150 protein-coding genes, 4 tRNA genes, 1 pseudogene and 2 riboswitches are annotated in these 166388 nt (G+C 65.6%); of the genes and pseudogenes, 67 read left to right on the forward strand and 88 right to left on the reverse strand.

Features of this window, described 5'->3' with window-relative positions; all coding sequences use genetic code 11:
• The 5 genes from IE097_RS17565 to IE097_RS17585 all read right to left on the reverse strand — a co-directional run.
• A partial coding sequence (locus tag IE097_RS17565; RefSeq protein WP_229797655.1) for a GTP-binding protein occupies nucleotides 1–107 on the reverse strand: 107 nt, incomplete at its 3' end.
• A gap of 45 nt (nucleotides 108–152) precedes the next feature.
• Nucleotides 153–227, reverse strand: a tRNA-Thr gene (locus IE097_RS17570).
• Between the two features lie 11 nt (nucleotides 228–238).
• Nucleotides 239–312, reverse strand: a tRNA-Gly gene (locus IE097_RS17575).
• A gap of 54 nt (nucleotides 313–366) precedes the next feature.
• Nucleotides 367–451, reverse strand: a tRNA-Tyr gene (locus IE097_RS17580).
• Between the two features lie 64 nt (nucleotides 452–515).
• Nucleotides 516–845 (reverse strand): hypothetical protein, encoded by a 330-nt coding sequence (locus IE097_RS17585; protein ID WP_189462211.1) that lies wholly within the window; start codon nucleotides 843–845, stop codon nucleotides 516–518.
• 72 nt (nucleotides 846–917) lie between these two features.
• Between IE097_RS17585 and IE097_RS17590 the strand changes: the two genes are divergently transcribed.
• Nucleotides 918–993 (forward strand) — tRNA-Phe (locus IE097_RS17590).
• Between the two features lie 60 nt (nucleotides 994–1053).
• Here IE097_RS17590 and IE097_RS17595 read toward each other — a convergent pair.
• Complete coding sequence (locus IE097_RS17595) at nucleotides 1054–1341, reverse strand: MGMT family protein (RefSeq protein WP_229797651.1); 288 nt, start codon at nucleotides 1339–1341, stop codon at nucleotides 1054–1056.
• A gap of 87 nt (nucleotides 1342–1428) precedes the next feature.
• Nucleotides 1429–3285, reverse strand: coding sequence for a dihydroxy-acid dehydratase (ilvD, locus tag IE097_RS17600; RefSeq protein ID WP_189462213.1), 1857 nt, complete (start codon nucleotides 3283–3285; stop codon nucleotides 1429–1431).
• 198 nt (nucleotides 3286–3483) lie between these two features.
• Between ilvD and lgt the strand changes: the two genes are divergently transcribed.
• Nucleotides 3484–4350, forward strand: a complete 867-nt coding sequence (gene lgt, locus IE097_RS17605; protein ID WP_189462214.1) for a prolipoprotein diacylglyceryl transferase — start codon at nucleotides 3484–3486, stop codon at nucleotides 4348–4350.
• A 60-nt stretch (nucleotides 4351–4410) separates the two neighbouring features.
• On the opposite strand, the gene IE097_RS17610 is transcribed toward lgt, so the two are convergent.
• Nucleotides 4411–6177, reverse strand: coding sequence for a PAS domain S-box protein (locus IE097_RS17610; protein WP_308429732.1), 1767 nt, complete (start codon nucleotides 6175–6177; stop codon nucleotides 4411–4413).
• Nucleotides 6178–6364: 187 nt separating this feature from the next.
• On the opposite strand from IE097_RS17610, the gene IE097_RS17615 reads away from it, so the two are divergent.
• Together IE097_RS17615 and IE097_RS17620 are read left to right on the forward strand one after the other, a co-directional pair.
• Nucleotides 6365–6853, forward strand: a complete 489-nt coding sequence (locus IE097_RS17615) for a DUF456 domain-containing protein (RefSeq protein WP_189462215.1) — start codon at nucleotides 6365–6367, stop codon at nucleotides 6851–6853.
• 46 nt (nucleotides 6854–6899) lie between these two features.
• Complete coding sequence (locus IE097_RS17620; protein ID WP_189462216.1) at nucleotides 6900–7091, forward strand: hypothetical protein; 192 nt, start codon at nucleotides 6900–6902, stop codon at nucleotides 7089–7091.
• Here IE097_RS17620 and corA read toward each other — a convergent pair.
• From corA to IE097_RS17645, 5 genes are all read right to left on the reverse strand, one after another.
• Entirely contained in the window at nucleotides 7056–8156 is a 1101-nt protein-coding gene (gene corA / locus IE097_RS17625) for a magnesium/cobalt transporter CorA (RefSeq protein WP_229797652.1), read from the reverse strand. The genes IE097_RS17620 and corA overlap by 36 nt on opposite strands.
• Nucleotides 8114–9586 carry a Ppx/GppA phosphatase family protein gene (locus IE097_RS17630; RefSeq protein ID WP_189462217.1) on the reverse strand — a complete coding sequence of 491 codons (1473 nt, stop codon included), beginning with the start codon at nucleotides 9584–9586 and terminating at the stop codon, nucleotides 8114–8116. Before IE097_RS17630 ends, corA begins: the two co-directional genes overlap by 43 nt.
• A 128-nt stretch (nucleotides 9587–9714) precedes the next feature.
• Entirely contained in the window at nucleotides 9715–10431 is a 717-nt protein-coding gene (gene phoU / locus IE097_RS17635) for a phosphate signaling complex protein PhoU (RefSeq protein WP_308429733.1), read from the reverse strand.
• An 85-nt stretch (nucleotides 10432–10516) separates the two neighbouring features.
• The gene (gene rpiA / locus IE097_RS17640; protein WP_189462218.1) at nucleotides 10517–11173 is read right to left on the reverse strand and encodes a ribose-5-phosphate isomerase RpiA; all 657 of its coding nucleotides are present in this window, start codon (nucleotides 11171–11173) and stop codon (nucleotides 10517–10519) included.
• Between the two features lie 83 nt (nucleotides 11174–11256).
• Complete coding sequence (locus IE097_RS17645; RefSeq protein ID WP_189462219.1) at nucleotides 11257–11859, reverse strand: MarC family protein; 603 nt, start codon at nucleotides 11857–11859, stop codon at nucleotides 11257–11259.
• Nucleotides 11860–12030: 171 nt separating this feature from the next.
• Between IE097_RS17645 and IE097_RS17650 the strand changes: the two genes are divergently transcribed.
• Both IE097_RS17650 and IE097_RS17655 read left to right on the forward strand, forming a co-directional pair.
• Nucleotides 12031–12813, forward strand: coding sequence for a DUF2092 domain-containing protein (locus IE097_RS17650; RefSeq protein WP_189462220.1), 783 nt, complete (start codon nucleotides 12031–12033; stop codon nucleotides 12811–12813).
• 11 nt (nucleotides 12814–12824) lie between these two features.
• A complete protein-coding gene (locus IE097_RS17655; protein WP_189462357.1) occupies nucleotides 12825–13205 on the forward strand; it encodes a hypothetical protein in 381 nt (126 codons plus the stop codon).
• Between the two features lie 58 nt (nucleotides 13206–13263).
• On the opposite strand, the gene IE097_RS17660 is transcribed toward IE097_RS17655, so the two are convergent.
• The gene (locus IE097_RS17660) at nucleotides 13264–13878 is read right to left on the reverse strand and encodes a trimeric intracellular cation channel family protein (protein WP_189462221.1); all 615 of its coding nucleotides are present in this window, start codon (nucleotides 13876–13878) and stop codon (nucleotides 13264–13266) included.
• Between the two features lie 22 nt (nucleotides 13879–13900).
• A riboswitch (glycine riboswitch) is annotated at nucleotides 13901–14000 on the reverse strand.
• A 1-nt stretch (nucleotide 14001) separates the two neighbouring features.
• Nucleotides 14002–14102, reverse strand: a riboswitch (glycine riboswitch).
• Nucleotides 14103–14257: 155 nt separating this feature from the next.
• Here IE097_RS17660 and IE097_RS17665 point away from each other — a divergent pair.
• The gene (locus IE097_RS17665) at nucleotides 14258–14800 is read left to right on the forward strand and encodes a chromate transporter (protein WP_189462222.1); all 543 of its coding nucleotides are present in this window, start codon (nucleotides 14258–14260) and stop codon (nucleotides 14798–14800) included.
• Nucleotides 14797–15318 (forward strand): chromate transporter, encoded by a 522-nt coding sequence (locus IE097_RS17670; protein WP_189462223.1) that lies wholly within the window; start codon nucleotides 14797–14799, stop codon nucleotides 15316–15318. The genes IE097_RS17665 and IE097_RS17670 overlap by 4 nt, the downstream gene beginning before the upstream one ends.
• A gap of 42 nt (nucleotides 15319–15360) precedes the next feature.
• Here IE097_RS17670 and dtpA read toward each other — a convergent pair whose 3' ends face one another.
• Complete coding sequence (gene dtpA, locus IE097_RS17675; protein ID WP_229797653.1) at nucleotides 15361–16854, reverse strand: dipeptide/tripeptide permease DtpA; 1494 nt, start codon at nucleotides 16852–16854, stop codon at nucleotides 15361–15363.
• A 295-nt stretch (nucleotides 16855–17149) separates the two neighbouring features.
• Complete coding sequence (ftrA, locus tag IE097_RS17680) at nucleotides 17150–18106, reverse strand: transcriptional regulator FtrA (protein WP_189462225.1); 957 nt, start codon at nucleotides 18104–18106, stop codon at nucleotides 17150–17152.
• A gap of 92 nt (nucleotides 18107–18198) precedes the next feature.
• Here ftrA and IE097_RS17685 point away from each other — a divergent pair, with 92 nt between their 5' ends.
• Nucleotides 18199–18636: a rhodanese-like domain-containing protein gene (locus IE097_RS17685; protein WP_189462226.1), complete on the forward strand. Its 438-nt coding sequence runs from the start codon at nucleotides 18199–18201 to the stop codon at nucleotides 18634–18636.
• A 100-nt stretch (nucleotides 18637–18736) separates the two neighbouring features.
• A complete protein-coding gene (locus IE097_RS17690; RefSeq protein WP_189462227.1) occupies nucleotides 18737–19759 on the forward strand; it encodes a tetratricopeptide repeat protein in 1023 nt (340 codons plus the stop codon).
• A gap of 6 nt (nucleotides 19760–19765) precedes the next feature.
• Here the strand turns inward: IE097_RS17690 and IE097_RS17695 are convergent, their stop codons facing one another.
• The 17 genes from IE097_RS17695 to IE097_RS17775 form a co-directional block, all read right to left on the reverse strand.
• Nucleotides 19766–20212 carry a GNAT family N-acetyltransferase gene (locus IE097_RS17695; protein WP_189462228.1) on the reverse strand — a complete coding sequence of 149 codons (447 nt, stop codon included), beginning with the start codon at nucleotides 20210–20212 and terminating at the stop codon, nucleotides 19766–19768.
• Between the two features lie 71 nt (nucleotides 20213–20283).
• Complete coding sequence (locus tag IE097_RS17700) at nucleotides 20284–21699, reverse strand: glutamate synthase small subunit GltD family protein (protein WP_189462229.1); 1416 nt, start codon at nucleotides 21697–21699, stop codon at nucleotides 20284–20286.
• A 59-nt stretch (nucleotides 21700–21758) separates the two neighbouring features.
• Entirely contained in the window at nucleotides 21759–26207 is a 4449-nt protein-coding gene (gene gltB, locus IE097_RS17705; RefSeq protein ID WP_189462230.1) for a glutamate synthase large subunit, read from the reverse strand.
• A gap of 258 nt (nucleotides 26208–26465) precedes the next feature.
• A complete protein-coding gene (locus tag IE097_RS17710; RefSeq protein ID WP_189462231.1) occupies nucleotides 26466–27932 on the reverse strand; it encodes a glutamate synthase subunit beta in 1467 nt (488 codons plus the stop codon).
• On the reverse strand, nucleotides 27933–32576 hold the full coding sequence (gene gltB, locus IE097_RS17715; protein ID WP_189462355.1) for a glutamate synthase large subunit: 4644 nt from the start codon (nucleotides 32574–32576) through the stop codon (nucleotides 27933–27935). It abuts the gene before it with no gap.
• A gap of 332 nt (nucleotides 32577–32908) precedes the next feature.
• Nucleotides 32909–33412, reverse strand: coding sequence for an O-acetyl-ADP-ribose deacetylase (locus IE097_RS17720; protein WP_189462232.1), 504 nt, complete (start codon nucleotides 33410–33412; stop codon nucleotides 32909–32911).
• On the reverse strand, nucleotides 33409–34671 hold the full coding sequence (locus IE097_RS17725) for an APC family permease (protein ID WP_189462233.1): 1263 nt from the start codon (nucleotides 34669–34671) through the stop codon (nucleotides 33409–33411). The genes IE097_RS17720 and IE097_RS17725 overlap by 4 nt, the downstream gene beginning before the upstream one ends.
• A 1-nt stretch (nucleotide 34672) precedes the next feature.
• Nucleotides 34673–35572 (reverse strand): oxygen-dependent coproporphyrinogen oxidase, encoded by a 900-nt coding sequence (gene hemF, locus IE097_RS17730; protein WP_189462234.1) that lies wholly within the window; start codon nucleotides 35570–35572, stop codon nucleotides 34673–34675.
• 280 nt (nucleotides 35573–35852) lie between these two features.
• Nucleotides 35853–36326, reverse strand: a complete 474-nt coding sequence (locus IE097_RS17735; protein ID WP_189462235.1) for a copper chaperone PCu(A)C — start codon at nucleotides 36324–36326, stop codon at nucleotides 35853–35855.
• A gap of 17 nt (nucleotides 36327–36343) precedes the next feature.
• Complete coding sequence (locus IE097_RS17740; RefSeq protein ID WP_189462236.1) at nucleotides 36344–36754, reverse strand: hypothetical protein; 411 nt, start codon at nucleotides 36752–36754, stop codon at nucleotides 36344–36346.
• Between the two features lie 145 nt (nucleotides 36755–36899).
• Entirely contained in the window at nucleotides 36900–37280 is a 381-nt protein-coding gene (gene panD, locus IE097_RS17745) for an aspartate 1-decarboxylase (protein ID WP_189462237.1), read from the reverse strand.
• Between the two features lie 206 nt (nucleotides 37281–37486).
• A complete protein-coding gene (locus IE097_RS19560; RefSeq protein WP_189462238.1) occupies nucleotides 37487–39427 on the reverse strand; it encodes a M60 family metallopeptidase in 1941 nt (646 codons plus the stop codon).
• Between the two features lie 260 nt (nucleotides 39428–39687).
• Entirely contained in the window at nucleotides 39688–40245 is a 558-nt protein-coding gene (locus IE097_RS17755; RefSeq protein WP_189462239.1) for a hypothetical protein, read from the reverse strand.
• 12 nt (nucleotides 40246–40257) lie between these two features.
• On the reverse strand, nucleotides 40258–42111 hold the full coding sequence (locus IE097_RS17760; protein WP_189462240.1) for a ribonuclease catalytic domain-containing protein: 1854 nt from the start codon (nucleotides 42109–42111) through the stop codon (nucleotides 40258–40260).
• A gap of 102 nt (nucleotides 42112–42213) precedes the next feature.
• Nucleotides 42214–43230, reverse strand: coding sequence for a zinc-binding alcohol dehydrogenase family protein (locus IE097_RS17765; RefSeq protein ID WP_189462241.1), 1017 nt, complete (start codon nucleotides 43228–43230; stop codon nucleotides 42214–42216).
• Nucleotides 43227–44336, reverse strand: a complete 1110-nt coding sequence (locus tag IE097_RS17770; protein ID WP_189462242.1) for an alkene reductase — start codon at nucleotides 44334–44336, stop codon at nucleotides 43227–43229. The genes IE097_RS17765 and IE097_RS17770 overlap by 4 nt, the downstream gene beginning before the upstream one ends.
• Nucleotides 44333–45022, reverse strand: a complete 690-nt coding sequence (locus tag IE097_RS17775) for an SDR family NAD(P)-dependent oxidoreductase (RefSeq protein ID WP_189462243.1) — start codon at nucleotides 45020–45022, stop codon at nucleotides 44333–44335. The genes IE097_RS17770 and IE097_RS17775 overlap by 4 nt, the downstream gene beginning before the upstream one ends.
• A gap of 108 nt (nucleotides 45023–45130) precedes the next feature.
• Here IE097_RS17775 and IE097_RS17780 point away from each other — a divergent pair, with 108 nt between their 5' ends.
• Nucleotides 45131–46033, forward strand: a complete 903-nt coding sequence (locus tag IE097_RS17780; RefSeq protein ID WP_189462244.1) for a LysR family transcriptional regulator — start codon at nucleotides 45131–45133, stop codon at nucleotides 46031–46033.
• A 47-nt stretch (nucleotides 46034–46080) separates the two neighbouring features.
• Here the strand turns inward: IE097_RS17780 and IE097_RS17785 are convergent, their stop codons facing one another.
• The 5 genes from IE097_RS17785 to hemA form a co-directional block, all read right to left on the reverse strand.
• Nucleotides 46081–46428 (reverse strand): YgiW/YdeI family stress tolerance OB fold protein, encoded by a 348-nt coding sequence (locus tag IE097_RS17785; protein WP_189462245.1) that lies wholly within the window; start codon nucleotides 46426–46428, stop codon nucleotides 46081–46083.
• A gap of 81 nt (nucleotides 46429–46509) precedes the next feature.
• Nucleotides 46510–47859, reverse strand: a complete 1350-nt coding sequence (gene gorA, locus IE097_RS17790) for a glutathione-disulfide reductase (protein WP_189462246.1) — start codon at nucleotides 47857–47859, stop codon at nucleotides 46510–46512.
• 70 nt (nucleotides 47860–47929) lie between these two features.
• The gene (locus IE097_RS17795) at nucleotides 47930–48352 is read right to left on the reverse strand and encodes a (4Fe-4S)-binding protein (protein ID WP_189462247.1); all 423 of its coding nucleotides are present in this window, start codon (nucleotides 48350–48352) and stop codon (nucleotides 47930–47932) included.
• 85 nt (nucleotides 48353–48437) lie between these two features.
• Nucleotides 48438–49514, reverse strand: coding sequence for a peptide chain release factor 1 (prfA, locus tag IE097_RS17800; RefSeq protein ID WP_189462248.1), 1077 nt, complete (start codon nucleotides 49512–49514; stop codon nucleotides 48438–48440).
• A complete protein-coding gene (gene hemA / locus IE097_RS17805) occupies nucleotides 49511–50764 on the reverse strand; it encodes a glutamyl-tRNA reductase (RefSeq protein ID WP_189462249.1) in 1254 nt (417 codons plus the stop codon). Before hemA ends, prfA begins: the two co-directional genes overlap by 4 nt.
• A gap of 180 nt (nucleotides 50765–50944) precedes the next feature.
• Here hemA and IE097_RS17810 point away from each other — a divergent pair, with 180 nt between their 5' ends.
• The gene (locus tag IE097_RS17810) at nucleotides 50945–51508 is read left to right on the forward strand and encodes a hypothetical protein (protein ID WP_189462250.1); all 564 of its coding nucleotides are present in this window, start codon (nucleotides 50945–50947) and stop codon (nucleotides 51506–51508) included.
• Between the two features lie 6 nt (nucleotides 51509–51514).
• On the opposite strand, the gene feoB is transcribed toward IE097_RS17810, so the two are convergent.
• Nucleotides 51515–53278: a ferrous iron transport protein B gene (gene feoB / locus IE097_RS17815; protein ID WP_189462251.1), complete on the reverse strand. Its 1764-nt coding sequence runs from the start codon at nucleotides 53276–53278 to the stop codon at nucleotides 51515–51517.
• A complete protein-coding gene (locus IE097_RS17820) occupies nucleotides 53275–53565 on the reverse strand; it encodes a FeoA family protein (RefSeq protein WP_189462252.1) in 291 nt (96 codons plus the stop codon). Before IE097_RS17820 ends, feoB begins: the two co-directional genes overlap by 4 nt.
• 183 nt (nucleotides 53566–53748) lie before the next feature.
• Between IE097_RS17820 and IE097_RS17825 the strand changes: the two genes are divergently transcribed.
• The 20 genes from IE097_RS17825 to IE097_RS17920 all read left to right on the forward strand — a co-directional run bounded on the left by IE097_RS17825 (nucleotide 53749) and on the right by IE097_RS17920 (nucleotide 72167).
• Entirely contained in the window at nucleotides 53749–54960 is a 1212-nt protein-coding gene (locus IE097_RS17825) for a cation:proton antiporter (protein WP_229797657.1), read from the forward strand.
• Nucleotides 54961–55045: 85 nt separating this feature from the next.
• The gene (locus IE097_RS17830) at nucleotides 55046–55762 is read left to right on the forward strand and encodes a beta-ketoacyl synthase chain length factor (RefSeq protein WP_189462254.1); all 717 of its coding nucleotides are present in this window, start codon (nucleotides 55046–55048) and stop codon (nucleotides 55760–55762) included.
• Entirely contained in the window at nucleotides 55759–56505 is a 747-nt protein-coding gene (locus IE097_RS17835) for a lysophospholipid acyltransferase family protein (RefSeq protein ID WP_189462255.1), read from the forward strand. Before IE097_RS17830 ends, IE097_RS17835 begins: the two co-directional genes overlap by 4 nt.
• 6 nt (nucleotides 56506–56511) lie before the next feature.
• Entirely contained in the window at nucleotides 56512–56772 is a 261-nt protein-coding gene (locus tag IE097_RS17840) for a phosphopantetheine-binding protein (RefSeq protein ID WP_189462256.1), read from the forward strand.
• An 8-nt stretch (nucleotides 56773–56780) separates the two neighbouring features.
• Nucleotides 56781–57026, forward strand: coding sequence for an acyl carrier protein (locus tag IE097_RS17845; RefSeq protein ID WP_189462257.1), 246 nt, complete (start codon nucleotides 56781–56783; stop codon nucleotides 57024–57026).
• 9 nt (nucleotides 57027–57035) lie between these two features.
• Nucleotides 57036–57596: a COG4648 family protein gene (locus IE097_RS17850; RefSeq protein WP_373295753.1), complete on the forward strand. Its 561-nt coding sequence runs from the start codon at nucleotides 57036–57038 to the stop codon at nucleotides 57594–57596.
• Nucleotides 57589–59304, forward strand: coding sequence for an ApeI family dehydratase (locus IE097_RS17855; protein WP_189462259.1), 1716 nt, complete (start codon nucleotides 57589–57591; stop codon nucleotides 59302–59304). Before IE097_RS17850 ends, IE097_RS17855 begins: the two co-directional genes overlap by 8 nt.
• Nucleotides 59301–60044, forward strand: coding sequence for a glycosyltransferase family 2 protein (locus tag IE097_RS17860; protein WP_189462260.1), 744 nt, complete (start codon nucleotides 59301–59303; stop codon nucleotides 60042–60044). Before IE097_RS17855 ends, IE097_RS17860 begins: the two co-directional genes overlap by 4 nt.
• The gene (locus IE097_RS17865) at nucleotides 60041–60961 is read left to right on the forward strand and encodes a lysophospholipid acyltransferase family protein (RefSeq protein ID WP_189462261.1); all 921 of its coding nucleotides are present in this window, start codon (nucleotides 60041–60043) and stop codon (nucleotides 60959–60961) included. Before IE097_RS17860 ends, IE097_RS17865 begins: the two co-directional genes overlap by 4 nt.
• Nucleotides 60958–62532 carry an HAL/PAL/TAL family ammonia-lyase gene (locus IE097_RS17870; protein WP_189462262.1) on the forward strand — a complete coding sequence of 525 codons (1575 nt, stop codon included), beginning with the start codon at nucleotides 60958–60960 and terminating at the stop codon, nucleotides 62530–62532. Before IE097_RS17865 ends, IE097_RS17870 begins: the two co-directional genes overlap by 4 nt.
• Nucleotides 62525–62959 (forward strand): acyl-CoA thioesterase, encoded by a 435-nt coding sequence (locus tag IE097_RS17875; RefSeq protein ID WP_189462263.1) that lies wholly within the window; start codon nucleotides 62525–62527, stop codon nucleotides 62957–62959. The genes IE097_RS17870 and IE097_RS17875 overlap by 8 nt, the downstream gene beginning before the upstream one ends.
• Complete coding sequence (locus IE097_RS17880) at nucleotides 62953–63558, forward strand: outer membrane lipoprotein carrier protein LolA (protein ID WP_189462264.1); 606 nt, start codon at nucleotides 62953–62955, stop codon at nucleotides 63556–63558. Before IE097_RS17875 ends, IE097_RS17880 begins: the two co-directional genes overlap by 7 nt.
• Nucleotides 63559–63567: 9 nt before the next feature.
• Complete coding sequence (locus tag IE097_RS17885; protein ID WP_189462265.1) at nucleotides 63568–65922, forward strand: MMPL family transporter; 2355 nt, start codon at nucleotides 63568–63570, stop codon at nucleotides 65920–65922.
• Nucleotides 65919–67157 (forward strand): NAD(P)/FAD-dependent oxidoreductase, encoded by a 1239-nt coding sequence (locus IE097_RS17890; protein WP_189462266.1) that lies wholly within the window; start codon nucleotides 65919–65921, stop codon nucleotides 67155–67157. Before IE097_RS17885 ends, IE097_RS17890 begins: the two co-directional genes overlap by 4 nt.
• Nucleotides 67139–67669: a DUF3261 domain-containing protein gene (locus IE097_RS17895; protein WP_189462267.1), complete on the forward strand. Its 531-nt coding sequence runs from the start codon at nucleotides 67139–67141 to the stop codon at nucleotides 67667–67669. Before IE097_RS17890 ends, IE097_RS17895 begins: the two co-directional genes overlap by 19 nt.
• On the forward strand, nucleotides 67666–68826 hold the full coding sequence (locus tag IE097_RS17900; RefSeq protein ID WP_189462268.1) for a beta-ketoacyl-ACP synthase: 1161 nt from the start codon (nucleotides 67666–67668) through the stop codon (nucleotides 68824–68826). Before IE097_RS17895 ends, IE097_RS17900 begins: the two co-directional genes overlap by 4 nt.
• Nucleotides 68823–69278, forward strand: coding sequence for a hotdog family protein (locus IE097_RS17905; protein ID WP_189462269.1), 456 nt, complete (start codon nucleotides 68823–68825; stop codon nucleotides 69276–69278). The genes IE097_RS17900 and IE097_RS17905 overlap by 4 nt, the downstream gene beginning before the upstream one ends.
• Nucleotides 69275–70021 (forward strand): 3-ketoacyl-ACP reductase FabG2, encoded by a 747-nt coding sequence (locus tag IE097_RS17910; RefSeq protein ID WP_189462270.1) that lies wholly within the window; start codon nucleotides 69275–69277, stop codon nucleotides 70019–70021. The genes IE097_RS17905 and IE097_RS17910 overlap by 4 nt, the downstream gene beginning before the upstream one ends.
• Complete coding sequence (locus IE097_RS17915) at nucleotides 70021–71265, forward strand: beta-ketoacyl-ACP synthase (protein ID WP_189462271.1); 1245 nt, start codon at nucleotides 70021–70023, stop codon at nucleotides 71263–71265. Before IE097_RS17910 ends, IE097_RS17915 begins: the two co-directional genes overlap by 1 nt.
• A complete protein-coding gene (locus IE097_RS17920; protein ID WP_189462272.1) occupies nucleotides 71256–72167 on the forward strand; it encodes a polysaccharide deacetylase family protein in 912 nt (303 codons plus the stop codon). Before IE097_RS17915 ends, IE097_RS17920 begins: the two co-directional genes overlap by 10 nt.
• Before the next feature lie 69 nt (nucleotides 72168–72236).
• Here the strand turns inward: IE097_RS17920 and IE097_RS17925 are convergent, their stop codons facing one another.
• From IE097_RS17925 to IE097_RS17990, 14 genes are all read right to left on the reverse strand, one after another.
• Nucleotides 72237–73538: an alpha/beta fold hydrolase gene (locus IE097_RS17925; RefSeq protein ID WP_189462273.1), complete on the reverse strand. Its 1302-nt coding sequence runs from the start codon at nucleotides 73536–73538 to the stop codon at nucleotides 72237–72239.
• A 110-nt stretch (nucleotides 73539–73648) separates the two neighbouring features.
• Nucleotides 73649–74923 carry a phosphoribosylamine--glycine ligase gene (purD, locus tag IE097_RS17930; protein ID WP_189462274.1) on the reverse strand — a complete coding sequence of 425 codons (1275 nt, stop codon included), beginning with the start codon at nucleotides 74921–74923 and terminating at the stop codon, nucleotides 73649–73651.
• Nucleotides 74924–74947: 24 nt separating this feature from the next.
• Nucleotides 74948–75505 (reverse strand): hypothetical protein, encoded by a 558-nt coding sequence (locus IE097_RS17935; RefSeq protein WP_189462275.1) that lies wholly within the window; start codon nucleotides 75503–75505, stop codon nucleotides 74948–74950.
• A 12-nt stretch (nucleotides 75506–75517) separates the two neighbouring features.
• The gene (gene purH, locus IE097_RS17940) at nucleotides 75518–77080 is read right to left on the reverse strand and encodes a bifunctional phosphoribosylaminoimidazolecarboxamide formyltransferase/IMP cyclohydrolase (RefSeq protein WP_189462276.1); all 1563 of its coding nucleotides are present in this window, start codon (nucleotides 77078–77080) and stop codon (nucleotides 75518–75520) included.
• 118 nt (nucleotides 77081–77198) lie between these two features.
• Complete coding sequence (locus IE097_RS17945; RefSeq protein WP_070530493.1) at nucleotides 77199–77444, reverse strand: helix-turn-helix domain-containing protein; 246 nt, start codon at nucleotides 77442–77444, stop codon at nucleotides 77199–77201.
• Nucleotides 77441–78463: a tRNA dihydrouridine synthase DusB gene (dusB, locus tag IE097_RS17950; RefSeq protein ID WP_189462277.1), complete on the reverse strand. Its 1023-nt coding sequence runs from the start codon at nucleotides 78461–78463 to the stop codon at nucleotides 77441–77443. The genes IE097_RS17945 and dusB overlap by 4 nt, the downstream gene beginning before the upstream one ends.
• 84 nt (nucleotides 78464–78547) lie before the next feature.
• Nucleotides 78548–79168 carry a glutathione S-transferase family protein gene (locus tag IE097_RS17955; protein WP_189462278.1) on the reverse strand — a complete coding sequence of 207 codons (621 nt, stop codon included), beginning with the start codon at nucleotides 79166–79168 and terminating at the stop codon, nucleotides 78548–78550.
• On the reverse strand, nucleotides 79165–82248 hold the full coding sequence (locus IE097_RS17960; protein WP_229797658.1) for a bifunctional diguanylate cyclase/phosphodiesterase: 3084 nt from the start codon (nucleotides 82246–82248) through the stop codon (nucleotides 79165–79167). The genes IE097_RS17955 and IE097_RS17960 overlap by 4 nt, the downstream gene beginning before the upstream one ends.
• A 322-nt stretch (nucleotides 82249–82570) precedes the next feature.
• A complete protein-coding gene (locus IE097_RS17965) occupies nucleotides 82571–83506 on the reverse strand; it encodes a septal ring lytic transglycosylase RlpA family protein (protein WP_189462280.1) in 936 nt (311 codons plus the stop codon).
• A gap of 2 nt (nucleotides 83507–83508) precedes the next feature.
• The gene (gene rodA / locus IE097_RS17970) at nucleotides 83509–84621 is read right to left on the reverse strand and encodes a rod shape-determining protein RodA (RefSeq protein ID WP_229797654.1); all 1113 of its coding nucleotides are present in this window, start codon (nucleotides 84619–84621) and stop codon (nucleotides 83509–83511) included.
• On the reverse strand, nucleotides 84614–86542 hold the full coding sequence (gene mrdA, locus IE097_RS17975; RefSeq protein WP_189462282.1) for a penicillin-binding protein 2: 1929 nt from the start codon (nucleotides 86540–86542) through the stop codon (nucleotides 84614–84616). Before mrdA ends, rodA begins: the two co-directional genes overlap by 8 nt.
• A 40-nt stretch (nucleotides 86543–86582) precedes the next feature.
• Complete coding sequence (mreD, locus tag IE097_RS17980) at nucleotides 86583–87089, reverse strand: rod shape-determining protein MreD (protein ID WP_189462283.1); 507 nt, start codon at nucleotides 87087–87089, stop codon at nucleotides 86583–86585.
• Complete coding sequence (mreC, locus tag IE097_RS17985) at nucleotides 87089–87976, reverse strand: rod shape-determining protein MreC (protein WP_189462284.1); 888 nt, start codon at nucleotides 87974–87976, stop codon at nucleotides 87089–87091. The genes mreD and mreC overlap by 1 nt, the downstream gene beginning before the upstream one ends.
• 72 nt (nucleotides 87977–88048) lie before the next feature.
• Nucleotides 88049–89092: a rod shape-determining protein gene (locus IE097_RS17990; RefSeq protein WP_189462285.1), complete on the reverse strand. Its 1044-nt coding sequence runs from the start codon at nucleotides 89090–89092 to the stop codon at nucleotides 88049–88051.
• Nucleotides 89093–89294: 202 nt separating this feature from the next.
• On the opposite strand from IE097_RS17990, the gene gatC reads away from it, so the two are divergent.
• Genes gatC through gatB form a run of 5 tightly spaced genes read left to right on the forward strand, consistent with a single transcriptional unit; the run spans nucleotide 89295 to nucleotide 93836 of the window.
• Entirely contained in the window at nucleotides 89295–89582 is a 288-nt protein-coding gene (gene gatC, locus IE097_RS17995) for an Asp-tRNA(Asn)/Glu-tRNA(Gln) amidotransferase subunit GatC (RefSeq protein ID WP_070532751.1), read from the forward strand.
• Nucleotides 89579–90175, forward strand: a complete 597-nt coding sequence (gene lpcA / locus IE097_RS18000) for a D-sedoheptulose 7-phosphate isomerase (protein WP_189462286.1) — start codon at nucleotides 89579–89581, stop codon at nucleotides 90173–90175. The genes gatC and lpcA overlap by 4 nt, the downstream gene beginning before the upstream one ends.
• A gap of 7 nt (nucleotides 90176–90182) precedes the next feature.
• Entirely contained in the window at nucleotides 90183–91631 is a 1449-nt protein-coding gene (gene gatA / locus IE097_RS18005; protein WP_189462287.1) for an Asp-tRNA(Asn)/Glu-tRNA(Gln) amidotransferase subunit GatA, read from the forward strand.
• Entirely contained in the window at nucleotides 91631–92374 is a 744-nt protein-coding gene (locus IE097_RS18010; RefSeq protein ID WP_189462288.1) for a GNAT family N-acetyltransferase, read from the forward strand. The genes gatA and IE097_RS18010 overlap by 1 nt, the downstream gene beginning before the upstream one ends.
• 22 nt (nucleotides 92375–92396) lie before the next feature.
• Nucleotides 92397–93836 (forward strand): Asp-tRNA(Asn)/Glu-tRNA(Gln) amidotransferase subunit GatB, encoded by a 1440-nt coding sequence (gene gatB / locus IE097_RS18015; protein ID WP_189462289.1) that lies wholly within the window; start codon nucleotides 92397–92399, stop codon nucleotides 93834–93836.
• Nucleotides 93837–93900: 64 nt separating this feature from the next.
• On the opposite strand, the gene IE097_RS18020 is transcribed toward gatB, so the two are convergent.
• The 5 genes from IE097_RS18020 to IE097_RS18040 all read right to left on the reverse strand — a co-directional run bounded on the left by IE097_RS18020 (nucleotide 93901) and on the right by IE097_RS18040 (nucleotide 97692).
• The gene (locus IE097_RS18020) at nucleotides 93901–94167 is read right to left on the reverse strand and encodes an acyl-CoA-binding protein (RefSeq protein WP_189462290.1); all 267 of its coding nucleotides are present in this window, start codon (nucleotides 94165–94167) and stop codon (nucleotides 93901–93903) included.
• Between the two features lie 133 nt (nucleotides 94168–94300).
• Nucleotides 94301–95584 (reverse strand): dihydroorotase, encoded by a 1284-nt coding sequence (locus IE097_RS18025; RefSeq protein WP_189462291.1) that lies wholly within the window; start codon nucleotides 95582–95584, stop codon nucleotides 94301–94303.
• Nucleotides 95581–96552: an aspartate carbamoyltransferase catalytic subunit gene (locus IE097_RS18030; RefSeq protein ID WP_189462292.1), complete on the reverse strand. Its 972-nt coding sequence runs from the start codon at nucleotides 96550–96552 to the stop codon at nucleotides 95581–95583. The genes IE097_RS18025 and IE097_RS18030 overlap by 4 nt, the downstream gene beginning before the upstream one ends.
• A gap of 142 nt (nucleotides 96553–96694) precedes the next feature.
• Nucleotides 96695–97138, reverse strand: a complete 444-nt coding sequence (gene ruvX, locus IE097_RS18035) for a Holliday junction resolvase RuvX (RefSeq protein ID WP_189462293.1) — start codon at nucleotides 97136–97138, stop codon at nucleotides 96695–96697.
• On the reverse strand, nucleotides 97135–97692 hold the full coding sequence (locus IE097_RS18040) for a YqgE/AlgH family protein (protein ID WP_189462294.1): 558 nt from the start codon (nucleotides 97690–97692) through the stop codon (nucleotides 97135–97137). Before IE097_RS18040 ends, ruvX begins: the two co-directional genes overlap by 4 nt.
• Before the next feature lie 98 nt (nucleotides 97693–97790).
• Here IE097_RS18040 and IE097_RS18045 point away from each other — a divergent pair, with 98 nt between their 5' ends.
• Complete coding sequence (locus IE097_RS18045; RefSeq protein ID WP_189462295.1) at nucleotides 97791–99194, forward strand: cryptochrome/photolyase family protein; 1404 nt, start codon at nucleotides 97791–97793, stop codon at nucleotides 99192–99194.
• 58 nt (nucleotides 99195–99252) lie between these two features.
• On the opposite strand, the pseudogene fba reads toward IE097_RS18045, so the two are convergent.
• From fba to IE097_RS18065, 4 genes and pseudogenes are all read right to left on the reverse strand, one after another.
• Nucleotides 99253–100245 (reverse strand): annotated as a pseudogene (gene fba, locus IE097_RS18050) (class II fructose-bisphosphate aldolase); the annotation flags it as partial.
• Nucleotides 100246–100470: 225 nt separating this feature from the next.
• A complete protein-coding gene (locus IE097_RS18055) occupies nucleotides 100471–101355 on the reverse strand; it encodes an SEL1-like repeat protein (RefSeq protein ID WP_189462297.1) in 885 nt (294 codons plus the stop codon).
• A gap of 93 nt (nucleotides 101356–101448) precedes the next feature.
• Entirely contained in the window at nucleotides 101449–102753 is a 1305-nt protein-coding gene (locus IE097_RS18060; protein WP_189462298.1) for a carbohydrate-binding protein, read from the reverse strand.
• A gap of 115 nt (nucleotides 102754–102868) precedes the next feature.
• A complete protein-coding gene (locus IE097_RS18065) occupies nucleotides 102869–104038 on the reverse strand; it encodes a phosphoglycerate kinase (protein ID WP_189462299.1) in 1170 nt (389 codons plus the stop codon).
• Nucleotides 104039–104183: 145 nt separating this feature from the next.
• Here IE097_RS18065 and IE097_RS18070 point away from each other — a divergent pair, with 145 nt between their 5' ends.
• The 4 genes from IE097_RS18070 to IE097_RS18085 all read left to right on the forward strand — a co-directional run bounded on the left by IE097_RS18070 (nucleotide 104184) and on the right by IE097_RS18085 (nucleotide 107780).
• A complete protein-coding gene (locus IE097_RS18070) occupies nucleotides 104184–105398 on the forward strand; it encodes an MFS transporter (RefSeq protein ID WP_189462300.1) in 1215 nt (404 codons plus the stop codon).
• Nucleotides 105399–105453: 55 nt separating this feature from the next.
• Entirely contained in the window at nucleotides 105454–106488 is a 1035-nt protein-coding gene (locus IE097_RS18075) for a hypothetical protein (protein ID WP_189462301.1), read from the forward strand.
• 34 nt (nucleotides 106489–106522) lie between these two features.
• Nucleotides 106523–107038 carry a GNAT family N-acetyltransferase gene (locus IE097_RS18080; RefSeq protein ID WP_189462302.1) on the forward strand — a complete coding sequence of 172 codons (516 nt, stop codon included), beginning with the start codon at nucleotides 106523–106525 and terminating at the stop codon, nucleotides 107036–107038.
• Between the two features lie 109 nt (nucleotides 107039–107147).
• Complete coding sequence (locus IE097_RS18085; protein ID WP_189462303.1) at nucleotides 107148–107780, forward strand: hypothetical protein; 633 nt, start codon at nucleotides 107148–107150, stop codon at nucleotides 107778–107780.
• 341 nt (nucleotides 107781–108121) lie between these two features.
• Here the strand turns inward: IE097_RS18085 and IE097_RS18090 are convergent, their stop codons facing one another.
• From IE097_RS18090 to IE097_RS18100, 3 genes are read right to left on the reverse strand one after another with little or no spacing between them, the layout of a single operon-like run.
• Nucleotides 108122–109309: an AGE family epimerase/isomerase gene (locus IE097_RS18090; RefSeq protein ID WP_189462304.1), complete on the reverse strand. Its 1188-nt coding sequence runs from the start codon at nucleotides 109307–109309 to the stop codon at nucleotides 108122–108124.
• A 4-nt stretch (nucleotides 109310–109313) separates the two neighbouring features.
• Nucleotides 109314–110294 (reverse strand): LacI family DNA-binding transcriptional regulator, encoded by a 981-nt coding sequence (locus IE097_RS18095; protein WP_189462305.1) that lies wholly within the window; start codon nucleotides 110292–110294, stop codon nucleotides 109314–109316.
• Nucleotides 110291–113329, reverse strand: coding sequence for a glycoside hydrolase (locus IE097_RS18100; RefSeq protein ID WP_189462306.1), 3039 nt, complete (start codon nucleotides 113327–113329; stop codon nucleotides 110291–110293). Before IE097_RS18100 ends, IE097_RS18095 begins: the two co-directional genes overlap by 4 nt.
• A 212-nt stretch (nucleotides 113330–113541) precedes the next feature.
• Between IE097_RS18100 and IE097_RS18105 the strand changes: the two genes are divergently transcribed.
• On the forward strand, nucleotides 113542–115710 hold the full coding sequence (locus IE097_RS18105; protein ID WP_189462307.1) for a glycosyl hydrolase family 18 protein: 2169 nt from the start codon (nucleotides 113542–113544) through the stop codon (nucleotides 115708–115710).
• 174 nt (nucleotides 115711–115884) lie between these two features.
• Nucleotides 115885–117156 carry a carbohydrate-binding protein gene (locus IE097_RS18110; RefSeq protein ID WP_189462308.1) on the forward strand — a complete coding sequence of 424 codons (1272 nt, stop codon included), beginning with the start codon at nucleotides 115885–115887 and terminating at the stop codon, nucleotides 117154–117156.
• Nucleotides 117157–117328: 172 nt separating this feature from the next.
• Here IE097_RS18110 and IE097_RS18115 read toward each other — a convergent pair whose 3' ends face one another.
• The 3 genes from IE097_RS18115 to IE097_RS18125 are packed head-to-tail and all read right to left on the reverse strand — an operon-like array spanning nucleotide 117329 to nucleotide 120800.
• The gene (locus IE097_RS18115; protein WP_189462309.1) at nucleotides 117329–118822 is read right to left on the reverse strand and encodes an ATP-binding protein; all 1494 of its coding nucleotides are present in this window, start codon (nucleotides 118820–118822) and stop codon (nucleotides 117329–117331) included.
• Between the two features lie 14 nt (nucleotides 118823–118836).
• On the reverse strand, nucleotides 118837–119538 hold the full coding sequence (locus IE097_RS18120) for a response regulator (RefSeq protein ID WP_189462310.1): 702 nt from the start codon (nucleotides 119536–119538) through the stop codon (nucleotides 118837–118839).
• A complete protein-coding gene (locus IE097_RS18125; protein WP_189462311.1) occupies nucleotides 119535–120800 on the reverse strand; it encodes an ABC transporter substrate-binding protein in 1266 nt (421 codons plus the stop codon). The genes IE097_RS18120 and IE097_RS18125 overlap by 4 nt, the downstream gene beginning before the upstream one ends.
• 356 nt (nucleotides 120801–121156) lie before the next feature.
• On the opposite strand from IE097_RS18125, the gene IE097_RS18130 reads away from it, so the two are divergent.
• The 4 genes from IE097_RS18130 to IE097_RS18145 all read left to right on the forward strand — a co-directional run bounded on the left by IE097_RS18130 (nucleotide 121157) and on the right by IE097_RS18145 (nucleotide 125424).
• Entirely contained in the window at nucleotides 121157–122407 is a 1251-nt protein-coding gene (locus tag IE097_RS18130) for an ABC transporter substrate-binding protein (RefSeq protein WP_189462312.1), read from the forward strand.
• 102 nt (nucleotides 122408–122509) lie between these two features.
• Nucleotides 122510–123424 (forward strand): carbohydrate ABC transporter permease, encoded by a 915-nt coding sequence (locus IE097_RS18135; RefSeq protein ID WP_189462313.1) that lies wholly within the window; start codon nucleotides 122510–122512, stop codon nucleotides 123422–123424.
• A gap of 10 nt (nucleotides 123425–123434) precedes the next feature.
• On the forward strand, nucleotides 123435–124274 hold the full coding sequence (locus IE097_RS18140; protein WP_189462314.1) for a carbohydrate ABC transporter permease: 840 nt from the start codon (nucleotides 123435–123437) through the stop codon (nucleotides 124272–124274).
• A gap of 16 nt (nucleotides 124275–124290) precedes the next feature.
• Complete coding sequence (locus IE097_RS18145; RefSeq protein ID WP_189462315.1) at nucleotides 124291–125424, forward strand: ABC transporter ATP-binding protein; 1134 nt, start codon at nucleotides 124291–124293, stop codon at nucleotides 125422–125424.
• Between the two features lie 92 nt (nucleotides 125425–125516).
• Here IE097_RS18145 and IE097_RS18150 read toward each other — a convergent pair whose 3' ends face one another.
• From IE097_RS18150 to IE097_RS18165, 4 genes are all read right to left on the reverse strand, one after another.
• Entirely contained in the window at nucleotides 125517–125990 is a 474-nt protein-coding gene (locus IE097_RS18150; protein WP_189462316.1) for a GNAT family N-acetyltransferase, read from the reverse strand.
• A gap of 9 nt (nucleotides 125991–125999) precedes the next feature.
• Complete coding sequence (locus IE097_RS18155) at nucleotides 126000–126305, reverse strand: hypothetical protein (protein WP_189462317.1); 306 nt, start codon at nucleotides 126303–126305, stop codon at nucleotides 126000–126002.
• Complete coding sequence (locus tag IE097_RS18160; RefSeq protein WP_189462318.1) at nucleotides 126302–126691, reverse strand: phage holin family protein; 390 nt, start codon at nucleotides 126689–126691, stop codon at nucleotides 126302–126304. Before IE097_RS18160 ends, IE097_RS18155 begins: the two co-directional genes overlap by 4 nt.
• A 79-nt stretch (nucleotides 126692–126770) precedes the next feature.
• A complete protein-coding gene (locus IE097_RS18165; protein ID WP_189462319.1) occupies nucleotides 126771–127088 on the reverse strand; it encodes an ElaB/YgaM/YqjD family protein in 318 nt (105 codons plus the stop codon).
• 195 nt (nucleotides 127089–127283) lie between these two features.
• Between IE097_RS18165 and IE097_RS18170 the strand changes: the two genes are divergently transcribed.
• The 3 genes from IE097_RS18170 (at nucleotide 127284) to IE097_RS18180 (ending at nucleotide 132665) form a co-directional block, all read left to right on the forward strand.
• Entirely contained in the window at nucleotides 127284–130118 is a 2835-nt protein-coding gene (locus tag IE097_RS18170; protein ID WP_189462320.1) for a valine--tRNA ligase, read from the forward strand.
• Nucleotides 130119–130325: 207 nt separating this feature from the next.
• A complete protein-coding gene (locus tag IE097_RS18175; protein WP_189462321.1) occupies nucleotides 130326–131906 on the forward strand; it encodes a carbohydrate-binding protein in 1581 nt (526 codons plus the stop codon).
• 267 nt (nucleotides 131907–132173) lie between these two features.
• A complete protein-coding gene (locus tag IE097_RS18180; protein WP_189462322.1) occupies nucleotides 132174–132665 on the forward strand; it encodes an outer membrane protein assembly factor BamE in 492 nt (163 codons plus the stop codon).
• A gap of 1 nt (nucleotide 132666) precedes the next feature.
• Here the strand turns inward: IE097_RS18180 and IE097_RS18185 are convergent, their stop codons facing one another.
• Both IE097_RS18185 and IE097_RS18190 read right to left on the reverse strand, forming a co-directional pair.
• Entirely contained in the window at nucleotides 132667–133200 is a 534-nt protein-coding gene (locus IE097_RS18185; RefSeq protein ID WP_189462323.1) for a carbohydrate-binding protein, read from the reverse strand.
• Between the two features lie 72 nt (nucleotides 133201–133272).
• A complete protein-coding gene (locus IE097_RS18190; RefSeq protein WP_189462324.1) occupies nucleotides 133273–133554 on the reverse strand; it encodes a hypothetical protein in 282 nt (93 codons plus the stop codon).
• Between the two features lie 105 nt (nucleotides 133555–133659).
• Here IE097_RS18190 and gcvA point away from each other — a divergent pair, with 105 nt between their 5' ends.
• The 3 genes from gcvA (at nucleotide 133660) to IE097_RS18205 (ending at nucleotide 135798) form a co-directional block, all read left to right on the forward strand.
• Nucleotides 133660–134583, forward strand: a complete 924-nt coding sequence (gene gcvA, locus IE097_RS18195) for a transcriptional regulator GcvA (RefSeq protein ID WP_189462325.1) — start codon at nucleotides 133660–133662, stop codon at nucleotides 134581–134583.
• On the forward strand, nucleotides 134580–135032 hold the full coding sequence (locus IE097_RS18200) for an MEKHLA domain-containing protein (protein WP_189462326.1): 453 nt from the start codon (nucleotides 134580–134582) through the stop codon (nucleotides 135030–135032). Before gcvA ends, IE097_RS18200 begins: the two co-directional genes overlap by 4 nt.
• Before the next feature lie 106 nt (nucleotides 135033–135138).
• Nucleotides 135139–135798, forward strand: a complete 660-nt coding sequence (locus IE097_RS18205; protein ID WP_189462327.1) for a Pr6Pr family membrane protein — start codon at nucleotides 135139–135141, stop codon at nucleotides 135796–135798.
• Nucleotides 135799–135807: 9 nt separating this feature from the next.
• On the opposite strand, the gene IE097_RS18210 is transcribed toward IE097_RS18205, so the two are convergent.
• Nucleotides 135808–136899 carry an AI-2E family transporter gene (locus IE097_RS18210; protein ID WP_189462328.1) on the reverse strand — a complete coding sequence of 364 codons (1092 nt, stop codon included), beginning with the start codon at nucleotides 136897–136899 and terminating at the stop codon, nucleotides 135808–135810.
• Nucleotides 136900–137106: 207 nt separating this feature from the next.
• On the opposite strand from IE097_RS18210, the gene IE097_RS18215 reads away from it, so the two are divergent.
• Nucleotides 137107–138726 (forward strand): methyl-accepting chemotaxis protein, encoded by a 1620-nt coding sequence (locus tag IE097_RS18215; RefSeq protein ID WP_189462329.1) that lies wholly within the window; start codon nucleotides 137107–137109, stop codon nucleotides 138724–138726.
• Nucleotides 138727–138837: 111 nt separating this feature from the next.
• Nucleotides 138838–140487: a DUF2813 domain-containing protein gene (locus IE097_RS18220; protein WP_189462330.1), complete on the forward strand. Its 1650-nt coding sequence runs from the start codon at nucleotides 138838–138840 to the stop codon at nucleotides 140485–140487.
• Here IE097_RS18220 and IE097_RS18225 read toward each other — a convergent pair.
• The gene (locus tag IE097_RS18225; RefSeq protein WP_189462331.1) at nucleotides 140457–141329 is read right to left on the reverse strand and encodes a helix-turn-helix domain-containing protein; all 873 of its coding nucleotides are present in this window, start codon (nucleotides 141327–141329) and stop codon (nucleotides 140457–140459) included. The two genes, IE097_RS18220 and IE097_RS18225, sit on opposite strands and share 31 nt — an antisense overlap.
• A gap of 145 nt (nucleotides 141330–141474) precedes the next feature.
• On the opposite strand from IE097_RS18225, the gene IE097_RS18230 reads away from it, so the two are divergent.
• The 3 genes from IE097_RS18230 to IE097_RS18240 all read left to right on the forward strand — a co-directional run bounded on the left by IE097_RS18230 (nucleotide 141475) and on the right by IE097_RS18240 (nucleotide 144925).
• Nucleotides 141475–142479: a phytanoyl-CoA dioxygenase family protein gene (locus tag IE097_RS18230; protein ID WP_189462332.1), complete on the forward strand. Its 1005-nt coding sequence runs from the start codon at nucleotides 141475–141477 to the stop codon at nucleotides 142477–142479.
• Nucleotides 142480–142569: 90 nt separating this feature from the next.
• Complete coding sequence (locus IE097_RS18235) at nucleotides 142570–143253, forward strand: glycine zipper 2TM domain-containing protein (RefSeq protein ID WP_189462333.1); 684 nt, start codon at nucleotides 142570–142572, stop codon at nucleotides 143251–143253.
• Between the two features lie 136 nt (nucleotides 143254–143389).
• A complete protein-coding gene (locus IE097_RS18240) occupies nucleotides 143390–144925 on the forward strand; it encodes a BCCT family transporter (protein WP_189462334.1) in 1536 nt (511 codons plus the stop codon).
• Between the two features lie 7 nt (nucleotides 144926–144932).
• On the opposite strand, the gene IE097_RS18245 is transcribed toward IE097_RS18240, so the two are convergent.
• Nucleotides 144933–145241: a hypothetical protein gene (locus IE097_RS18245; RefSeq protein WP_189462335.1), complete on the reverse strand. Its 309-nt coding sequence runs from the start codon at nucleotides 145239–145241 to the stop codon at nucleotides 144933–144935.
• A gap of 197 nt (nucleotides 145242–145438) precedes the next feature.
• Between IE097_RS18245 and glmS the strand changes: the two genes are divergently transcribed.
• Nucleotides 145439–147265, forward strand: coding sequence for a glutamine--fructose-6-phosphate transaminase (isomerizing) (gene glmS, locus IE097_RS18250; protein WP_189462336.1), 1827 nt, complete (start codon nucleotides 145439–145441; stop codon nucleotides 147263–147265).
• A gap of 160 nt (nucleotides 147266–147425) precedes the next feature.
• On the opposite strand, the gene IE097_RS18255 is transcribed toward glmS, so the two are convergent.
• On the reverse strand, nucleotides 147426–148628 hold the full coding sequence (locus IE097_RS18255) for an NAD(P)/FAD-dependent oxidoreductase (RefSeq protein ID WP_189462337.1): 1203 nt from the start codon (nucleotides 148626–148628) through the stop codon (nucleotides 147426–147428).
• A gap of 133 nt (nucleotides 148629–148761) precedes the next feature.
• Here IE097_RS18255 and IE097_RS18260 point away from each other — a divergent pair, with 133 nt between their 5' ends.
• Nucleotides 148762–149280 carry an RrF2 family transcriptional regulator gene (locus tag IE097_RS18260; protein WP_189462338.1) on the forward strand — a complete coding sequence of 173 codons (519 nt, stop codon included), beginning with the start codon at nucleotides 148762–148764 and terminating at the stop codon, nucleotides 149278–149280.
• Between the two features lie 319 nt (nucleotides 149281–149599).
• Here IE097_RS18260 and IE097_RS18265 read toward each other — a convergent pair whose 3' ends face one another.
• The 6 genes from IE097_RS18265 to IE097_RS18290 form a co-directional block, all read right to left on the reverse strand.
• Nucleotides 149600–150742 carry an erythromycin esterase family protein gene (locus tag IE097_RS18265; RefSeq protein WP_189462339.1) on the reverse strand — a complete coding sequence of 381 codons (1143 nt, stop codon included), beginning with the start codon at nucleotides 150740–150742 and terminating at the stop codon, nucleotides 149600–149602.
• Nucleotides 150733–151173: a toxin-activating lysine-acyltransferase gene (locus IE097_RS18270; protein ID WP_189462340.1), complete on the reverse strand. Its 441-nt coding sequence runs from the start codon at nucleotides 151171–151173 to the stop codon at nucleotides 150733–150735. The genes IE097_RS18265 and IE097_RS18270 overlap by 10 nt, the downstream gene beginning before the upstream one ends.
• A gap of 86 nt (nucleotides 151174–151259) precedes the next feature.
• Entirely contained in the window at nucleotides 151260–153155 is a 1896-nt protein-coding gene (locus IE097_RS18275; RefSeq protein WP_189462341.1) for a hypothetical protein, read from the reverse strand.
• A complete protein-coding gene (locus IE097_RS18280) occupies nucleotides 153148–155268 on the reverse strand; it encodes a peptidase domain-containing ABC transporter (protein WP_189462342.1) in 2121 nt (706 codons plus the stop codon). Before IE097_RS18280 ends, IE097_RS18275 begins: the two co-directional genes overlap by 8 nt.
• Before the next feature lies 1 nt (nucleotide 155269).
• Nucleotides 155270–156508 carry an HlyD family secretion protein gene (locus tag IE097_RS18285; RefSeq protein ID WP_189462343.1) on the reverse strand — a complete coding sequence of 413 codons (1239 nt, stop codon included), beginning with the start codon at nucleotides 156506–156508 and terminating at the stop codon, nucleotides 155270–155272.
• Between the two features lie 196 nt (nucleotides 156509–156704).
• Nucleotides 156705–156884, reverse strand: a complete 180-nt coding sequence (locus tag IE097_RS18290) for a hypothetical protein (RefSeq protein WP_189462344.1) — start codon at nucleotides 156882–156884, stop codon at nucleotides 156705–156707.
• A gap of 1280 nt (nucleotides 156885–158164) precedes the next feature.
• On the opposite strand from IE097_RS18290, the gene IE097_RS18295 reads away from it, so the two are divergent.
• From IE097_RS18295 to IE097_RS18320, 6 genes are all read left to right on the forward strand, one after another.
• Nucleotides 158165–159172 carry a GGDEF domain-containing protein gene (locus tag IE097_RS18295; RefSeq protein WP_189462356.1) on the forward strand — a complete coding sequence of 336 codons (1008 nt, stop codon included), beginning with the start codon at nucleotides 158165–158167 and terminating at the stop codon, nucleotides 159170–159172.
• Nucleotides 159173–159337: 165 nt separating this feature from the next.
• Nucleotides 159338–160009 (forward strand): amino acid ABC transporter permease, encoded by a 672-nt coding sequence (locus IE097_RS18300; RefSeq protein ID WP_189462345.1) that lies wholly within the window; start codon nucleotides 159338–159340, stop codon nucleotides 160007–160009.
• Nucleotides 160009–160680 (forward strand): amino acid ABC transporter permease, encoded by a 672-nt coding sequence (locus IE097_RS18305; protein WP_189462346.1) that lies wholly within the window; start codon nucleotides 160009–160011, stop codon nucleotides 160678–160680. The genes IE097_RS18300 and IE097_RS18305 overlap by 1 nt, the downstream gene beginning before the upstream one ends.
• A 1-nt stretch (nucleotide 160681) precedes the next feature.
• Nucleotides 160682–161416, forward strand: a complete 735-nt coding sequence (locus tag IE097_RS18310; protein ID WP_189462347.1) for an amino acid ABC transporter ATP-binding protein — start codon at nucleotides 160682–160684, stop codon at nucleotides 161414–161416.
• A 4-nt stretch (nucleotides 161417–161420) separates the two neighbouring features.
• Entirely contained in the window at nucleotides 161421–162335 is a 915-nt protein-coding gene (locus IE097_RS18315) for a glycosylasparaginase (RefSeq protein ID WP_189462348.1), read from the forward strand.
• A 43-nt stretch (nucleotides 162336–162378) separates the two neighbouring features.
• Nucleotides 162379–163179: a transporter substrate-binding domain-containing protein gene (locus IE097_RS18320; protein WP_189462349.1), complete on the forward strand. Its 801-nt coding sequence runs from the start codon at nucleotides 162379–162381 to the stop codon at nucleotides 163177–163179.
• A gap of 55 nt (nucleotides 163180–163234) precedes the next feature.
• Here the strand turns inward: IE097_RS18320 and IE097_RS18325 are convergent, their stop codons facing one another.
• The 3 genes from IE097_RS18325 to IE097_RS18335 all read right to left on the reverse strand — a co-directional run.
• The gene (locus IE097_RS18325) at nucleotides 163235–164239 is read right to left on the reverse strand and encodes a LacI family DNA-binding transcriptional regulator (protein WP_189462350.1); all 1005 of its coding nucleotides are present in this window, start codon (nucleotides 164237–164239) and stop codon (nucleotides 163235–163237) included.
• Between the two features lie 163 nt (nucleotides 164240–164402).
• Nucleotides 164403–165629: a serine/threonine transporter SstT gene (sstT, locus tag IE097_RS18330; RefSeq protein WP_189462351.1), complete on the reverse strand. Its 1227-nt coding sequence runs from the start codon at nucleotides 165627–165629 to the stop codon at nucleotides 164403–164405.
• A gap of 266 nt (nucleotides 165630–165895) precedes the next feature.
• On the reverse strand, nucleotides 165896–166388 hold a 493-nt coding region (locus IE097_RS18335), incomplete at its 5' end, for a pyruvate kinase alpha/beta domain-containing protein (protein ID WP_308429734.1).

Consider the following 166388-nt stretch of genomic DNA (forward strand, 5'->3'; position numbering starts at 1 on the left):
AGGATGGTGGTGATCGCTGCGGTCAGCGTGGTCTTGCCGTGGTCAACGTGACCGATGGTGCCGACGTTGACGTGCGGCTTCGTCCGCTCGAACTTACCTTTAGCCATGATATTTCCTTACCGGGATTTGAGAATGAAATATACAAGCGTGATTGGAGCTGATGGTGGGAATTGAACCCACGACCTCTCCCTTACCAAGGGAGTGCTCTACCCCTGAGCTACATCAGCATCAAACTTTTTGGAGCGGGTGAAGGGAATCGAACCCTCGTCATAAGCTTGGAAGGCTTCTGCTCTACCATTGAGCTACACCCGCCGGGAACTAAGCCACACTGCAAACAACGACTCTTCACTACCGCACTACTGTATCTGGTGGTGGGGGCTGGATTCGAACCAGCGTACTCAGAGAGGGCAGATTTACAGTCTGCTGCCTTTAACCACTCGGCCACCCCACCGGATGAGCTGCGCATTATGGGCGACGAACAGACCCCTGTCAAACACCCTCAACACAAAAAAACCTCAAAAATGCGCACCCAACTGAAAACAAAAGACTTTTTGTTGATTGAAATCCGGCAGCAGCACGATATCGCCCATCAAAGCTACCGGGCTGAGTACCTTCCGGCGCTCGAACAATCTACCTGTCGCATCGATAAATCCGTGACGCAGGCACTCACCCATCCAAGATAAAGATGATTGGACGAGGCGTTCGGCCAACAGAACGGGTATCGGCTGTACCGCCCAAGCATGCCCTTCCATATAAGCGATGGCCTCCTCCCGGGCCAGACCTTGCTCCATACCCATGACGTAAATACAAACGCCGGAAACAGACCATTGTTCGAGCAACCTCACCACCCATCAATTTATTTTTCGAAAAGATGTTGACGTACCGAACTCCATAGTGTTTAATTCGCTTCCTCGGTTGGCCAGTTAGCTCAGTTGGTAGAGCAGCGGATTGAAAATCCGCGTGTCCGTGGTTCGATTCCGCGACTGGCCACCAGAAATTTCAAAAGCCGCTTCCTTGGAAGCGGCTTTTTTCATTTCCGGCGCTTGCAGCAGCTCAGAGGGTCTTCATCCAGCGGAACCGGTTCAGCGGGATCCGTCCTTCGGCATCGAACATGACCCCTTCGGCTTCGAGCAGGTAACGCTGCAGTTCGTCATTGCCGTCCAGCCCTCGGCGACTGATCCGCCCCTCGTGGTTCACGATGCGATGCCAAGGTACTTCGCTGCCGACCTGGCGCAGCGCAACGCCGACCTGGCGGGAATGGCGCGGAAAGCCGGCCAGACGCGCGATATCACCGTAGGTGGCCACACGACCCGCAGGCACCTCGCAGACCAGCGCAAGCATTCGTGCACGGATCGTAGCCGCGGTCACACTTTCCATCATCGCTCCAAATGAAAAAGGCCGGCAAAGCCGGCCCTGTATTCGGTCAGGTCACTTCCGCTCGACCTGCGTGACGTCACGCACCGCACCGGTATCGGCACTCGTGGTCATCGCCGCATAGGCACGCAACGCAGGGCTGACATAGCGCTCGCGCGCCAGCGGCTTCCAGGCCTCCTTGCCGCGCGCCTCCATGGCAGCACGACGACGCGCCAGTTCGTCCTCGCTCACCGCAAGGTGGATGCGGCGGTTCGGGATGTCGATCTCGATGGTATCGCCCTCTTCCGCCAGACCGATGGCACCGCCTTCGGCTGCTTCCGGGCTGACGTGACCGATCGACAGGCCCGAGGTCCCGCCGGAGAAGCGGCCGTCAGTGAGCAGCGCGCATTCCTTGCCCAGCCCCTTGGACTTGAGGTACGAGGTCGGATAAAGCATTTCCTGCATGCCCGGCCCGCCTTTCGGACCTTCGTAGCGGATCAGCACCAGATCGCCCGCGACGATCTGGTCGGCCAGAATGCCGGCAACCGCGTCGTCCTGGCTTTCGAAGATGCGCACCCGGCCCGTGAACTTGAGGATGCTGTCATCGACCCCTGCGGTCTTCACGATACAGCCGCGTTCGGCAATGTTGCCGTACAGCACCGCAAGGCCGCCGTCCTGACTGTAGGCATTCTCCTTGTTGCGGATGCAGCCGCCGGCGCGGTCCAGATCCAGCTCCGGATAACGCATGCTCTGGCTGAACGCCACGGTGGTCGCGATCCCGCCCGGTGCGGCACGATAGAAGAGGCGTGCAGCACTGTCTTCACCATTGCGGATCACGTCCCACTGCGCCAGTCCTTCGCCCAGCGTCCGCGCATGTACGGTCGGCACGTCGCGGTTGATCAGCCCGGCACGATCGAGCTCGGACAGGATGCCGACCACGCCACCGGCGCGATGAACGTCTTCCATATGATATTTCTGCGTCGCCGGAGCGACCTTGGCCAGGCAGGGCACGCGGCGGCTGATGCGGTCGATGTCGGCCATCTTGAAATCGACACCGGCCTCGAATGCCGCGGCCAGCAGGTGAAGCACGGTATTGGTCGAGCCGCCCATCGCCACGTCGAGACTCATCGCGTTCTCGAACGCTTCATAGGTTGCGATCGAACGCGGCAACACGCTGGCGTCGTCCTGCTCGTAGTAGCGCTTGGCCAGCTCGACGATGGTACGGCCGGCCTGCAGGAACAGCTGCTTGCGGTCGGCGTGGGTGGCCAGCATCGAGCCGTTGCCCGGCAGCGACAGCCCGAGCGCTTCGGTCAGGCAGTTCATCGAGTTGGCGGTAAACATGCCCGAGCACGAGCCACAGGTCGGGCAGGCGCTGCGTTCCACCGCCGCGACTTCTTCGTCCGAGACCTTGTCGTTGGCCGCTTCGACCATCGCATCGACGAGGTCGAGCTTGCGGATTTCGCCGTGCCAGTTGACCTTGCCGGCCTCCATCGGCCCGCCCGAGACGAAGATCACCGGAATGTTCAGCCGCAGCGCGGCCATCAGCATCCCCGGGGTGATCTTGTCGCAGTTCGAGATGCAGACGATCGCGTCGGCACAGTGAGCGTTGACCATGTATTCGACCGAATCGGCGATCAGGTCGCGGCTCGGCAGCGAATACAGCATGCCGCCGTGCCCCATGGCGATGCCGTCGTCGACGGCGATGGTGTTGAACTCCTTGGCGATCCCGCCGGCCTTCTCGATCTCGCGCGCGACCAGTTGACCAAGGTTGTGCAGGTGCACGTGGCCCGGCACGAACTGGGTGAAGGAGTTGGCGATCGCGATGATCGGTTTGCCGAAGTCACCGTCCTTCATGCCGGTGGCGCGCCACAGGGCGCGTGCGCCGGCCATGTTGCGGCCGTGGGTCGAGGTATGGGAGCGATATTGGGGCATGGTGGGCTAACCTGCAGCGAACGGTTGGGTACCCGTCGATTCTATCGAATTTCGTTCGCCACGACCTCACCCCGGTGACAAGCCGCGTTGTCCCGCATTGCAGAACGATGACGCAACGGTTTCCGCGCACGAATCCCGCACCGGCAGGCAGGGGACACGGACTATAATCTGCCCCGTTCTCAAACGTGGATGCATTACATGCTGATTCACCCGCAACTCAACCCGGTCGCGTTCTCGATCGGCTCCTTCGGCGTGCACTGGTACGGCCTGATGTATTTGTTCGGCTTCATGCTGTTCCTGTTGCTCGGCCGCATGCGCATCCGCAAGGGCAACCCGCCGGGCTGGAAGGTCGAGGAAATGGACGACCTGCTGTTCTACGGCGTGCTCGGCGTCATTCTCGGCGGCCGCCTCGGCTACGTGCTGTTCTACAAGCCGGGCTTCTACCTGAGCCATCCGCTCGACATCCTCAAGGTCTGGGAAGGCGGGATGTCGTTCCATGGCGGCTTCCTTGGCGTGCTGTTCGCGATGATCTGGTTCGCCCGCAAGACCAACCGGCGTTTCTTCGAGGTCGCCGACTTCGTCGCCCCGCTGGTGCCCATCGGACTGGCGTTCGGCCGGCTCGGCAACTTCATCAACGGCGAGTTGTGGGGCCGGGTCACCGCGCCGACGAACTTCTGGGCCATGGGCTTTCCGAGCGCCCGTGCAGAGGACCTGCGCGTCGCCGCCGACAACCCGCAATGGCAGGCCTGGCTGTCGCAGTACGGCATGCTGCCGCGCCATGCCTCGCAGCTCTATGAAATGGTGCTGGAAGGCATCGTGCTGTTTGCGCTGCTGTGGTGGTACTCGGCCAAACCGCGCCATCGCGGCCAGGTTTCGGCACTGTTCCTGCTCGGTTACGGCGGCTTCCGCTTCATTGCCGAGTTCGCCCGCGAACCCGACGACTTTCTCGGTCTGCTCGCCGGGCAGCTGTCGATGGGCCAGTGGTTGAGCCTGCCGATGATCATTGCCGGTGCCGTCCTGCTCTGGCTGGCCTCGAACCGGCCGGCAGAGCCGAACCCGTCCTGACCGGGCACGCTACAAACAGAACGGGCAGCGCAGGCTGCCCGTTTTTTCGTCCGCGCTCCGCTATTGACCGCCGCCGGAGAGCTTTTCCAGTGATACCGCCAGCTCGTTGATGCGAAGCTTGGTCTCGTCGACCAGACCGCCGATCTCGCGCGCCGAATCGGCCGAACGCGTCGCCAGATTGCGGACTTCGTCGGCCACTACCGCGAAACCGCGGCCCGCCTCGCCCGCCCTCGCCGCCTCGATCGCCGCATTGAGCGACAGCAGATTGGTCTGCGCGGCGATGCCGTCGATCACCGCAACGATCTGGCCGATCTGGTTGCTCGACGTCAGCACCGCCGCCATTGCGGCATCGGTGGTGTCGCGCGCCTGGCGGGTCACCGTCACGTCCTTGACGAAGGCGGTATAGGCGATCTTGCCGTCCAGCCTGACTTTGGACAGCGACAACTGCCCCCAGATTTTCTCGCCGTCCTTGCGCTCGATGCACACTTCGCGGCTGGTGCCGATAATCTTGTCCTGCCCGGAATTGCGGTTGGCATTGACGTAACCGTCGTGATTCGACTGGATCGCCGACGGCACCAGTTTCTTGACGTTCTGGCCGATGACCTCGGCCCGGCCATAACCCCAGAGTTTTTCGGCTGCGGCGTTGAACGAAGTGACGTTGTTGTGCTCGTCGATCGTCACGACAGCGTCCAGCGCCTGCTCGAGCGACTGGTTCATCATTTCACGCGCTTCGCGTTCGCGGGTGATGTCCTTGACGAAGGCGGTGTAGCTGATTTTCTCGCCGGCGCGCACCTTGGACAGCGACAGGTTCGCCCAGACCTGGCTGCCGTCGCGCCGTTCGATGCAGACCTCGCGGTTGGTGCCGACGATCTTGTCTTTTCCGGTCGCGCGGTTGGCGTTGACGAAATGATCGTGGTTCGCCTGAATGCCCTGCGGCACCAGCATCTTGACGTTCTGGCCGATCACCTCGTCGCGGCGCAGGTTCCACAACTTCTCGGCCGCCGCGTTGAAGAAGGTGACGTTGTTGTCGCCGTCGATCGATACCACCGCATCGAGCGCCTGTTCGAGTGTCTGGTTCATCGCTTCGCGGACCTCGCGCTCGCGGGTCACATCCTTGACGAAGGCGGTGTAAATGATCTTGTCGCCGGCATGCACTTTGGACAGCGACAGGCTGCCCCAGATTTTCCCGCCATCCTTGCGCTCGATCTGTACCTCGCGACTGGTTCCGACGATCTTGTCCTGCCCGGTATTTCGGTTGGCGTTGACGTAGCCGTCGTGGCTGGGCTGGATGCCGCGCGGCACCAGCATCTTGACGTTCTGACCGATCACTTCGCTGCGTGCGTAGCCCCAGAGGTTTTCGGCGGCACGGTTGAAGAAGGTCACGTTGTTGCATTCGTCGATGGTGACCACCGCGTCGAGCGCCTGTTCCAGCGTCTGCGAAATGATTTCCCGGCTATTGCGTTCGACCGAAATGTCCCGGACGAAGGCGGTACAGGCCGCACTGCCCCGCAAGCGCGACACCGACACGTTGGCCCAGAGCTTTCGGCCATCGCGGCAGGTGATTTCGACTTCGCGACCGCCGGCTTCGGTCAGGTCGAGCGCCGGCAACAGGTTGCGCGCCGGACGACCGAGCACTTCCTCCGGCCGGAAACCCCACAGACGTTCGGCCGCCGCGTTGTACAAGGTCAGCTGGCCGGCGGCATCGACACTGATGACGGCATCGGCGGCCAGCTCGAGCGCCAGACGGCTTTGATGGTCGCCGCCACCGAGCCTGAGCCAGCCGAGCATGGTGCGCAACGAGCCTGGGGAGCGGGATACGGAATGCATGATGGATCTCCTGTAACCTAACATACCGAGTAAGTTTTGGTTTTATGAAGATCAATCTAGCAGGCGTTTCCGTACAGGCAAGCTTGTGGCGTGATCCGCCATGCAAACGACGGCCGGTTTTCGGCAAACAGGGGAACTCGCCGCCCCCGCCGGACTCCGTTCCAACACCCCCAGATGGAACAACCGCATGACCGACCCCCTGACCCTCTGGCTGTTGCTGGCCGCTGCGCTCGTCCTCGTTGGCCTGGCCGGCACGCTGTTGCCGATGCTGCCGGGTACGCCCCTCATTTTCGGCGGCATGCTGCTGGCCGCGTGGGCGGAAGGCTTCAGCCGCATCGGCTGGCCGACCCTGCTGGTGCTCGGTATCCTGCTGGCGCTGTCCATCGTGCTGGATTTCGTCGCCGGCGCCCTCGGCGCCAAACGGGTCGGCGCCAGTTCTCAGGCGGTATGGGGATCGATGATCGGTGCGGTGCTGGGCATCGCCGGCGGGCTGGTCGGCTTGATTGTCGGGCCGTTCATCGGCGCAGCGGTCGGCGAGTACCTCGCGCGCCGCGACGTTGCCCGGGCCGGCAAGGTGGGCGTGGCCACGTGGATCGGTCTGCTGATCGGTGCGATCGCCAAGGTTGCGGTCGCACTGGCCATGCTGGGAGTCTTTGTCTTTGCCTGGTTCTGGTAGCAACGCGGGCTATGCTGAACGAAGGTGACAGACGAGGATCAGCCTGATGTCGAACAATTCCGAGCACGATTTCTGGTTGCCGCGCCAGGGCGGCGAGCGGCGGCGAGGCAAACAGGCCAGTCCGCCCTTCGTGACCGAGGACGGACTGGTGCTGACCGACTTGCGCGAACAGCAGCGCCGTCACCCCGAAGGCACGCCGGATTCAGAACCACTGCTTCCGGCGGAAAAAAGCGATTAGCCCGACGGTGATCGCGGCCATCAGCCCCAACGCGGCGAAGTAACCACCACGCCAGTGCAGTTCGGGCATGAATTCGAAGTTCATCCCGTAGATGCCGGCAATCAGCGTCAGCGGCATGAACACCGTGGTGATCACCGTGAGCATGCGCATCTGCAGGTTCATCCGGTGCGACTGCAGCGACAGGTAGGAGTCCTGCAGGTTGCCGACCAGTTCGCGCAGCGCCTCGGTGCTTTCGATCAGCTGCACCGTGTGGTCGTAGACATCGCGCAGATACAGCTGGGTTTCCTCATGGAAGAAGTCCGCGTCATCGCGCTGCAGGACGTTGACGACTTCGCGCAACGGCCACAATCCGCGCTTGATCCCGAGCATGCCGCGCCGCAGCTCCTGAATGTCGGTCAGATGGTCGGGTACCGGGCCGGCAGCGATCTGGTCGTCGACCGACTCGATCCGGTCTCCGATGCTTTCGAGTACGCTGAAATAGCGGTCAACCAGCTTGTCGAGCAGGGAGTAGACCAGATAGTCGGCACCGAGCTTGCGCACTTGCGACTGCGCGTTTTTCAGGCTGTCGCGGATGCCGGTGAACGTGCCGGTCGGCTTTTCCTGGAACGTCAGCACAAAGCCGTGGCCGAGCACGATGCTGACCTGCTCGCTGCAGAGCACACCGTCGGCGTCGACACTGGCGAGCCGCGCGACGATGAACAAGTAGCCCGGATACACCTCGACCTTCGGGCGTTGCTCGGTATGAAGGATGTCCTCCATCGTCAGCGGATGCAGATTGAAGCGCTTGCCGACGTACTTGAGCAGCTCGAGATTGGCAAGGCCGTGCAGGTTGAGCCAGAAGGTCTGGTGCGTGCGCTCGAAGGTCTTGCCTTCCTCGAGCGACGTGAAGCGCGTCTCGATGAAGTCGTTTTCCTCCGGCCCGAATTCGATCAGCGTCGCCAGCGTTTCCTCGGGCCGGCGGGGGCCGACGTACTGCATCGTTCCGGGGTGGCTGCCTGCCTTGTCGGCACGCAGGTGCTGCCTCAGCTTGTTGGCCTTGCGATGATGAGCCGCGGCTTTTGCCATTGGCGGGTTTCCTCGTCGAGCGCGAATGCGGTAAGGGGATTGGCCGAGAGCCAGACCGGGTCGATCTGCAACAGGAAGTCGCTGCCCGAGCCACGCAGCCGGATTGCCGCCGGCCATTGCGATTTTCGGCCACGACAGAACAGCACGGCAAGCCGCAGCGCCAGGATCGCAGCCCAGTCGGCCCCGTCCAGACGCTCGGTGCCCAGCTTGGCCAGACTGCCGCGCTGGACCAGCGCCCATTGCGCCAGCCGCGCTTGTTCGCGGCGCGAAAAGCCGTGCATGTCGGCATGCTGGAGCACATAGGCGCCGTGCTTGTGATAGCCGACATGGGCGATCAGCCGGCCGACCTCGTGCAACCGTGCCGCATGGCGCAGCGCGCGCGCGGTGTCCTCGTCGTCAGCGTGCAGCTGGCGGAACAGCAACCCCGCCAGCTCGGCGACCCGGTTGGCCTGTGCGACGTCGACCTGATAGCGGCGCTGGAAGGCGCCGACGGTGCGCTCGCGCACGTCGAGCATGCCGTTGCGCGCCATCAGGTCGTAAAGCACGCCGTCACGCAGGGCGCCCTGCGTGATTGTCATTTTCTCGATGCCGAGCATCTCGAACACGGCGGCCATGATGGCGAAGCCGCCCGCCAGCACCGGCCGGCGGTCCGCGCGCAATCCTTTCAGTTCGACCGCATCGACATGACCGGCGTCGAGCAGGATCTGCCGCAACTGCCGCATGCCTTCACGGGTGATGCCCGATTCGCTCAGGCCGTTCAGTTCGAGCACGTCGGCGATCGACCGCGACGTGCCGGACGTACCGACCGTGGCATGCCAGTGCGTCGGGCCGAACAGTCCGGCCACCGGCTCGAGCAGTTCGCACGCTGCCAGCTCGGCGGCGCGCAGCGCAGCCTCGGTGATCTGGCCGTCGGGAAAGAAACGCTGGCTCCAGCTGACACAGCCGAGCAGCACGCTCTCCATTGTCTGGGCGTCGAACTGGCGACCGATGATCAGTTCCGTCGAGCCACCGCCGATGTCGACAATCAGCCGCGCCTTGCGGCTGGCGGGCAGGCTGTGCGCCGCACCGATGTAGATCAGCCGGGCTTCTTCCTGACCGGCAACGATTTCGATCGGATAGCCGAGTGCGGCTTCGGCCAGCGGCTGAAAGTCGTCGATGTTCCTGGCCACACGGAAGGTGTTGGTGGCGACAATGCGCACCTGGCTGCGTGCCAGTCCGCTCAGCGTTTTGCCGAAGCGGCGCAGCGCCGCCAGCGCCTCGTTCTGGATGGCCGCGGTCAGGCAGCCGTCGGCGTCGATCCCGCCCGCCAGCCGCACGGTTTCCTTCAGCGTGGTCAGCGGCACCAGCGACCCGTCCTGAACCCGGGCGATCTGCAGGCGGAAACTGTTGGAGCCGAGGTCAACGGCGGCGATCAGCGAGGCATCGGTCATGGTCGGTCCGTGTGGAGCAAGGCCTCAACGATAACGCGGCGTGATGCGGTGCGCCAAGCCGGCGTTGTCCGCATCCGGACGTGAAAACGCCCCGGCGATGCGGGGCGTTGCAGGCGGAAGCGCGCGGATCACTCCTCGCGTTTGGCGTGCACGACGCTGTCGACTTCTTCCTGGCTCTTGTGGCGCACGTCTTGGCCCTTGACGAGGAAGATGACCTGTTCGGCAATGTTCACCGCCAGATCGCCGATCCGTTCGATTGCCTTGGCAATCCAGAGGATGTCCAGCGTCAGCGTGATCTGGCGCGGGTCTTCCATCATGATGGTGATCAGCTGGCGCTGCAGCGCACGGTACTCGTTGTCGAGCTGGTCGTCGGCGCGCTTCACTTCGGACGCCGGTACCGCATCGAGGCGGGCAAAGGCGTCGAGTGCCTTGCTGAGCATGTCGAGTGCGTCTTCGGCGATGTGGTCGAGCTCGGCAAAGCGCGGCACCTGCAGTTTGCCGGCATCGTAGATGTTCTTGGCGCGGACACAGATGCGTGCGGCCTTGTCGCCGATGCGTTCGAGGTCCTCGACCGACTTGATCACGGTCATCACCATGCGCAGGTCGGTGGCCGCCGGCTGACGGCGCGCGATCATGTGGATGCACATGTCGTCGAGCTGCACGTGCATCTTGTTGACCTGCTCTTCCTGCTCGATCACCTTGTTGATGATTTCGATATTGCCGGTCGACAGCGCTTCCATCGCCAGGCGGACCTGGTCCTCGACCAGACCGGCCATGCCGAGCACGCTCGAACGGATCGCCTCGAGTTCGGCGTCAAATTGTTTGGAAATGTGTTCGGACATCATGGACGCTCCAACGGACAGACCCCGGATCATGGCAGAGTCTTGTTAATTTTTTGTTTCAAGTCTTCCGGGGTCGGTCAGCGCGGGCTCACTTGTAGGTCTTGACCCCGTCCTCGGTGCCCAGCAGCAGCACGTCCGCGCGGCGGCGCGCGAACAGGCCGTTGGTGACGACACCGACGATCTGGTTGATCTCGGCCTCCAGTTTAGCCGGTTCGGCGATGCGCAGCCCGTGCACGTCGAGGATGACGTTGCCGTTGTCGGTGACCACGCCTTCACGGTAGGCCGGATGCCCGCCCAGCTTGACGAGTTCGCGGGCAACGTACGAGCGTGCCATCGGGATCACTTCGACCGGCAGCGGGAAGTTGCCGAGCACGCCGACATACTTGCTGGCGTCGGCGATGCAGACGAACTGTTCGGCGACCGCCGAGACGATCTTCTCGCGCGTCAGCGCCGCGCCGCCGCCCTTGATCATCTGCAGCTGGTGGTTGATCTCGTCGGCGCCGTCGACATAAACCGGCAGACGGTCGATGGCATTCAGGTCGAATACCGGAATGTTGTGCTTTTTCAGCCGTGCGATGCTCGCCTCGGACGACGACACCGCGCCCTGGATGCGGCCCTTGATTTCGGCCAGTGCATCGATGAAGTAGTTGGCGGTCGAGCCGGTGCCGACGCCGACGATGCAGTCGTCCGGCACGTAGGCGATGGCGGCACGGCCGACGGCTTCTTTCAGTTCGTTCTGGGTCATCTCGCAGCTCCTTGTGCGGTAGTTCGAATCTGTCCGGAATTCTAAACGCAAATGGCATCGGCCCTTTGCCCGGTATCAAGCGCTCACGTCAGCGAGCCGATGTAATCGCGCACGCCCGACAGCAGCATTTCCACGGCAATGGCGGTCAGCACCAGACCCATCAGCCGCTCGAAAGCAGTGGTCACCCGCTCGCCCAGCACCTGGCCGATTTTTTCGGAGAAGCCGAGCACCAGCGCACAGACCAGCATCGTCAGCGCCAGCGCACCGATCCACTCCCACAGCCGCTCCGGTGCGCGCGACACCAGCAGCAGCACCGTTGCCAGCGCCGACGGTCCGGCCAGCAGCGGGATCGCCAGCGGCACGATGAAGGGTTCGCCTCCCTTGATGTCGCCGAACACGCCATCCGGATGCGGAAACACCATGCGCAAGGCGATCAGGAACAGGATCACCCCGCCGGCGATGCCGAGCGAGGTCTGCGACAGGTGCATCAGCGCGAGGAACTGCTGACCGGTGAGCATGAAGCCCAGCAACACGACGAAGGCGACCGACACCTCGCGCACGATCATGCGCACGCGCCGCTCGCGCGGCACCTGCTTGAGCATGGCGACGAACAGCGGAATGCTGCCGAGCGGATCGGTGACCAGCAGCAGCAGGACGAAGGCGGACACGAAGGACCAGGATTCCATCGGTCCATTATGCGCGGCGGCCTGCACCGCGGCGAATCGGGAGTTGCCGCAATCCGCCAGTCAAATAGTTGACAAAAACAACGCTACCGGGGCGCCGGATGCAGGGCTAAGCTGTGCACTGCAGCAACCCGATAAAAACAGACCGACATCATCTACGACAAGGACGATGCAATGAAGCCAATCCGTACAGCTGCGGCGCTGCTGATTGCCGCATGGGCCGGCAGCTCCATGGCCGCCGACGCCGGCGCTGCCAAGACGGTCGATCCACAGGCGGTCAAGGCACTCGAGACCATGGGCAGCTATCTGCGCAGCCTGCCCCGCTTTGCGCTCAGTGCCGACACAACCACCGACTTCGTCGACGACAACGGCCAGGCGCTGCAGTTCGCCCGCCACGCCGAAATGCAGGTCGTGCGGCCGAACCGGCTCAAGGCCAGTGTCAGCGGCGAACAGGGAACACGGTCGATGTACTTCGACGGCAAGACCTTCACGCTGTACGGCAGCCAGCACAACTTCTACGCCAGCGCCCCGGCGCCGAAGACGATCGGTGAACTCGTCGGCGATATCGCCGACAAGTACGGCATCGAAACACCGCTGGCCGACCTGTTCTACTGGGGCAGCGATCCCGACCAGGGCAAGGAGCTGACCGCTGCGCGTGCCGTCGGCGAGGAGCGCATCGGCGACGCCACCTGCACCCACTATGCGTTCCGCAAGCCGGGGACCGACTGGCAGCTGTGGATCCGCAAGGGCGCACAGCCACTGCCGTGCAAACTGGTGATCACGGCCACCGACATCGAAGCACGACCGCAGCACGCGGTGCGCTTCAACTGGCAGACACAGCCGAGCTTCGGCAACGACGTGTTCAGCTTCAAGCCGCCCAAGGACGCCAAGCGCATCGCGTTCGCGCGCAACGAAGCGTCGAAGCCGGCATCGGCCAAACCGTCGGCCAAACAATAAGGAGCCCCCTCATGCGCAAGTTCAAAGCCACGCTGGCCCTGGCGGCCGCTGCGTCGATGCTGCTGACGCCGGTATCGGCCCAGGCCTGGGTTGCCGCGCGGACCGTCGTCGGTCCGAATGGCGGCGTCTATCACTCGGCCGCGGCCGGTGCCCCGCGCCCCTACTACCCGCCGCCGCCGGCGGTCTATCATCCGGTCGCCGCGGCGGCAGTCACCACTGCTGCGGTCGTCACCACCGCCGCCGTCGTCGGCAGCATCGTCCACTCGGTGCCACCGAGCTGCGTCACCACCGTCGTCAACGGCCTGGCCTACCAGCAATGCGGTGCCACGTGGTACCAGCCGCAGTATGTCGGCACGACGGTGCAGTACATCGTCGTCAATCCGCCGCGCTGAGCCGCTACGGATCAGAAAAAGGGCTGCCCGCGGGCAGCCCTTTTTTCATGCCGGAGCGTCAGTCGATCGGCTGGCGGTACGAGAATACCGGCAAGCGCCAGCCGCGGTAAATGGCACACAGCCGGATCACCAGCCCGAGCGCGAACGACATCAGCACGTTGATGTCATGCTGGACACCCAGCTCGCCAAGACCCAGATAGCTGAGCGCCACCAGCAGCGCCACGCTCGCGTACAGCTCGTGGCGGAACACCACCGGGACGCGCGAGCAGAGGATGTCGCGCAGCACGCCGCCGGCGATGCCGGTGGTCATGCCGGCCATGATCACCACGGTCGGGTGATAGCCCATGCCGAGCGCGACCTCGCAGCCGATCAGGGTGAAGGCGATCAGCCCGAACGCGTCGAGAATCAGGAAGATCTTGCCGAAGCGGTGCATGAAGCGGGCGATCAGCACGGTGAACAGACCGGCCGACAACACCAGCCAGATGTACTCGGGGTGCTGCGTCCAGCCGATCGGGTAGTGGCCGAGCACGATGTCGCGGACGGTGCCGCCGCCCAGCGCGGTCAGGAAGGCGATGACCATGACGCCGAACAGGTCCATATTGCGCCGGCCGGCGGCAAGCGCGCCGGTCATGGCTTCGGCGGTAATCGCGATGATGTAGATGGTGGAGAGCATGGGATATCCGCAAGTGGTTGCGGCCTCTCCCCTTGTCCTTTTACCTGAGAGTTTGGCGCGACGGATCGCGCATTGCCCCTTCGGTGGACCGGTCGGGCCGGTCTCTCTCCAATTGGCCTTGATGCTGACTTCGCGGTTCGTTTGCCTGAGCGATTCCGGGAGCTTGCGCCTTCGGCGGACCCGCAACCCTTACCCGGGCCGGGCCACTCTCCCGCGAAGCGGCGGATTATCCCGGCCCCTCCGGCCCCGGTCAACGGCACAATGCTCCGGCATCAGGTGTCGCGGCAACGCCGCAGCCATCGGCCCGAAACGGCATTGAAGGCAATCTGAAAGCTGCGTGGCGCTAGCATGGGGAATCGAACTCGTTACGGTTTCAATCATGCCGCCGCTACCGATCACGCCGGCCACCCTGTTCCGCACGTTCGCCCGCATGGGGCTGATCGGCTTTGGCGGCGTGCTGCCCTGGGCGCGGCGGGTGCTGGTCGACGAGCGCGGCTGGCTCGACGACGCCGAGTTCGCCGATCTGCTCAGCACCGGCCAGATCCTGCCCGGCCCCAACGTCGTCAATCTGGCGATGATGTTCGGCTACCGCCACGCCGGCCTCAAGGGCGGACTGTGCGCGGCACTGGGGCTGATCGGCCCGCCCGGGCTGATCGTGCTGGCGCTGGGACTCGGCTACCGGCACGTTGCCGGCAACGCGCTGATCCAGGGCGCGCTGCACGGCATGACCGCGGTCGCCGCCGGGCTGATCATCCTCACCGCAATCAGGCTGGCCCGCGCCCAGCACGGGCTGCGCTGGCCCTGGCTGACCGGGGTGGCGGCCTTTGTCGCCATCGCGCTCCTGCGCTGGCCGCTATTGCCGGTACTGGCGGTGCTGATACCGACGTCGCTCGCGATCAGCCTGTGGGAGCACCGGCGATGACCTTGCTGCTCGATCTGTTCGGCCACTTCGCCCAGCTGTCGCTGATCGCCTTCGGCGGTGCCAGCGCGGTGCTGCCCGACATGCACCGCGTGCTCGTGACCGAGCAGCACTGGCTGAGCGAGTCGGCCTTCGCCGCCAGCTACACGATCGCCCAGGTCGCCCCGGGGCCGAACCTGCTGTTCGTGCTGCTGTTCGGCCTGCAGATCGCCGGCCTGCCCGGTGCACTGGTCGCGTTGCTGGCAATGTGCCTGCCGTCGTCGGCCATTGCGCTGGCAGTCGAGCACTACGGCCACCGGCACCGGGAGCAACGCTGGCACCGGCTGATCCGCCATGCGCTGGCGCCGCTGACGATCGCGCTGACGCTGGCCACCGGCGTGCTGCTGCTCGACGCCGTCCAGCCGCGGCTCGGGCCGCTGCTGCTCGCTGTGGTGACGGTAGCGGTCGGGCTGAAGACGAAGCTGAATCCGCTCTGGCTGATCGCGGCCGGTGCACTGGCCGGCGCACTCGGCTGGCTGTGAAAAAGCCCCGCCTGGCGCGGGGCTTGTGGTGCGGGCCGCCGTTTACTGCGGACGTTGCGCGGCGAGTTCGCCTTCGGCGACGAAGGCGTCGACTTCCCTGGTACCGCTGATCATCCGCGCCAGCAGCGGTGCGGTAGCGATCATCAGGACGGCGATCACGCCAGTGACGATGCCGATCTTCATGAACACGTCGCTGTAGACCGCCAGCGATTGCTGTGCGCTGCTGACTTCGCCGGACACCGCGGTCAGACCGGCAACCATGCCGCTGACGGCCGATGCCGCGGCGGTGGTCAGGAACCAGGCGCCCATGATGAAACCCATCAGCCGCTCCGGTACCAGTTGGGCCACCATCGCCAGGCCGAGGCCGGAGATCAGCAGCTCGCCGACGCTTTGCAGCGCGTAGCTGAGCACCAGCCAGTTGGCCGACACCAGACCGTGTTCGTTGGCGAAACGTGCGCCCAGCGGCAGTGCCAGGAAGGCCAGCGAGCACAGCACCATTCCGAATGCGAACTTGTGCGGCATCGGCAGCTTGTCGCCGAGCTTGTTGTAGGTCATCGCCAGAATCGGGCTCGCCACCATGATCCAGAACGGATTCAGCGCCTGGAACTGTTCCGGCTGCACCGCGAAGCCGAGCAGGCTGTGCTCGGTGTTGTTGATCGCGAAGAAGTTCAGCGACGTCGGCATCTGGTTGTAGAGCACGAAGAAGATCACCGCTTCGACCATCAGCACGAAGGCGACGATCATCTTGCTGCGGGCCGCGCCTTCGAGCGCAAAGGTTTCCTTCATGAAGATCGCGACGATGCCGATCGAGATGGCGGCCAGACCGTAGTTGGCGATGGTCGGGTGCTTGAGCAGCCACGAGGCGGCCAGACAGACCACGACGATGCCGGCGATCACGTAGGCAAGGTACTTGAGGTTCAGCGGCTTGAAATCCGGCGCCGAGCCGTACCGGGCGACCATCTTCTTGCACAGCAGGAAGTTGGCGAGCGTGATCAGCATGCCGACCACCGACAGCGAGAACGCCACGCCCCAGCCGAACTCCTTGGCCAGCCACGGCGTTGCCAGCATCGAGAAGAACGAGCCGATGTTGATCGCCATGTAGTACATGGTGAACGCGCCGTCGATGCGCGGATCGTCCTTGTCGTACAGCTTGGACAGCAGCGAGCCCGGGTTGGCCTTGAACAGGCCGTTACCGACCGCGACCGTGCCCATGCCGAGGTAGACCCACGAGACCTGGTGATTGGAGAACGCGATCATCGCGTAACCGACCGCCAGCGTGATCGCACCGAGGATGATGGTCCGCTTGGTCCCCAGCACCTTGTCGCCGAGCCAGCCGCCGACGGCGATCAGGCCGTAGACGAGGGCGACGAAGGACGAGAACAGCGTGAACGAATCCGCCTCGTGCAGGCCGAGCATCTTGACGAGGTAGACCGCCATGATGCCCTGCAGGCCGTAGTAACCGAACCGTTCCCACAGTTCGATCGAGAAAATCAGGTAAAACGCCTTGGGTTGGCTGAGAGATGAATTGCCGGCCACGGTTTGCCTCCAGGTTGATTGGCCCATCGGATAACAGCGGCGCCGCTTCGGGCACGGCGCAACGCCGGGCACTGGGCTGGAGTACGTTTGCTATCGGTCTCGCACTTGATGGGTGTTGATCAAGGGTGTGCCGTGTCGGCGGTCCCCGGTGTCGGCAGGCGGGCGTCGCTTGTGGCAATGCTTGCTGATCGACAACCTTTTTTTACCGCCATCCCGTCGGCATGTAACCGCAAATAGTTCCGCAACGGTGCTCGCGTTTCCTTGTGGCAGATCAACTTCGCCGCCAACGACCGCATCAGGCCACGGCAAACCGGCGCCGGTAGACCGACGGTGCAACGCCGACCACCCGTCGGAAATGCGCCCGCAGGCTTTCGACCGAACCGAAACCGCTGGCCTGGGCCAGCCGCGTCAGGTCGATGTCCCCGGTTTCGAGCAGGTGGCGGGCAATGCCGACCCGCTCGCGCAGCAGCCAGTCGTACGGGGTCGCGCCGGTCGCATCGCGGAACTGGCGCAGGAAGGTCCGCGGACTCATCGCCGCGTGCCCGGCCATCTGCGCCAGCGTCAGCGGCTCGACCGCGCGCGCACGCATCCAGTCCATGGTCTGCGCCAGCCGGTTGTTGTCGAAGCGCGGCAGCGGCCGCTCGATGTACTGCTGCTGGCCGCCGTCGCGATGCGGCGGAATCACCAGCCGCCGCGCGACGCTGTTGGCGACCTCGGCGCCGTAATCGCTGCGGACGATGTGCAGCATCATGTCGAGGCCGGCGGCCGAACCGGCCGACGTCAGCAGCCGGCCTTCGTCGACGTAGAGCACGTCGGGCTGCACCGCGATGGCCGGATGCCGCGCGGCGAACTTCTCCGCATAGCGCCAGTGCGTCGTGGCACGCCTGCCGTCGAGCAGGCCGCTGGCCGCCAGCACGAAGGAGCCCGAACAGATCGTCGCAATCCGCGCGCCCCGCGCATGTGCGGCACACAGCGCGTCGAGCAGGGCAGCCGGCGGCGGCGCATCGGCGCCGCGCCAGCCGGGCAGGATCACCAGATCGGCATCGAGCATGGCCTCGAGCCCCGCATCGACACTGACGGCAATCCCGCCCATCGCGCGCAGCGGCCCCGCTTCGATCGCGGCCACGCGCAGCGTGTACCACGGCACGCTCAATTCCGGGCGCGCCAGGCCGAAGACTTCGACAACACAACCGAACTCGAACGTGCACAGGCCGTCGTAGGCAAGCGCAACCACACGCAGCGGTGCCGACATGGCGGGATCCTGACGATAGTTGGCGAGGACGCCACTATGACGCACTCATGCGCGGCCCGACAATGGCATCAGACCAAGACGAGGAGCCCACGATGTCCAACGCCGTTACCGCCATCCCGGCCGCCGCCAGCGCACAGACGCTGACCCACTTCGCCGCCAAGCTCGCTTTCGAAACCGACTGTTCCGACGTTCACGCCGCGCTGCTGGCCGACGCGCCCGGATTCGTTCTGCTCGACGTGCGCGGCCCAGGCGTCTTCGCCACCGGCCACGTGCCGGGGGCGCTGAACCTGCCGCACCGCGAGATCACCGCCGAACGCATGGCGCAATGGCCGGCCGAAACGCTGTTCGTCGTCTACTGCGCCGGCCCGCACTGCAACGGCGCCGACAGGGCCGCCTTCAAGCTGGCGCAGCTGGGCCGGCCGGTCAAACTGATGATCGGCGGCATGACCGGCTGGGTGGACGAGGGATTCGCGCTGGCCGACGGCGCCGCCGCCCTCCGGGGCTATGCCTGCGACTGCGCACTGGTGTAAGCGCGCCGCACCGCAGGATTACGCCGGCTTTGTTCACGCGGGCACTTTCGCCACCGTCCGGTACAATAGGGTGTACGCCTTACCTTGATGGGCAACGCCGGTGGCTCCGCTCCAGAACATCAACGACATCGAACGGATCGTGTTCAGCGATCCGATCACGGCCAAGCGCTGGTGCGCGCCGCTGCTGGCGCATGCCCGCGCCGAGCACGATGTCGAAACGCTGGTCCGTGCCGCGACGCTGCTGTCGTTGATCGAGGACCAGCTCGGCGAGCGCAACGAAGGCAGCCTGCTGCTGGCCGAGGCGCTGGCCTGCTGCCAGATGTACGGCTTGCGCCACCTCGAACCGGCGGTGCAGGAACGGCTGGGGCGCGACCACTACACCGGCGGCGATTACCGCCAGGCCATGCAGCACTGGGCACAATGCACCCGGCTGTGCGGCGATGAATCGCAGCACACCCATACGCTGGCACTGGCGCTCGTCGGACTCGGCCAGGTCTGCAGCGCCTATGGCGCCGTCGAGATGGCCGTGGCCTTCCACAAGGCCGCCGACCGCCGGCTGGCGAACAGCGAAGACGTGCACCTGATCGCCAAGGTGAAAATCAGCCTGGGTTGGGACCTGCACGTGCTGGGGCGCGAGGACGAAGCGCGTACCATCCTCGTCCAGGCCCTGGAACTGTGCCGTGCCCGGCAGTTCAGCCACTTTCAGGCCGAGTTGCTGCTGCGGCTGGCCGAAGTCGACATGGAGCAGGGCGACCCGGACACCGCCGAACAACGGCTGGAGGAAGCACTGTCACTGCTGGTGTTCACGCCGTCACACTGGTGCGAGACACAGGTGCTCGGCCTGCTGGCCAGACTGCGCTTCCAGCACGGCCGGCCCGATCTGGCGATCAGCATGATCCAGCGCGCGCTGCACATTGCCGAAGTCGACGGCATGCGCCATGTCGAAGCCCGGCTGCTGGCCGACCTGATCCGTTATGCCGAGGCCGGCGGCAACCACGCACTCGCCCAGACCCACCATGCGCGGCTGCGGACACTGAAACAGGGGCTCGATGAAGCAATCGGCACCGGCGACCTGTCCGAGCTCGGCATGCTCGAATCGGTGATGGCCCGGTTCACCCCCTGAACCGCATCAGGCCAGCGATCTGGCCATGAATTGCAGATCGGAATTCCCGCGGTAGCCTTGCGCCAGGTAGAAGGCTTCGGCCGGCGTCGCCCTGCCGGTCAGCAGCGTGACCGCCACGACTCCCTCGGCATGCAGTTCGGCCTCGATGCCGGCGAGCAGACGCTGTCCGAGACCGCTGCGCTGCCGGGCGGTCCCGATGAAGAACTCGTCGATGAACAGTTCGGTCCCCTGCCACCACAGTCGCAGGTGGCCGATTGCGGCACCGGCCAGCCCGCCCTCATGCTCGATCACCCACGCGCGGCAGGCCGGATTGGCGAGCAGGCCGCCCAGGTAGGCCAGGGCGGTGTCGGTCTGCCATTCATCGTGCCACGGCGCGGCGTTGAAGGTGGCGATATACGCGGCGGCGAGCGACGAGAGATCGTCGGCCCGCAAGGGCCGGACGCTTGCGTGCATGGTGCATTCCTTTTCCCCAATAAAAATCCCCGCGCTTCTCAGCACGGGGATCGGTGACGGCCCGTCCGCGATTACCAGACGTTCAGGTATTCGAGGATGCCCTCGGCGGCCTGACGGCCTTCGTACACCGCGCGCACCACCAGATCGGCGCCGCGGACCTGGTCGCCGCCGGCGAAGATCTTCGGATTGCTGGTCTGGTGCTTGAACTGCTGCTTCAGCGGCGCGACGGTGCGGCTCCAGTCGTCGACCTTGATGCCCTGCGCGTCGAACCAGCTCGCCGCTTCGGCCTGGAAGCCGAACGCCACGATGACGTGGTCGCAATCGAGCACGCGCTCGGAACCGGCGACGACTTCGGGCTTGCGACGGCCCTTCTCGTCCGGCGCACCGAGTGCGGTCGTCACGAGCTTGAGACCGAGGCTGCCGTCGGCGTTCTGCTGGATGCCGACCGGCTGGCTGTTCCACTGGAACTCGACGCCCTCTTCCTTGGCGTTGGCGACTTCGCGCTTCGAACCCGGCATGTTGGCTTCATCACGACGGTAGGCACAGATCACCGACTCGGCGCCCTGGCGGATGCTGGTACGGTTGCAGTCCATCGCGGTATCGCCGCCGCCGAGCACGACGACGCGCTTGCCGGCCATCGACTGGTAGGCCTCGCCTTCCGGCAGGGTACCCATGCTGTTGCGCACGTTGTTGATCAGGAACGGCAGCGCTTCGAGCACGCCCGGCAGCGCTTCGCCGTCGAAACCGCCCTTCATGTACTTGTAGGCGCCCATGCCCATGAACACGGCGTCGTAGTCGCGCAGCAGTTCGTCGATGCTCACGTCACGGCCGATTTCGGTGTTCAGGCGGAACTCGACGCCCATGCCTTCCATGATCTCGCGGCGGGTCGCGACGACGTTCTTCTCGAGCTTGAACTCTGGAATGCCAAAGGTCAGCAGGCCGCCGATTTCCTCGTAGCGGTCGAACACCACCGGCTTGACGCCGTTGCGCACCAGGATGTCGGCACAGCCGAGGCCGGCCGGACCGGCGCCGATGACGGCGACCTTCTTGTCGGTCCAGACGCGGCCCGACATGTCGGGGCGCCAGCCGGCCTTGTAGGCTTCATCGGTGATGTACTTCTCGACCGAACCGATCGACACCGCACCGAAACCGCCCTGGTTCAGCGTGCAGGCGCCTTCGCACAGACGGTCCTGCGGGCAGACACGGCCGCAGATTTCCGGCAGCGAGTTGGTCTTGTGCGAGAGCTCGGCCGCTTCGAACAGCTTGCCCTCGTTGACCAGCTTGAGCCAGTCGGGGATGTAGTTGTGGACCGGGCACTCCCACTCGCAATACGGGTTGCCGCAGGACAGGCAGCGACCGGCCTGCTCGGCCGCATCGCCCTGGTTCAGCGCCTGGTAGATTTCCTTGAACACGATCTTGCGCTTGTCGGCGGGGACCTTCTCGCCGGGGTTGCGCGCCACGTTCATGAACTGGAATACGTCGGACATTGTGGATTTCCTAATGCATCACATGCATCGCCGGGCGGGCACCGCCCGCCCCGGCTCTATCAGTCTTTCAGCAGATCGTCGAGCTTGGCGACCTTCGGCTTGACCAGCCAGAAGTAGTCGGTCGCTTCGTCGAAGTTCGCCAGCAGCTCGGCCGCCTTGCTCGATCCGGTCAGCGCGACGTGCTGGTTCAGCTTCTCGCGCAGGAACGCACGGACCGCGCCGTAGGCTTCGCCGTTGATCAGGTTGATGTCGATCAGCTCGTTGTTGTAGCGGTAGGCGAACTTCTCGCCGCGGTCGTAAACGAGCGCGAAGCCGCCGGTCATGCCGGCACCGAAGTTGTAGCCGGTCTCGCCGAGCACGATCACCGCGCCGCCGGTCATGTATTCGCAGCCGTGGTCGCCCACGCCTTCGACGACCGCCGTCGCACCCGAGTTGCGCACGGCAAACCGCTCGCCGCCACGGCCCGCAGCGAAGAATTCGCCGCCGGTCGCGCCGTAGAGGCAGGTGTTGCCGACGATCACGCCTTCGTCCGACTTGAACGCGCTGCCCTTCGGCGGGTAGACGACGAGCTTGCCGCCCGCCATGCCCTTGCCGGTGTAGTCGTTGGCATCGCCTTCGACTTCGATCGTCAGGCCCTTGGCGTTCCAGACGCCCAGACTCTGGCCGGCCGAACCGTTGAGCTTGATGTGCAGACAGTCGTCCGGCAGGCCGTCGGCGCCATGCGCCTTGGCGATTTCGCCGGACAGCCGCGCGCCGATCGAGCGGTTGACGTTGCGCACGTCGTACTCGAAGCGTTGTGCGGTCTTCGCCTTGATGCCCGCGAGCGCGTCCCTGACCATTTCTTCGGCGAGCTCGCCCTTGTCGAACGACGGGTTGCTGTCCTCGACGCAGAAGCGCGGCTCGGTGTCCGGAATGCTGCCCTGGCTCAGCAGCACGCCCAGATCGAGTTTCTGCTGGCGTTCGGTCGCGCCGGCGGAAAGATCGAGCAGGTCGGTGCGGCCGATCAGCTCTTCCATCGTGCGGATGCCGAGCCTGGCCATCCACTCGCGCGTTTCCATCGCGATGAAGGTGAAGTAGTTGACGACCATGTCCGGCAGGCCGGTGAAGTACTTCGAGCGCAGCTTGATTTCCTGCGTCGCGACACCGGTCGCACAGTTGTTCAGGTGGCAGATCCGCAGGTATTTGCAGCCGAGCGCGACCATGGGACCGGTGCCGAAGCCGAAGCTCTCGGCGCCCATCATCGCGGCCTTGATCACGTCGAGACCGGTCTTCAGTCCGCCGTCGGCCTGGACGCGGACGCGTCCGCGCAGGCCGTTGGCGCGCAGCACCTGCTGCGCTTCGGTCAGGCCGAGCTCGAACGGCGAACCGGCATACTTGACCGACGCCAGCGGCGACGCACCGGTACCACCGTCGTAACCCGAAATGGTGATCAGGTCGGCATAGGCCTTGGCGACACCGGCGGCAATCGTGCCGACGCCCGGTTCGGCGACGAGCTTGACCGACACCAGCGCGTCCGGATTGACCTGTTTCAGGTCGAAAATCAGCTGTGCCAGATCTTCGATCGAGTAGATGTCGTGGTGCGGCGGCGGCGAAATCAGGCTGATGCCCGGCTTCGAGCAGCGCAGCTTGGCGATCAGCGGACTGACCTTGTCACCCGGCAGCTGGCCGCCTTCACCCGGCTTGGCGCCCTGCGCGACCTTGATCTGCAGCACTTCGGCGTTGACCAGATAGTGCGGGGTGACGCCGAAACGGCCCGACGCGACCTGCTTGATCTTCGACATCTTCATCGTGCCGTAGCGCGCCGCGTCCTCGCCGCCTTCGCCCGAGTTCGAGCGGCCGCCGAGGCGGTTCATGCCTTCGGCCAGCGCTTCGTGGGCTTCCGGCGACAGTGCGCCGAGCGACATGCCGGCCGAGTCGAAGCGCTTGAGGATGGCCTCGATCGACTCGACCTCGTCAACCGGAATCGGTTTGGCCTGGTCGAGCTTGAGCGTCATCAGGTCGCGCAGCATCGCTACCGGGCGGTTGTTCACCAGCTCGGCATACTTGGTGTATTCCTTGTACTCGCCGCCCTGCACCGCCTTCTGCAGCTGCATCACCACGTCCGGGTTGTAGGCGTGGTATTCCTCGCCGAACACGTACTTGAGCAGGCCGCCCTGCGCCAGCGGGCGCATCGGGTTGAACGCGAGCTTGTTGAGCTTGAGCTGGTCGGCTTCGAAGTCGGCGAAGTCGGCACCGCCGATCCGCGACACCGTACCCTTGAGGCTCAAGTTGATCACTTCCTCGCCGATGCCGACGCCTTCGAACAGCTGCGAGCCGCGGTACGACGCGATCGTCGAGATCCCCATCTTCGAGAGGATCTTCATCAGGCCCTTGTTGATGCCCTTGCGGAAGTTGTTCGTCGCCTTGGCGAGCGGGCCGTCGACCTGACCGAGTTCGACCAGTTCGATGATGGTCTGGTACGCGAGGTACGGGAACACCGCGGTCGCGCCGTAGCCGATCAGGCAGGCGAAGTGGTGCGGATCGCGCGCGGTGGCGGTCTCGACGATGATGTTGGTCTTGCAGCGCAGGCCGGCTTCGACCAGCGCGTGGTTGACCGCGCCGGTGGCGAACAGTGCCGGGATCGGCAGGCGGCCCTTGGCAATGTGCTTGTCGCTCAGCACGACGATGACGGTTCCGTCGTCACGCACCGATTTCAGCACAGCAGCCTGCAGCGCTTCGATCGCGGCCTTCAGCGTCGTTTCGCCGGCAAGGTAGCTGGTATCGAACGTGGCCGACTTGTAGAACGGGTCGGTCTGGCTGGTCAGCGTGTCGAACTTGTCGGAGGACAGCACCGGCGAGCGCACTTCGAGGCGGCGGGCATTGTCTTCGGTCTCGACGAACAGGTTGCGCTCGGGACCGAACACGGTGTTCAGCGACATCACGATCGCTTCGCGGATCGGGTCGATCGGCGGGTTGGTCACCTGGGCGAACTGCTGGCGCAGGTAGTCGAACGGCGAGCGGACCTTCTCCGACAGCACGGCCATCGGCGTGTCGTCGCCCATCGAGCCGATCGCTTCGGCGCCGTCGCTGGCGAGCACGCGCACGATGGCGTCACGCTCTTCGAACGTCAGCTGGAACTGCTTCTGGTACGACAGGCGCGTTGCGGCATCCATCGCCGGCAGCACCCCCTTGTCGTCGGCGATTTCGAGCTGCTGTGCGTGGTTCTTGATCCACTCGCGGTACGGCTTCGCCGACTTCAGGCGGTTGTCGATGGTTTCGGTGTCGAGGAAGTCACCGGTCTCGAGGTCGACGGCGACGATCTGGCCCGGCTTGACCCGGCCTTTCTTCACCACGTCTTCGGGCTTGTAGTTCCAGACGCCGATTTCCGACGCGATGGTCAGGTGGCGGTCCTTGGTGATCACATAGCGGGCCGGACGCAGGCCGTTGCGGTCGAGCGCGCAGCCGGCGTAGCGGCCGTCGGTCCAGACCAGACCGGCGGGGCCGTCCCACGGCTCCATGTGCATCGAGTTGTATTCGTAGAACGCACGCAGGTCGCGGTCGTTCGAGTCGACGTTCTGCCATGCCGGCGGTACCAGCATCCGGAAGGCGCGGAAGATGTCCACACCGCCCATCATCAGGCCTTCGAGCATGTTGTCGAGGCTCATCGAGTCCGAACCGTTGGTCTGGACGATCGGGCGCACCGAATCCATGTCCAGGTGTTCGGAGTCCATGATCGCTTCGCGCGCCTTGGCCCACAGCCGGTTGCCGGCAACGGTGTTGATTTCGCCGTTGTGCGCAAGGAAGCGGAAGGGCTGCGCCAGCTTCCACTGCGGCCAGGTATTGGTCGAGAAGCGCTGGTGGTAGACGGCCAGCGACGATTCGAAACGCGCGTCCTTCAGGTCGAGGTAGAACACCGGCAGGTTGTCCGGCGTCACCAGGCCCTTGTACGACAATACGTGCGGGTTCAGTGTCGGGATGTAGAACGAGGCATCGGCCGCGTTGGCCTTCTCGGCCAGACGGCGTGCCTGGTAGAGCTTGCGTTCGAACAGTTTGGCATCGAGCCCGTCCGGCGCATTGACGAACACTTGTTTGATCGCGGGCAAGGTGCGCAATGCGTATTCGCCGCATGCTTCGACATTCACCGGCACGTCGCGGAAACCGGCGACGATCAGGCCCTGCGATTCAAGCGCGTTGCGCAGATTCGACAGCGAGACCTCGCCAAGCGCGGCATCATTGGCGTGAAATACGATACCGGCAGCATACTGCTCGCCAAGGGTCAGGCCGATTTCGGCAGCCACGGTACGCAGGAAGCCGTCCGGCTTGCGGAACAGCAGACCGCAACCGTCACCCGACTTGCCGTCGGCCGCGACGGCGCCACGGTGGGTCAGACAGGCCAGCGAAGAGATCGCGGTCTGCACCAGCCAGTGGCTGGGCTTGTCGTCCATCTGGGCGATCAGACCGAAACCGCAACTATCCTGCTCGAATCGAGGATGGTAGAGGGTACCCCCCAACCAGCTTTGTCTATCCATGACACTACCCTTGAGTAAGCCGCACAACACAAGCGAAAAGGCGTCAATTTTAATCAGGGATTAGGGTTAACCACAACTTGAGTGAATGGACGGCGCAATCTGCTGCGCAGTTCTCGCATATTCTTTCGGTAATTCTGCCTTGCAATGGCAAACAATTACTTTGCGTGTAATTTTATTTGCAGTTTTCATGCGGAATGCATGCGCGCAATACCAATAAAAAACCCCGCCGGAGCGGGGTTTTTTTATTGGTACAGGCAATCAGCGCGGCAGTAGCGAGCTGCCCATCAGGAAGGCGTCGACCTCGCGTGCAGCCTGACGGCCTTCGCGGATCGCCCACACCACCAGCGACTGGCCGCGACGGACGTCGCCGGCGGCAAAGACCTTGGCGACGTTGGTTGCGTAGCAGCCTTCACCGTCGGTCGTGGCCCTGGCGTTGCCGCGGCTGTCACGCTCGACGCCGAAGCCTTCGAGGATGTTCGCGACCGGATTGGTGAAGCCCATTGCCAGGAAGACGAGATCGGCCTTGATTTCGAACTCGCTGCCGGCAATTTCGACCAGCTTGCCGTCCTGCATTTGCACACGCACCGCCTTGATCGCGGTGAGCTGGCCGTTTTCGCCGACGAATTCCTTGGTCATCACGGCGAAGTCGCGCTCGACGCCTTCTTCATGGCTCGACGAGGTACGCAGCTTCAACGGCCAGTACGGCCACACCAGCGCCTTGTTTTCCTGCTCCGGCGGCATCGGCATCACTTCGAGCTGCGTCACCGCAACGGCACCGTGACGGTTCGACGTGCCGACGCAATCCGAACCGGTGTCGCCGCCGCCGATCACGACGACGTGCTTGCCGGTCGCCGAAATCGGGTTGGCGCCGTCACCGGCGACGGTCTTGTTCTGCGGAATCAGGAATTCCAGCGCGTAGTGCACGCCGGCCAGTTCACGCCCCGGTACCGGCAGATCACGCGGTACTTCGGCGCCACCGGCGAGGATCACCGCGTCGAACTCTGCCTTCAGCTGGTCCGGCGTGACCACGGTCTTCGCATCGTTGACGATACCGGCCGGCAGCTTGCCGTCGACCGAGACGATCGTCGACGTGCGGAAGGCCACGCCTTCGGCTTCGAGCTGCCCCATCCGGCGGTCGATCACGCTCTTCTCGAGCTTGAAGTCCGGAATGCCGTAACGCAGCAGGCCACCGACGCGATCGTTCTTTTCGAACACCGTCACGGCATGGCCGGCGCGCGCCAGCTGTTGTGCCGCGGCCAGACCGGCCGGGCCGGAGCCGACCACGGCGACGGTCTTGCCGGTCTTCACCGCGGCGATCTGCGGCTTGATCCAGCCCTCTTCCCAGCCCTTGTCGACGATGTAACGCTCGATCGACTTGATGCCGACCGGGTCGGCGTTGATGCCGAGCGTACAGGCCGCTTCGCACGGCGCCGGGCAGATGCGGCCGGTGAACTCGGGGAAGTTGTTGGTCGAGTGCAACACCGCCAGCGCGTCCTGCCAGTTGCCGCGGAACACGAGGTCATTCCAGTCCGGAATGATGTTGTTGACCGGGCAGCCGTTGTTGCAGAACGGAATGCCGCAGTCCATGCAGCGCGCGCCCTGCGTCTTCGCTGCATCGTCGACCAGACGTGCGACGAATTCGCGGTAGTGCGTGACGCGCTCGGCGACCGGCGCATAGCTTTCCGAAACGCGCTCGAATTCGAGAAACCCTGTGGGCTTGCCCATTTATGCAATCTCCTTCTGCTGCTCAGCCTTCGCGGCGGCCAGTTCCTTGAGCGCGCGGCGGTATTCGTTCGGATAGACCTTGATGAAACGGGCGCGGCTCGCGTCCCAGTCGGCCAGAATGGCCTTGGCTCGGTTGCTGCCGGTCAGGGCGGCATGACGTTCGACCAGCGACTTGAGCTGGGTTTCGTCGGCCAGATCGCGGTGACGCGGCTCGTCCGCCGATTGCTCGCCGGCCGGCAGGACGGCTTCGAGCGCGACCTGCGCCATATTGCAGCGATCGGCAAACGCGCCGTCTTCGTCGAAGACGTAGGCGATGCCGCCCGACATGCCGGCGGCGAAGTTGCGGCCGGTGTTGCCGAGCACGACGACGGTGCCGCCGGTCATGTATTCGCAACCGTGGTCGCCGACGCCTTCGACGACGGCGGTCGCACCCGAGTTGCGCACGGCAAAGCGTTCGCCGCTGACGCCGGCGAGGAAGGCCTCGCCATCGGTCGCACCGTACATCACGGTGTTGCCGACGATGATGTTGGCCGCGGTATCGCAAACGAAACCGGCCGCCGGGCGCACGATGATGCGGCCGCCCGACAGACCCTTGCCGACGTAGTCGTTGCCTTCACCGACGAGCTCGAAGGTGATGCCCTTGGCGAGGAAGGCCGCGAAACTCTGGCCGGCCGTGCCGTTCAGGCGGACGTGGATGGTGTCCTCCGGCAGGCCGGCGTTGCCGTAGCGGCGCGCGACCTCGCCCGACAGCATCGCGCCGACGGTGCGGTTGACGTTGATGATGGCCGTTTCGATCGCCACCTTGGCACCGGTCTCGAGCGCGGTTTGCGCCTTGGCGACCAGCACGTTGTCGAGCGATTTCTCGAGGCCGTGGTCCTGCACGTCGACGTGCAGGCGCGGCTCGGCAGCGTCGACCGCCGGCAGGTGGAACACCTTGCTGAAGTCCAGACCCTGCGCCTTCCAGTGTTCGATGCCGGCGCGCTTGTCCAGCAGGTCGGCGCGGCCGATCAGCTCGTCGAACTTGCGCACGCCGAGGCTGGCCATCAGTTCGCGGACTTCCTCGGCGACGAAGAAGAAGTAGTTGACCACGTGCTCCGGCTGGCCGGTGAAGCGCTGGCGCAGCACCGGGTCCTGCGTCGCGACGCCGACCGGGCAGGTGTTCAGGTGGCACTTGCGCATCATGATGCAGCCTTCGACGACCAGCGGCGCGGTCGCGAAACCGAACTCGTCGGCACCGAGCAGCGCGCCGATGACGACGTCGCGGCCGGTCTTCATCTGGCCGTCGACCTGGACGCGGACGCGACCGCGCAGACGGTTCAGCACCAGCGTCTGCTGGGTTTCGGCGAGGCCGAGTTCCCACGACGAGCCGGCATGCTTGATCGACGACTGCGGGCTGGCACCGGTGCCGCCGTCATGGCCGGCGATCACCAGATGGTCGGCCTTGGCCTTGGTCACGCCGGCGGCAACGGTGCCGACGCCGACTTCCGAGACGAGCTTGACCGAGATCGACGCCTGCGCGTTGACGTTCTTGAGGTCGTGGATCAGCTGGGCCAGATCCTCGATCGAGTAGATGTCGTGGTGCGGCGGCGGCGAGATCAGCCCGACGCCCGGCACCGAGTGGCGCAGGAAGCCGATGTATTCGGACACCTTGTGGCCCGGCAACTGGCCGCCTTCGCCCGGCTTGGCGCCCTGCGCCATCTTGATCTGGATCTGGTCGGCGTTGACGAGGTATTCGGCGGTGACGCCGAAACGGCCCGACGCGACCTGCTTGATCGCCGAACGCAGGCTGTCGCCTTCCTTGAACGTGTAGTCGCGTTCGATCCGGCTCTTGCCGATGACTTCGGACAGCGTCTGGCCGGCCTTGAGCGGGATGAAGCGCTTGGCGTCTTCGCCGCCTTCGCCGGTATTGCTCTTGCCGCCGATGCGGTTCATCGCCAGCGCCAGCGTGCTGTGCGCTTCGGTCGAGATCGAGCCGAGGCTCATCGCGCCGGTCGCGAAGCGCTTGACGATGTCCTTGGCCGATTCGACTTCGTCGAGCGGCACCGGCGCGCCGACCGGCTTGATCTCGAACAGGCCGCGCAACGTCAGGTGACGCTTGGTCTGGTCGTTGATCAGCGCCGCGTATTCCTTGTAGGTCGAATACTGGTTCGAGCGCGTCGCGTGCTGCAGCTTGGCGATCGAGTCCGGCGTCCACAGATGGTCTTCGCCACGGATGCGGAAGGCGTAGTCGCCGCCGGCGTCGAGCGCGTCGGCGAGTACCGGGTCCTGCGAGAATGCGGCGGTGTGCAGCTTCAGCGCTTCCTCGGCGACCTCGAACAGGCCGATGCCTTCGACGTTCGAGCTGGTGCCGGTGAAGTATTTGTCGACCAGCGCCTTCTGCAGGCCGACGGCTTCGAAGATCTGTGCGCCGGTGTACGACATGTAGGTCGAGATGCCCATCTTGGACATCACCTTCATCAGGCCCTTGCCGACCGCCTTGATGAAATGCTTCTGGTACGTGGCCGCGAGCTCAAGATCACCGTTGGCGAAATCGGCCAGCGTGGCCATGGCCAGATACGGGTGGACCGCTTCGGCACCGAAGCCGCCGAGCAGCGCGAAGTGATGCGTTTCACGCGCCGAACCGGTTTCGACGACCAGACCGGTGCTGGTGCGCAGGCCCTGCTTGACCAGATGCTGGTGCACCGCCGACGTCGCCAGCAGCGCCGGAATCGCGACATTGGCGCCGTCGAGCTTGCGGTCCGACACGATCAGGATGTTGGCACCGCCCCTGACCGCGTCCTCGGCTTCGGCCGCGAGCGACGCAAGGCGTGCCTCGATGCCGGCCTTGCCCCACGCCGCCGGGTAACAGATGTTCAGTTCGTGCGAGCGGAACTTGCCGCCGGTGTACTTGCCGATGTGGCGGATTTTCTCGATGTCGCCGGCCGACAGCACCGGTTGCGACACTTCGAGGCGGATCGGCGGGTTGATGTCGGCCGGGTTCAGCAGGTTCGGCTTCGGGCCGATGAACGACACCAGCGACATCACCAGGTCCTCGCGGATCGGGTCGATCGGCGGGTTGGTCACCTGGGCGAACAGCTGGCGGAAATAGTTGTACAGCGGCTTGGCCTTGCCCGAGAGTACGGTCAGCGCCGAGTCGTTGCCCATCGAGCCGGTGGCTTCTTCGCCGTTTTCGGCCATCGGCTTGAGGATGACCTTGATGTCTTCCTGCGTGTAGCCGAAGGCCTGCTGGCAGTCGAGCAGGCTGCTACAGGGCGACTTCGGCACTTCGGTCGCGTCCTGCACTTCGTCGAGCTTGATGCGGATCTTGTCGACCCACTCGCGGTACGGCTTGGCATTGGCGAGGCCGTCCTTGATTTCCTTGTCGTCGATGATGCGGCCCTGTTCCATGTCGATCAGGAACATCTTGCCCGGCTGCAAACGCCACTTCTGCGCGATGCGCTCGTCGGCGATCGGCAGCACGCCCGATTCGGACGCCATGACGACGAGGTCGTCCTTGGTCACGAGGTAACGCGCCGGACGCAGGCCGTTGCGGTCCAGCGTCGCGCCGATCTGGCGGCCGTCGGTGAACGCCACGGCGGCCGGGCCGTCCCACGGCTCCATCATCGCGGCATGGTATTCGTAGAAACCGCGGCGGTTTTCGCCCATCAGCGTGTGCTTTTCCCACGCTTCCGGAATCATCATCATCACCGCCTGCGCGAGCGAGTAGCCGCCCATCACCAGCAGTTCGAGCGCGTTGTCGAACGACGCCGAGTCGGACTGGCCCGGATAGATCAGCGGCCAGACCTTGTTCAGGCTGTCGCCGAGCACCGGCGAGCTGATCGCGCCTTCGCGCGCGCGGATCCAGTTGACGTTGCCGCGCACGGTGTTGATTTCGCCGTTGTGCGCGATCATCCGGAACGGATGCGCCAGATCCCAAGTCGGGAAGGTGTTGGTCGAGAAACGCTGGTGGACCAGCGCCAAGGCCGAGACACAGCGTGCATCGGCGAGGTCGTGGTAGTAGACGCCGACCTGGTCGGCGAGCAGCAGGCCCTTGTAGTTGACCGTGCGCGCCGAGAACGACGGCACGTAGAACTCGTGACCGTGGGTCAGCTTCAGGCGGCGGATCGCGTGGCTGGCGTCCTTGCGGATCACGTAGAGCTTGCGTTCGAGCGCGTCGGTGACGAGGACGTCCGGACCGCGGCCGATGAAGATCTGCCGGATCACCGGCTCCTTGGCCTTGACCGCCGGCGACATCGGCATCGTCGCATTGACCGGCACGTCACGCCAGCCGAGGACAACCTGACCTTCGGCGCGCGTGGCGCGTTCGATTTCTTCCTGACAGGCTGCGCGCGACGCAGCTTCCTGCGGCAGGAACACCATGCCGACGCCGTACTCGCCCACCGGCGGCAGCGCCACGCCCTGCTTGGCCATTTCTTCGCGGAACAGCGCGTCCGGAATCTGGATCAGGATGCCCGCACCGTCGCCGGCGAGTGCATCGGCACCGACGGCACCGCGATGGTCGAGGTTCTTCAGGATCAGCAGACCCTGCTCGACGATCGAATGACTCTTCTGTCCCTTCACATGGGCAATAAAGCCGACGCCACAGGCGTCGTGTTCATTGGCAGGGTCGTACAAGCCCTGCTGCTCTGGCTTTGCCGGGTCCATCACGCTCGTTTCCTTTCCAGCGCACGCTGGCCTGATGCAATAAATGAATGCAAAAAAATCGCGAAAAAAAAGCCGGCCACAGGCCAGCTTTTTCGAGGTGTTCGGGCAGTCTGCAAAGCCGTGTCTTGTGGACAGGCGCGGCGCGCGAATCAGATTAGGCCGACATCCGCACATTCCGCCGAGGGCAAGGGCTGCACCAACCACAAACCGGTACTATTTGGCTTGGTCGGATGATCGAGTGTGCCAGAAAAATTCGGCGCTGCATTGTTTGAAACGCAAAAAACTTAATGTAGGTCAGTACCTTGGGACTACATGCGCTCAGCGGTCAGCGGTCAGCGGTCAGCGCCAAGCCTTGCCCGGTAAGCGTTCAGCGCGCCGTCATCGAAAGGAACAAAGCGGATTTCGGCGACACCAAACGGCGCCGCCAGTACGGTGGTGACGGCAATATCGACCGCCGCGGCCAGCGGATAACCGTAGACGCCGCAGCTGATCGCCGGAAACGCGATGCTCGCCACACCGTTCTCGGCCGCCAGTTTCAGGCATTCGCGATAGCAGCTGGCCAGCAGTTCGGCCTCGCCATGGCCGCCTCCCCGCCAGACCGGACCGACGGTGTGGATCACGTGGCGTGCCGGCAGCAGATAGCCACCGGTGATGCGCGCCTGCCCGGTCGGGCAGCCTTTCAAACTGCGGCATTCGGCCAGCAGTCCGGGGCCGGCGGCGCGATGGATCGCGCCGTCGACGCCACCGCCGCCGAGCAGCGATTCGTTCGCGGCATTGACGATCGCGTCGACCGCCATCGTCGTGATGTCGCCCGGCGTGATCAGGATGCGGCTCATGCCTTGCTCCCGACCCGGATCGCGACCGACTGCCGCCACCACGCCCAGCCGGCGACCAGCGCGATCGCCAGCGCCGACCAGCGCGCGCCGGAAACGAAGAACGGCACGAATACCGCCGTACCGAGCAGCGCCGCCAGCGCCCGGCGTCGCGTTGCCGCATCGGGGAAATGCCGCCACGCCGCCCAGAAGGTGAACAGGTAGACGAGCAGGAAGTTGAGGTCGGCCAGGTGGATGATCGCCGTTTCGTTCTGCCCGGACAGCCGCAGCCCGAGCAGTACCAGCGCGTAAAGCCCCGCCAGCAGCCACAGCGCCGGCACCGGGGTCTCGCCACGGCCTTCGGTGCGGGCCAGCCACGCCGGCAGGCCGCCGTCGCGTGCGGTTGCCGACATCAGCCGTCCGGCCGCGAGCACCCAGACATTGCTGGTGACGAACAGCAGCACACCGCCGATCAGGTCGGCGGCCAGCCCGGCCCGCGGGCCGACACTGCGCGCCAGCAGGTCGGTGATCACCGCATACTGGCCGGCGATGTCGCTGGCCGGCACGACCAGCGCGTAAACGACGGCGATGCCGAGGTAGAGCCCGCCGACCGCGACCAGCGCCAGCCGGATCGCACGCGGGAACGTCGTTTCCGGCGTCCGGACCTGGGTGGCCACGGTCGAGACGTTTTCCCAGCCGAGAAAGGAAAAGAAGCACACCGATGCGGCAATTCCGACCGCCCACAGGCCGTTCGGCGCGAACGGCGCCAGATTGGCCGGGTCGCTGGCCGGCAGCGCCAGTACCAGCACGCCGATCAGCACGATGACCAGCAAGGAGAGCATCGCCGTCTGCGCCCGGCTGCCGAAACGCAGGCCGCCGAGGTTGAACGCCACATTGCCCCACATCACCGCGATTGCCGTCAGCGTCAGCCCCCACGGACTGGTGATGCCGAGCGCGTGGCAGAAGTAGCGCGCCGCAGCGAGGCCGACGACCGGGTTGCCGAGGATCATCGTCCCGAGCAGCAGCAAGGCGGCGATCCGTGCCATCACCGGCGGGAAACACACGCCGAGGAAGCGGACGATGCCGCTGCTGTCCGGATACGCGACCGAAATGCGCGCGAACACCAGCGCCACCGGGTACGACAGCGCCACCAGCGCCAGCCACGCGATCAGCGCCGCCGGGCCGGCAATCTCGGCCGCCATCGCCGGGATCACCAGAATCCCCGAGCCGACCAGCGACGACACGTAGTACGCGGTCAGGTGGCGGGTGCTGAGCAGCGACATCTCAGGCCAGCCAGTCGCGGATCGGCAGGAAATCGGTCAGCAGGCGCTCTTCTTCCGAGCCCTGCGGTGGCTGCCAGTCGTAGCGCCATTTGGCCGATGGCGGCATCGAGCACAGGATGGATTCGGTCCGGCCGCCCGACTGCAGGCCGAACAGCGTGCCGCGGTCCCAAACGAGGTTGAACTCGACGTAACGCCCGCGCCGGTACGCCTGCCATTCGCGCTCGCGCTCGGCCCAGGGCAGCTCGCGCCGACGTTCGACGATGGTCGTGTACGCCGGCAGGAAGGCGTCGCCGACGGCGCGGATCATCGCGAAACCACCGTCGAAGCCGAGCTCGGTCAGGTCGTCGAAAAAGATGCCGCCGATGCCGCGCGCCTCGTTGCGGTGCTTGAGGAAGAAGTAGCGGTCGCACCAGGCCTTGAACTTTGGGTAGTAGGCCTCACCGGACGGCGCCAGTGCATCGCGGCAGGTTGCATGGAAGTGGACCGCGTCCTCTTCGAAGCCGTAGTAGGGCGTCAGGTCCATGCCGCCGCCGAACCAGAACACGTCGTCGACGCCGTCGGCATAGGCGCGGAAGAAGCGTACGTTCAGGTGGACGGTGGGGATGTAGGGATTCTTCGGGTGCAGCACCAGCGACACGCCCATCGCCTCCCAGGCGCGGCCGGCCAGCTCCGGCCGGTGCGCGGTCGCCGACGCAGGCATCGCATCGCCGAGCACGTGCGAGAACAGCACGCCGCCGCGCTCGAACAGTGCCGACTCCTCGATCACCCGGCTGACCCCGCCGCCGCCGGCCGGGCGCTCCCAGCGGTCGGCGATGAAGGTGCCACCGTCGTACGCCTCCAGTGTGGCAACGATGTTCTGCTGCAGCGAAAGCAGGTAGTCCTTGACGGCGATCGGGTTCATTCGGCGTTCCGGTTAATCAGTGGCAATCCCCGGATGATACGCCTGTCGCCGCCCTGCTTCGCGCGGCAGCCGACGGCAAAACGGCCCGTTACACGGGCCGCTGAACGATAGCTCACCTCAGTAGGCGAACGAGCCAAAGCAGTTTGTTCACGCCCGAAGCGCAGGAACCGGAATGGACATCAAGTCCATGAGGACGACCCGAAGGTAGCCCCCTTGCGGGGATCCGGAGCATCGGACGAGGACAAAAATGCGCGGGCGCAGGCGCCTAATGAGGTCGAGCTCAGTGCTGGTGCATCGTCTCGGCCTTGGCCCCCATCGCCTCGACCTTGATGTCGACCTTGACGTTGCCGGCGCGCTTGAACTTCAGCGTCAGCGGAAACTTGTCGCCCTCTTTCAGCGGTACCGCCAGCTTGAACAGCATCACGTGATAGCCGCCTGGCTTGAGCTCGGTCTCGGCCTTGGCCGGGATGTCGACGGCGGTCACCGCGTTCATTTTCATCACGCCGTTGTCGAGTTTCATCTGGTGCAACTCGGCCTTGTCGGCCGCATCAGTCTCGACACCGATCAGTTGGTCGGCCGTATCGCCGTTGTTTTTCACCAGCAGGAAGACGCCGGCATTCTGCGCACCCGGTGGCGTGGCGCGCGTCCACGGGTGATGGATGAACAGGTCGCCGGCCTTGTATTCGTGGGCGTTGGCGGTCAGCGACAGCGCGGCCAGAACAAGGCCGCAGCAGAAGGTGCGAAGGGAAATCATCGGAGGATCCTGTGGAGTCATTGAAGGGTGGCGCGGGACGATGACACCGCCGGCGGCCCCCTCGCCCGGCACGCCGGCGCATCACCACCGCAATCCACAAGCGACACCACGGCGACTTCGACCGCGTGGAGCGGATCGAACGGCACGGTCGGCAACGTGGCCGTCAGCGCCGCCGGCATGCAGCAAGGCGCGTCATGGCAATCGGTAGCATTGCCGGACGGCACGGGGCCGGCGGCGGAGCAGACGACGGGTTTTGTCGCCGTGGCATACGCCAGCGGCAAGCCGCGACCGGACAGTGCAAGGCAGAGCAGCAGCAGCGTCAGCAGGCGAACGCGCATCGGAACCCGGTCGGGATGAGAATGGGACGGATTGTACGGACGCACGCAGGCAACAAAAAGGCCAGACTGCGGGGCCTGGCCTTGGTGCATGCATCGCACAGCGTGCTCAAATCAGATATCGGTAATATTCACAAAAAAAGCAAGCATTTTTCCTGCCGTCGATCACCGCCAGCCGGGCTGCCAGCCAAAACAAGGGCCACCCGAAGGTGGCCCGATTCGGCAACAGCCCTGAGGATCAGGCCAGTTGCGGCGGCGTGGCGCTCTTGACACTGACGATGCGGTTGGCTTCGTTGACGAAGACCAGCGACGGCGAGTGCTGCTTCAGCTCGGCTTCGTCGTAGCGGCCGAAGGTCGCGATGATCAGCAGATCGCCGACCTGGGCCTGGCGTGCCGCCGAGCCGTTGACCGAGATGATGCCCGAGCCGCGCGCCGCCTTGATGGCATACGTCGCCAGACGGGCGCCGTTGGTGACGTTCCAGATCTCGATTTCTTCGAATTCGAGGATGTTGGCCGCTTCCAGCAGATCCTCGTCGATCGCACACGAACCCTCGTAATTGAGTTCCGAATGCGTCGTCGTAACGCGGTGGATCTTGGATTTGAGCATCGAACGTTGCATGGCGAACCTCGGCCTGACCGAAACGGGTAAACAGGGCTCAGGATTATAAACCTCGTGTCCGGCAATCCAAGCGGTATTTTCGCCAAGCCGCCGGCTTGAGCCATCCTTCCGTCCCGCTGGGACACGCAAGGCACGGTTTCGATCCGCCAGCGCGAAAAAAAACCGGGCACAAGGCCCGGCCAACGAGTGCTCCAGAAAAAACGGCTTCAGTAGAATTTGTACCTGATGTTGCTGTCCCGGTTGTCCCAGATCGGCGCGGACAACGGCTGCAGCCCCATCGCCGACAGCGTCGACTTCGTCGCCGCATCGACCGGAATCCCCCAGCGCTCGAAAAAGCCGCTCAGGTCGTAACTGGCGACGCGGCTGGTCTCGATCACGAAGGTCTGCTTCCTGGCCGCGTCGGTCGCCGGACGCTGCGCCGCCGGCATGTTCCGGTAGTTGGTGCCGAGCTTTGCGTAAAAGTCGCGACCGAAAGCCAGATCGAGCTGCCAGAACATCGTCGCCCGCACGAACAGGTCGGACTGCGCGGCAAAATCGCGGCCCGGCTGCGCCAGATAGGCGAAGGTCTTGGTCCACGTGCCCTGCGTTTCGTAGCGCGACGGCTGGCCCAGCGCACGCTGCACGTAGGCCGACGACAGGTTGACCGTGACCTCGGTCTGGTCGGCCCAGGTCATCGTCGACATCTGGTACTGGTGGCCGAGCTCGTGCCACGGGCCCCAGCCGTCGGTTGCGAGTTTGCCCGCGTTGAGTACCGCGCCGATCGCGCCGTCGTCGGATGCGCTGGCCATCCGGTACTGCCACGAATACATCCAGCCGGTGTACGGCGACAGCTCGACGAAGTGGAAGCGGTGCGGCGTCGGGTTGTGCGGCCAGGCGTTGCCCGGCCTGATGCCGTACTGCTCGTCCTCGAGGTCGACGACGCGGTCCCACAGCTGCAGCAGCGCCACCGGATCATCGACGTGCTTCTTCGCCTTGGCCAGCGTCGCCGTCAGCATGGTCCGCTTGCCGACGAGTTCGGCATACGGCGCGTTGCCGTAGGTCGCGAGCATCTGTGTCCAGTCGGCAGCGCTGTGCTGGCCGAGCACGAAGCGCGGCATCACCCGGCCGCCGGAGACGATCTCGACATTCATCTCGCCACCGGTCGGGTCATTGAATACCGAGACGTAGACGGCGCCGGTCTTTGTGGCCGTGATCGTCGTCGAACCGGTCGCCAGTTTCACCTTCTGGTCGCTGTCGTAGTTCCAGGTATCGTCGTCGATCGAATGGATCCAGATTTCCGGCACCCGGCTCGGTGCGGCGCCGGTGGCGTAATAGCTGACGACGAGCACGTCGCCGGGCTGGACCCAGTAGCCGGTCGACTGGAACGGTGTGTGGTTGAACGAGCGCAACTGCGCCGAACGCAGCTTGCCGATATCGCCCGGCTGCTCAAGCAGCAGCTTGCGGGCCGGAACGAGGCTAGCGGATGGCGCAGGTGCCGGTGTGGGTGCCGGTGTGGGTGCCGGTGTTGGAACCGGTGTTGGAACCGGCGTCGGTGCTGGCGTCGGTGCTGGCGTCGGTGCCGGCGTCGGTGCTGGTGTCGGTGCTGGTGTCGGTGTCGGTGCTGGTGTCGGTGCTGGTGTCGGTGCTGGTGTCGGTGCTGGTGTCGGTGCTGGTGTCGGTGCTGGTGTCGGTGTTGCCGAACCGATCAACAGCCAGACCTTGCCCGAACCGGCAATGCCGGAACTGGTTGCCGGGCTGTCGCCGCGTGTCCACCACTGGTTCTCGTACACCTTGCCGTTGAAGCTGACCCGTTGTCCTGCGGTATCGTAGGTTCTGGCTGCGTCCCAGGCCGGATACTGCCCCGCCGGGGCCGGAGTTGCGACAGGTGCCGGTGCCGGAGCGGGCGTCGGAACCGGTGTAGGGGTTGGCGCAGGCGATGGGGCGGGAGTCGGCGCTGGTGTGGACGCCGTACCGGCGATCTCCCACGGTCCCCACTGCTCGGCACCCGGCGTGTTGCCCTGCGTCCACCATTTGGCGCGCCAGGTCTTGCCGGCGAAGTCGGCGGTGTCCCCGGCCACGTAAATCCGGGTGTTGTTCCACGCTGCAGCCCACGCCGGCGACGTCAGTGCCAGCAGCAGCGCTGCGGCGATCGTCCGCTTCTTCCCCATCCCGCCTGTCCTTGATTGTCCACTCCGTCGGCAGACGGAGGCAGGCGATTCTTAAGGCGATGCCGGGGCAAGGCAAGCGTCAGTCAGGCTTAAATATCATCAAAACAACATATTCTAATGACATGCCTTTCTGGCAAGAGGAGGAGGCGGTCACCCGTCCGCCCGGACCTGCCGGTCATCGCATTCCCTCGGCGGATCGGCGGCGGTAGCGGGCATGAAAAAACCGGCCGCCCGGGCCGGTTTCCGGTGCGCCTGCCGATTCAGGCGGCGCGATAGACGAGGCAGCCGTCGAGCAGGAATTCGCCCGGCGCGACCCGGTCGCCGAGTTCGACCCGCTCGAAATTGAGCTGCGCACCGTCGACGACGACCCAGGCCGGGATCGGCTTGTCGCCGTAGCGGCCGACCAGTTCGTCGGCACGCACGACGTTGCGGTGCTCGACGCGCGGTGGCTGACTCGGCGGCGTGTCGGGCTCGGATTGGGGCCGGGCGGCATCGGGGGCCGACGCGGGATTCAGTTCGCCGGCCTGCGTCGGCAGGTTGCGCAGGTAAAGCCCGAACGCCCACGCGGGAATGATCACCCGGCGTACCCGCTTGGTGTTGTCGACGACGCAGGCAATGCCGAACGAGTCGCCGCATTTGGGGCAACGGGCGGTTGCGGCGATCGCCAGATGGTCTTCGACCAGCCGGGCCGCGCCTTCCATGTCGCGCGCCTGCAGCATGGTGCCGCAGCGCACGCACGGCTTGGAGAATTGCTTGACCTGCTCGCCGTTGCGAAAGCGCACCGGCAGCAGTTCATCGAGTTTTCGTTTGGGCAACATGGTCGGACCCGCTTACATCGTCGCCAGACGGCATTCGACGGTCAGTTCAAGAAAATCGATCGCCAGCCTCTGCAGTTTGACCGTCGAGCCGGCCGGCAATTCCGGCAGACCCGGCACCCGCATCACCAGCGGCAGGCCGTCGACGCGCACCAGGTTTTCCTTGATCAGCGTCGCACCCAGTTCGGTCAGGTTCTCCTGTTCAAGGTAGCGCAGGCACCAGTAGCGTTCCATCTTGTCCTGGAACTCGCCGTAGGCGGCATACGCGGTGTCGAACGCACCGATCGCACCGAACAGTTCGGCGTCGTTCTTCGCGAAGCGCGGCGTGGTGCCGCGGATCATCGCAACGATCTGGGTCTGGTTGACGAAGTCGACCGCGCGCCGCAGCGGCGAGCTCGACCATGCGTAGCACTCGACGCCGAGGCCGACGTGCGGGCCGAACTGCGTCGTCATGCGCACGCGGCCCTGCCCCTGCACGCGGTAGATCGCGGCGATTTCGGCCTTGTGCAGGTCCATGCCCCAGTGGCGGTTGACGAAGATCATCAGTTCGGCGACGAGCTTGTCCATCGGCGAACCGCGTTTCCTGGGCAGGATGCGGACTTTCTTCGTGCCGTCGTCGAGCCTGTCGACGTAGAAGCTGTAATCGAGCCGGACCGGCGCGTTCGGGTCTTCGGCACGACCGCGGCGCGCTTCGAGCGCGTTGGCCAGTTGCCAGAGGAAGTTCAGTTCGCGCTTGTACGGGTAGTCGCCGCCATCCTGACCGGCGGTGTCCTCGTTGAAATGCGTTTCGATCTGGTCGTGCCGGAGGTTGGCGACGATGGGCACGCGCTCGACGACGGAGCGGTGGCCGACAACATCGAGCCCCGGGTTCAGTTCGACGTACATGCTCACCGCCGGACGCGCACTGCCGGTTTCCAGCGTGAACACGTTCACTGCCGAGTCGGGCAGCATGGTGATCTTGTCGCCGGGGAAGTACACCGTCGACAGCCGTTCGAACACCTGCACGTCGAGCGGGCTTCCGGGGGCGATGCCGAGCACCGGCGCGGCGATGTGGATGCCGACTTCCCAGTTGCCGTTGGCGAGCTGCCTGATGCTGAAGGCGTCGTCGATTTCGGTCGTCGTCACGTCGTCGATCGAGAACGCCTCGACATCGGCGACCGGCAGATCGTCCGGCGCGGCAATCGCAGCGTCGGTCACGCCGTCACGGCCCTTGGGGAAGTATTCGAGTTCGAAGCCGTCGAGGAAATACTGTTCGACATCGGCAATCGCGCCGATGCGCTCGAGCAGGCGCAGAACGCTGGTCTGCTGCGCATCGGCCGCGGCGGCGAGCGCCTTGTATTCGAGGCCGTTCTTGTCCGGACGATGGATCAGCCGCTTCAGGCCCGCACGGAACGCTTCCGGCAGGGTGCCGGCTTCGAGCTCGGCCTGCCAGGCGGCCATCTGTTCGGCTTCGCGCTTCTTGCGCTCGATGCCGGCCAGCGCCGCCTTGACGTTCTCTTCCGGCGCCGCCTTGTAGCGGCCACGGCCCTTCTTGTAGAAGTACATCGGTGCCTGGGCGATGCGGATCAGCGCCGCCGCCTGCTGTTGCGGCGTCGGGCCGGCACCGAAGTATTCGGCGGCGATGTCCTCGAAACCGAACTCGTCGGCGCCGCAGACTTCCCACAGGAAATCGACGTCGATCTCGCCGGCCAGCGCTTCGGCCTCGGCCAGCAGCGTCGCCGGATCCGGACGCTCGAACTTGAGCAGCACATTGGCCGCCTTGATCTTGCTGCGCTTGCCGCGCACGTCCTCGATCATGAAGCTGGCGGCTTGCGCCTCCTTCACCGTGGCGACCTTGAAGCCGCCATCCTCGTCATAAAAAACGTGCATACACCGCGCAGCCCGGACAAAACCGCCGATTATACAGCAGCGGCTTTGCCGGACAGCGGCGAAAACGTCGTCAAATCAAGGCCCGGACCGGCGGTTGGCGCCTCAGAAACCGGCAAGCACGATCTTGCCGATCGTCTGACCGGCCTCGAGCGTCGCGTGGGCGCGCTTGAGGTTGGCCGCGTTGATCGCGCCGTAGTGCGCACCGACGGTGGTGCGGATCGCGCCCGCATCGACCAGGCGCGCCACTTCGGTCAGCAGTTCATGCTGCTTCACCATGTCGGCGGTCCGGTACATCGCCCGGGTGAACATGAATTCCCAGACGAAGGTCGCGCTCTTGGACTTCAGCAGGTTCAGGTCCAGCAGCGTGCTGTTTTCAACGATGCTGACGATCCTGCCTTGCGGCGCGATCACCTGCGCCATCGTGGCGAAGTGCTGGTCGGTGTCGTTGAAGCACAGCACGTAATCGACGGTCTCGTGGCCCAGCGCCTTGAGTTGCGCGGCAATGTCCTCGCGGTGATCGACGGTTGCGTCGGCGCCGAGCTGCGTGACCCAGTCGCGCGATTCGGGCCGCGACGCGGTGGCGATCACCGTCAGCCCGGCAACGACCCTGGCGAGCTGGATCGCGATCGAGCCGACGCCGCCCGCGCCGCCGATGACCAGCGCGGTCTTGCCGCGATCGGCGCCGGTTGCACTGACGCCGAGCCGGTCGAACAGTGCTTCCCACGCGGTGATCGCCGTCAGCGGCAGCGCCGCTGCGTCGGCGGCATTCAGGCTGGCCGGACGCAGCGCGGCGATGCGTTCGTCGACGAGCTGGTACTCGGCGTTGCAGCCCGGGCGGGTGATGTCGCCGGCGTAGTAGACCGGGTCGCCGACCTTGAACAGCGTCACGTCCGGGCCGACGGCCTCGACCACCCCGGCGGCGTCCCAGCCGAGCACGCGGGGGCTGGTCTCGACCTTGTCTTTCGGTGCGCGCACCTTGGTATCGACCGGATTGACGGCAATCGCCTCGATTTTCACCAGCACGTCGCTGCCGGCGGCCACGGGTTTGGGCAATTCGACATCGAGCAGTGCATCGGCATCGGTGATCGGCAGGTAACGGTTCAGGGCGACGGCTTTCATGCGGGTTCTCCTGGTGCGGCAAAGGTCGGGTAATCGGTGTAGCCGGCGGCATCGCCGCCGAACAGCGTGGCCGGATCGAGCGCGGCCAGCGGCAGACGGTGTTGCAAGCGGGCCGGCAGATCCGGATTGGCGACGAAGGGCCGGCCGAAGGCGACCAGATCGGCCCAGCCGGCAGCGAGCACCGCTTCGGCGCGTGCTGCGTCGTAGCGGCCGGCGACGATGATCGTGTCCTTGAAGCGCGATCGCAGCGCCACGCGGAAATCGTCCGGAATCTGCGGTGCGTCGTCCCAGTCGGCCTCGGACAGGTGCAGGTAGCCGACCTTGCCGGCCAGCCACTCGCTGGCCAGCAGAATGGTGCCGATGATCTCCGGGTCGGCCATGTCCTTGAACGTGACGAACGGCGCCAGCCGGATGCCGGTACGCCCGGCGCCGATCTCGTCGGCAACCGCACTGACCACTTCCTGCAGGAAGCGCAGCCGTTTTGCCGGGCTGCCGCCGTAATCGTCGTCGCGGTGGTTGGATACGCTGCGCAGGAACTGGTCGACCAGATAGCCGTTGGCGCCGTGGATCTCGACGCCGTCGAAACCGGCGGTCATTGCGTTGCGCGCGGCAACGCGGAAGTCCTCGACGATCCCGGCGATTTCCTCGACCGTCAGCGCACGCGGCATCGGGCAATCGAGCATGCGCCCGATCCCGTCGTCCCCGACGACCCAGACCTGCGTGCCCTGCGGCCGGATTGCCGATGGCGCAACCGGCTGTCCGCCGTCGTGGAACACCGGGTGCGACACGCGGCCGACATGCCACAACTGCAGATAGATGCGCCCGCCGGCGGCGTGTACCGCGTCGGTCACCTTGCGCCAGCCGTTGACCTGTTCGGCGCTGTAGGCCCCGGGTGTGAACGAGTAGCCCTGGCTGGCCGCGCTGATCTGCGTCGCTTCGGTGACGATCAGCCCGGCACCGGCGCGCTGCGCGTAGTACTCGGCCATCAGGGCGTTGGGAATGTCGCCGGGCTGGGTGGTCCGCGCCCGCGTCATCGGCGCCATGACGATGCGGTTCTTCAGCGTGTCGCCACCGAGCGTGTACGGGGTAAACAGGGTGCGGCTCATAGCAGGGCCCCTGCTTCGAGGTCGAGGACAGAACCGGTCATCGCGGCCTGCGTCATGGCCAGCAGGTAAAGCTGCGCCAGATCGGCCGGTTCGACCACCCGCCCCAACGGCAGGCTGGCGCCGATGCCGGCGAGCCTGTCGTCGCGCGCGGCACCGCTGCCCCAGCTCCCCGTTGCGGTGACACCGGGCGACACCACGTTGACGCGGCGCGGCGCCAGCTCCCTGGCGAGGTTGCGGCCCAGCGCCTCGGTCGCGGCATTCAGCGTCGCCTTGGTCACGCCGCCGACCGACGGCTTGCGCGACAGCACGCCCGAGGTCAGCACGATCGATGCATCGGCGGCCAGTTTCGGCAACAGCGCCTGGATCAGCGCGATCGTGCCGAAGAACTTGACCTCGAAACCGAGCCGCCATTCGGCCAGGTCGGCATCGGCAAAGCGCGGCGACGACACGCGGGCACCGGCGCTGAACACGACGTGATCGAGCACCGGCAGCGCGGCGACGGCGCTGCCGAAGTGGGCCGGTGCGGCCAGATCGATCGCCAGCGGCGTGGCGCCGGCCGGCACGTCGGCGCTGCGGCCGGCTGCGTAGACCCGCGCACCGGCGGCCAGCGCTGCGTCGACGACCGCACGGCCGATGCCCTGGGTGCCGCCGACAACGAGGACCGTTTTTCCATTCAGTGTTGCCACGCGTTTTGCTCCAGCGGATGAGGTGAAGCGATGATGCGCCCCTCACACCCAATGAAAAACAGCGTAATGTTCAAAACATATTCAAAAATATGTTGATAAAGGCAAGGCATGGCGACCGAACCACCAGGCTGGGACTGGTTCCTGCGCATCGTCGAACGCGGCTCGCTCTCGGGTGCGGCGCGCGACCTGAACCAGACGCCGGCCGCGCTGTCGGTGGCGCTGAAACGGCTGGAAGTCCAGCTCGGCGTGCGGCTGTTCCTGCGCAGCACGCGGCAGTTGTCGCTGACTGCCGAGGGCGAGATCTGGTACCGCAGCGCGCTGGCGGCACAGCAGGCACTCGACGCCGGCCGTGATGCGCTGGCCGCGCACCGGGGCGAGCTGGTCGGGCCGTTGCGGATTTCGGCCCCGTCGGATTTCGGCCGCCAGTTCGTCGTCGACTGGCTCGACGCCTTCTGCGGCCAGCATCCGGGCATCGTGCCGTGGCTGACGCTGTCCGACCGGGTCGACGATCTGGTCGCCGACTCGATCGACCTCGCCTTCCGCGCCGGCGAGCAGGACGGCAGCGTGATCGCCACAGCGCTGGCGCCGGACAACCGCCGGGTGCTGGTCGCCAGCCCGGCCTACTGGGACCGCCACGGCCGGCCCGACTCGCCCGCCGGGCTGAGCGGCCACGCCTGCCTCGCGTTCAGCATCCGCGACAGTGCCCACGTCAGCTGGCGCTTTCACCGCGACGGCGAGACCGAGTCGGTACAGGTGGCACCGGTGCGCCATGCCAACGACGGCGCCATCGTCAGCGAATGGGCGCGGCGCGGCTGGGGTGTCGCCTACAAGTCGCGGCTCGACGTCGCCAACGACCTCGCCGCGGGACGACTGGCCCAGGCGCTTGCCGACTGGCAGGGCGAGCCGACGCCGATGTACATCGTCCGCCCCGGCGCCCGTCAGCTGCTGCCGCGGGTGCGCGCGTTCCGCGACTTCTGCCTGGGCCAGCTCGACCGGCCGATTCCAACCTGAACCGGCGGCACGGCAATGAAAAAACCCGCCGGATGGCGGGTTGGGTTTTACTTGATGATCTCGACCAGCTTGACGTCGATGTCCTCGAAGCCGGTGAGCCTGCTGCGGTCGACCTTGCCCGACAGGCGCACCTTCATCTGCGGGGTGATGTCCTGCGTCGGCCATTTGTCGTGGTCGATTTCGACCTTGATCGAACCGGTGTTGTCGCGGAACTCGTAGTGGTCACCCTGGATCTGCTTGACGATGTAGCCTTCAAGCACCACCGGCAGATCGTCGGCGGCCTTGGCCGCTTCGGCCGCCGTGGTCATCAGCGGTGCGCTGTTCGGGCCGACGAAGGCGGCGGCGGCCAAACCGGTACTCAGTGCCAGCACGCTGGCAAGAATGATCTTTTTCATGGTTTCTCCTTGTTGTTCGAACCGGATCAACCGGATTCGAGTGCAAACAGTCCACTGCGGTTCCTGCCACTATTCACGCCGCTACGACGCCTGACGCAGCGTCACCAGCTCCTCGGCCGCGCTCGGGTGCAGCGCCATCGTCATGTCGAACTGCGCCTTGGTCGCACCGGCCGTCAGCGCCACCCCGGCCAGCTGGATCATTTCGGCCGCCGCATCGCCCAGCACGTGGACGCCGACGACACGGTCGGTCGCCCCGTCGACCAGCAGCTTCATCAGCATCCGGTCCTCGCCGTCGGCAAACGCCGAACGCATCGTCCTGAAACCGGTGCGGAACACCTTGAGCTGCGGATAGCGTTCGCGCGCGGCCGCTTCGGGCAGGCCGACCGTGCCGAGTTCGGGCGTCGAGAACACCGCGGTCGGGATCAGCTCGTAATCGATGGGCTGCGGCACCCCGCCGAACTCGCGGTCGGCGAAGGCATGGCCTTCGCGGATCGCCACCGGCGTCAGGTTGACGCGGTCGGTGACATCGCCGACGGCGAACACCGACGGCACGCTGGTCCGCGAAGCGGCATCGACCAGAATCGCGCCCGACTTGGCCAGCGCCACGCCGGCGTTGTCGAGACCGAGTCCGCCGGTGTAAGGCCGCCGGCCGGTGCACAGCATCACGGCATCGGCATGAACGACGCTGCCGTCCGACAGCGTGACCGCCAGCCCGCCCGCGTCGCGGACGATGCGGCTGACCGTCGCCCCGAGTCGCAGCCCCATGCCCTTGCGGCCGTAGCTGCTCGCCAGTTCGTCGGCAAGCTCGGTGTCGAAGCCGCGCAGCAGGCGCTCGCCGCGATGCACCAGCGTCGTCTCGCTGCCGAGGCCGGCGAAGATGCCGGCGAATTCGACCGCGATGTAGCCGCCGCCGACGATGACGATGCGGCGCGGCAGCTCGGCCAGGTGGAAGGCTTCGTCCGAGGTGATCGCCAGCTCCTGCCCTTCGAACGCCGGGCCGCGGTAGGGCCGGCCGCCGGTGGCGATCAGGATCTTGCCGGCATGGACGCGTGACCCGTCGGCCAGACGCACGGTATGCGCGTCGTCGAGGACCGCCCGCTGCGCGTGGATGGTGACGCCGGCCTTGTCGAGGTTGCGCCGGTACACCGATTCGAGCCGCGCGATTTCACGGTCCTTGTTGGCGATCAGCGTCGCCCAGTCGAACGACGTCTCGCCGACCCGCCAGCCGAACGCGGCCGCTTCGTCAAAGTCGCCCTGATAGCGGCTGGCGTAAACGAGCAGCTTTTTCGGCACGCAGCCGCGGTTGACGCAGGTGCCGCCGAAGTTCGCTTCCTCGGCAATCGCCACCTTTGCACCGTGACCGGCCGCGATCCGCGCGGCGCGCACGCCGCCCGATCCGGCACCGATGACGAACAGATCCACCTTTTCCATGCAGCCTCCCCTTTGCGTCCGATCCTCCTACCCTGGCTTGACCGCACGGGCGTCGCCGAAGTTCGGACCGTCAACGCGACTTGAAGCCGATGCGCTGGTGCGAACCATCGCAAAACGGCTTGTTTGCCGACGCCCCGCAACGGCACAGCGCGGTCGTCGGCCCCGGACACGACTCTACCGCGCCATCGGCCAGCGCGACCATCACCGGGCCGCGCACCAGCAAGGGACCGTCGGTCTGCGGCTCGATCTGCAGCACGCCTTCGGCCGTCCCCCGCTGGCGCTCGTCGACGAGACTCAACGCGCCCGACGGACATTCGCGCACCTGGCGCACGATGTCGGCACTCGCCGCCGCATTGATCCTGATCCACGGCCGGCCGGCCGGATCGAACACCGCCGGCAGGCCGCTGAAACAGCGCCGGGAATGGATGCACTTTTCCGCCTGCCACAGCACGGTGACTTCGCCGTTGCTGTAGCGTTTTCCTTGCTCGCTCATCGCCGCGCTCCTCTTCGGGTGGCTGTACTCCAAATCTAGGCGACGGCGGTGCTGCCAAGCAAAACGGCCCTTGCGGGCCGTTGCGTCATTCGCCGAGCTGCGCGAGCAGTTCGGCCTGCTGTTCGTTGATCAGCGCCTGCGTCAGCTCGTCGAGATCGCCGTCCATGATCGCATCGAGCTTGTACAGCGTCAGGTTGATCCGGTGGTCGGTCATCCGGCCTTGCGGGAAGTTGTAGGTGCGGATGCGCTCGCTGCGGTCGCCCGAGCCGATCAGGCTCTTGCGCTCGGCGGCTTCCTTGCTCTGACGCTCGCGGTCCTGCACGTCCTTGATCCGCGCCGCCAGCACGGCCAGCGCGCGCGCCTTGTTCTTGTGCTGCGAGCGGTCGTCCTGGCACTCGACGACGATGCCGGTCGGCAAGTGGGTGACGCGCACCGCCGAGTCGGTCTTGTTGATGTGCTGGCCGCCGGCACCGCTGGCGCGGAAAGTGTCGATGCGCAGGTCGGCCGGGTTGATGTCGATTTCGCCGACTTCGTCCGCCTCGGGCATCACCGCAACGGTGCACGCGCTGGTGTGGATGCGCCCCTGGGTTTCGGTCGCCGGCACACGCTGGACGCGGTGACCGCCCGATTCGAACTTGAGCCGCGAATACGCGCCGAAGCCGGCAACACGCGCGATCACTTCCTTGTAGCCGCCGAGGTCGGACTCGCTGGCCGAGACGATCTCGACCTGCCAGCGCTGGCGCTCGGCATAGCGTGTGTACATGCGGAACAGGTCGGCGGCAAACAGCGCCGACTCGTCACCGCCGGTCCCGGCGCGGATTTCGAGGAAGATGTTGCGCTCGTCGTTCGGGTCCTTGGGCAGCAGCGCCTTCTGCAGCTCGGCATCGAGTCCGGTGATGCGCGCCTTGCCGGCGGCGATCTCTTCCTCGGCCATTTCCTTCATGTCCGGGTCGGCCAGCATCTCTTCGGCCGTCGCAATGTCGGCCTCGGTCGCGCGGAAGGCGTTGTACAGCGCGACGACCGGTTCGAGCTCGGCGTGTTCGCGCGTCAGCTTGCGATAACGGTCCATGTCGCGGGTCGCGTCCTCGGACGCGAGCAGCGCGCCCACTTCTTCAAGCCGGTCGCACAGTTGCGAGAGTTTGGTCTGGATCGACGGTTTCATGTCTGGTCGGGAAGGCGGAACAGCCGCCGCGTACAGGCGGCCAGCGGTTCCTGGTCTTGGGGGGATGCCGCGTTCAGGCTCGCGAGCGGGGCATGCAGGATTTTTGCGGCGACCTGCTCGGCAAGGCGTTCGAGCACGTCGTCGATGTCGTCGCCGGCGGCGAGGCGTTTCTTCGCCCGCGCCAGTTCGTTGCGCGCCACGCGGTCGGCCTGATCCTTGAGTTCGCGGATGGTCGGCACCAGCGCGCGCGTCGCCTGCCATTGCTTGAACGCGGCGACACCGTCGGCCACGAGCGCTTCGGCGGCGTCGACTTCGGCAGTGCGCGACGCCAGTCCCTGGCGGACGACTTCGGACAGATCGTCGACGGTGTACAGATAGGCATCGGCCAGATCGCCGACTTCGGCCTCGACGTCGCGCGGCACGGCCAGGTCGACGAAGAAGATCGGCTTGCGCTTGCGTGCCTTCAGCGCCCGCTCAACCATGCCCTTGCCGATCAACGGCAACGGTGCGGCGGTCGAGCTGACGACGATGTCGAATTCGGCGAGCCGGGTGGCAATGTCGGTGAGCAGCATCGCTTCGCCGCCGTACTGCGCCGCCAGCGTTTCGCCGCGTTCGAGCGTGCGGTTGGCGATGACGATGCCGCGCGGCTTGTGCGCGGCGAAATGCGCGGCGCACAGGTCGATCATTTCGCCGGCGCCGACAAACAGCACCTTGCATTCGGACACGCTGGTGTAGATCCGTTCGGCCAGCCGGACCGACGCCGCAGCCATCGACACCGACGACGCGCCGATCTTCGTTTCGGTACGCACGTCCTTGGCGACCTGGAAGGCACGCTGGAACAGGCCGTTGAGCAGCACGCCGAGGCTGCCGGCGCTGCGCGCGGCGCGCTCGGCATCCTTGAGCTGACCGAGGATCTGCGTTTCGCCGACGACCATCGAATCGAGGCCGCAGGCCACCCGGAAAGCGTGCCGGACCGCGGCATCGTGCTCGTAGCGGTAGAGATGCGCCGAGATGTCCTCGACACTGCGGCCGCGACTGGCAGCCAGCCAGCCGAGGACGGCATCGACGTCGCGCGCGTTGCAATAGAGCTCGGTGCGGTTGCAGGTCGACACGATCGCCGCCTCCTGCACGCCGCGGACCTGGGTCAGTTCGGCCAGCGCCTTGGGCAGCTCGGTATCGCCAAATGCCAGCCGCTCGCGTACCGCCAGCGGGGCTGTCTGATGATTGAGGCCAAGGACGAGCAGATTCATTGCGGAGCGGACGGGGCGTGCGGATGCAAACCCCGCATTTTAACCCGCCGTCCCCCGCACGTCTTGCCTGCGGGAAACATTGCCAAATCGCAACGGAACGCAGCCAATTGTCGCGGCCCAGCGGCGGCGGCGGCCGAAGGTCCTAGCATCGCGACCACCTCCCTGCGAGTAAGCAGAATCATGAAAGATACCTTACGCCTGCTGTTACTTTACCCGCACCTGATCGCCTGTTGCGTGGCCATCGGCGCTACCGTGCTCGCCGATATGAAAATCATGGGCCAACGCACCGGCCACGGCGATCGGGCGCTGTTGCAGCTCGTCAGCCGGGTCGTGCTGGTCGCGCTGGCGGTGCTGTGGTGCACCGGTCTCTCGATCATCGTGCTCGATTTCGGCCACTGGCCAGGCTGGGCCGAACTGGTCGCCAAGCCCAAGCTGATCAGCAAGCTCGTCGTCGTCAGCGTGCTGACGCTGAATGGCGCCGCACTGCATCACTACGCCCTGCCGCGCCTGCTGCCGACCTCCGTCGACCGGGCCAAGCTGTGCCGCACGCAGCGGCTACGCCTTGCGTGCATCGGCGGCGTGTCGGCGGCGTCATGGGCGTTTGCCGCCTTCCTCGGCATTGCCCGGCCGCTGGCGAACAAGCTCAGCACCGGCGGCTTTCTCGGCCTGTATCTGGCCGCGCTGGCCGTTGCACTCGGTATCGGTCTGATCTCGGCACCGCGTTTGCGCGCGCTGCCGTTCTGACCCCACTCAGAAGCCGAGTGCCCGCGCGCCCTGGTAGAAGACGAAGGACAGCACCCACGCCAGCACCAGCGACCAGACGACCGAAAACGCGGTGAAGGCTGTGCTCTTCGACTCCTTCTTCATCGCCGCGATCGTCGCCACGCACGGTACGTAAGTCAACGCAAACAGCATGAAGCTGTAGGCCGAAACCGGATCGAGCGTCTGCGCCAGATGCGTCGCCAGCTGCGCGCCGTCGGCACCGACGATCACCGCCAGCGCGCCGAGCACGACTTCCTTGGCGACGAAACCGAACAGCAGGGCAATCGACAGCTCGGCCTGGATGCCGATCGGCGACAGTAGCGGCTGGAAGAAGTTGGCGATCACCTCGGCATAGCTGTGCTGCGGATTCGGGTAGTTGGTCAGCAGCCACACGGCGACCACGCCGATCACGATCATCGTCGTCGCCAGCTTGAGGAAGGACTTGCACTCGTTCCAGCCGCGGAACACCACGTACTTCATCACCGGCAGCCGGTAAGGCGGCAGTTCGAGCGCGAACGGCTCGCGCGAGGCAAAGCGCTTGCGGAACAGGAAGGCGGTGCCGAGCGCAATGAAGATGCTGGCGAAGTACAGCGACAGCAGCACCCACGGCGCCTGCCGCGGGCCGAACAGCGCACCGGCAAAGAACAGGAAGATCTGCAGCCGCGCCGAACACAGCGAGAACGGGATCGTCAGCATCGTCAGCAGCCGCGCCTTGTGGTCGCGGATCACCCGCGTGCCCATCAATGCCGGCACGTTGCAGCCGAAGCCCATCATCAGCATCACGAAACCGCGGCCATCGAGACCGACACGCGCCATGATGCCGTCCATCATGAAGGCCGCACGGGCGAAGTAACCGGAATCCTCGATCACCGCCATCAGGCAGAAGAAGACGAAGATCAGCGGCGCGAAGGTCAGCACCGTGGTCACGCCGTCCCAGACGCCGCTGAGGATCAGCCCGGACAGGAATTCGGGAAGCCCGCCGGTCAGCGGCACCAGCCACGCATCCTTGACGCTGCCGAGCAGCGCCTCGAAACCGTCCTGCAACGGCGTGCCGATCGCGTAGGTCAGCTGGAACAGCATCGCCATCATCACGACGAACAGCGGCAGACCGGCGAGCGGATGCAGCAGCCAGCCGTCGAGCTTCTGCGTCGGGCCCGGCGGCAGCGTCGGCGGCCGGTGGACGGCCTGCGCATACAGCGCCGCTTCGGCATCGCGGCTGGCTTCGGCCGGCCGGAGTCTTGCAAAGTCGAGTCGTGCCGGCTTCTGGCTCAGGCTGGTCGCAAGCAGCGCCTTGAGGCCGTCGACGCCATGACCGTACTTGGCGCTGATCTTCAGCACCGGACTGCCGAGCGCCTCGCCCAGCGCGTCGGTATCGATGTCGAAGCCGCCGCGCTTGGCCTCGTCGGCCATGTTCAGCGCGACGATCAGCCGCGCGCCGACCGATTTGAGCTGCAAGGCCAGCGCCAGTTGCCGGTCGAGCTGGGTCGCGTTGAGCACCAGCAACACCGCGTCGAGCTCGGTCTCTGCAAGAAAACGCTGCGCGACCTGCTCGTCCTCGGCACCGCCGGTCAGGTCGTAGATCCCCGGCAGGTCGACGAGCTGGACCATGCTGCCGCCAAGCAGCACGCGGTGGCTGGCCAGTTCGACCGTCAGCCCCGGCCAGTTGGCGACGCGGGCATTGCCGCCGGTAATCCGGTTGAACAGCGTCGACTTGCCGGTGTTCGGCATGCCGACAAGGGCGACGCGCTTCATGCCGCCACCCCGCTGGCGTGCGACGGTGTCGCCGGTGCAACCGCGGGTTCGACCACCTCGATCAGCGCGGCCTCGACCCGGCGCAGCATGAATTCGGTACCGCCGACCTTGAGCTGCAGCGGCCCGCCCAGCCAGCCCCGGCGGACCACTTCGACCTCGCGCCCCGGGCGCAGGCCGAGTGCCGCGAGCCGTTGGGCCAGTTCGGCCGAGGTACCGACCGCCTTCACGCGCGCCGGCCGTTGCACTTGCAGTTGGGCGAGTTTCAGGATCACGGCGGGCCTCGACATCGAAAGGAGAATGATTCCGAATTATCCGCTCCGACCGCCCCGGCCGCTTGACGACCATCAAGAATCACCATGCCACTTTTCACCCCGGCCACGATGGCAAACGGCACGACTGCGGCTACGCCGACGCGGCGGTGCGGCGCGAATCACATAGAATGCGCACCGACCCCGCAGACACCCGTGCCCATGACCGTCCTCTCGCTGACTGCTGCCCTTGTCCTCGTCCTTGCCGCCACCCGCCTGGGCGGCGTCCTTGCGCGCGCCTGCGGCCAGCCGGCAGTAATCGGCGAAATCGCCGCCGGCCTGATGCTCGGCCCGACACTGCTGACCGGCGCCCTGCCGGCACTCGGCACGCTGGTGTTCGTGCCGGAAGTGATCAGACTGGTCGGCAGGATCGGCGACGTCGGCGCGGTACTGTTCCTGTTCCTGCTCGGCGCCGAGTTCGAGCTCGGGACGCTGCGCCACCGGCCGCGCGCGGTGCTGCTGGCCAGCAAGCTCGGCATGCTGTTGCCGGTCGCCCTTGGCGGGCTGACCGCCTGGGCCGCGTCGTCCTGGCTGGCCGCGCCGCTGCCGCCGATGTCGCTGGCCTTCATCGCGCTGGCCTGCGGCATGACCGCCCTGCCCGTGCTGGCACGCATCGTCACCGAACGCCGACTGGCCGGCAGCGTGATCGGGAACCAGGCGATCGCCTGTGCCGTGCTGACCGATGCGCTGAGCTGGGCACTGCTCGCCGCGCTGGTGTTTGTCTGGCTGCCGCAGCACGGCGCACACGGCCCGGCGCAACTGCTCGCCGCCGCCCTCTACGCCATCGCACTGCTCGGCCCCTTGCGCCGACGGCTTGCCGCACTCGCACCGGCACTGGCAAGCGGGCGCGCCGGCGCCCTGGCCGAAGTGCTGCTGTATGTCGCCGCCTCGTCCGCCACCAGCGCGTGGCTCGGGCTGCATGCACTGCTCGGCGCCTTCGCCGTCGGTCTGCTGCTGCCGCGCAATCCGCAAATAGTTGTACGATTGCAACAGTTACTGTCGCCGGCGTGCCGCTGGCTGCTGCCGTGCTTTTTCGCCGCCATTGGCCTGTCGACGAACCTCGGCACGCTGCTCGCGGGCGGACTCTGGTGGCTGGCGGTACTGATGACGGCGGTGGCCGTGATCGGCAAGGTCGGCGGTTGCCTGATCGCCGGCGCGCTGACCCGGATGCCGCGCCACGACGCATGGATGCTGGGCATTCTGATGAACACGCGCGGGATGATGGAGCTGGTCGTGCTCAACCTCGGCCGCCAGCTCGGACTGATCGCCGAGCCGTATTTCTCGGCGATGCTGCTGATGGCCATTGTCACGACGGTCATGACATCGCCATGGCTGCAGTTCATCGAGAAACGGGAAAGTCTGCTGAAAGCATAACCGGAACCGATCCAGCGCGGCGGCGCGTTGAGTGCCGTCACCGCAGCGCGATACCATAGAAAGCTTCAATTTGCTTACGAACGTCATGTCCACTCCGCCCTCCCCTGCACTGCACTTCAGCCTGAGGCAGTGGTCGGCGTGGGCGCCGGGTCTGGAGTCGCGCGAAGCCTGGCTGGCCTGGGACGGCACCCTGCCTGCCGGCGACAGCGCTCCCAAGGTCGCAGCGATGCCGGCCATGCTGCGCCGCCGCGCCGACCGGCTTGGCAAGATGACGCTCGAAACGCTATATGCCGACGACATCGCTTACCAGGGCCAGCCGCTGATCCACGCCAGCCGCCACGGCGAGGCCGCGCGGACCGTGCCGCTGCTGCAGTCGCTGGCCGCCGAAGGCAAGGTCTCGCCGCAGGCGTTCAGCATGGCCGTCCACAATGCCACGGCCGGACTGTTCACCATCGCCACCCAGACGCATACCCCGGTGTCGGCGATCGCCGCCGGCAACGAAACCGCACTGGCCGGCCTGGTCGAAGCGTGCAGCCAGCTCGCCGACGGCGCACCCTCGGTCCTGCTGTGCTTCAGCGACGAACCGCTGCCGACGCTGTACCAGCGCTATGCCGACGCGCCCGAGGCACCGTTTTCCCTGGTGCTCAATCTCGTCGCCGGCCACGGTTTTTCCCTCGTCGCCGGCGCTGCCGGCGGGCGCGATGCCACGCCGCTCGAGCTGCTGCACTTCCTGCTCGGCAACGGTGCGGTCCTGCCGCTCGCGATGCGCGGCGGCTGGCAACTGGTCCGGCACACCGCATGAAGGCGCTGAACCGGCTGTGGCGCATCGGCGCCACCGGCTTCTGTTTTGCCGTGTTCGGGCTCGGCGGACTGATCATCCTCTGCGTGCTGCTGCCGCTGCTGCAACTCGTCCCGGACCGGACACGCCGGTTGCGCGCGGCCAAGAACACGCTGCATTACGGCATGCGCCTCTTTTCCGGCCTGATGGCGCTGGTCGGGGTCATCAGCTACGAGGTGCGGGGCATCGAGAAGCTGCGCCGCAACGGGCTGTTCGTGCTCGCCAACCACCCCTCGCTGATCGATGTCGTGCTGCTGATGTCGCTGGTGCGTCGCCCCGACTGTGTCGTCAAGGCGGCGCTGTGGGACAATCCCTTTACCTGCGGCCCGGTGCGTTTCGCCGGTTTCATCAGCAACGCCGGCGGCCCCGATGTCGTCGACGCCTGTGTCGCCTCGGTGCAGGCCGGCAACAACCTGATCGTGTTTCCCGAAGGCACGCGCAGCGTGCCCGGCCAGCCGCTGAACCTGCAACGCGGCGCCGCCAACATTGCGGTGCGCGGCCCGCTGGCGATCACGCCGGTGGTCATTTCGGTGTCCGAACCGATGCTGACCAAGGGCAGCAAATGGTACCGTGTGCCGCAATGCAAACCGCATTTCATTCTGACGGTGCACGATGACGTGCACCCGCAGGCGCTGTTCGACCAGGAACCCGCGCTCGCCGCGCGCCGGCTGACCGACTGGCTGGCGCAGTTCTTTTCACGGAGTTAGTCCCGCATGTCCGACCTGGCTGCTGAAATCAAGGCACTCATCATCGAGAGCCTCAACCTCGAAGACCTGACCCCGGCCGACATCGATACCGATGCGCCGCTGTTCGTCGACGGCCTCGGCCTCGATTCGATCGACGCACTCGAGCTCGGCGTCGCGCTGCAGAAGCGCTACGGGCTGTCGTTGTCGGCCGAGTCCGACGAAACCCGCAAACATTTCGGCTCGGTCGCGAGCCTCGCCGCCTTTGTCGCGGCCAACCGCAGCAAGTAAGGCCCGCCATGCAAAAGCAGGACATCTACGACTGGATCGCCGGGACCCTCGAGGAAACCTTCGAGATCGCCCCCGAGCGCATTTCGCTCGACGCCCGCCTCTACGACGACCTCGACATCGACAGCATCGACGCGGTCGACCTGATCGTGAAACTGCAGAAGCACACCGGCAAGCGCATGCAGCCCGACGCCTTCAAGAGCGTCCGGACCGTCGGCGATGTCGTCGATGCGGTGCACGCACTGCTCGAGGCCTGATTGAAACGGGTGTTCGGCATCGCCGCCGGCGTGGCGCTGCCGCTGCTGTTCTGGCTGTGCCAGTGGCGGGGCTGGCCGTTCTGGCTGGCCGGCCTTGTGCTGCTGCCGCTGGCCTTCGGCAGCGCAAGCCGTACCGGACTGATCAGTCCGGCGACCGGCCGCGGACTCGGGCTCGTCGCGGCGCTGCTCGGCGTCGCCGCACTCGTGTCGCGATCGGCCTTGCCGCTCACCTTTTACCCGGTCCTCGTCAACGCCGTGCTGTTCGGCGTGTTTGCCGCCAGCCTGGTCAGGCCGCCGCCCGTCATCGAACGGCTGGCGCGGCTGACCACGCCCGACCTGCCGCCGGAAGGCATCGCCTACACGCGCCGCGTCACCCGCGTCTGGGCCGGCTTCTTCGTGCTCAACGGCGGCATCGCGCTGTGGACGACGACGCAGCCGCCCGCCACCTGGGCGCTCTACAACGGCCTGATCGCCTACGTGCTGATCGGCACGCTCGGTGCCGGCGAGTATCTGGTCCGCCGGGTCGTCATGCACCGTCACGGGCACCGCAATGGAAACCTCAATGCCTGATTCGTGGGCAAATCCGTGGCCGCTTGGCGATCACGCCACCGGACCTGCCGTCGTCGCCTGGCGCGGCGAAACACCGGTCCTGCGTGAAACGCTGCTCGCCGACGTCACCGCGGCGGCACACGCCGTCGCAGCGCTCGATGTGCCGGACGTCGCCGTTTTCGATACCGACAGCTACCGTTTTGCCGTCTGGCTACTCGCGGCCTGGCAGGTCGGTCTGGCCGTCACGGTCCCCGGCGACGCGCTGCCGGCGACGCGCGCCGCACTGCCGCAACCCTGGGTCGGCGACGTCGCCGGTGCCGCACTGAGCGACTGGGTCGCGGCCGCACCGGACGAGCGGACGCCCCCGACGCCGTCGGCGCCGTCGGTGCGCGCGATCGGCACACCGTCGCTGCAGGTATTCACGTCGGGTTCGACCGGCCAACCCAGTGCCATCGCCAAGACCCTGGTCCAGCTGCGCAACGAGACCGACGCACTCGAAGCCGCATTCGGCCACACCCTGCCGGCGGACGCACGCATCGTCGCCACCGTGCCGCACCAGCATCTGTACGGCCTGCTGTTCCGCGTACTGTGGCCGCTGGCCGCCGGCCGCGCCTTCGACTGCGACACGCTCGCCTACCCGGAGTCGGTCTGGTCGCTGCCGGCCGGTCGCACGCTGGCGCTCGTCGCCAGCCCCGCCATCCTCAAACGCATTCCCACCGTACCCGACCGCGGTCCGGTCGCCGCGCGCTTTGCCGCGGTGTTCTCCTCTGGCGGCCCGCTGCCGGCGGAGGCCAATCTGGCTGCACGCGCGCTGCTCGGCACACGGATCACCGAGGTCTACGGCAGTTCCGAAACCGGCGGCATCGCTCACCGTCACGACCCGCAGGACGCCTGGACGCCACAACCCGGCGTCGAACTTGCGCTCGACGACGGCGGCCTCCTGCAAGTGCGCTCGCCCTTCCTTGCCACCGCCGGCTGGCTGACGACCAGCGATCGTGTCACGTTCGACGGTGGCCGGTTCACCCTGCTCGGCCGCGCCGACCGCATCGTCAAGGTCGAGGAAAAGCGCATCTCGCTGAGCCGGATCGAACAGCTGCTGGGCGCTTGCAACGAAGTCGACACCGCAAGAACGCTGCTGCTGAGCCGGCAACGCGATGAGGTCGCCGCCGTCGTCGTCCTCAGCGCCGCCGGTCGCGAAGCGCTCGCGCGCGACGGCAAGGCGCCGCTCGACAAGCGCCTGCGCGATGCGCTCGCCGGCGACATCGAGCGGGTCGGCCTGCCGCGGCGCTGGCGTTATGTCGCCGAGCTGCCGCACAACGGCATGGGCAAGACGCCCGAAGCGCTGCTGGCCGCGCTGTTCGCACCGCCGACCGAACCCGAGATCGTGACCGCGACCGTCGACACGACAGGCGTGACGCTGATCCTGAAGATCGACGCCCGGCTTGCGCATTTCGACGGCCATTTCGACGCCGCCCCGGTCCTGCCCGGCGTCGCACAGGTCGACTGGGCGGTCCGGTACGGTCGCCGGCATTTTCCCATCGACGGCGGTTTCACCGGCATGCGGGCGCTGAAATTCCAGCGCATCGTCCAGCCGGGCATGACCCTCACACTGACGCTGGGCTGGGACGCCGCAAAACGCCAGCTCGCCTTCGCCTACACGTCCGGCGCCGGTGCGCATTCGAGCGGCAAGCTGGTCTTCGACGGCATGCCCGGCGGAGCCGGCGAATGAGCTGCATCGCCGTGATCCCGGTCTACAACCACGGCGGCGCCATCGGCAACGTCGTCGACGCACTGCTGGCGCACGGCCTGCCGGTGTTGCTGGTCGACGACGGCAGCGAGGCGGGCTGTGCCGCGGTACTCGACACGCTGGCGCGTCGCGACGGCGTCACGCTGCTGCGGCACGCGTCCAATCAGGGCAAGGGTGCGGCCTGTGCCAGCGGCTTTCGCGAGGCGGCAAGACTCGGTTACAGCCATGCACTGCAGATCGACGCCGACGGCCAGCACGACACCGGCGACGTGCCGCGTTTCCTCGCCGAGATGACGGCGCGGCCCGACGCGGTGATCGCCGGCTGTCCGGTTTACGACGAGTCGGTGCCCAAGGGCCGGCTCTACGGCCGCTATGCTACGCACATCTGGGTGTGGATCAACACGCTGAGCCTGCGCATCACCGATTCGATGTGCGGCTACCGGATCTACCCGCTGGCGCCGACGTTGCCGGTGCTCGTCCGCATGCCGCAGGCGCGACGGATGGACTTCGACCCCGAAGTGCTGGTGCGGCTCGACTGGGCCGGCGTGCCGGTCGTCAACCTGCCGACGCGGGTGCGCTATCCGGCGGACGGCGTGTCGCACTTCGACTACTGGCAAGACAACGTCCGCATCAGCAAGATGCACACCCGGCTGTTCTTCGGCATGCTCCGGCACGCGCCGCGCCTGCTGATGCGCCTCGTGCGCGGCGGAGCACGCGGATGACCAGCCACTGGGCCTCGGTCGGCGAAGCCGGCTTTGTCGGCGGCATCCGCCTGCTGGTCGGCATCTACAAGCGCTTCGGCCGCTGGCCGTTCCGTCTGGTGCTGTACCCGATCCTCAGCTGGTACGTGCTGAGTCACCGCATCGCACGCACCGCATCGCGCGATTACCTGCAGCGCCTCCACCTTGCCAGCGGCGGCCGCACGCCGGCCCCCGGCCTTGCCAACGTGCTGCGCCACTTCGCCGCCTTCGGCGAAACGGTGCTCGACAAGCTGCTGGTCTGGCGCGGCGACCTCGACGACACGCCGGTCCGCCGTGACGGTGCCGCGACGATGCAGGCGGTGATCGACGCCGGCCGCGGCGGCGTGATCATGACCGCGCACATCGGCAACTTCGAAATGCTCAGAAAGCTGGGCGAAACACGCCGCAACATCCGCCTGAACATCCTCGTCCATACCAAGCATGCCGAACGCTTCAACCGGCTGCTGCGCGAGACCCATCCGGAAGCGCACATCCGGCTGATCCAGGTCACCGAGATCAGCGCCGCGACCGCCGTCATGCTGGCCGAACGGGTCGACGCCGGCGAGTTCGTCGTGATCGCAGGCGACCGCGTACCGGTATCGCAGCAACCGGATACGATCGACATCCCCTTCCTCGGCGCACCGGCACCGTTTCCGGTCGGCCCCTACGTGCTCGCGGCCATCCTCAAGTGCCCGCTGGTCGCACTGGTCGCCAGCCGGCAGGCCGACCATTTCCACATCACCGTGCGCCTGCTGGCCGAGCGCGTCGTGCTGCCGCGCGCCGATCGCCGCGGTGCGATTGCCGCGCTCGCTGCCGGCTACGCGGCGCTGCTCGAGGCGGAATGCCTCGCCGCGCCGCTGCAGTGGTTCAACTTCTACCCTTTCTGGTCCGAACGATGACGAACAAATCCGGCTCCACCTTCCAGGATGCGCCTCGCACCGGCACGGTCACCTTCGGCGAAGACCGGCTGGCCATCGCCGACATCACCCGGCTGGCACGGCGCGAAGCCCGCCCGGTGCTGGCCGATGACGATGCATTCACCGGTCGCATCGCCCGCGGCGCGGCCTTCCTCGACAAGCTGCTCGACGTGGACGGCGTGATCTACGGCGTCACCACCGGCTACGGCGATTCGTGCACCGTTGCCGTGCCGGTCTCGCTCGCGTACGAACTGCCGCACCACCTGTACACCTATCACGGCTGCGGCTACGGCGAGGTGTTCGGCGACACCGAAACCCGGGCGATCCTTGCCGCGCGGCTGACGTCGCTGTCGCAGGGTTACTCGGGCGTCAGCGCCGGCCTGCTCGAACAGCTGACCGCACTGCTCGAACACGACATCCTGCCGCGCATTCCGCAGGAAGGCTCGGTCGGTGCCAGTGGCGACCTGACGCCGCTGTCCTACGTCGCCGCCGTGCTGTGCGGCGAGCGCGAAGCCCGTGTCGACGGCCAGCCGCTGCCGGCCGCCGAGGCACTGGCACGTTTCGGTCTGGTGCCGCTGAAGCTGCGACCGAAGGAAGGGCTGGCGATCATGAACGGCACCGCCGTGATGACCGGGCTCGCCTGCCTCGCATGGGAACGCGCCGAATACCTGGCCCGGCTCGCGACGCGGATCACCGCGCTGGCGGTTGCCGCCAGCGACGGCAACCCGCAGCACTTCGACGAAACGCTGTTCGCCGCCAAACCGCACCCGGGCCAGCAGGGCGTGGCCGGCTGGCTGCGCGCCGACCTGGGGGACAACAAGGCCGGCCGCAACGACCACCGCCTGCAGGACCGCTACTCGCTGCGCTGCGCGCCGCACGTGATCGGCGTGCTGGCCGACGCGCTGCCCTTCCTGAAGAACGTGATCGAGAACGAACTGAACAGCGCCAACGACAATCCGCTGGTCGACCCGGACGGCGAACGCGTGCTGCACGGCGGCCACTTCTACGGCGGCCACATCGCCTTCGCGATGGACAGCCTGAAGAACCTCGTCGCCAACGTCGCCGACCTGCTGGACCGGCAGATGGCCCTGCTGGTCGACGCACGCTACAACCACGGCCTGCCGGCCAACCTGTCCGGCGCCACCGGCCCGCGCGCTTCGATCAACCACGGCCTCAAGGCACTGCAGATCAGCGCATCGGCGTGGACCGCCGAGGCGCTGAAGAACACGATGCCGGCGTCGGTATTCAGCCGCTCGACCGAATGCCACAACCAGGACAAGGTCAGCATGGGCACGATCGCCACTCGCGACTGCCTGCGGGTGCTGCAGCTGACCGAGCAGGTCGCCGCGGCGATGCTGGTCACCGTGCGTCAGGGCCTCGCGTTGCGGCAGGCCACCCTTGAGGGGGCCATGCCGCTGCAGCCCGGCGCCGACGCCTTTGTGACCGAGCTCGCGGACGACATCGCCTTCATCAACGAGGATGTGGCGCTCGAACCCACGCTGCGCCGCCTCGTCGACGGCATCCAGCATCAGCAATGGAAGCTGTATGAATAAATCCGCCAAGCCGCCGCGCGGCACGAGCGTGATCTGGCAGATCCCCTTCCACGATCTCGATCCGATGGACATCTGCTGGCACGGCAATTACGTGCGCTACTTCGAATACGCACGCACGGCGCTGCTGCAGGCACTCGATTACGACTATCCGCAGATGCGCGATTCCGGCTACGCCTGGCCGGTGATCGAACTGAACATCCGCTACGCCAAGCCGCTCGTCTACCAGCAGCGCATCGAGATCTGCGCCGAAATCGTCGAGTGGGAAAACCGGCTGAAGATCCGCTACGAAATCCGCGATGCCGACACCGGCACCCGGCTGACCAAGGGCTACACGGTGCAAGTCGCCGTCGAGATCGCGACGCGCGAGATGTGCTTCATGTCGCCACCGGTGCTGTTCGAGAAACTCGGAGAACCGCTGCCATGCTGAAGAAACTGCTTGCCCTGATGCTGCTTCCGGCCCTAATCCCGGTAATGGCCCACGCCGACCTGCTGCAGGACGTACAGAAGCGCCTTGTCGACGCGCCGGTGATCCGCGGCGAGTTCGTACAGGAGCGTCAGCTCGTCGGCGTGAAGAAGACGCTGACCGCCAGCGGCCATTTCGTCGTCGAAAAGAAACGCGGCGTCGTCTGGCATACGGTCAAGCCGTTCGACCAGCGGCTGCAGGTCGCGCGCGACGAGATCGTCCAGAAGGACGGCAAGGAAACGCTGATGAAGCTGACCGCCGACAAGGAGCCGGTCGTACGTACCGTCGGTGGCGTGCTGTTCTCGCTGTTCTCGGGCGACCTGTCCGGGCTGGCGAAACATTTCGACGTCAAGGGTGACGCCAGGGGCGCGCGCTGGAGTCTGGTCCTGAGTCCGAAGGACGCCGGCATGGCCAAGCTGATCGGCAATCTCAAACTCGCCGGCGACAAGAGCATCGAACAGGTCGAGATGAACGCCGCCAGCGGTGACGTAACCCGAATCAGGATGAGCAAGGTGACGACGTCGACGCAGATGAGTGCCGAGGACGAGGCCGACTTTGACTGATCCACGGCCATGACCGAATCCCGACTCTGGCGCGCGCTGGCGCTGGCGTGGCTGATCGTGCTGCTCGGCTGTGCCGGCTGGCTGGCGAGCCAGCACCGGCAACTGGCCAACCGGCTCGATACCGACCTGTTCGCGCTGCTGCCGAAGAACGAGCGCGACCCGGTCGCCGAGCGCGCGATGGCGTCGCTCGCGCAGGCGTCCGAGCGCCAGCTGGTGCTGCTCGTCGGCAGCGCCGACCGCGATGCGGCAGCGCGCGCGGCGGACACGCTTGCCGGTTCGCTCAAGGCGTTGCCGGTCGCCCCGCAGACGCAGGCGCTCGACCTCGACACGCTGCGGGATTTCTACGCGCCTTACCGCGGCGTGCTGTTCACGCCGGCCGATGCCGCCGCACTGGCGCAAGGCCGGTCCGCCTGGCAGGCGCGCGCGCTGCAACAGGCGTATGCGACGGTGTCGACCAGCGGCCTGGCCTGGCGCGACGATCCGTTCGGGACCTTCGGCCGCTGGTTGCAGGGTTTTGGCGATCTGACCCGCGTCCGTCCCGAAGGCGGCCGGCTGTGGGTCGACTTCGAAGAGCGCCACTACGTGGTGCTGATGTACACGCTCGCCGACAGTGCGTTTTCGCTGTCGGCGCAAAAAACCGTCGCCGACGGGCTCGATCATGCCATCACCGGACTCAAGGCCGGTTCGCCCGACGTCAGCGTTCTGCGCGCCGGCGTCGTGCTGCACGCGGCCAAGGCGGCGCAGCGGGCCGAGCACGAGATGTCGACGATCGGCATCGGTTCGCTCGCCGGCATCCTGCTGCTGGTGCTGCTGACCTTCCGTGGCTGGCGCGCACTGCCGCTGGTCGCGCTGTCGATCGCCACCGGGATGACGATCGCGCTGGCGCTCACCTTCGCGCTGTACGGCCGCGTGCACATGCTGACACTGGTGTTCGGCACCAGCCTGATCGGCGTTGCCGTCGACTACAGCCTGCTGCTGCACAGCACCAGCCTTGGTGCTTCTGTGGCCGCCGGCAAGCGGCTCGAGACGCTGCTGCCCAGCCTGCTGGTCGCCACGCTGTTCACCGCACTCGCTTACCTGTGCCTCGCGCTGACGCCGTTCCCGGGGCTGGCGCAGATGGCGGTCTTCGCCGCGACCGGCATCGCCTCGGCGTGGCTGTCCGAACTGTTCTGGTATCCGCGCCTCGCGCCGGCCAGGCTCGAACCGGGCGTGCTTGGCGGGCCGCTCTTGAAGCTGCTGGCGCGCTGGCCGCGCCTCGGCCTGCGTGGCGGACTGGTTGTGCTGGTCGTCGCCGCGCCGCTGATCGTCACCGGCCTGCTGAAGCTCGATGCCAGCGACGACGTGCGCAGCCTTGTCAGCACCGACGCAACGCTGATGCGCGAACAGATCGCCATCGGCCAGCGGCTCGGCCTGCCGAGTCCGGCGCAGCTGTTCATCGTCAGCGGCCCCGATGCGCAGACGGTGCTCGAGCGCGAACGCACCCTCACCCGTGAGCTCGACGGTTTTGTCGCCCGCGGCGCAATCGCCGGCTACCAGAGCGTCAGCCGCTGGCTGCCGCCGGTGAGCGAACAGCGCGCACAGCAAGCCGGGGCCGCGGTGCTGCGTGATCCGGCCCTGCTGCATTCACTGGCCGACGACATCGGTCTCGACGACGCCTGGGTGCGCGCACAATCCGCGGCGACACCGTTGCTCGAGCCGGACGTCTGGCTCGCATCACCGGCCTCGCTGCCGGCACGCCACCTGTGGCTCGGCAACACCGGTCACGGTTACGCCAGCGTGGTGATGCTGACAGGCCTCGCCGGCGCAGCCAATACCGCAGCGCTGTCCAAAGTGGACTTGCCGGGCGTGCGCTGGATCGACAAGCCGGCCGAGATTTCCGCAGTGCTCGACCGCTATCGCGACCGGCTGGCGCTGGTACTGCTCGCCGCCTACGTCGTCACCGCCGCACTCCTGTGGCGGCGCTACCGCCGGGACACCTGGCGGGTGCTGGCGCCGTCGCTGATCGCCAGCATCGCCACGCTGGCGATCTTCGGCTGGCTGGGCATCCCGCTGCAACTGCTGACCGTGCTGACGCTGCTGCTGCTGCTCGGCATGGGTATCGATTACGGCATTTTCGTCAACGAGCACCCGGGCGAAGTGCGCATGGTGCTGGCGATCTCGCTCGCGGCCTGCTGCACGCTGCTGTCGTTCGGCCTGCTGGCGTTCAGCCACACGCCGGCGCTGGCGACCTTCGGCACCGCAACCCTGTCCGGCGTCGGCCTTGCGTGGCTGACCGCCCCGCTTCTGCGCCGCCCGGCGCTCCCGCAGCCGTTGTTCCAGACCGCCCCTCAACCGGATCACTCCTCATCGGATCAAGCCTCATGAGCACCCGTCAAAGCACCGATATCGTCATCATTGGCGCCGGCCCGTCCGGCAGCGTCGCCGCCGGGCTGTTGCGCAAGGCCGGGCGGGAGGTTGTCATCATCGAGCGCGAAACCTTTCCGCGCTTCTCGATCGGCGAGAGCCTGCTGCCGCAATCGATGGAATACATCGAGAAGGCAGGATTCCTGCAGGACGTGGTCCAGGCCGGCTTCCAGTACAAGAACGGCGCGGCCTTCGCCCGCGGTGCCGACCGCACGGCGTTCGACTTCCGCGAGAAGTTTTCCCCCGGCTGGGGCACGACCTACCAGGTGCAGCGCGCCCACTTCGACCACGTGCTCGCGAACGGCGCCGCCAAGGCCGGTGCCGACATCCGCTACCGCCACACCGTGCTCGCCGCCGACGTCGGCGGCGCCAGACCGGTGCTGACGGTACGCGGCGAAGACGACCGTGTTTACGAGATCGAAGCCAACTTCCTGCTCGACGCCAGCGGATTCGGCCGCACGCTGCCGCGCCTGCTCGATCTGGAAACGCCGTCCGATTTCCCGGTGCGCGGCGCGATCTTCACCCACATCGAGGACGGCATTCCGGCCGGCGTGTTCGACCGCAACAAGATCCTGATCACCGTGCACCCCGAGCATCACGACGTCTGGTACTGGCTGATTCCGTTCTCGAACGGCCGCTGCTCGATCGGCGTCGTTGCCGAGCGCGACTTCCTCTCGCAATACCAGGGAGACGACACCGGACGCCTCAAGGCCATCGTGTTCGAGGATGCCGGTCTGGCCGAGCTGCTGAAGCAGGCCCGCTGGGATACGCCGGCACGAACGCTGACCGGCTATGCCGCCAACGTCAAATCGCTGCATGGCAACCGTTTTGCCCTGCTCGGCAACGCCGGCGAATTCCTCGATCCGGTGTTCTCCAGCGGCGTCACCATCGCGGTCAAATCGGCCGACCTCGCCGTCAACGCGCTGCTGCGCGAGGCCGCGGGCGAAACGGTGGACTGGGAGCAGGCGTACGCGAAACCGCTGAAGAAAGGCGTCGACACCTTCCGCGCCTTCGTCACCGCGTGGTACGACGGCCGCTTCCAGAAGATCATTTTCCACAAGGACAAGAACCCGCAGATCGAGGCGATGATCTCGTCGATCCTCGCCGGTTATGCGTGGGACGAAGCCAACCCCTACGTCGCCAAGCCCGAGCGTAGGCTGTCGTCGCTGGAAGCCGCATGCGCGCTGTTCGACTGATCGTCGCCGCGGTGCTGCTCGCACTGGCGGGCTGTGCCACGCTGCTCTCGGGCGGCCTGCCGCTGCTGCAGGTCGCACCGGCCGCCTTCGGCGGCGAGCGCGTGCTCGAGCAGCGGCTGACGATGCGCTGGCCCGGCGAGACACGCACACTCGACATCGTCGCCAGCATCGACGACAGGACGGTCTCGCTTGTCGGGCTCGCGCTCGGCGTCCGGCTGTTTTCGATAGACTACGACGGCAGGACGCTCCGTTCGACCGAGAACGTGCCGATGGCATTGCCCGCCGAACGGATGCTCGACGACTTCCTGATCGTCCATGCGCCGCTGCCGGCGCTGCAGGCCGCGCTGCCGGCGGGCTGGGAGGTCAGCGAAACGGCACGCCAGCGCGTGCTCCGCCACGATGGCCAAAACGCCATCGTCGTCGATTACAGCAATGACGACCGGCTCGCCGGTCGGGCACAACTGGCGAACCTGCCGCTGCATTACCAACTGACCATCGACACCGCGCCATGATTTACCTGCATTCCCCCGGCCTGATCTGTGCACTCGGCAGCGGCGTCGACACCGTCCGCGAGCGGCTTTTCGCCGCCGACAGCCCGGACATGACCGAAACCGTGCGCTACAGCCCGGGCCGGCGGCTGATGCTCGGCACCGTGACCGGGGCACTGCCGCTGCCCGACGCCCCGCCCCGGCACCGTACGCGCAACAACGCGCTGCTCGCCGCCACGTTCGCGCAGATCGAAACGGCCTACGCGCAGCTCGCCGCCGGGCTGGACCCGGCACGGATTGCCATCGTGCTCGGCAGCAGCACCTCGGGCATCCACGAAGGCGAAGTCGCCATGGCCGCATGCACGCCCGACGGTACGCTGCCCGCCACTTACCATTACGGCCAGCAGGAACTCGGCTCGCCGGCGCAGTGGCTGGCGGGCGAGCTCGGCATCGCCGGCCCGGCGTACTGCATTTCGACCGCCTGTTCGTCGAGCGCCAAGGCGCTGGCGGCTGCGGCCCGGCTGATCGACAGCGGCGCGGCCGACCTCGTCGTGGCCGGCGGCGTCGATACCCTCGCCGCGTTCACCGTCGCCGGCTTTTCGGCGCTCGAATCGGTCAGCGCCAGCCGCTGCAACCCGTTTTCGCGCAACCGCAACGGCATCAACATCGGTGAAGGTGCGGCGCTGTTCCTTGTCTGCCGTACACCGTCGCCGGTGGCGCTGACCGGCTGGGGCGAAAGTTCGGACGGCCACCACGTGTCCGCGCCGGCCCCGGACGGCAGCGGCGCAAAGCAGGCGATTGCCGCCGCGCTCCAGCGTGCCGGGAGGATGGCGAGCGAGATCGGCTACGTGAACCTGCACGGCACCGCCACGCGGCAGAACGACGCGATGGAAAGCCTCGCGGTTTCCGCGCTGTTGCCGGGCGTGCCGGCCAGCTCGACCAAGCCGCTGACCGGCCACACGCTTGGCGCTGCCGGTGCAATCGAGGCGGCGCTGTGCTGGATCACGCTGACCGATACCGGCCGGCGCCTGCCCCCGCACGTCTGGGACGGCGAGGCCGACCCGGACATTGCCGCATTGCCGCTGGTGTCGCGCGGCCAGTGCACCGAGGTCCGTGCCGCCCTGTCGACGTCGTTCGCCTTCGGCGGCAACAACATTGCGCTGATTCTGGAGCGGACATGAACCCCACCGCCTATCTGCCCGTCGCCGACTACCTGCCGCACGCCGGCCGCATGGTGCTGCTCGACCAGGTCGTCTCGGCGGCCCGCGACACGCTGAGTGCCACGACAACGATCCGGGCCGACGCGCCGTTCTGCGACGGCGCCGAGGTCGGCGGCTGGGTCGGGGTCGAATACATGGCCCAGACGATTGCCGCACTGGCCGGCTTCGAGGCGCGATCGCGCGGCGACGCGGTCAGGGTCGGCTTTCTGGTCGGCACGCGCCGTTACGACTGCAGCGTGCCGGCATTCCGGGTCGGCCAGACCCTGACGGTCACGGCCACCCGCGAATTCCAGGCCGACAACGGCGTTGCGGTGATGGACTGCACGATCGCGATCGACGGCACGACCGTCGCCCGCGCCCAGCTTTCGGCTTACCAGCCGGACAATCTCGACGAATATCTGAACCAGGCATGACTACGCAGAATCCCTCAACTTCCGCCGTACTGATCACCGGCTCGTCGCGCGGCATCGGCCGCGCCATCGCCGGGCGGCTCGCCCGTGACGGCTACAATCTCGTGCTGCACTGCCGCTCGCGCCGCGACGAAGCCGATGCGCTCGCCGCCAGCCTGAGCGCAGCACACGGCATCCATGCGCGCGTATTGCAGTTCGACGTGGCCGACCGCGCCGCCTGCCGTGCGGCGCTCGAGCTTGAGGTCGCCGAGTTCGGCGCCCCGTACGGCGTCGTCTGCAACGCCGGCATCGCCGCCGATGCGGCCTTTCCGGCCATGACGGCCGACGACTGGGACGGCGTGATCCACACCAATCTCGACGGCTTCTACAACGTGCTGCACCCGCTGGTGATGCCGATGGTGCAGGCCCGCAAGCCCGGCCGCATCGTCACGCTGTCGTCGGTCTCGGGGCTGATCGGCAACCGCGGCCAGGTCAACTATTCGGCGGCCAAGGCCGGCATCATCGGCGCGACCAAGGCGCTGGCGGTCGAACTCGCCAAACGCAGGATCACCGTCAACTGCGTGGCACCGGGACTGATCGACACCGACATGGTCAGCGACGAGGTCCGCGAACATGCACTGAAGGCCATTCCGGCCCAGCGCATGGGGCAGCCCGAGGAAGTCGCCGCCGCGGTCGCCTTCCTGCTGTCGAACGACGCAGGTTACATCACCCGGCAAGTGATTTCGGTCAACGGAGGTCTGGCCTGATGAGCACGAATACCCGCCGCGTCGTCGTCACCGGCATGGCCGGCATCAGCCCGCTCGGCTGCGACTGGCCGACGATCGAGGCCGCGCTGCGCGCCGAACGGAACGCGATCCGCTACCTGCCCGAATGGGAAGAGTATGTCGGGCTCAATACCCGTCTCGGCGCGCCGGCCGCCGCCTTTGCACTGCCCGGCGAAACGTATACGCGCAAACGCATCCGCAGCATGGGGCGGATCGCGCTGATGGCCTGCCGCGCCAGCGAACTGGCGCTGCAGGATGCCGGCCTGCTCGGCGATGCCGGCCTGCTCGGCGGCGGTCGTGTCGGCGTGTCCTACGGCTCGTCGGCCGGCTCGCCCCCGGCGATCGGCGACTTCGGCCGGATGATCTACGAAAAGACCACCGAGGGCGTCAACGCCAACAGCTACATCAAGATGATGGCGCACACGACACCGGTGAACATCGCCGTGTTTTTCGGCCTGACCGGCCGGGTGATCACGACCTCGAGCGCCTGCACCTCGGGCAGCCAGGGCATCGGCTACGCCTACGAAGCCATCCGCTACGGCGCCGCCGACGTGATGATCGCCGGCGGAGCCGAGGAGCTGTGCGCGACCGAGGCCGCGGTCTTCGATACGCTGTTCGCCACGAGTACGCGCAACAGCCAGCCCGAACTGACGCCGCGCCCCTACGACGCGGCCCGTGACGGGCTGGTGATCGGTGAAGGTGCCGGTACGCTGATCCTCGAGGAATACGAACACGCCAAGGCACGCGGCGCGCACATCCATGCCGAGCTCGTCGGCTTCGGCACCAATTGCGACGGCACCCACGTCACCCAGCCGCAGGCGGCAACGATGGCGCAGGCGATGCGGCTGGCGCTGAAGGATGCCGGCCTGCCGGCGGATGCGATCGGCTACGTCAACGGCCACGGCACCGCGACCGAGCAGGGCGACATCGCCGAAACGCAGGCCACGCACGCGGTCTTCGGCGCCACCATGCCGATCTCGTCGCTGAAAAGCTATATCGGCCACACGCTTGGCGCCTGTGGCGCACTCGAAGCATGGTGGAGCATCGAGATGATGCGTGCCGGCTGGTTTGCCCCGACGGTCAACCTCAGCAACGTCGACACGCGTTGCGCCCCGCTCGACTACATCGGGACCGGTGGCCGCCAGCTCGACTGCGAATACGTGATGAGCAACAACTTTGCCTTTGGCGGCATCAACACGTCGCTGATTTTCAGGAAATGGGACTGAGGACGGGACCGGCGACCACTGCATCCCGAGAGGGCCGGCCTTCGCACCGCCGCGCCGTTCCGCAGTCCGGACGGCGCGGTTTCATCGCAGCCGCCGCGGCGATCGGCGGCCTGCTGCTTGCACTCGCTGCGCCGGCCGCGCACGCCGCGCCGGTACGCTTCCTGCTGACGTTCGACGACGGTCCCAGCCTGTGGTCGTCGCAACCGACCGCCAACATCCTCTACCAGCTGGCCGACAACCCGGTCACGCCCGGCATCAAGGCCATCTTCTTCGTACAGACCGAACACGATGCACACGGTGGCAGTCCGGACGGCGAAGCGCTGATTCAGGATGAATGTCTGGGCGGCCACCGGGTCGGCGTACACACCGGAACCGTCGAGGGGCACATCCCCCATACCAAACTGCCGGATCCGGCACTCGTGCTGTCCTTGCAGACCGGCCGGGCGCACCTGCACGCGCTGTGCGGGGACGTCTCGACGCTGGTACGCCCGCCCGACTGGCGCTTCGACGATCGCGTCGTCGCCGCCTATCGCTCGCTCGGAATGGCGATGCTGCTGGCCGACGTGCGCGCGTTCGACGGCAAGATCTACGGCTGGCACGCCAGCCTGCGCCGGCGCAGTCACATGCACCATGAGCTCGAACGCGTACGCGACGCCATCGCCGCGGGCCGCCTGCCCGAGGTCGACGGCGTGACGCCGGTCGTTGTCGGATTCCACGATACCAATCCGTACACCGCGTCGCACATGACCGAGTATCTGCAGATCCTCACCGAGGAAGCGGCAAAGGCCGGCCTGCCCCTCTCTGACACGCCGTTCTACACCGACGGCGCCGCGGTCGAACACGCCGCGCGCGTGCGGGGCGAACTCGGCGCCTATGCCCGGACCGAGTGGCCGTCGCCGTAACGGGGCAGAGCGGACAGGCTGACACCGCAACGGCTTGCCGCGTTACGGCAAGCAGGACGGCGAATGGGCTCAGCTGCCGCCGCCCGCCAGACGGTCGATGACCACGGACTGCTCGAGTGCCTCGTCGATCGCCTCGATCACCGCCCGGCTGTCGAGGATGGATTCGTGCGTCTCGTCGAATCCCCGCACCCGTGCCGCCTGCAGCTGCGCCGGTTGCGCCAGCTGGCTGACGAGCGCAATCGTTCCGTCGCTGTTGCCCTGGATCAGCATATTGCTGCCGCGATAGCCGAAGAACAGCTGGTGCCGCAAGGACGCGGGCAGCGTTTGCGCCAGCAGATCGTGCAGGAACACGCTGTCGGGCGCGATGTCCTGCCATGACGGCACCACCACCGGCGAGCGGCTGGCGCCGAGCTGCGCCAGCGCATCGCCGCCCCAGGGCGTCGACAGCGTGACAAACAGCTGCACCGGCTGCTGCGGCGACACTCTGGCCAGCCGCAGGATCGCCTGGCGCGAAACCAGCCCGCCGACGCTGTGGGCAACGATCATCATGCGCGAGAAGCCGTACCGCTTCTGCAGGCTTTGCAGCAGGTCGGCCAGCGTATCGCCGCTCTGGCCGAGGCGCATGCCGCTCGGATACTGGTAGATCCAGGGTTGAAAACGGTCCCGATCGAGGCTGGCGATCAGTTTGCTCCACTGCTGCGGATAACCGCCGACGCCATGGACGAACAGCACCGGAATCCGGTCGCTGCGATACGGCCCGAGGAAATAAACGCCAATGCCCATTTCGGATGCGAAATCGAGCGGTGCCCACAATCCCTTGGTGCCGAACGCACGGCCAAAACGCGCCTCGTCGATGTCGGCGGTCCGCCCGGCAAACAGCTGCAGCTTGCGCGCGTTGGGCGGCACCTCGGCCTTGCGCAACGCGGTCCGGATTTCCGCGGGCAACGGCGCCATCGCGGCATTCAGGGCAAAGCGCTGCGACAACTCGACGCCGGGACCGACCACCAGCCCGGCCGGCAAGCCGACGACGGTTGCCGGATCGTCATCGGAGAGGCCGCGGCCGTCGCGGTCGTAGTAGGCCGCCAGCAGATAGACCCCCTGTTGCGGGACCAGGAAAGCGAAATAGCCCCCTTCACCGAGGTGGCTCAGGGCCACGGCATGCAGGCCGTCCGTATCGCGCCGCAGCAGGGCCACCTCGACCTGGTCGAGCGGCAGTTCGCCAATCTGGACCACGCCGGCAACGACGCCGTTGCGGGCGATCTCGTTGCGGTTCTGTTCCAGCCGGGCCATGCGGCGTGCAAAGCCGCACGCGGTCAGCGCAGCGATCAATGCGAGTACCAACGCGATTCTGAGCCCGCTACGCAATCCCATTCCCCCTCCCGTCCGGCCCTTGTCCGTGGCCCGGATCGTCCGTTGTCTTCAGCATATGCGTTCGCCAACAGAAAGGCCGCCCGGAGGCGGCCTTTCTGCATGCGCGACGCTTACTTGCGCGCGATGGCGCGCCAGCCGATGTCGCGGCGGAACTGCATGCCGTCGAAATGCACCCCGTCGAGGATCTCGTAGGCGCGTTTCTGTGCCTGCTTGAAACCCTCGCCGAATGCGGTGACGCACAGCACGCGGCCGCCACTCGTCACCGGACGGCCCTGCTCGTCGAGCCTGGTGCCGGCGTGGAACACGTGACCGTCTTCCAGCTCGCCCGGCAGGCCGGTGATCACGTCACCGGCACGCGGCGTTTCCGGGTAGTTGGCCGCGGCCATTACCACGCCGAGTGCGGTACGGCGGTCCCATTCGGCCTCGATCTGGTCAAGCGTGCCGTCGATGCCGTGCTCGATCAGCGTCACCAGATCGCTCTTCAGCCGCAGCATGATCGGTTGCGTTTCCGGATCGCCGAAGCGGCAGTTGAACTCGACGACCTTGACCGAGCCGTCTTCGCCGACCATCAGCCCGGCGTAGAGGAAGCCGGTGTAGACGACACCGTCCCTGGCCATGCCGGCCACGGTCGGCAGGATCACTTCGCGCATCGCCTTGGCATGGATTTCCGGCGTCACCACCGGCGCCGGGCTGTACGCGCCCATGCCGCCGGTGTTCGGACCTTCGTCGTTGTCCAGCAGGCGCTTGTGGTCCTGGCTGCTCGCCATCGCCAGCACGTTCTTGCCGTCGACCATGACGATGAAGCTCGCTTCCTCGCCGGTCAGGAACTCCTCGATCACGACGCGGGCGCCGGCGTCGCCGAACTTGTTGCCCTCGAGCATCATGTCGATGGCCGCATGGGCTTCGTCCAGCGTCATCGCGACGACGACGCCCTTGCCGGCGGCAAGGCCGTCGGCCTTGATGACGATCGGCGCACCGTTGGCGTCGATGTAGGCATGCGCCCTGGCGGCGTCGCTGAAGGTTTCGTAGTCGGCGGTCGGAATGCCGTGGCGCTTCATGAAGGCCTTGGCGAAATCCTTCGACCATTCGAGCTGCGCGCCAGCCCTGGTCGGCCCGAAGATCTTCAGCCCTTCGGCACGGAACGCGTCGACGATGCCCTTGGACAGCGGCGCCTCCGGCCCGACCAGCGTGAACGCGACGTTCTCGCGCTTGGCGAACTCGATCAGCACCGGAATGTCGGTGATCGGCACATTGGTCAGGTTCGGTTCGAGCGCGGTACCGGCGTTGCCCGGCGCGACGAAAACCTTGCCGACGCGCGGCGACTGGGCGATTTTCCATGCCAGCGCATGTTCGCGGCCGCCGTTACCGATGACGAGAATATTCATTGAGTCACTCCAAAACCGCCCTGTTTAGAATTCGTAGCGGCCGAACACGAAGCCGACATTGCCGCTGTTGAGGCCGCTGCTCAGCGACGGGATGAACGTGCCCATCACCGAAGCACGCCACACGCGCAGCGACACCACCGGCAGGATGTACGGAAACGGGATGCCGTTGATGATGTCCTGCCGCGACGTCAGCCCGACCGTGTAGCCGGCGCCGACCGACACGACATTGTGCGACGGCCAGAACCAGATCTTGGCGTAGCCGAGCATCAGCTCCGGATCCTTGTGCGAATCCGAAAAGATCATGCCGTACAGCATGTCGTGATTGCCGTTTTCGTCGACGAGGTGTTTGCCGAGACCGCCGCCCCAGGCCTTGTCGTTCAGCTCGGCGAGCTTCTCGTCGGTCCAGGTGCTCGGGTCGTGCCAGGTGTAGCCCGTGACGTAGGCGTCCCAGCTGCCTTCATCGGCGATCTTGCCGAGGTAGCTGCACGCGCTGCCGAGCCATTCGCCCATGTTGCCGCAGTCCGCCTGCGCCGGCGAAGCCAGCGCAAGCGTCGTGGCGGCGATTGCCAGCCATCGTTTCATCGGTCCCCCGGCTCAGTGACGGAAATGGCGTACGCCGGTCACGACCATGGCGATGCCATGTTCGTCCGCGGCCGCGATCACTTCGTCGTCGCGGACCGAACCGCCCGGCTGGATGATGGCGGCAACGCCGTTTTCGGCAATCACGTCGACACCGTCACGGAACGGGAAGAACGCGTCCGACGCAGCCACCGAACCGCGCAGCTCGAGGCCGGCGTTGCGCGCCTTGATCGCGGCGATCTTGGTCGAATCGACACGGCTCATCTGGCCGGCGCCGATACCGAGCGTCTGGCCCTTGCCGCAGAAGACGATGGCATTCGACTTGACGAACTTGGCGACATTCCACGCGAACAGCAGGTCCTTCAGCTGTTCCGGGGTCGGCTGCTTCCTGGTGACGACCTTGAGGTCGGCCAGCTTGAGCGCATGGGTGTCCGGCGTCTGCACCAGCAGGCCGCCGCCGACGCGCTTGAGGTCGAACTTGTTTTCACCCGATTCGATCGCGACTTCGAGCACGCGAACGTTGACCTTCTTGGCCAGCAGTTCGAGCGCGGCCGGCGTGTAGGCCGGGGCGATCAGCACTTCCATGAACTGCTTGCTCACCGCTTCGACGGTATCGACGTCGATCGGCTTGTTGAAGGCGATGATGCCGCCGAAGGCGCTGGTGGTGTCGGTCGCGAACGCGAGGCGGTACGCCGCGTACGGATCGGCCGCCACGGCGACGCCGCACGGGTTGGCATGCTTGACGATGACGCAGGCCGGCTCTTCGAACTGCTTGACCGCTTCCCACGCCGCATCGGCATCGGCGATGTTGTTGTACGAGAGTTCCTTGCCCTGATACTGCTTGTAGCCGGCCAGCGTACCGGCAGCCGGATGCAGGTCGCGGAAGAATGCCGCGCTCTGGTGCGGGTTCTCGCCGTAGCGCATGTCCTGCACCTTGACGAACTGCAGGTTCAGCCGGTTCGGGTAAGTGGCCTTCTCGCCGTCGTCGTTCAGCGCGGTCAGGTAGTTCGAGATCGCGCCGTCGTAGGCCGCAGTGTGGCTGAACGCCTTCTTGGCCAGGTTGCGGCGGGTGGCCAGCGTCAGCGCGCCGCCGTTGGCCTTCATTTCGTCGATCAGGCCGGCGTAATCGCTGGCGTCGGTCACGATGGCGACGTGGGCGTGGTTCTTCGCCGCCGAGCGCACCATCGCCGGGCCGCCGATGTCGATGTTCTCGATCGCGTCGTCGAAGCTGCAGTCGGGCTTGGCGATCGTCGCTTCGAACGGGTACAGGTTGACGCAGACGAGGTCGATGTTGCCGATGTCGTGCTCGGCCATCTTGGCGACATGCGACTCGAGGTCGCGACGACCGAGGATGCCGCCGTGGATTTTCGGATGCAGCGTCTTGACGCGACCGTCGAGCATCTCCGGAAAGCCGGTGTAGTCGGCAACTTCGATCACCGGCACGCCGTTGTCGGCAAACAACTTGGCGGTACCGCCGGTCGAGAGGATCTCGACCCCCTGCTCGGCCAGCGCCCTGGCAAATTCGAGGACACCGGTCTTGTCGGACACGCTGATCAGCGCGCGCTGAATCTTGCTCATACTGCTCTCCTGAGTTTCATTCCGAATGGTCATTGCGGCCGGCGGCACCTTGTCCGCCGTTGTAGCTGTTCTTGAGCCGCACGCCGGCATCGCCGCGCACGGTCTGATCGGGTACCGCTTACAGCAGATCGTAGGTCTGCAGTTTTTTTCTGAGGGTGTTGCGATTGATGCCGAGCACTTCGGCCGCCCGGGTCTGGTTGCCGCCGACGCGTTCGAGCACCAGCAGCAACAGCGGCTTTTCGACCCGCGCCAGCACCATGTCGTACACGGCACACGGCGCTTCGCCGTCGAGATCGTCAAAATACTGCGTCAGCGACGCATGGATCACCGCGGCGATCGGATCGCTTGGATCTTCCCGGTTCATACTTCCCCCTGTTCTTCTGATTCGGTCGCGACATAGACCAGACGCTCGCCGCCGGCCAGCAGGCCGTCGAAGAACGCCTGCGTCGCGTTTTTTTGTTCGTGGGTGCTTTCCAGCCGGTACATGCGCTGGCGGAATTCGTTGCCGCCAGCAAGGCCCTTCGTGTACCAGGCGATGTGCTTGCGGGCGATGCGGCAGCCCGAATACTCGCCGTAGAACGCGTACAGCGCGTCCAGGTGTTCGAGCAGCACGTCGCGGATCTCGACCACCCTAGGTGGCGGCAACAGCTCGCCGCTGGCCAGGTAGTGACCGATTTCGCGGAACAGCCACGGCCGCCCCTGTGCGGCGCGGCCGATCATGATCGCGTCGGCGCCGGTGGCCGCAAGGACATCGGCCGCCTTCGTCGGGCTGTCGATGTCGCCGTTGGCGATCACCGGAATCGCAATGCTGCGTTTGACTTCGCGGATCAGCGCATAGCGCGCCGCACCGTTGTACATGTCCTCGCGGGTACGGCCATGAATGGCCAGTGCCGCGATGCCGGCTTCCTCGGCACGCCTGGCAATGCGCAGGATGTTTTCCTCGCCGTTGCAGAAGCCCAGCCGGGTCTTCAGCGTCACCGGCACGTCGACGGCGGCGACCACCGCGTCGAGGATCCGGCCGACGAGGTCTTCGTCCTTGAGCAGCGCCGAGCCGGCGAGCTTGTTGCACACCTTCTTGGCCGGGCAGCCCATGTTGATGTCGACGATCTGCGCGCCGTTGGCCACCTGATACTGTGCCGCCTGCGCCAGCTGCTCCGGATCGGAACCGGCGATCTGCACCGAAATCGGTGCCAGTTCGCCGTCGAAGTCGGCACGTTTCAGGGTTTTCTTCGTCAGCCGCATGCTCTGGTCGGCCGTGATCATTTCCGACACCGCGTGACCGGCGCCGAAACGCTTGCACAGCATGCGGAACGGCCGGTCGGTCACGCCAGCCATCGGCGCAACGATCAGGTTGTTCGCAAGGGTGTAGGGGCCGATGTGCATGCGCGGACGGGTGGACGAGGAAGGGCGGGATTCTACGTCCTGCCTAATTTTTAGGCAAGCGCCATTCGCCGCCTGTCTCGGCGTTCAGGCCCGGCGAACTTCTCGCGCCGCGGCCGTTTCCCACTCCAGAAACGCCGGCAAGGCCAGCAGCGTATCGGCATACGCCTGCGCTGCCTGTGACACCGGCAGCCCGTAACTGCGGATGCGCGTCGCAACCGGTGCAAAGAACGCGTCGGCATGGCTGAAACGACCGAACAGGAAGTCGCCACCGGCGCCGAAACGTGCCTTGCAGTCGGCCCACAGCGCGGTCAGCCGTTCGAGCTCGGCCACCAGAGCCTCGTCGACGTCGAGCCGCGTCCGCAATTGCACGTCCATCGGACAGCGCGTTCGCAGCACCGTGAAGCCGGCGTGCATTTCGGCACACACGGCACGCGCCACGGCGCGCGCACTGCGATCGGCCGGCCACAGCGCCGGCTCGATCTCGGCCAGATATTCGGCAATGGCCGGCGTTTCCCAGATCGCGACATCGCCGTCGATCAGCACCGGCACCTTGCCGGTCGGGCCGTAACGCAGGCGCTCGGCGCGGGCGTTGTCGGCATAGAGGTCGTGATTGATCTCGACGAAGGGCAGACCGGCGACTTTGATTGCCAGCCAGGGCCGCAGCGACCATGAGGAATAGTTCTTGTTGCCGATGACCAGTTTCAAGTTTGCGCCCTCAAGGCGTCACCGTTCGTGCGCGACAGCACCAGCCGCGGCGATGCCTGCAGCAGCGCTTCGAACTCGCCGACCGGTAACGGTTTGCTGAACAGATACCCCTGGATCGCGTCGGTGCCGGCGCGCCGGAGGAAGTCGAGTTGCTCGGGGGTCTCGACCCCCTCGGCCAGTACGGACATGCCCAGCGTCTTGCCGAGGCCGATGATGGCCAGCACGATCGCCGCATCGTTCTGGTCGGTGGTCAGATCGCGGACGAAGCTCTGGTCGACCTTGAGCTTGTCGAAGGCGAAACGCTTCAGGTACGAGAGGCTCGAATAGCCGGTGCCGAAGTCGTCGACCGACAGTTTGACGCCGAGCCGCTTGATGCCCGAGAGCATCGTCATCACGTGTTCGACTTCCTGCATCACCACCGACTCGGTGACCTCGAGCTCGAGGCACTGCGGCGGCAGCTCGGCGTCGGCCAGCGCATCGGCGACGATCTCGAGCAGATTGGACTGGTGCAGCTGCAGCGGCGACAGGTTGACCGCGATCGTCATCGTCTGCCCGGTTTCGCGGATCCATGCGGCGGCACGACGGCAGGCCTCGCGCAGCACCCAGTTGCCGATCGGCACGATCATCCGGCTTTCTTCCGCGATCGGAATGAACTTGGCCGGCGAAATCAGTCCGTGCTCCGGGTGGCGCCAGCGAATCAGCGCCTCGGCGCCGGTAATGCGGCCATCGCGCAGGCTGACCTGCGGCTGGAAGTAGAGCTCGAACTCGTTTTCGGCCAGCGCCTGGCTCATGCTGGTTTCCAGCACCAGCCGCTCGGACACGCGGGCGTTCATGTCGGCGGTGAAGTACTGGTAGTTGTTGCGGCCGGCACTCTTGGCCTGGTACATCGCGACGTCGGCGCTGCGGATCAGCGTATCGGAGTCGGCGCCGTCGTCCGGATAGACGCTGATGCCGATCGACGTCGTCGTTGCGAAGCCGCCGGCCTCGAGTACGAAGGGGTCGGCAAACGACGCGAGGATCTGCTCGGCCACCAGCCCCGGATGCATCGCGTTGTCGATCTCGGTCAGCACCAGCACGAATTCGTCGCCACCCAGCCGCGCAAGGATGTCGCCCTTGCCGGCAATCCGCCGCAGCCGGTCGGCGACCTGCCGCAGCATCTGGTCACCGGCGGTGTGACCGAGCGAATCGTTGATCGTCTTGAAGCGGTCGAGGTCGAGGAACAGCAGGGCCAGCTGGCGCTGGTGGCGCTCGGCGCCGGCGACGGCGAGCCGCAGTTCGTCACGCAGCAGATTGCGGTTGGCAAGCCCGGTCACGGTATCGAAGTTCGCCAGCTCGATGATCCGGTCCTGCGCGACCTTGCGTTCGGTGATGTCGGTGACGGTGCCGATCAGCCGGGTCGGATTGTGCCGGGCGTCGAACTCGACGAACTTGCCCCGCGACAGGAACCAGCGGTATTCGCCGGTCTTGACCTTGCGGCGGTATTCGATCACGAACTGCGGCGCGGTGCCGGCGTAGCAGTCGCGGAATGCATTCAGCGCCAGCTCGCGATCCCCCGGGTACATCTGCTCCTTCCACTTCTCGAAGGTCTCGACCAGTTCGCCCGGCACGAAGCCGAGCAGACGGTCGTACTCGGGGCTGGTGATCGCGCCGCGGCGGCTGTCGAGCGGCATGTCGAACAGGCCGGTATTCGACGCGTCGAGCGCCAGCCGCAGCTGCTGCTCGCTCTTGACGATCGCTTCCTCGGCCATCCGCCGCTCGGAAATGTCGCGCACGACCGCGCAGTTGAACTCCTGCCCCTTGAAGACGATGTAGTTCGAATACGACTCGATCGGGAAGGCGTCACCGTTGCGCGTCTTGAGCACGAACTCCTCGAACAGGTGTTTCTGCTCGCGCAGCCGCTCCCAGAACGGCCCCCAGGCCTCGGCGTCGAAACTCGGGTTGATGTCCTTGAAGCGCATCCCCAGCAGCTCGCGCTCGCCGTAGCCGAGCCGATGGCAGGCGGTGGCGTTGACGTAGCGGATGATGCCCATCGGATCGAGCCAGATTGCCATGTCGGCACCGCGCTCGACCGCCACCCGGGTCAGGTAGAGCGCATCCTCGGTACTTTCGAGCCGGCGCAGTTGCCGCAGCACGTAGACGACCAGCATGGTCGCCAGCGCCAGCACGCTCGCGGTCACGCCGCCGTTGACCAGGCTGTCGTGCCGCCACGAAGCGAGCACTTCCTGGCGATCTACGCCGACCATCACGCCGAGCGGCCAGCCGCCGACATGACGCCAGCCGTAGATCCGGGTCACACCGTCGCGGGCGCTGTGCTCGGTAAAGCTGCCGCTCTGTGCGCCGCCGAAATCGTTGTCATAGAAGGCACGCCGCGACAGGTCGTGGCCGACGTCGAACGCGCCGTCCGGGTAGTGTGTCAGCGACAGGCCGTCGTCGCGGAACATCTCGATCGACAGGCCGCTGCGCGACGCGATGCTGCGGTAGAACTGACGGAAATACCCCGGGTCGATGCCGGCATACAGCACGCCGACGAACTCGCCGCGCCGGTCGTTCAGCGCCATCACGAAGGGAATGACCGAACGGTCACCGGTCGGATCGGCCTGCTGCTCGGCGATATAGAACGGCGACGACGGCTGCGAGCGGGCAACCTTGAAATACTGGAAGTTGCTCAGGTTGTGCGCCGGCGCCGGGTACTGCTGGGTCGAGGCGAACAGCGTGCCGTCGGCACGGGCAACGGCGAAAGTCGCCATCTGCGGAGCGTGGCCGAGCTGCCGCTGCAGATAGGCGTGCATGCAGGCCGCATCGGCCGCGTCGATACACGTCTGGAACAGTCCGTCCTGCTGGATCGCGAACATCGTGTTCAGGCTCGCATCCATCGTGCGGCCGACGTGTTCGTCCATGGTCCGCGCCAGCGTCAGCATCTGCTGTTCGGCGTTGCCGAGCGTTTCCTCGTAGCTGCGCCAGATCGACCAGCTGACCGCTGCCAGTGCAAATAGCACGACGCTGATCGACAGGGCGATCAGCATCCGGCGGATCAGGCCGAAGGAGCGGCCGCTTTCGGCGTCCTGCAAGGTGACCGGCACGCGGGTCAAGGCAGCGTCCTGAGGATGAAAATTTGCGGAGCCCCATTCTTGGGGCAAAGGCCGCGGCTTGGCAAGCCGGAAGCGGCCAATGTTTCCTGCCGGACTCAGTCGCCGATTCAGCGCCTGCCTGACACGGGCTGCGGATGGGCGTTCAGGCCCGACGGCCGGATAAAATGAAAATAATTTTCAGCCAGACTGGAACAAACCATCATGACAGAAAATCCACGTCACCAAGCAACGCGCATTGGCCGATTGGCAATCCTCGTCCAAAGGCCTCATGCAGGGGAAACGTCCCGAACCGTCGTCCCCTTTTCGCCGACGTTCAGCGCGCGATCACCGCCTGCAGATTGTGCTGGCCGGTCAGCGCCTCCGCTGCAGCCAGCGCGCTCTGCCGGTCCGGATAGGGACCGATGCGAACGCGATGAATGGCGCCGCTCGACTGGACCACCAGCTTGGCGCTATCGCCATCGAGCATGCTCGCATAGTGCTGCCGGAACGACTCGGCATTCGCAAGACTGCTGAACGCGGCCAGTTGCAGGTAAACGCCGGCGGCAGTGTTAGCGACCGGTACCGGCTTGGGGTCGCCGTCGAAAGGCAGGGGAGCATCGGTCTGCGGTTTGGCCTGCGCCAGTACCGACGTCGGTGCGTCGGCCGGCATCAGGCTTTCGACCTTGAGCTGGGCACTCCCCTTCATCGCATAGCCGAGCCGGCAGGCGGCGAGAAAGGACAGGTCCATGACCCTGCCCTTGTGGAACGGCCCGCGGTCGTTGACGCGGACGACGACGCTGCGGCCGTTTTCGACGTTGGTGACACGGGCATAGCTCGGCAGCGGCAGCACCGGGCTCGCGGCGGTCATCGCGAACATGTTGTAGCTTTCGCCGATCGACGTCTTCTGGCCGTGGAACTTGCGGCCGTACCACGAGCCCATGCCGGTTTCGACCGAGCTGCCGGGCGCGGCCAGCGGCGTGAACGACAGTCCGAGCACCGTGTAGGGCCGGTTTGCCCACTTGTGCAGCGGCTCCCAGCGCGGCACCGGCTCGGGAATCAGGTCGATGTTGGCGGGGATGCCGGCCATCGGGCCGTCGTCCTTGTAGAACGCCCCGCCGTTGTCGAGCGCCTTGTAGTCGCAGCTGTACGGCGACGGCGTGCCGGCCACCGGCGGCGTCGGCGACGTGCCGGCAACCGGCCTGGTCGGTGTCGTGCTGCACGCGGCCAGACCGAGCAGTGCCGCCGCGGCGAGCAATCCACGGAATGTCATCGTTACCCCTTCATCAGCTTGCGGTCGCGACCGACACTCATCAGGAGGCCGAAGGTCGCGAGAATCGACACCATCGACGTGCCGCCATAGGAAATCAGCGGCAGCGGTACGCCGACCACCGGCAGGATGCCGGACACCATGCCCATGTTGACGAAGGCATAGGTGAAGAAGTTCAGCGCGATCGCCCCGGCCAGCAGGCGCCCGAACAGCGTCGGCGCACGGCTGGCAATGGTCAGGCCGCGGCCGATCACCAGCAGGTAGAGCACCAGCAGCACCCCGTTGCCGATCAGGCCGAACTCCTCGCCGAACACGGCAAAGATGAAGTCGGTGGTCCGCTCCGGAATGAAGTCGAGGTGGGTCTGCGTCCCGTTGAGCCAGCCCTTGCCGAGCACGCCGCCCGAACCGATGGCGATCGTGCCCTGGATGATGTGGTAGCCGGCACCGAGCGGATCCTGCATCGGGTCAAGCATCGTCGCGACCCGGCGGCACTGGTACTCCTGGAGGATGTTGATGCACAGATCCCAGTGCGTCACCGTGTACGCAAGTGCGCCGCCGGCCGCCCCCATCACCGCCAGCAGCCGCCAGCTCAGGCCGGCGAGGAACAGTACGTAAAAGCCGCTCGACGCGATCAGCAGGCTGGTGCCGAGGTCGGGTTGCTTGAGAATCAGACCGACCGGCACCACCATCAGCAGCGCGGCAGCGACGAAGTGTTTCCAGTTCAGCGTGGTTTCGAAGTGATGGAAGAACCACGCCAGCATCAGCGGCATCGCGATCCGCATCAGCTCGGACGGCTGGATCCGGGTGATGCCGATGTTGAGCCAGCGCGTCGCGCCATGACTGGTCACGCCGAACAGCGCCACCGCCACCAGCAAGGCCACACCGACGACGTAGGCCGGCAGGGCCAGGCGCATCAGCGTCTGCTGCGAAATGTTTGCGAAGAACCACATCACGCCGAGCGAGATCCCCATGAAGGTGACCTTGTCCATCACCTTGTCGAGGTCGCGGTTCGACGCCGAAAACAGCACGATCGCCGAAACGGCGAAAATCAGCAGCGTGAACAGGAACAGCCACGGATCGATCGGCTGCTTGATCCGGTTCCAGATCGTCTTAATCACTGATGTCCTCCTGCACCGCCGCGGCCGGCGCAGAGGCGACAGCGGACGCATTGGCGGTCAGCGCTGCGGGCAGCTTGCCGAGCAGGTAGTAGTCGAGCACCTGACGCGCGATCGGCGCTGCGGCCGCTGCGCCGAAGCCGCCGTTCTCGACGATGACCGCCAGCGCGATCGTCGGCTTGTCGGCCGGCGCAAACGCGACGAACCACGAGTGGTCGCGCAGCCGCTCGCTCACCGCCTTGGCGTTGTACTTGCCGCCGCGCAGGCTGAACACCTGTGCGGTACCGGTCTTGCCGGCAGCCACATAGGGCGCACCGGCAAAGGTGCGCGCGCCGGTGCCGAACTGGGTCACACCGACCATGCCCTGCACGACGCGCTCGATGTTTTCCGGCTTCCAGGGCAGCGTGCGTTCCGGCTGCGGCTCGATCTGCGTCTTCTTGCCCGAAGCCGGGTCGACGACGGTGGCCACCACGTGCGGCCGGTACATCACCCCGCGGTTGGCAATGGTCGCGATGCCGTGCGCCATCTGCAGCGGCGTATACGAGTTGTAGCCCTGGCCGATGCCGATCGACACGGTTTCGCCCGAATACCACTTCTGCTGCGCCGGCGTCTTGAAGCGTTTTTTCTTCCACTCCGGACTCGGCAGCACGCCCGGCCGCTCGCCCGGCAGGTCGATCCCGGTCAGCTGGCCGAGATCGAGCGTCGCCATGAACTTGGCGATGTAGTCGATGCCCATCTGTACGGCGAGCTGGTAGTAATAGGTGTCCGACGACAGCGGCAGCGAGCGGTCGAAGTTCATCGATCCGTAGCCGCCCTTGTGCGAGTCGCGGAAGCGGTTGTTGCCGTAGATGAAGTAGCCCGGGTCAGCGATCGTCTGCCGCGTGAGCGGGAAGTTGCCTTCGAGCGCGGCAATCGCCATGAAGGGCTTGAACGTCGACCCCGGTGGATACTCGCCGCGCAGCGCCCGGTTCAGCAGCGGCTTGTCGGGCGACTCGTTCAGTTCCTTCCAGCTGTCCGGGTCGATGCCGTCGACGAACAGGTTCGGATCGAAACCGGGTTTGGAGACGAAGGCGAGCACGCCGCCGTCGCGCGGGTCGATCGCGACCAGCGCGCCGCGGCGCTCGCCGAACAGCTTCTCGACCATGTCCTGCAGCTTGATGTCGATCGACAGCGTCAGATCCTTGCCCGGCTGCGGCGCGGTACGGCGCAAGGTGCGGACGGCACGGCCGCCCGAATCGATCTCGACTTCCTCGAAGCCGGTCACGCCGTGCAACTGGGTCTCGTAGCTGGATTCGACCCCGAGCTTGCCGATGTGGTCGGTGCCGCGGTAGTTGGCCAGCTGGCCGTCCTCGTCGAGCGATTCGAGATCCTTGTCGTTGATCCGGCCGATATAGCCGATCAGGTGACTGGCCACTTCCTGAAACGGATACTGGCGGAACAGTCTGGCCTTGATCTCGACACCGGGGAACTGGTAGCTGTTGGCGGCAAAGCGCGCGACCTCCTCGTCCGACAGCCGGGTACGGATCGGCAGCGACTCGAAATCGCGCGTTTCCTCCATCAGCTTCTTGAAGCGTCGCTTGTCCTTGCCGGTGATGTCGACGATGTGCGACAGCCGGGCGATGGTTTCGTCGAGGCTGTCGGCTGTTTTCGAGGGCGTGATCTCGAGCGTGTAGGCGGAGAAGTTGTGCGCCAGCACCACACCGTTGCGGTCGCGGATGATGCCGCGCGCCGGCGTCACCGGCACCAGCGAAATCCGGTTCGCCTCGGCCAGCGTCTGGTACTTGTCGTGCTGGGCCACCTGCAGCCAGACGAAGCGGGCGAACAGCAGACCGAACAGCGCCAGCACGAACAGCACCGCCGTCACGATCCGCAGCTGGAACGCGTAACGCTCGGCCAGCGAGTTTTTCAGTTCATTGCGCGCCATCAGACCTCCGCGCGCGGCAGCCGGCGGCTGGTACGGCCGCTCATAATTCGTCCGGCACCGACTTGCGCTGATGCATCAGCATCAGGTTCGACAGCGGCGGCCACAACAGTGCCGCAGGTACGCTGCCGGCAAAGTAGGCCCAGCCGACGAAGGGCGCGCCCAGCACCATGCGCACGACGACCATGATCGCCTGCGCCAGCGTCAGCAGGCCGAAGACGATCAGTGCCTGTTGCCAGAACGCGAACACTGCCATCTGGCGCTGCCGGATCAGCACAAAGTAGGCAATCACCGAATATGCGAGTGCATGCTGGCCAAGGACGTTGCCGTCGCCGACATCCATCAGCACGCCGAGGATGAAGGCGGTCGCGACACCGACGCGGCGCGGCTGGTTCAGCGCCCAGTAGACGATGAACAGCGCAACGAAGTCCGGCGCGAAATTGGCGATCGAAGCCTGCCAGGGCAGCAGGTTGACCAGCAGCGCAACGACGAAGCTGAGGACGATGAAACCGATGCTCACCGGCCGCAGCAGTTGGTGGGAAATGGGCATCAGTGACCCTTCTTGTTCTTGGACGCCGGCTGCGACGCGGCCTGCGGGTAAGCCGGCATCTCGCTGCGGTGATCGAGCAGCAGCAGGAAGCGGTGCTGGTCGACTGCCGCCACCGGCACGCAGACCACCCGTGCAAACGACGAGCCACGCTCGACCTTGACGACCTTCGCCACCGGCAGGCCGACCGGGTAGAGACCGTCGATCCCCGACGTCACCAGGGTATCACCCTGCTGGATGTCGACATTCGGCGCCATATTGCGCACTTCGAGCGGCTGGTGCGCGCCCATGCCGTAGACGACGGTGCGCAGCTGGTTGCGCTCGACCACCACCGGCACCATCTGGTTGCGGTCCGAGATCAGCCGGACCTCGGCCGTCAGCGGCTGGACCCGGACGACCTGGCCGACGACACCGGACGCATCGATGGCGATCTGGCCGGCACCGACGCCCTGCTGCTGGCCCCGGTCGACGATCAGCCGCGACGTGAACGGATCACGGCCGTTGTAGAGGATCTCGGCAAGCTGCGACGGCTGGCCGAGGGCATCCCGCCGCGCGCTCAGGCCGCGCAGGGTCGCGTTTTCGGCCTCGAGCGCCTTGAGCTTCATCGCCTGCGCCTTCGCAACAAGCTGGGCGTCGTTGAGCTGGCGGTTTTCCGCCATCAGCTCGGTCTGGCGCGACAGGAAGTCGGCAGTACTGCGCAGCGTCGCAAACGGCGCGGTGGCAGCCCACTGGAGCGGATACAGCAGCACCGACACCTGCTCGCGAATACGGCCGAGCATGCTGTACTGCGCATCGCCGACGATGAGTCCGATCGACAGCAGCGAAAAGATCAGCAGCCGCGTCAGCGGCTTCGGACCCTGTTTGAAAAAAGCGGGAGGGCTGGTTTGCATGACCGGTCAGGCGCGAAATCAACGAAAAACCGGACGCCGGGCACATGGCCCTGCGTCCGGCACGCCTTGTCCTCAGTCGCGGGTGAAGATCGCCGTGACCTTGTCGAGCTTGTCGAGCGCCTTGCCCGAACCGCGCACGACGCAGGTCAGCGGATCTTCGGCGACGATGACCGGCAGGCCGGTTTCTTCCATCAGCAGACGGTCGAGATCGCGCAGCAGCGCACCGCCACCGGTCAGCACCATGCCCTTGTAGGCGATGTCGGCACCCAGTTCCGGCGGCGTCTGTTCCAGTGCCTGCTTCACGGCGGATACGATCTGGTTCAGCGGCTCGGTCAGCGCTTCGAGGATTTCGTTGCTCGAGATCGTGAACGAACGCGGGATGCCTTCGGCGAGGTTGCGGCCCTTCACTTCCATTTCGCGCACTTCGGCGCCCGGGAAGGCCGAGCCGATGCGCTTCTTGATTTCTTCGGCGGTGGTTTCGCCGATCAGCATGCCGTAGTTGCGGCGGATGTAGTTGATGATCGACTCGTCGAACTTGTCGCCACCGACGCGCACGCTGCTGGCGTAAACGATGCCGCCGAGCGAGATCACGCCGACTTCGGTCGTGCCGCCGCCGATGTCGACGACCATCGAACCCGTCGCTTCTTCGACCGGCAGGCCTGCGCCGATCGCCGCAGCCATCGGCTCTTCGATCAGTTCGACCTTGCGTGCACCGGCGCCCAGCGCCGATTCCTTGATCGCGCGACGTTCGACCTGGGTCGAACCGCAGGGGACGCAGATGACGATGCGCGGGGGGGAGCTGAACAGGCGGCTCGGGTTCACCTTTTTGATGAACTGCTTGAGCATCTGTTCGGTAATGGTGAAGTCGGCGATCACGCCGTCCTTCATCGGGCGGATCGCGGTGATGCTGCCCGGCGTGCGGCCGAGCATTTTCTTGGCTTCGGCGCCGACGGCCAGGATGGTTTTCTTACCCGACGGACCGCCTTCCTGCATGATCGCCACCACCGACGGCTCGTCGAGGACGATGCCCTTGGCTTGCATGTAGATCAGGGTGTTGGCGGTGCCGAGGTCGATCGCGATGTCGTTGGCGAAGTAACCGGAGAGAAGACCGAACATTAGTTTACTCGCAATGGTATTGGGGTCGTGTACAGGGCGCCGGCACGGGCCGTCGCCAGAGAATAGGTTTTAAAGCCAGAACGGGTTGCGGGCGATAAGTTCCGCCGGCGTCCATACCCGGGGCCCAGCTTGGGTGAAACAAACCCGGCATGATACCCTAAGGCGCTGATGATCATAAGGACTTAGCAGGGGGAAAATGCTCATGTCTCTCTCCTTGGACGACGTACGGCGCATCGCCAAACTGGCCCGCATCGCCGTTACCGACACCGAGCTTGCTGCAACGCAACAACAGCTCAACAAAATCTTTACGCTGATCGAAGAAATGCGCGCGGTCGACACCACCGGCATCGCGCCGATGGCCCACGCGCAGGACGTCCATCTGCGCCTGCGCGACGACGTCGCCACCGCGCCCGACCGTCGCGATGCCTTCCAGGCCATCGCCCCGGCGGTCGAGAACGGCCTCTACCTGGTTCCGAAGGTGATCGAATGAGCATCAGCACCGTAGCGCAGCATCTGCGCGAAGCCCAGCAGGTTCTCGAGCGCGTGCTCGCCGACGACGCCTTCCTCGCCTCGGTCGATGCGGCCGCCCAGTTGCTGGTCGGCAGTTTCAAGGCCGGCGGCAAGGCGATCTCGTGCGGCAACGGCGGCTCGCACTGCGACGCGATGCACTTTGCCGAAGAACTCTCCGGCCGCTATCGCGACAACCGTCCGGCACTGGCCGCGATCGCCGTGTCGGACCCGTCGCACATCACCTGCGTCGGCAACGACTACGGTTTCAACGACATTTTCTCCCGTTTCGTCGAAGGCCTCGGCCGCGACGGCGACGTGCTGGTCGGCATCACCACCAGCGGCAATTCCGGCAACATCATCCGTGCAGTCGAGGCCGCGCGCGAACGCGGCATGAAGGTGCTGCTCTTGATGGGCAAGGACGGCGGCAAGCTCAAGGGCCAGGCCGACGTCGAAATCATCGTGCCGCACTTCGGCTACGCCGACCGCATCCAGGAAATCCACATCAAGGTCATCCACACGCTGATCGACCTCGTCGAACAGGGCATGGGCTACCGCCCGGCCGATCCAGCCTGAGCTACCCATGATCGAAAAATCACTCAAACAACTGTCCGGCATGCTGGCGGCCAAGGACGTCTCGGCCGTCGAGCTGGCCACCGAGTACCTCGGCCGGATCAAGGCCAACGCCGCGCTGAACGCCTTCATCGCCACCGACGAAGCCAGGACGCTGGCGCAGGCGCAGGCCGCCGATGCCGCGCGTGCGGCCGGCAATGCCGGTGCACTGACCGGTATCCCGGTCGCACACAAGGACATCTTCTGCCAGCAGGGCTGGGTGGCTTCGTGCGGCTCGAAAATGCTGAAAAACTTCGTCGCACCCTACAACGCCCACGTGATCGAACAGTGCGATGCCGCCGGCCTCGTCACGCTCGGCCGCACGAACATGGACGAGTTCGCGATGGGCTCGTCGAACGAGAACAGCGCATTCGGTGCGGTGCTGAATCCGTGGGACCGCAAGGCGGTCCCGGGTGGCAGCTCGGGCGGCTCGGCCGCGGCCGTTGCGGCACGCCTCGCACCGATCGCGACGGGCACCGATACCGGGGGCTCGATCCGTCAACCGGCGAGTTTTTGCGGCGTCACCGGCATCAAGCCGACCTACGGCATCGTCAGCCGTTTCGGCATGATCGCCTACGCCAGCTCGCTTGATCAGGGCGGTCCGTTCGGCAAGAGCGCCGAAGACTGCGCGCTGCTGCTGAACGTGATGGCCGGCTTTGACGAGCGCGACGCAACCAGCCTGCAGCACGACAAGGAAGACTACGCCCGCGATCTGGACGCACCGCTGGCCGGGCTGCGTATCGGCCTGCCGCGCGAATACTTCGCCGAAGGTCTTGCCGCCGACGTTGCCAAGGCCATCGACGCCGCCATCGCCGAGTACAAGAAGCTTGGTGCAACCGTCGTCGACATCAGCCTGCCGAACACCAGGCTGGCGATTCCGTCGTACTATGTGATCGCGCCGGCCGAAGCGTCGAGCAACCTGTCGCGCTTCGACGGTGTCCGCTACGGCCATCGCGCTGCCGACTACGACGGCCTGACCGAAATGTACGAGAAGAGCCGTGCCGAAGGCTTCGGCTGGGAAGTGAAGCGCCGCATCCTGACCGGCACCTATGTGCTGAGCCACGGCTACTACGACGCCTACTATCTGCAGGCACAGAAGATCCGCCGCATCATCGCCGACGACTTCCAGAAGGCGTTCGCCGACTGCGACCTGATCATGGGTCCGGTGGCACCGGGTACCGCGTGGAACCTCGGCGACAAGAACGCCGATCCGGTGGCAATGTACCTCGAGGACATCTACACCCTCGGCGTCAACCTCGCCGGCCTGCCGGGCATGAGCGTACCGGCCGGCTTCGACGCGGCCGGACGGCCGATCGGACTGCAGATCATCGGCAACTACTTTGCCGAAGCGAAGATGCTGAACACCGCACACCGCTTCCAGCAAGCCACCGACTGGCACCAGAAGGCACCGGCGCTGTAATGACACCGGACCGCATCACCGAGATCGAGGCGCTGACGACCAGCGCCTGGCCGGCCCGGGCAACCGAGCTGGTCGACGGCTGGGTGCTGCGGTTCGCCAACGGCTACACCAAACGCGCCAACTCGGTGACGCCGCTGTACCGGGGTGTGCAGGCGGATGCGGACAAGCTTGGCTATGTCGAGCAACGTTACAACGCGCTCGGCCAGCCGGCCATCTTCAAGCTGACCGCCGCGGCCGGCCAACTCGACACGATGCTGGGCGCACGCGGCTACGCACAGATCGACGTGTCCAGCGTACAGACGCGGATGCTCGATGACATCCCGACCGTCAGCGATCCGGCCGTGACGCTGTACGACCACGTCGACGGCGTCTGGTTCAACGCGTTCGCAACCATGAACGGAGTCGGCACCACACAGCGCCCGACCGCGCTGGCGCTGCTGAAAAGCTACGTCTGCCCGGTTGCGTTCGCGGCACTGGCCGAACAGGGGCGTCTGGTCGCCTGTGGTTTTGCCGTGCGCCAGCAGGACAGCGTCGTGCTGTACGACATCGTTACCGACCCGGCGCAGCGCCGTCGCGGCCACGGCCGCCGGCTGGTTGCCGCGCTGCTGGCCTGGGGCCGGCGCACCGGTGCGAAGCGCTGCGTACTGCAGGTCGTCGCCGCCAACACGGCGGCACTGGCACTGTACGCCAGCCTGGGCTTTGCTGAACAGTATTCCTATTGGTATCGCCGTCAGCCCCGCTGACGGCCACACAGAGAGACACACCATGAAATGGGAAGTCGTCATCGGGCTGGAGGTGCATACCCAGCTCACCACGCAATCGAAGATTTTCTCGCCGGCGAGCACGGCGTTCGGCGCGGCGCCGAACACCCAGACTGCTGTCGTCGACATCGCCCTGCCCGGCGCGCTGCCGGTGATGAACAGGGCCGCCGTTGAAAAGGCGATCCAGTTCGGTCTGGCGATCGGCGCCAAGGTCAACCAGCGCTCGGTGTTCGCCCGCAAGAACTACTTCTACCCCGACCTGCCGAAGGGCTACCAGATCAGCCAGTTCGAGCTGCCGGTGGTCGAGGGCGGCGCGATCACCATCAATGTCGACGGCGTCGACAAGACGATCAACCTGACCCGCGCGCACCTGGAAGAAGACGCCGGCAAGTCGGTGCACGAAGACTTCCACGGCCTGTCCGGCATCGACCTGAACCGCGCCGGCACGCCGCTGCTCGAAATCGTGTCCGAGCCGGAAATGCGCTCGGCCGCCGAAGCCGTCGCCTACGCCAAGGCGCTGTATTCGCTGGTGACGTGGATCGGCATCTGCGACGGCAACATGCAGGAAGGCTCGTTCCGTTGCGACGTGAACGTATCGGTGCGCCCGGAAGGCCAGAAGGAGTTCGGTACGCGCCGCGAGGTCAAGAACCTCAACAGCTTCAAGTTCATCGAACAGGCGGTCAAGGCCGAAGTCCAGTACCAGATCGAGCTGATCGAGGACGGCGGCAAGGTCCAGCAGGCGACAGTGCTGTTCAACCCGGACACCGGCGAAACCCGCGCAATGCGCAGCAAGGAAGACGCGCACGACTACCGCTACTTCCCGGATCCCGACCTGCCTCCGCTGGTGATCAGCGACGAATGGGTAGAGCGCGTACGCAGCGAACTGCCGGAACTGCCGGCGGCGATGCAGGCTCGCTTCGTCGAACAGTACGGCATCCCGGCCTACGACGCGGCCACGCTGACCGCAAGCAAGGCACTGGCCGGCTATTACGAAGCCACCGTTGCCGCCGGCGCCGATGCCAAGCTCGCCAGCAACTGGATCATGGGCGACGTCTCCGCCACGCTGAACCGCGAGGAAAAGGACATCGTCGATACACCGGTCTCGGCCGAAGCACTCGCCGGACTGATCCGCCGTGTCTCGGACAACACGATCAACAACAAGACCGCCAAGGACGTGCTGCGCAAGATGTGGGACGAGGGCGTGACTGATCCCAATGGGGCCGACGCCATCATCGAGCGTGACGGCCTGAAGCAGGAAACCGACACCGGTGCACTCGAAGCCATCGTCGACGAAGTGATCGCCAACAACGCCAAGTCGGTCGAAGAGTACCGTGCCGGCAAGGAAAAGGCGCTGAACGCACTGGTCGGCCAGTGCATGAAGGCCAGCAAGGGCAAGGGCAATCCGGGCGTGTTGACCGAACTGCTGAAGCAGAAGCTCGCGTAATCACTTGCGGTGATCTGCCAATAAAAAAGCGGCCTGCGGGCCGCTTTTTTATTGTGCGCAACGATCAGGAATCGTTGCGCTTGAGTTCTTCGACGAGGTCGATGTACTGCTGCTTCGCGTCGTCGTTGCTCACGCCCTTGAGCTTGGCCCAGGCGTCGTACTTGGCCTGTGCGACGAAGTTGAGTGCGCCCGGGCGATCACCGCTGACGTCGCCTTCGCTCGCCTGCTTGAACAGCGCGTAGAGCTTGAGTTTGGTCTGCACATCCGGTGCGTCGTTGAGCTTCACCACTTCATCCTGAGCGGTCTGGAACAGGCTGGCCAGATCGGACATGTAATCTCTCCTCTCAAATTTCAAACACACGTTTGAAAAACAGTTCCGAGTATAGCGGGGCCGTTGCACGCCGCCAAGCGCCGACGCAAAAACGCCCGTCACCGGGACGGGCGTCGGTCGGTCCGCGTGTCGCTCAGAGCGCGAACACGCACTTGCCCTTGACGAAGGTATAGCGCGCACGGCCCTTCACTTCCATGCCGGCAAACGGCGTGTTTTTGCCCTGGCTGCGCAGCGCTTCACGCGTCACCGTCCAGGCCTCGTTCGGATCGAACACGACCAGGTCGGCGCGGCTGCCGACCTGCAGGTCGGCGCTGAAGCCGATCTTGGCCGCCGGTACGCTGGAGATCTTCGCCAGCGCGGCCGGCAGCGCGATGCGGTTGCGTTCCGCCCACGCCAGCGTCAGTGGCAGCAGCAGCTCCAGACCGGTGGCGCCGCGTTCGGCTTCGGCAAACGGCAGCAGCTTGCCGTCGTCGTCGACCGGGCTGTGGTCCGAGCAGATGGCATCGATCGTGCCGTCGTTCAGGCCGGCAACGATCGCATCGCGGTCACGCAGGCTGCGCAGCGGCGGATCGAAACGGTACTGGCTGTCGAAGTAGCCGATGTCGACGTCGGCCAGATGGATGTGGTTGATCGCCACGTCGCACGACAGCGGCAGGCCTTCGCGCTTGGCCTCGCGGACCAGCTCGATGCCGGCGCCGCTCGACAGCCGGGCAATGTGCACCTTGCAGCCGGTGGCGCGCATCAGCTGGACGATCTGCGCAATGGCGATCGTCTCGGCGATCACCGGGATGCCGGTCAGCCCGAGGCGCGACGCGTAGTCGCCGTCATGGGCGACGCCGTCGTTGACGAGGCTGGCTTCCTCGGGACGCAGCCGCAGCTCGAAGCCGAACGTTGCCGCGTACTGCATCGCGCGGTACAGCACCTGCAGGTCGGCGATCGGCACGTCGCCTTGCGAAAACGCCACGCAGCCGGCCTCGCGCAGCAGCGCCATTTCGGTGATTTCCCGGCCCTTCAGGCCGACAGTCAGCGCGCCGACCGGATACAGCCGCGCCAGATCGTGCTTGCGCGCACGCTGGCGCAGATTCATCACCAGACCCGGTTCGTCCAGTGGCGGATCGGTATCGGGCGGGCAGACGATGCTGGTCACGCCGCCGGCGACCGACGCGGCCATTTCGCTCTGCAGCGTCGCCTTGTACTCGTTGCCCGGCTCGCGCAGCCGCGCGCACAGGTCGACCAGACCCGGGGCGACGACGAGGCCGCTGGCGTCGATGTCCAGTTCGGCCACGAAGCCGGCCGGTGCGCTGCCGATGCCGACGATCTTGCCGCCGGCCAGGTACAGGTCGCCCTGCGTGTCGGTACCCTGCGTGGGGTCGATCAGGCGACCATTGCGGATGACGGTGTTCTTGGTCTCGATCATGCTTGCGCCCCCCGGCCGCGCTGGTTTTCGGAAACGATGGCCATCACTGCCGTACGCACGGCAATGCCGAAGGTCACCTGCGGCAGGATCACCGCCTGCGCACCGTCGGCAACGGCCGAGTCGATTTCGACCCCGCGGTTCATCGGCCCGGGATGCATCACGATCGCATCGGGCTTGGCCAGCGCCAGCTTCTCCGGCGTCAGGCCGTAGTACTTGAAGAATTCATGCGTGCTCGGCAGGAAAGCGCCGCTCATCCGCTCGTTCTGCAGCCGTAGCATGATCACGACGTCGACGTCCTTCAGGCCTTCGGCCATGTCGTGGTAGACGTGGGCGCCGAGGCTCTCCATCCCGGTCGGGATCAGCGTCTTCGGGCCGATCACGCGCACTTCCGGGCAGCCCAGCGTCGTCAGCGCGTGGATGTCCGAACGGGCAACGCGCGAGTGCAGGATGTCGCCGACGATGGCGACGCGCAGCTTGGTGAAATCGCCCTTGAAGTGGCGGATTGTGTACATGTCCAGCAGCGCCTGCGTCGGATGCGCGTGGCGGCCGTCGCCGGCATTGACGACGGCGATGCCCGGCTGCACGTGCTGGGCGATCAGGTGTGCGGCGCCCGATTGCGCATGGCGCACGACGAAGAGGTCGGCGCCCATTGCTTCGAGGTTGTGGATGGTGTCGAGCAGGGTTTCGCCCTTGACGGTGCTCGAGGCCTGGATGTTCAGGCTGGTGACGTCGGCCGAGAGCCGCTTGGCGGCGATCTCGAACGTCGTCCGCGTGCGGGTGCTGTTCTCGAAGAACAGGTTGAACACCGAGCGGCCGGCCAGCGTGGCGAACTTCTTGTTGCCGGCCTCGCCGGCGGCGACATATTCGGCGGCGCGGTCGAGGATCTGGGTGAGGATGCGCTTGGGCAGCCCCTCGGTCGTCAGCAGGTGGATGAGCTCCCCCTGCGCATTCAGTTGCGGGTTGTACATGATGCTCCCTGGAAGATGGATGCGATAAAGCCACGCCGCTGCGGCGGCCGGACGGCGCGCTGCGGGAGGAATGCGGGAAAAATCCGGGCCGGCTGGCCCGGCGGGACAGGAAATCGGGCGAAGGTGCCGTGCGGGCGCACCGCTACCGTGCCCCGCCCTGTTCGCCACCCTGCTCGGCGATCTGATCGAAATGGGCCTGCAGGATCTGCATCGCCGCGACCTGGTCGAGGACCGGCTTCTGCCGGCGGCCGCGCAGGCCGGTGTCGTCGAGCGCCATCGACGCCGATTTCGACGTGTAGCGCTCGTCAACCAGCGTGACCGGCAGGCCGAAGCGGCCGGTCAGCCGGTTGGCGAACTTACGCGCGAGCCGGCTCGCCAATTGCTCCTCACCGTCGATGCCGAGCGGCAGGCCGACGACGAACAGTGCCGGTTGCCACTGGGCAATCAGCGCTTCGATGCGGGCAAAGCGTTTGTCGGTTTCGACGGTGGCAATGGTTTCGAGCGGATGGGCGATACCGAGCTCGGTGCTGCCCATCGCGACGCCGATGCGCGCCTCGCCGAAATCGAAAGCCAGAATCGTGCTCATGCGTGCCCGGCTTCGTCCGACAGCATCGCCACGTCGATACCCAGCAGCTTGAGTGCGGCGTCGTAGCGCTCTTCGGCCGGCAGCGCGAAGATGATTTCCGGATCGGCCTCGACCGAGATCCAGCTGTTCTGGGCCATTTCGGCCTCGAGCTGGCCGGCTTCCCAGCCGGCATAGCCGAGCGTGACGAACATTTTCTCGGGACCGCCGCCTTCGCCGACGGCGAGCAGGATGTCCTTCGACGTCGTCAGTCCCATTTCGTCCGACACCGACAGCGTCGACTGCCAGTCGCCCAGCGGCGTGTGCAGCACGAAACCCCGGTCGGTCTGGACCGGGCCGCCGAAGCACACCGGCAGCTCGGCCACATCCGGCCGGTGCAGCTCGACGTCGATCTGCTCGAACAGCGTCGTCAGCGTCATGCCGACCGGGCGATTGACGATGACACCCATCGCGCCCTTGTCGTTGTGATCGCAGACGAAGGTCAGCGTCTTGGCAAAGATCGGGTCTGCCAGTGACGGCATGGCGATCAGGAAGTGGCGTGAAAGGTCGAGGTCCATGGGGCAATTATCGCACAAGCGGGCTGCCGAACGCAGGCCGTCCCTGCGCCGCAACAAACGCTAGACTAGGCAAGTCAGGGACTTCCGATTCGAGCTTCATGTCTACCGCCCTCGTCTGGCTGCGTCGCGACCTGCGACTTTTCGATCACGCAGCGCTGTTTCATGCGCTCAAGCATCACGACTGCGTGATCCCGGTCTTCATTTTCGACCGCGACATCCTTTATCCGCTGCCTCGTGCCGACCGACGGGTTGCCTTCATTCACGCAACGCTGGCCGAGCTCAAGGCCGAACTGGTCGCGTGTGCCAGCGAGCTTGTGATCCGTCACGGACAACCGACGACGGCCATTCCGGCGCTGGCGCAGGAATTCGGCGCCACGGCCGTTTACGCCAACCGCGACTACGAGCCGGCCGCGATCGCCCGTGATGCCGAGGTTGCGGCGAGGCTGGCTGCTCTGGAAATCGGTTTCGAAACCTTCAAGGATCAGGTGATCTTCGAACAGGACGAAATCCGGACGAAGACCGGCGGCATGTACAGCGTCTTTACCCCCTACAAGCGTGCCTGGCTCGCGAAGCTCGACGACTTTTACGTCCGCGCCTATCCGGTGCGGCAATACGCCCACCGGCTGGCACTGCTGCCGCCGCAGCCCTGGCCTTCGCTGAGCGAACTGGGCTTCGAGCCGGATGACGCGCCGGCCTTGCCGGCCGGATGCAGCGGCGGCGAAACGCTGTTCAACGATTTCTGCAACCGGCTGGACCGCTATCACGAGACGCGCGATTTTCCGGGCATCAAGGGGCCGTCCTACCTGTCGGTGCACCTGCGCTTCGGCACGGTGTCCATTCGCGAACTGGCCGCGCATGCCTGGCGCCAGGGCGGCGCCGGAGCCGAGACCTGGCTGTCCGAGCTGTGCTGGCGCGACTTTTACCAGCAACTGCTCTGGCACCGGCCCGATGTGGTCGGGCATGCTTTCAGACGGGAGTACGACGCGCTGCCGTTCCCGAACGATGCGGCGCTGTTCGCCGCCTGGTGCGAGGGCCGCACCGGCTATCCGATCGTCGACGCGGCCATGCGTCAGCTGAACCGCACCGGTTACATGCACAACCGGCTGCGGATGATCACGGCATCGTTTCTGGTCAAGGACCTGCTGGTCGACTGGCGCTGGGGCGAGCGCTACTTTGCCGAAAAACTGCTCGACTTCGACCTCGCCGCCAACAATGGCGGCTGGCAGTGGGCCGCCAGCACCGGCTGCGATGCCCAGCCCTACTTCCGCATTTTCAACCCGGTCACGCAGTCGGAGAAATTCGACCCGGACGGCCGTTTCATCCGCCGCTATTGCCCCGAGCTGTCGGCGCTCGGTCCGGACGCGATCCATGCGCCGTGGCTGGCGCATCCGCCTGGACTGCGCGAAGCCGGCGTACGGCTGGGCACCGACTACCCGTGGCCGGTGGTCGACCATGCAAAACAGCGCGAGCTCGCACTCGCGCTGTTCAAGGCAGCCCGTTAGCGGGCGTCAGGGGCCGCAATCACGCGGCGAGCTGGATCACGTTGTGCTTTTGCAGGAAACGCGATGCCTGGCCGGCGGCGCCGAAGGCGTTATAGCGGTCCTCGCAGACCTTGCGCATCGCCGCGATCGCCGGCTTCAGGTAGGCACGCGGGTCGAAGTCGGCCGGGTTGGTCGCGAAATGCTTGCGGATCGCGCCGGTCATCGCCAGCCGCAAGTCGGTGTCGATGTTGATCTTGCGCACACCGAAGTAGATCGCCTTCTGGATTTCCTCGACCGGTACGCCCCAGGTCGGTTTCAGTTCGCCGCCGAACTCGCGCACTTCGGCCAGCAGTTCCTGCGGCACGCTCGAGCTGCCGTGCATCACCAGATGGGTATTCGGGATCGCGATGTGGATCGCGCGGACGCGGTCGATCGCCAGCACTTCGCCGGTCGGCGGCTGCGAGAACTTGTACGCACCGTGGCTGGTGCCGATGGCGATCGCCAGCGCATCGACGCCGGTGGCGGTGACGAAGTCGCGCGCCTGGATCGGGTCGGTCAGCAGCTCGTCGTGCGACAGCTTGCGGTCGGCGCCGACGCCGTCTTCGGCTTCGCCCATGCCGGTATCGAGCCGGCCGAGGCAGCCGAGCTCGCCCTCGACCGAGACGCCGCACGCATGCGCCATCTCGACGACCTGCCGGGTGACGCCGACGTTGTAGTCGTAATCGGCCGGGGTCTTGCCGTCGGCCAGCAGCGAGCCGTCCATCATCACGCTCGAGAAACCGAGCTTGATCGCGGTCATGCACACCGCCGGGCTGACGCCGTGGTCCTGGTGCATCACGATCGGCAGGTTCGGATAGCTGGCCACCGCACCTTCGATCAGCTGCTTCAGAAAGGTCTCGCCGGCGTACTTGCGGGCACCGGCACTCGCCTGCAGGATCACCGGGCTGTCGGTCGCCGCAGCAGCCTGCAGGATGGCCTGCACCTGTTCAAGGTTGTTGACGTTGAACGCCGGCACGCCGTAGCCGTTTTCGGCGGCGTGATCGAGCAGGGGGCGTAATGCGACGAGGGGCATGGGGTCTCTCCGGTAGCGGCAGCTGGGGCCGTGTTGCATTGCATCACACGCACTTTAGCCTTCCGTTCGTGCCGCACCCAATCGGGATATTCGGCATTCGGGATACGCCCATTCGGGAAAGCACTGAAACCAGTCATTGCCATTACGGCCGGTCAGCCCGAAAACAAATCCCTTTCGGATCAGCAGCTTGTCCAAATCACGTTGCCACCGGAGCAGACCAGCGCCCTACTTCGCCGCCGGCGTGACGACCTCGTAGCGCGCCCCGCCCATGCCGTCGGCGGTAAAGGCGATGTCGACCGGAAAGGTCTTGTCGCAGGCGGCGAACACCCAGGTTTCCTGCCACTGCCCGGTAATCAGCTTGTAGCGGACCGGCGGTTTGAATTCGAGCGTCAGGTACTGCGCACCGGTCAGCGGCGCGGCAATGCGCACGTCCTTGAGCGCCAGGTTCTCGTCGATGCACTGCGCCTTGCGTGCTGCCGCCTCGAGCCGCTGGCCCAGCGTTTCGTCGCGGATCACGTCGCGACGCAGCTTCAGCGACGTCAGCGAACCGTTGGCCTTCAACGGCACCAGCCAGTCCTTCTTGTCGGCCTTCTCGAACCACATGGCCACTTCGTCGCGCGGCACGCCGTTGATGCTGCCGGCCAGCTCCTGGGCCACCGCCTGCACCGCATCGCTCTGGCCGGCTTCGGCGGCGCGCCACAGCCATTCGGCCGCACGACGGTCGTCCCCCCGTGCCGACACCGGCCGCGCCGCCAGTGCCTTGTAGCGTTCCGGATTCAGCTTGCCGTCGGCCTGCACCAGCCCTTCGGTCGCGCGTGACGCCAGCGAAGCCGACAGCAGCAGTTGTGCGTCGACGTTGTCCTTTTCGGCCAGAGGCGTCAGCAGCCGGATCGCCGCTGCGGGGTCGGCCTGGGTACCGAGGCCGCGCTGATAGAGCTGCGCGAGCTGCAGCCGGGTCCAGTCGGTGGCGCTGCCGTCCTTGACGTCGGCGGTGGCCGAAGCGAACGCCAGCGCGTAGTCGTGCTTCGTCAGCGCCGCTTCAATGACGCTTTCGGCCGCCTGCGCCGTGACGCCTGCGCAGCACACGGCCGCGATGATCCATTTCTTCATGCCACATCCTTGCTCGGCACCCCGGATTCCGGAGCGCGGTCCAATGAAAAACGCCGGTCGATCCGACCGGCGTCGATCATAACCGAGCCTTTGCTACTGCGTGACCATCGGCAGAGAGACGCGCATCGGCGCCGGATAGACGCGACCATCGGCGTAGGTGATCTTCACGTCGATGCTGTTGTTGCCGTCGGGCAGCGCCGGCAGGACGACCGCACCGTTGCGCTGGCCTTCGTGGTCATGCACCACGCGCTGGATCCGGTGCACCACCACGCAACGACCGTCCGGATTGCTCCAGTCGCACGGATCCATCGCCGCCGAAACGTCGAACACGTCGCCGTCGAAATACGGCTGGCCGTTGATCGTCACCGTCACGCGCTTCATCCAGGCGTCCGGATGATCGACGCGCTGCTGCAGATAGACCGCCGAAGGGCGCTTCTGGTCGTCAAACAGCAGGTCGACGATGGGCTGCTGGCCCGGCAGGGCCATGAAATCGCCCTGTGCCTTCAACTGCTCGTCGATGCCACCGACAATGTCGACCTCAACCGGCTCGCTCAGCCGGCAATCGCCGGTGTTGAGTGGCGTACGGCTGCACAGCTCGACACGGAAGCGGTGCTTGCCGGTCCACAGGCCACGGTAGGTATTGCTGTGACGGTAGAACGGCGGCTGATGGACCTCCAGCCATTCGGGCTCGCCCCCGGAAACCGAGTACGTGTCGTCGTAGACGTGCCAGTCCATGGCGTTCTGCCAGTTGGTCGCCTGCCAGGAGAAGCTGACGCTGTCGCCGCTGACGACCGGCGCGATGATCCGGGCCAGATTCGGTGCAGGGGTAGGCGCCGGAGTGGGTACCGGCGTTGGGGTCGGTGTCGGCGAATGGCAATCGCCCGGGGTCGGCGTGTAAGGCGTGGGAGTCGGCACCGGGGTCGGCGCCGGAATCGGCGTCACCGAACCGGTCTTCTCCCACGCGCCCCACTCGCTGCTGCCCGGCACTTCGTTCTGGGTCCACCACTTGGCGCGATAGCGGTAGCCGAGATGCACGACCTCGTCGCCCTGCTGGTAGACGTTGTTCGCCGACCAGTCGAGCCCGCGGTTCTCCAGCCGCCACGCACCGCTGGTTCCGTCCGGCGCATCGTTCTGGTTCCACCAGTTGGCGACGTAGACCTTCCACTGGTAGCTGACACGCTCGCCGGCCTGATACGACACCTCGGGATACCAGCTGGCCTGAACGGCGACCACCGCAGGGGCCGGTGTCGGTGCCGGCGTTGCGCCGGGATATTGCGGGTACACAATCGGTGGCGAGGCAGGCACCGGGGTCGGCGGAGGCGGACTGCATGCCAGTGCCTGGGTTGCGGTCAGCGACAGCACCAGCAGCGCCGGCGTCATCAGGGTGTTCGGCTTCATTGTGTCTCCTTGTCGTTATGCGGCCGTCATCGACGGCCATCGCCAATCTGGGATGGCGATCACGCAAGGCGCAAAAAAAAGCCGGCGCGCGGCCGGCTTTTGCGGAGGGACGGTGTCAACGGCGCGATTCGAGCATCCGGATCGCCGGCAACTGCTGCCCCCCGAGCAAGGCCAGAAAAGCGCTGCCACCGGTCGACAGGTAACTGACCTGATCGCGGAGCCCGTAGCGGGCAACCGCCGCCAGCGTGTCGCCGCCGGCGGCAATCGAGAATGCCGGGCCCGCGGCAATCGCCCGTGCCACCGCCTCGGTGCCGTGGCTGAACGGCCCGAATTCGAACGCGCCGACCGGGCCGTTCCAGACCACCGTTGCGGCGCGGTCGAGTGCGGCCACGATTGCCGCGGTCGACTCGGGACCGAGGTCGAGGATCATCTCGTCGTCACGGACCGCGTCCACCGGACGGATCTCCGCCGGCCCGGCTGCGTCGGGCCGCTTGCCGACAATCACGTCGGTCGGCAGCAGCACCTCGCCGCCGCGGGCGCGCAGCGCGTCGATCACCCTGCGGACCTGTGCGACCGTGTCCGGATCGACCAGCGACCGGCCGACGGGCCGGCCCTCGGCCAGCAGAAAGGTGTTGGCGATCGCGCCACCGACCACCAGCTGATCGACCTTGTCGGCCAGCGGCGCGAGCAGCGCCAGCTTGGTCGACAGTCGCGCACCGGCAACGATGGCCAACAGCGGACGGGCCGGCGCCTGCAGTATCCGGCCCAGCGCCTCGACTTCGGCCGCCAGCAGCAGGCCGGCCACGGCTTGCGGCGCGAATCTGGCCACCGCGTGCGTCGACGCCTCGGTCCGGTGCGCGGTGCCGAAGGCGTCGTTGACGAACACGTCGCACAGGGCGGCGTACTGCCGTCCGAGCGCCTCGCTGTCGGCCTTCTCGCCGCGGTTGGCCCGGACGTTCTCGAGCAGGACCAGCTCTCCCGGCCGGACCCGGTAGTCCTGCCAGTCAGTGATCACCGGCACCGTGCGACCGAGGAACTCGCCGATGCGCTGTGCCACCGGCCGCAGCGACTCGTCCGGCCCCGGCGCACCTTCGGCCGGACGGCCAAGGTGGCTCATCACCATGACCCCGGCACCGGCGCGGAGGGCGGCGTGAATGGTGGGCAACGAGGCGCGGATGCGGGTGTCGTCGACGATCACGCCAGCCTTCACCGGTACGTTCAGATCGGCGCGAATCAGCACCCGCAGCCCCGCCACGGCAAGGTCGGTCAGCTTGCGGAAAGCCATGATTTTCCTTGATCGGGTTACGTCGTGTAACCGTAGCGCAGCGGAATTTGCTGGCCTTGTCGCACGGCGCGTCCGGGCCGCTCCGGCCCGGGCTGCGGGTTTAGAATCCGGTAATCAAAAAATATATCACAGCGCCATTTTCCTCATGACCGATGCACCCGCGCTTTTGCGCAACCGCAATTTCCTGTTTGTCTGGCTGGCGAGCATCCTCGGCAATCTCGCGCTCGCCGTGGCGATGCTCGCCGAGACCTGGTATGTCGTGAAGACGCTCGGCGCCAAGGAAGACCTCGGACTGGTGATGATCGCCGGCTCGGTGCCACGGATCGCGCTGATGGCCGTCGGCGGCGTCGTCGCCGACCGGATGCGCCGCAGCCGCATCATTTCGTTCTCGCTCGGCCTGCGGGTGATCGCCGTGCTGTCGCTGGTCGGGCTGCTGCACCTCGGCCTGCTCGACATCTGGGCAATGACCGCCTTCGCCTTCGCCTACGGTGCGCTCGACGCCTTTTTCTGGCCGGCGCGCGATGCGCTGCTGCCCGGCATCGTGCGGGACGGCGACCTGATGCGCGCCAATTCGATCATGCTGACCACCAACCAGATCGGCCTCGTGTTCGGCCCGGTGCTCGGCGGCGTGATGCTGGCCACGCTCAGCTACGAGTGGGTGTTCACGCTGACCGCGGCGCTGCTCGCCGTCGGCGTGGGCTTCACCGTACTGGTGCGCGAAGCACCGGTGTTGCCGCACGGCGAACGCCGCCACGTGCTGACCGAACTGAAGGAAGGCCTGCAGTACGCGCTGCAGACGCCGGCACTGCGCTCGCTGATGATCATTTACGCCATTGCCAACCTGCTGTTCATGGGACCGCTGGGGCTGGGGATTCCGATCGTCGTCACCGACCACCTCGACGGTCAGGCCAGCACGCTGTCCTACCTGCAGAGCGCGATGGCCGCCGGCATGGTCGTCGGCGGCACCCTGCTGACGCTGTTCCCGCCGACGAAAAAACGCCTGATGATCATCATCGTGGTGATCGTGCTCGAAGGCATCGTGCTCGGTGCGCAGGCGTTCACCGGCTGGATTCCGCTGGCGATCGCACTGCAGTTCCTGCTCGGCATGGGCGTCGTCAGCAACAACGTGCCGATGATGTCGGTGCTGCAGCAGTACACCGAGCGCAGCAAGATCGGCCGGGTGATGAGCCTGAACACCATCGCCTCGATGGGGCTGTCGCCGATCTCGTACGCGATGGTCACCGCGCTGCTGGCGCTGCACGTCGACATCCGCATCATCATGCCGGCGTTCGGCCTGACCATGGCCGCGCTGATGATCGTGATCGCCGCACGCACCCCGACGGTACGGACGCTGGACTGACAACACCCTGCCGGCTTGCGTATGCTGTGGCTTTGCTTCCGGAGTCGCAGCACGCATGTATACCGATGACGACCTCAACGACGCCGTCTCCGCCGGCGTCCTCAGCCACGAGACCGCCACCGCCTTTCGCGACCACGTTGCCACCCGCCGGCAGACGCCGGTGGCCGACGAGGAACAGTTCCGGCTGATCACCGGCTTCAACGACATCTTCGTCGTCATCGCCTGCGTGCTGCTGCTGCTGTCGGTGAGCTGGATCGCCGGCAGCGCCAGCGGGGTGCTCGGCGCCGTCGCCACCGCGGCGACCGCGTGGGGACTGGCCGAATTCTTCGTCCGCCAGCGGCGGATGGCCCTGCCGGCGATCGTGCTGCTGCTGGCGTTTTCCGGCAATGTGTTTTCGACCGGTCTCGGCCTCGCCGCACCGGCTCTTGGCGGCAGTAGCGTCGAAGGGATGATGCGGCATGCGCCGTCCGCCGCCGTCGCGCTCGCCAGTCTGCTGGCCGGGGTGGCGACCTGGCTGCACTGGCGGCGCTTTCAGGTACCGATCACCATCGCCTGCGTCTCGGCCGCCGCGGTCGCCTGCCTGATCGCGCTGATCACCTCGGTCTTGCCCGCCGTCGACGGCGTGATGACGCTCCTGCTGCTCGTCGCCGGCATCGCCGTGTTTGCGTTCGCAATGCGCTGGGATACCAGCGATCCCGCCCGCCAGACCCGCCGCTCCGACGTCGCCTTCTGGCTGCACCTGCTGGCCGCGCCGCTGCTGGTCCACCCGGTGTTCATGCTGCTCGGCGTCACCGACGGCGATGTCGGCATGCCGCAGGCCGTTGCCGTCGTCGTGCTTTATGTCGGTATCGCACTGGTCTCGCTGTGCATCGACCGGCGCGCGCTGATGGTTTCTGCGCTCGGCTACGTGCTGTATGCATTCAGCGCGCTGCTCAAGCAGTACGGTGTCGTCACGCTCGGTTTCGCCACGACGGCGCTGTTCATCGGTTCGGCGCTGCTGATGCTGTCGGCGTTCTGGCAGCCGAGCCGGGCGGCGCTGATCGCGCGGCTTCCGGCGTCGCTGCAAAGCCGGCTGGCCCCGGTCCGGTAAACCGCTTCCAATCCAACGGCTTCGAGACCACGCCATGACCACGACGATACGCCGACTGATTCCCGCCGATGCGCCGCGCTATCAGGCACTCCGGCTCGCCGCACTGCGCGACACACCCTCGGCATTCGGTTCGAGCTACGAAGCGGAAAAGGACACCCCGGTTGCAACCATCGAAGCCAGACTGGCGCCGGCACCGGATCGCGGCCTGTTCGGCGCCTTCGACGGTGACGTGCTGGTCGGTACCGCCGGGCTGGCCCGGGAAAGCATGACCAAACTGCGCCACAAGGCCATCCTCTGGGGCATGTACGTTGCGCCCGGCTACCGCCAGCGCGGTCTGGCCGGGGCGCTCGTCCACGAAGCGGTTGCACTGGCCAAGTCGGTCGACGACCTCCGCCAGATCAACCTGAGCGTCAATGCAGGCAATACCGCGGCGCTGCGATTGTACGAAGCGGCCGGATTCCGGCGCTACGGCCACGAGCCGGATGCCTTGCTGGTCGATGGCGAGTTCCACGACGAGATTCTGATGCGACTGGCGTTGCAAGCCGCTTGATCGCCACCCAGGCCACATATGCCATGCAGAGTCATCGCAATTCAACGGAGTGCCGGCCCGGCTCACGCAAAAAGGCCGGAGCGAAGCCTTGGGCGACTCAAGGCGCTGGATGCTGGTTGTTGACCAGCCATCTCGCTGGCAACCCACGCTTGGGCAACTGGCAATCGGACAAGCAACGCATCCAGATTCCGCCAATATTCATCAAAGGTCAGGGCCGATGATTTTCCGTCGCTTCAAGCTGGGTGAGGGACTGGCACTGATGCTGTTCCTGACGCTGCTTTATCTGTTCTTGACCGGCGTCGGCAACAGGATTGTCGGCCAGACCTATATCGTCGCCAATGCCGAAAACTATCATCCTGCCTCCTTGACTCTGACCCGTTACCGATACGATCTTCACCGGCGCGAAGCAGATGCCACCGGTGTAGTGGCGTGGGCTGAAGGCAAGCGTTCCGTCTCGATCCGGGGCAGAAACATCTATCGGATCGCTCGGATAACCGACCATGCAGGATTGGCCGAGGAAGCCACCAAGCATAGTCAGTACGCCGTGCTTTATAACCCGGAGGCACCGGAAAACGATCTGGCTGGTATCAGCGTGGCGGTGATCGATGCCGATCTGGCGTCGTATCAGGGTGCCTGGTTAAAAGACATGTTCATTTTGCTGCCGATTCTGCTGTTCAATGGCGTCGGCATTTATCAGCTGCTGACCCCAAATCGTCGAAAGTCGCGCAGGCGGAGAGATTGACGAATTGCACCCAGGTGCCAGGCTCCGCCTGCGCATGACCTTATTTCCCGAGCAACTCCGGCCGCTCCTGCTGCCCTGTTTTCAGCGACCCGACCGGTGAGCGGAAGCCCACTGTGGTACGTCGGATCAATTTGGTCACGCTCTCAATCGGCAGATTGTCGCGATACACCGAATCCACCCCAAGTCTCAGGCGTGTGGATTCGGAGAAGCCAACTCACCACGGTGCTGAAGTTGAGCAGAGCCTGCGAAGCCCGACATTTGCCCCTCATTGATGGCTTGAATCGGACGCGCAGCATGCTGGACGTCGTTACCCTCAGCCCGAGCTACGCATCGCGCCACGCTTACAGGACCCCCAGCACCTCGTAACACGCCCCCATCGTGTGGTAATCAACCTTCCCGGCGGGACTCTTCTCGTCGCTGTACTTGCTGTTGTCGGCGCGCAGGATCCGGTACCAGCCACCGTAGCGGTGGTCGACGAAGTGCTGCCATGAATATGCCCACAGCCGCTGGTAATCGTTCCAGTAAAGCGCATTGCCGGTGCGTGCGGCAAGCAGCGCGGCGGCGGCGAGGCTTTCGGCCTGGACCCAGAAGTACTTGTCGCTGTCGCAGATCTCGTTCTGCGGGCCGAAGCCGTAGCACAGGCCGCCGTGCTCGGCATCCCATGCGCGGTTCATCGCCGCATCGAACAGCGCTTCGGCGCGCGGCAGCAGCCACGGTTGCGGGCGGTGGCGTTCGAGGATCAGCAGCAGCTTGGCCCACTCGGTCAGGTGGCCGGGCTGGTAGCCCCAGGGGCGGAAGATGTTGGTCTTGTCGTCGCGGTTGTAGTCCCAGTCGACCTGCCAGCCGGCGTCGTAGTGCTCCCACATCAGTCCGTGCGCCAGCGCGGCCTGCCGTTCGGTGATGTTGTGCGCCAGCAGCTCGGCGCGGTCGAGAAAGCGCGTTTCGCCGGTCGCCTCGAACGCCGCCAGCATCGCTTCGCAGGCGTGCATGTTGGCGTTCTGGCCGCGGTACGGCTTGAGCTGCCAGTCCGGCGTCGCCTCGTCGGCGTACAGGCCGTGCTGCGGCTCCCAGAAGCGCGCCTCCATCAGGTCCCACGTTTCGCTCAGCCAGCCGCGCGCCTCGCTCACACCGGCCATCAGCGCATGCGAGTACGCCAGCAGCACGAAGGCAAGGCCATAACAGTGGTTGGTCGCGTCGTCGACGGATTTGGCGCCGTCGCGCCACTGCAGCTGCCAGGCGTAACCGCCGGAGACCGGATCGCGGTGCGCGTCGCGCATGAAGGCGACGCCGTGGCGCACCGCGTCCAGGTAGGCCGGATCGCCAAACTGCCGGAAAGCCATCGCGTAGTTGAAGACGAAGCGCGTGCTGCTGACCAGATGCCGCGTGTGTGCGTCGTAGACGCTGCCGTCGTCGCGGAAGAAGTGGTAAAAGCCGCCGGACGGATCGATGGCGCGCGGGTGGTAGAACGCCATCGTATGACGCACGTGGTCGAGCAGGACGGCGGGATCGCGGAAGTCGGGCAGGTTCATCACGTCACTCCGGGGTGGATGCGGTAGTCGTGCGGACGATCAGCGACACCGGCTGCAGCCGGTTGCCCTCGTCCGCCTGGTTCAACAGAAGTTCGATGCCGGCACGGCCGAGCGCGGCCTTGTCGACGGCCAGCGTCGTCAGCCCGGCGCCCGCCGCGCCGGCGATGTCGTCGAAACCGGCGACGGCAATATCGTCTGGCACGCGCAGACCGGTATCGCGGCAGACCTGCAGCGCGACCAGCGCCGCCGTATCGTTGTAGGCGAACACCGCGTCGGGCGGTACCGGCAGCGCCAGCAGCTCGCGCATCGCCTGCGCCGCGCCGGTGGCGACGTCCAGCCCCGGCGCGATCAGCGCCTCAAGGCTGGGGTCGGCGAGCCTGCCGGCGTCGAACAGCGCCTGCCGGTAGCCGCGTTCGCGCAGCCGGATCGAGTAATGCGCCAGCGGGCCGGACAGGAAGGCGATGCGCTTGCGGCCGTTTGCGAGCAGATGCTGCGTCGCCAGATACGCGCCCTGCCGGTTGTCCGGGTTCACCGCCGCCAGCCCCGGCGCCCACAGGTCGGCCAGCGCCAGCGGCTTGCCGAGCCGGGCGATCGCGTGGATCAGCTCGGGTTCGAAAAAGCCGACGCACAGCAGCGCATCGGGCTCGCATTCGAGCACCTGCCGCCGCACCGGTCGTCCCGGACCGAGCGAGCGGACCTGCATCTCGACGCCGTCCTTCGCGCAGCGGTCACGGGCGCCGTCGAGCAGTGCCGCATAGAACGGGCTGTCGGCCGGGTGCTGGCTGTGCAGCAGCACGAGGATGCGGCGGACGGGTTCCTGCTTGAGCCGGCCGGTGTCGTAGCCCAGCTCGGCGGCCAGTTGCAGCACCCGGTCGCGCGTTTCGGCGCTCAGCCCCTGCTGGTGCTTGAGCGCCCGCGACGCCGTGCCGACCGAGACCCCGGCGGCAGCGGCGAGTTCGCGGATGCTGATGCTGCGACGGCTCATGCCACCGCCACCGGCTGGTCGCGCAGGCTGCCGACGACCGTGCCCGCTTCGTCGGTGACGAAGACCAGCGCGCGGCCGGCGGCCAGTGTCGTCGTGTAGCTGCGGCCGGTCCCAAGGTCGTGCCACGCCAGCGCATGATCACGCGCCGCTTCGGACACGACGATCCACAGTGTGCGGTCGGCAAACGCCTGCCGGTGCAACGCCACGCCCTCGGGTGCATCGCCAAGCCAGCGCCACGGCAGCGTCACGCCAGCGCGGACCAGCGCATGGCGGTACAGCGCGTCGAGCACGTCGGTACGCTGGTTCAGCTCCAGCGGCAGCGGGCACCACAGCAGCCGGCCGCGCCCCATGGTCCGTTCGACCAGCCCATCGCCGTCGCCGGTGCTGAGGCGGGCGATCGCTTCGCCGCCGAAGCTCGCGCGCCAGCGCCGCTCAGCCAGCAGCAGCGTTTCTTCGCGATTCAGGTTGCGCGTGCCAGCACCGGCAATCCGTCCGGTCGGCCGCCAGTATTCGTCCAGATCGGCCGGTCCGGTCAGCAGCACGGTGATGTCGTGCCGGTCGAGCAGCGCTTCGAGCGCCGCCCAGGTGGCGCGGTTGAGGTTGTGCGGGCTGGGCAGCAGGATCAGCTTCGGCGGGTTGGCGAACAGGTCCGAGAGGTCGTGATCGCCGACCGCGCGCAGCGGCAGGCCGAGTTCGAACAGCGCGCTGCGCACCAGTGCCTGCGTCGCGTCCAAGGTCGAGCGTCGGTTGCTGTAGTCGTTGCTGAACGGGTAGACGACCGCAACGTCGGGCAACTGGCGCTCGGTCAGCCGCGCGCCGTGGGCACCGAACAGCGCACCGAACGCGGCAGTGACTTCGGCCTCGGGCTTCATCGAGCCGTCGGCGCGGCAGGCGCCGATGTGCGACTCGTTGATGTTGTCCATGTGGTAGTTGATGTTCCAGATCCAGTGCACCGCGCCGGCGTTGCCGAACGCGTACGACCACGCGTACTTGCGCTCGAGCAGCGCGTACAGCTCGGCCTCGCTGCGGCGCGAGCGGCCGTCCGGGCGCTCGACGTGCATGATGCCGGTCTCCTGCACGACGTTCGGCGCGTTCGGCGTCTTGCTGAACAGGCTGTCCCAGCCCAGCGCGTCGTTCAGCCACCAGCTGTGCACCGTCGTGTAGTCGACCGCGTCGGCGTAGAAGAACGGCGACGGCCGCTGCTGGCCCAGTGCCTCGTCCTGGCCGACGCAGACCAGCGCACCGGGGGCCCCCTCTGGAGCAAGGTTGCGGATCGTCTGCGCCAGATCGGCCGCCCATTCGGCATGCGCATGCTGCGTGAACAGCGCGTAGTCGAGCCAGATGCCGTGCTGCTTCGGCAGGATTTCGGTGGTGTTGAAGCCGATCTCGTCCGGCTGCGGTGGCCGCAGTGCCGACCAGTCCGGCAGTTGCGCCGGACTGACGTCCCACGCGGCCTGCCAGTGGGCAAGGTCCGGGTTGCGGGCCTGCAGGTAGCGGCGGAATGCCTCCATCTCGAACGCGTCGCCGAGCGAGCGCGGGCCGACGAAGATGCGGGCCGGGTCGAACAGCGACGGTTCGTTGATCAGGTCCCAGTGTACCCGGCGGGTTTCGGTGTGGCGGCCGACGATGGCGCGGATGAAGCGCTTCTGCGCGGCGCGCGAACGCGGGTCGAGGTAAGGGTTCGCGCCTTCCCATGCTTCGGGCGTGAACGCGAAGAAGGTAAAGCAGCACTCAAGATCGTGCAGCGCGGCGGTGTGGATGAAGGCATCGATCGCGCGCAGTGCTGCCTCGTTGGCGTGGCCGTCGACGAACATCAGCTGCCGCCATGCACTCCACACGCCGGTGCGCAGGTAGTTGACGCCCATCCCGGCCAGCGTCGCCATGTCGTCGTCCCAGACGGCAACATTGGGCAGCTGCAGGAATTTGCGGTGCACGTCGCTCGCCATGTACGTCATGCCGACCACCGGCATGGGTTTGCCGTCACGCATCAGGTAATCGCGGCCGGCGGCAAGACGCTCGCCGCGCGCCAGCAGCGCGTCGTCGCGCCCCCAGAAGCCCTGCTGCAGATGCACGCTGCCGCCGCCGTCGTGATGCAGCGCCGCACTGATCCGGTACAGGCCCGGGCAAACCGCTTCGGGCAGTGAAATCCTTAGTGACGCCGCGCCATCGTGCATGTCGAGATCGAAGCGGCTGCCGAACACCGGTTCGTCGTCCAGCGACACCTGCAGCGCCAGTTGCCAGTGCCGCGACGGCGTTGCGCCAAGCGCCTCGCCCTGCACGGTCAGGCTCACGGTTTCGCCGGGGTGGTAGCAGGCGTAATCGGGCTTGATCCACCACTCGGTCACGCCGAGTGCCGCGTGCGCGACCAGCGCCAGCAGCGCCGCGACGCCGCCGTTGGCCCAGAAGGCCGCGTCGGGCTCGATGTTGGCGAACACCTGCCGCGAACCGGCCGCCGCGCCACGCAGGCGTTCGATCAGCACCACCGGGCTGGCGATCGCATGGCCGGCCGCGTTGCGTGCACTCAGCAGCGGGTAGATCCGCGCATCCATCGGCCCGGCCGAACCCGAGTCGAGCGGCTGGTCCTTGTCCCTGGTCGGCATCAGCACGAAGCCGTCGGTGGCCGCAGCCGACGAGAATGCGGCGAGATGGTCGGCGAGCCAGCGGTACCCGGCGCCGGCGGTCAGCGTCTCGGCGCTGCCCACATCGACGGCGAGCATTTCGTGGATGTCGAGGTCGCGGAACAGCGCCGCCTGCCCGCTGACGGTGCCGTCGGCATCGACCGGGCGCGAGAACGGCTGCCGGCCCAGCGTCACCAGATGCCCGCCGCGCGCGACGAAACCGCACAGCGCCGGCCATGCCGCACGCGGCACATGGGCGCCGTGCAGGTGCAGCAGCACGTCGCCGGCACCGGCCTCCGCCAGTGCGGCCGCAAGCCCGGCCGCAGCCGTGGTCGCACCGAACGCGGACAGGCTGCCGCTGTCGGGACGGATGCCGGCAAACGGAAACGACGGGTCGTAGAAAACGATATGGGCCATGACATCCTCGCGGGCGGATCGACTGGCAACCGGCAGACAAGGCCCGGCACCAATTGTTTACTGAAAATTTGTTTTTACTAAACAACTTCGGCCATTGTGACGCCGAAACCGCCCGATCGGCAAGCCGGTTGTCGGCTGCCGGCCGGCACTGGCGGATGGTGCACCGCATCCTAGAATCGCCCCCCGGTCGGCCGGTGCCGACGGAGCCCGCCATGCGCCTGAGCCTCGCCATTCTTGCCCTGTTGACGGCCGCGTTTGCCCATGCCGGCCCGCGGCTGATCGGCTACTTCCCTTTCTGGGCCAGCTACAGCCATGGCGCCAGTCTGGCCGACGCACCGGCCGAGCAGCTGACCGACCTGATCTATGCCTATGCCCGGCTCGGACCCGACGGTACCGTGGCGCCGGGCGACTTTTTCGCCGACCTGGTCAAGATCCATCAGGGCGACACGCTGTATCGCGGCAACTATGCGGTGATCCCGCTGTTGCACCAGCGCAACCCGCAGCTCAACGTGCTGATTTCGGTCGGCGGCTGGAACTGGTCGGCGCATCTCTCGAACGTTGCTGCCGATCCGGGCAAGCGCCGGCGCTTCGTCGCGACGACGCTGGCGCTGTTCGACCGTTACGGCTTTGACGGCCTCGAGATCGACTGGCGCTTTCCGGTCGTCGGCGGCCATCCCGAGACCGGCAAGCGCGCCGACGACGGCGCCAACCTCCAGCGGCTGGTGCACGAGCTGCGCACCGGTTGCGCCCGCCGGCCGCGCTGCGTCATCGCGCTGACGGTCAGTCCGCAGGCCGAACAGCGCGCCGGACTGGCGCTGCCGGCCCTGCTGGCCGACATCGATTTCGTGTCGCTGATCGCCACCGACTTCCACGGCAGCTGGAGCGCGCGGACCGGGCACAAGTCGCCGCTCCACGCGCCGGCAGACCAGCCGAGCATTGCCGCCGCCGTCGCGGCACTGAAGGCCGGCGGACTGCCCGGCAACAAGCTGGTACTGGCGCTGCCGGCACAGGGTGTAGCCTGGCAGGGGGTTTCGCCGGCCGGACTCGGCCAGCCGCACCGCGGCGTGCCGCTCGGCACCTGGGACAACGAGCAGACCGGCCCCAGCGGGATCTTCACCGACCGCGAAATCGGCCGGATGATCGCCAGCGGCGAGTTCGAGCGCCGCTGGGACGACGGCGCGCAGGCCGAAACGCTGTACCGGCGCAGCGACGGCCTGCTGCTGTCGTTCGAAAGCCCGCGCGCGCTGGCCGCCAAGCTGGACTTCGCCGACCGCGAAGGACTGGCCGGCATCGGCCTGTGGGAGCTCAGCAGCGATGCCGAAGACGGTCTGCTCGCGCAGGCCTACGCCCATCACCATCCGTGGGCCGCACGCTGGCAGCAGTTGCGGCAGGCCGCCCGCACCGTCTTGCCCTGGCTGGCCGGTGTCGCATTCGGCGGCCTGCTCGGGGCCTTGCTGCTGGCGTGGCGGCTGCACACCCGCCGGCGCAACGAGGCCGCCCGCCATGGCGAGGTGGTCCGCGTGCTCAACGCGCTGCCGGCGCAACTGGACCGGACGATCGCCACGATCGACGCCGGCAAGCGGCGGCTTGCCACGCAGCCGGTCACCGAGCCGATCGATGTCGCCGTACTCGACACGCTGGCCGAACGCAGCGATGCACTGCGAACGCAACTGCTGCCGCTGACGCAGTCCGGTACGCAGGCTGCCGCGACCGCACCGCTGCGCGATCTTGAACGCTTCAGCGGTGCGATCGCCGGGGAGCGCAGTCTCGAATGCATGCTCGACGCCATGGTGCGCTTCCTCGGCGACGATCCGCGCATCGACGCGGCCGACATCCGCGACGACGAAGCGGCCGGCAGCGACGTGCTGTGCCTCGATGCCGACCGCTGCGGCGCGCGCTTCAGCCACGACACGCTCGCCGATTACAGCCTGGTGCTGCGTTTCCGCGCCCCGCTTTCGCTTGATGACGAAGCCTATTTCCGCAGTCTGGCCAGCCAGGTCGTGCTGATCCGCCGCCAGCTGCACGAACTGGCCCGCCAGCCGCAGTTGCTGGCCGAACTGCACGAAGTCGCCAGCCGGCGCGAGCGGCTGCATTTCATCCGTGCCGAGCGCGGTTACAGCGGCATCCACGCCGGCGGACTGACGGCGCCGGTCTACATCACCCTGCGGCTGCGGGCGATCCGGCTCTATTTCGACGAGCTGGTGCAGGTGCACCGTTCCTACCTCGTCCGGCCGCAGGCGGTCAGCGGCTGCCGCCGTACCGGTGGCGGCGTCGAGCTGATCGTCGCCGGTCACGGCGTTCCGGTCGCACGCGGCCAGCTGGCGCGGCTGAAGACCCGCTTCCCGCACTGGTTTGTCGCGGAAGCGTCATGCACTTCGTGAAGCCGGAGAAAACGGAAATCGACACAACCTGTTGATTAAAAATCACAATTTCCGCACTCGACCTCCATCCGTGAATTCGGCAACGCCGGCCGGGCCGGCCGATGCATGCCACTGCCATAGTGGCGCAGCCCGGCCACGCCGCCGGGCCCACAACACACAAGGATGGAGAAGACGATGAACAAGAAGAGCCTGTGGCTGGCGCTGGTTGCCGCCGGATTGATCGCCGGCCACGCCGGTGCCGCTGCCCTGCCGGTCTGGACCGACGGCGCGAACTACGCGGTCGGCAATGTCGTGCAGTATCAGGGACAGCGTTACGAAGCCACGATCGCCCACACGGCGTGGACCGGCGCCGGCTGGAATCCGGCCGACGCCGTCTCGCTGTGGAAGCCGGTCGGCCCGTGCGCCACCGCTGCCGGTGATGCATGCAATCCGGTCGGCGTCAGCTCGGCCGCGTACACGACGTGGTCCGGCGGCGCCAGGGGGGCGTACAGCCTGGTCCACGACGACCTGTGCGGCTACACCACCGACGGCCAGATCAGCTATGCCGATCCGGAACTGGCCAAGCGCGGCCTGCGCGCGGCCTTCGGCATCATCAGCGGCAACTGCGCACCGTACCACTGGCAGGCGGCCAAGCAGTTCCTCGCCCACGGCCACGAAATCTTCAGCCACAGCCGCAACCACATGGACGCCAACACCGCGGCATGGAACAGCGCGGCGCAGATCACCGGTTCGCAGGACGACATCGCCGCCAACCTGAACGGCTACCGGCCGACCTTCTTCGCCTGGCCGTCCGACATCAGCCCCGATGCACCGATGGCCTACCTGCGCGCCCAGCCGGGCTATCTCGGCGGCCGCGCGGCCAACCGCGTCGACGAGAACGGCAACATCCAGTACGGCATGGCCGCCGGCGTCAACGAAGCCGGCTTTACCGATCCGTTCATGATCAAGGCCGACACCTTCACCCAGTCGGGCATCTGGTCGCTGTACCCGCAGGGCAGCGAGATCCTCAACCTGCACGTCGACGCCGCCATTGCCCAGGGCGGCTGGTCGCTGCGTACCGCGCACGGCGTCAACGACGCGTCGTGGGAAACGATTCCGCTGGCGCGCTATCAGGGCCATCTCGACTACGTGAAGGCCAAGGTCGACTCGGGCGAGCTGTGGATGGCGCCACCGTCGGACGTGATCCGCTACCGCTTTGCGCGGCAGTACTGCGCACCGACCGTCGTCACCGACGGCAACGGCCAGGCAGCGGTCCGCTTCGATGCCAACGCCGAATGCCAGCGCTACGCGACGACGCTGACGCTCGACATCGCCACCGATCGCGCCGTCACCCAGGCCGGCGCAACGCAGGGCGGCAATGCGGTGGCCATCAGCAAACTCGATGCCAGCCACTACCGCCTGAGCGTGAATCCGCTCCAGGGCAACGTCAGCCTGCAACTGCGCTGATCGGTTCGGCGGCTGCGCCTTCGCATCTCGATCTCATCCGATGCTCGAATCCCGCAAGGGGACTACCTCCGGGTCGTCCTCATGGACTCCACGTCCATTCCGGTTTCTGCGCTTCGGGTGAGCCCGATCTGCTTTGGCTCGCCCGCCGACCGGGCGCGTCTTTGCCAAGCGCTTATCCGGAGGGGATGCTCATTTCACCAGGTTTCGCCGGACCGGCCGGCAGCACGACGGTTGCAACCAGCCCGCCTTCGGCGTGGTTGGCCAGCCGGAGCTCGCCGCCGTGCGCCTGGACGATGTCGCGGGCGATGCCGAGGCCGAGGCCGGATCCGGCCTGGTTGCTCTGCCGGCCGTGTTCGAGCCGCACATAGGGCTGGAACAGCCGGGCCAGCATCTCCTCGGGTACGCCGGGGCCGTGATCGCGGATCGTCAGTTCGACCTGATCATCGAGCCGGGACAGCACGATCTCGGCCCGTTCGCCGTAGAACAACGCGTTGTCGACAAGGTTGACGATGGCGCGCTTGAGCGCCAGCGGCTTGGCAACGACCGTCGTTCCGGTGGCCGCCAGCGCGACGCTGCGCCCGGACAGCTGCGCGTCGGCGACGATCTTCTCGAGCAGGCTGTCGAGCCGGATCGCCGTGCGGTTTTCGTGGATGTCCGAGTCCTTCACGCTCTGCAGCGCGCCCTTGACCATCATGTCCAGCTCGTCGAGGTCCTCGTGGAATTCGGCGCGGGTCGTGTCGTCGTCGAGCATCTCGGTACGCAGCTTGAGCCGGGTGATCGGCGTTTTCAGGTCGTGCGAGATTGCCGCGAACAGCCGCTCGCGATCGGTCAGGTAGCGCTGGATGCGCTCGCGCATCGCGATGAAGGCCTTGGCGGTCTTGCGGTACTCGAGGCTGCCGGTCTCGGGCAGTTGCGGCTCGCCGCCCTGGCCGAAGACCTCGGCCGCGTCGGCGAGCTGTTTCAGCGGCCGCGTCAGCCAGCGCACCACCCACAGCGACAGCAGCAGTACCGCCGCCAGCGTCGCCAGCTGCAGCCCCAGCCGGTCGCGCGACAGCGGATCGGCCTTGTCGAGGAAGTACGGATCGGGCATCAGGGTGGCCAGATACAGCCAGCCACCGGGTTCGATCTCGGCCTGGATCACGAGGATCGGTGCCGGGCGCGGCTTGATGATCAGCGAGTGCTGGACCCAGTTGTCGGGCAGGTCTTCGAGCGTTGCGCCGTCATCGGACACGGCCAGCCCATCGGGCCAGGCGAAGCCGACGCGGACGTCGATCAGCCGCGGCACTTCGCGGCTCAGGGTCGCACCGACCCCTGAGGTGACGGCGTCGGCCAGCGGCGACGCGGCGATCGGGGTGATCGGCACCGCATCGCGGTTGAAGGCGACGAAGAAGCGCGTTCCACCCATCTCGTGCAGCTGTTCGATCAGGATGGGCCGGTAATTGGTCGGCAGGCTCTGGAAGAATCGGATCGCGCTGGCCGCACCGTAGGCGATGTACTGTGCCGCGCTGCGTGCCTCGTCGTTGGCGTGACTCTTGAGCTGGTTCGCCCAGATCCAGTTGCCGAGCGCCTGGGTACCGAGCACGCCGAGCACCATCACCAGCGACAGCCGGGCGGTCAGCGAGCGCGGCAGCAGCCGTTCGATCCAGCGCGAAACGCGGGTCGCCATGTTCCGCCGTCCGCTCAGTCCGCCGACACCGAGGCCGAGAACACGTAGCCGCTGCCGCGTACGGTCTTGATCAGCTGCGCGTCGCGGTCGCCCAGGCGCTGGCGCAACCGGCTGACCTGCACGTCAAGCGAGCGGTCGAGCGGGCCGAGGTCGCGGCCGCGGGTCGCTTCGGCCAGCCAGTTGCGGTCGAGGATTTCGCCGGGACGCTCGACCAGCAGCTTGAGCAGCTGGAAGTCGAGCCCGGTCAGCTTCACCGTCTCGCCGTCGGGCCCCGTCAGCGTGCGTTCGAGCGTATCGAGCGTGAAGCCGGCAAAGCGCAGCGCCCGCGGCGCGCTCGGCGTCGCCTCGCCCATGCGCCGGTGGATCGCCTTGATCCGCGCCAGCAGCTCGCGCGGGTTGTACGGTTTGCCGATGTAGTCGTCGGCCCCCAGCTCGAGACCGACGATCTTGTCGGTGTCGTCGGCGCTGGCGGTCAGCATGATGATGGGCACGGCCGAGCTCTTGCGCACGCGTGCGCACAGCGCGAAGCCGTCGGTGTCGGGCAGCATCACGTCGAGAATGACCAGGCTCAGCTCGTTGCGGCTGCGCTCGAACTCGGCGAGAAAGCTGGTGCCGTCATGCGCCAGCAGCACTTCGTACTGGTTCTTCTCGAGATAGGTTTTCAGCAGCGTACGGATTTTCTGGTCGTCGTCGACGAGCAGGATCTTGCGGTTCATTTGTCGTCTCCTCCTTGCACCGCCAGCGTGCGCACCAGCCCGGCAATGCGGCGTTGCGCCTCGCTCACCGGCATGTGCTCGTCGGTGTAGTAGCGGTGCAGCTGGGCAATGATCGCATCCTTGAGCGTTTCGTCGGTGGCCATCCGGTGCACCATGCTCGGCGCCTGCACGCCGGCACCGTGGGCAAAGGTGCGCCACGAGGCGCGCGCACAGGCATCCATGCCGGCGGTGTCGGCATCGCGCCGGACCGGCACCGAGCCCTTGATCCGGTTGTAGGCGCCCTGCACCGCCGGACTCATCATCAGCCGGGCCAGCTTTTCCTGAACCGGCTGCGCGCTGTAGTCGCCGGCAAACATCACGAAACTGTCGACGCTGTAGAGATGCATGTTCTCGGTACCCGGCACGGCAATGCAGCCGAAGTCGGTCTCGGCGCTGCGGCCCATGGCCTGCAGCTCGCCCTTGGCCCAGTCGCCCATGATGAACATCGCCGCATCGCCGCGCGCCAGCGTCTTCACCTGTGCGTCCCACGCCGGCTCGCCGGGCGGTGCATAGCGCCGCAGCGCACGCAGGCGTTCGAGCGCCCGGGTGATGCGCGCATCGAACCACAGGTTGGCGTTGCGCCGCCCGTACAGCGACCGGTAGAAGCCCGGCCCGCCTTCGGACAGGGCCAGCGTCTCGAACAGCGTCGCCACCTGCCAGGGCTGGCCCGACTGCGCCAGCGGCGTTACCCCGCGTTTTGCCAGCGCAGCGGCGACACGGTCGAATTCGGCCCAGGTCTTCGGCGGCGTCAGCCCGGCATCGGCGAACACCTTGCGGTTGTAGAACAGCACGTTGATCCGGTGGATGCCCAGTGGCGCGGCAACGACATGGCCGCGCAGGCGCACCAGCGTCCAGATCGTCGGGAACAGCCGGGTATTCCAGTTGCCGGCGGCGGCCACGTCGTCGAGTTCGAGCAGCAGGCCCAGATCGGCCCACTCGGTGATCGCCGGTCCGATCAGTTGCGCCGCATCGGGCGCGCGACCGGCCAGGACGCGGGCCTTGAGCACCTTCATCGCACCGATGCCGGCGCCCCCCGCAATCGCCGCGTTGCGCCACGCCACCCCGTCGTCGGCGGCGCGTTCGGCCAGTTCGTCGACGGCACGCCGCTCGCTGCTGGACGTCCACCAGTGCAGTACGTCGAAGCTGTCGTCGGCGCGCGCGACCGCCGCGACGCACAGCACGGCACAAACGCAGCAGAAAAGGCGGATGGGAATCAAGGACATGGCCGGTCGAAGGTTTCGCCGCAGCTTATCAGTAAGGCTGACCGGCATTTTGTAAAGAAAGCTTGCGTTTGTTGACCTTGCGTAAACGCCGCAGCGGCCGGCAAACGGCGTTCATGATCCGTGAAATCGGCACCGGCGCCGTATCGGCGCAGCGGAAACGTAAGGAAACGTAACGCGGCCCTCGAAAGGAAAATCACAAAACTCCTGTTAATTCATTGACTTGCATCAATCCGTAGTTGCGACGGACCGACTACTAGGTGTCACAAAAAAGCCGATGCTACTGTGCGGCCACGGTCGGTAGAAACCGGCCCTGACTACAGATACGGGCACCACCCCAGACCTGAGGAGGTCGATACATGCAAGGCAACCGCTTCATCCGCACGGCGCTCTGTGCCGCGCTGCTCGCCGCCGGCGCTGCACAAGCCGGCAACCTGACCATCGAATCGTGGCGCACCGACGACAAGGCGCTGTGGGAAGACGTCCTGATTCCGGCGTTCAACAAGAAGTACCCGGACGTGAAGGTCAAGTTCGTGCCGACCGCGCCGACCGAGTACGACTCGAGCCTGCAGACCCGCCTGACCGGCGGCACCGCCGGTGACCTGATCACCTGCCGTCCGTTCGACAAGTCGCTCGACCTGTTCAAGAAGGGTTACCTCGAAAGCCTGAACGGCAAGCCGGGCATGCAGAACTTCCCGGACTCGGCCAAGGTGGCGTGGGAAACCGACGACGGCAAGACCTCGTTCTGCATGCCGATGGGCGCGGTGATGCACGGCTTCCTGTACAACAAGAAGATCTTCCAGGAACTCGGCGTCCAGCCGCCGAAGACCATCGACGAATTCCACAAGGTGCTTGAAGCCGCCAAGAAGGCCGGCAAGGTGCCGATGGCCCTCGGTACGGCCGACCAGTGGGAAGCCAACCAGATCGTGTTCACCTCGGTCGGTGCGCCGTACTGGAAGGGCGAGGAAGGCCGCAAGGCGCTGATCGCCGGCAAGGCCAGGTTCACCGATCCGCAATTCGTCGCAGTGTGGGACGAAATGAGCAAGTGGGGCCCGTACCTCGCCAAGGGCTACTCGGCCCAGACCTATGCCGACACGCAGAACCTGTTCGCGTCGGGCAAGGCCGCCGTCGTCGCCGTCGGCTCGTGGGACATCTCCTACTACAACCAGAACGCCAAGTTCGAATATGGCGCGTTCCCGCCGCCGGTACCGAAGGCCGGCGACAAGTGCTACATCTCGGATCATCCGGATATCGGCATGGGCGTGAACCCGAAGTCCAAGAACAAGGACGACGCGTACAAGTTCCTGACCTGGCTGGGTTCGCAAGAGTTTGCCGACCTGTACACCAACAAGGTCACCGGCTTCTACTCGCTGTCGAACCACCTGATCTCGGTGAAGGATCCGGTGGCCAAGCAGATGCTCGACTGGCGCAAGAGCTGCGCGTCGACGATCCGCCTGAACGCCCAGATCATGAACCGCGGCGAGCCGAACATGGAAAACGAGCTGTGGAACGTCAACAGCCAGGTCCTGAACGGCAAGATGACGCCGAAGGATGCCGCAACCCGCATCCAGACCGGTTTCGCCAAGTGGTACAAGCCGCAACAGAAGTAAGTCTTCCTCTGCAATCGACTGTGTAGCTGTTGGGCCGGCCCGGGGTCTAGCCATGACCCTGCCGCCGGCCATTTTTTTGCCCGTTTTCCTCGGAGTGAGGCCATGAAACGCGCCTTTCCCTGGCACATCGCCGTCTTCCTCGCCCCCGCCTTCCTGATCTATACGGTGTTCAGCGCGCTGCCGCTGCTCGACACCCTGCGGCTGGGCTTCTTCACCACGTACGACTCGGGTCACCAGACCTTTGTCGGCCTGGCCAATTACATCAAGCTGCTGACCGACCCGGACTGGTCCGCCGGGTTCTGGAACGCGATGCACAACAACATCAAGTTCTTCCTGATCGTGATGTTCGTGCAGAACCCGATCGCCCTGCTGCTGGCCGCACTGCTGTCGATGCACGGCGTGCGCGGCGCCAAGGGCTACCAGACGCTGATCTTCCTGCCGACGCTGCTGTCGGTGGTGATCATCGGCTTCATCTGGCAACTGATCCTCTCGCCGCTGTGGGGCGTCTCGGAAAAGCTGATGGGCTTCGTCGGCCTTGCCGACTGGTTCCAGCCCTGGCTCGGTGACGAAAGCAGCGCGCTGATCACGCTGTCGCTGATCTCGGTGTGGCAGTTCGTCGGTGTGCCGATGATGCTGATCTACGCCTCGCTGATCGCGATCCCGGACGAGATCATCGAAGCCGCGCGCATCGAAGGTGCAAGCTCGTGGCACATCTTCTGGACGATCCGCCTGCCGCTGATCCTGCCGACGCTGGGCCTCGTCACCATCCTGACCTTCGTCGGCAACTTCAACGCCTTCGACCTGATTTACGCGGTCAAGGGCGCGATCGCCGGGCCGAACTACAGCACCGACCTGCTGGGCACCTTCTTCTACCGCACCTTCTTCGGCTACCAGAGCCAGATCGGCAGCCCGACCATGGGCGCCGCGGTGGCGACGACGATGTTCCTGATCATCCTCTCGGGAGTCGGCGTCTACTTCTACTTCATCCAGCGCAAGCTGCAGCGCTTCGCCTTCTGAGGAGCCGGCCATGAAACACAAAGTCACCCGCGCGGCCGGTACCGGCTTCACCCATCTGGTGCTCGGCGGTTACACGCTGCTGGCGCTGTTCCCGATCCTTCTGGTGATCATCAACTCGGTGAAGAGCAAGGACGGCATCTTCGACTCGCCGCTGTCGCTGCCGACCGCCGAGACGTGGTCACTGGTCGGCTTCGAGAAGGTGCTCGCCAAGTCGCCCTTCATCCACTTTTTCGGCAACAGCCTGACGGTCACGCTGGTGTCGCTGGTACTGATCCTCGTGCTCGGCGCGATGGCGGCATGGGCGCTGTCCGAATACAGGTTCCGCGGCAGCAAGCTGCTGGCGATCTACATGGCCTTCGGCATCATGGTGCCGATCCGCCTCGGCACCGTGTCGATCCTCGAACTCGTGGTCAAGCTCGAACTGACCAACACGCTGACCGCGCTGATCCTCGTCTACGTGGCGCAGGGCCTGCCGCTGGCAATCATGATCCTTGGCGAATTCATCCAGCAGGTGCCCAAGGAGCTGAAGGAAGCGGCGCGCTGCGACGGCGTCGGCGAATTCAAGATCTTCTTCCAGATCATCCTGCCCCTGATCCGCCCGGCCGTCGCCACCGTCGCCGTGTTCACCATGGTGCCGATCTGGAACGACCTGTGGTTCCCGCTGATCCTCGCCCCCGGCGAAGAGACCCAGACCGTCACGCTCGGCGTGCAGCAGTTCATCGGCCAGTACGTCACCGACTGGAACGCCGTGCTCGCCTCGCTCTCGCTCGCCGTCCTGCCTGTCCTCGTCATGTACGTGTTCGCATCGCGTCAACTGATCCGCGGCATCACCGCCGGCGCAGTGAAGTAATCCGGAGTAAACAGCCATGTCCCAAGTTGCACTGAAGAACCTGACCAAATCCTACGACGGCAAGAACAACGTGCTGTCCGGCATCAACCTCGACATCCAGGACGGCGAATTCGTCGTGCTGGTCGGCCCGTCGGGCTGCGGCAAGTCGACACTGCTGCGCATGCTGTCGGGGCTGGAATCGATCAGCGGCGGCGATCTGGAAATCGACCACGCCCGCGTCAACGAGCTGCCGCCGGCCGAGCGCGGCATCGCCATGGTGTTCCAGAGCTACGCGCTCTACCCGCACATGAACGTCTACAAGAACATGGCGTTCGGACTGAAGATCGCCGGGGCGAAGAAGGACGAAATCGACCGCCGCATCCGCCACGCTGCCGGCATCCTCAAGATCGACCACCTGCTCGAACGGCTGCCGCGCGAACTCTCGGGCGGCCAGCGCCAGCGCGTCGCGATCGGCCGCGCCATCGTCCGCGAACCCAAGCTGTTCCTGTTCGACGAACCGCTCTCCAACCTCGACGCGGCGCTGCGCGTGCAGACCCGGCTCGAAATCGCCAAGCTGCACAAGGATCTGGCCGCGACCATCGTCTACGTGACCCACGACCAGGTCGAAGCGATGACGCTGGGCGACAAGATCGTCGTGATGCACGACGGCCACATCCAGCAGGCCGGCAGCCCGCTCGAGCTGTACCAGCAGCCGGCCAACCTGTTCGTCGCGACCTTCATCGGTTCGCCGAAAATGAACCTGATCGACGGCATCGTCACCGAAGCCTCGGCCACCGGCGTCGCGGTCAAGGTCGCCGGCGACCAGATCGTCCGTACCGAAGTCGACGGCAGCGGCATCGCCGTCGGCGACAAGGTCAGCGTCGGCATCCGCTCCGAACACCTGTGGGAAGGCGATGCGGGCAGCGAGCGATTCCACGGCAAGGTCAACCTGGTCGAGCACCTCGGCGAAGCCAACTACCTGTACCTGACGCTGGAAAACGGTCAGGACGTCGTGGTGCGCGGCGACGGCGAACGCGCCGTGCACATCGGCGACACCATCGCCCTGTCGGCCCCGGCTGCGGCCTTCCATGTGTTCAACCGCGACGGCCTCGCGCTGCGCCGGCTGAAGCCGGGCAATATGGTTGCGGCACGGCATCGTGTGACGGCCTGACCTGAAGGTAGGACGCAAAAAAAGCGCGGCCCTGCCGCGCTTTTTTCATTCCGGTCCGGATCAGGCAAGCACCAGCGCAACAAGGTTTGAACTCAGCCGTGACTCGGTGTCATCGAGAAATGGCGTCGGTACTTCACGAACCCCCGTTTTCTGGTACCGGCAAAGCCGACACGTTCAAAAAACCGGTGCGCTTCGGCCCGCTCGATGGAACTCAGCAGCATGATCTTGGAACAGTCGGCTTTCAGGCAGAACGCTTCGATGTGGGCAAACAGTAAGCGGCCGATCCCGACTCCCCGATGCGTAGCCGTGACAATCACGTTCTCGACCACGGCAAACGGTTGTGACCGGAACATGACATCGTTGCACAACGAGACCAACGCGGAACCGCAAAGTACACCCCGGACTTCGGCGACAAAGAGTGCCGTACTGGCATCCCGGGACACCTGCTCGATCCGCTCAGGCTGAACCGCCAGATCCGTGTGGCCGACCAGCTCGGCATACAACGCCTGGATACCGGCAGCATCGGCAGGCCCCGCCCGCCGAATGCAAACCGGCGAATCGCTCACGAACACCCGTCAGCTGCGCTTGAACAAACGCCGCACCAGCAGCGCGACCTTCCACGCGCCGATCGCAACCGGCAGCATCTGTGCGATGCCGCGGACCCGGTATTTCTTCGAAAACAGCTTGCTCGCCAGCATCAGCACGCCGGCGTTGCCCTGCAGTTTCTTGAAGATCGACAGCCACAGCAGCCCGCGCTTGCCCTGCGCCAGCGGCGCGCGGATTTCGGTCAGGCAGACGGCGATCTGCAGGCGGTGCGTTTCCGCTTCGAGTTGCAGCAACTGCTTGCGGGCCTCCCGGCCCTTGAGGCGCGGATCGCTCATCGCAGAAAGTGCTCCTTGTCGCGGCGCAGCTCTTCGATCGTCAGCGCGAACGGCGTCTTGGCATGGCGGATGCCGTTCCAGGCCATCCACAAACTGCCCGCACCCAGCGCCAGAAAGACCAGCACCAGCGCGACGACCGTATACGCACGCCACGGCTCGGGCACCAGCAGGATGGCGCCAAGCGTGATGGCCAGCAGCGCCAGCAACAGCAAGCCGGCGCCGAGCACGCCGAGAACCAGCGTTTTCAGCACCCGCTCGCGCGCTTCCTCGAGCTCGATCGACAGGATGCCGAGGTGGGCGTGCATCAGCCCCAGCGCACTGCCGGCCAGCCGTTTGAGAACGTTGGTATGGCCGGAATGGGTACCGGTCGTTTCGGTTTCGCTCATGTATCGGACACGGGCTCAGGGAAAGAGACGGGCACGATGCCCGAAACACCGGCCGCCACGCAAGCCGGCGGCCGATCGCTCAGCGGCGCGAGACCAGCAGCCCCAGCAGGAAGCCGACACCGGCGGCCACACCGACCGAAGTCCACGGGTTTTCGTGCACGTATTCGTCGGTCGCCTTGGCGGCCACCCTGGCCTTGCCGGCCACGAGGCGTTCGGTCTCGATCAGCTTGGACTTGGCCACCGAGAGGTTGGCGGCAATCTTCTCGCGCAGCGCCTTGCCCTGCTCCGAGCCGTCAGCAGCGACTTCCTTGAGCATCGATTCGGTTTCCGCCAGCACGTTGCGCAGATCGTCGATCAGTTCTTCCTGGTTCAGATTCGCTTCACCATTGTTGGACATTCGCACTACCTCCTGAGAATTGACGGACAAGAACGGACAATTACCTCATCTGTCATTGTGGCTTACCAGGCGGGAAACCCCAACCGTTACGATTACCTGCGGATTGTCGGGAACCCGGGCCAGCAAGCCGCGCCGACGCCCGGCGCGCCAGCCTGTATAATTGCCTGTTTTTCACCGATTTTCCGCCGCCCGCCCATGAGCACTGCACTCGACCAACTCGCCAAGAGTTTTGAACCGGCCGCCATCGAAGCCAGCTGGTACCCGCGCTGGGAAAGCGCGAACTACTTCAGCCCGAGCATGGACATGGACGCCCCGTCGTTCTGCATCCAGCTGCCGCCGCCGAACGTCACCGGCACGCTGCACATGGGCCACGCGTTCAACCAGACCATCATGGACGGGCTGACCCGCTACCACCGGATGCGCGGCGACAACACGCTGTGGCTGCCGGGCACCGACCACGCCGGCATCGCAACGCAGATCGTCGTCGAACGCCAGCTCGACGCGCAGGGCATCAGCCGCCACGAGCTGGGCCGCCCGGCCTTCATCGAGAAGGTCTGGGACTGGAAGAAGCAGTCGGGTGACACCATTACCGGCCAGATGCGCCGCATGGGCGCGTCGGTCGACTGGGGCCGCGAGTACTTCACGATGGACGACAAGATGTCGACCTGCGTGAGCGAAGTGTTTGTCCGTCTCTATGAACAGGGGCTGATCTACCGCGGCAAGCGTCTGGTGAACTGGGATCCGGTGCTCGGCACCGCCGTCTCCGACCTCGAAGTGGTCAGCGAGGAAGAAGACGGCCACATGTGGCACATCAAGTACCCGGTGGTCGGCTCGGACGAGTTCATCACCGTCGCGACGACGCGGCCGGAAACGCTGCTCGGCGACGTGGCCGTTGCGATCAACCCGGAAGACGAGCGCTACCAGCACCTGCTGGGCAAGCAGCTCGAACTGCCGCTGACCGGCCGTACCATTCCGGTGATCGCCGACGAATACGTCGACAAGGAATTCGGCACCGGCTTCGTCAAGATCACCCCGGCGCACGACTTCAACGACTACCAGGTCGGCAAGCGCCACGACACCAAGCTGATCAACGTGATGGGCCTGCAGGCGACCATCCTGCCGAACGCACAGGTGTTCGGTTTCGACGGCGCCGCACACGACAGCATCGCACTGCCGGCCGCCTACGCCGGTCTGTCGACCCGCGACGCCCGCAAGGCGATGCTCGCCGACCTCGAAGCACAAGGTCTGCTGGTCGAAGCCAAGAAGCACAAGCTGATGGTGCCGCGCGGCGACCGCACCGGCACGGTGATCGAACCGATGCTCACCGATCAGTGGTTCGTCGCGATGAGCAAGCCGGACGAGGCGACCGGCAAGAGCATCACCCAGAATGCGCTTGAAGTCGTCCAGAACGGCGAAGTGCAGTTCGTGCCGGGCGACTGGGTCAACACCTATTACGCGTGGCTCAACAACATCCAGGACTGGTGCATTTCGCGCCAGTTGTGGTGGGGTCACCAGATTCCGGCGTGGTACGACGCCGACGGCAAGGTCTACGTTGCCCGCAGCGAAGCCGAAGCGGTCGCCCAGGCCGGCGGCAAGCCGGTGACGCGCGACAACGACGTGCTCGACACCTGGTTCTCGTCTGCGCTGGTGCCGTTCTCGAGCATGGGCTGGCCGAACGATACCAACGAGCTGAAGGCCTTCCTGCCCTCCAGCGTGCTGGTCACCGGCTACGACATCATCTTCTTCTGGGTCGCCCGGATGATCATGATGACGACGCACTTCACCGGCAAGGTGCCGTTCACCCACGTCTACGTGCACGGGCTGGTGCGCGACGGCGAGGGCAAGAAGATGTCCAAGTCCGAGGGCAACGTGCTCGACCCGGTCGACCTGATCGACGGCATCGCACTGGCACCGCTGCTGGAAAAACGCACCACCGGCCTGCGTCGTCCGGAAAAGGCACCGCAGGTGGCCAAGAAGACCGAGAAGGAGTTCCCGGACGGTATCCCGGCCTACGGCGTCGACGCGCTGCGCTTCACCTTCGCCTCGCTGGCGTCGCTGGGCCGCTCGATCAACTTCGACCAGAAGCGCTGCGAGGGTTACCGCAACTTCTGCAACAAGCTGTGGAACGCCACCCGCTTCGTGCTGATGAACGTCGAAGGCAAGGACTGCGGCCTGCAGGCTGATTCGAATGGGGGCGCCGAACTCGACTACGGCTTTGCTGACCGCTGGATCATCGGCAAGCTGCAGGAAGCCGAGAAGGCGGTCACGCTGGCGCTCGATACCTTCCGCTTCGACCTCGCCGCGCAAGCGATCTACGAGTTCGTCTGGAACGAGTACTGCGACTGGTATCTCGAACTGGCCAAGGTGTCGGTGCAGACCGGTTCCGAAGCCCAGCAGCGCGCCACCCGCCGTACGCTGGTCCGCGTGCTCGAAGTGATCCTGCGGCTGGTCCACCCGATCATGCCGTTCATTACCGAAGAGCTGTGGCAGATCGTCGCGCCGCTGGCCGGCAATAAGGACACCGATTCGCTGATGATCGCCGCATGGCCGGTCGCCGACGAAAGCAAGATCGACGCCGCGGCCTACGCCGACGTCGACGAGCTGAAGGCCATCGCCTTCGCCGCGCGCAACCTGCGCGGCGAAATGGGTCTGCCGCCGTCGACCAAGGTACCGATGTTCATCGAAGGCGACGCCGCGCTGGCGCGCTTCGGCGACTACCTGAAGTCGCTGGCCAAGCTGTCGGAAGTCAGCGTCGTCGCCAGGCTGCCGGAGGACGACGCCCCGGTCGCCGTTGCCGGTACGACCCGCCTGATGCTCAAGGTCGAAGTCGACAAGGCCGCCGAAACCGCGCGCCTGACCAAGGACATCGCCAAGACCGAGGAAGGCCTCGCCAAGATGACCGCCAAGCTCGAAAAGCCGGGTTACGTCGACAAGGCACCGGCGCATCTGGTCGAGAAGGATCGCGCACAGATCGCCGAACTGGCCGACAAGCTGGCGAAACTGCAAACGCAGCTGGCCAGACTCAGGTAAGCGCCCCCCGCGCGACGCAAAAACAGGCACTCCGGTGCCTGTTTTTTTTCGCCCTTCGCGCCGCCCTTTCGCTGCGGCGACAGCCGGCAAGAACGCTGCGACCGGCGGAGCCGTTACCGGACATCCGTGCCGCGACATGAACGTTAAGCGAAACGGCCGATGCACCGCTCGGCCGCATGTCGATAAAAACACAGCAAGGATGGAGCGATGAAACTCAGCAAGTTAAAGCCGGCAATGCTGGCAGGCGTATTTGCCGGTTCGATGGTCTTCGTGGTCGGGTCGGTCCATGCGGCCGGTTGCTACCCGGCCTGGTCGGCCGGCGCGACGTATACCGGCGGCGCCAAGGTCAGCTACAACGGCGTCAATTACCAGGCCAACTGGTGGACGCAGGACAATCCGTCGGCGCACAACGGCGCCAGCGGCAGCGGTCAGCCATGGACATCGCAAGGCGCCTGCAGTGGCGGAACTCCGACACCGGCACCGGCACCGGCACCGACTCCGACTCCGGCACCCACACCGACACCGACACCGACACCGACTCCGGCCCCTACACCCGTACCGACCCCTGCGCCAACTCCTGCGCCGACCCCCGCTCCCACCCCGGTTCCGACACCGTCCCCGTCGGGTGTGACCACGACGGGCAAGATCGACTTCCACCTGTGGCTGGGTGTTGCCGGTCACGACGGCACTCCGCAAGACCAGCTCGTGCTCGACGGCGACAACTACACCGACCTGATCATGTCCAACATCGTCGCCGGCGTGATGTACGGCCATCTGGTCGAGGAGTATTACCCGGGCATCCAGTACAACAAGGACTATGTGTACGGCTCGATCCTGGCGCAGCTGCTGCAGGAGAACCTCGCCACCGAGTACTACAAGTCGACCAGCGACCTGATCGCGCCGTCGCCGGACCAGCAGGCGGTAATGGGCGTCGGCCAGGGTGGCCCGTACCAGATCAACAATTACGCGGCCGACATGGTCTCCGGCACCTACACGCCGGGCGGCCACTCGCTGATCAACTACATCGCGCTGCAGAAGAACATCGGCTTCACGATGGCCGAGGCCGGCACGCAGAACACCCGCGCCACGCCGGCATCGTTCAACAACAAGTACTACGGTCCGATGCTGGCGACGTACTTCCACTACAACGACATGGTCGCGCTGGTCGATACCGGCAAGGGCACCGGCGGCTGGGTGACGCCGTGGCAACCGTACTTCGACAACGGCATGGCGCACTTCAAGGACCTGCCGAACAGCTTCTTCGACGTGCTGCTGAACATCTCGTACAACCAGGGTCCGTACGGTCCGCTGATGGCGAGCTACACCAAGCAGGCGCCGGCGGCGACGGCGGCGACCGTGGCATCGGTCAACGCCTACAGCAACACCTGGGGCAGCACCAACACCTACCAGCAATACCCGTATCAGGTGCACTACTACATCGACCAGCTCTTCGGTAATCCGGTCCCGACTACCGGCCCGACGACGTTCGCGACACCTCAGACCCACATCGCGTTCAACATGGCGCAACTGGCCGATGTCTTCCAGAAGGTGTTCGCAACGCTGTCCTACGTCGACGCCACCGGCAAGGGTGCCTTCGTCCCGGCCGCGCAGGCGCAGGCGGCGTTCACCACCGCACTGCAGCAGAACAGCGTGCCGGGCAGCGCCACGCTGGATCTGAGCAACGGGACCGACCGGACGAAGATCTTCCGGGTGCTGGACAACGCGATCGGCAATCTGGAAATGAGTCTGGGCGTGAAGTTCAACGCCACCACCAGCGCGCAGATCTGATCAGCCGAAATGGAACGACGTCATTGACAGCCGGCCTGCGGGCCGGCTTTTTTTCGCCCGTGCCGGCACCGCGTTCCTTCCTGCCGGCGTGCGAAACCCGGAGTGCCGGCCGGACGTGCAGCAGCATCCGCCGGGCTACAACAGCATTCAGAAATTGTTAAGTAAGTTTTTGTACATTTTGCTAGTATCGCCACAGCTTGCTTCGGCAAGCTGTTTCATTTCCGGCTGCGAAAGCGGCCCGCTCATTCAACCGTTCCGGAGATCGAGATGTTCCATCGCCCCCGCCTCGCCCTGCTTGCCGCCGCATTGCTGCTCGGCGCCTGCGCCAACCAGTCTGCGACCACTTCGTCGGCGCCCGCGTCGAACGGCGGCAAGACCGCGGCAACCGGCACCGGCAAGGCGGCCGCCCAGCAGCAGCAGGCCGAAGCGGCCACGCCGGGCGCCCGCAAGGTGATGTCCAAGGACGGCACGTTCGAGGGCGAAATCGTCGGCACGCCGGCGAAGAAGAGCAAGTTCGGCAAGCTGCAGATCGGCATGTCGCAACGCCAGGTCGAAGACCTGATCGGCAACCCGAGCGATACCAAGACCTACACCACCGGCAAGGCCTGGGTGCCGTTCTACTTCGGCAAGGACGCCTACCGATTCGAGACCTTCTACAAGAAGGAAGGCCGGCTGACCTTCGTCGGCGGCGGCGTTTCCGGGACCAGCGGCAAGCTGCTGCGCATCACCGTCGACACCAAGGAAGACGGCTACCAGTGAATCAGCGCAGCGTGGCGGTAATGTCGAGCCACAGCCCCGGCACCTGCAGCGGATTCATCCAAAGTTCGGCCTCGGTCACCGGCCGGCGCGCCTCGTAGGCCCGGCCGCGATACCACACCCAGTCGCCGCCGCCGTAGCGGTGACCGTCGCGCCAGCCGTCCGGACGGCGACGGCCGTTGTCTTCCCAGTGCCGGCGGCGCCATTCGTCGCTGCGCACGTCGGGACGCCAGCGGCCGTCGTCGTAGCGCGGGTCCGGATGGTACTGGCCGTCGTCGTAACGCGGATCGGGACGGTACTTGCCGTCGTCGTGCCCGCCGCCGCGACGGTCGAGCGGCTGCCACAACGATGCGGCATCGCGCGGATTCCAGTTGGCGCCGGGATGGGCGTCGTGTCCCTGGATTGCCCGGTACTGCCGTCCCTGATAGCTGACGACATCCCCCGGCGAATAGTGGCGCCCTTCGCGCCAACCGTCGGCGAGGGCCAGCGTGGCGGTTCCGGCCAGCAGCAGCGCAAGCAGACTTCGAGCAAGTTTCACAATGGCACTCCGGCTTTGATCGATGCCCCATCGTGCCAGAGCCGGTACCGGCGCGCTGTGAGCCGGTTAACGTCACGACTCGCTGTGCAGCCCGAAGATCGCGCGGCGCCAGCGGCGCAGGCTGGCCCAGCCGTGATGCCAGCGACTTCGGCAGCCCCGCCAGCTCAGGGTCGCCGGCTGTAGCGCCTCGATCAGCAGCGTTCCGGCACCGTGGCGATCCCCCGGGCCGAGCAGCAGGTCCCGGCCCCGGCCATCGGTGAGCCAGACCTGCCCCGAGCCGATCACCAGTTCCGATACTTGAATGCGGATCACCTCTCCTCGTGCCAGCTGCCGGTGCTTGCTTCCCTGGGTCATGATCAACCGTCCTTGGTGCCGCTTGCACCGATTCCACTGTCATGCCAGCATTCTCGGCAGCAAACCGGCTCATCACAAACGATCACTTTTCGTACGTTCAGTGAAATGGATTCACCATTCAAATCCCCCGGCAAACTGCCGTCGCTGCCTGCGTTGCGCGCCTTCGAGGCCGCCGCACGTCACGGCCATTTCGGCCGGGCAGCCGACGAACTGTTCGTCACCCACGGGGCGATCAGTCACCAGATCCGCGCGCTCGAAGACACGCTGGGCTTCGCGCTGTTCACGCGCGACGGCCGCGGCGTCAAGCTGACCGCCGAAGGCCGACGACTGGCGGCAACACTGAACGCCAGCCTGTGCGACATCGGCGGGACGATCGCCGAATTGCAGCACGAGCGCGCCCGGCCCCGCGTCGTTCTGACCTGCCTGCCGTCATTCGCGGCCAAATGGCTGACGCCGCGGCTGGGCAGTTTCATCGACCGGCATCCCGAGATCGAAATCTGGATCCGCTCGACCAAGGCGCGCGAGGATCTGGCCGCCGAGGGCATCGACCTCGGTCTGCGTGTCGGCCCCGGCGACTGGCCCGGCGTCCATTGCGAACCGCTGATGCGCGATGCCTTCGTGGTCGTGGCCAGTCCGGACATTCCGGGCGGGCTGCCGGCGACGCCGGCCGATCTGGCGCGCTGGCCGCTGCTCCGCTCGTCGACCGAACCCTGGCACGACTGGTTTGTCGCCGCCGGACTCGACTGGCCCGAGCCGCAGCAGGGACTGGTGTTCAGCGATTCGGGGCTGCTGGTGCAGTCGGTCCTCGACCGTCAGGGCATCGGCCTGGCACGCGAGGTGCTGGTCCATGACGACCTGGCGGCCGGACGACTGGTCCGGGTGTTTCCGTTCAGCGTGCCGATGGCCGGCGCTTACTGGCTGATCGCACCGGCACCGCCGCCGTATCGTCCTGCGGTCGCCACCTTTGTCGACTGGCTGCGCAACGAAGCGGCCCGGTCCGGCTACGCCTATGGAGAATCCCCGGCATGATCATCACCCCCGACAGTGCGGATTTCGCCGCATTGCTGTGCGACAGTCACCGGCGCCTGACCGGCCGCGACCTCGTCGATCCCCCACAAGCGGACCCCGCGCACTGGCTGTATGACACCGCACCGTTCTGCGTGCTCGCCCACGACACGCAGGCGGATCCGTGTTTCGTCTACGCCAACCGTGCCGCGCAACGCTGTTTCGAATACGACTGGAACGACTTTGTCGGACTGCCGTCGAGACTGTCGGCCGAAGCGCCGAACCGCGACGAACGCGCGCGCCTGCTCGCCGACGTGAGCCGCCAAGGCTACGCCAGCGGCTACCGCGGCTTGCGCATTGCCCGGTCGGGCCGGCGCTTCTGGATCGAGGATGTCACCGTCTGGAACCTGATCGGTACCGACGGCATCCGCCATGGCCAGGCGGCGACCTACCGGCGCATCACGCCGGTCTGACGACGCCGGGTCGTACCGGCGGTCGGTCGGCGCCACGCCGTAGCGGCGCGGCAGGGCTGGCGGAGCTAAGACGAATGGATCGACTTTTGCTCCACAGGTGGCGCCCATGGAGAGCCCCCCGTCCCCACGCCGGCCGTGGGCACACCGTTGCGAACTGCTGCTCGGATTGACGGCGTGGTTCGCGGTGCTGGCCCGCCTCGGCCTGACCGTCTCGGCCGAACTTGCCCAGGGCCATACGCTGCTGTTTGCGCTGTCGCGCTACTTCGACTTCTTCACCAACCTCAGCGCACTGCTGCTTGCGCTGGTGTTGTCGGCGTCGCTGTTCGGGCCGCACTGGCGACTGGCACGCTGGCTGTGGCGACCCGGAATACGCGCGGCGAGCCTCGTCTACGCGCTGGTCGTCGCCGCCGGCTACGAACTGCTGCTGCGCCACCTGTGGGCGCCACAGGGACTGGAGTTCGTCGTCGACCTGCTGCTGCACGACGTGCTGCCGCTCGCCTACCTCGGCTACTGGCTGGGTTTCGCGCCAGGCGGCACACTGCGCTGGCGCGATGCCTTCCGCTGGCTCGCCTACCCGGTCGGCTACTTTGCCTATGTGCTGATCCGGGGCTGGCTGCTGTCGCGCTATCCCTACCCCTTCGTCAATGTCGCCACCCACGGCTACGGTCCGGTGCTGTGGAATGCCGCGGCGTTCGCACTCGCGTTCGCCGCGACCGGATTGCTGATCGTCGCGCTTGATCACCGGCTGGCGCCAGGGCGGCGCTGATCAGCCGGATCAGGGCGCGGCGTCGTTCGCCTTTGCGTCCGGCTCGCCTTCCTCTTCGATCTGTCTGGCCGCCCAGTTGTGCAGCAGCGCATAGCTGACCGCCAGCAGGGTCGGACCGAGGAAGACACCCAGCACGCCCCAGGCGAGCGCGCCGCCGAGGACACCGACGAGGATCAGCACGAAGGGCAGATTGCTTTCCTTGCCGATGAACAGCGGCTTGACGACGTTGTCGGCCATGCTGACGACGGCGACCATCCAGATACCGAGGAACACCGCCCAGCCGGTATCGCCCTGCTGGTACAGCCAGAAGGCCACCGGCAGACCGAGCAGGCTGGGGCCGCCCGGAATCAGCGACAGGAAGCAGCTGACCAGGCCGAAGGCCGCCGCGTTTTCGACGCCGACCAGCCAGTAGCCGAACCAGGCCAGCGCGCCCTGCACCAGCGCGGTGCCGATGAAGCCGTACACCACGCCGCGTACGGTGCCGGCAGCGATCATCAGCAGCTCTTCGGCACGCTTGCCGCCGATCCGGTTGAGCACGCGGATGAACCAGCGGACGATCTCGTGGCCGCCGACATAGAAGAAGAACGCGAACGCCAGGCTCATCAGCATCAGCATCAGCCCGCTGCCGATCGCCTTGCCGAACAGCAGCAGCACGCTGCCGATCGGTTTGAGCAATTCCTTGAGCCGGTTGACGACTTCCGGATCACCCTGCGCCAGCGCACTCCAGAACTCGGCCACTTTCGGACCGACCCAGGGCAGCGAGGTCAGGAAATGCGGCAAGGGCGGCAGCCCGGCTTCGATGTGCGACTGCAGCCAGTGCGAAATGCCGTCGATGTTGCCGGCCAGCTCCACGCCGGCAATCACCAGCGGCACCACGACCACCAGTGCGAACGTCCCCACCAGCACCAGAGCCGGCAGCAAACGGTTGCCGCGCATCAATTTAGAAAGAAATGAGTAAGGTTTCCAGCTCGCATAGACCAGAATGCCGGCCCAGACGAGGGCTGCAATGAAGGGCGCGAGGATCTGGTACGACAGGGCCAGCAGCAGCACGACGGAGCAGGTGGCGATGGCAGGCTCGACCCACTGGTTTTTCTTTTCCATACAATCCCTTGAGATGTTCTGTTGCGCGGTTTTCCCGGGCGAAACGGCGACCGGACTTTCGACCGGTCCGGGCGCATCGCCGTCCGATTGTGTTGCGCCGCAACCACGACCTGCATGCCGTTGGGCTGAGGCTGCCTTAAATCAGATTTTTCTTATTTATTTCACGGTATGCTTACAGCGTTCTCGTCGTTTTAAACGGAGTTTCCGATGTCATTGCGTCTAAAAGCCTGGAGTCTGTCAGCCTTGGTGCTGGTCGCGCTGCTCGGCGTCATGCTGGCCGGCCTGTTCACCATGCGTCATGCGGCCAATCTCGACAACCGCGCACGCATCGAACAACTGATGAAGAGCACGTACAACACGATTGCCCAGCTCGAAAGCGCCGCGGCCAGCGGCAGCATCAGTGATGACGAAGCCAAGAAACTCGCCACGCAGATCCTGCGCGAGAACAAATACCACAAATCCGAGTACGTTTATGTCACTGACGACAAATTGACGTTCGTTGCAACGCCGCTCGACCCGCAACTGCACGGCACCAGCTTCAACGAATTCAAGGATGCGCAGGGCAAGAGCGTCGGTGCGATTGCCCAGGCCGCACTCGACCAGTCCGGCGGCGCGCTGACGCAATACCCGTGGACCAGCGAGCGCGACGGCAAGGTCGTCGACCTCGTCTCGGTGGCCCAGCGCACGCCGCGCTGGCACTGGATCGTCGGCACCGGCGTCAGCTCGGCCGAAGCCGATGCCCGCTTCTGGGCCAGCGCCCGCTGGCAGGTCATCGTCTGCCTGATCGTCGCCGGTGTCGTGGCCGGTCTGATGCTGACCGCCGTTGCGCGTCTGTTGCGCGATCTCGGCGGCGAACCCGGTGAAGTGCTCAAGCTGGTGCAGCGCGTGGCCGATGGCGACCTGGCCGCCGGCCAGACCAGCCGCAACATTGCACCAAACAGCATTTACGGCTCGGTGCTGAAAATGCGCGACGCGCTGCGCGGCGTGATGCAGGAACTGCAGTCGGCCGTCGGCACGCTGCACCGGACCAGCGACGACATCGTCGGCAAGGCCGAAGGCAGCAACCGTCTCGTCGAGGCCCAGGGTGACGCCGCCCGCCGCATCGCCCAGACCGCCGAGCGCTTTGCCGAACAGACCCAGAGCGCAGAAACCGAAGCCGATACCGCGCGCCGCCAGAGCGAATCGGCCACCGGCATTTCGGCCAAGGGCCAGCAGGTGATTTCGGCCGCCGTGGCGCGGCTGAGCGAGACCGAACAGTCGGTCGGCGATACCCAGACCAGCATCGACGATCTTGCCGCCCGCGTCGGCAGCATCTCGGCGGTGATTGCGGTGATCCGCGACGTGGCCGACCAGACCAACCTGCTGGCGCTGAATGCCGCGATCGAAGCGGCGCGTGCCGGCGAACAGGGCCGCGGCTTCGCCGTGGTTGCCGACGAAGTACGCAAGCTGGCCGAACGCACCAGCACGGCCACGCAGGAAATCGGCGACACCATCAGCGCCGTGCAGACCAGCAGCCAGACCGCCAAGACGCGCATGGACGACATGGTCGAACAGCTCAAGGAAGGCATCCGCCAGGCCAAGGAGGGCGGCGAGGCCGTCAAGGCGATCCGCGCCGAAACCGAGGCGACCGCCCAGGTGGTCGACGGCATCGGCCGCACGCTGGCCGACCAGGTCAACGCCAGCCGCGCAATCCGCAACGACGTCGACGAGGTCGCCCAGTCGTCGAACGGGACGCTGGCCGCTGCCCGCGGTACCGTCGACGCGGCACAGTCGATCAAGTCGGTCTCCGACCAGCTGGCCGGGCAGATCCGCCGCTTCAAGCTCTGATAACAAGCAACAAGTACAACCCGCTCAGCCCGGCGCAAGCCGGGCCTTTTTACGTCCCCGTTGCCGTGGACGCCGTGGCGCGCCATGCTTGGCGCAGATACGGAGCCATGCATGCGCCTCATCCACCTGCAGGTCGTCAATTTCCGCGGTATCAGCCGGATCGCGCTGTCGCTCGATGCCGACCGGACGGTACTGTTCGGCGAAAACAACTGGGGCAAGTCCAGTCTGATCGAGGCGCTGGCGCGCTGCCTGGGCCCGGATGCGGCATCCGGACCGCACTTCGACGCCGACGATTTTCATCACGATGCCCGCGGTGTGGCCGCCAAAACGCTGTCGATCACGCTGACCTTCGGCGACGACGGCCCCAAGCCGCTGCCGGCGCATCTGGCAACGATGGCCTGGCGCGACCGCAAGGGGCGCTGGCATGTCAGCGTGCGCTTCAGTGCCGAACGGCACCGCCAGCAGGTTCGCGTCCGGCGCGAGCTGCTCGGCCCCGGCGGCAAGCCCCGCCCTCACCCGCGGGCCGATGCGCTGGCCGGAGAGCTGGTCGCGCGCCATCCGGTGCTGCGGCTGCGCGACATGCATCTGGCGCAGTGGATGACACCCAGCGGCGTCGAACCGCTGACCCTGCCGGTCGGCGATGCGCCGGCCGACGTCGTGCAGCGCACCTTCGAGGCGCTGCTGCGCCAGCCGCAGCGGATCGAACCCAAGCTGCTGCGACAGGGCATCGCCGCGATGCGCGAGCTGCTGTGCCGGAGCCCCGCCCGCTTTCACACGCCCAAGGCCCGCCGGCTGGCCGACGACATCGCGGCCGCACCGATCACCTTTCGCGACCATGACAGCCTGCTCGACATCGCCAACCGCGCCGGCAGCAGCACCCAGCAACTGGCGCTGCTGTTCCTGCTCGGCGCGCTGCTCGAAGCCCGCGGCACCGAGCCGCTGACGCGCGGCGAATCGCCACTGCTGCTGGTCGAGGACCCGGAAACCCATCTGCACCCGACCCAGCTGGTCCAGGTCTGGGGACTGGTCGAACAGCTGCCGGCGCAGAAGCTGGTCACGACCAACAGCGGCGAGCTGCTCGCCAGCTTTCCGCATCACAGCCTGCGCCGGCTGGTGCGCGGTGACGACAAGGTCTTCGTCTACCAGATGTCGCACAGTGCGCTGTCGAAGCAGGACGCGCGCAAGGTCGGCTTCCACGTTCGCGTCAACCGCCCGAACAGCCTGTTCGCGCGCTGCTGGCTGCTGGTCGAAGGCGAGACCGAGTTCTGGCTGCTGCCCGAGCTGGCGCGGCGTTACGGCGTCAACCTCGGCGCCCTCGGCATCCGCAGCATCGAGTTCGCCCAGGCCGGGCTGGTGCCGCTGATCAAGTTCGCCGACGCCTTCGGCATCCGCTGGCACCTGATCACCGACGGCGACGACGCCGGCCAGACCTACGCCAACAAGACGCGCGGTCTGCTGCGCGGCCGCCACGAAGCCCGGCACCTGACCGTACTGCCGTCACGCGACATCGAGCACTATCTGTTCGAAAACGGCTTTGCCGACGTCTATCACGAAGCCGCGCACTGGACCCGCGGCCCGGCACCGACGACCAGCGAACTGATCCACCGGGCGATCCGCCGCCAGGCCAAGCCCGGCATGGCGCTGGCCATTGCCGAAGCGGCCGAGCGCCGTGGCCGCGACAGCATTCCGCCGCTGCTGTCGCAGCTGTTCGACACCCTGGCCGAACTCGCTCAGGACGAGGACGCGCGCGGCTCGCGGTAGCGCCGGCGGAACGCCCGCGGCGTCTCGCCCTTGGCGGCAAGGAACTGCCGGTTGAAGTGTGCCAGCGTGCCGTAGCCGGCGGCCTCCGCGATGACGCCGATGGCCTTGTCGGTCTGGATCAGTTGCTGGCAGGCGTAGCCGACGCGCAGCCGCGCCAGATAGCCGGTCACCGTGCTGTCGGTATGGCGCCTGAAGAAGCGGTGGAAGGCACCAACCGACATCGCCGCCAGCCCGGCCAGCGTCTCGACCGCGACCGGCCGGGCAAAATGCGCGTGCACATGGTCGAGCACCCGTCCGAGGCGCTCGCGCTGCCGGTCCGCGGCGGGCGGTGGCGCGACGGCGGCCAGCGCCCGTGCCTCGGTATCGGCGGCCAGCCGCAACAGGACGTCGAGCAGCACCGGCAGCCGCTGGGCCGGGGTCTTGGCGTGCAGCGACACCAGCAGCGGCCGGACCTGTGCGGCGGCAGCGCGTGAAAACGCCAGCCCTCCGCTGGCGGCCTGGGCCAGCCGCGCGATTGCCGCGCACTCGGGAAAGGTCTGCGCCAGCCCGGCGATCCAGTCGCGCCGGAACCAGACGACCACCGCGAGCATCGGCCGGTCCGGATCGAGCCGTTCGGCCGACGACCAGCTGTGCGGCAACTCGGGACCGAGCAGCACCAGATCGCCGTCGTCGAAGTCGTCGATCCGGTCGGCAATGAAACGCTGGCCGCGCGCGTTCAGCGTCAGCGTCAGCTCGAACTCGGGATGGTAGTGCCAGGCGAACGGCAGGGTCGGCAGCTCGCGCCACAACAGTGCCCACGACTGCCCGGCGGGAACGGCGATGTGCTCGAATTGTGGACGCATTCGGCGCTCCGACCGGACCAGATGGTCAGAATCGTATCAATAGAAGCCGGTCGGCGTGCACTGGCGGCGACGGACGTCGTGAAAATGAAGTGACTACAACACGGGCCGACGCACGGCCCGCCTCACCACGATCCGGAGATCATCCATGAACGACCGCTACGACTATGGCAACGCCCGCCCGGGCAACCCGTCGGTGTCCTACCGCGCCGAGGACCGTCAGCTGCACACGCTGCGGAAGCAGCTGCCGCTGCGCGTGCTGTCCGGCGCCGATTTCGCGCACTGGCAGCAGTACGGCTACGTGATCGTCAGGCAGGCTGTCGATGCCGCCGCGGTCCGGCGCACGACCGACTTTCTCTGGGACTTCCAGCAGCTCGATCCGGCCGACCCGGCCGGCTGGAACGCACCGCAACTGCGCGAGAACGAAATGCGCGAGCTCAACGGTTCGGGCATGGTCGAGGCGTACCAGAACCAGACGCTGTGGGACAACCGCCAGACGCCGCGTGTCTACGATGCCTTCGTCGACATCTGGGACCGCGAGGACCTGTGGGTAACGATCGACCGCGCCAACCTGAATACCCCGAACGCCGGTGTGCGCAAGTTCGGCGGCTTCATCCACTGGGACGCCGACACCTCGCTCGATCCGCGGCCGGTCAACGTCCAGGGCGTGCTGGCCCTGTCGGACACCAGCGAGGACGGCGGCGGCTTCCAGTGCATTCCCGACCTGTTCGCCCACTTCGACCGGTGGCGCGAAACGGCGCCGGCCGACCGCAACCCCTGGCAGCCCGACCTCGCCACCGTGCCGTACCCGGTGCGCTTCATCCCGATGCAGGCCGGCGACCTGCTGATCTTCAACAGCCTGCTCGCGCACGGCATCCGCCCGAACACGTCGGCCGACAAGGTCAGACTGGCGCAATACATCTCGTTCACGCCGGCCGACGAGGCCAATGCCGAGCTGCGCGACTGGCGCATCCGCAGCTGGCAGCAGCGCGAACCGGCGCGCGGCTACGCCTTTCCGGGCGATCCGCGCCGCTGGGAGCAGTCGCGTTATCCGCGCGCCGAACTGTCGGCGCTCGGCGAACGCATCCTCGGCCTGCGGAGCTGGCATGACCGCGACCCTGCGGCCGCGCCGGCATCGGTTGACATCGGGTGAAAAGTGCCGGCCCGGGCTGTGGGGGGGATCACTGACGCTAGACTGGGGCCTGTTGCATGATTGGTGCATAACACACAGGAGAGCGTCTGCATGTCGAATGCCCCGAAAACCCACCCGGCGTTTCTCGCCGCCGCCGGTGCGGTCATCATCGCAGCCGGCGTCACCACGGCCAAGATGCTGGGCTGGATCGGCGCCAGCCCGGCACCGGTGGCCAGCGAGCCGGCCATGATCATCGCCAGCGCGCCTGCCGTCGCCTCGATCCCGGCGACGCTGGCCCCGGTCGTCACCCCGGAACCCGCGGCAACACCGGAACCGACCCCCGCCCCGACACCGGCACCAACGCCCAGACCGACGCCGCATCCGAAACCCAAACCGACACCGAAGCCGACACCGCGCCCGCAGGAACAAGCCGAATCGCGTCCTGCCCCGGCACCGCAGGTCTGCGCCAGCTGCGGCCGTGTCGTCGCGGTCCAGACCCGTGAGGAGGCCGGTCAGGCCAGCGGTGGCGGCGCCGTAGCCGGCGGCGTCGTCGGCGGCGTGCTCGGCCATCAGGTCGGCAGCGGCCGCGGCAACACCGTCGCCACCGTCGTGGGTGCGATCGGCGGCGCCCTGGCCGGCAACGAGATCGAAAAGCACGCCCGCAAGAGCGTCTACTACGACGTGGTCGTGTCGTTCGAGGATGGCAGCCAGCGCAGCTTCAGCTACCAGCAGCAGCCCCCCTTCGGCGTCGGCGACCGCGTTCGCGATGCCGGTGGACAGCTCGTCGGCAACTGACCCCCACCGCCACCACGGCCAGAACAGCCCCCGCAATGCGGGGGCTTTTTGATGTCCGGCAGCAACGATTGGCGTTGACGTGCCGCGGCCGGACGCCCGGTGTTAGCCTAAAAAGAACGAACAACGGGAGAATCGCATGGTCTTTGTCGTCTCGCTCGCCATCGCGCTCGGCTTTGTGGCGTGGGGTGCATTCGCGCCGGACAGCATGAGCACCACCACCCAGACGCTGCTGTCGGGCACCATCGGCGGTTTCGGCTGGTTCTACCTGCTGTCGGTCTTCGGCTTCCTCCTGTTCGCGATCTACCTCGCCTTCGGCCGCTTCGGCGGCATCCGCTTGGGCGGCGACGATGCCGAACCCGAGTTCTCCCGCATCAGCTGGTTTGCCATGCTGTTCTCGGCCGGCATGGGCATCGGGCTGGTGTTCTGGGGCGCCGCCGAACCGTTGGCGCACTTCGCCACGCCGCCCGCCGGCGAGGGTCTGACCGCCGACGCCGCCCGCACGGCGCTGCGCTACACCTTCTTCCACTGGGGCCTGCATCCGTGGGCGATCTACAGCGTCATGGGGCTGACGATCGCCTACTTCAGCTTCAATCGCGGCCTGCCGGCACTGGTCTCGGAAGCGTTCCGGCCGCTGTTCGGCGACCGGGTCAATGGCGGTCTGGGCAAGCTGGTCGACATCCTGGCCATCATCGCGACCGCCTGCGGCGTCGTCACCTCGCTCGGCCTCGGCACGCTGCAGATCGGCGGCGGCCTGACCTACGCGCTCGGCGTACCGGATACCGACCTGCTTCATGTCGTCATCATCGTCGTCGCCATGGGGCTGGCCATCGCGTCGTCGCTGTCCGGCGTCGGCCGCGGCATCCAGTGGCTGTCCAACCTGAACATCGCGATCGCGGTACTGCTGATGCTTGCCATCGTCGCACTGGGCCCGACCCTGTTCATCTTCGAATCGTTCACGACCACGCTGGGCGGCTACATCAACAACCTGTCGCTGATGAGCCTGCGGCTGACCCCGTTCAGCAAGAGTTCGTGGGTGGCGGACTGGACGCTGTTCTACTGGGCATGGTGGATCACCTGGGCGCCGTTCGTGGGCCTGTTCATCGCCCGCGTGTCCAAGGGGCGGACGATCCGCGAATTCATCGTCGGCGTGCTGCTCGCGCCCAGTCTGGTCAGCTTCCTGTGGTTCTCGGCCTTCGGCGGAACGGCCATCCACCAGCAGCTGCTCGACGGCATCAACCTGCTGGCCGTGCAGCACGAGGACTACGCCAAGACGCTGTTTGCGATGTTCAAGGCGCTGCCGATGGCCCAGCTGCTGTCGCTGCTCGCGCTGGCGCTGATCGTGAGCTTCTTCGTCACGTCGGCCGACTCGGCCAATCTCGTGCTCGGCATGCTGTCGACCAAGGGCCGCCACGATCCACCGGCGTGGATCAAGCTGGTCTGGGGCGTGGTGATCGGCGCGATGGCGCTCGTGTTGCTGTTCTCGGGCGGGCTCAAGGCGCTGCAGACGCTGTCCATCGTCTCGGCGCTGCCGTTCGCGCTGATCATGGTCGGCTTGTGCGTGTCGCTGTACAAGGCACTGGCCGAAGACGACCGGGCCCGTGCCCACAAGGAGAAGGCGCGTCGCCACGCGGTCGATGCCATGCTGGCGCGCGATCCGCACCTCGGCGACTAAACCCGGCTCAGCGCTCGGTCAGCGGATCGTGGGTCTGGTCCCGCGCCTGGCCGAGCAGCGCGTCGACCAGGCCGATCGCGCTGTGCCGTGCCGCCAGGCCGTCGACCCGGGTAAAGGCTTCGTCCAGGGCTTCGTGCAGCTCGCAGGCGAGCTGGAACAGCATCTTCTGTTCGCGCCCGTGCGTGCACGGCAGGTAGTAGTTGATCTCGTCGACCAGATCATCGGCAAGTTCGTGCGGGAGGACGGCGGGCGCCGTGAGGATCCGGTCCAGCAGACGCACTCCGAACATCCCGAGCGACAGCAGCTGCGTAGCCATGCGTACTCCTGCCCCGAAGATCTCGGCCGGGGTGCCGGGGCAAGTCGCATCCCGCCCATCTCCCTACTCTAGTCGGCCCGTTGACGCCATCCATCGGCCAGCCGGCAGAGCCGACAACCGGTTTGAGGGTTTTTCTGTAAAGACAATGCGGCGCCGATCGCATAAATTTTGTGCAACGCAAAATTCTGGAGTGGCTTATGTGCGGTATTGTCGGTGCGATTTCGTCGCGCAATGTGGTTCCGGCACTGATCGAAGGACTGGCACGGCTTGAATACCGCGGCTACGACTCGGCCGGTGTCGCCGTGCTCGACGGCGAAATCCGCCGCGTGCGCCGGGTCGGCCGTGTCGCCGAACTCGAGGCCGCGACGCGCGAAGTCGGCCTCACCGGCTCGCTCGGCATCGGCCACACCCGCTGGGCCACGCACGGCGGCGTCACCGAGCCGAACGCCCATCCGCACGTTTCGGGCGGCCTGATCGCCGTCGTGCACAACGGCATCATTGAAAACCACGACGAGAAGCGCGACCAACTCAAGGCACGTGGCTACGCATTCGAGTCGCAGACCGACACCGAAGTGATTGCCCACCTCGTCCATGCCTATTACCGCGAATCGCGCGACCTGCTCGGCGCCGTGCGTCAGGCAGCGCAGGAACTGACCGGAGCGTACGCGATCGCCGTGATTGCCTGCGATCGACCCGACGAAATGGTCGTCGCCCGCATGGGCTGCCCCTTGCTGATCGGTCTTGGCGACGGCGAGAACCTGATCGCCTCGGACGTGTCGGCCGTGCTGTCGGCGACGCGCCGGGTGATTTTCATGGAAGAAGGCGATGTTGCCCGCCTGCGCCGCGAAGGCGTCGAGCTGTTCGACCGCCACGGCGCGGCCATCAGCCGCGAGGTACACCTGTCGGACGTGTCACTCGCCTCGCTCGAGCTCGGGCCCTACAGCCACTACATGCAGAAGGAAATCCACGAGCAGCCGAAGGCGATCGCCGACACGATCGCCCCGCTGCTCGACGCCGGTTTCGTGCCCTCGCTGTTCGGCCCCAAGGCCGCCGATCTGCTGCCGCAGGTTCAGGGCGTGCAGATTCTCGCCTGCGGCACCAGCTATTACGCGGCATCGGTCGCGCGCTACTGGATCGAAGCCATCGCCGGCGTGCCGTGCAATGTCGAGGTCGCCAGCGAATACCGCTACCGCGCGGCCGTCGCCAATCCGTCCCATCTCGTCGTCACCATCAGCCAGTCGGGCGAAACGCTCGACACGATGGAGGCACTGAAGTACGCGAAGTCGCTCGGCCACGACAAGACGCTGTCGATCTGCAACGTGCGCGAAAGCGCCATCCCGCGCGCGTCGGACCTGGTGTTCTACACCCGTGCCGGCGCCGAGATCGGCGTCGCGTCGACCAAGGCGTTCACGACCCAGCTGATTGCACTGTTCGCGCTCGCCGGCACGCTGGCCAGACTCCGCGGCCGGCTCGACGCGGCGACCGAGCACGATTATCTCGACGCGCTGCGCCACCTGCCCGGCTCGGTACAGCACGCGCTCAACCTCGAACCGCAGATCACCGCCTGGGCGCAGAAGTTCGCCACCAAGGACCATGCGCTGTTCCTCGGCCGCGGCGTGCACTACCCGATCGCGCTCGAGGGTGCGCTCAAGCTCAAGGAAATCAGCTACATACACGCCGAGGCCTACCCGGCCGGCGAACTGAAACACGGCCCGCTGGCGCTGGTCGACGCCAATATGCCGGTGGTGGTGATCGCGCCGAACGACAGCCTGCTCGAAAAGGTGAAGTCGAACATGCAGGAAGTGCGTGCCCGCGGCGGCGAGCTGTTCGTGTTCGCCGACCTCGACAGCCACTTCAGCGAATCGGACGGCGTACACGTCATCCGCACGCCGCGCCACATCGGCGTACTCAGCCCCATCGTCCACGCCGTGCCGGTGCAGCTGCTCGCCTATCACGCCGCGTTGCAACGGGGCACCGACGTCGACAAGCCGCGCAATCTCGCCAAGTCGGTGACGGTCGAGTAAACCGCGTCCGGTCCGCCGTCCCACCGGGCGGACGGTCAGGTGTAACCGGGGCGGCGCTCGGTGGAAAACCGGTGAGTTCGGGACGCAGTGGTGCGGCGTCCGTCACACCGGGTGATCCGCCGGAGCGCGCCGCCGGGCACTCGGGTGTGGCGCAGGAAAACTAGACGAATTTCGCCAGCGGGTCGGCCGCGGCAAAGGCCGCATCGCGGTCGGCTGCCGGCGGATAGATCAGCTCGTTGGTGATGGCGATCTTGAGCTTCTTGGCTTCGTCACGGACCAGTTTCACCTGCTGGTCCCAGCCTTCGGTGTAGACCGCGCCCCAGGCGCCCAGATCGAGGCAGGTCACGTAGTTGACCTGGCGATAGGGCAGCGGGTCGATGCCCAGCAGGCTGGCCGCGACATTGTGACCGGCAAACTTGCCCAGCTGGATGGCGTGCTGGCAGGTCATCAGCGCCGTGTTGCCGAGGTCGTCCGTTCTGGCGTGCGCCATGTCGCCGGTCGCGTAGATGTCCGGGTAACCGGGAATCTGCAGTTCCGGTGTGACGATGAAACGCCCCTGCGGATCGCGGTCGGCAACAAGGGCGTCGCCGAGCGGGCTGGCCTTCACCCCGGCGGTCCAGATCACGGTGGCTGCGTCGATGCGGCTGCCGTCCTGCAACGTGACGCCGGCAGCGTCCACCACTTCGACGCCGGCATTCAGCCGCCATTCCACCCCGAGCTCCTCGCTGGCCTCGCGGATCACCTCGCGCAGCGCTTCGCTGTAGCGGCCGCCGATCACGGAACCGCGATCAACTACGACCACTTTGGTATTCGTTTCATTACCGAACAGCGATTTCAGCCGTGACGGCAGTTCGGTGGCCAGTTCGATGCCGGTAAAACCGCCACCGCAGACCAGCACGGTATTGCGCGCCGTGCTGTCCGGCTGCTCTGCCAGTGCGGTGAGGTGGCTTTCGAGGCGCTGCGCGGTCTCCATCTGGTCGATGTCGAACGCGTGTTCGGCCATGCCCTTCACGCCGGCATGCCGCAGATGACTGCCACCCGCGAGAACCAGCCGGTCGTAGGTGATACGGACCGCTTCGGCCCCGGCATTGCGATACCGGACCGCGTTTTCCCGGTACTCGATGTGCTCGACGCTGCCTGCAATGAAGCGGATGTCGAGCGCGGCAAACAGGGGCTGAAGATCGGCCGTCATCGAGGCCGGGCTCGCTTCGTAAAAACGCGGACGGACCCGGAGTTCGGGCTGGGGCGCCAGCACCGTGATCTCGAGATCGCCACGCCCCTCGCGGTACGCCAGTCGTGCGGCGCCGACGGCGGCCCACATGCCGGCAAAACCGCTGCCGATGATCAGAATGCGTTGCTTCATGGTGTTTCCTTCCGGATTTGCGGGCCAGCCGGCCCCGACAACTCCCACTCTATCTGTCGGAGTTAACTGCGACAAGATAATTCTGAGTATCTGCGTTATCATCAGCCGGACGAAACCTGAAACAGGGCACGCGATGGCGTTTTACAGTTCCGGCGTGGAGTACGGCATTCACAGCCTGATGAACATGGTCGATGCCAGGGGCAACGCGCGGGAAATGAGCGTGCGCGAAATGGCTGCGCTGCAGAACGTGCCGTACGACTACCTCGCCAAAATCTTCACCAGCCTGTCCCGCGCCGGACTGGTGGTCGGTTCGGAAGGCAAGGGCGGCGGATTCCGCCTTGCGCGCGCCAGCGAGCTGATTACCGTGCTGGATGTGGTGCAGGCCATCGACGGACGGAAGTCGGCGTTCGAATGCCGCGAAATCCGTCAGCGGCTGGCGCTGTTCGACGAGGCGCCGCCCGCATGGGCCTGCGACGGCCCCTGCGGCGTGCGGGCGGTGATGGACAGCGCCCAGCAGCGCATGGAGGACGAGCTGGCCCGGCACACCATCCTCGACCTCACGCGCAGGATGTACCGGAAGGCACCGGACACGTTCACCGTTGAGGTGCAGCAGTGGATTGCCGACCGCCGCGGCACCGGCTCGGGCCGGTAACACCGCAATAACCGGGATGAAGAACGACAAAGCGCCGCCGGCACCGGGGCCGCAAATGCGGGTGTCCCCCGCGGCGGCACCACGACTCCGGGAATGCGCACCGGGGAACCGTCCCCTCTCCCGCAACAGCACCCTGCTCGCACGTAGGTACGCAGGCAGCCAGCACGCACGCGAAGTGCGCCGGCGTCTTGACCGGTCATCCTCCGGCATTTGCTTCCGGACCGTCAGGGCCGCATTACCCGGCCCCACGAGGGTGCTCGTAACGGGCAACCGCCAATATCAAGGGATGCGCCGCGCACCGTGCTCCGAAGCGTGCGCGTCAACACGCCGTGCCACCCGGGATTTGCCTCGTCGGAACGATATCCCTGGTAAACACGATCGCGTCGATCAAACCACGCTCATCGGCACTGGAAAATACGCGATTCAGGGGGCAGGACGACGAATAGGCCAGCAACCGGACCTGAACATCGTCGTCCAGATCGATACCCCCGACCGGCGACGCCAGCCGTGAGGGGAGCGCGGTGATCAGCGCAGTCTCCATCCCCAGAGACGCCAGCTTTTCCTCGACAAACCCGGGAGCCGCCTCCGGAATCGCGGTCGCCATTCCGGTTTCGAAATCGATGACATGCCCGCCATGCCCACTCAGATGGCAAACATACACATCGTCGCCGTACCAGGATTTCACGAAGCCTCCCAAACTGCCCTCCATCGGCAAATGATGGCAGGCATGCCCCCAGAGGATTACTTTTTCATCCTTCGGCAGCGCCTCGTAAATGGCCCTGAAATTGTTGGCCATTTGCCGGTCACGCGATTGTCCGAACTCGGTGAATTCGTAACGTGCCTTCACGTTTTCAAGCATCAGTCTCCAGAAATCAGCGTCCTGATGCCCGCTCGCGGACAGCTGCCGTTCTAGGCGCTCCAATCCCTCCTGCATGATGCGCCGGCGCGCTGCATGCTCGACCGGCTCCAGCGACAAATAGGACTGGCACAGGCTGAAAAAATCATCGAGACCGGCCCGGTCAAGGCAATGCGAGTCCAGATAATCCATCATCTCGGGTATCAGGCATTGGCTTGAAAAACGCCCGCCCATGGGCACGTCGACCCCCGCCAGACGCAGCCCACCCGCGGTGCCGGCATGCGCCTCGACATGGTCGAACAGGGCCACCAGCTCTTCGGCGTTGGCATACATCCGGAACAGCGAGCCAGCCATCCTCGACCGCAACGACAGGCCAAGGTCGTTTTCTGCAATCTTCAGCCCGTCATAGAATCCGCTGGCCATGCACAACAACGAAAAACCGTGCTGCTCATGCAGGTATCTGACGACCTCGCTCATCACCGCAAAATCACTGCCGGCACCATGCGTTTGCATGCTGATCAGGAAAATCCTGGCCGAGCCGACAGACTGGCCCAGCAAAGACCGGAACTGCCCGGGACCGGACGCGACTGCGCACTTCATTGCCATTTCTTTATCCTGACAAAAGAACCGTCCAGCCTTCTTTTGGCCGAATAGATTTCCTTGCCACCGAAATCGAATGTTTTCAGGCATTGGAAAACCGACCTGAAATAGCCCCGATTGACGCACAAGTCCATGATCCAGACGATCCGGCCATCGTTCCACTCGCTGGCATGCAGGATGTAATCCTTGTCCCTGAAGATGGTCGCCAGCGTTTTCTCGGAAACCATGGCCCAGGTCACGAAACCGACCGGATCACCACCGCCATCGAAGAAGAACTTACATTGCTCGTGTACCACCGGCATCCTGATCCATTGCGGAATGGCCGCAAACTGGAACTGCATGTATTTCTTGTTTTCGGACATGACTTTTGCGGCAAAACCGACTTGCCGGCTCACCCCGTCCTCAAATGCATCGGGCTCAAACTTCAGTTGCAGCATCGACCTCTCCCGGCCTCGGATCATCGGAATGGCAGAAGCCGGTGAAAAACGGCTCCAGTTTCCCTATCGACAGACATTCGCTCGTATCAGGCTAAGACCCGGGGAACATCTGCAATGAGTTCACTCAGTGAAATCGGTGCGTCAAAATCAACGACCCAGTGCCTGCCGGTGCGCACGGGATGAACCGTCTGATTGTGGTGCACCAGTTGCAGCGCCTCGCCCGCAGCGTGCTCCGCAAAATAGCCATCGGCGAATATGTAGCGGAACACCTCGCTGGCCGTGATCGCGCTGTAAACCTCTGCGCGGTACGCCAGCCCGGGCTGCAGCGTCATGAAGTTTTTGCAGTACTCGAACTCGCCCCAAAAGGCACGCGTGCGGACGGATTGATCCAGCACGCCGGAGACAAACGAGGTCATGGCCGAGCACAGCCCGTCACCGGCGGCATGATCACCGATCACGTCATTGATGCGGCCTTGCAGGCGATCGCGATACAGCGGGGACAAATCAATCGCAAATTGGTCGATACGTCCGGCAAGCAGTTGCTTGAATGCCGGCTCGGCAACGCCCATGCTCGACATCATCGTCCTTGCCCCGGCAAAGACCTCGCGATACAGCGCCACCAGCCTTTCTATGGCATGGTAGTTCTGCACATCGCTGGCACACTGCCCGACCGCAAGTTCGCTCCCCTCACGGGCCGCCAGCTTGAGAAAACCGATCATGTCGCAGCCACCGAGCGAATCGGGAATGGTCGCCAGTGGCAAGCCGTCCAGCGTATTGTCGCGAGCCATCGCGACGATCAAATTGCCCAGCTCGGTGGTCTCGTCATTCTCGACCAGAATGGACAACGGAAATCCGGCAATCATCAACGCAGCTTGCACGATGCCCTTGTCGTAGGCCCGGTAGAAGCCTTTTTCGATTGCCAGCGACAAGGCCGGCAGGTCGGTGGCGAGATCGGGATTCAGATATTTGTTTGCATAGAAAACCAGCGAGGTCACATTGCCTGCCAGCTGCTGCGCTTCATGCCAGATGGCCGGAAATCCGCGTGAAATGACGGGATTGCCATAACCGCTCAATGCCGATGTGGTCCCGAAATCGATATACTTGCCACTGAGGTCGATATTCCCCTGCGTAAGTGAGCCATGCGCCAGACGCAGCAATTTTGAATAAGCAACCTGCTGGGCGAATTTTTCCGATGTCGCTTGCCATGCCGTAATGATCTCGTTGAAAGAAGCGTTGTCGGGCAGCGACAGCGCCTTGTGGATCATGGCCATCGCCTTTTCCGTTCGAACGGCGTCATGTACGAAATTTCCGCCCAGCTCTTTCAGCGGCTGGTAAAAAGGTGCCCGCTGATAATGCGCCGGCCGGAGGTTGGCTTGCCGAATCATCAAGCCGCCAGGCGGTTCATCCTGCCCTTCCTTCTTTAGCAGGCCAAAATCGTATGCCGTTGCTTTCCCCGTCGCGATGACCGCCAGAATCCGAACCGCGCCAAAGGGCAGCTCCTGATTGAATACCTCTCCCCAGATCGCCTCGCGAATGCCTTCTTCAATCGTGGCCCCCCCGTGCGTGTGCCAGAAATCCATCTTCCGGCCGGCCAACAGCGAGCGCCCGATGCCTTTTGATTGGAAATGTCCGTTCAGACCGCAGCGCACACCGCCGCCATTGCACTGCTCGCCAAAATCACCATAACGCTCGGCCAGAAATTCGCGCGTGTCGTTCAGGTCGAACGCAGCCGGATCGTCACGTTCGTTCGGAATCATGTACGCAAATGATTCCAGCAATGCCAGCTTCAATGCCTCGAGGTCCGCAGCCGTCCTGACAGGCACTCCCAGCTCGCTCATCAGATCGAAATTGATCCACGCCACGCTGGCGTTGCGAAGCCTGCACGCTTCAAATCTGATGAACGACGCCTCCGGCAGGAAGTTCCTGTAGAGCGGCGTGTTCTGCTCGTTTACGACTCTTGACGTTGAGAATGCATCAAACACAAGCGATCTCCCTATCGGTGGCTTCGTTGATTTTGCTCAAGTCGATAACTCGATCAGCCGACTTGATGGTTTCGGGCCGATGGGCAATGATCAGCCGGGTAATGCGCATTTTCCTGATCGCATCGTTGACACACCGTTCACTATCCACGTCCAGATGGCTGGTCGCCTCGTCCAGAAAAAGAAATCTGGGCTGCTGATAGAGTGCTCTTGCCAGCAGGATGCGCTGTTTCTGTCCGCCGGACAGCGTCGTCCCCATATCGCCCACCAGCGTATAATATTGCATTGGCATGTCGAGGATTTGCGAATGAATGCCTGCAAGCCGGCATACTTCGATCATTCGTTCGCTATCATGCTGTGCCGAAAACATCACGATATTGTCCTTGATTGAACCGGACAGCAGCTGATCATCCTGCATGACGACGGAAACCAGCCCACGCAGCTGTTTCAGTTTTACCTTTGAAACGTCGACATCACCGAACATGATTTTCCCGGATGTCGGCTTCAGTATGCCGGTCAGTATTTTCAGCAGCGTTGTCTTCCCGCAGCCTGACGGACCAATGATCGCCACCGACTCGCCTTCCGCCACGTTGAAACTGACATCGGACAGAATAGGCGAATCATTTTCGGAATACCGGAAATTCAATCCATCGACCGAGATCGAATAGGCGCCGATCTGCCGGTTCGTTTTGCCGGCATCCTGATAATCCTCCGATTCATTGAGTGCAATATCGGCCAATCGTTCACAATGAACGCTGAGCATTTTCATCGAAACGACCACATCGACAAAAGACGCGACGCGTGAAATGAACTGGCTGCTGTACGCCACATAGGCCATCAGCATGCCGATCGACAATGACTGGCTCATCACGAGTTGAGCGCCGACGGCGAGAACCAGAATCGCCTGCGAACCAAAAATCAGGCTGTTAGCAAAATCATAGAGAATATGCAGCTTTCTCGAATTGGCTTCAGCATTGGCCAGATCCACCGCCAAATTGAACCAGGACGATTTTCTGGAATCATCCATTCCGTTCATCTTGATGCTGCGCACGCCACGGATCGTTTCGAGGAAATGATTATCGGAATTAGCCGAGGTGACGATGAATTTTTCGGTTGCATGCCTCAACGGGGAAATCAGCATTGTCCGGATAACGATATACAGCAGCGTCGCAGCGACCGTGATCATGGTCAACGACGAACTGTAAATCACCATCAGGATCAGCATGCCGACGGCCATAACGCCATCGAACAGTGCACCGAGCAACGCGCTGGAAATCGTTTCCTGAATCCGCCTGAACGAATTGAATTTGGACACCACATCGCCGGCATGGCGTTTCTCGAAAAAATCGATCGGCAGGCTCAACAGCTTCCGGTACAAGTTGATCGACCATTGCAGGCTGATGTGAATGCTGGCGTGCAGGATATACCACTCACGGATGACCTTCACAGCGCCCACCATCAGGCAGACGATCAGGAACCCGAAACTCAATATCAGCAACAGGCTGCGATCACTGCTGGGGATGACATTGTCGATCACCCACTGCCCAAACAAGGGCACGGCCAGCGAGAGCAACTCGAGCGCCAGTGCCACCAGGAGGATTCTGGCTACGATCCCCTTCAAGCCCACCACATTGCCGACCAGCGACCCGATCGATACCTTCTGTCGCTCTTTCTTTTCTTCAAACGTGCTGCTTGGCCATAACTCCAGCGCAACGCCGGTGAATCTTTTGCTGAACTCGGCCTTGCTCAGCACCCGGATGCCATCGGCCGGATCGTGGATGGTGTACTTGTCGCCCTGAATGCTTTTCAGCACGACGTAGTGGTTGAAGTTCCAGTGCAGGATGATCGGCAGCTTGATTTCGGAAAATTCGTCCATATCGAGACGAATGGCGCGGCTATTGAAACCCAGCTCCATTGCAACGCCGTTGACCCCGGTCAGGGTCAACCCGTTCAGGGTAACGTTGATTTTTTTCCGGATATGGTACAAATCGATGTCGTAGCGATAGTACCTTGCCATCATGGCCAGACAAGCCAGCGAACACTCGGACGCTTCGGACTGGTAGATGATCGGCAAATGATGTGCCGGGTTCAATTTAAGGCCCAAATCCAGTTTCATCTTATGCATCTTCTTTCAAGCTAAAAATCGGATCCAGAACCCACTCGTACAACCTGCGCGTCTCCACTTCAATTTCCGCCTGTACGGCCATCCCCGCACGCAATTCGGACTTGATCCCGTATGTATCGATACTCTGACGCGGCAGTTCGACAAGGACCTTGTAAAAGAAACCGCGATTGATCATCTCGTTTTTCAGCTCAGCCGATGCAATGGCTATTTTCGATATCATTTTTACCCTGCCTTTGGGAGACCCAAATTTCTGGTAGGGATATGAATCGTATTTCAGGTTGACGACCGAACCTTTTTTCACGAACCCGATCGCCGCAGACGGTACGTACAGCACCGCTTCCAGCGTTGCACCATCCGGGTAGATGCTGGCCAGCAGCTGCCCCGGGGCAACGAACTGGCCCTTCATCACCAGGAGCGAAACCAGTTCCCCCGTCAGAGGCGCAATGATGCTGGCCTCCTGATTGGCTTCACTCTGTATCAGGTCTGTCTTCGCCGATCCAATCACCCTCTGCAGCTCACCCTGTTCCTTTTTCTGTGCCAGGCTCAGTGCCTGATCCTGGGCCAGGACGCTTTTCATTTCGGAATCCAGTTCCAGTGCCGCTTTTTTCAGATCGACCAGATGCGCCTCCTGGTCGATCAGCTCCTGTTCTTTCTGCTTGAGGCCCAATTCGGAAATGAAACCGCTGCTTTTGAGTTCAATCTGCTTTCTATAGCTCTGATTGATAATTTCGAACTTTCTCTCCTGCACAACGCGCTTTTCCTGAAGCAGGGTAGAACTCGCTTTCAAGGTAGCCATCTTTTCATGCAGTGCATTTCTCTTGTTCATGACCGATTCGGCATCCAGCGACCGCTCTTTTTCCAGACTGGAAATCTTGTCCTCGACGGATCTGCTCAATGACTCCTGAACCGGCGCCTTGGCAAAGCGTTCGTTGGAAATCGAAAACAAGCTTTGCCTGGCGGTTACTCTTGCGCCTTCCCGCGCCTTTATTTCCATCACGATACCGCTGGATGTGGCCAGAACTTTCAATTCGCCATGGTCTGGCTGCAAGCTGCCCTGCACCGAGATTTTTCTGGTGTAGCTTGTCAGCGTGACCATGAAAACGAGTGCAATGACCAGCACAGCGGCAACAATGGCTACAGCGTGAAGTCCGAACGGACGCGCCAGCACGATTGACCCCAGGCTCTGCGAATCCGTATTTTCCAGCGCTTCTGTTCTGTACAGGTCAGTCATATCAAATCAGCCACAACCACTTCAATTGGAGATCGCATCACACGGTCAAACACCCGACTCCGGCCCCAAACTGCTTCTTTGATCGTTCATTTTCCGAACACTCAATCAACGCAGCCTGTTTCATGAACGAGCCGGATGTGCCGGCTCGTTCATACGATCATTCATCCGGCTGAATCAACCGGATAGACGGACCGTTTTATGCTTCCCACGAATACTTGACTTCCGTGGGGTTGCCACCGGTGCTGCCACCGCCGGTGCTGCCGCCCGACGGCGGATTCGGAATGGTCAGATCAACGTTCGGGGATTCGAACGACAGACGCACTTCCGTCGCACCACCGGCCACCAGATTCATTTCATTCAAGGAAAGCAGACGCATGATAATCAGTACCTTTTTAGAAACACTTGTTTAAAAAAAATGACCACAATCAAGTAAGAAGTGATCAAAACCATCTTACGACACACGCATATTCACCTGTTCTCACTTTTACGCTGGATCAGTGTTTTTGTTGTTTCCCCACCAAGCGACTTGCCTTCATTGCGCTGCAGCAACGACCTGGAGAAGGCGGGGCCATTTCCTTGCTGAATGGTGCGTAGCACTGCCATTTATGGCAAAAATGGCGCTTCTTTCCGACATTCAAACAGGAATGCAAAATCAGTCCTGCCTCAAAAGCGGTACCGTATTTCCTTTGTGAAAAAGCGGGCGGAGCACGCATTTTTGCAATCGAATAATTACATTTAAGTCAGAAACAGGCCTTTTTCTCAAAAAAAACGGTAAGCACAATGACAGCTGCAATTCCGCCCGTCGGAGCCAAACGGCGCACGCCAAAAACAGGCAGCTTCGCCGGCGCTTTTGAAGGCTCCTGCTCGGCACATGCGGCGTCACACGGACCGCCGCGCCGTTACGGAACAAGGCGGCCGTATCCGGATTTGGACGGGTATCCTCGGCAGGTTTCCGGACACACCGGCGTGCTTCGGTTTTCACCCGGAGTGGCAAATGTCGCAGAGCGAAGACTGCAAGCACGGCCGCGCATATCCAGAACGCCGTCACCAGTAATCCGGAGCGTCAGATCCGGTCGGCTTTGATACATCCCGCCTTTGCAGCCAGAGAAGAATCCGTTTCCTTACCGGGCTCTCGATACGCCCGGGACGACAATTGCGGGCATTCGAGTCCGGTGCATATTGGCTTTGTGCCAATTCCGCCATCATTGCGTGTGCGCCGTTCCGGCCAGCCATTGCTCATCGGTGATCAGCGACCCGGTTTCGTGCCGTACATTTGCTGTGCAGTCATGTGGAGTCAGCCGCGCGGCCCGGTCACCGGGCCGGACGCGTTTCGGAGTGCATCGGACGGTGTTCCGGTGCCGATGGCGCTCCCGATCCCGCCAGTCTCGCCGCCCCGAGCACCTCATCTGCGCAGCGAACAGGGCAGGCGCACCTGCCCGGAAGCAGGATTCAACGCGGCGGATTGCTGCCGCATGACCGCGGGGCTGACTGGCGACCGGAGAGCGAAGCTTCCGGTCTTTGCAATCGGGACGTGACGGGCCTTTTCCGGCGCGGCAATCCTCGGCATCATCGGTATTCGCCGATTCGGCCGGCAGCCTTGCCCGCCCCGCACCGGCATGCAAAACAAGACTGGAAGGATGCATACGCGTGGAATCGATGCTGCTGGCGCTGTCGGATACCGTCACCGAAGCGCGCAATCTTGAAACCCTGACCCGGCCGTTGCTGGAAATGCTCGAAACGGTCACCGGGCTGGAATCGACCTATCTGACGACGATCGACGTCGCACTCGGCAAACAGGACATCCTGTACGCGCGGAATGCCCGTGCCTCGGCGCTGGAGATTCCGGAAGGGTTGTCGGTCGACTGGAACGACACGCTGTGCAAGCGGGCGCTCGACGAAGGGCGGATGTACACCGCCAACGTCGCCGACTGCTGGGGTGATTCGGATGCGGCCCGTGCACTGGGCATCCGCACCTATCTGAGCACCCCGGTGCGCATGCGTTCGGGCGAACTGTACGGCACGCTGTGCGCCGCCAGCGCCACGCCGCGGACGCTGTCGTCCGGCACGGACCGCATCATCGCGCTGTTCGCTCGGCTGATCGCCGAACATGTCGAGCGCGAACAGCTGCTGCAGCAACTGCAGCAGGCCAACCGCGAACTGTCGCAACAGGCGCTGACCGATCCGCTGACCGGCCTGCCCAACCGTCGCGCGCTGCTGCAGGAGCTCGGCCGGCTGTTCTCGTTGTCCAGCCGCAGTGCCCATCGGGTGCTGATCGGGCTCATCGATCTGGACGGCTTCAAGTCGGTCAACGACACCCACGGCCACGACGCCGGCGACCAGTTGCTGCGGCAGGTTGCGGCACAGCTGTCGACGACCTTGCGCGCCGGCGACTTCCTTGCCCGGATCGGCGGTGACGAGTTTGTCGCGATCGGCATGGGGCCGACCGACGATACGCCGCCGGCACAGGCGGCACACCGTTTCCAGCAACGGCTGTTCGCTCAGACCGTGACCGCCCTGACCGTCGGCGACACCCGCCTGGACTACGGCGGCGCCAGCGTCGGCGTGGTGGCGGTCGACCCCGCGGGCACCGATCCGAACGCCGCGCTGCAGCTAGCCGATGCGGCGATGTACGCGATCAAGACGCATCGTCGCGCCGCGCACTGAGCCCGCCGGCGAGCCGGCATGCACCGCGCTCCCCGTGCCCGGGTCCTGCCCCGATGCCGGCTGATACGGGGTCGGCATGGAGGAAACACCCCATGCTCGCGGTATTGACGGCCGGAAGCGCCGGCCCGTAAATTGAAACCGATTTCACTTTCAGGGTGAACCACGATGCAGTTCGACCTCACGGTCCTCCTCCCCTACCTCGGCGTCCTGCGTGACGGCGTCATTCTGACCGCCCAGGCCTGTGTGCTGGCGCTGGTCGGCAGCGTCGTCACCGGCGCACTGGTGGCGATCGCGTCGACGTCGGCGTCGAAACCGTTGCGGCGGATTGCCGACGTCTACGTCGACATCTTCCGCAACGTGCCGTTCATCGTGCAGATGTTCTTCTTCTACTTCGGTCTGCCGGTGCTCGGCCTTTACATCGACGCCTTCACCACCGGCGTGGTCGCGCTGTCGATCGCCGGCGGCGCGTTCACGTCGAATGTGATCCGCTCGGGCATCCTCGCGATCGACCCGGGCGTGATTGAGGCCGCGCAGGTGTTCGGCCTTCACAAGCGCACCGTCTTCCTGAAGATCGTCATGCCGATCGCGCTGCGCACCTCGATCCGTCCGCTCGGCGCGGTGCTGGTCAACCTGATCCTGACCTCGTCGATCCTGTCGACGATCACCCTGAACGAACTCACCGGGTCGGCCAAGATCGTCGCGTCCGACACCTTCCGGCCGTTCGAGGTCTATTTCGTCCTGCTCGTCGTCTACGCCGCGCTGACGTGGAGCGTCTCGCTGGCGATCGGCGCGCTGCACCGGCGGCTGAACCGCGACATCGTGGAGGTCGTGTCCTGATGCAATACGGCAGCTTTACCTGGTACGACCTCGTCCTGCTCGGGCAGGGCCTGTCGGTGTCGGTACTGGTCTTCCTCGCCACGTCGGCGATCGGGCTGGTCCTCGGCATCGCGTGGGCAACGGTGCGCTTCTACCGGATTCCCGTGCTGATGCAGCTGGTGATGCTGGTCGCCGAGACGCTGAAGAATTCGCCGGTGCTGGTGCAGCTTTTCCTGGTGTTCTTCGGCCTGCCGGTGCTGGCGCAGATCAACGTCACGCCGGTGCAGGCGGCGGTGATCACGCTGTCGGGCAACACCGCGGCCTTCATCTACGTGATCGCCGTATCGGCGATCGAGTCGGTCGGCCGCGACCAGATCGAAGCGGCGCGGGTGTTCGGCCTCTCCCGCTGGCAGACGCTGCGCCGCGTCGTCTCGCCGCAGGCGACCGCCTTCGCCATCGGTCCACTGATCGGTCTGGCGGTGAACCAGCTGCAGGTGACGTCGCTGGTGTCGGTGATCGGCGTCGTCGACCTGACCAAGATCGGCAACATCCTCAATCTGCGCACGCTCGAACCGTTCATCGTCTGGACGGCCGTCGGCGTGCTGTATTACCTGTGCGCCAAGCTGATTGCGCGGCTGGGTGGCAAGCTGGAGGCGCGCCTGCGCGTCCACAGCGACTGGAAAGGGCTGTGACATGATCAAGATCGAAGGCGTACGCAAGGTATTCAACGGCGTCACCGTGCTCGACCACATCGACCTGAAGGTCGAGAAAGGCGAAGTGGTGTCCATCCTCGGCTCGTCCGGCTCGGGCAAGTCGACGCTGCTCCGCTGCATCAACGGGCTGGAGAAGCTCGACGGCGGGCGCATCTCAGTCGACGGTTTCGACGTCGCGCGGCCGAAGGAGCTGGCCGAGGCGCGCAAGCGTTCGGCAACGGTATTCCAGCTGTTCAACCTCTACCCGCACATGACCGCGGTGCAGAACCTGATGCTGGCGCCGGTCGAAGTGCTCAAGGTGCCGAAGGCAAAAGCCGAAGCCGATGCGCGCGCACTGCTGGCCTCGGTCGGCCTCAGCGAGCGCGCCGATGCCTATCCGGCCCAACTGTCCGGCGGACAGCGCCAGCGTGTCGGCATCGCCCGGGCACTCGCGGTGAACCCGAGCTATCTGCTGCTCGACGAAGTCACCAGCGCGCTCGACCCGGAAATGACGGCCGAAGTGCTGCGCATCCTTGCACGACTGGCCGACGAGGGCACGACCATGGTCTTCGTCACCCACGAGGTCGAGTTCGCCCGGACGATCTCCAGCCGGGTGGTGTTTCTGGAAAAAGGCCGGCTGCTGGTCGACCTGCCGACCGCCGAATTCTTCGCCGACGACGGCGGGCTCGCGAACCCGCGCGTCCGGCAGTTTCTCTCCAATATGAGCAAGGGATGACACGATGATTCTGCTGGCCAACTCCGAAGCCTGGCCCGGCTTTGCCGACTCGGTCGCGCTGCTGAAACAGGGCGCCCACGGGCTCGACGCCATGGTTGCCGGCATCGGCAAGGTCGAGCGCGAGACCAGCGTTCGCAGCGTCGGCTACGGCGGCTGGCCGAACATGCTGGGCAGGATGGAATTCGACGCCGCGGTGATGGACGGCACGACCCGTGACGTCGGCGCCGTCGGTGCCCTGCCCGACATCCTGCCGGCATGCGCGGTCGCGCAGCAGGTGATGCAGCGGCTGCCGCACGTGATGCTCACCGGTGAAGGGGCCAAACGGTTTGCGATTGAAACCGGTTTCTCGCCGGAAGAAACGCTGCTCGACGACAGCAAGCGCATCTGGTGGGAACGGCTCGAAAAGGAACTCGGCGCCGACGCGGCCAGGTTCCCCGACGTGCCGCTGATTCCGCTGTCGACGACGATCACCGACCCCGAGCGCGTGCGCGACACCACGGTCTTCCTGTGCCGCGACAGCCAGCGCGGTATCCACAGCGCGACGTCGACGTCGGGCTGGGCCTGGAAGTATCCGGGCCGGCTGGGGGATTCGCCGATTGCCGGCGCCGGCTTCTACGCCGACAGCCGCTACGGTGCTGCCGCGTGTACCCATACCGGTGAAATGACCGTACGCTGCAGCACGTCGCGCAGCATCGTGCTGGCGATGAAGCTGGGCCATTCGCTCGAAGACGCGGTCGCACTCGCGGTCGAAGAGCTGTCCGAACTGTCGACCGGTTTCCTCGCCGGGGTGGTGATCCATGCGATCGACGCCCACGGCGATCACCGGGTCGTGAATTTCCGTTGCCAGGGCGACATCAAGTACTGGCTGTGGGAACCGTCGATGTCGCAGCCGGAGCTGCGCACGGCATTGCGCGCCTAACGGGCTCCAAACTCCAACCGAACGCTGACAGGGAAATCTCATCATGAAACGTCTCTTCTCCGGCTTGACCGTTCTGGCGCTGGCCACCGGCCTCGCTTTCACTTCCGCGACAGCCGTTGCCGGCAAGCTCGAGGACATCAAGGCGCGCGGCACCGTGCGCATCGGCGTCTCGCTCGGCGGCGAGCCGGTCGGTTTTCGCGATGCCCGCAACAATCCGGTCGGCTACGACGTCGACGTCGCCAACAGGATCGCCGCCAAGCTCGGCGTGAAACCCGAGTTCACCGACGTTTCCGGTGATGCACGGATCTCGATGCTGATGTCGGGCCAGCTCGACCTCGTCGTCGCCAACGTGTCGATCACGCCCGAGCGCGCCAAGGCGATCGACTTCTCCCATCCGTACAACCGTGCCGGCCTGCGGCTGATCGTGCAGAAGAGCGCCGGCATCAAGGACATCAAGGGCCTGAACGGCAAGAACATTGTCGTCGGCCGCGGCAGCACCGGCGAAGCCTTCATCAAGCGCGAAGTACCGGGCGCCAAGCTTGTCTACACCGACAACTTCGCGCCGGAAGGCGTGCTGCTGCTGCAGCAGAAGCGCGTCGACGCCGGCATCGAGGACTCGTCGCTGCTCGACTACCTCGCCACCAAGAACAACGCGCTGGTGACACTGCCGGGCCTGTACTCGAACGACCCGATCGGCATCGGCATCGCCAAGGGCGATCCGAAGTTCCTCGCCATGATCAACGGCTTTGTCGACGACTACATCAAGTCCGGCGCGTACGAGGCCAACTACAAGAAGTGGTGGGGCAAGACCGCCAACCCGCCGTCGCTCGCCGACAGCAAGTAAGCCGGTCCGCTACCCGCAAAAAAGCCGCGCATTGCGCGGCTTTTTCATCTCCGGTTCAGCCTGCACTGCTGCGCGGCACGAACCGCGTCGGCACCCGCACCGGCGGCATGCCGGGGCTGAAGCAGCCGGGATCGGCGAGGATTTTCAGGATTTCGCGCACGTAGTCGCGCTTGGCGTAACCGATCGATGCGACCGGGTAGGCATCGAAGTGCGTCAGCGACAGGTCGTCGAAGCCGTACAGGCGGAACCGCGTCGGCCGGCCGTCGGTGAACGACGCACGATGCACGTCGAGAATGCCCATCGCCATCGCGTCCGACGTGCAGAACACCGCATCGGGCTCGCCGGCGTCGAACAGCGACGACCCGGCAGCGTGGCCGCTGTCGTACGAGTAGTCGCCCTGCAGCGTCTGCAGCAGGCGCAGGCCGTGCTGCGCGAACGCGGCACGGTAGCAGTCGATCCGCGCCGCCTCGACGCTCGACGTCGCACGCCCGGTCACCAGCACCACGTCGCGCACGCCTTTGGCCGCGGCGTGGGCCACTGCTTCGGCGATGCCGCTGGCCTCGTCGGCGAGCACCGCCGGCGACTGCGCATCGCCTCGGCCGTTGAGCATCAGCGTCATCCCGGTATCGAACATCCTGCGCACGGTGGCGGCGTCGGCGAAATCGGAGAACACCAGCACCGCATCGACGTGCCAAGCGATGCCGCTGCGCAGGAAGTCCTCGACCCGGTCGACCGAGCCGACCCGCAGCAGGATCACCTGCTTGCCGAGGGTCTGGATCTCGCTGAGCAACAGGTCGAACAGGTCGAGGTCGCTCAGGTCATGGATGTGGTTGACGATGATGGCGACCAGATTGACCGAGCGCGTCGTCAGGCTGCGCGCCAGCAGATTGGGCGTGAAGCCGAGCTGCTGCGCCGCTTCGAGCACACGCTGGCGCTTGCCGGCGGCCACCGGTCGCGGCTCGCTCGACAAGGCGCGCGACGCCACCGCGCGCGAGACGCCGGCCAGTGCGGCAACGTCGGAAATGGTCGGCTTGCGATCCGGTGCGGGGTCTTGGCTCACGCGGCGAGAGTCCTGATGGGTCAGGCCGCCATGATACCTCGCCGCCGGCCCGTTACCGCGACGGCAATCGGTTTTCTTTCGCAACCGGTAATTGCGCCGGCGCACCTTCACCACGTGAAAACAGCCCGCGATGGCGGGCTGTTTTCGTCCGGACCTGCGCGGATCAGCGCGGGACCGAATGCGGATCGCGGGCGATGCACGCGGCAGCGGTCAGCAGCACATCGGTCGAGCTGTTGAGTGCCGTTTCGGCCGAATCCTGGATCACGCTGATGATGAAGCCGATCGCGACGATCTGCATCGCCACGTCGTTGTGCATGCCGAACAGGCTGCACGCCATCGGGATCAGCAGCAGCGAACCGCCGGCCACACCGGACACGCCGCACGCGGCCAGACTGGCGACCACGCACAGCAGCAGCGCCGTCGGCAGGTCGACCGGAATGCCGAGCGTGTTGGTCGCCGCCAGCGTCAGCACCGTGATCGTGATCGCGGCACCGGCCATGTTGATCGTCGCGCCGAGCGGAATCGACACCGAATAGGTGTCCTCGTTCAGGCCCAGCTTTTCGCACAGCTGCATGTTCACCGGAATGTTCGCCGCCGAGCTGCGGGTGAAGAATGCGGTGATGCCGCTTTCGCGCAGGCAGGTGAACACCAGCGGATACGGATTGCGGCGGGTGACCACGGCGACGATCAGCGGGTTGACGACCAGGGCGACGAAGGCCATCGAGCCGAGCAGGACCAGCAGCACGTGCGAGTAGCTGCGCAGCGCCGAAAAGCCGGTCGCCGCAACCGACTCAGCGACCAGGCCGAACACGCCGAACGGCGCGAAACGGATCACGATCTGCACGATGCGCGATACCGCGTGCGAGACATCGGCGAGGATCTGCCGGGTCGGCTCGCTGCCGTGATGCAGCGCGAAGCCGAGTGCAACGCCCCAGGCCAGCACGCCGATGTAGTTGGCGTTGGCCAGCGCGTGGACCGGATTGTCGAACACCTGCAGCAGCAGGCTGCGCAGCACTTCGGTAATGCCGCTCGGCGGATTGGTCGACGCCGCCGCGGTCACCAGCGTCAGCGACGACGGGAACAGGAAGCTGGCGCAGACTGCGACCAGCGCTGCGGCAAAGGTGCCGACCAGATACAGCACCAGCACCAGCTGCATGCCGGTGGCGCTGCCGCGACGCTTGTTGGCGATCGACGACGCCACCAGCAGCAGCACCAGCAACGGGGCAATGGCCTTGAGCGCGCTGACGAACATAGTACCGAGCAAGGCGGCGGCCTCGCCTGCGGCCGGCCAGGCCAGCGCCAGCAGCGCACCGCCGACCATGCCGGCGAGGATGAGCAGGATCAGGTTGCCGGTCAGGAACAGCGACAACCATTTGGATGCGAATCGCATGGATTTCTCGATATGGAGTTGAACCGGTTGAACGGGGCCGGACCGGTCTGCGCCGCGCGTGGCGGACAGCGTTTTCGTCCCGGGCCGCGCTTTTACCCTGCCGCCGTCCGCCGGCGCAATCACCGCTTTCCCGAGTGTCACGATAGCGTACCGTGACAAGGGCATGCGATTTTCGGTGGGCTTCCTGCTGGCGCCGTCTGCCGCAGGGGCCGGCCGTTCACGCAAAAAGGCCCGCAACAGCGGGCCTTTTGCGGTCGGTGCGTCGGTCAGCGTGCGCTGATTTCCAGAATCCGCAGCGTGTTGGCCCCCTGTCCGGCCGGCTGACCGAACGTCAGCGCGATCCGGTCATTGGCCGCCGCCACCCCGGCTTGCAGCAGCGCCGTCTGCACGTGGGTGATCTGCGCGTCGCGATCGACCATGTCCGCCCCCATCAGCACCGGCTGCACGTGGCGGAACAGCGCCATCTTGCGGTAGGTGGTCAGATCGCGCGTGAACCCGTACACCGGCGTGCCGCTGATGTAGCGCGACAGCCAAAGCGCCGACGTACCCGAGTTGGTCAGCGCCGCGATGGCCTTCAGGTTGAGATGGCCGGCGGCGTACAGCGTCGCCATGGCGACGGTCTGGTCGATGCGGTCGAACGGCAGCGTATCCTGCGGCGCCTCGCCGCGTCCTTCGACCGAGCGTTCTGCCTCGATGCAGGTGCGCACCAGCGCCTCGACCGCTTCGACCGGGTACTTGCCGGCCGCCGATTCCGCCGAC

This window comes from Jeongeupia chitinilytica (assembly GCF_014652315.1).
Taxonomy (GTDB): Bacteria; Pseudomonadota; Gammaproteobacteria; order Burkholderiales; family Chitinibacteraceae; genus Jeongeupia; species Jeongeupia chitinilytica.

Bases quoted from the DNA above. Each gene is read 5' to 3' on its own strand.
- IE097_RS17595 (WP_229797651.1), bottom strand. From the start codon at position 1,341: ATGCTTGCGCTGGTCTGCGAGGTGCCTGCGGGTCGTGTGGCCACCTAC.
- ilvD (WP_189462213.1), bottom strand. From the start codon at position 3,285: ATGCCCCAATATCGCTCCCATACCTCGACCCACGGCCGCAACATGGCC.
- lgt (WP_189462214.1), top strand. From the start codon at position 3,484: ATGCTGATTCACCCGCAACTCAACCCGGTCGCGTTCTCGATCGGCTCC.
- IE097_RS17610 (WP_308429732.1), bottom strand. From the start codon at position 6,177: ATGCATTCCGTATCCCGCTCCCCAGGCTCGTTGCGCACCATGCTCGGC.
- IE097_RS17615 (WP_189462215.1), top strand. From the start codon at position 6,365: ATGACCGACCCCCTGACCCTCTGGCTGTTGCTGGCCGCTGCGCTCGTC.
- IE097_RS17620 (WP_189462216.1), top strand. From the start codon at position 6,900: ATGTCGAACAATTCCGAGCACGATTTCTGGTTGCCGCGCCAGGGCGGC.
- corA (WP_229797652.1), bottom strand. From the start codon at position 8,156: ATGGCAAAAGCCGCGGCTCATCATCGCAAGGCCAACAAGCTGAGGCAG.
- IE097_RS17630 (WP_189462217.1), bottom strand. From the start codon at position 9,586: ATGACCGATGCCTCGCTGATCGCCGCCGTTGACCTCGGCTCCAACAGT.
- phoU (WP_308429733.1), bottom strand. From the start codon at position 10,431: ATGATGTCCGAACACATTTCCAAACAATTTGACGCCGAACTCGAGGCG.
- rpiA (WP_189462218.1), bottom strand. From the start codon at position 11,173: ATGACCCAGAACGAACTGAAAGAAGCCGTCGGCCGTGCCGCCATCGCC.
- IE097_RS17645 (WP_189462219.1), bottom strand. From the start codon at position 11,859: ATGGAATCCTGGTCCTTCGTGTCCGCCTTCGTCCTGCTGCTGCTGGTC.
- IE097_RS17650 (WP_189462220.1), top strand. From the start codon at position 12,031: ATGAAGCCAATCCGTACAGCTGCGGCGCTGCTGATTGCCGCATGGGCC.
- IE097_RS17655 (WP_189462357.1), top strand. From the start codon at position 12,825: ATGCGCAAGTTCAAAGCCACGCTGGCCCTGGCGGCCGCTGCGTCGATG.
- IE097_RS17660 (WP_189462221.1), bottom strand. From the start codon at position 13,878: ATGCTCTCCACCATCTACATCATCGCGATTACCGCCGAAGCCATGACC.
- IE097_RS17665 (WP_189462222.1), top strand. From the start codon at position 14,258: ATGCCGCCGCTACCGATCACGCCGGCCACCCTGTTCCGCACGTTCGCC.
- IE097_RS17670 (WP_189462223.1), top strand. From the start codon at position 14,797: ATGACCTTGCTGCTCGATCTGTTCGGCCACTTCGCCCAGCTGTCGCTG.
- ftrA (WP_189462225.1), bottom strand. From the start codon at position 18,106: ATGTCGGCACCGCTGCGTGTGGTTGCGCTTGCCTACGACGGCCTGTGC.
- IE097_RS17685 (WP_189462226.1), top strand. From the start codon at position 18,199: ATGTCCAACGCCGTTACCGCCATCCCGGCCGCCGCCAGCGCACAGACG.
- IE097_RS17695 (WP_189462228.1), bottom strand. From the start codon at position 20,212: ATGCACGCAAGCGTCCGGCCCTTGCGGGCCGACGATCTCTCGTCGCTC.
- IE097_RS17700 (WP_189462229.1), bottom strand. From the start codon at position 21,699: ATGTCCGACGTATTCCAGTTCATGAACGTGGCGCGCAACCCCGGCGAG.
- gltB (WP_189462230.1), bottom strand. From the start codon at position 26,207: ATGGATAGACAAAGCTGGTTGGGGGGTACCCTCTACCATCCTCGATTC.
- IE097_RS17710 (WP_189462231.1), bottom strand. From the start codon at position 27,932: ATGGGCAAGCCCACAGGGTTTCTCGAATTCGAGCGCGTTTCGGAAAGC.
- gltB (WP_189462355.1), bottom strand. From the start codon at position 32,576: ATGGACCCGGCAAAGCCAGAGCAGCAGGGCTTGTACGACCCTGCCAAT.
- IE097_RS17720 (WP_189462232.1), bottom strand. From the start codon at position 33,412: ATGAGCCGCATCCTGATCACGCCGGGCGACATCACGACGATGGCGGTC.
- IE097_RS17725 (WP_189462233.1), bottom strand. From the start codon at position 34,671: ATGTCGCTGCTCAGCACCCGCCACCTGACCGCGTACTACGTGTCGTCG.
- hemF (WP_189462234.1), bottom strand. From the start codon at position 35,572: ATGAACCCGATCGCCGTCAAGGACTACCTGCTTTCGCTGCAGCAGAAC.
- IE097_RS17735 (WP_189462235.1), bottom strand. From the start codon at position 36,326: ATGATTTCCCTTCGCACCTTCTGCTGCGGCCTTGTTCTGGCCGCGCTG.
- IE097_RS17740 (WP_189462236.1), bottom strand. From the start codon at position 36,754: ATGCACCAAGGCCAGGCCCCGCAGTCTGGCCTTTTTGTTGCCTGCGTG.
- panD (WP_189462237.1), bottom strand. From the start codon at position 37,280: ATGCAACGTTCGATGCTCAAATCCAAGATCCACCGCGTTACGACGACG.
- IE097_RS19560 (WP_189462238.1), bottom strand. From the start codon at position 39,427: ATGGGGAAGAAGCGGACGATCGCCGCAGCGCTGCTGCTGGCACTGACG.
- IE097_RS17755 (WP_189462239.1), bottom strand. From the start codon at position 40,245: ATGTTGCCCAAACGAAAACTCGATGAACTGCTGCCGGTGCGCTTTCGC.
- IE097_RS17760 (WP_189462240.1), bottom strand. From the start codon at position 42,111: ATGCACGTTTTTTATGACGAGGATGGCGGCTTCAAGGTCGCCACGGTG.
- IE097_RS17765 (WP_189462241.1), bottom strand. From the start codon at position 43,230: ATGAAAGCCGTCGCCCTGAACCGTTACCTGCCGATCACCGATGCCGAT.
- IE097_RS17770 (WP_189462242.1), bottom strand. From the start codon at position 44,336: ATGAGCCGCACCCTGTTTACCCCGTACACGCTCGGTGGCGACACGCTG.
- IE097_RS17780 (WP_189462244.1), top strand. From the start codon at position 45,131: ATGGCGACCGAACCACCAGGCTGGGACTGGTTCCTGCGCATCGTCGAA.
- IE097_RS17785 (WP_189462245.1), bottom strand. From the start codon at position 46,428: ATGAAAAAGATCATTCTTGCCAGCGTGCTGGCACTGAGTACCGGTTTG.
- gorA (WP_189462246.1), bottom strand. From the start codon at position 47,859: ATGGAAAAGGTGGATCTGTTCGTCATCGGTGCCGGATCGGGCGGCGTG.
- IE097_RS17795 (WP_189462247.1), bottom strand. From the start codon at position 48,352: ATGAGCGAGCAAGGAAAACGCTACAGCAACGGCGAAGTCACCGTGCTG.
- prfA (WP_189462248.1), bottom strand. From the start codon at position 49,514: ATGAAACCGTCGATCCAGACCAAACTCTCGCAACTGTGCGACCGGCTT.
- hemA (WP_189462249.1), bottom strand. From the start codon at position 50,764: ATGAATCTGCTCGTCCTTGGCCTCAATCATCAGACAGCCCCGCTGGCG.
- IE097_RS17810 (WP_189462250.1), top strand. From the start codon at position 50,945: ATGAAAGATACCTTACGCCTGCTGTTACTTTACCCGCACCTGATCGCC.
- feoB (WP_189462251.1), bottom strand. From the start codon at position 53,278: ATGAAGCGCGTCGCCCTTGTCGGCATGCCGAACACCGGCAAGTCGACG.
- IE097_RS17820 (WP_189462252.1), bottom strand. From the start codon at position 53,565: ATGTCGAGGCCCGCCGTGATCCTGAAACTCGCCCAACTGCAAGTGCAA.
- IE097_RS17825 (WP_229797657.1), top strand. From the start codon at position 53,749: ATGACCGTCCTCTCGCTGACTGCTGCCCTTGTCCTCGTCCTTGCCGCC.
- IE097_RS17830 (WP_189462254.1), top strand. From the start codon at position 55,046: ATGTCCACTCCGCCCTCCCCTGCACTGCACTTCAGCCTGAGGCAGTGG.
- IE097_RS17835 (WP_189462255.1), top strand. From the start codon at position 55,759: ATGAAGGCGCTGAACCGGCTGTGGCGCATCGGCGCCACCGGCTTCTGT.
- IE097_RS17840 (WP_189462256.1), top strand. From the start codon at position 56,512: ATGTCCGACCTGGCTGCTGAAATCAAGGCACTCATCATCGAGAGCCTC.
- IE097_RS17845 (WP_189462257.1), top strand. From the start codon at position 56,781: ATGCAAAAGCAGGACATCTACGACTGGATCGCCGGGACCCTCGAGGAA.
- IE097_RS17855 (WP_189462259.1), top strand. From the start codon at position 57,589: ATGCCTGATTCGTGGGCAAATCCGTGGCCGCTTGGCGATCACGCCACC.
- IE097_RS17860 (WP_189462260.1), top strand. From the start codon at position 59,301: ATGAGCTGCATCGCCGTGATCCCGGTCTACAACCACGGCGGCGCCATC.
- IE097_RS17865 (WP_189462261.1), top strand. From the start codon at position 60,041: ATGACCAGCCACTGGGCCTCGGTCGGCGAAGCCGGCTTTGTCGGCGGC.
- IE097_RS17870 (WP_189462262.1), top strand. From the start codon at position 60,958: ATGACGAACAAATCCGGCTCCACCTTCCAGGATGCGCCTCGCACCGGC.
- IE097_RS17875 (WP_189462263.1), top strand. From the start codon at position 62,525: ATGAATAAATCCGCCAAGCCGCCGCGCGGCACGAGCGTGATCTGGCAG.
- IE097_RS17880 (WP_189462264.1), top strand. From the start codon at position 62,953: ATGCTGAAGAAACTGCTTGCCCTGATGCTGCTTCCGGCCCTAATCCCG.
- IE097_RS17885 (WP_189462265.1), top strand. From the start codon at position 63,568: ATGACCGAATCCCGACTCTGGCGCGCGCTGGCGCTGGCGTGGCTGATC.
- IE097_RS17890 (WP_189462266.1), top strand. From the start codon at position 65,919: ATGAGCACCCGTCAAAGCACCGATATCGTCATCATTGGCGCCGGCCCG.
- IE097_RS17895 (WP_189462267.1), top strand. From the start codon at position 67,139: ATGCGCGCTGTTCGACTGATCGTCGCCGCGGTGCTGCTCGCACTGGCG.
- IE097_RS17900 (WP_189462268.1), top strand. From the start codon at position 67,666: ATGATTTACCTGCATTCCCCCGGCCTGATCTGTGCACTCGGCAGCGGC.
- IE097_RS17905 (WP_189462269.1), top strand. From the start codon at position 68,823: ATGAACCCCACCGCCTATCTGCCCGTCGCCGACTACCTGCCGCACGCC.
- IE097_RS17910 (WP_189462270.1), top strand. From the start codon at position 69,275: ATGACTACGCAGAATCCCTCAACTTCCGCCGTACTGATCACCGGCTCG.
- IE097_RS17915 (WP_189462271.1), top strand. From the start codon at position 70,021: ATGAGCACGAATACCCGCCGCGTCGTCGTCACCGGCATGGCCGGCATC.
- IE097_RS17920 (WP_189462272.1), top strand. From the start codon at position 71,256: ATGGGACTGAGGACGGGACCGGCGACCACTGCATCCCGAGAGGGCCGG.
- IE097_RS17925 (WP_189462273.1), bottom strand. From the start codon at position 73,538: ATGGGATTGCGTAGCGGGCTCAGAATCGCGTTGGTACTCGCATTGATC.
- purD (WP_189462274.1), bottom strand. From the start codon at position 74,923: ATGAATATTCTCGTCATCGGTAACGGCGGCCGCGAACATGCGCTGGCA.
- IE097_RS17935 (WP_189462275.1), bottom strand. From the start codon at position 75,505: ATGAAACGATGGCTGGCAATCGCCGCCACGACGCTTGCGCTGGCTTCG.
- purH (WP_189462276.1), bottom strand. From the start codon at position 77,080: ATGAGCAAGATTCAGCGCGCGCTGATCAGCGTGTCCGACAAGACCGGT.
- IE097_RS17945 (WP_070530493.1), bottom strand. From the start codon at position 77,444: ATGAACCGGGAAGATCCAAGCGATCCGATCGCCGCGGTGATCCATGCG.
- dusB (WP_189462277.1), bottom strand. From the start codon at position 78,463: ATGCACATCGGCCCCTACACCCTTGCGAACAACCTGATCGTTGCGCCG.
- IE097_RS17965 (WP_189462280.1), bottom strand. From the start codon at position 83,506: ATGACATTCCGTGGATTGCTCGCCGCGGCGGCACTGCTCGGTCTGGCC.
- mrdA (WP_189462282.1), bottom strand. From the start codon at position 86,542: ATGGCGCGCAATGAACTGAAAAACTCGCTGGCCGAGCGTTACGCGTTC.
- mreD (WP_189462283.1), bottom strand. From the start codon at position 87,089: ATGCCCATTTCCCACCAACTGCTGCGGCCGGTGAGCATCGGTTTCATC.
- mreC (WP_189462284.1), bottom strand. From the start codon at position 87,976: ATGCAAACCAGCCCTCCCGCTTTTTTCAAACAGGGTCCGAAGCCGCTG.
- IE097_RS17990 (WP_189462285.1), bottom strand. From the start codon at position 89,092: ATGTTCGGTCTTCTCTCCGGTTACTTCGCCAACGACATCGCGATCGAC.
- gatC (WP_070532751.1), top strand. From the start codon at position 89,295: ATGTCTCTCTCCTTGGACGACGTACGGCGCATCGCCAAACTGGCCCGC.
- lpcA (WP_189462286.1), top strand. From the start codon at position 89,579: ATGAGCATCAGCACCGTAGCGCAGCATCTGCGCGAAGCCCAGCAGGTT.
- gatA (WP_189462287.1), top strand. From the start codon at position 90,183: ATGATCGAAAAATCACTCAAACAACTGTCCGGCATGCTGGCGGCCAAG.
- IE097_RS18010 (WP_189462288.1), top strand. From the start codon at position 91,631: ATGACACCGGACCGCATCACCGAGATCGAGGCGCTGACGACCAGCGCC.
- gatB (WP_189462289.1), top strand. From the start codon at position 92,397: ATGAAATGGGAAGTCGTCATCGGGCTGGAGGTGCATACCCAGCTCACC.
- IE097_RS18020 (WP_189462290.1), bottom strand. From the start codon at position 94,167: ATGTCCGATCTGGCCAGCCTGTTCCAGACCGCTCAGGATGAAGTGGTG.
- IE097_RS18025 (WP_189462291.1), bottom strand. From the start codon at position 95,584: ATGATCGAGACCAAGAACACCGTCATCCGCAATGGTCGCCTGATCGAC.
- IE097_RS18030 (WP_189462292.1), bottom strand. From the start codon at position 96,552: ATGTACAACCCGCAACTGAATGCGCAGGGGGAGCTCATCCACCTGCTG.
- ruvX (WP_189462293.1), bottom strand. From the start codon at position 97,138: ATGAGCACGATTCTGGCTTTCGATTTCGGCGAGGCGCGCATCGGCGTC.
- IE097_RS18040 (WP_189462294.1), bottom strand. From the start codon at position 97,692: ATGGACCTCGACCTTTCACGCCACTTCCTGATCGCCATGCCGTCACTG.
- IE097_RS18045 (WP_189462295.1), top strand. From the start codon at position 97,791: ATGTCTACCGCCCTCGTCTGGCTGCGTCGCGACCTGCGACTTTTCGAT.
- IE097_RS18055 (WP_189462297.1), bottom strand. From the start codon at position 101,355: ATGAAGAAATGGATCATCGCGGCCGTGTGCTGCGCAGGCGTCACGGCG.
- IE097_RS18060 (WP_189462298.1), bottom strand. From the start codon at position 102,753: ATGAAGCCGAACACCCTGATGACGCCGGCGCTGCTGGTGCTGTCGCTG.
- IE097_RS18065 (WP_189462299.1), bottom strand. From the start codon at position 104,038: ATGGCTTTCCGCAAGCTGACCGACCTTGCCGTGGCGGGGCTGCGGGTG.
- IE097_RS18070 (WP_189462300.1), top strand. From the start codon at position 104,184: ATGACCGATGCACCCGCGCTTTTGCGCAACCGCAATTTCCTGTTTGTC.
- IE097_RS18075 (WP_189462301.1), top strand. From the start codon at position 105,454: ATGTATACCGATGACGACCTCAACGACGCCGTCTCCGCCGGCGTCCTC.
- IE097_RS18080 (WP_189462302.1), top strand. From the start codon at position 106,523: ATGACCACGACGATACGCCGACTGATTCCCGCCGATGCGCCGCGCTAT.
- IE097_RS18085 (WP_189462303.1), top strand. From the start codon at position 107,148: ATGCTGGTTGTTGACCAGCCATCTCGCTGGCAACCCACGCTTGGGCAA.
- IE097_RS18090 (WP_189462304.1), bottom strand. From the start codon at position 109,309: ATGAACCTGCCCGACTTCCGCGATCCCGCCGTCCTGCTCGACCACGTG.
- IE097_RS18095 (WP_189462305.1), bottom strand. From the start codon at position 110,294: ATGAGCCGTCGCAGCATCAGCATCCGCGAACTCGCCGCTGCCGCCGGG.
- IE097_RS18100 (WP_189462306.1), bottom strand. From the start codon at position 113,329: ATGGCCCATATCGTTTTCTACGACCCGTCGTTTCCGTTTGCCGGCATC.
- IE097_RS18105 (WP_189462307.1), top strand. From the start codon at position 113,542: ATGCGCCTGAGCCTCGCCATTCTTGCCCTGTTGACGGCCGCGTTTGCC.
- IE097_RS18110 (WP_189462308.1), top strand. From the start codon at position 115,885: ATGAACAAGAAGAGCCTGTGGCTGGCGCTGGTTGCCGCCGGATTGATC.
- IE097_RS18115 (WP_189462309.1), bottom strand. From the start codon at position 118,822: ATGGCGACCCGCGTTTCGCGCTGGATCGAACGGCTGCTGCCGCGCTCG.
- IE097_RS18120 (WP_189462310.1), bottom strand. From the start codon at position 119,538: ATGAACCGCAAGATCCTGCTCGTCGACGACGACCAGAAAATCCGTACG.
- IE097_RS18125 (WP_189462311.1), bottom strand. From the start codon at position 120,800: ATGTCCTTGATTCCCATCCGCCTTTTCTGCTGCGTTTGTGCCGTGCTG.
- IE097_RS18130 (WP_189462312.1), top strand. From the start codon at position 121,157: ATGCAAGGCAACCGCTTCATCCGCACGGCGCTCTGTGCCGCGCTGCTC.
- IE097_RS18135 (WP_189462313.1), top strand. From the start codon at position 122,510: ATGAAACGCGCCTTTCCCTGGCACATCGCCGTCTTCCTCGCCCCCGCC.
- IE097_RS18140 (WP_189462314.1), top strand. From the start codon at position 123,435: ATGAAACACAAAGTCACCCGCGCGGCCGGTACCGGCTTCACCCATCTG.
- IE097_RS18145 (WP_189462315.1), top strand. From the start codon at position 124,291: ATGTCCCAAGTTGCACTGAAGAACCTGACCAAATCCTACGACGGCAAG.
- IE097_RS18155 (WP_189462317.1), bottom strand. From the start codon at position 126,305: ATGAGCGATCCGCGCCTCAAGGGCCGGGAGGCCCGCAAGCAGTTGCTG.
- IE097_RS18160 (WP_189462318.1), bottom strand. From the start codon at position 126,691: ATGAGCGAAACCGAAACGACCGGTACCCATTCCGGCCATACCAACGTT.
- IE097_RS18165 (WP_189462319.1), bottom strand. From the start codon at position 127,088: ATGTCCAACAATGGTGAAGCGAATCTGAACCAGGAAGAACTGATCGAC.
- IE097_RS18170 (WP_189462320.1), top strand. From the start codon at position 127,284: ATGAGCACTGCACTCGACCAACTCGCCAAGAGTTTTGAACCGGCCGCC.
- IE097_RS18175 (WP_189462321.1), top strand. From the start codon at position 130,326: ATGAAACTCAGCAAGTTAAAGCCGGCAATGCTGGCAGGCGTATTTGCC.
- IE097_RS18180 (WP_189462322.1), top strand. From the start codon at position 132,174: ATGTTCCATCGCCCCCGCCTCGCCCTGCTTGCCGCCGCATTGCTGCTC.
- IE097_RS18190 (WP_189462324.1), bottom strand. From the start codon at position 133,554: ATGACCCAGGGAAGCAAGCACCGGCAGCTGGCACGAGGAGAGGTGATC.
- gcvA (WP_189462325.1), top strand. From the start codon at position 133,660: ATGGATTCACCATTCAAATCCCCCGGCAAACTGCCGTCGCTGCCTGCG.
- IE097_RS18200 (WP_189462326.1), top strand. From the start codon at position 134,580: ATGATCATCACCCCCGACAGTGCGGATTTCGCCGCATTGCTGTGCGAC.
- IE097_RS18205 (WP_189462327.1), top strand. From the start codon at position 135,139: ATGGAGAGCCCCCCGTCCCCACGCCGGCCGTGGGCACACCGTTGCGAA.
- IE097_RS18210 (WP_189462328.1), bottom strand. From the start codon at position 136,899: ATGGAAAAGAAAAACCAGTGGGTCGAGCCTGCCATCGCCACCTGCTCC.
- IE097_RS18215 (WP_189462329.1), top strand. From the start codon at position 137,107: ATGTCATTGCGTCTAAAAGCCTGGAGTCTGTCAGCCTTGGTGCTGGTC.
- IE097_RS18220 (WP_189462330.1), top strand. From the start codon at position 138,838: ATGCGCCTCATCCACCTGCAGGTCGTCAATTTCCGCGGTATCAGCCGG.
- IE097_RS18225 (WP_189462331.1), bottom strand. From the start codon at position 141,329: ATGCGTCCACAATTCGAGCACATCGCCGTTCCCGCCGGGCAGTCGTGG.
- IE097_RS18230 (WP_189462332.1), top strand. From the start codon at position 141,475: ATGAACGACCGCTACGACTATGGCAACGCCCGCCCGGGCAACCCGTCG.
- IE097_RS18235 (WP_189462333.1), top strand. From the start codon at position 142,570: ATGTCGAATGCCCCGAAAACCCACCCGGCGTTTCTCGCCGCCGCCGGT.
- IE097_RS18240 (WP_189462334.1), top strand. From the start codon at position 143,390: ATGGTCTTTGTCGTCTCGCTCGCCATCGCGCTCGGCTTTGTGGCGTGG.
- IE097_RS18245 (WP_189462335.1), bottom strand. From the start codon at position 145,241: ATGGCTACGCAGCTGCTGTCGCTCGGGATGTTCGGAGTGCGTCTGCTG.
- glmS (WP_189462336.1), top strand. From the start codon at position 145,439: ATGTGCGGTATTGTCGGTGCGATTTCGTCGCGCAATGTGGTTCCGGCA.
- IE097_RS18255 (WP_189462337.1), bottom strand. From the start codon at position 148,628: ATGAAGCAACGCATTCTGATCATCGGCAGCGGTTTTGCCGGCATGTGG.
- IE097_RS18260 (WP_189462338.1), top strand. From the start codon at position 148,762: ATGGCGTTTTACAGTTCCGGCGTGGAGTACGGCATTCACAGCCTGATG.
- IE097_RS18265 (WP_189462339.1), bottom strand. From the start codon at position 150,742: ATGGCAATGAAGTGCGCAGTCGCGTCCGGTCCCGGGCAGTTCCGGTCT.
- IE097_RS18270 (WP_189462340.1), bottom strand. From the start codon at position 151,173: ATGCTGCAACTGAAGTTTGAGCCCGATGCATTTGAGGACGGGGTGAGC.
- IE097_RS18280 (WP_189462342.1), bottom strand. From the start codon at position 155,268: ATGAAACTGGATTTGGGCCTTAAATTGAACCCGGCACATCATTTGCCG.
- IE097_RS18285 (WP_189462343.1), bottom strand. From the start codon at position 156,508: ATGACTGACCTGTACAGAACAGAAGCGCTGGAAAATACGGATTCGCAG.
- IE097_RS18290 (WP_189462344.1), bottom strand. From the start codon at position 156,884: ATGCGTCTGCTTTCCTTGAATGAAATGAATCTGGTGGCCGGTGGTGCG.
- IE097_RS18295 (WP_189462356.1), top strand. From the start codon at position 158,165: ATGCTGCTGGCGCTGTCGGATACCGTCACCGAAGCGCGCAATCTTGAA.
- IE097_RS18300 (WP_189462345.1), top strand. From the start codon at position 159,338: ATGCAGTTCGACCTCACGGTCCTCCTCCCCTACCTCGGCGTCCTGCGT.
- IE097_RS18305 (WP_189462346.1), top strand. From the start codon at position 160,009: ATGCAATACGGCAGCTTTACCTGGTACGACCTCGTCCTGCTCGGGCAG.
- IE097_RS18310 (WP_189462347.1), top strand. From the start codon at position 160,682: ATGATCAAGATCGAAGGCGTACGCAAGGTATTCAACGGCGTCACCGTG.
- IE097_RS18315 (WP_189462348.1), top strand. From the start codon at position 161,421: ATGATTCTGCTGGCCAACTCCGAAGCCTGGCCCGGCTTTGCCGACTCG.
- IE097_RS18320 (WP_189462349.1), top strand. From the start codon at position 162,379: ATGAAACGTCTCTTCTCCGGCTTGACCGTTCTGGCGCTGGCCACCGGC.
- sstT (WP_189462351.1), bottom strand. From the start codon at position 165,629: ATGCGATTCGCATCCAAATGGTTGTCGCTGTTCCTGACCGGCAACCTG.